Origin of the sequence: Pseudomonas sp. EYE_354, assembly GCF_023148575.1 — a bacterium.
Taxonomy (GTDB): Bacteria; Pseudomonadota; Gammaproteobacteria; order Pseudomonadales; family Pseudomonadaceae; genus Aquipseudomonas.
The window spans coordinates 1-230,686 of the sequence record NZ_JAHXNQ010000003.1 but is presented as its reverse complement, the minus strand read 5'-3'; the positions used below and the strand labels follow the sequence as shown (position 1 = coordinate 230,686).

Annotated in this window: 195 protein-coding genes, 1 tRNA gene and 1 riboswitch (1 of these 197 cut by a window edge); of the genes, 88 read left to right on the top strand and 108 right to left on the bottom strand. The window is 61.7% G+C overall.

Going from position 1 to position 230,686, the window contains the following annotated elements; all coding sequences use genetic code 11:
* A protein-coding gene (gene serB / locus KZX66_RS05665; protein ID WP_248077406.1) for a phosphoserine phosphatase SerB crosses the window boundary here: on the bottom strand, nt 1–424 show its 5' portion. It extends 791 nt beyond the left edge of the window; 424 of the gene's 1,215 nt are visible here — the first part of the coding sequence; its start codon is at nt 422–424; the stop codon falls past the left edge of the window.
* Between the two features lie 133 nt (nt 425–557).
* Here serB and KZX66_RS05660 point away from each other — a divergent pair, with 133 nt between their 5' ends.
* Complete coding sequence (locus KZX66_RS05660) at nt 558–2,090, top strand: AhpA/YtjB family protein (RefSeq protein ID WP_248077403.1); 1,533 nt, start codon at nt 558–560, stop codon at nt 2,088–2,090.
* A 139-nt stretch (nt 2,091–2,229) separates the two neighbouring features.
* Here the strand turns inward: KZX66_RS05660 and KZX66_RS05655 are convergent, their stop codons facing one another.
* The 8 genes from KZX66_RS05655 to KZX66_RS05620 form a co-directional block, all read right to left on the bottom strand.
* Nucleotides 2,230–2,940, bottom strand: coding sequence for an ABC-type transport auxiliary lipoprotein family protein (locus KZX66_RS05655; RefSeq protein WP_248077400.1), 711 nt, complete (start codon nt 2,938–2,940; stop codon nt 2,230–2,232).
* A gap of 176 nt (nt 2,941–3,116) precedes the next feature.
* Entirely contained in the window at nt 3,117–5,381 is a 2,265-nt protein-coding gene (gene parC / locus KZX66_RS05650) for a DNA topoisomerase IV subunit A (RefSeq protein WP_248077396.1), read from the bottom strand.
* A 73-nt stretch (nt 5,382–5,454) separates the two neighbouring features.
* Nucleotides 5,455–6,450: an esterase-like activity of phytase family protein gene (locus KZX66_RS05645; protein WP_248077391.1), complete on the bottom strand. Its 996-nt coding sequence runs from the start codon at nt 6,448–6,450 to the stop codon at nt 5,455–5,457.
* Nucleotides 6,450–8,354: a DNA topoisomerase IV subunit B gene (gene parE, locus KZX66_RS05640; protein WP_248077389.1), complete on the bottom strand. Its 1,905-nt coding sequence runs from the start codon at nt 8,352–8,354 to the stop codon at nt 6,450–6,452. Before parE ends, KZX66_RS05645 begins: the two co-directional genes overlap by 1 nt.
* A 54-nt stretch (nt 8,355–8,408) precedes the next feature.
* A complete protein-coding gene (locus tag KZX66_RS05635; protein WP_248077386.1) occupies nt 8,409–9,017 on the bottom strand; it encodes a YqiA/YcfP family alpha/beta fold hydrolase in 609 nt (202 codons plus the stop codon).
* Between the two features lie 49 nt (nt 9,018–9,066).
* Nucleotides 9,067–9,879, bottom strand: a complete 813-nt coding sequence (cpdA, locus tag KZX66_RS05630; RefSeq protein WP_248077381.1) for a 3',5'-cyclic-AMP phosphodiesterase — start codon at nt 9,877–9,879, stop codon at nt 9,067–9,069.
* A gap of 99 nt (nt 9,880–9,978) precedes the next feature.
* Nucleotides 9,979–10,428 carry a DUF1249 domain-containing protein gene (locus KZX66_RS05625; protein WP_003171323.1) on the bottom strand — a complete coding sequence of 150 codons (450 nt, stop codon included), beginning with the start codon at nt 10,426–10,428 and terminating at the stop codon, nt 9,979–9,981.
* Entirely contained in the window at nt 10,419–11,036 is a 618-nt protein-coding gene (locus KZX66_RS05620; RefSeq protein WP_248077378.1) for an NUDIX domain-containing protein, read from the bottom strand. Before KZX66_RS05620 ends, KZX66_RS05625 begins: the two co-directional genes overlap by 10 nt.
* A 191-nt stretch (nt 11,037–11,227) precedes the next feature.
* On the opposite strand from KZX66_RS05620, the gene KZX66_RS05615 reads away from it, so the two are divergent.
* On the top strand, nt 11,228–11,965 hold the full coding sequence (locus tag KZX66_RS05615; protein WP_248077376.1) for an RsiV family protein: 738 nt from the start codon (nt 11,228–11,230) through the stop codon (nt 11,963–11,965).
* Here KZX66_RS05615 and cytX read toward each other — a convergent pair.
* Both cytX and thiC read right to left on the bottom strand, forming a co-directional pair.
* On the bottom strand, nt 11,934–13,223 hold the full coding sequence (gene cytX / locus KZX66_RS05610; protein WP_248077374.1) for a putative hydroxymethylpyrimidine transporter CytX: 1,290 nt from the start codon (nt 13,221–13,223) through the stop codon (nt 11,934–11,936). The genes KZX66_RS05615 and cytX overlap by 32 nt on opposite strands.
* Nucleotides 13,224–13,315: 92 nt before the next feature.
* The gene (thiC, locus tag KZX66_RS05605; RefSeq protein WP_248077373.1) at nt 13,316–15,205 is read right to left on the bottom strand and encodes a phosphomethylpyrimidine synthase ThiC; all 1,890 of its coding nucleotides are present in this window, start codon (nt 15,203–15,205) and stop codon (nt 13,316–13,318) included.
* Between the two features lie 149 nt (nt 15,206–15,354).
* Nucleotides 15,355–15,460, bottom strand: a riboswitch (TPP riboswitch).
* 194 nt (nt 15,461–15,654) lie between these two features.
* Between thiC and KZX66_RS05600 the strand changes: the two genes are divergently transcribed.
* The gene (locus tag KZX66_RS05600) at nt 15,655–17,094 is read left to right on the top strand and encodes a TolC family outer membrane protein (protein WP_248077370.1); all 1,440 of its coding nucleotides are present in this window, start codon (nt 15,655–15,657) and stop codon (nt 17,092–17,094) included.
* A 52-nt stretch (nt 17,095–17,146) separates the two neighbouring features.
* On the opposite strand, the gene waaA is transcribed toward KZX66_RS05600, so the two are convergent.
* Nucleotides 17,147–18,424, bottom strand: a complete 1,278-nt coding sequence (gene waaA / locus KZX66_RS05595) for a lipid IV(A) 3-deoxy-D-manno-octulosonic acid transferase (RefSeq protein ID WP_248077367.1) — start codon at nt 18,422–18,424, stop codon at nt 17,147–17,149.
* A gap of 23 nt (nt 18,425–18,447) precedes the next feature.
* Complete coding sequence (locus KZX66_RS05590) at nt 18,448–19,338, bottom strand: LysR family transcriptional regulator (protein ID WP_248077364.1); 891 nt, start codon at nt 19,336–19,338, stop codon at nt 18,448–18,450.
* Between the two features lie 103 nt (nt 19,339–19,441).
* On the opposite strand from KZX66_RS05590, the gene KZX66_RS05585 reads away from it, so the two are divergent.
* Genes KZX66_RS05585 through KZX66_RS05570 form a run of 4 tightly spaced genes read left to right on the top strand, consistent with a single transcriptional unit; the run spans nt 19,442 to nt 22,818 of the window.
* On the top strand, nt 19,442–19,777 hold the full coding sequence (locus KZX66_RS05585; RefSeq protein WP_017526453.1) for a multidrug efflux SMR transporter: 336 nt from the start codon (nt 19,442–19,444) through the stop codon (nt 19,775–19,777).
* A 55-nt stretch (nt 19,778–19,832) separates the two neighbouring features.
* Nucleotides 19,833–21,008, top strand: coding sequence for an FAD-dependent oxidoreductase (locus tag KZX66_RS05580; RefSeq protein ID WP_248077361.1), 1,176 nt, complete (start codon nt 19,833–19,835; stop codon nt 21,006–21,008).
* Nucleotides 21,005–21,817 (top strand): aldo/keto reductase, encoded by an 813-nt coding sequence (locus tag KZX66_RS05575; RefSeq protein ID WP_248077358.1) that lies wholly within the window; start codon nt 21,005–21,007, stop codon nt 21,815–21,817. The genes KZX66_RS05580 and KZX66_RS05575 overlap by 4 nt, the downstream gene beginning before the upstream one ends.
* A gap of 41 nt (nt 21,818–21,858) precedes the next feature.
* Entirely contained in the window at nt 21,859–22,818 is a 960-nt protein-coding gene (locus tag KZX66_RS05570; RefSeq protein ID WP_248077354.1) for a metal ABC transporter ATPase, read from the top strand.
* A gap of 127 nt (nt 22,819–22,945) precedes the next feature.
* Here KZX66_RS05570 and KZX66_RS05565 read toward each other — a convergent pair whose 3' ends face one another.
* From KZX66_RS05565 to KZX66_RS05540, 6 genes are all read right to left on the bottom strand, one after another.
* A complete protein-coding gene (locus tag KZX66_RS05565) occupies nt 22,946–23,881 on the bottom strand; it encodes an NAD-dependent epimerase/dehydratase family protein (protein ID WP_248077351.1) in 936 nt (311 codons plus the stop codon).
* On the bottom strand, nt 23,874–25,298 hold the full coding sequence (gene hldE / locus KZX66_RS05560) for a bifunctional D-glycero-beta-D-manno-heptose-7-phosphate kinase/D-glycero-beta-D-manno-heptose 1-phosphate adenylyltransferase HldE (protein WP_248077349.1): 1,425 nt from the start codon (nt 25,296–25,298) through the stop codon (nt 23,874–23,876). The genes KZX66_RS05565 and hldE overlap by 8 nt, the downstream gene beginning before the upstream one ends.
* 103 nt (nt 25,299–25,401) lie before the next feature.
* On the bottom strand, nt 25,402–26,010 hold the full coding sequence (gene cysC / locus KZX66_RS05555; protein ID WP_248077346.1) for an adenylyl-sulfate kinase: 609 nt from the start codon (nt 26,008–26,010) through the stop codon (nt 25,402–25,404).
* The gene (locus tag KZX66_RS05550) at nt 26,003–26,707 is read right to left on the bottom strand and encodes a sulfotransferase family 2 domain-containing protein (RefSeq protein WP_248077343.1); all 705 of its coding nucleotides are present in this window, start codon (nt 26,705–26,707) and stop codon (nt 26,003–26,005) included. Before KZX66_RS05550 ends, cysC begins: the two co-directional genes overlap by 8 nt.
* Before the next feature lie 152 nt (nt 26,708–26,859).
* The gene (msbA, locus tag KZX66_RS05545) at nt 26,860–28,668 is read right to left on the bottom strand and encodes a lipid A export permease/ATP-binding protein MsbA (protein WP_248077337.1); all 1,809 of its coding nucleotides are present in this window, start codon (nt 28,666–28,668) and stop codon (nt 26,860–26,862) included.
* 9 nt (nt 28,669–28,677) lie between these two features.
* On the bottom strand, nt 28,678–29,856 hold the full coding sequence (locus KZX66_RS05540) for an O-antigen ligase family protein (RefSeq protein WP_248077332.1): 1,179 nt from the start codon (nt 29,854–29,856) through the stop codon (nt 28,678–28,680).
* A gap of 148 nt (nt 29,857–30,004) precedes the next feature.
* Between KZX66_RS05540 and KZX66_RS05535 the strand changes: the two genes are divergently transcribed.
* Nucleotides 30,005–30,571, top strand: a complete 567-nt coding sequence (locus KZX66_RS05535; RefSeq protein ID WP_248077328.1) for a toluene tolerance protein — start codon at nt 30,005–30,007, stop codon at nt 30,569–30,571.
* On the opposite strand, the gene KZX66_RS05530 is transcribed toward KZX66_RS05535, so the two are convergent.
* From KZX66_RS05530 to glnE, 16 genes are all read right to left on the bottom strand, one after another.
* Nucleotides 30,560–31,654 (bottom strand): glycosyltransferase, encoded by a 1,095-nt coding sequence (locus tag KZX66_RS05530; RefSeq protein ID WP_248077324.1) that lies wholly within the window; start codon nt 31,652–31,654, stop codon nt 30,560–30,562. The two genes, KZX66_RS05535 and KZX66_RS05530, sit on opposite strands and share 12 nt — an antisense overlap.
* A 39-nt stretch (nt 31,655–31,693) precedes the next feature.
* Complete coding sequence (locus tag KZX66_RS05525; protein ID WP_248077322.1) at nt 31,694–32,458, bottom strand: glycosyltransferase family 2 protein; 765 nt, start codon at nt 32,456–32,458, stop codon at nt 31,694–31,696.
* Nucleotides 32,459–32,509: 51 nt separating this feature from the next.
* The gene (locus KZX66_RS05520; RefSeq protein ID WP_248077320.1) at nt 32,510–33,466 is read right to left on the bottom strand and encodes a glycosyltransferase; all 957 of its coding nucleotides are present in this window, start codon (nt 33,464–33,466) and stop codon (nt 32,510–32,512) included.
* A 35-nt stretch (nt 33,467–33,501) separates the two neighbouring features.
* The gene (locus KZX66_RS05515) at nt 33,502–34,899 is read right to left on the bottom strand and encodes a PIG-L family deacetylase (protein ID WP_248077317.1); all 1,398 of its coding nucleotides are present in this window, start codon (nt 34,897–34,899) and stop codon (nt 33,502–33,504) included.
* Nucleotides 34,896–35,792 carry an antimicrobial resistance protein Mig-14 gene (locus KZX66_RS05510; protein WP_248077313.1) on the bottom strand — a complete coding sequence of 299 codons (897 nt, stop codon included), beginning with the start codon at nt 35,790–35,792 and terminating at the stop codon, nt 34,896–34,898. The genes KZX66_RS05515 and KZX66_RS05510 overlap by 4 nt, the downstream gene beginning before the upstream one ends.
* Nucleotides 35,792–36,922 (bottom strand): glycosyltransferase, encoded by a 1,131-nt coding sequence (locus tag KZX66_RS05505; RefSeq protein WP_248077310.1) that lies wholly within the window; start codon nt 36,920–36,922, stop codon nt 35,792–35,794. Before KZX66_RS05505 ends, KZX66_RS05510 begins: the two co-directional genes overlap by 1 nt.
* Complete coding sequence (locus KZX66_RS05500; protein ID WP_248077308.1) at nt 36,906–38,663, bottom strand: carbamoyltransferase; 1,758 nt, start codon at nt 38,661–38,663, stop codon at nt 36,906–36,908. The genes KZX66_RS05505 and KZX66_RS05500 overlap by 17 nt, the downstream gene beginning before the upstream one ends.
* A gap of 132 nt (nt 38,664–38,795) precedes the next feature.
* Entirely contained in the window at nt 38,796–39,134 is a 339-nt protein-coding gene (locus KZX66_RS05495; RefSeq protein WP_248077307.1) for a YceK/YidQ family lipoprotein, read from the bottom strand.
* 130 nt (nt 39,135–39,264) lie between these two features.
* Nucleotides 39,265–40,704 carry a lipopolysaccharide kinase InaA family protein gene (locus KZX66_RS05490; protein WP_248077305.1) on the bottom strand — a complete coding sequence of 480 codons (1,440 nt, stop codon included), beginning with the start codon at nt 40,702–40,704 and terminating at the stop codon, nt 39,265–39,267.
* Entirely contained in the window at nt 40,704–41,456 is a 753-nt protein-coding gene (locus KZX66_RS05485; RefSeq protein WP_248077303.1) for a lipopolysaccharide kinase InaA family protein, read from the bottom strand. The genes KZX66_RS05490 and KZX66_RS05485 overlap by 1 nt, the downstream gene beginning before the upstream one ends.
* Nucleotides 41,453–42,187 carry a lipopolysaccharide kinase InaA family protein gene (locus KZX66_RS05480; RefSeq protein WP_248077301.1) on the bottom strand — a complete coding sequence of 245 codons (735 nt, stop codon included), beginning with the start codon at nt 42,185–42,187 and terminating at the stop codon, nt 41,453–41,455. The genes KZX66_RS05485 and KZX66_RS05480 overlap by 4 nt, the downstream gene beginning before the upstream one ends.
* The gene (gene rfaP / locus KZX66_RS05475; RefSeq protein WP_248077299.1) at nt 42,187–42,993 is read right to left on the bottom strand and encodes a lipopolysaccharide core heptose(I) kinase RfaP; all 807 of its coding nucleotides are present in this window, start codon (nt 42,991–42,993) and stop codon (nt 42,187–42,189) included. Before rfaP ends, KZX66_RS05480 begins: the two co-directional genes overlap by 1 nt.
* The gene (locus KZX66_RS05470) at nt 42,990–44,114 is read right to left on the bottom strand and encodes a glycosyltransferase family 4 protein (RefSeq protein WP_248077296.1); all 1,125 of its coding nucleotides are present in this window, start codon (nt 44,112–44,114) and stop codon (nt 42,990–42,992) included. The genes rfaP and KZX66_RS05470 overlap by 4 nt, the downstream gene beginning before the upstream one ends.
* Nucleotides 44,114–45,175 carry a lipopolysaccharide heptosyltransferase I gene (waaC, locus tag KZX66_RS05465; RefSeq protein WP_248077294.1) on the bottom strand — a complete coding sequence of 354 codons (1,062 nt, stop codon included), beginning with the start codon at nt 45,173–45,175 and terminating at the stop codon, nt 44,114–44,116. Before waaC ends, KZX66_RS05470 begins: the two co-directional genes overlap by 1 nt.
* A gap of 1 nt (nt 45,176) precedes the next feature.
* Nucleotides 45,177–46,211 carry a lipopolysaccharide heptosyltransferase II gene (gene waaF / locus KZX66_RS05460; RefSeq protein ID WP_248077292.1) on the bottom strand — a complete coding sequence of 345 codons (1,035 nt, stop codon included), beginning with the start codon at nt 46,209–46,211 and terminating at the stop codon, nt 45,177–45,179.
* Between the two features lie 54 nt (nt 46,212–46,265).
* Complete coding sequence (gene glnE, locus KZX66_RS05455; RefSeq protein WP_248077290.1) at nt 46,266–49,205, bottom strand: bifunctional [glutamate--ammonia ligase]-adenylyl-L-tyrosine phosphorylase/[glutamate--ammonia-ligase] adenylyltransferase; 2,940 nt, start codon at nt 49,203–49,205, stop codon at nt 46,266–46,268.
* A 383-nt stretch (nt 49,206–49,588) separates the two neighbouring features.
* On the opposite strand from glnE, the gene aceE reads away from it, so the two are divergent.
* From aceE to msrA, 4 genes are all read left to right on the top strand, one after another.
* A complete protein-coding gene (gene aceE / locus KZX66_RS05450; protein WP_248077289.1) occupies nt 49,589–52,234 on the top strand; it encodes a pyruvate dehydrogenase (acetyl-transferring), homodimeric type in 2,646 nt (881 codons plus the stop codon).
* Between the two features lie 11 nt (nt 52,235–52,245).
* Nucleotides 52,246–53,892, top strand: coding sequence for a dihydrolipoyllysine-residue acetyltransferase (gene aceF / locus KZX66_RS05445; protein WP_248077288.1), 1,647 nt, complete (start codon nt 52,246–52,248; stop codon nt 53,890–53,892).
* A 303-nt stretch (nt 53,893–54,195) separates the two neighbouring features.
* Nucleotides 54,196–56,889 carry a GGDEF and EAL domain-containing protein gene (locus tag KZX66_RS05440; protein WP_248077286.1) on the top strand — a complete coding sequence of 898 codons (2,694 nt, stop codon included), beginning with the start codon at nt 54,196–54,198 and terminating at the stop codon, nt 56,887–56,889.
* A gap of 73 nt (nt 56,890–56,962) precedes the next feature.
* The gene (gene msrA / locus KZX66_RS05435; RefSeq protein WP_248077283.1) at nt 56,963–57,610 is read left to right on the top strand and encodes a peptide-methionine (S)-S-oxide reductase MsrA; all 648 of its coding nucleotides are present in this window, start codon (nt 56,963–56,965) and stop codon (nt 57,608–57,610) included.
* A gap of 70 nt (nt 57,611–57,680) precedes the next feature.
* Here the strand turns inward: msrA and rlmJ are convergent, their stop codons facing one another.
* Complete coding sequence (gene rlmJ / locus KZX66_RS05430; RefSeq protein ID WP_071482710.1) at nt 57,681–58,517, bottom strand: 23S rRNA (adenine(2030)-N(6))-methyltransferase RlmJ; 837 nt, start codon at nt 58,515–58,517, stop codon at nt 57,681–57,683.
* Nucleotides 58,518–58,692: 175 nt separating this feature from the next.
* On the opposite strand from rlmJ, the gene KZX66_RS05425 reads away from it, so the two are divergent.
* A complete protein-coding gene (locus tag KZX66_RS05425; RefSeq protein ID WP_248077281.1) occupies nt 58,693–59,970 on the top strand; it encodes an aminotransferase class V-fold PLP-dependent enzyme in 1,278 nt (425 codons plus the stop codon).
* Here KZX66_RS05425 and KZX66_RS05420 read toward each other — a convergent pair.
* From KZX66_RS05420 to KZX66_RS05405, 4 genes are all read right to left on the bottom strand, one after another.
* On the bottom strand, nt 59,956–60,687 hold the full coding sequence (locus KZX66_RS05420) for a DUF4123 domain-containing protein (RefSeq protein WP_248077279.1): 732 nt from the start codon (nt 60,685–60,687) through the stop codon (nt 59,956–59,958). The two genes, KZX66_RS05425 and KZX66_RS05420, sit on opposite strands and share 15 nt — an antisense overlap.
* 15 nt (nt 60,688–60,702) lie before the next feature.
* Entirely contained in the window at nt 60,703–62,718 is a 2,016-nt protein-coding gene (locus tag KZX66_RS05415) for a type VI secretion system tip protein VgrG (protein WP_248077277.1), read from the bottom strand.
* A gap of 202 nt (nt 62,719–62,920) precedes the next feature.
* Nucleotides 62,921–64,405: a sodium/proline symporter PutP gene (gene putP / locus KZX66_RS05410; protein ID WP_248077275.1), complete on the bottom strand. Its 1,485-nt coding sequence runs from the start codon at nt 64,403–64,405 to the stop codon at nt 62,921–62,923.
* Between the two features lie 123 nt (nt 64,406–64,528).
* The gene (locus tag KZX66_RS05405; RefSeq protein ID WP_248077273.1) at nt 64,529–64,756 is read right to left on the bottom strand and encodes a hypothetical protein; all 228 of its coding nucleotides are present in this window, start codon (nt 64,754–64,756) and stop codon (nt 64,529–64,531) included.
* Nucleotides 64,757–64,867: 111 nt separating this feature from the next.
* On the opposite strand from KZX66_RS05405, the gene putA reads away from it, so the two are divergent.
* Together putA and KZX66_RS05395 are read left to right on the top strand one after the other, a co-directional pair.
* Nucleotides 64,868–68,821 (top strand): trifunctional transcriptional regulator/proline dehydrogenase/L-glutamate gamma-semialdehyde dehydrogenase, encoded by a 3,954-nt coding sequence (gene putA / locus KZX66_RS05400; protein ID WP_248077271.1) that lies wholly within the window; start codon nt 64,868–64,870, stop codon nt 68,819–68,821.
* 154 nt (nt 68,822–68,975) lie between these two features.
* Nucleotides 68,976–70,778, top strand: a complete 1,803-nt coding sequence (locus tag KZX66_RS05395; protein WP_248077268.1) for an acyl-CoA dehydrogenase — start codon at nt 68,976–68,978, stop codon at nt 70,776–70,778.
* Here KZX66_RS05395 and KZX66_RS05390 read toward each other — a convergent pair.
* The gene (locus KZX66_RS05390) at nt 70,775–71,065 is read right to left on the bottom strand and encodes a cell division protein ZapA (protein ID WP_248077262.1); all 291 of its coding nucleotides are present in this window, start codon (nt 71,063–71,065) and stop codon (nt 70,775–70,777) included. The genes KZX66_RS05395 and KZX66_RS05390 overlap by 4 nt on opposite strands.
* Nucleotides 71,062–71,292, bottom strand: a complete 231-nt coding sequence (locus KZX66_RS05385) for a hypothetical protein (protein ID WP_248077257.1) — start codon at nt 71,290–71,292, stop codon at nt 71,062–71,064. The genes KZX66_RS05390 and KZX66_RS05385 overlap by 4 nt, the downstream gene beginning before the upstream one ends.
* Before the next feature lie 277 nt (nt 71,293–71,569).
* On the opposite strand from KZX66_RS05385, the gene KZX66_RS05380 reads away from it, so the two are divergent.
* The 4 genes from KZX66_RS05380 to selO all read left to right on the top strand — a co-directional run bounded on the left by KZX66_RS05380 (nt 71,570) and on the right by selO (nt 80,159).
* The gene (locus KZX66_RS05380) at nt 71,570–73,195 is read left to right on the top strand and encodes a methyl-accepting chemotaxis protein (protein ID WP_248077252.1); all 1,626 of its coding nucleotides are present in this window, start codon (nt 71,570–71,572) and stop codon (nt 73,193–73,195) included.
* Nucleotides 73,196–73,462: 267 nt separating this feature from the next.
* Complete coding sequence (locus tag KZX66_RS05375) at nt 73,463–75,205, top strand: potassium/proton antiporter (RefSeq protein ID WP_248077247.1); 1,743 nt, start codon at nt 73,463–73,465, stop codon at nt 75,203–75,205.
* Between the two features lie 58 nt (nt 75,206–75,263).
* On the top strand, nt 75,264–78,647 hold the full coding sequence (gene mscK, locus KZX66_RS05370) for a mechanosensitive channel MscK (protein WP_248077241.1): 3,384 nt from the start codon (nt 75,264–75,266) through the stop codon (nt 78,645–78,647).
* A gap of 48 nt (nt 78,648–78,695) precedes the next feature.
* Entirely contained in the window at nt 78,696–80,159 is a 1,464-nt protein-coding gene (selO, locus tag KZX66_RS05365) for a protein adenylyltransferase SelO (RefSeq protein ID WP_248077238.1), read from the top strand.
* Between the two features lie 16 nt (nt 80,160–80,175).
* Here selO and KZX66_RS26360 read toward each other — a convergent pair whose 3' ends face one another.
* Nucleotides 80,176–80,304 carry a hypothetical protein gene (locus tag KZX66_RS26360; protein WP_282445838.1) on the bottom strand — a complete coding sequence of 43 codons (129 nt, stop codon included), beginning with the start codon at nt 80,302–80,304 and terminating at the stop codon, nt 80,176–80,178.
* Between KZX66_RS26360 and trxC the strand changes: the two genes are divergently transcribed.
* A complete protein-coding gene (gene trxC / locus KZX66_RS05360; protein WP_248077234.1) occupies nt 80,303–80,737 on the top strand; it encodes a thioredoxin TrxC in 435 nt (144 codons plus the stop codon). The genes KZX66_RS26360 and trxC overlap by 2 nt on opposite strands.
* 69 nt (nt 80,738–80,806) lie before the next feature.
* Here trxC and KZX66_RS05355 read toward each other — a convergent pair whose 3' ends face one another.
* On the bottom strand, nt 80,807–81,037 hold the full coding sequence (locus tag KZX66_RS05355) for a DUF6124 family protein (protein ID WP_248077231.1): 231 nt from the start codon (nt 81,035–81,037) through the stop codon (nt 80,807–80,809).
* 398 nt (nt 81,038–81,435) lie between these two features.
* On the bottom strand, nt 81,436–82,206 hold the full coding sequence (locus KZX66_RS05350; protein ID WP_248077227.1) for a ParA family protein: 771 nt from the start codon (nt 82,204–82,206) through the stop codon (nt 81,436–81,438).
* Between the two features lie 326 nt (nt 82,207–82,532).
* Here KZX66_RS05350 and KZX66_RS05345 point away from each other — a divergent pair, with 326 nt between their 5' ends.
* Genes KZX66_RS05345 through KZX66_RS05250 form a run of 20 tightly spaced genes read left to right on the top strand, consistent with a single transcriptional unit; the run spans nt 82,533 to nt 99,793 of the window.
* Complete coding sequence (locus KZX66_RS05345) at nt 82,533–83,252, top strand: beta-ketoacyl synthase chain length factor (protein ID WP_248077223.1); 720 nt, start codon at nt 82,533–82,535, stop codon at nt 83,250–83,252.
* Nucleotides 83,228–84,040 carry a lysophospholipid acyltransferase family protein gene (locus KZX66_RS05340; protein ID WP_248077220.1) on the top strand — a complete coding sequence of 271 codons (813 nt, stop codon included), beginning with the start codon at nt 83,228–83,230 and terminating at the stop codon, nt 84,038–84,040. The genes KZX66_RS05345 and KZX66_RS05340 overlap by 25 nt, the downstream gene beginning before the upstream one ends.
* The gene (locus KZX66_RS05335; protein WP_248077218.1) at nt 84,018–84,287 is read left to right on the top strand and encodes a phosphopantetheine-binding protein; all 270 of its coding nucleotides are present in this window, start codon (nt 84,018–84,020) and stop codon (nt 84,285–84,287) included. The genes KZX66_RS05340 and KZX66_RS05335 overlap by 23 nt, the downstream gene beginning before the upstream one ends.
* 9 nt (nt 84,288–84,296) lie before the next feature.
* The gene (locus tag KZX66_RS05330) at nt 84,297–84,551 is read left to right on the top strand and encodes an acyl carrier protein (protein ID WP_003187949.1); all 255 of its coding nucleotides are present in this window, start codon (nt 84,297–84,299) and stop codon (nt 84,549–84,551) included.
* Nucleotides 84,548–85,093 (top strand): hypothetical protein, encoded by a 546-nt coding sequence (locus KZX66_RS05325; RefSeq protein WP_248077216.1) that lies wholly within the window; start codon nt 84,548–84,550, stop codon nt 85,091–85,093. Before KZX66_RS05330 ends, KZX66_RS05325 begins: the two co-directional genes overlap by 4 nt.
* A complete protein-coding gene (locus KZX66_RS05320) occupies nt 85,090–86,760 on the top strand; it encodes an acyl-CoA synthetase family protein (RefSeq protein ID WP_248077214.1) in 1,671 nt (556 codons plus the stop codon). The genes KZX66_RS05325 and KZX66_RS05320 overlap by 4 nt, the downstream gene beginning before the upstream one ends.
* On the top strand, nt 86,753–87,487 hold the full coding sequence (locus KZX66_RS05315) for a glycosyltransferase family 2 protein (RefSeq protein ID WP_248077212.1): 735 nt from the start codon (nt 86,753–86,755) through the stop codon (nt 87,485–87,487). Before KZX66_RS05320 ends, KZX66_RS05315 begins: the two co-directional genes overlap by 8 nt.
* Entirely contained in the window at nt 87,484–88,419 is a 936-nt protein-coding gene (locus tag KZX66_RS05310; RefSeq protein WP_248077210.1) for a glycosyl transferase, read from the top strand. Before KZX66_RS05315 ends, KZX66_RS05310 begins: the two co-directional genes overlap by 4 nt.
* Entirely contained in the window at nt 88,403–89,944 is a 1,542-nt protein-coding gene (locus tag KZX66_RS05305) for an aromatic amino acid ammonia-lyase (RefSeq protein ID WP_248077208.1), read from the top strand. The genes KZX66_RS05310 and KZX66_RS05305 overlap by 17 nt, the downstream gene beginning before the upstream one ends.
* The gene (locus KZX66_RS05300; RefSeq protein WP_248077206.1) at nt 89,937–90,362 is read left to right on the top strand and encodes an acyl-CoA thioesterase; all 426 of its coding nucleotides are present in this window, start codon (nt 89,937–89,939) and stop codon (nt 90,360–90,362) included. Before KZX66_RS05305 ends, KZX66_RS05300 begins: the two co-directional genes overlap by 8 nt.
* The gene (locus KZX66_RS05295) at nt 90,359–90,949 is read left to right on the top strand and encodes an outer membrane lipoprotein carrier protein LolA (protein ID WP_248077205.1); all 591 of its coding nucleotides are present in this window, start codon (nt 90,359–90,361) and stop codon (nt 90,947–90,949) included. The genes KZX66_RS05300 and KZX66_RS05295 overlap by 4 nt, the downstream gene beginning before the upstream one ends.
* Entirely contained in the window at nt 90,933–93,251 is a 2,319-nt protein-coding gene (locus KZX66_RS05290) for an MMPL family transporter (RefSeq protein WP_248077203.1), read from the top strand. Before KZX66_RS05295 ends, KZX66_RS05290 begins: the two co-directional genes overlap by 17 nt.
* A 33-nt stretch (nt 93,252–93,284) precedes the next feature.
* On the top strand, nt 93,285–94,532 hold the full coding sequence (locus KZX66_RS05285) for an NAD(P)/FAD-dependent oxidoreductase (RefSeq protein WP_248077200.1): 1,248 nt from the start codon (nt 93,285–93,287) through the stop codon (nt 94,530–94,532).
* Nucleotides 94,529–95,263: a class I SAM-dependent methyltransferase gene (locus tag KZX66_RS05280; protein WP_248077196.1), complete on the top strand. Its 735-nt coding sequence runs from the start codon at nt 94,529–94,531 to the stop codon at nt 95,261–95,263. Before KZX66_RS05285 ends, KZX66_RS05280 begins: the two co-directional genes overlap by 4 nt.
* Nucleotides 95,260–95,742: a hypothetical protein gene (locus tag KZX66_RS05275; protein WP_248077193.1), complete on the top strand. Its 483-nt coding sequence runs from the start codon at nt 95,260–95,262 to the stop codon at nt 95,740–95,742. The genes KZX66_RS05280 and KZX66_RS05275 overlap by 4 nt, the downstream gene beginning before the upstream one ends.
* Nucleotides 95,739–96,905, top strand: coding sequence for a beta-ketoacyl-[acyl-carrier-protein] synthase family protein (locus tag KZX66_RS05270; RefSeq protein WP_248077190.1), 1,167 nt, complete (start codon nt 95,739–95,741; stop codon nt 96,903–96,905). The genes KZX66_RS05275 and KZX66_RS05270 overlap by 4 nt, the downstream gene beginning before the upstream one ends.
* Nucleotides 96,902–97,363, top strand: a complete 462-nt coding sequence (locus KZX66_RS05265; protein WP_248077187.1) for a hotdog family protein — start codon at nt 96,902–96,904, stop codon at nt 97,361–97,363. The genes KZX66_RS05270 and KZX66_RS05265 overlap by 4 nt, the downstream gene beginning before the upstream one ends.
* On the top strand, nt 97,360–98,088 hold the full coding sequence (locus tag KZX66_RS05260; RefSeq protein ID WP_248077185.1) for a 3-ketoacyl-ACP reductase FabG2: 729 nt from the start codon (nt 97,360–97,362) through the stop codon (nt 98,086–98,088). Before KZX66_RS05265 ends, KZX66_RS05260 begins: the two co-directional genes overlap by 4 nt.
* A complete protein-coding gene (locus tag KZX66_RS05255; RefSeq protein WP_248077182.1) occupies nt 98,088–99,314 on the top strand; it encodes a beta-ketoacyl-ACP synthase in 1,227 nt (408 codons plus the stop codon). The genes KZX66_RS05260 and KZX66_RS05255 overlap by 1 nt, the downstream gene beginning before the upstream one ends.
* A 26-nt stretch (nt 99,315–99,340) precedes the next feature.
* Nucleotides 99,341–99,793, top strand: a complete 453-nt coding sequence (locus KZX66_RS05250) for a hypothetical protein (protein WP_248077179.1) — start codon at nt 99,341–99,343, stop codon at nt 99,791–99,793.
* A gap of 90 nt (nt 99,794–99,883) precedes the next feature.
* Here the strand turns inward: KZX66_RS05250 and KZX66_RS05245 are convergent, their stop codons facing one another.
* Nucleotides 99,884–100,786 carry a LysR family transcriptional regulator gene (locus KZX66_RS05245; RefSeq protein ID WP_248077176.1) on the bottom strand — a complete coding sequence of 301 codons (903 nt, stop codon included), beginning with the start codon at nt 100,784–100,786 and terminating at the stop codon, nt 99,884–99,886.
* Nucleotides 100,787–100,909: 123 nt separating this feature from the next.
* On the opposite strand from KZX66_RS05245, the gene KZX66_RS05240 reads away from it, so the two are divergent.
* Nucleotides 100,910–102,175 (top strand): MFS transporter, encoded by a 1,266-nt coding sequence (locus KZX66_RS05240; RefSeq protein WP_248077173.1) that lies wholly within the window; start codon nt 100,910–100,912, stop codon nt 102,173–102,175.
* A gap of 48 nt (nt 102,176–102,223) precedes the next feature.
* On the opposite strand, the gene hemE is transcribed toward KZX66_RS05240, so the two are convergent.
* The 10 genes from hemE to pilM form a co-directional block, all read right to left on the bottom strand.
* On the bottom strand, nt 102,224–103,291 hold the full coding sequence (gene hemE, locus KZX66_RS05235; RefSeq protein ID WP_248077171.1) for a uroporphyrinogen decarboxylase: 1,068 nt from the start codon (nt 103,289–103,291) through the stop codon (nt 102,224–102,226).
* Between the two features lie 143 nt (nt 103,292–103,434).
* Nucleotides 103,435–104,853: an FAD-dependent oxidoreductase gene (locus KZX66_RS05230; RefSeq protein WP_248077169.1), complete on the bottom strand. Its 1,419-nt coding sequence runs from the start codon at nt 104,851–104,853 to the stop codon at nt 103,435–103,437.
* Between the two features lie 32 nt (nt 104,854–104,885).
* Nucleotides 104,886–109,331 (bottom strand): glutamate synthase large subunit, encoded by a 4,446-nt coding sequence (gene gltB / locus KZX66_RS05225; RefSeq protein WP_248077167.1) that lies wholly within the window; start codon nt 109,329–109,331, stop codon nt 104,886–104,888.
* A gap of 354 nt (nt 109,332–109,685) precedes the next feature.
* Nucleotides 109,686–111,236 (bottom strand): AAA family ATPase, encoded by a 1,551-nt coding sequence (locus KZX66_RS05220; protein WP_248077164.1) that lies wholly within the window; start codon nt 111,234–111,236, stop codon nt 109,686–109,688.
* Between the two features lie 10 nt (nt 111,237–111,246).
* Nucleotides 111,247–112,347: a 3-dehydroquinate synthase gene (aroB, locus tag KZX66_RS05215; RefSeq protein ID WP_248077161.1), complete on the bottom strand. Its 1,101-nt coding sequence runs from the start codon at nt 112,345–112,347 to the stop codon at nt 111,247–111,249.
* Between the two features lie 125 nt (nt 112,348–112,472).
* Nucleotides 112,473–112,991 carry a shikimate kinase AroK gene (gene aroK / locus KZX66_RS05210; RefSeq protein ID WP_010213757.1) on the bottom strand — a complete coding sequence of 173 codons (519 nt, stop codon included), beginning with the start codon at nt 112,989–112,991 and terminating at the stop codon, nt 112,473–112,475.
* Nucleotides 112,992–112,995: 4 nt separating this feature from the next.
* On the bottom strand, nt 112,996–114,321 hold the full coding sequence (locus tag KZX66_RS05205; RefSeq protein ID WP_248077715.1) for a type IV pilus secretin PilQ family protein: 1,326 nt from the start codon (nt 114,319–114,321) through the stop codon (nt 112,996–112,998).
* Nucleotides 114,322–114,390: 69 nt separating this feature from the next.
* Nucleotides 114,391–115,362 carry a pilus assembly protein PilP gene (locus KZX66_RS05200; RefSeq protein WP_248077158.1) on the bottom strand — a complete coding sequence of 324 codons (972 nt, stop codon included), beginning with the start codon at nt 115,360–115,362 and terminating at the stop codon, nt 114,391–114,393.
* Nucleotides 115,359–115,913: a PilN domain-containing protein gene (locus KZX66_RS05195; RefSeq protein WP_248077155.1), complete on the bottom strand. Its 555-nt coding sequence runs from the start codon at nt 115,911–115,913 to the stop codon at nt 115,359–115,361. The genes KZX66_RS05200 and KZX66_RS05195 overlap by 4 nt, the downstream gene beginning before the upstream one ends.
* Nucleotides 115,910–116,563, bottom strand: a complete 654-nt coding sequence (gene pilM / locus KZX66_RS05190) for a type IV pilus assembly protein PilM (protein ID WP_248077152.1) — start codon at nt 116,561–116,563, stop codon at nt 115,910–115,912. The genes KZX66_RS05195 and pilM overlap by 4 nt, the downstream gene beginning before the upstream one ends.
* 218 nt (nt 116,564–116,781) lie before the next feature.
* Between pilM and KZX66_RS05185 the strand changes: the two genes are divergently transcribed.
* Nucleotides 116,782–119,244 carry a penicillin-binding protein 1A gene (locus KZX66_RS05185; protein WP_248077149.1) on the top strand — a complete coding sequence of 821 codons (2,463 nt, stop codon included), beginning with the start codon at nt 116,782–116,784 and terminating at the stop codon, nt 119,242–119,244.
* Between the two features lie 106 nt (nt 119,245–119,350).
* Here KZX66_RS05185 and KZX66_RS05180 read toward each other — a convergent pair whose 3' ends face one another.
* The 3 genes from KZX66_RS05180 to rpmE form a co-directional block, all read right to left on the bottom strand.
* A complete protein-coding gene (locus KZX66_RS05180; protein WP_248077146.1) occupies nt 119,351–120,619 on the bottom strand; it encodes a malic enzyme-like NAD(P)-binding protein in 1,269 nt (422 codons plus the stop codon).
* A 178-nt stretch (nt 120,620–120,797) separates the two neighbouring features.
* Nucleotides 120,798–121,607, bottom strand: a complete 810-nt coding sequence (locus KZX66_RS05175; RefSeq protein ID WP_248077143.1) for a thermonuclease family protein — start codon at nt 121,605–121,607, stop codon at nt 120,798–120,800.
* Between the two features lie 14 nt (nt 121,608–121,621).
* Nucleotides 121,622–121,855 (bottom strand): 50S ribosomal protein L31, encoded by a 234-nt coding sequence (gene rpmE / locus KZX66_RS05170; protein ID WP_005784030.1) that lies wholly within the window; start codon nt 121,853–121,855, stop codon nt 121,622–121,624.
* 227 nt (nt 121,856–122,082) lie between these two features.
* Between rpmE and KZX66_RS05165 the strand changes: the two genes are divergently transcribed.
* From KZX66_RS05165 to KZX66_RS05120, 10 genes are all read left to right on the top strand, one after another.
* A complete protein-coding gene (locus KZX66_RS05165; RefSeq protein WP_248077140.1) occupies nt 122,083–124,302 on the top strand; it encodes a primosomal protein N' in 2,220 nt (739 codons plus the stop codon).
* A gap of 110 nt (nt 124,303–124,412) precedes the next feature.
* On the top strand, nt 124,413–126,149 hold the full coding sequence (argS, locus tag KZX66_RS05160) for an arginine--tRNA ligase (protein WP_248077136.1): 1,737 nt from the start codon (nt 124,413–124,415) through the stop codon (nt 126,147–126,149).
* 1 nt (nt 126,150) lies between these two features.
* Nucleotides 126,151–126,852 (top strand): SPOR domain-containing protein, encoded by a 702-nt coding sequence (locus KZX66_RS05155; protein ID WP_248077132.1) that lies wholly within the window; start codon nt 126,151–126,153, stop codon nt 126,850–126,852.
* Between the two features lie 188 nt (nt 126,853–127,040).
* Nucleotides 127,041–127,571, top strand: coding sequence for an ATP-dependent protease subunit HslV (hslV, locus tag KZX66_RS05150; protein ID WP_003171209.1), 531 nt, complete (start codon nt 127,041–127,043; stop codon nt 127,569–127,571).
* A gap of 37 nt (nt 127,572–127,608) precedes the next feature.
* Nucleotides 127,609–128,946 (top strand): ATP-dependent protease ATPase subunit HslU, encoded by a 1,338-nt coding sequence (gene hslU, locus KZX66_RS05145; RefSeq protein ID WP_248077129.1) that lies wholly within the window; start codon nt 127,609–127,611, stop codon nt 128,944–128,946.
* A gap of 80 nt (nt 128,947–129,026) precedes the next feature.
* The gene (locus KZX66_RS05140; RefSeq protein ID WP_248077123.1) at nt 129,027–129,404 is read left to right on the top strand and encodes a DUF971 domain-containing protein; all 378 of its coding nucleotides are present in this window, start codon (nt 129,027–129,029) and stop codon (nt 129,402–129,404) included.
* A gap of 249 nt (nt 129,405–129,653) precedes the next feature.
* Nucleotides 129,654–131,333 (top strand): class II poly(R)-hydroxyalkanoic acid synthase, encoded by a 1,680-nt coding sequence (gene phaC, locus KZX66_RS05135; RefSeq protein ID WP_248077118.1) that lies wholly within the window; start codon nt 129,654–129,656, stop codon nt 131,331–131,333.
* A gap of 77 nt (nt 131,334–131,410) precedes the next feature.
* Nucleotides 131,411–132,256: a poly(3-hydroxyalkanoate) depolymerase gene (gene phaZ / locus KZX66_RS05130; protein WP_248077115.1), complete on the top strand. Its 846-nt coding sequence runs from the start codon at nt 131,411–131,413 to the stop codon at nt 132,254–132,256.
* A gap of 88 nt (nt 132,257–132,344) precedes the next feature.
* Nucleotides 132,345–134,027: a class II poly(R)-hydroxyalkanoic acid synthase gene (phaC, locus tag KZX66_RS05125; RefSeq protein ID WP_248077111.1), complete on the top strand. Its 1,683-nt coding sequence runs from the start codon at nt 132,345–132,347 to the stop codon at nt 134,025–134,027.
* Between the two features lie 27 nt (nt 134,028–134,054).
* Complete coding sequence (locus tag KZX66_RS05120; RefSeq protein WP_248077106.1) at nt 134,055–134,675, top strand: TetR/AcrR family transcriptional regulator; 621 nt, start codon at nt 134,055–134,057, stop codon at nt 134,673–134,675.
* A 107-nt stretch (nt 134,676–134,782) separates the two neighbouring features.
* On the opposite strand, the gene KZX66_RS05115 is transcribed toward KZX66_RS05120, so the two are convergent.
* The 3 genes from KZX66_RS05115 to KZX66_RS05105 form a co-directional block, all read right to left on the bottom strand.
* Nucleotides 134,783–135,724 carry a phasin family protein gene (locus KZX66_RS05115; protein WP_248077103.1) on the bottom strand — a complete coding sequence of 314 codons (942 nt, stop codon included), beginning with the start codon at nt 135,722–135,724 and terminating at the stop codon, nt 134,783–134,785.
* Nucleotides 135,725–135,736: 12 nt separating this feature from the next.
* Nucleotides 135,737–136,159: a phasin family protein gene (locus tag KZX66_RS05110; RefSeq protein WP_248077100.1), complete on the bottom strand. Its 423-nt coding sequence runs from the start codon at nt 136,157–136,159 to the stop codon at nt 135,737–135,739.
* Nucleotides 136,160–136,264: 105 nt separating this feature from the next.
* A complete protein-coding gene (locus KZX66_RS05105) occupies nt 136,265–136,540 on the bottom strand; it encodes a polyhydroxyalkanoic acid system family protein (RefSeq protein ID WP_053140503.1) in 276 nt (91 codons plus the stop codon).
* Nucleotides 136,541–136,782: 242 nt separating this feature from the next.
* Between KZX66_RS05105 and ubiE the strand changes: the two genes are divergently transcribed.
* From ubiE to KZX66_RS05050, 11 genes are all read left to right on the top strand, one after another.
* Nucleotides 136,783–137,553 (top strand): bifunctional demethylmenaquinone methyltransferase/2-methoxy-6-polyprenyl-1,4-benzoquinol methylase UbiE, encoded by a 771-nt coding sequence (gene ubiE, locus KZX66_RS05100; protein WP_003171186.1) that lies wholly within the window; start codon nt 136,783–136,785, stop codon nt 137,551–137,553.
* Entirely contained in the window at nt 137,553–138,176 is a 624-nt protein-coding gene (locus KZX66_RS05095) for an SCP2 sterol-binding domain-containing protein (protein ID WP_248077097.1), read from the top strand. The genes ubiE and KZX66_RS05095 overlap by 1 nt, the downstream gene beginning before the upstream one ends.
* Complete coding sequence (ubiB, locus tag KZX66_RS05090) at nt 138,173–139,777, top strand: ubiquinone biosynthesis regulatory protein kinase UbiB (protein WP_248077095.1); 1,605 nt, start codon at nt 138,173–138,175, stop codon at nt 139,775–139,777. The genes KZX66_RS05095 and ubiB overlap by 4 nt, the downstream gene beginning before the upstream one ends.
* A gap of 41 nt (nt 139,778–139,818) precedes the next feature.
* A complete protein-coding gene (hisI, locus tag KZX66_RS05085; RefSeq protein WP_012721796.1) occupies nt 139,819–140,211 on the top strand; it encodes a phosphoribosyl-AMP cyclohydrolase in 393 nt (130 codons plus the stop codon).
* A gap of 2 nt (nt 140,212–140,213) precedes the next feature.
* The gene (locus KZX66_RS05080; RefSeq protein WP_003209299.1) at nt 140,214–140,546 is read left to right on the top strand and encodes a phosphoribosyl-ATP diphosphatase; all 333 of its coding nucleotides are present in this window, start codon (nt 140,214–140,216) and stop codon (nt 140,544–140,546) included.
* A gap of 27 nt (nt 140,547–140,573) precedes the next feature.
* Nucleotides 140,574–140,852, top strand: a complete 279-nt coding sequence (locus KZX66_RS05075) for a twin-arginine translocase TatA/TatE family subunit (protein WP_248077093.1) — start codon at nt 140,574–140,576, stop codon at nt 140,850–140,852.
* A gap of 10 nt (nt 140,853–140,862) precedes the next feature.
* Nucleotides 140,863–141,264, top strand: a complete 402-nt coding sequence (gene tatB / locus KZX66_RS05070; protein ID WP_248077091.1) for a Sec-independent protein translocase protein TatB — start codon at nt 140,863–140,865, stop codon at nt 141,262–141,264.
* Nucleotides 141,261–142,052: a twin-arginine translocase subunit TatC gene (tatC, locus tag KZX66_RS05065; RefSeq protein WP_049710428.1), complete on the top strand. Its 792-nt coding sequence runs from the start codon at nt 141,261–141,263 to the stop codon at nt 142,050–142,052. Before tatB ends, tatC begins: the two co-directional genes overlap by 4 nt.
* A complete protein-coding gene (locus KZX66_RS05060) occupies nt 142,049–142,756 on the top strand; it encodes a 16S rRNA (uracil(1498)-N(3))-methyltransferase (protein ID WP_248077089.1) in 708 nt (235 codons plus the stop codon). Before tatC ends, KZX66_RS05060 begins: the two co-directional genes overlap by 4 nt.
* Before the next feature lie 110 nt (nt 142,757–142,866).
* On the top strand, nt 142,867–144,783 hold the full coding sequence (locus tag KZX66_RS05055) for a methyl-accepting chemotaxis protein (protein ID WP_248077087.1): 1,917 nt from the start codon (nt 142,867–142,869) through the stop codon (nt 144,781–144,783).
* A gap of 127 nt (nt 144,784–144,910) precedes the next feature.
* On the top strand, nt 144,911–146,818 hold the full coding sequence (locus KZX66_RS05050) for a methyl-accepting chemotaxis protein (protein WP_248077085.1): 1,908 nt from the start codon (nt 144,911–144,913) through the stop codon (nt 146,816–146,818).
* Between the two features lie 20 nt (nt 146,819–146,838).
* Here the strand turns inward: KZX66_RS05050 and KZX66_RS05045 are convergent, their stop codons facing one another.
* The 21 genes from KZX66_RS05045 to hutC form a co-directional block, all read right to left on the bottom strand.
* Nucleotides 146,839–147,573 carry an amino acid ABC transporter ATP-binding protein gene (locus KZX66_RS05045; protein WP_248077083.1) on the bottom strand — a complete coding sequence of 245 codons (735 nt, stop codon included), beginning with the start codon at nt 147,571–147,573 and terminating at the stop codon, nt 146,839–146,841.
* A complete protein-coding gene (locus KZX66_RS05040) occupies nt 147,566–148,525 on the bottom strand; it encodes an amino acid ABC transporter permease (RefSeq protein ID WP_248077081.1) in 960 nt (319 codons plus the stop codon). Before KZX66_RS05040 ends, KZX66_RS05045 begins: the two co-directional genes overlap by 8 nt.
* 138 nt (nt 148,526–148,663) lie before the next feature.
* Entirely contained in the window at nt 148,664–149,461 is a 798-nt protein-coding gene (locus KZX66_RS05035) for a transporter substrate-binding domain-containing protein (RefSeq protein WP_248077079.1), read from the bottom strand.
* A gap of 185 nt (nt 149,462–149,646) precedes the next feature.
* Complete coding sequence (locus KZX66_RS05030) at nt 149,647–150,447, bottom strand: transporter substrate-binding domain-containing protein (protein ID WP_248077077.1); 801 nt, start codon at nt 150,445–150,447, stop codon at nt 149,647–149,649.
* 187 nt (nt 150,448–150,634) lie between these two features.
* Entirely contained in the window at nt 150,635–153,205 is a 2,571-nt protein-coding gene (gene mdoH, locus KZX66_RS05025) for a glucans biosynthesis glucosyltransferase MdoH (protein WP_248077075.1), read from the bottom strand.
* Nucleotides 153,198–154,934, bottom strand: a complete 1,737-nt coding sequence (locus KZX66_RS05020; RefSeq protein ID WP_305394167.1) for a glucan biosynthesis protein G — start codon at nt 154,932–154,934, stop codon at nt 153,198–153,200. The genes mdoH and KZX66_RS05020 overlap by 8 nt, the downstream gene beginning before the upstream one ends.
* 266 nt (nt 154,935–155,200) lie before the next feature.
* Complete coding sequence (dtd, locus tag KZX66_RS05015) at nt 155,201–155,638, bottom strand: D-aminoacyl-tRNA deacylase (protein WP_248077073.1); 438 nt, start codon at nt 155,636–155,638, stop codon at nt 155,201–155,203.
* Nucleotides 155,635–156,606 (bottom strand): prolyl aminopeptidase, encoded by a 972-nt coding sequence (gene pip / locus KZX66_RS05010; RefSeq protein ID WP_248077071.1) that lies wholly within the window; start codon nt 156,604–156,606, stop codon nt 155,635–155,637. Before pip ends, dtd begins: the two co-directional genes overlap by 4 nt.
* A 103-nt stretch (nt 156,607–156,709) precedes the next feature.
* The gene (locus tag KZX66_RS05005; RefSeq protein ID WP_248077069.1) at nt 156,710–157,639 is read right to left on the bottom strand and encodes an alpha/beta hydrolase; all 930 of its coding nucleotides are present in this window, start codon (nt 157,637–157,639) and stop codon (nt 156,710–156,712) included.
* 52 nt (nt 157,640–157,691) lie between these two features.
* Nucleotides 157,692–158,639: a choline ABC transporter substrate-binding protein gene (locus KZX66_RS05000; protein ID WP_248077067.1), complete on the bottom strand. Its 948-nt coding sequence runs from the start codon at nt 158,637–158,639 to the stop codon at nt 157,692–157,694.
* A 139-nt stretch (nt 158,640–158,778) separates the two neighbouring features.
* Nucleotides 158,779–159,579: an N-formylglutamate deformylase gene (gene hutG / locus KZX66_RS04995; RefSeq protein WP_248077064.1), complete on the bottom strand. Its 801-nt coding sequence runs from the start codon at nt 159,577–159,579 to the stop codon at nt 158,779–158,781.
* Between the two features lie 11 nt (nt 159,580–159,590).
* Nucleotides 159,591–160,796: an imidazolonepropionase gene (hutI, locus tag KZX66_RS04990; RefSeq protein ID WP_248077060.1), complete on the bottom strand. Its 1,206-nt coding sequence runs from the start codon at nt 160,794–160,796 to the stop codon at nt 159,591–159,593.
* 14 nt (nt 160,797–160,810) lie between these two features.
* The gene (gene hutH / locus KZX66_RS04985; protein ID WP_248077056.1) at nt 160,811–162,343 is read right to left on the bottom strand and encodes a histidine ammonia-lyase; all 1,533 of its coding nucleotides are present in this window, start codon (nt 162,341–162,343) and stop codon (nt 160,811–160,813) included.
* A gap of 31 nt (nt 162,344–162,374) precedes the next feature.
* Nucleotides 162,375–163,883, bottom strand: coding sequence for a histidine ammonia-lyase (hutH, locus tag KZX66_RS04980; protein ID WP_248077053.1), 1,509 nt, complete (start codon nt 163,881–163,883; stop codon nt 162,375–162,377).
* A gap of 51 nt (nt 163,884–163,934) precedes the next feature.
* Nucleotides 163,935–164,759 (bottom strand): glycine betaine/L-proline ABC transporter ATP-binding protein, encoded by an 825-nt coding sequence (locus tag KZX66_RS04975; protein ID WP_248077049.1) that lies wholly within the window; start codon nt 164,757–164,759, stop codon nt 163,935–163,937.
* Complete coding sequence (locus KZX66_RS04970; RefSeq protein ID WP_248077046.1) at nt 164,756–165,607, bottom strand: proline/glycine betaine ABC transporter permease; 852 nt, start codon at nt 165,605–165,607, stop codon at nt 164,756–164,758. The genes KZX66_RS04975 and KZX66_RS04970 overlap by 4 nt, the downstream gene beginning before the upstream one ends.
* Nucleotides 165,608–165,678: 71 nt before the next feature.
* A complete protein-coding gene (locus KZX66_RS04965) occupies nt 165,679–166,644 on the bottom strand; it encodes an ABC transporter substrate-binding protein (protein ID WP_248077041.1) in 966 nt (321 codons plus the stop codon).
* Nucleotides 166,645–166,712: 68 nt separating this feature from the next.
* A complete protein-coding gene (locus KZX66_RS04960) occupies nt 166,713–168,185 on the bottom strand; it encodes a cytosine permease (RefSeq protein ID WP_248077038.1) in 1,473 nt (490 codons plus the stop codon).
* Between the two features lie 43 nt (nt 168,186–168,228).
* Nucleotides 168,229–169,899 (bottom strand): urocanate hydratase, encoded by a 1,671-nt coding sequence (gene hutU / locus KZX66_RS04955; RefSeq protein WP_248077035.1) that lies wholly within the window; start codon nt 169,897–169,899, stop codon nt 168,229–168,231.
* A gap of 324 nt (nt 169,900–170,223) precedes the next feature.
* The gene (locus KZX66_RS04950; RefSeq protein WP_248077032.1) at nt 170,224–170,784 is read right to left on the bottom strand and encodes a HutD family protein; all 561 of its coding nucleotides are present in this window, start codon (nt 170,782–170,784) and stop codon (nt 170,224–170,226) included.
* Nucleotides 170,781–171,560 carry a histidine utilization repressor gene (gene hutC / locus KZX66_RS04945; protein ID WP_248077028.1) on the bottom strand — a complete coding sequence of 260 codons (780 nt, stop codon included), beginning with the start codon at nt 171,558–171,560 and terminating at the stop codon, nt 170,781–170,783. The genes KZX66_RS04950 and hutC overlap by 4 nt, the downstream gene beginning before the upstream one ends.
* A 78-nt stretch (nt 171,561–171,638) precedes the next feature.
* Between hutC and KZX66_RS04940 the strand changes: the two genes are divergently transcribed.
* Entirely contained in the window at nt 171,639–173,003 is a 1,365-nt protein-coding gene (locus tag KZX66_RS04940; protein ID WP_248077025.1) for a formimidoylglutamate deiminase, read from the top strand.
* Between the two features lie 54 nt (nt 173,004–173,057).
* Here the strand turns inward: KZX66_RS04940 and KZX66_RS04935 are convergent, their stop codons facing one another.
* The 6 genes from KZX66_RS04935 to KZX66_RS04910 all read right to left on the bottom strand — a co-directional run bounded on the left by KZX66_RS04935 (nt 173,058) and on the right by KZX66_RS04910 (nt 182,714).
* A complete protein-coding gene (locus KZX66_RS04935) occupies nt 173,058–173,627 on the bottom strand; it encodes a lipocalin family protein (protein WP_032890161.1) in 570 nt (189 codons plus the stop codon).
* 30 nt (nt 173,628–173,657) lie between these two features.
* Entirely contained in the window at nt 173,658–173,912 is a 255-nt protein-coding gene (locus KZX66_RS04930; protein ID WP_003171143.1) for a hypothetical protein, read from the bottom strand.
* Nucleotides 173,913–174,088: 176 nt separating this feature from the next.
* The gene (locus KZX66_RS04925) at nt 174,089–175,099 is read right to left on the bottom strand and encodes a class 1 fructose-bisphosphatase (RefSeq protein ID WP_248077023.1); all 1,011 of its coding nucleotides are present in this window, start codon (nt 175,097–175,099) and stop codon (nt 174,089–174,091) included.
* A gap of 109 nt (nt 175,100–175,208) precedes the next feature.
* A complete protein-coding gene (locus KZX66_RS04920) occupies nt 175,209–176,561 on the bottom strand; it encodes a DUF3999 domain-containing protein (RefSeq protein ID WP_248077711.1) in 1,353 nt (450 codons plus the stop codon).
* Entirely contained in the window at nt 176,561–180,091 is a 3,531-nt protein-coding gene (locus KZX66_RS04915) for a DUF2339 domain-containing protein (protein WP_248077022.1), read from the bottom strand. Before KZX66_RS04915 ends, KZX66_RS04920 begins: the two co-directional genes overlap by 1 nt.
* Nucleotides 180,092–180,263: 172 nt before the next feature.
* A complete protein-coding gene (locus tag KZX66_RS04910; protein WP_248077021.1) occupies nt 180,264–182,714 on the bottom strand; it encodes a glycogen/starch/alpha-glucan phosphorylase in 2,451 nt (816 codons plus the stop codon).
* A 240-nt stretch (nt 182,715–182,954) separates the two neighbouring features.
* On the opposite strand from KZX66_RS04910, the gene KZX66_RS04905 reads away from it, so the two are divergent.
* Entirely contained in the window at nt 182,955–183,389 is a 435-nt protein-coding gene (locus KZX66_RS04905; protein WP_248077710.1) for a YkgJ family cysteine cluster protein, read from the top strand.
* A gap of 178 nt (nt 183,390–183,567) precedes the next feature.
* Here KZX66_RS04905 and typA read toward each other — a convergent pair whose 3' ends face one another.
* Together typA and thiI are read right to left on the bottom strand one after the other, a co-directional pair.
* A complete protein-coding gene (gene typA, locus KZX66_RS04900) occupies nt 183,568–185,388 on the bottom strand; it encodes a translational GTPase TypA (protein WP_008028025.1) in 1,821 nt (606 codons plus the stop codon).
* A gap of 139 nt (nt 185,389–185,527) precedes the next feature.
* Nucleotides 185,528–186,982 carry a tRNA uracil 4-sulfurtransferase ThiI gene (gene thiI / locus KZX66_RS04895; RefSeq protein ID WP_248077019.1) on the bottom strand — a complete coding sequence of 485 codons (1,455 nt, stop codon included), beginning with the start codon at nt 186,980–186,982 and terminating at the stop codon, nt 185,528–185,530.
* Between the two features lie 334 nt (nt 186,983–187,316).
* On the opposite strand from thiI, the gene glnA reads away from it, so the two are divergent.
* The 5 genes from glnA (at nt 187,317) to ntrC (ending at nt 192,726) form a co-directional block, all read left to right on the top strand.
* A complete protein-coding gene (gene glnA, locus KZX66_RS04890) occupies nt 187,317–188,723 on the top strand; it encodes a glutamate--ammonia ligase (protein ID WP_024072899.1) in 1,407 nt (468 codons plus the stop codon).
* Nucleotides 188,724–188,852: 129 nt separating this feature from the next.
* Nucleotides 188,853–189,392 (top strand): chorismate mutase, encoded by a 540-nt coding sequence (locus KZX66_RS04885; protein WP_248077018.1) that lies wholly within the window; start codon nt 188,853–188,855, stop codon nt 189,390–189,392.
* Between the two features lie 95 nt (nt 189,393–189,487).
* Nucleotides 189,488–189,913: a cupin domain-containing protein gene (locus KZX66_RS04880; protein ID WP_248077016.1), complete on the top strand. Its 426-nt coding sequence runs from the start codon at nt 189,488–189,490 to the stop codon at nt 189,911–189,913.
* A gap of 294 nt (nt 189,914–190,207) precedes the next feature.
* Entirely contained in the window at nt 190,208–191,293 is a 1,086-nt protein-coding gene (glnL, locus tag KZX66_RS04875) for a nitrogen regulation protein NR(II) (protein ID WP_248077013.1), read from the top strand.
* Entirely contained in the window at nt 191,290–192,726 is a 1,437-nt protein-coding gene (gene ntrC / locus KZX66_RS04870; RefSeq protein WP_017849926.1) for a nitrogen regulation protein NR(I), read from the top strand. Before glnL ends, ntrC begins: the two co-directional genes overlap by 4 nt.
* 444 nt (nt 192,727–193,170) lie before the next feature.
* Here ntrC and KZX66_RS04865 read toward each other — a convergent pair whose 3' ends face one another.
* Entirely contained in the window at nt 193,171–193,611 is a 441-nt protein-coding gene (locus KZX66_RS04865) for a hypothetical protein (RefSeq protein WP_248077010.1), read from the bottom strand.
* On the opposite strand from KZX66_RS04865, the gene KZX66_RS04860 reads away from it, so the two are divergent.
* Nucleotides 193,610–194,065: a tRNA (cytidine(34)-2'-O)-methyltransferase gene (locus KZX66_RS04860; RefSeq protein WP_248077008.1), complete on the top strand. Its 456-nt coding sequence runs from the start codon at nt 193,610–193,612 to the stop codon at nt 194,063–194,065. The genes KZX66_RS04865 and KZX66_RS04860 overlap by 2 nt on opposite strands.
* Before the next feature lie 120 nt (nt 194,066–194,185).
* On the opposite strand, the gene secB is transcribed toward KZX66_RS04860, so the two are convergent.
* The 3 genes from secB to KZX66_RS04845 are packed head-to-tail and all read right to left on the bottom strand — an operon-like array spanning nt 194,186 to nt 195,377.
* Nucleotides 194,186–194,665 (bottom strand): protein-export chaperone SecB, encoded by a 480-nt coding sequence (gene secB / locus KZX66_RS04855; RefSeq protein WP_014716520.1) that lies wholly within the window; start codon nt 194,663–194,665, stop codon nt 194,186–194,188.
* A gap of 42 nt (nt 194,666–194,707) precedes the next feature.
* A complete protein-coding gene (grxC, locus tag KZX66_RS04850; RefSeq protein ID WP_248077006.1) occupies nt 194,708–194,962 on the bottom strand; it encodes a glutaredoxin 3 in 255 nt (84 codons plus the stop codon).
* Nucleotide 194,963: 1 nt separating this feature from the next.
* A complete protein-coding gene (locus KZX66_RS04845) occupies nt 194,964–195,377 on the bottom strand; it encodes a rhodanese-like domain-containing protein (protein WP_248077004.1) in 414 nt (137 codons plus the stop codon).
* A 151-nt stretch (nt 195,378–195,528) separates the two neighbouring features.
* On the opposite strand from KZX66_RS04845, the gene gpmI reads away from it, so the two are divergent.
* The 5 genes from gpmI (at nt 195,529) to KZX66_RS04820 (ending at nt 202,015) form a co-directional block, all read left to right on the top strand.
* Nucleotides 195,529–197,055: a 2,3-bisphosphoglycerate-independent phosphoglycerate mutase gene (gpmI, locus tag KZX66_RS04840; RefSeq protein WP_248077002.1), complete on the top strand. Its 1,527-nt coding sequence runs from the start codon at nt 195,529–195,531 to the stop codon at nt 197,053–197,055.
* A gap of 174 nt (nt 197,056–197,229) precedes the next feature.
* Complete coding sequence (locus KZX66_RS04835; RefSeq protein ID WP_248077000.1) at nt 197,230–198,525, top strand: murein hydrolase activator EnvC; 1,296 nt, start codon at nt 197,230–197,232, stop codon at nt 198,523–198,525.
* A 30-nt stretch (nt 198,526–198,555) separates the two neighbouring features.
* On the top strand, nt 198,556–199,872 hold the full coding sequence (locus tag KZX66_RS04830; protein ID WP_248076997.1) for a S41 family peptidase: 1,317 nt from the start codon (nt 198,556–198,558) through the stop codon (nt 199,870–199,872).
* A gap of 1 nt (nt 199,873) precedes the next feature.
* Complete coding sequence (locus tag KZX66_RS04825) at nt 199,874–200,659, top strand: divergent polysaccharide deacetylase family protein (RefSeq protein ID WP_248076993.1); 786 nt, start codon at nt 199,874–199,876, stop codon at nt 200,657–200,659.
* Nucleotides 200,660–200,722: 63 nt separating this feature from the next.
* Entirely contained in the window at nt 200,723–202,015 is a 1,293-nt protein-coding gene (locus KZX66_RS04820) for a Vps62-related protein (RefSeq protein ID WP_248076991.1), read from the top strand.
* Here KZX66_RS04820 and KZX66_RS04815 read toward each other — a convergent pair.
* The 7 genes from KZX66_RS04815 to KZX66_RS04785 all read right to left on the bottom strand — a co-directional run bounded on the left by KZX66_RS04815 (nt 201,968) and on the right by KZX66_RS04785 (nt 207,767).
* A complete protein-coding gene (locus KZX66_RS04815; RefSeq protein ID WP_248076989.1) occupies nt 201,968–202,723 on the bottom strand; it encodes an ABC transporter substrate-binding protein in 756 nt (251 codons plus the stop codon). The two genes, KZX66_RS04820 and KZX66_RS04815, sit on opposite strands and share 48 nt — an antisense overlap.
* 66 nt (nt 202,724–202,789) lie before the next feature.
* Nucleotides 202,790–203,560 carry an imidazole glycerol phosphate synthase subunit HisF gene (gene hisF / locus KZX66_RS04810; RefSeq protein ID WP_003171107.1) on the bottom strand — a complete coding sequence of 257 codons (771 nt, stop codon included), beginning with the start codon at nt 203,558–203,560 and terminating at the stop codon, nt 202,790–202,792.
* Nucleotides 203,561–203,569: 9 nt separating this feature from the next.
* A complete protein-coding gene (gene hisA / locus KZX66_RS04805) occupies nt 203,570–204,307 on the bottom strand; it encodes a 1-(5-phosphoribosyl)-5-[(5-phosphoribosylamino)methylideneamino]imidazole-4-carboxamide isomerase (RefSeq protein WP_057010603.1) in 738 nt (245 codons plus the stop codon).
* Nucleotides 204,308–204,346: 39 nt separating this feature from the next.
* A complete protein-coding gene (locus KZX66_RS04800; RefSeq protein ID WP_248076987.1) occupies nt 204,347–204,604 on the bottom strand; it encodes a DUF2164 domain-containing protein in 258 nt (85 codons plus the stop codon).
* Nucleotides 204,605–205,243 carry an imidazole glycerol phosphate synthase subunit HisH gene (gene hisH / locus KZX66_RS04795; RefSeq protein ID WP_248076985.1) on the bottom strand — a complete coding sequence of 213 codons (639 nt, stop codon included), beginning with the start codon at nt 205,241–205,243 and terminating at the stop codon, nt 204,605–204,607. It lies immediately after the preceding gene.
* Nucleotides 205,243–205,836 carry an imidazoleglycerol-phosphate dehydratase HisB gene (gene hisB / locus KZX66_RS04790; RefSeq protein WP_003218037.1) on the bottom strand — a complete coding sequence of 198 codons (594 nt, stop codon included), beginning with the start codon at nt 205,834–205,836 and terminating at the stop codon, nt 205,243–205,245. Before hisB ends, hisH begins: the two co-directional genes overlap by 1 nt.
* A gap of 269 nt (nt 205,837–206,105) precedes the next feature.
* On the bottom strand, nt 206,106–207,767 hold the full coding sequence (locus KZX66_RS04785) for an OFA family MFS transporter (RefSeq protein WP_248076983.1): 1,662 nt from the start codon (nt 207,765–207,767) through the stop codon (nt 206,106–206,108).
* 325 nt (nt 207,768–208,092) lie between these two features.
* Here KZX66_RS04785 and KZX66_RS04780 point away from each other — a divergent pair, with 325 nt between their 5' ends.
* The 4 genes from KZX66_RS04780 to KZX66_RS04765 all read left to right on the top strand — a co-directional run bounded on the left by KZX66_RS04780 (nt 208,093) and on the right by KZX66_RS04765 (nt 211,821).
* Nucleotides 208,093–210,309 carry an AsmA family protein gene (locus KZX66_RS04780; RefSeq protein WP_248076980.1) on the top strand — a complete coding sequence of 739 codons (2,217 nt, stop codon included), beginning with the start codon at nt 208,093–208,095 and terminating at the stop codon, nt 210,307–210,309.
* Entirely contained in the window at nt 210,306–211,373 is a 1,068-nt protein-coding gene (mutY, locus tag KZX66_RS04775; RefSeq protein ID WP_248076977.1) for an A/G-specific adenine glycosylase, read from the top strand. Before KZX66_RS04780 ends, mutY begins: the two co-directional genes overlap by 4 nt.
* Nucleotides 211,370–211,642 carry an oxidative damage protection protein gene (locus KZX66_RS04770; protein ID WP_095186157.1) on the top strand — a complete coding sequence of 91 codons (273 nt, stop codon included), beginning with the start codon at nt 211,370–211,372 and terminating at the stop codon, nt 211,640–211,642. The genes mutY and KZX66_RS04770 overlap by 4 nt, the downstream gene beginning before the upstream one ends.
* Before the next feature lie 103 nt (nt 211,643–211,745).
* Nucleotides 211,746–211,821: transfer RNA gene (locus KZX66_RS04765), tRNA-Phe, on the top strand.
* A 137-nt stretch (nt 211,822–211,958) separates the two neighbouring features.
* On the opposite strand, the gene KZX66_RS04760 is transcribed toward KZX66_RS04765, so the two are convergent.
* Together KZX66_RS04760 and KZX66_RS04755 are read right to left on the bottom strand one after the other, a co-directional pair.
* Nucleotides 211,959–213,551 (bottom strand): hypothetical protein, encoded by a 1,593-nt coding sequence (locus KZX66_RS04760; protein ID WP_248076974.1) that lies wholly within the window; start codon nt 213,549–213,551, stop codon nt 211,959–211,961.
* Nucleotides 213,552–213,637: 86 nt separating this feature from the next.
* Nucleotides 213,638–214,603 carry an arsenic resistance protein gene (locus KZX66_RS04755; protein ID WP_248076971.1) on the bottom strand — a complete coding sequence of 322 codons (966 nt, stop codon included), beginning with the start codon at nt 214,601–214,603 and terminating at the stop codon, nt 213,638–213,640.
* 199 nt (nt 214,604–214,802) lie between these two features.
* Here KZX66_RS04755 and KZX66_RS04750 point away from each other — a divergent pair, with 199 nt between their 5' ends.
* Nucleotides 214,803–215,216 carry a hypothetical protein gene (locus KZX66_RS04750; protein ID WP_248076967.1) on the top strand — a complete coding sequence of 138 codons (414 nt, stop codon included), beginning with the start codon at nt 214,803–214,805 and terminating at the stop codon, nt 215,214–215,216.
* Nucleotides 215,217–215,272: 56 nt separating this feature from the next.
* Here the strand turns inward: KZX66_RS04750 and gabP are convergent, their stop codons facing one another.
* The gene (gene gabP / locus KZX66_RS04745) at nt 215,273–216,664 is read right to left on the bottom strand and encodes a GABA permease (protein WP_248076964.1); all 1,392 of its coding nucleotides are present in this window, start codon (nt 216,662–216,664) and stop codon (nt 215,273–215,275) included.
* Between the two features lie 553 nt (nt 216,665–217,217).
* On the opposite strand from gabP, the gene KZX66_RS04740 reads away from it, so the two are divergent.
* From KZX66_RS04740 to KZX66_RS04720, 5 genes are all read left to right on the top strand, one after another.
* Nucleotides 217,218–217,991 (top strand): ABC transporter ATP-binding protein, encoded by a 774-nt coding sequence (locus KZX66_RS04740; protein WP_248076962.1) that lies wholly within the window; start codon nt 217,218–217,220, stop codon nt 217,989–217,991.
* Between the two features lie 13 nt (nt 217,992–218,004).
* A complete protein-coding gene (locus KZX66_RS04735) occupies nt 218,005–218,757 on the top strand; it encodes an ABC transporter substrate-binding protein (protein ID WP_017529568.1) in 753 nt (250 codons plus the stop codon).
* Between the two features lie 74 nt (nt 218,758–218,831).
* Nucleotides 218,832–219,524: an ABC transporter permease gene (locus tag KZX66_RS04730; protein ID WP_248076960.1), complete on the top strand. Its 693-nt coding sequence runs from the start codon at nt 218,832–218,834 to the stop codon at nt 219,522–219,524.
* On the top strand, nt 219,524–220,213 hold the full coding sequence (locus KZX66_RS04725; protein WP_248076958.1) for an ABC transporter permease: 690 nt from the start codon (nt 219,524–219,526) through the stop codon (nt 220,211–220,213). The genes KZX66_RS04730 and KZX66_RS04725 overlap by 1 nt, the downstream gene beginning before the upstream one ends.
* A complete protein-coding gene (locus KZX66_RS04720) occupies nt 220,194–221,381 on the top strand; it encodes a methyltransferase (RefSeq protein WP_248076955.1) in 1,188 nt (395 codons plus the stop codon). Before KZX66_RS04725 ends, KZX66_RS04720 begins: the two co-directional genes overlap by 20 nt.
* A gap of 241 nt (nt 221,382–221,622) precedes the next feature.
* Here the strand turns inward: KZX66_RS04720 and bcsQ are convergent, their stop codons facing one another.
* The gene (gene bcsQ / locus KZX66_RS04715) at nt 221,623–222,582 is read right to left on the bottom strand and encodes a cellulose biosynthesis protein BcsQ (protein WP_248076953.1); all 960 of its coding nucleotides are present in this window, start codon (nt 222,580–222,582) and stop codon (nt 221,623–221,625) included.
* Nucleotides 222,583–222,846: 264 nt separating this feature from the next.
* Here bcsQ and lapG point away from each other — a divergent pair, with 264 nt between their 5' ends.
* Entirely contained in the window at nt 222,847–223,563 is a 717-nt protein-coding gene (gene lapG / locus KZX66_RS04710; RefSeq protein ID WP_248077709.1) for a cysteine protease LapG, read from the top strand.
* Nucleotides 223,564–223,574: 11 nt separating this feature from the next.
* A complete protein-coding gene (lapD, locus tag KZX66_RS04705) occupies nt 223,575–225,521 on the top strand; it encodes a cyclic di-GMP receptor LapD (RefSeq protein ID WP_248076950.1) in 1,947 nt (648 codons plus the stop codon).
* Nucleotides 225,522–225,576: 55 nt separating this feature from the next.
* On the opposite strand, the gene KZX66_RS04700 is transcribed toward lapD, so the two are convergent.
* Together KZX66_RS04700 and KZX66_RS04695 are read right to left on the bottom strand one after the other, a co-directional pair.
* Complete coding sequence (locus KZX66_RS04700; RefSeq protein WP_248076947.1) at nt 225,577–225,915, bottom strand: tryptophan synthase subunit beta; 339 nt, start codon at nt 225,913–225,915, stop codon at nt 225,577–225,579.
* A 124-nt stretch (nt 225,916–226,039) separates the two neighbouring features.
* Nucleotides 226,040–230,686: tandem-95 repeat protein (locus KZX66_RS04695; RefSeq protein WP_248076945.1), on the bottom strand; the 4,647-nt coding region annotated here is incomplete at its 5' end.

Below are 230,686 nucleotides of genomic sequence, written 5' to 3'. Positions count from 1 at the left end.
CCGGCGTGTCCAACGGCATGCGCCCCGACAGACGGTCGATATGGTCGATGTTCAAACCGTAGTGCGCGGTGATCGAGCTGACACGCTGCAATTGTTCGGCGGTAACCTTGCGGGTCAACAGCGTCACGATGTGGCGTTTCTTGCCCTGGCCAGCCACCCAGTGCTGGTAGTCCTCTTCGGACACCGGAGTGAAACGCACCTGCTGGTCGAGCTTGTACGCCGTAAACAGGATGTCCTTGAGCACGGACGAGGCCTGCTCGGTGCTCGGAATTTCCACAAGGATGCCGAACGACAGGGTGTCGTGAATCACTGCCTGGCCAATGTCGAGAATGTTCACACCACCCTGGGCCAGAACACCGGTAATGGCGGCGGTGAGACCCGGACGGTCAACACCGGTGATGTTTATCAGGACAATTTCGCGCAAGGCGCACCCCCAGGCTGGAAAAAAACCGCATTCTACCCACTTTCAGTGACCATCGGGCACAGCCAGCGCTTTGCCGGTCTTGGGCCTGTCGCTATACTGCGCGTCAACTTCACGGACCGAGAGCCGAGCGCAAGTGAACCGGCCCACGCCAGTAAAAACCGATAACTTCTTCCTGCTGATCTTCCGGGCACTGCGCCACCGCCGTGTACCGATCGCATTACGCATCGCCAGCCATAACGTGATCCTGGTCGCCCTGGCCCTGGTGATCTATGCCTGCGTCATGGGTTTGCAGTTCAAACAGGCCATGCACGAGCAAGCCGACGCCCTGGGCGAGAGCTTGACCACCCAGACCGCCACGTCGGCGACCGAGCTGTTGGTGTCCAACGACATCCTCAGCCTCAACGTGCTGCTCAATAACCTGACCAAGAACCCGCTGGTGGCCCACGCCGCCATCTACAGCGTGGACAACCGGATCATGGCCGAAGCCGGGCAACGCCCGAAAAACGGCCTGCTGGGTGAAGCCGAAGGCCTGTACCAGAGCAACATTACCTTTCAGGACGTAAAGGCCGGCCAGTTGCGCATCAGCCTGGACATGCAACAGTTTCAGCAGCCGATGACCATCAGCCTGCAAAGCATGGGCATTCTCAGTGCGATCCTCCTGGCACTGGCGCTGGCCTTGAGCCTGCGCCTGGGTCGGCATATCTCCACGCCGTTGATGCAACTGCGCATCTGGCTGCGGGACATCGACGAACACACCCCGGCCACCGATCGTCAGGACGAAATCGGCGACCTCGCCCGCCAACTGCACGCCAGCTTCGCCCCGGAGCCGCAGGTACGCGTGGTTGAGCCCGAGCCGGAATACGACGACACCGACGACGACGATGCCCCCGAATTTGAAGTGCGTGACCTGCGTGAACCTGGCTTCGACGAGAGCGCCCCGGTTGCCGGCCTCAAGCCTGCAACCCGCAAGGTCATCAGGGCCGAAGAAGACGAGCTGGATGACGAAGACCCCTTCGCCGACCTGCGCGACACTTCGACCAACAGCCCGGCTGTCGCACCTAAAGCCGTGCCGGTCAGGAACGCCGAGCCCCAGCACAGCGCCGTACTGGCCGTGCAACTGGGCGCTCAGGACCAATTGCGGCGCCTGCCTCGCGCACGCCTGACTGAGCTGCTCGAGCGCTACCGTGATTGCCTCGACCAGGCCGCTTCGCTGTACCAGAGCGAACTGCACACCCTCAACGATGGCAGCACATTAATGCTGTTCCACAGCGAGGACAGCGGCGAGGACTACCTGACCAACGCCATCTGCTGCGGCGAGTTACTGCGTGCCCTGGGCCACGCGCTGCAGATTGAAGTGGCCGACAGCGGCATTACCTTGCAACTGCAGCTTGGCTTGACGGTGGGTGACGACCTGTTTGGCATGAGCCAGATCGATCTGCTGCTGACCGAGATCGCCCAGGACGCCCTGGCGCTGTCTCAACACAGCCGCAACCTGCTGCTGGTGGAGCGCAAGATCAGCGAAGACACCTTGATCCGCCAGCGCGCACGTATCCGCCCGATTGCCAGCCCTGAGGGCGCAAGTTGCGTAGAACGGCTGATGGAGCCGTATCCGTCGATGCTGGAGCGGCAACTGGCGCGGATGCATGAGACACGCGCCAAGCCCTGAAGCACACCGCCAGGTCCATGTGGAATGTGGGAGGGAGCTTGCCCCCTCCCCCAATTGGATCGCCACAGGCTTCAAGTAAATCGCGCACAAACAAAAGGCCCGCTGAGTAAGCGGGCCTTTTGTTTGTGCGCGATTCGGATCAGAACCTGAACACTTCCATATCCGTGCGGATCGGCGTGGCCATCGGCATCTTGGGACGCTGCGGTTCGGCAGGCTTGGTCTGTGCCGGAGCACTCTGCTTGCGCGGGGCCTCGGCAATAGGCGGTTGGTTGGCCAATGGCTTGAGCGCCACCGACAACTGCTGCGCCAACTGCTGCAACAACACGCCCTGGGCCTGAACCTGGGAGGCGGTGGTGCCGGCGTGCTCTTCCTGCAAGTGCACGATACGGTTGTCACGCACCTGACCACGGCGGTCGATCAGGCGCCATTGCGCATCAAGGATCGCTGGCTGCGACGTACCGGAGTCGAGCCGGGTAATGGTCAGCAAGACCTGCACATCCGGGATGAAACCCGCAGGCGCAGGCGAGAGGACCACCCGCTGGCTGTCCAATTGACCGGCCACCTGGCGCAACATCAGTTGGTTGATGTCGGAAGACAGGCTGCCCGCCCAACGACCATCGGTGGCACCTTGCAGGCTGCCGTCATTCTGACGTTGCAGCAGGGTTTCGCGTTGCAGGTAGTCAGCGACGACCACGGGCCCCAGCAACACAGCCATACCGGCGGCCTGTGCGGGTTGAGCCGGACTTCCGCTGTCCAACTGGTACAGCGACACAGGTTGGTGTGTGCTGCAACCCGCCAGCCCCAAAAGGCCAGCGAGCATGAAAATAAAAGGAAGGCGTGGAGCAGTCATCATCCCATCCAGGTGGCTGCCACAAGGCGAACCACAATGTAATACTAAAAATAACCTAAACACGCTCGGCCACGCCGGCGCTGGAAAGGCCATATCATCCGTGAATATGCGCCATGACTCCAGCGCGAAAGCGCCGATCTACGCGTTAAATCGTAGATCGAGCCCTCTAAACCGCGTTAAACGGGCGCTTCAACCAGCAATGCATCGACGCGCTGGAAGCCACGTGGCAGCTTGTTACCCCGCCGACCACGCTCGCCCTTGTAGTGCTCCAGGTCGTCAGGCCGCAGCGACAGCGTGCGTTTACCGGCCTGAAGTACCAATGTAGCGCCTTCCGGGATTACCGCGATGTCGGTCACATACTCTTCGCGACTGGCCACCCGCTCCCCTGGAATACCAATAATCTTGTTGCCCTTACCTTTGCCCAACTGCGGCAAATCGCTGATCTTGAACACCAACAGGCGCCCCTCGGTGGTCACCGAGGCCAGCCAGTTGCTCTCGCGGTCATCCACCGGTCGCGGCAGGATCACCTTGGCGTTGTTCGGCAGGCTCAACAGCGCCTTACCCGCCTTGTTCTTGGCCTGCAGGTCTTCACCCTTGACCACGAACCCGTACCCCGCATCCGAGGCAATCACGTACAGCGAGTCATCATCGGGCAGCAACACACACTCGAAATTCGCCCCCGGCGGCGGCGTCAGACGCCCGGTCAACGGCTCGCCCTGCCCCCGAGCGGACGGCAAGGTGTGCGCCGGCACCGAATAGCTGCGCCCCGTAGAGTCAATAAACACTGCAAACTGGTTGGAACGCCCGGCTGCGGCGGTCTTGAAACCATCGCCAGCCTTGTACGACAAGCCAGTGGCGTCAATATCATGCCCTTTGGCGGAACGAACCCAACCCTTTTCCGACAGAACGACGGTAATTTTCTCGTTAGGCAACAGTTCGGTTTCTGTCAGGGCCTTGGCTTCGGCACGCTGGACAATCGGCGAACGGCGGTCATCGCCATAAGTTTCGGCATCTTTGATCAGCTCGCTGCGTACCAGCTTTTTCAGCTTGGTTTCGCTGCCCAGCAGGGCTTGCAGCTTGGCTTGTTCCTTGAGCAGCGCGTCCTGTTCGTCGCGCAGCTTCATTTCTTCCAGTCGCGCCAATTGGCGCAAGCGAGTGTCGAGGATGTAGTCAGCCTGGATCTCGCTCAGCTCGAAACGCGCGATCAGTTCGGCTTTCGGGTGCTCGGCGGTGCGGATGATGTGGATCACTTCATCCAGGTTGAGGTAGGCGATCAGCAAACCGTCCAACAGGTGCAGGCGGCGCTCGACCTTGTCCAAGCGGAATTGCAGGCGACGACGAACGGTCCGCACCCGGAACTCGAGCCATTCCACCAGCAGGTTGCGCAGGTTTTTCAGCTGCGGCTTGCCATCCAGGCCAATGATATTGATGTTGACCCGGTAGCTGGACTCCAGGTCGGTGCTGGCGAACAGATGCTGCATGAGGACTTCGTGATCGACCCGGCTATTGGTGGGGATGATCACAATGCGGCAGGGGTTTTCGTGGTCGGACTCGTCACGCAGGTCGGCAACCTGCGGCAATTTCGACGGCTTGGCCTGCATCAGCGCGGCGATCTGTTCCAACACCTTGGCACCGGACACCTGGTGCGGCAGCGCGGTGACGATAATGTCGCCGTCTTCGATGTGGTATACGGCGCGCATGCGCACAGAACCCTTGCCGGTCTCGTACATCTTCAGCAGGTCAGCGCGTGGCGTGATGATTTCCGCTTCGGTCGGGTAATCCGGGCCCTGGATATGCTCACAGAGCTGCTCGACCGTGGCCTTGGGCTCATCGAGCAAGCGCACGCAGGCCGTTGCGACTTCGCGCAGGTTATGCGGCGGCACATCGGTGGCCATGCCGACCGCGATCCCGGTGGTGCCATTGAGCAGGATATTCGGTAAACGCGCCGGCAACACCAGGGGCTCGTCGAGAGTGCCGTCGAAGTTCGGCCCCCAGTCGGCAGTGCCCTGCCCCAATTCGCTGAGCAGCACCTCTGAGTAACGCGACAACCGCGCCTCGGTGTATCGCATCGCGGCAAACGACTTGGGATCGTCCGGCGCACCCCAGTTACCCTGGCCGTCCACCAGCGTGTAGCGGTAACTGAATGGCTGGGCCATCAGCACCATGGCTTCGTAGCACGCCGAGTCGCCGTGGGGGTGGAACTTGCCCAGAACGTCACCGACGGTACGCGCCGACTTCTTGTGCTTGGAATCGGCGTCCAGGCCCAACTCACTCATGGCGTAGATGATGCGCCGCTGCACGGGCTTGAGGCCGTCGCCGATATGCGGCAAGGCACGGTCCATGATCACGTACATGGAGTAGTTGAGGTAGGCACTTTCGGTGAAGTCAGCCAGCGACCGGCGTTCTACGCCGTCTAAGCTGTCTGCGAGGATGTCACTCATGCGGGCCTCATCAATGTTTGGTAAGGCGCAGCGGAAAGGCCGCTGCGCTGAGTCAATTCAAGGGGTTGATCACTCATGGCTGGGCACTCCAGCCACCGACCGGGGCGGCAAAACGATAGACCACCGGGCGTTTTTCACCATCGGCACGCGGGCCGAAGTTGTTGTCGATGCCCAGCCAGGCACCGTCGGCATCCACCACCAGGGCTTCGGCCAAGCCATAGGGCTGAGCGTAACGCCGCTCGGGCGTCAGGGTTTCATCGGCAAACGACCAGCACAGTTCGACCTTAGCCGTGACCGCATCACGCCGACAGATCTGGAACGCATTGCGCTCCAGGGTAAACAGCTTGCCGTCGAACAGGGCCAGGTCGGCAAAATCCTTGGAGACCGCTTTTGCGTTGGCGAACTTGGCTGGCTGCATTTCCTGGCCGGCCTCGCTCAGTAACACGCAAGGGCCATCACAATCCCACACGCTTTGCGCACGCTTGATGGAGATCAGCCCACGCCGCTCACGTTCTGCAGCCAGCCAGATCTGATTGCCCTCGGGGTTTACCACCAGGCCTTCGAACAAGGCATTAAAGTGCAGCAGCATGCCACTGGCGCGCGCCTCCCGCACCATGCTCGGCGCGATCTTCAACCACTCGGACGCGCCCGTGGCCGGCACCTGCAGCACCGCCGCATGGGCTTCGCTGACGATGTAGCGGTTACCCGCGGCATCGCAGGCGATGGCTTCAAAATCCAGGTCGCCACCGCGAATGAACGACGCAGCCTTGGTGCGCGAACGCAGCCCCCAGGGCAACCCGGATTCCGGCACCGGCGGCACCTCGATCTTCACCGCCTCGGCCTGCCAGGTCGGCGCGCTTGTATCCAGGCGGTAGATCTGGTCATCGTCACGGTCGGAAACCGTCCACAGCCGGTTGCCACACAACGCCAGGCCCGACAGGTTGCCGCCGCGCATGCCGTCCACCGGGTGTTCGGACACCAGCTTAAGCTCAGCCACGGGCGCGGCGATCACCTGGGTGCTCGCCAACCCGCTCAACATCAGGATCGCCAGGGCGACACCTGTGCGCATCAGCCCAGAACCTCGGCCAGGTTGCCTTTGGACTCCAGCCAGGACTTACGGTCCGGCGCACGCTTCTTGGCCAGCAGCATGTCCATCATTTCCGAGGTCGCGGCATAGTCTTCCAGGGTCAACTGCACCAGGCGCCGGGTGTTCGGGTCCATGGTGGTTTCACGCAGTTGCGGCGGGTTCATCTCACCCAGACCCTTGAATCGCGTGACCTGGGGCTTGCCGCGCTTTTTCTCGGCCACGAGGCGGTCGAGAATGCCGTCACGCTCGGCTTCGTCGAGGGCGTAGAAAATCTCTTTGCCCAAGTCGATGCGGTACAGCGGCGGCATGGCGACGTAGACGTGACCGGCATCCACCAACGGGCGGAAGTGCTGCACGAACAGCGCACACAGCAAAGTGGCGATGTGCAGACCGTCGGAGTCGGCGTCGGCCAGGATGCAGATTTTGCCGTAACGTAGTTGGCTCATGTCTGCCGCGCCCGGGTCGACACCAATAGCCACGGCGATGTTGTGCACTTCCTGGCTGGCCAGAACTTCGCTGCCATCGACTTCCCAGGTGTTGAGGATCTTGCCGCGCAACGGCAGGATTGCCTGGAATTCCTTGTCCCGCGCTTGCTTGGCGGAACCACCGGCGGAATCACCTTCCACCAGGAACAGTTCGGAGCGCATCGGGTCCTGCCCGGCGCAGTCAGCCAGCTTGCCAGGCAATGCCGGGCCCTGGGTGATGCGCTTGCGTTCGACCTTTTTGCTGGCCTTGAGGCGACGGCCGGCGTTGTTGATCGCCAGCTCCGCCAGGGCCAGGCCCAGCTCCGGGTGCTCGTTGAGCCACAGGCTGAAGGCGTCTTTGACCACACCCGAAACAAATGCTGCGGCCTCGCGGGACGACAGGCGCTCCTTGGTCTGACCGGAAAACTGCGGCTCCTGCATCTTCATCGACAGCACGAACGCAATGCGCTCCCACACGTCTTCCGGCGCCAGCTTGACGCCGCGCGGCAGCAGGCTGCGGTATTCGCAGAATTCGCGCATCGCGTCCAGCAAGCCCTGACGCAAACCGTTGACGTGGGTACCGCCCTGGGCGGTCGGGATCAGGTTGACGTAGCTTTCCTGCACGCTGTCGCCGCCTTCGGGCAACCACAGCAGCGCCCAGTCGACGGCTTCTTTATTACCGGCCAGGCTGCCGCAGAACGGTTCGTTGGGCAGACGCTCGAAATCGCTGACGGAATCTTCCAGGTAGGAACGCAGACCGTCTTCGTAATGCCACTCGACCTTTTCGCCGGTGCCTTTGTCTTCAAAGGTGACCAACAGGCCCGGGCACAACACCGCCTTGGCCTTGAGCACGTGCTTGAGGCGGCTGATGGAGAATTTCGGCGAATCGAAGTATTTAGGGTCCGGCGCGAAGTACACGCTGGTGCCGGTGTTGCGCTTGCCAACGGTGCCGATCACTTCCAGGTCGGTGGCTTTGTAGCCATCGGCGAACGTCATCTGGTACTCGTTACCGTCACGCTTGACCTTGACCCGTACCAGGGTCGACAGGGCGTTGACCACGGAAATGCCCACACCGTGCAAGCCACCGGAGAACTGGTAGTTCTTGTTGGAGAACTTGCCACCGGCGTGCAGCTTGGTGAGGATCAGCTCGACGCCCGACACGCCCTCTTCGGGGTGGATGTCCACCGGCATGCCGCGACCATCGTCGGACACTTCCAGGGAATGGTCGGCGTGGAGAATGACGTGCACCGACTTGGCGTGCCCGGCCAAGGCTTCGTCGACACTGTTGTCGATGACTTCCTGGGCAAGGTGGTTCGGCCGACTGGTGTCGGTGTACATGCCGGGGCGTTTGCGCACCGGGTCGAGGCCCGAGAGGACTTCGATGGCGTCGGCGTTATAAGAGCTAGCGCTGGGAGTGGCCATGGGGTCTCGTCGTGAGTCGTTCGATTAAAAAGTAACCTGCGGTTTTCAAGGCAATTACAGTGCCGAAAAGTCGAAGGATTGATACTGGTCTGCGCTAATGCCGGCAAAACTCAAAAGCGCCGGCAATTGCCCGGCGAACCCTTGGTAACCATGGTCGCCACCGGCCTGGATGCGCAAGGCACAGGCCCGGTAGTACTGCTGGGCGAGGCGATAATCCAAGGTTTCATCCCCGGTCTGCAACCACACCTGATAGCGCGCAGCGTCCTGGGGTGCCGGCACTTCCAGCTCGGCCAGGGTGGTGACGTGGTCGTGGGTCAGTTCCCAGGTTTCATCGGTGTAGAGGTTCTTCTGAGTACCCAGGTAACCGTCGAACATCCGATGCGGGCTTACCGCCGGGTTGACCAGCAGCGCCTTGAGGCCATGGCGTTCGGCAAGATGGGTTGCATAGTAGCCGCCGAGTGAGCTGCCGACCAGCAGTGGCCGGCCCAGTTGCGCAATCGCCTCTTCCAACTGAGCAATTGCCTGGCGGGGATGGTGATGCAAGGCCGGTACGCGCAATTGATCGGCCAGGCCAAGGGCGTCCATCACCCGGATCAACTGGCTGGCCTTGTTGGACGCAGGCGCGCTGTTGAAGCCGTGGATATAGAGGATCGAAGCGGACATGCCGGGCTCTCCGTGCTTGCGCCAAAAGGGCGCAGTTTACAGGTAAATCTCAGTAGCCGTTGCTACCGTAATCCACCGTAAACGCGAAGCCGACCAGCCGCTCTACGCCGGTCTCCAACCGCCCGTCGGCATGCAGGCGCAGCCAGCGATAACCCGGCGCCTGCTCGCTGACCTTGAAGTCTTCGCTGCCGGGCGCGAACTGGATACAGGTGGACGGTGACGCCAGCAAGCGCACCCCACCACGCTCGCCATCGATTTCCTGGTGCACATGGCCCCAGAGCACCGCCCTGACCTGGGGGAAGCGATCCAGCACGGCAAACAGCGCCTCAGGGTTGCGCAGGCCGATGGGCTCCATCCAGGCACAGCCGATGGGCACCGGATGATGGTGGAAACACACCAAATGATGCCGGTTCGGCGCTTCGCTCAAGGCTTGAGCGAGCAATTGCAGTTGCGAATCCTGCAGGTAACCCGGCACCGAGCCCGGGACGGCGGAGTCCAGCAGAGTGATGCGCCAGTGGCCCACGTCCACCACCGGCTCCAGCAGGTCGCTGTGCGCCGCAGCGAGTTCCATGATCTGCGGTTCATCATGATTGCCGGGAATCCAGCGCGCGGGAGCACCGATGGCCGCGGTCATCTCGCGAAACAGCTGGTAAGAAGCCAGCGTACCGTCCTGGGACAGGTCGCCCGTGGCCAGCATCAGATCGATCTGCGGCTGTTGTCGACGCACCAACTCAATCACCCGTTGCAGGCTCTCACGGGTGTTCATGCCTAACAACGTACCGTCGGCCTCGGCGAACAAGTGGCTGTCAGACAGCTGCACCAGCAGCGCAGCGTCGGGGTTCACGGCGGATACGCTCGGCAAGGCGCTCTCCCAGGGCAATCACAGGATATGGACAAGTGCGGCGATTATGCTGGGGCAGGACGCAAAGAGGAAACCCAAGTAAGCAGACGCAGTTCACATCTACCGCACGACTTCAAACTCGTGGCCCAGGGCCAGGCAGTGACTCAACCATTCACCGAGGAACACATTGAGCTGTGCTTTCTCATCGGGCTGGTGCATGAACACATTCGGATAAGGATAGATGCTGCGAAAGCGCCGCGCATGTTCGGCGCTGATCACTTCGGCCATGCGCGCGTCGTGGTACACCTGCACTTCCAGTTGCGGCACCGGCAGCCAAGGCAGGCTGTGCTCCTGGCGCACGCGCAGGGTGGTGGTGTACGGGCAGTTGACGATGACCTCCAGGGCCAGCACGCCAAGCATCTGGTCGCCATGGGTCACGCCGATACGCCGCGCCTCGGGCGCGTGGCGCATGTCGGGCAGCAGTCGCATCAGCCGCGCATAGTTGGCCTCGCAGGCGGCTTGCAGCCCGATCAGGTCGACTCGATAACGTTCCCGTGCCTTTACTGCCATAACCCCCTCACTTCCGCGCGGTTAAGCGCAAGCCATTGCAGGGCGATAATGCTGGCTGCGTTGGAAATCTTACCGTCACGTACGGCTTGCAGGGCGTCTTCAAAGGCCCAGACCGTCACGCGGATGTCTTCCGCTTCTTCTTCCAGCCCATATACGCCTCCAGCACCGGCGCTGTCGCAGCGGCCCAGGTACAAGTGCACATACTCGGTACTGCCACCGGGCGACGGGAAATATTTGGTGATCGGCCATAAGGCAGAGAAGGTCAGCCCAGCTTCCTCCTCGGCTTCGCGGTGTGCAACCTCCTCCGGCTGCTCATCCTTGTCGATCAGGCCGGCGACCATCTCGATCAGCCAAGGGTTATCGGTACGGCCCATGGCGCCGACACGAAACTGCTCGTTCAACACCACTTCGTCGCGCTGCGGGTCGTAGGGCAGCACACACACCGCGTCGTGACGGACGAAGACTTCGCGGTGGATCACACGGCTCATGTCGCCATTGAATTTTTCATGGCGCAGCTTCATGTGGTCGAGTTTGTAAAAACCTTTATGGAGATTGTCGTGCTGAACAACTTCAATCTTGCTCGGCGTCGATTTTGCAAAGTCCGTCATATCCCTTCCTCGTTATGCCTGGCAATTCGCGCCATCCTAACGCGCCCGCGTCGGTTGGTGCAGCCCCTTTCCGGTTGCCGGGATAGACGGCGGCGGTCAAACTCACTCTAATCAGCTTAGTGGCGAACTGACTGCCTTGCCGGTAGTCGAAGCTGCACAATTTCGCTCTTATCGATAGACGAAGGACATCCATGTCGCTTTTAAAAATCGCCTCCGTGGCCTGCATCGCCTTGACCCTCGGCGCCTGCCAAAGCCTGTTTCAACCGAACTGGCGCACCCCGCTGGAAGCCAGCCGCGACACCAGCGAGCAAACCCGGCCCGGCTGCGCCAGCGCCGATTGCGCGCTGGTGAATATCGACACCGTGCATTTCGCCAAAGAACCCAAGCTGGACGCGCTGATCGAACAGCGCCTGCTGGAAATGACCGGCGCCAACCCGCTGCCGACCAGCCTTGAGAGCTATCGCGAGCAATTCCTGCAAACCGCCGCGCCGAACAACAGCATGTATTTGCAAGCCAAAGTACGCGAACAGCATGACGGCTTGGTGATCATCGAACTGTCCAGCTACCTGGATCAGGGCGCCACCCATGGCGAGCCGGGCCGCGCGTTCATCAACTACTCGCGCCAGCAACAAAAGGCGCTGTCGTTGAGCGACATGCTGCTGCCGGGCAAGGAAGATGCATTCTGGAAAGCCGCCCAGGTGGCGCATAACAGCTGGCTGATCAGCACCCGCCTAAGCCTGGAGCCGACGTTCGTAAAAACCTATCCGTTCCAGAAAACCCCGAACGTGGCGCTGACTTACGGCGGTGTGATCCTCAAGTACCCCACCACCACCATCGCGCCGTACGCCCTGGGCCACGTCGAACTTCAGATCCCCTACTCACGCCTGGAAGGCATCCTCAAGCCTGAGCTGGTGCCCGCACGCCGTTGAAGGCCCGCGCCAGGATGAACTGCAACAACCCTGCCAGCACCAACGCCGGCAGGGTCGCGCCGACATCCGGGTACAGGTTGGCCAGCAGATGGTAAGTGGCAATGCCACCCAGCCAGGCCAGCAGTGCCGACCAACGCAAGCCGGTAACGACGCCCTGGCCACGGCGTCGCAGGACGAAATGATCCACCAGCACCACGCCGAACAGCGGCGCAAATACCGAACCGATCAACAGCAGGAAGTTCTGGTATTGCGCCAACGGTGCGAAGCAGGCAATCAGCGTGCAGATCACGCCAATGGCCAGCGCCAGGTGTTCAACTTTCCAGCGCCACAGAATCCCGCTGGACACCGCCGCCGAGTGAATATCGGCAAAGGCGTTCTCCGACTCGTCCAGCAAAATCAGCAACAGCGGAATCCCCAGGCCCGCACCGGCCAGCGCCAACAGCAGCGCATTCACCTCACCACTTGGCGCAAACGCCAGGGTGTAGGCCACGCCCAGGCTCATCAGCCAGAAATTACCGATAAAGAACCCCAGCGCGGTGCCCCCGAATACGCTTTTGGCGCGCTTGCCGAAACGTGAGTAATCGGCGATCAACGGCAACCACGACAGCGGCATGGCGATGGCGATATCGAAACCCACCGCAAACGGCATCGAACCGTCGCCGGCCTGGGCCCAGAGCGCGGCCAGGTCAGCCTTGGCGAACAGGTTCCAAGTGAGCCACAGGCAGGCCGCCAGCAACAGCCAGATGCCCCATTTGCGCAGGATCTGGCGCACAAAGGTCAGCGGACCACTGACCGCCAGCAAGGTCGCCAGGCCACCGAAAAACAGGGTCCACAGCAGCGGGCTGGCCCACAGGCTGGCGTCACTGAACGCCCGCGTGCCCAACAGGCTCGCAGCATCACGCATCACGATGATTTCAAATGAGCCCCAGCCAATCAGTTGCAGCAGGTTCAGCAACGCCGGCAGGCTGGCGCCTTTGGCGCCGAGGCTGAGTTTGAGCGCCGCCATGGCAGACAGGCCCGTGTCACTGCCGATCACGCCGACAGCGGCCAACAGCAGCACGCCGACCAGCGTACCGAGGAAAATCGCCAGCAACGCGCCGGACAAGCCCAGGCCCGGCGCCAGCAAGGCGCCGGTCTGCAGGACCATCAGGCCAATGCCGAGGGAGAACCACAGGGAAAACAGGTCGCGGGCGCCGAAGACACGTTTGTCGCTCGGCACCGCGGTGTCAGGAGAGTAGGTACTCGGTTGAATGCTCAAGGGGGGTATCTCTGAGGGGCATGGGTGGTTGGGGAGATGGCGATCAGGGGCAAGCCCCCGATAAGGCCGGTGCAGGCACCGGCCACCCTGGATCAGACCTTCTTGTAAAGCTGGCTGCCTTCCTGCTTGAACCGCTCCGCCTGCTCGGCCAAGCCCTTGGCCACATCCACATCCACCGCTTCAATGCGCTGGTTGGCCGCGTATTCGCGCACTTCCTGGGTGATTTTCATCGAGCAGAACTTCGGCCCGCACATCGAGCAGAAATGCGCGACTTTGGCCGAGTCCTTCGGCAGGGTTTCATCGTGATAGGACCGCGCGGTGTCCGGGTCCAGTCCGAGGTTGAACTGGTCTTCCCAGCGAAACTCGAAGCGCGCCTTGCTCAAGGCGTTGTCGCGGATCTGCGCGCCGGGATGGCCTTTGGCGAGGTCGGCGGCATGCGCGGCGATCTTGTAGGTGATGATCCCGGTCTTCACGTCATCCTTGTTCGGCAGGCCAAGGTGCTCCTTGGGCGTGACGTAGCAGAGCATGGCGCAGCCGAACCAGCCGATCATCGCCGCTCCGATGCCGGAGGTGATGTGGTCGTAGCCCGGCGCGATGTCGGTGGTCAACGGGCCCAGGGTGTAGAAAGGTGCTTCGTCGCAGCACTCGAGCTGCTTGTCCATGTTCTCCTTGATCAACTGCATCGGCACGTGCCCGGGGCCTTCGATCATGGTTTGCACGTCGTGCTTCCAGGCGGTCTTGGTCAGCTCACCGAGGGTTTCCAACTCGCCGAACTGTGCGGCGTCGTTGGCATCGGCAATCGAACCCGGACGCAAGCCATCGCCGAGGGAGAAGCTGACGTCATAGGCCTTCATGATTTCGCAGATTTCGTCGAAATGCGTGTAGGTGAAGTTCTCTTTGTGGTGCGCCAGGCACCACTTGGCCATGATCGAGCCGCCACGGGAAACGATCCCGGTGACACGCTTGGCGGTCAGCGGCACGTAACGCAGCAACACGCCGGCGTGGATGGTGAAGTAGTCAACGCCCTGCTCGGCCTGTTCGATCAGGGTGTCGCGGAACAACTCCCAAGTCAGGTCTTCAGCGGCGCCGCCGACTTTTTCCAGGGCCTGGTAGATCGGCACGGTACCGATCGGCACCGGCGAATTGCGGATGATCCACTCGCGGGTTTCGTGGATATGCTTGCCAGTGGACAAGTCCATCACGGTGTCCGACCCCCAGCGAATGCCCCAGGTGAGTTTCGCCACTTCTTCTTCGATGGACGAGCCCAGGGCGCTGTTGCCGATATTGCCGTTGATCTTCACCAGGAAGTTACGGCCGATGATCATCGGTTCCAGTTCGGTGTGGTTGATGTTGGCCGGAATGATCGCGCGGCCACGGGCGATTTCTTCGCGCACGAATTCGGGGGTGATGATCTTCGGCACGCTGGCACCGAAGCTGTGGCCGGCGTGTTGCTGGTCGAGCAGGCCGCTGGCGCGTGCCTCTTCAAGCTTCATGTTCTCGCGGATGGCGACGTATTCCATCTCGGCGGTGATGATGCCTTTGCGCGCGTAGTGCATCTGGGTGACGTTGGCACCCGCCTTGGCGCGGCGCGGGTTTTTCACGTGGGCAAAACGCAGGGCGGTCAGCTCGGCATCGCTCAGGCGCTGTTGCCCGAAGTGCGAACTGAGGCCCGACAGGCGCTCGGTGTCGTTACGCACTTCGATCCACGGCGAGCGCACGTCGGCGAGGCCTTTGCGCACATCGATAATCACGTTGGGGTCGGTGTAGGGGCCGGAGGTGTCGTACACGGTGACCGGGGCGTTGATCTCACCGCCGAAATCGGTGGGCGTCACGTCCAGGCTGATTTCGCGCATCGGCACGCGAATGTCCGGACGGCTGCCCTGCACGTAGATTTTTTGCGAGCGGGTAAACGGCTGCACGGAACCGGAATCGACTTTGGCCGACTCACTCAAATGCACGGTGTTTTTTAGTTTTGTCGTCATCACGGGCTCTCCAACTGATCCAGGCGGTGGATTTTTGTCGGAGCGAACCTGTGACGGATGGACGCACTGGAGGCAGTGCTGTGCTTGACGCACGAGGGCTGTTCGATTGTCGAACAGCATCCCGGACGAAGCACAAGAGGACTCGCCGGGTGACGAGAAATCTTGTTCCCTACGCAGGCGCTAACCTGATCAGGTTCAACGGGATCCGGTATTTACCGATCTCAGCCTTCCAACAAGGCACCCCGACAAGAACGCGGCCAGTCTAGACCATGGCGTGGGCAAATTGCCAACGCTGGAGCATTCAGCGTGATGAATGGCGTAATCGCAGGATTGTTGAGCAGTGGAACCGCCACTACACTCGCCTACTGCTTAAGGCTTGACGCTCTGAAACAGTCGCCGTAGCCTTGGCCGACAAATTATCGCCGTAATATTTACTCAGGGATCGCCTCATGCTGCGCAAACTCTCACTGGCTATTGCCGTGTCTTGTGCGACCAACGCAATGGTCTGGGCAGCTGAAGCGCCCTTGTCCGCCAGAACCGACCTGGTCAGCGTCTACCAGGAAGCGGTGGATAACAACGCCGACCTGGCCGCCGCCCGGGCTCAGTACGGCGCGCAAAAAGAAGTGGTGCCCCAGGCCCGCGCCGGCTTGCTGCCCAACCTCTCGGCCGGTGCCGATATCAACAATGTGCGCACCCAGATCGACACCCCGGCGGCGACCGCCAACCGCGATGCCCACTCCTGGCGCGCCACCCTGAGCCAGCCGCTGTTCCGCGCCGACCGCTGGTTCCAGTTGCAAGCCGCCGAAGCCGTCAACGAGCAGGCTGCGCTGCAACTGTCGGCCACCGAACAAAACCTGATCCTGCAAAGCGCCGAGAACTACTTCGCCGTGCTGCGCGCCCAGGACAACCTGGCCTCCACCAAGGCCGAAGAAAATGCCTTCAAGCGCCAACTGGACCAGTCCAACGAGCGCTTCGACGTGGGCCTGTCGGACAAGACCGACGTGCTGCAATCCCAGGCCAGCTACGACACGGCGCGGGCCAACCGCATCCTTGCCCAGCGCCAGGTCGACGACGCGTTTGAAGCCTTGATCACCCTGACCAACCGCCAGTACAACTCGATCCAGGGCATTGTCCACACGCTGCCGGTGTTGCCGCCGCTGCCCAACGACGCCAAGGCCTGGGTGGAAACCGCCGGCCGCCAGAACCTGAACCTGCTCGCCAGCAACTACGCCGTGACCGCCGCCGAGGAAACCCTCAAGCAGCGCAAGGCCGGCCACGCACCCACCCTGGATGCGGTAGCGCAGTACGAAAAAGGCGACAACGACGCCCTCGGTTTCAGCAACCCGAACGCCTTCGGCACGCCTTACCGGGGCGATGTCGAGCAACGCACCATCGGGCTGCGCTTGAGTATCCCGCTGTACAGCGGCGGCCTGACCAGCTCACAAGTGCGTGAGTCTTACTCGCGCCTGGGCCAGACCGAGCAGCAGCGCGAAGGCCTGCGCCGCCAGGTCGTTGAAAACACCCGCAACCTGCACCGCGCGGTGAACACCGATGTGGAACAGGTACAGGCGCGCCGCCAGTCGATCATCTCCAACCAGAGCGCGGTGCAAGCCACGGAAATCGGTTACCAGGTGGGGACGCGCAATATCGTCGATGTGCTCGACTCCCAGCGCCAGCTCTACGCGTCGGTACGCAACTACAACAACAGCCGCTACGACTACATCCTCGACAACCTGCGCTTGAAGCAGGCGGCCGGCACGCTGAACCCAGGGGATCTGCAGGACCTGGCGCGCTACCTCAAGGCGGACTACAACCCGGACAAAGACTTCCTGCCGCCGGACCTGGCCAAAGCCGCCGCCGAACAGTTAAAAGCCCGACCGGGTTACTGAGTCAGACCGGCAGGGGGCCAGCTTGCCCGCCCCCACCGTTGGTCCATGTCGTTCAATGGCTAATCAGCCTGTCCAACCCGTCCAGCAAGCGCTGCAAAGCCCCTTGATTGGCCCGCATCACCCTGAGCCCCGCTTCGGCCATCCTGCGCGCATCCTGCGGCAGCTCGAACAACTGACGCACGGCTTCAGCCAAACCTTCGGCGTCATCCACTTCGCGCAACGCCCCGGCATCCCGCAGCATCGCGGTGATTTCCAGGAAGTTGAACACGTGCGGCCCCATGATCACCGGCTTGGCCAGCGCCGCCGGTTCCAGCGGATTGTGCCCGCCGGTCGGCACCAGGCTGCCGCCAACGAACGCACTGTCGGCCAGGGCGTACAGAAACAGCAGTTCCCCCATGGTGTCGCCGAGCAGCACTGAAGTGTGCGCATCGACGGGTTCACCCGCGGAGCGGCGCACCGTGGCAAACCCTTGCTGCTCGCACAGTTCGTACATCGGAGCAAAGCGCTCCTGGTGGCGTGGCACCAGGATCAGCAACGCATTGGGGTAGTTGGCGAGCAACTGACGATGCGCCGCCAACACCACTTCATCCTCACCTTCATGAGTACTGGCGGCGATCCATACCGGGCGCTCGCTGGCCCCCCATTGCTCGCGCAAGGCGGCCGCGCGCTCCAGTAGCTGCGGGTCGATGGTCAGATCGAACTTGATCGAGCCGGTCACCTCTACGGTGTCCGAGCGAGCCCCCAGGCTCAGGAAACGCTGGGCTTCGGTCTCGGTCTGTACCGCGAACAAACTCATTTGCGAGAGCATCGGCGCTGTCAGTTTGGCAAAGCGCGCGTAGCCCTTGGCCGAACGTGCCGACAACCGTGCATTGGCCAGCGCCACCGGAATACCGCGCATGGCGCAGGCATGGATGTGGTTGGGCCACAGTTCGGTTTCCATGATCACCGCGAGCGTGGGCTGCACACGGTCGAGAAAACGCTTGGCCGCGCACGGCAGGTCATACGGCAAATAGCAGTGCTGGATGCGCGGCTCGTTGGCGAACAAGGCCTGGATACGCTCGGAACCGGTGGGCGTCATGCAGGTGACGGTGATCGGCAGCTGTGGATAACGCGCCAGCAGCTCACGAATCATCGGCGCCGCCGCGATGCTTTCGCCCACCGATACCGCATGCACCCAGATCCCTCCGGCCTTCATCGCCGGCAAGCCGTACGAAAACCGCTCGCCCACGCGCCTGGCATAGGCCGGCGCCTTGCGCGCACGCAGCCATAGACGTAAAGCCACCAACGGCAGCGCCAGGTAAAACAGACAGCTGTAGAGAGTTCTATTCATGGCGGCGGAGTTTATCGGCTTTTTCAATCTATCGCCCGCAGGCACTCGGCAAAACGTTCGGCAAGAAACTGTGCGGCAGGGCCCAAGGGTTCGTCACGGCGCCACACCAACTCGACCACCAGGGCTGGCGGGGTCCATTCGCTGTCGAGTTCGACCATCTGGTTTTGGTAGGCCGGGTATTGCACCACATGCCGGGGCAACCAGGCCCAGCCCAGGCCGCGGATCAACCATTCGGCGAGCACGTAGAAGCTGTCGGCCCGCCACACCTGCGGGCTGGCGGCCTCGCTGCCGGGATACACACTGGTCTGGGTCGACATCAGTAACTGCCGAAACTGCGCCAGGCGCTGGCAGTCCACGAAGCCCTGCGTCGCCAAGGGGTGATTGCGCCCACAGACGGTGACCATCTCGACACTGCCCACCACCCGGCGCTCCAGCGCTTCGGGGATCTGGTCGTGATAGAACAACAGGCCCAGGTCCGCCTTGCGCTCGACCAACTTGCGTGCGACGTCGCCTTGAGCAGCGCTGGAAAGCTGTACTTCCAGGTTCGGAAATTTCCCGGCCAGGACATCCAGGCTGTCGAGCACAGGCTGGTACAGCATCGCCTCGTCCTGGGCCAGGCGCAGACGCGCTTCTTCGCCGCGCATCAGCGACAGCGCGCGGCCGTTGAGGCGCTCGCATTGACGCAACACTTCCCTGGCTTCTTCGAGCAGCACCGCGCCGGCTTCGGTCAAGCGCGGCTGGCGGCCACTGCTGCGTTCAAACAGGCTTACACCCAAGTCCGCCTCCAGCAAGGCGATGCCATTGCTCACCGCCGATTGCGCCTTGCGCTGCCCGCGCGCTACCGCCGAAAACGAACGCTGTTCGGCAACGCTCACAAACAGCCGCATCTGCTCCAGGTTCCACTGCACACTCATGGCATAACCCATCTTTAAATCGGATAGGTAATGACTTTACCCCATCTGGGCAACGCCTAGAATAGCGGCCATATCAAAGAGTTCCACACCGAGGATTGACGCCATGAACGCTGCTTACTACTACCTGGCCATTGCCATTTGCTCGGAAGTGATCGCCACTGTGTCGATGAAAGCCATCAAAGGTTTGAGCACGCCTATCCCGCTGTTGCTGGTGATCGTCGGCTACGGTGTGGCCTTCTGGATGCTGACCCTGGTCGTGCGCACCGTGCCGGTGGGCGTGGCCTACGCCGTGTGGGCCGGGATGGGCATTGTGATGGTCAGCATTGCGGCGTTGTTTATTTACGGGCAAAAGCTCGACCTGCCGGCAATGCTGGGCATGGGCCTGATTGTGCTGGGCGTGGTGGTCATCCAACTGTTCTCGAAAACCGCCGGGCACTGACCGTCACTCAACAGCCTGTATACTGCGCCTCTTGTCTTGAACACTGAGGTCGCCCATGCCATCCGTTATTTCCACCGACGTTCTGATTGTCGGCGCCGGGGTTGCCGGCCTCTGGCTGAATGCGCGCCTGCGCCGCCAGGGGTTTTCCACGGTGGTGGTGGAAAGCGCCACCTTGGGGGGCGGGCAAAGCGTGAAGTCCCAGGGGATCATTCACGGCGGTGCGAAATACGCTCTGCACGGCGCCCTTACCGGCGCCTCCGAAGCCATCGCCGATATGCCCCGCCGCTGGCGCGAAGCCCTGGCGGGTAACGGCGAGCTGGACCTGTCCGGCGTGCGCGTGCTTTCGCAAGCTCATTACTTGTGGTCCCCCGGCACGATCGCCGGCAACCTCACCAGTTTTTTCGCAAGCAAGGCCGTGCGCGGCCGGGTCGATCAGGTCAAGGGCGACGAACTGCCACCCGCACTGCAAAACCCTCGCTTCAAGGGCAAGGTCTATCGCCTGGCCGAACTGGTGGTGGACGTACCGAGCGTCATTGAACGCCTGGCGCAGTTGGCCGGTGACGGCTTGCTCGCCGGGCAACGCATTGAACCGCTGCGCGACGGCGACACTCTGGTGGGCTTGAAGGTCGATGGTCGCGAGATCCGCGCCCAGTGCATCGTGCTGAGCGCCGGTGGCGGCACTGCAGAGCTGCTCAGCGCCCTGGGCCTGAGCCAGCCGGCCATGCAAACACGCCCGTTGCATATGATCATCGCCAAGGGCCCCGGCCTGAAGCCGCTGTACGCCCACTGCCTGGGCGGCGGCACCAAGCCACGCATCACTGTGACCACGCATCCGGCGGCCGACGGCAATTGGGTGTGGTACATGGGCGGCGACATTGCCGAGGCCGATGGTGTGGCGCGCACGCCTGAACAACAGATCGCCACTGCCCGAAAAGAGCTGGCGCAACTGCTGCCCTGGATCGACATGGGCCAGACCCAATGGGCGACCTTGCGCGTCGACCGCGCCGAGCCGCTGCAGTCGGGCCTGAGCCGCCCCGACAACGCTTTCCTCGCCGAAGATGGGCGCCTGTTGGTCGGCTGGCCGACCAAACTGGCCCTGGCGCCGGACTTCGCCGATCGGGTAATCAACAGCTTGGAACGCGACGGCATTCACCCAAGCAACGCGGCGCCGCTGCCGGAGCTGCCAAAACCGGCCATCGGTGTACCGGCCTGGGAGCAACTGCTGCCATGAGCCTGCCAACCCTGCACGACCTGCTCCGCCCCTTGGGCAGCACCGGCCTGCTGGTTTCGCCGCTGGGCCTGGGCACCGTCAAACTGGGCCGCGACCAAGGTGTGAAATACCCCAACGGTTTTCAAATTCCGGATGACGACGAAGCGCGGATGCTGCTGCGCCAGGCGCGCCAGTTGGGCATCAACCTGATCGATACGGCGCCTGCCTATGGGCGCAGCGAAGAACGCCTGGGCCCGCTGCTGCGTGGCCAGCGCAAAGACTGGGTGATCGTCAGCAAGGTCGGCGAGGAATTCGAGGACGGCGTTTCCCGCCACGACTTCAGCGCAACCCACACTCGCCTGTCCATCGAGCGCAGCTTGAAACGGCTTGAAACGGATTTTATCGATCTGGTGCTGGTGCATTCCGACGGCAACGACCTGCACATCCTCAACGATTGCGAGGTTTACCAGACCCTGGCAGCGCTGAAACAAGAGGGCAAAATTCGTGGGTTCGGCTTCTCCGGCAAAACCGTTGAAGGGGGCGTGAAGGCCCTGGAACAGGGCGATTGCGCAATGGTTACCTACAATTTGAACGAACAGGCCGAGAAAACCGTCATTGATTACGCAGCGGCGCACGGCAAGGGCATTCTGGTGAAAAAGGCCCTGGCCAGCGGCCATGTTTGCCTGGAGCCTGGAATGGATCCAATACACGCGAGTTTCATGCTGTTGTTTGCGCAAACCGGCGTGGCGAGTGCTATTGTCGGGACCATTAATCCGCTGCACCTGGCCCATAACGTGGCGACCGCTGCCAAGGTCATCCGTCAACTCTGATGCCGCCGACGCGGCCGACCCCGTCGCAAAAAGGAGCCGACATGCCGCGCACGCTCATAAGAAAAAACCCCAGTAACTTTAAAACACTGCCGCTGCACGTCGAAGCCACACCCGAAGGCCTGAGTTACCAGAGCGTGGGCATGCCGCTCAACTTTGCGCAGACCCTGCAACGGCGCAAACCGGTGGAAGCACCGGACGCCGAGCGATTCGTCCTGGAACTGGCGAACCTCGGTGTGTCGGTACGACTGACCCTGCATTGGCAGAACCGCGATTACTGGGTACTGGTACGCCAACGCCGCCAGGACCGTGGCGACGTGGTGCTCAAGCTGATCTCGGGCTACGTCCCGGCCCACGAACTGAACCTGCCGCTGCACACCGCCATCCAGGAAATTGCCGAAGAGTGCCTGCTGGAAACGCCCGAAGGCTGGCTCGGCGGGCGCTTCAACGATACCTGGCTGCCCGCACCCTACTCGGCCGCGCTGCATTACCGCGAAGCGCTGCCGTTTCGCCTGAGCCCCTTGTCCGGCGCCGCCCGCCCGGTGCGCTGCGCAACCACCCAACTGATCGAACGCCCCAGGGCCTACGTGCACCTGCCCACGGCGTCGCTGCAACTGATTTACGACCTGCGCCTGGAAGTGCCGAAGGAAGCCAAATCCCTGAGCCTGTTCCATGTCGACGAGCGCCTGGAAGGCGACCAGTTAGTCGCACGCCTGGACCGCAAGCGTCCGGACCTGTACTTGATGCCGCTCAAAGACGGCCAGCCTCTTCCCGAGTTGTACACCCTGAAGAAAGACCAACTGTACCCGGCCAGTACGCGGGGTTTATACCTGGCAGAAAGCTTTGCCCAACAGGAAGGCTGGTTGGTACGCGACGAACGCATTCGCTGGAAGGATTGGTTACGCCAGCAAGGCTTGGCGGAGCCTGAAAAAGAATCAAAGTTGAAGGGATTGGCGCGGCGCGTGTTGCGCAAGATCGTGCCGAAGAAAAAGGTCAAGGGTTGATGGAGTGGGCTGCTTCGCAGCCCGGCGCAGGGCAAGCCTGCTTACAGTAAACCTGCCAACCATAGCAGGCCCCTCACCGCAGAGAGCCTGCTGAACCGGGCAAGCCCGCCCCCATCCTGGATTGCGGCTAGCCGTTAAGCAGGCGCTCCAGACCGACTTTCAACGGTGTAGGCTCCGGCAATGTGAAGTTCGCCAACAGCCGCTGGTTATTCGCCCGCGAATGCCGGATGTCCCCCGAACGCGCCGGCCCAAACGTCACGGCAGGCAGCGAGCCCAGCGCCTCTTCCAATGCCTGCAACACCTGCTTGAGGGTAGTGGTGCGGTTCCAGCCGACGTTGATCGCCCCCAGCGGAGCCTCCGGCGCTTCGATGGCCTGCACCAACACGTCCACCAGGTCTTCGACGTACATAAAGTCGCGGGTCTGCTCGCCATCGCCAAACACGGCAATCGGCAAGCCCTGCCGGGCCCGTTCACTGAAGATACTGATCACACCGGAGTACGGCGATGACGGATCCTGGCGCGGCCCGAAAATATTGAAGAAGCGGAAAATCACCGGCTCCAGACCATGCTGGCGGCGGTAGAAATCAAAGTAGTGCTCACCCGCCAGTTTGTCGGCGGCATAGGGCGTCAACGGCGCCTTGGTGGTCTCTTCGTCGATCGAAGCACCTTCACCGTTGTTGCCATACACCGCAGCGCTCGAGGCGTACAGCACGCGCTTGACGCCCGCCCTGCGCATGGCTTCGCAGACGTTCAAGGTGCCGACGAAATTGCTCTGGTGGGTGCTGACCGGATCATCCACCGACGCCTGCACCGACGCCACGGCGGCAAGGTGCACCACCGCCGTTGCGTCAGCAGCGGCATGCGCCACCAGCTCGGCATCGGCCACATCACCTTCAAGCAGCTCGACGCGCGGGTTGTCCAACGGCAGATTGCTGCGCTTGCCTGTGGACAAGTTGTCCAGCACGCGCACGCCATAGCCCTTGGCGAGTAACGCATCGACCAGGTGCGAACCAATAAAGCCGGCGCCGCCGGTGATCAGGACCAACGGGGCAGCCTTACTCATTGTTGCGGATCTTCTCGACGATTGCCGTGGTCGAGCTGTTCTCGACCAGTCCCAGCACTTTGACCGTGCCGCCGTAGGCGCTGACGATATCCGCCCCCACCACCTGGTCGACGGAATAGTCACCGCCCTTGACCAGTACGTCCGGCTTGACCTGGGCCAGCAGGTTTTCCGGGGTCGCTTCAGGGAAGCTGATCACCCAGTCCACCGCGCCCAGGCCGGCCAGTACGGCCATGCGTCGCTCAACGCTGTTGATCGGGCGCCCCGGACCTTTGAGGCGGCTGACCGACGCGTCGTCGTTGACCGCGACGATCAGGCGATCGCCTTGGGCCCGCGCCTGCTCCAGGTACGTCACGTGGCCGGCGTGCAGGATGTCGAAACAGCCGTTGGTGAACACGATGCTCTCGTTGTGGGCACGGGCATCGTCAATCGCCAGCAGCAATTGTTCGATGGTCAGCACGCCACGCTCCGAGCCTTCGGAACGCTGGATCGCTCGGCGCAGCTCAGGGGCGCTGATGGCGGCGGTACCCAGTTTGCCCACCACGATGCCCGCCGCCAGGTTGGCCAGGGCCACGGCGTGGGGCAGTTCCTCGCCAGCGGCGATGGACGCGGCCAGGGTGGAAATCACGGTGTCGCCGGCGCCGGTGACGTCGAACACTTCACGGGCACGTGCCGGCAGGTGCATGGCCGGGTGGCCGGGACGCAGCAGGGTCATGCCGTGCTCGCCACGGGTCACCAGCAAAGCGCCCAGGTCGAGGTCGGCCATCAGGGCTGCGCCCTTGGTTACCAGTTCGTGCTCATCGGCGCAACCGCCGACAATGGCTTCGAATTCGCTGAGGTTCGGCGTGATCAGGCTGGCGCCTCGATAAATCGAGAAGTCCTTGCCCTTGGGATCGGCCAGTACAGGGATACCTCGGGCCTTGGCCGCCTGGATCAGCACCTGGTGGTTTTTCAATGCGCCTTTGCCGTAGTCGGACAGCACCAGCACCTTGATGCCTTCGAGCAGCGCGTCGACCTGACCGCTGAGGGCCAGCGGGTCGGTGGTGAACGGCTCTTCGAAATCAATACGCAACAATTGCTGGTGACGGCTCATCACCCGCAGCTTGACGATGGTCGGCTGATTAGCGATGCGCTGGAACAGCGCACGTACGCCGGCGCCGCGCAGGCTGTTGGCCAGGCTGTCGGCGGCTTCGTCGTCGCCCGTCACACCCACCAGGGAAGCAGGGGCGCCGAGTGCGGCGATATTGAGGGCAACGTTGGCAGCGCCACCTGGACGGTCTTCGATTTGCTCGACCTTGACTACCGGTACCGGTGCCTCAGGGGAAATCCGTGAGGTACCGCCATGCCAGTAACGGTCGAGCATGACATCGCCGACCACCAAGACAGGGGCTTGATCGAATCGCGGCATGGACAACTTCATGGAGCAACCCACATACAAAATGAACAGGGGCGCGATATTAGCACAGGGTGAGCGCCGCCTAGTTCGAGAGCTTTATCGGCGATGCATCACAGGCAAAAACTGCTCATTTTTTAAACAGAGCCGCCAGAATATGGTCCACAGCGCGGGTCAGTTCGACCTCATCGGTATTGATCACGCAGTCAGCCTGCTGCGGCGCCTCATAGGGACTGTCCAAACCGGTAAACGAGTGAATGCGCCCTTCCAGCGCTGCGCGATACAGCCCCTTGGGGTCGCGGCGTGCGCATACGTCGAACGGCGTGCTGATGTACACCTCAAAGAACTGCCCCGGCCCGAACAGTGCCCTGGCGCTCGCGCGGTCGGCGCTGAACGGCGAGATCGCCGACACGATCACGATCAACCCCGCATCGACCATTAACCGCGCCACTTCGCCGATCCGCCGGACATTCTCCTTGCGCGCCGCATCGCTCATCCCCAGGTCGCTGCACAGGCCGCCCCGCACATTGTCGCCATCAAGCACGAAGGTGTGCCGCCCCTGCTCGTTGAGCTGTACTTCCAACGCGTTGGCCAAGGTCGACTTGCCTGACCCGGACAACCCGGTCAGCCAAACGCAGCAAGGCTGCTGGTGCTTGAGCGCCGCCCGCGCGGTCACCGACAACGACAAGGCAAACGGAGTGATTGCAGCAAAACCGCCGCAGAGCGACTGACTATTCATAGCCCAGGACCTCGTAATCACGCTGATAGGCGCGCCTGACCAGGCGCCGTGTACGCAGGGTGCAAAATTCGCGCACTGGCTCGCTGCTGCGACCCAGTGACACATTCAAATGGGGCAAGGATGAGGCCACGCCAAGGCGTTCGCACACTTGCTGGAAGTCTTGCTGCAACGACTCCTGGCGCCCGAGAAAATCCATGGCCATTTGGCCCATCTGGTCGACCAGAAAGTCGGTCTGGGGCGCAAAGTGCAGTTGGCGGCGCAGGTTGTCCGGGTGCAGCCAACCGGCGATGAAATGGTCGAAGTCGCGATAGCGGGCGACCAGCGCCTGGGCTTGCAGGTCACGGGCCCCCATGTGGTTACTACGCAAGTAGGTAAAAGCGGAGTAAGCGCGCTCCAACGGGTCACGCACGAAGGCGAACTTGAAGGCGCGTTCGCAATGCTGCGCAAATTGCTGCTGGTACCAGTAATACGGCAGATGCCCCGGCCAGCGCCCATCCAGCAGCGCCGAGCACACGCTGCTGCCGGCGCATTTGGGCACATGGATAAACACGCATCGATGCCGCTCGAAGGCGGGGTTGAGCGTGATCACCCCAGACAAGGATTTGTTCACCGCCTGGCGATCCACCACGGACAAACGCCCCAGCAAAAACACTCTCTGGTGCTTGGGAAGCAGTTTCCAGAACAGACGTTGCAACATTCCATTACCCACGCAAGAAGGTTGGCCCTCTCGTTCGTCATTCGAATCGAGAGGGCCAACATAACAAACGACAGGCGGTGAATTATTTTGCTTTGGTCAAGCTGTGTAAGGAGCTTGATACAAACACCAGGGCGCCTTGCGCGCCCAGGCGGTCAGGTGATGTCGTTGGCGACCGGCTCGTCCAGCCCCATGGCGTGCAGGCGCGAGTAATAGCCGCCCTTGGCCAGCAGCTCGACGTGCGTACCGCGCTCGACAATTTCACCGTGGTCCATCACCAGGATCAGGTCAGCCTTCTCGATGGTCGACAGGCGGTGTGCGATCACCAGCGTGGTACGGCCTTTCATGACCTTGTCCAACGCCGCCTGGATGTGTCGCTCGGATTCGGTATCCAGCGCTGACGTCGCTTCATCGAGGATCAGCAGCGGAGCGTTTTTCAACAGTGCACGAGCAATTGCCAGGCGCTGACGCTGACCACCGGAGAGCAGCACACCGTTCTCACCGACTTCGGTGTCCAGACCTTTTGGCAGCTCCGAAATGAAGTCCATGGCATAGGCGTCGGCGGCGGCCTTTTCGATATCGGCACGCGGCGCGTCAGCCAGGTCACCGTAGGCGATGTTGTTGGCCACGGTGTCGTTGAACAGGGTGACGTGCTGGGTTACCTGGGCAACGTGCCGGCGCAGGTTGCGCAGGCGGTAGTCTTCGATTTCGACCTCGTCCAGCAGGATCTCGCCGGTTTCGTGGTGGTAGAAACGCGGGATCAGGCTGGCCAGGGTCGACTTGCCGCTGCCCGAACGTCCGACCAGGGCGATCATCTGCCCAGGCGCGGCGCTGAAGCTGATGTTCTTCAGCACTTCGCGCTCGGCGCCCGGGTAGGTGAAGCTGAGGTTGCGCACGTCCAGACGACCGCTGACGCGGTCACGCTCCACGGTGCCGGCGTCGACTTCAGGCTCTTCGTCCAACTGCTCGAAGATGCTCTCGGCACCCGCTACGCCCTTCTGGATGGTCGAGCTGACTTCCGACAGCTGGCGAATCGGCTTGGGCAGCAGGCCGGCAGCCGTAATGTAGGCCACCAGGTCACCCGCCGTGGCTTCGCCGCGCAGCAGCAACACCAGGAACATCAAGGCGGCCATGGCGGTGTAGATCACCAGTTGCAGCATGGGGGTGTAGACCGCGCCGGTCTTGTTCATGCGCAGTTGTTTGTCGGTGTTGCTCTGGCTGGCGGCGGCAAAGCGGCGCTGCTCATAGCTTTCGCCACCGAAGCTGCGCACCACGCGATAGCCCTGGATGGTCTCCGAGGCCACGTGCGTCACGTCGCCCATGGCCACTTGGATTTTCTTGCTCTGCTTGCGGAATTTCTTGCTGGTACTGCCGACCATGATCGCGATCAACGGCAGGATCGCCAGCATCACCAGGGTGAGTTTCCAGTTCATCCACAGCAGGTAGCCGAACAGGAACACCACCGTCAGGCCTTCGCGGATGACGACCTTGATCGCATCCGTGGCGGCGCCGGTGACCATGGTCACGTTGAAGGTGATACGGGAGATCAGATGCCCCGAGTTATGCGTATCGAAATAGCGGTTCGGCAGCACCAGCAGCTTGTTGAACAACTCAACGCGCAGGTCATGCACCAGCCCCAGGGAAACCTTGGCCAGGTAGTAGTTGCCAAGGAACGAGCCCAGGCCCTGCCATGCGGCGATCAGGATGATCAGCAGCGGCACCGCCATCAGCAACTTCAGATCTTTGAACAACGGGAACTGGGGCAGGAACACCACGTCGGGATTGCTCAGGCCATCCACGAAGTACTTGAGGATCCCGGCGAGCATCGGTTGGGTCGAAGCAAAGATCACGAAGCCCACGATACTCAGCAGGAACATGCCCAGATACGGTTTCACATAGCCCAGCAGCCGGAAGTAGATCTTCAGGCTGGATTCCTGGTCCGCTTTTGGCGGTGCGTCACTCATGTGTCGAGCTCACTGATTGGGTAGGACGCGAACTTTATCACACGCGTCGGGTTTGGCCCGAGCCCAGACCAAAACACTGGCCAGCGCAATCGGCAGCCAGGAGATGAACCACTCGGCCCGCGGCGTGCCCGTCAGGCTGGCGGCGTCGAACTGCATGGCCAGGAACGAAAACACCCACATGCCGATGATGCCCTTGCCGTACAGCGTGTCGCGCACCTTCCAGGCTTGCCACAGCACACCGAACCACAGGCCGCACCACAGCAGCAGGCCCGGCAGGCCCAACTCCAGCGTAATGTGGGTGAACAGGTTGTGGGAGTGGTCAAATAACAGGTTATCGGCAAACACCTTGTAGTCGCCGCCCAACCCCAGGCCGGTCCACGGGCGCTCGCCGATCATCTGCACTGCAGCCATGAAAATCTGCGGACGGTATGACACGCCACGGGACAGCATCAGCGACTGCATGGCGAAGAACACCGCCAGCGCAGCGAGCACCGCGCCAAGTGCAATCACGCTGGAACGACGGTCACGGCACCAGGCGGGCATGGCCACAATGGTCAACAGCAACGCCAGCGCGGCGCCACGGCTTTGGCTCAACACCACGAACAGCCCAAGCAGGCCGACCGCCAGCGCCCACCCCACTTGCATCCAGCGGCCACGCGGCACCCAGTGCAGCAGCCAGATCGCAGCCAGGCCGATCACATAGGCACCCAGAATCGGGTGAGACAGTTGGCCCAAGCCTTCAAGGCGTGCATACCAGGCATTATGTTCCAGGCCATAAAACTTGATGATTGCCACCAGCGCCGACAACGCCAGGCCAAAGCCGCCCCACTGCATCACACGCATCACGCGCTCGGTCTGCCCACAGGCAAACACCGGGAAAAACAGCAGGAACACGCCGATGTACAACAGACGCTTGGCCTCGCGCGAAGGGTCGTGGGCATTGGTCCATGACAGGCTGATTGCGCCCCAGACCGCAAGCGCCGCGACCATCAGGCACAGCCAGCGCTGCGCGTGCCAGACCTCCTTGAGGCGCTCGCGGGCAGCCCAGGCAAACACCATGGCCGGCAGCCACAAAAACAGCGTCAATCCTTGTTGATAAATCTTATTGGTCGGCGCAAAGGCAATTGCCAGCAGAAACCACAACAACCCCAACATCATCCATACCTGCGCCCAACGACTAGCTTGCATCACCTGCTCCTGAATACGTTCAACCTGCCAGCCCGGCATGGTTAAAACCCAAAACTTTCGGCATTATTGCCGATCACTGTGCCCGCGACTCCCACAAGGCTTTCCGACGATGCAATGTTCAAGGCTTCCCCAAGCCGATTTAACCGCAATGATTGAAGGTGCCAAAATCCTCGAAAAGGACAGCTACGGCGCTAAAGTCTACCTGCTGACCGACGGGAATATCCTCAAACTGTTTCGTCGCAAGCGTTTGTTTTCGTCTGCGTTGTTTCGCCCTTACTCCAAACGGTTCATCGACAACGCAGCGCAACTGCAACAGCGTGGCATTCCTACGCTGACCGTACTGGCGTTCTACCAACTGCAGGCGCCCGGCATGACGGCCGTGTTGTATCGCCCGCTGCCGGGGGAAACGCTGCGCCAGATTTCCAGCCAGGACGGTTTTGACTGGAACACGAACCTCGACCCGCTGGTGGCGCTTATTCGCCGCCTGCATGACGCGGGGATCTACTTCCGGTCGCTGCATCTGGGCAATATCGTGGTCACGCCAGACAACCAAATGGGCCTGATCGACGTGGCCGACATGCGCTTTCTGCGCGCGCCCCTGAAGCCGGAACTGGCGCGGCGCAACCTGCAGCATTTCGCCCGCTATATTGCGCGCGAGAAGCTGAACGAGCGCTTTCCAATGCACGCACTGGAACAAGCGCTGCTAGCGGCATGAGAACAAGCGCTGAGTGGTTTGCGTGAAGTCGTCCCACGCTTGCTCCGGCGCCAGCGCCCGCCATTGACTCTCGACCACCGCCTCGCCGGACGCCGAAAAAGCGCGCCCCATGAGGTTGCGCCAGGCAGCGACATCGTCTGCCGGGGCGTACCAGCCGGCGTCGCCCAACTGCTCGCGGAACACTGCCAGCTCGCTGGTCAGCACAGGCACGCCGGCCATCACCGCTTCTTGCAGAATCAGCCCAAGCCCTTCTTCCGTTGACGGTATCGCGACCCAGTCAAACGCCCGGTAAAGGGTCGCCGCTTCAGGCAGGTGCCCCGGCAGGGAAACCTTGCCCTGCAAGCCAAGGGCCTCGATACGCGCTTCAAGCGCTTCGCGCGCCGGCCCTTCGCCGATGATCACCAGGCGCGCGTCGGGTTTGTCGGCCGACACGCTGGCAAACGCCTCCAGCAAACAGGCAAACCCCTTGCCGTCCACCAGACGACCGACTGCGCCCAACACCGGCGCGCCGCTCAACGGTAAATTCAGGTGGGTTCGCGCTTGCTCACGGGACAGCGCCGTGGCACGGAACACAGCCGGATCGAAAGCGCTGCGCAGCACCGCCACCGGACGTTGCAGGTAACGCTCCAGAGACGCGGCGAGCGTTTGCGAGACAGCAGTGAGCGTCAGTTGCGAGTCCGCGAACTGCTCAAAGAGTGTTTGATCGGCTTTGCGCAAGCGCGTAGCGCCATGAAAGATCACCACGGCGCGCACGTGCGGCAATTGCTTGAGCACCGGCAACAGCACCCGCGCCACGCCGATGCCATCGAGCAGCACCACTTGCAGATCCTCAGGCAACGCCTTCTGAAAGCGCGCACGCATCCAGGGCATCAGCAACTTCCACAGGTGCCGCCCTTTGAGCCTGGCGGAAGAGAGGTTCCATTCAACGGCCTGTTCAACCAGACCATCGTCGCCGGCGCTGCCTTGCAGCAACCAGGTGTGGATCGGTACACGGGTGTCGGCACGTGACAGTATTTGCTGATGAACCTTCTGCACCGAGGCGAATGCAGACCCACCGGCCCACATGATGTTAAGAATACTCATCGAAAAAACCTTATGCGGCGTTGGTGTGGCTCGTCGTCATTACCGATGGATCAACCAACCGATACCCACTCCCAGGATCAGCATGACCACTAACTTGATCCGCTCTCGCCGCTTGCGTCGCGCCTTGGTCAAGCGCTCTTCCGCTGTCGCAACATGCAAACCGAAACCGGTGTGCAACACCGCGTCGCCTTCCAGGGTCACGGCAGCCAGATTCAACTGTGCGTAACGCTTGGAAAGCCCCTTCTCGCCCCCGAACCCTGCATAGGGCGCGCACAGCCGATATTCCTTGACCCGCCGCAGGCCCGGGTTCAACGAGAACCCCTGCCACTCGGGCTTGTCGGATAGCAGCGGATAACACGGCACGCCGCCGATCACCTCGCGCGGCCCCAAATGGATATAGGGGCTGTGCACCTGCAGGTCGTACACATAATTGCGCAGCCAGACCTGCAGAATATCGGGGCGCTGCTCCAGCACCGTCTTGGAGTCTTCGACGAACCCAGGTCGATAAAACGCCCAATCATCTTCGCAATGAAATATGTAGGGGGTTTTGACCGACTCGTAGGCCAGGTCGATGGATGCCAATTGTCCCAGCTTCGGACGGTTGATCAAGAACGTGCAATGACTGAGCCAGTGCTCGGGGACCGCATGGCGTACCGCGTCATCCCCTGAGTCTTCGGTAATGAAGACTTCGCGGATGTCCGCCGTATTGAACAGATCGAAGCTCTCGAGTGTGCGTTTCAACAAATCGAAGCGACCGCAACTGGTCACCACGAGCGTTATGTCGCTTTGATCGGAGAATTGCATTCAAGCCTCGATAATATCATGTAGCCATCATTTATGACTACCTGGTCGCCATTAGACGCCCAGTTTCAGGCGCCACCTTTCCAGCAGATTCAACGGTGCACGGGCCCGCAGGGGAGGCTCGAGGGCCTCGACAATGCGTTGGCCGATGCGGGCAAAACTGAACTGACTGACCGCAAGTGCCTGCCCGTTACGCGCAATGTCTGCGGCCAGTTGAGGGTTGGCGCGCAGCTCGGCAAGCTTTTGCTGCAACTGCGGGATATCGCTGTAGAACACGACATTGACCCTGTCCTTGAAGCCAAGCGCCGCGTTCTCCGCCGCGCCCTGATCGAACGCCAACAGCACGCAGCCGCAGGCCATGGCTTCGAAGTTCTTGATCATGTACTCGCCCATGCCCACATCGGCACTGACGAAAAAACGAATCCGGTTGAGGGTCGCACAATATTCCTCACCAGATTTGGTGCGCGTGACCACCAAAGGTTCAACTTGCGCCAACTCATCGAGCAACGCCTTGCGGCCACTATAGGCCACGCTGTTGGTGCTGCCGACGAACGCCAGCTCGATATCACGCTCGCGCCCCTGAGCCTCAAGCAGCGCCTGATCGTAGCCCTTGGGCACGAACACAGCGTCGAAGCCTTCGGCACGCAGGCGCTCGGTGACCATGTAGCCCGAGCTGATCACCCGCGCCCACGGCAGGCGCCGGTAGTGCGCGCTGAACTTGCCGGTGTATTTGCACGGGATGTAGTTCTGGTAGGCGTCATGCTCGAGGATCACCAGATTGGGGATCGTGCGAATGAAGCTGGCCTGGCGGATTTCCTGCTTGAAGCGCAGGAAGAACACGATACGGTCATACCGCGTTACGTCCACCTCGCGCCGGAAGTAACCGCGCAGGTTGCGCTGCTCGTCACTGCTCAGCCAGCGGGTGTCGCACTCGCAGTGTTCGGCAATGCTTTCGTACAGGCGATCCAGAATGGCGCGCTGTTCTTTCTGGACCAGAAACAAAACTTTCATGACTTTCCCTTTCACAGACGCGCTCACAGAGGCGCTCACAATCGCCAGAACAACTCATGCCGTCGCACGGCCTTGCGGAAAAATTCGTTCTCGCCATAAGGCGAACGCGAGCGCCCCGCCAATATTCGCTGCAGCCATCGCCGCACACGACGCTTGAGCGGCGCCGCAGGTTGCAGGTCATGCATCATGCCCAGCGCCATGGCCTTGTCGCGCTGCTGCGCCAACGACAGCGGCAGGCTGCACGGGTGCAGCTCAAGGGTGTCGTCGAACTGCGGCGGCAAGGCGATGCCGGTACCGGAGTCGCCCATAGGCCAGCGGTCGTTGTCATGCAGGTGGTTGGCGTAGCCCAACACGCTCGTCGGCTGCCACTCCAACCCTGCCAACGCCTCCATCACGGCCTGCTGCGCGCAGATGTGATCAGGATGCGGGTCGAGCACCGGATGGGGCAATACGATTACTTCGGGGCGTGCCGTCAGCAGCAGTTGGCGCAAATCGGCCAGCAGGTTATTCCAGGTCGGCGAACCGTCCCGGTCCGCCGGCAACGGGAAGGCATTGAACTGGCGAAACAGGCGCACATCCCCAAGCTCCGCTTCGCGCGATGCCACCGGTTGATCCGGTGTGGCACGCATCGCCGGCAATTGCAGGCAGAAGTACCCCAACTGCACACATTGCGCCTCGGGCACCCCGGCCCAGCGCGGCACGGCGATGCTGTCCCAGGCTCGCAGGCGGCCCTTGAGCCGCGCGGCTTCGGCCGGGGCCAGGCCCATGTGCTGATAATGCTCGGCTTCGATTTCACCGGCGGTGAGCGTCACGATCCAGGGTGTGTGTGCCTGGCTGTACAGACCAAACGCAGCCAGCTCGGCATCGTCGGCATGGGGCGCAATCACCATCACGCGTTGCGCCGCATAATCGGGGTTATCCCACGCCCACAGCCGGGGCACGCCCTGTACAGCGCAAAAGCGCCCGCGCACACGCAGCTCGCCGGCCGCGATGACGGACGCCAAACCACTGAGATTGAGATAGCGCACGCCGCTCACACCGCGCTCAAATGCCTGTCGGTCCGGGCTTTCGCCGCCCAGGATCGCCACCACAGGATCAAAAAAGCGGCCCAGCCACGTGCTCTTGACCCTGACCGCCAGCACCAGGGTCGCAGCGCTGTCCAAGGGTTGATCAACCCGCAGCAGCCCGGCATCCAGGCGCACCCCCGCCACCTCGGCATCCGCCGCAAAACGGTAGCGATAGTCTTCGCCAGGGGCATAGAACAGATGGTCGGCAAACCACGCCTCATGGGCGACCCACGCCAGCGCACCAAGCACCAGCGGCAACCACCAGGCGACCCAGACCCCGATCACCACCAGCAGCGCCAAGCCGATCAGCACGCCCACGCGCTTGTTACGCCGGTGACGCTTGAGCAACTGTTGTTTGCGGCTCATACGGTCACTACCGGCACAGGGTTACACCAACGGTCCTTGTACTCACGGTCGGCACGCCCGAACGAAAACCGCAGCGGCTTGCCGACTTCGCGCGCCTGCTCCCAGGCGCTCTGGGTATTGAGAAAACTCAACACACTGCCTGGGCTGAACGCGCGGGTTTGAGGGTCCACGCCGCCATTGACGTACTCCACGCTGATCCACTCGGGCGACTCGACCCGGTACACCAACTGCACCGCGATGGGTGCATCGTTGAGAAAGATCACCGAGCCGATCAACCATTCACGCAACAGCTCGATCACCTCGGCCATACGCTCGGCACCGGTGGCCGCAAAGCCCCAACGGCGCAGGAACAGATCGCAGTAAATCGCCGCCAGCTCCGAACTGGAAAACTCGCTCACTGGCCGCACGACGCCACCAGCCTCTTCGAGCAAGCGCAATTCGCGGCGCTGGTTGTAGCGAAACTTCTTCGACAGTTCTTCCGGTGTGCGGGCCATGGCCAACTGCTCGGCCTGGGGTTTGAGACCGCTGAAACGGCCTTCATTCAATGTCGACAGGTAGCGTGCGCGATGGCGCAGCGGCGCCTGGGCGTTGGCGGCGGCCGGCAGGATCAACTCGGCATTCCCCAAGTCGAACAAGCCCTTTTTACCGCGCTGTTTAAGCACATCCTTGGACAACGCCAGGTCGCGCCCCCAGGTGGCGATGCACGCCTGCAGTTCACCGCCCTGCTCCCAGGCCAGGTAACGCACCGGGATATCGGCCAGCCCGGCCAGACGTTCGATCACCTGAGGATGGGTCGCGACGCTGCCGCCAAAACGCTGCCAGGCGTCGCTGTAGACAGGCGCGTCAACGACGGACCAGCCCCGCTCGCGCCAGCCTTGGAATCGATTGAGCATCAAGCCCCCGCGGTCAGTTCAATAACGTGCGGCAGTTGCCAGAAGGTATCGCGTACCGTCTGATCCGAGAAACGCGTGCGCAGGCGTTCCAGCATCATCTCGGCACACTGCCGTCGCTGGTGCTGGTCCATCGCCGCCAGATGCCGCAGCCCCTGAGCGAGGTGTTCGGCGTCGCCGAACGGAAACAGGATACCTACGCCTTCGACCACTTCCCGCGCACCGCCACAGGCCGTGGCCAACAACGGCACACCGGCCGCCATGGCTTCAAGCAGCACCATGCCGAACGGCTCGTGGTCGGAGCTCAGGGCAAACACATCGAACGCGCGGAAATACCGACGCGCATCCGGCACCTGGCCGAGGAACAGCACCTTGTCGGCGATCCCCAGTTCACGCGCCTGGTCCTTGAGCGCCTGCTCCAGGCGCCCGGTGCCGAGAATCGCCAGGCGGCTTTCGGCCGGCAAATCCGGCAGCGCCAGGGCAAACCCCTTGAGCAACGTGGCCTGGTCCTTGTCCGGGTGCAGGCGGCCGACATTGCCGACCACCCACCCATCCGGCGACAAGCCCAAGGCATCGCGCGCCTCGTCCACCGGCACCTGGACGGCCTGCAACGCGTCCACGTAAATGCGGTTATACAAGGTCTGGATTCGCGCGGCGGGCCAGGCCGGCAGACAGCGGCGCATGTCGTCACGCACCGCGTCGGACACCCCCAGCAAGCTCAAGCGTTTGCGAAAAATCCCGGCAAACAGCTTGCGACTGCCGCGCTGGTAATCGCCAAAAGCGTGATGCACACCGATCACCGGCAAGCGCGTGCCAAGCAAGGCGATGTAGATCGGCTTGAAGCGGTGAGCAATACAGAAACTGAAGTTGCGTGACGCAGCGATCCTGCGCAGTTCACGGATGGCGCCCAACTTCAGGCCACGAATGGCCTTAGAGCTGAATTCCATGAACAACACTTCGTCGGACGCACACCCGGCGGCCACTTGCGGGTCGGCGACCCCGGTGAGAAACACCGTGGTCACCTTGTAGCCTGTGCCGGCGAACAAACTGGCGTACTGCCGCGCGCAATCGAGGAACGGCCCGTCATAGCCGTGGCAGAACTGCAGGACGTGGCGGTCAGCCGAGCGCGTCATAAGGGTCCACGCCGTCTTTGACGACCAGGATGTCTTCCATGATCAGGTACTGCAGGTCGGAGCCGAAAAACATGTTCAGCGCGTCGGTCGGCGAGCAGATCATTGCTTCGCCACGACGGTTGAGCGAGGTGTTCAGGGACACGCCGTTGCCGGTCAGCACTTCAAGCTCTTTCATCATGTCGTAGTAGCGCGGGTTGTATTCGCGCTTGAGCACCTGGGCGCGGGAGGTGCCATCTTCATGGACCACTTCCGGTACGCGGGTTTTCCACTCTTCCGACACTTCAAATGTGAAGGTCATGAACGGCGCCGGATGATCGACCTTGATCATTTGCGGGGCGACGGTGTCGAGCATCGACGGGCAGAAAGGCCTCCAGCGCTCGCGGAACTTGATCTGGTGGTTGATGCGGTCAGCCACGCCGGTCGCACTTGGGCAACCGATGATGGAACGGCCGCCCAACGCACGTGGGCCAAACTCCATGCGCCCCTGGAACCAGGCCACCGGGTTGCCGTCGACCATGATCTTGGCGATGCGCTTGGGCATGTTTTCGATCTTGCGCCAGTTCGGCTTGCTCTCGTGCCTGGCGCACGCGGCGATCACGTCTTCGTTGCTGTAGGACGGGCCGAGGTAGACGTGTTCCATCTTCTCCACCGGCACCCCACGGGCGTGGGATACGTAGGCAGCCGCACCCACGGCGGTGCCGGCATCGCCGGACGCGGGCTGCACGAACAGCTCTTTCACGTCGTCGCGGGCAATGATCTTCTGGTTCAGCTTGACGTTCAGCGCGCAGCCGCCGGCAAAGGCGAGCTTGCCGGTGTCCTTGAGGATGTCGCCCAGGTAGTGGTCGATCATCTGCAGGGCCAGCTTCTCGAACAGCGCCTGCATGCTGGCGGCGTAGTGGATGTAAGGTTCGTCGGCGATATCGCCTTCACGCTTGGGACCCAGCCACTCGATCAGTTTCGGTGAGAAGTAGAAGCCCTTGCCTTTCTCTTTGTAGCGGCGCAGGCCGATGACGTTGGCGTAGTCGGTGTTGATCACCAGCTCGCCGTTCTCAAAGGAAGCCAGGCGCGAGAAATCATATTTGCTGGCATCGCCATACGGCGCCATGCCCATGACCTTGAACTCGCCGTCAAGCATCTCGAAACCGAGGAACTCGGTGATCGCGCCGTACAGGCCGCCGAGGGAGTCCGGGTCGTAGAATTCTTTGATTTTGTGAATCTTGCCGTTTTCGCCGTAGCCGAAGAACGTGGTGGCGTACTCACCTTTACCGTCGATGCCGAGGATCGCGGTTTTTTCCTGGAAGCCCGAGCAGTGGTAGGCGCTGGAGGCGTGGGCCAGGTGGTGTTCAACCGGCTCGATCTTGATTTTCTTCGGATCGAAGCCCAGTTGCTCCAGGCACCAGACGATCTTGTTGCGGTAGCGCTTGTAGCGACGGTTGCCCATCAGGATCGCGTCGAGTGCACGGTCCGGGGCATACCAGTAACGCTTGGCGTAGTGCCAGCGCGCCTCGCCGAACAGGCTGATCGGGGCGAACGGAATCGCCACCACGTCAACGTCCGAAGGTTTGATACCGGCTTGTTCCAGGCAGAACTTCGCCGATTCGTAGGGCATGCGGTTCTTTGCATGTTTGTCGCGTACGAAGCGCTCTTCTTCGGCGGCCGCGATCAGCTTGCCGTCGATATACAGGGCTGCGGAAGGATCATGGCTAAGGGCGCCGGACAGGCCAAGAATCGTCAATGCCACTGGGGTCTAGCCTCTTTTAGTCTGCATGCAGGCGGGGGGCGCCTGAAAAAAGTGTGTTTCCCGCGCGGGCAGGAAACAGCTAAAGGGCGGGATTATAGCGTAAAAGAGGGGGAAAGCTGTTAGCGCAAGGGACTAGCGAAGTTCAAGGCTGCCCTCGACATTTTGCTGGTAGACCGTGTAGGGCAGGACCAGCGTATCCAGAACACCCGAGAGCGGAACATCGATAAACGCCCACGGAACGCTGTTCAACCACAGCCCGCTTCCGGAATTGGGCGGCGCATGCAGTGCGCAAAGGCCGTAGGCCACGCCACTGTAGATACGCGGAACAGACTGGCAGTAGGTTTTTTTCGCCTTCAGGGACTGGACCGTGGCGCGGTCCTCCTGAAACACCGTGGTCACGGTACCGCAACCACCCGCGGCCGAAAAACCTCCGATCAAGGCCAATAGTCCGAGCATTTGTTTGGTTTTCATCGTCGTCTCTTCAGAAAACTGAAAAGCTATCACCCTGCTCGGCCGACGATTGACGCCCAAAGCCCAAGCGCCTGTAGGAGTCGTCTTATTCATCAACGCAAGGAGCGAGCCGATGAGTACGCGCGCTCGATCACACCTGGGTGGGCAAGCGCTCATCAATCACTTTGTACAATGCACTTTCTTGCGGCCAGTTGCGCATGAACCGCGCCCGGTCCTTGGCATACGCCGCAGCAAAACTGGCGGCCGAGCTGTGTTGGCACATCGCATCCAGGTCGATCAGCGTCCAGCGGCCCTCGTGCCAGAACAGATTGTGGCCTTTGAAGTCGCCATGACTGATGCGCTCGCGGATCAACTCGGCAAACAGCTGATCCAGCGCCAGCAGTTCGCTTTCCGGCGCATCACCGTGCTCGACGCAGGGCGCGAAGCGCTCGATGATGTCCGGGCCCGGCAGGTATTCGGTGACCAGGTAGGCACGGCTGCGCAGCCAGAAAAAGCGCTTTTCCAACACGGCCAAAGGCTTCGGCGTGGCGATGCCGAGGAACGCCAGACGGTTGCCTTCACGCCACGAATGCCAGGCACGGCTCGGGCGCCAGAAGCGCTTGAGCCAATGGGCAAAACCCTTGATGTTGTAGCGCTTGATCACCAACGGCCGCCCGGCCACATCGACCTTGGCCACGCTGGCGGCACCGCCGGTTTTGTACAGATGGCCGCTGTCGAGCAACGCGTCAGCCTGCTGCAGCACCGGCAACATCGCCGCCTCTTCTTCGCGACGAATCGCGCGCAAGCCGAACGCGCCGCGCGCCACGCTGAACAGCGTGCATTCGCGACCGACCTTGTTCAAAAAGTCCTTCAAGCGCCACGCGCTGACCTTACGCACCTGTTTCTCCAGGGCTTGCAGCGGCAGGGCGTGTTCGCCGTTGCCGAGCAGGTAGTACACCAGCAACTCCTCGGTAAACGGCTCGAGGTTTTTGGGCAACTGCGCAAAAAACACACCGAGGTTCTCCAGCACCCGGTCACGCGACAGCGGCTTGCCCGCCTCTTCTACGCGGATGCCGGCCCCGTCGATCAAGTACAACTTGCCGTTCTGGCGCAGCAGGTTGTCCAGATGCAGGTCGTCCTGCCACAGGCCTTTGGTGTGCATCTGGGCAATGGCGCCCAGCGCTTCGGCGAGCACGGCAGTTTGTTCGTCGGCCAAGGGCGGCAAGCTTTCGACCGCATGCCAGGCATCGGCCAGGCTCTCAGCGCCCTCGATAAATTCGAACAGCAGCCAACCGCCCTCGCCTTCCTGCAACCCATCGGCCAGTAACAATGGCGTGGTCAGACCTTGTTCGGCCAACAGCCGCACGCCCGTGAGCTCACGCTGAAAATGCCGCGCAGCTTTGCCGCCCACCAGTAACTTGGCCAGCACCGGGCGCCCGCGCCAGACTGCGGCGCCCACGTAACGCTCGCCAGGCAGCACGCGCAACAGGCTCAGCAGTTGCAACTGACCGGGGCCGGCGGCGTCCGCCAGGTCAAGGGTCAACGGCAGACTCGGTGTGCGGCCGGCGTTTTTCAACTCGGACAAACGCATCAGCGGTTCTCCTTGTGGCTGCGCCGCGTCGTCAGGCGTTGCAGCCAGGTGGTGACCAGCGCACTGTCTTCCGGCTGATCGAGGTAGGCCGCCAACAGTTGACGCACCTGCGCATCCGACCACGGCCGTGCACGACGCAACAACGGCTCCAGGTCCTTGACCCGGTCACGCCAGCCGAACAGCAGCGGGCGGGTTTTCTCCAGGTCGATCAATTGCGCGGCGTAACCGTCACCGGTGGCCTGCAAAAAAATATGCTTGGGGTAAAAACAACCATGCACCTGGCCGACGCTGTGCAGGCGCCGCGCCAGTTGGCCGCAGGCCAGCAGGATTGCACGGTGCTGGGCGTCGCTCAGTTGCGGCCACTGTTCCAGCAATGAATCCAGGTCATTCCAGCCGTCCAGGGCGCGGGTCAACAGCATGGCGCGATGTTCACCCGCGACCTTGCGCTCGCCGTAGAACGCCGCCTGCAAGGCTGGGATACCCAGCTTGCGGTAGCGGCTGATATTGCGAAACTCGCGGGAAAAACTCGGCTCGCCCAGCGGCCGGTGCAGGCTGCGCGTCAGGTAATTGCTCTGGCGCTTGAGGTAATAACCGTGGCCGTCAAGCTCCAGGCGAAACACGCTGCTCCACCCCCCATGGCTGGTGTTCGGCTCGTCGACCGCGTCCAACTGCTTGGCCCACAACGCGTCAAATGTGGCGAGGCCGTGGCGCTCCAGCAACGCACGGTCTTCAGCCGCCAGGAAATCGCTCATTCACGCCCCTCGAAAAACTTCACTACGTGGCGAATACGCCGCTTGTCCGACTCACTCAGGTGCCGGCATCCACGGTACTGAATGTAGAAACGCAGGCGCTGGGTGGCCGACAGATGATACTTGGCCACCTTGTCCAGGCAGGCCAGGTCCTTGGTGATGCGGTACTTGAGCCAGAAGCCACGCCAGAAATCGCCGTTGGGGCAGTCGATCAGGTACAGGGTCGACTGGTCATCGACCAGCAAGTTGCGCCACTTCAAATCGTTATGGGTAAAGCGATGATCGTGCATCGTGCGCGTGTATTCGGCGAGCTGACGACTGATCACGTTGACCCACTTGGGGTCACGCAGGCGCGCATCGCGACGCTCGGCCAATACCGAGAGGTCTTCGGTGCGTGGCAGCTCGCGGGTGATCATCGCACCACGGTCGTAGGCCAGGCCATTGCGTTCCAGGCCCCAGGCCACTACGTCGGCAGTCGGGATGCCCCACTTGGCAAAGCGCTTGAGGTTCTGCCATTCGGACTTGACCCGCGGCTTGCCCAGGTAGCGCCGCAGGCCCTTGCCGGCACCGACGTAGCGCTTGACGTAATAGTTGACCCCACCGCGCTCGACCCGGATCACTTCCGACAACGGGTCGCGGGTCAGCCGCTCGCCTTGCAGGGCGAACACCGCTTCGAGGCTTCCAAAATCATCCGCCAGGGTGGAGTAGGCCGGTTCAAGGTTCCAGCCCGCCATCAGAGCGCATCCCCGTATCGCTGTTTACGTGCGTAAAGCTTGTCGGCCTTGCCTTGCAGCCACTGCAGCAACGCGGCCTTCTGGGCGAGGATCTGGCGCAGCGGCTGTTGGAAATAGCTTTTGAGGAAGCGCAGCTTGTCGCGACGGGTCAGGCCAATGTCCAGCGCCGAGAAATACAGGGCCGCCAGGTCCTTGTTGCGCCAACGCAGGCTGATCTTGTCGCGGGTCTGGGCGCGGTGCAGGTCGATCACCGACAGCTTGAAATTGTCGGCCGTCACCGGTGTGTCGGTGTGCAGCAGGAAGTGGCAGATGTAGCAGTCACGGTGATTGACTCCGCCACGGTGCATCATGCCGGTCATGCGCGCCACTTCGGCGATCAACGCGCGCTTGAGGCGCGGCTCGGGCGCCTGCTTGAGCCAGTCGATGCTGAAATCTTCCAGGCTCACCGTGGGCGCCAGTTCTTCGGTAATGATGAACGAGTGCTGGTCCGCCGGGTTACTGCCGCGCTCGCCATAGGCCACCGCCGTCATGGTCGGCACGCCCAATTGCTGCAAGCGCTGGATCGCCAGCCATTCCTGGCCCGCGCCGAGCACCGGCAGTTTGGCGGTGACCAGGTTTTTGACGATCTCCCCCCAGCCAATACCACGATGGATCTTCACAAAATAGCCACGGCCGTCCACCTCGGTACGCAAGGTGCGACGCGCTTCGAGTTCACGGTACACCTCGCCTTCCAGCCCCTCGACGGCGGCGAACGCATCACGCCCGGCCCAGAGGGTCTTGAACGGTTCGGCAAGCATCAACTTCATGGTTTTGGCTCCGCCAGAATCACATCCGCAGCGTGCTGCGGCATGCTGTAGAGGTCGGCCGTCTCAGCGAAGGCCAGCCCATTGCGGCCCCAGGCCGCGCGCTGTGCAGAATCGCTCAACATCCGCGCCAGGTTAGCGTTGAGCTGGGTTTGTTCAAACGGCTCATCCAGCACCAGGCCCGCATCGGCTTCGTCGATGTAATGGGCATAGCCACACACCGCCGAGACCAGCACCGGCAAGCCGGCCACCACTGCTTCCAGCAATACCGTACCGGTGTTTTCGTTGTAGGCCGGATGAATCAACACGTCGGCACCCAGCAGGAAACGCGGGATATCGCTGCGCCCCTTGAGGAACTGCACGTTATCGCCCAGGCCCAAAGTGGCGCTTTGCAATTGGAATACTTTGGGGTCGTCCTGGCCGATTACAAACAGGCGCGTGCGTTTCTTCAGTTCTGGCGGCAACGCGGCCAGGGCTTTGAGGCTGCGGTCGACGCCTTTGGTCTTGAAGCCAGAGCCGATTTGCACCAGCAGCAGTACGTCGTCAGCCAGGTTGAATTCCTTGCGGAACCCTTCGCGGATCTGGGCCGCATTCGGCGGCGCGCGACGGTCCTGGGCAATGCCCGGCGGCAGCAGGTGAAAACGCTCCAGCGGGGTGTCGTAATGCTTGATGAACAACGGCTGCTGCACTTCGGAGATCATCAGAATTTCGGTCTTGGCGTCTCTGGCGAACACCGCGCGTTCGTACTCGGCAAAGTGGCGGTAGCGGCCAAAACTGCGGTACAGCGAATGGCGCAGGTTTTGCGCCTTGTCTTCGAAGCAGCCGTCGGCGGCGTAGTACACGTCCAGGCCAGGCATTTTGTTGAAGCCGATCAGGCGATCCACCGGGCGCTTGGCCAGGTCGGAGTCCATCCAGGCGAGCAACTTTTCGTTGCGCCGATGATTGAAGAAAGCCTTGACCGGCGCTACCAACACTTCAAAGCCCGGCGGAATATCACCCTCCCAGATCAGCGTGTACACACGGATCTGATGGCCGCGCCGCTGGCACTCCAGGGCGATGCGCATGAAGTCACGCTGCAGGCCACCGAAGGGGAAGTATTTGTACAGAACAAAAGCCAGTTGCATCAGTGCAGCTCCTCCGCCAATAACAACGTGCTCAGTCGGCTGGCCACACGCTCAGGGTTCAAGCGCGTGAAGCACAGGGGCGATTCGCGCTTGATGTCGAACCGACGCAGGTCGTCGGCCGTCGGTTGATAGGTACAGTGCTTTTGCAGGCACGGCGCGCAGGGAAAGTCGCTGGCCAGGTGAATCTGGCCCTTGCCATAGGCGCCGGTCAGCCCCGGGTTGGTCGGGCCGAACAGGGAAATGGTCGGCACGTCCAACGCGGCGGCCAAGTGGCCAAGGCCTGTGTCCACCGCCACGCAGGCGCGGGCGCCGGCCAATACGCGGGCCACGCCAGCCAGGTTGAGCTTGGGCAGCACTTCGGCGTTGCTCAGGCCTTGAGCCAGGCGTTCGGCACGGGCCTTTTCAGCGGCATTGCCCCACGGCAACTTCACGTCCACGCCCAGGCGGCCCATGCGCTCGGCCAGCTCGCGCCAGTAGGCCTCGGGCCAGTGCTTGGTGTCCCAGGTGGTGCCGTGCAGCAGTAGCACAAACGGCTTTTTCGGCGGCAGGCCGAGCAGTTTGTCGGTGCTCAGGCCGTAGTCGCCCAGGCCTTTGGGCAAGTCGTAACCCAGGGCCACGGCGAACAACTGGCGCAGACGCTCCACGGCGTGCTGACCGCGGGCTACGGCAAGGCGTCGCGAGTAGAAGCGAGCCGCGATGGGTTCGCGAGCGGAGTTTTTATCGAAGCCGGCCACGGGTGCGCGCACGTAGCGGGTCAGCCAGGCGCTTTTGAACAGGCCCTGGGCATCGATCACCAGGTCATATTTGGTCGATTGCAGCTGCTGCTTGAAGCGCCGCCACTCGCCACTCTTGAGGGTCTGCCAGATGTTTTTGCGCCAGCGGCGGATCGCCACCGGGATGACTGTATCCACCGCCGGGTGCCAGGTAGGAATCTCGGCGAAGCCTTCTTCCACCACCCAGTCGAATTGAATACCGGGGATCGCCCGCGCCGCGTCGGTGAGTGCCGGCAACGCATGAATCACGTCGCCCAGGGATGAGGTCTTGATTACCAGTACCCGCAACTCAGTGAACCTCGACCACAGAGCCCTGCAACCGCTGCAACGCATCGTTGACCGGCTGGGGCAACAATTGGCGCATGCAGTTGTAATGGCCGAAACGGCAGGTGCGATCAAAGCACGGGCTGCAGTCCAGGCCCAGGCGCACCACTTCGACCTTGTCAGCCAACGGCGGCGTAAAGCCGGGCGAGGTGGAGCCGTATACCGCCACCAACGGGCGGTTCAACGCCGCCGCCACGTGCATCAGGCCGGAGTCGTTGGACACCACCGAATCGGCACAGGACAACAGGTCGATGGCCTCGGCCAGGGAGGTGTCGCCACTGAGGTTGACCGACTCTTCGCGCAGGCCGGGAATCAGACGCTGGCGGATCTCTTCACCCACCGGATGATCTTTTTTCGAGCCGAACAACCACACCTGCCAGCCTTCGCGAATCTTCATCTCGGCGACTTTGGCGTAGTGCTCGGCCGGCCAACGCTTGGACTCGCCAAACTCGGCACCGGGGCACAGCGCCAACACCGGGCGATCCAGGCTCAGACCGAATTTGGCCAGCGCCGCATCGCGGGTCACCGGGTCGATCTGCAGGCTCGGGCGCGGGTACGGCTCTGGCAGCTCGGCACCCGGCGCGTAGGCCAGGGCCATGAAGCGTTCGATCATCAGCGGGTAGCGGGTTTTGTCGAGCGTGCGCACGTCGTTGAGCAGCACGTAGCGAAACTCGCCGCGCCAGCCGGTGCGCTTGGGAATACCGGCAAAAAACGGCACCAGCGCCGACTTCAGCGAGTTGGGCAGCAGAATGGCCTGGTCATACCTGCCGGCCAGGGATTTACCGATGCGACGACGCGTTGCCAGTTCCAGGGCGCCATGGCCGAGCGGGAAGCTCAAGGCGTTGCGCACTTCGGGCATGCGTTCGAGGATCGGCCGGCTCCACTCAGGGGCGAGCACGTCGATCTGGCAGTCCGGGTGGCGCTGGCGCAGGCACTGGAACAGTGTCTGTGCCATCACCATGTCACCGACCCAACTGGGCCCAACGATCAGAATATTCATGTAGTTTCCACAAACGATGCGGGGAGGCTTATGCCTCCCCGCCCTAATAGTGTTTCAGCTCAACCCCAACGCCTGCCAGATGCGCGTCACCTGGCGCCGCTCGTCGGCAAACTGATCCCCGGAAACCGTCCCGGCCTCGTTTTGCAGGGCCTGGCGATGCGCGGCAGAACGGTAGGCCTTATACACCTCGCGCAGCAGATGGGCATCGGCGGCGGGCATAAGCCCCACCTGCTCCAAGCCTTCCAGAATGCGGATATTGTCGGTATAGCGCAGCAACGACGGATGCTGCGCAGACCACGCCAAAGCCGCGTATTGCACCATAAATTCAATATCGACGATACCTCCGGCGTCCTGCTTGAGGTCGAACGCCACCGTGGCCTCGAAGGCATTGGCGCCCGTGCCGGCCGCCGTCGCCTTGGTCCCCAGGTTGTCACGCATCTTGGCGCGCATCTCACTGACCTCCTGGCGCAGCGTGTCCAGGTCCCGTTCACACCCCAACACTTTAGCCCGTACCTGCTCGAATGCCCGACCCACATCCTGACTGCCTACCAGCACCCGCGCGCGAATCAGTGCCTGATGCTCCCATGTCCATGCTTCATTTTCTTGATAGCGCTCAAACGCCCCCAGGGAACTCACCAGCAAGCCGGAGGCGCCGGAAGGTCGCAGGCGCATATCCACTTCATACAACTGCCCGGAGTTGGTCTGGGTCGTGAGCAAGTGAATGATGCGCTGGCCCAGGCGCGTGAAGAACTGCGCGCCATCGATCGGCTTGGCGCCATCGGTTTCGGCCTGGGGGTCGCCATCGTGGATGAACACCAGGTCCAGGTCCGAACCATGCCCCAGTTCGATCCCGCCGACTTTCCCATAACCGACAATGATGAACCCAGGATCGCACAGCGTGCCGTCCAGCCGCTGCGGCGAACCGTGGCGTGCCACGGTCTGGCGCCAGGCCAGGGCCAGCACTTGTTCGAGGATGGCTTCGGCGAGCCAGGTCAGGTAGTCGCTGACTTTCATCAAGGGCAGGCTGCCGGCGATTTCCGAGGCCGCCACGCGCAGGCGGTGAGCGAGCTTGAAGTGGCGCAGGGCTTCCATCTGCTGCTCAAGGTCGTCTTCGGGGATGCGCGTGAGGCGCTCGCGCAGCTCGGCGGCCAGCTCCGGCGCCAGGGGCGGTTTGAACAAGCGCCCCTCGTTCAGCAGTTCGTCCAGCAGCAACGGGAAACGGGTGATCTGTTCGGCAATCCACGGGCTGGCGGCGCACAAGGTCAGCAGGCGGCGCAGGGCGTCGGGGTTTTCGGTGAGTAGCACCAGGTAAGCAGAGCGCCGGGCAACCGCCTCCACCAGCGGCAATACACGCTCCAGCACCAGGTCCGGGTTGGCGTGTTCGACGGCCTGGGCCAACAGGCGCGGGATAAACGCGTCCAGCCGCTCGCGACCAAGGCGCTGCATCGCGCGTAACTGCGGGCTGCTGCGCAAGCCGGCGAGGGCCTTGAGCGCCTTGGGCGCATCGCTGAAACCGCCTTCGGCCAATTGGCGGCAGGCGGCGTCGTCATCCTGGGACTCTTCCCACAACGGTAACCATTCCCCGCCGACAACAAGCTCGCTTTCGGCGCCCTCTTCTTCGTCTGGATCGGCGATCACCTGGCGGAAGTGCCAGTCCACGCGTCCACGCCAGTACATCAGGCGCTCATGGAACGCGGCCCAATCGGCAAACCCCAGCATAAAGGCAATACGCGCCTGGTCTGACGGGCTGTCGGGGAGCATTTGTGTCTGGCGGTCGGCAATCGCCTGGATCGCGTGCTCGGTGTAGCGCAGGAATTCGTAACCATTGCGCAACTCGGCGATCACCGCCGGCGGCAGGTAGCCCTGGCCTTCGAGGGTGCCGAGCACCTTGAGCAGCGGGCGTTGTTGCAGGCTGAGGTCGCGGCCGCCGTGGATCAGTTGGAATGCCTGGGCGATAAATTCCACCTCGCGGATGCCGCCCGAGCCCAGCTTGATGTTGTCGGCCATGCCCTTGCGTCGCACTTCCTGCTGGATCAGCTGCTTCATGGTGCGCAGCGCTTCAATCGCGGAGAAGTCCAGGTATCGCCGATAGACGAACGGCCGCAGCATATCCAGCAACTGTGCACCAGCCATCTGGTCACCGGCGACCACACGTGCCTTGATCATGGCGTAGCGTTCCCAGTCGCGGCCCTGGTCCTGGTAGTACTGCTCCAGCGCATTGAAACTGAGCACCAGCGCGCCGGCCGAACCGTAGGGGCGCAGGCGCATGTCGACGCGGAACACGAAGCCGTCGACGGTCATCGGGTCGAGGGCCTTGATCAGTTTTTGACCCAGCCGGATGAAAAATTCCTGGTTGTCCAGGGCGCGCTTCACGCCCACCGTCTCGCCGCCCTCGGGATAGGCGAAGATCAGGTCGATATCGGACGACAGGTTCAGTTCCACCGCGCCGAGTTTGCCCATGCCGAGAATGACCATGTGCTGCGGTTCGCCAGTGCGCCGGCCGGTGGGCGTGCCGAACTGCGTGCAGTGACGCTGATACAGCCACTGGTAGGCCTGGTCGATGCTCGCGTCGGCCATATCGGACAGGTCGCGGCAGGTCTGCACCAGATCGGCCTGGCGCGTGAGGTCGCGCCAGATAATGCGTACTTGCTGGCGCGTGCGCTGGCGACGCAAGACGCGGCCCAGCTCATCTTCTGTTTCGGCCTGCTGCACCGCACCGGCGATTTGCCCGCACAGCTCGCCCGGCGCAAAGTCGCGATCCAGCTCGCCCAGGGCGGCCAGTTCGAGCAACATCAAAGGGTCACGAACAGCCTGTTCAATGACAAAATCACTGGCGGCGCACACGCGGGCGAAATCGGCCCAGCGTTGCGGCGTCCACGTAGAAAGGCCATGATCGTCGTCCAGCGCGGCTACGGCGTCACGAAATGACTGCTCGGCGCGCTGGGCGATGGGCAAGAGAATGGCCGGCAATTCGGCCAGCGTTGGAAAGCTCATGGTCTATCCTTGTTCGGCGCGTGAATGGCGGGTTGCGGTGAACGCGAGAACCACGCTTGATGAAGGACTGTCGAACAAAGGTTATAAATAGCTGAAAATTTATAATTTTTGGCAGGCAACATTAAACTTCTACCTTTTCTTGTTCGCAAAAGATCAACAATAACGATTATGCTCACCAGCCAGACCGAGCAATCCGCTCAGTCTTGTGTAGTTTTACTACTCGTATATACATTCGAAAGGCTGAAATGGCCGACGATTTGTAGTAAAACTACAGGACGCCGAAGCAACCTTCGGCCATCCAAGAATTTATGTCGTCTGCCCACAAGGCCAGTCGCAAACTTCAGGCAACCGATTCTGGTAGCCTTTCCGCCCTGGAGCAAGCCATGCAAGACCTCGATCCCGTCGAAACCCAGGAATGGCTGGACGCCCTGGAATCGGTTCTCGACAAAGAAGGCGAAGACCGTGCTCACTACCTGATGACCCGTATGGGCGAACTCGCGACCCGCAGCGGCTCGCAACTGCCCTACGCCATCACCACGCCATACCGCAACACCATCCCCGTTACCCACGAAGCACGCATGCCTGGCGACCTGTTCATGGAACGCCGCATTCGCTCGCTGGTACGTTGGAACGCCATGGCGATGGTAATGCGCACGAACTTGAAAGATTCGGACCTGGGCGGTCACATCTCCAGCTTCGCTTCCAGCGCAACCCTGTATGACATCGGCTTCAACTACTTCTTCCAGGCCCCGACCGACGAACACGGCGGCGACCTGATCTACTTCCAGGGCCACACCTCGCCAGGCGTTTACGCCCGTGCGTTCATGGAAGGTCGCATCAGCGAAGAACAAATGAACAACTTCCGCCAGGAAGTCGACGGTCAGGGCCTGTCGTCCTACCCGCACCCTTGGCTGATGCCTGACTTCTGGCAGTTCCCGACCGTTTCCATGGGTCTGGGCCCGATCCAGGCGATCTACCAGGCACGCTTCATGAAATACCTGGAAGCCCGTGGCTTCATTCCTGAAGGTAAGCAGAAAGTCTGGTGCTTCCTGGGCGACGGCGAGTGCGACGAGCCGGAATCCCTGGGCGCCATCTCCCTGGCCGGCCGCGAGAAGCTGGACAACCTGATCTTCGTCATCAACTGCAACCTGCAGCGCCTCGACGGCCCGGTTCGCGGCAACGGCAAGATCATCCAGGAACTCGAAGGCGTGTTCCGCGGTGCTCAGTGGAACGTGACCAAAGTCATCTGGGGCCGCTTCTGGGACCCACTGCTGGCCAAGGACGTCGACGGTATCCTGCAACGTCGCATGGACGCAGTCATCGACGGCGAGTACCAGAACTACAAGGCCAAAGACGGCGCGTTCGTGCGTGAACACTTCTTCAACACGCCTGAACTCAAGGCGATGGTTGCAGACCTGTCCGACGACGAGATCTGGAAACTCAACCGTGGCGGCCACGACCCGTACAAGGTCTACGCGGCTTACCACGAAGCGGTGAACCACAAAGAACAACCGACCGTGATCCTGGCCAAGACCATCAAGGGTTATGGCACCGGTGCCGGCGAAGCGAAGAACACCGCGCACAACACCAAGAAAGTCGACGTCGACAGCCTGAAGTTGTTCCGCGACCGTTTCGACATCCCGGTCAAGGACGAAGAACTGGAGAACCTGCCGTTCTTCAAGCCGGAGCCAAACAGCGCCGAAGCGCGCTACCTGGCCGAGCGTCGCACTGCACTGGGCGGTTTCGTACCCCAGCGCCGCGCCAACAGCTTTGCCGTACCAACCCCGGACCTGAGCACCCTCAAGGCCATTCTGGACGGCTCGGGCGACCGTGAAATCTCCACCACCATGGCCTTCGTGCGGATCCTCGCGCAGCTGGTCAAGGACAAGGACATCGGCCCGCGCATCGTACCGATCATCCCGGACGAAGCCCGCACCTTCGGTATGGAAGGCATGTTCCGTCAGTTGGGCATCTACTCCTCCGTCGGCCAGCTCTACGAGCCAGTCGATAAAGACCAGGTGATGTTCTACAAGGAAGACAAGAAGGGCCAGATTCTCGAAGAAGGCATCAACGAAGCGGGCGCCATGAGTTCCTTCATTGCTGCCGGTACTTCGTACTCCAGCCACAACCAGCCAATGCTGCCGTTCTACATCTTCTACTCGATGTTCGGCTTCCAGCGTATCGGCGACCTGGCTTGGGCAGCAGGCGACAGCCGTACCCGTGGCTTCCTGATCGGCGGCACCGCCGGCCGTACCACGCTGAACGGCGAAGGCCTGCAACACGAAGACGGTCACAGTCACATCCTGGCTGCCACCATCCCGAACTGCCGCACCTTTGATCCAACCTACGGCTACGAGCTGGCGGTGATCATCCAGGACGGCATGAAGAAGATGACCGAAGAGCAGCAGGACGTTTTCTACTACATCACCGTGATGAACGAGTCCTACCAGCAGCCAGCCATGCCGGCAGGCGTGGAAGAAGGCATCATCAAGGGCATGTACCTGCTCGAAGAAGACACCAAGGAAGCAGCGCATCACGTGCAACTGATGGGCTCCGGCACCATCCTGCGTGAAGTGCGCGAAGCGGCGAAGATCCTGCGTGACGAGTTCAACGTCGGCGCCGACGTGTGGAGCGTGACCAGCTTCAACGAACTGCGTCGCGACGGCCTGGCCGTAGAGCGCAGCAACCGCCTGCACCCTGGCCAGAAGCCAGCCAAGAGCTACGTCGAAGAGTGCCTGGCCGGCCGTAAAGGTCCAGTCATTGCCTCTACCGACTACATGAAACTGTTTGCTGAACAAATTCGCCAGTGGGTCCCGTCCAAGGAATTCAAAGTCCTGGGCACCGACGGTTTCGGCCGCAGTGACAGCCGTAAGAAGCTGCGTCACTTCTTCGAAGTCGACCGTCACTTCGTGGTGTTGGCAGCCCTGGAAGCCTTGGCTGACCGTGGTGAGATCGAACCCAAGGTGGTGGCCGACGCCATCGTCAAGTTCGGGATCAACCCGGAAAAACGCAACCCACTGGACTGCTGAGGAGATTTTTTGTGAGCGAACTCATTCGCGTACCTGACATCGGCAGCGGTGAAGGTGAAGTAATCGAGCTGTTTGTGAAGGTCGGCGACAAAGTCGAAGCCGACCAGAGCATCCTGACCCTGGAGTCGGACAAGGCGAGCATGGAAATCCCTGCTCCCAAGGCCGGCGTGGTCAAGAGCCTGAAAGTGAAGCTGGGCGACCGCCTGAAAGAAGGCGACGAACTGCTGGAGCTGGAAATCGAAGGTGCCGCTGATGCGGCCCCTGCGGCTGCGCCTGCTGCCGCTGCCGCACCTGCGCCTGCCGCTGAAAAGCCTGCCGCCGCTGCCGAGGCGCCTGCCGCCCCGGCCGCTGCACCCGCCGCCGCTTCTGTGCAGGACATTCATGTTCCGGACATCGGTTCGTCGGGCAAGGCCAAGATCATCGAGCTGCTGGTCAAGGTCGGCGACACCGTCGAAGCCGATCAGTCGCTGATCACCCTGGAGTCCGACAAGGCCTCCATGGAAATCCCTTCGCCGGCTGCCGGTGTGGTGGAAAGCATCGCAGTCAAACTGGAAGACGAAGTCGGCACCGGTGACTTCATCCTCAAGCTGAAAGTGCAAGGCGCTGCCCCTGCTGCTCCCGCACCGGCTGCCGCGCCTGCTGCACAAGCAGAAACTGCTCCGGCCGCTGCCGCCCCGGCACCGGCTGCAAAAGCCGAACCTGCTGCCGCCCCTGCAGTTGCCGCACCGGCGCCAAGCGGGGCCAAGGTTCACGCAGGCCCGGCCGTGCGTCAGCTGGCCCGTGAATTCGGCGTCGAACTCAGCGCTGTGTCGGCCACCGGCCCGCACGGTCGCGTGCTGAAGGAAGACGTGCAGGCGTACGTCAAAGCCATGATGCAGAAAGCCAAGGAAGCTCCGGCGTCCGGCGCTGCAACGGGCGGCTCGGGCATTCCGCCGATTCGTACCGTGGACTTCAGCCGCTTCGGCGAAACCGAAGAAGTGCCGATGACCCGCCTGATGCAAATCGGCGCGGCAGGTCTGCACGCCAGCTGGCTGAACATCCCGCACGTGACTCAGTTCGACCAGGCCGACATCACCGACCTGGAAGCTTTCCGCGTTGCGCAGAAAGCCGTGGCCGAGAAGGCCGGCGTGAAGCTGACCGTGCTGCCACTGCTGCTCAAAGCCTGTGCGCACCTGCTCAAGGAACTGCCGGACTTCAACAGTTCGCTGGCGCCAAGCGGTAAAGCGATCATTCGCAAGAAGTACGTGCACATCGGCTTTGCGGTCGATACCCCGGACGGCCTGCTGGTACCGGTCATCAAGAATGTCGACCAGAAGAGCCTGCTGCAACTGGCTGCCGAAGCAGCTGCACTGGCTGCCAAGGCCCGCGACAAGAAGCTCACCCCGGACGACATGCAGGGCGCTTGCTTCACCATCTCCAGCCTCGGGCACATTGGCGGTACAGGCTTCACGCCAATCGTCAACGCGCCGGAAGTGGCGATCCTGGGTGTCTCCAAGGCCACCATCCAGCCAGTCTGGGACGGTAAAGCGTTCCAGCCGAAGCTGATGCTGCCGCTGTCGCTGTCCTACGATCACCGAGTGATCAACGGCGCGGCCGCTGCACGCTTTACCCAGCGTCTGAGCCAGTTGCTGAACGACATTCGCACCATCTTGCTGTAAGCCAGAGCAGGTCTCCCCTTCACCGGGGAGGCCTGGCTCAACCGATTTCCGAGCGCCACGCTCGTACCTCAACCCCGTCAATTTGGCGGGGCTTTTTTTGCTTTTCTGTACATATAGGACAGGTTTGTACACCTTCTGTCAGCGCACCTACAGAAATCCCTCGTGCTGCCGATAACACCCTTATAGCACTTAGCCTTCATCCTCTCTTGTCAGTCTGTGCTGCATGATGCAACCTTGCCGCAGGCAACAGAAAAGAGGGCGCGAGCCCGGCGCCGTGTGCGTTATTTCAAGTGAGTTCCCCCCATGAAAAGCCAACCCGATGTCGCCCGAATGGCGGCCGAGGTAGTGACGCAGTTACCGGTGCCTTCGCGCCTCGGTATGCTGCGTTTCGAGCGGCTTAATGAGGCAAGCTGGTCCCTGCTTTACCTCGACCCCAACTGCGAGCGCCAATTCGGCCTGCCGGCGGTCGAGCTGTGCGCCTTGCTCGGCACCCCCTATGCCAGCCTGATGGAACCCCAGGCGCGTTATCAACTGCACGACACCATCCAGCAGCAACTGACCCAGAGCCCTCATTACCTGGTGCGCTATACCCTGCACACCAGCGACGGCCCCCTGAGCCTGCTGGAAATGGGCGAGGCCTACAAACAACACAATCGCCATCTGCTGCGGGGCTACCTGATGGTGGTGGATGGCCTGTTCAGCGAAATCGCGCCCACCGCGCCAACGGCAGACCTGGAGAACCAGAACAGTCGCCTGCAAATCGCCCTGGAGCTCAACCAGCGCGCGCAGCAGGAACAGCTGCAGCACCTGGAGCGGGTGAGCGCCCAACAGGCGTTGATCCTGCTGCTGGCCCGCCAACGCTACACCGCCAATAACTCATTGCAAGAAGCGGCCGAGCTGATTACCCGCAGTGCCTGCGACATCTACCAACTCGACTGCGCCAGCATCTGGAACCTCGAAGGCCAGCGCCTGGTGCCAATCTCGGCCTATCACCGCGGCGACCAGAAGCACTATCTGCCCGAACCCATCGATGCCAGTTGTTTCCCGGATTACCTGGAAGCCTTGCACACCAGCCGTGCCATCGACGCCAACAATGCCATGCGCGATCCGCGCACCCGCGAAATGGCCGAGAATCTGCGCGCCAAAGATATCCATGCCATGCTCGATGCGAGTATCCGCGTCGATGGCCAAGTGGTCGGCGTGCTCTGTCTGGAGCAGGGCGGCAGCTCGCGCGTGTGGCAGGCCGACGAGATCGCCTTTGCCGGTGAGCTGGCAGACCAGTTCGCGCAAGTGATCAACAATCACAACCGCCGTACCGCCACCAACGCCCTGCATCTGTTTCAGCGCGCGGTGGAGCAAAGCGCCAACGCCTTTTTGCTGGTCAATTGCGACGGCGTGGTGGAGTACGTCAACCCCAGCTTTACCGCGATCACCCAGTACAGCGCCGAAGAGGTCCACGGTCATCGCCTGGCGCAATTACCGGCGCTGGAGAACCTCAGCGAATTGCTCTTTGACGCGCCGTCGAGCCTGGCCAAGAGCAACAGTTGGCAGGGCGAATTCAAAAGCCGGCGCAAAAACCTCGAACCCTATTGGGGCCAGTTGTCGATCTCCAAGGTGTACGGCGACAACCGTGAACTGACGCACTACATCGGCATCTACGAAGACATCACCCAGACCAAGCTGGCGCAGCAGCGCATCGAGCGCCTGGCCTACACCGACAACCTGACCAATCTGGGCAACCGTCCGGCGTTTATCCGCAACCTCGACGAACGCTTTGCCCGCGACAGCGACAGCCCGATCAGCCTGCTGCTGGTGGACATCGACAATTTCAAGCGCATCAACGACAGCCTCGGCCACCAGACCGGCGACAAACTGCTGATCAGCCTGGCGCGGCGCCTGCGCAACAGCCTCAGTGCCGGCGGTAGCCTGGCGCGCTTTGCCAGTAACGAATTTGCGGTGTTGCTCGACGACACCGATCTGGAGAGCGGCCAACAGGTCGCCAGCCAACTGCTTGCAACGCTCGACAAGCCGATGTTCGTCGACAACCAGTTGATCAGCGTCACAGGCTCCGTGGGCCTGGCCTGCGCGCCCCTGCATGGTCGCGACCCGCAAACCCTGATGCGCAACGCCGGCCTTGCGCTGCATAAAGCCAAGGCCAACGGCAAACACCAGGTGCAGGTATTCACCGAAGCGCTCAACGCCGAAGCCAGCTACAAGCTGTTCGTGGAAAACAACCTGCGCCGCGCCCTGACCCAGAACGAACTGGATGTGTTCTACCAACCCAAGCTGTGCCTGCGGAGCGGGCGCTTGCTGGGCATGGAAGCGCTGTTGCGCTGGAACCATCCGGAAAAGGGCATGATCCGCCCCGATCAGTTCATCAGCGTGGCCGAAGAGACCGGGCTGATCATCCCCATCGGCAAATGGATTGCACGCCAGGCCTGCCGTATGAGCAAACAACTGAGCGCGGCCGGCATGGGCAACCTGCAGGTGGCCATCAACCTGTCGCCCAAGCAGTTCTCCGACCCGGACCTGGTGGCCTCGATCGCCACCATCCTCAAGGAAGAGCAGTTGCCGGCCAACCTGCTCGAACTGGAGCTGACCGAAGGCCTGCTGCTGGAAGCCACTGAAGACACGCGCCTGCAACTGGACCAGCTCAAGAGCTTCGGCCTGACGCTGGCCATGGACGACTTCGGCACCGGCTACTCGTCGCTGAGCTACCTGAAAAAATTCCCCATCGACATCATCAAGATCGATCGCAGCTTTATCCACGAGATCCCGGACAACCAGGACGACATGGAAATCACCTCGGCCGTGATCGCCATGGCCCACAACCTCAAGCTCAAGGTGGTGGCCGAAGGCATCGAAACCGCCGAACAACTGGCGTTCCTGCGCCGGCACCGTTGCGACGTGGGTCAGGGCTACCTGTTCGACCGACCAATCCCCGGTGCAGAGCTGTTGACGATGCTCAAACGCTACCCGCGTGGGCCGATCGCCTGACATCCGCGTAACACTCGGGCACACTGGCTGTCTGAATCTTTACCGCTAACTCAACCTGACGAGAGGACTGTTCATGGTCTTGCGCTCGGAAATTCTGGTGAACAAAAACGTGCTGCCTACTCAAGAACAAGCGTTGCCGGGTCGTGAAACTCCTATGACCCTGCCGGAGACGCACTTCGTCAACGGCAACCCATTGCTGGGCCCGTTCCTCGACGACGTCGGCTTTGCGATCTTCGGCCTGGGTTGCTTCTGGGGTGCGGAGCGCAAGTTCTGGCAGCGCGATGGCGTGGTCAGCACCGTGGTCGGTTACGCCGGCGGTTTCACGCCGAACCCGACGTACGAAGAAGTCTGCTCGGGCCTGACCGGCCACAGCGAAGTGGTGCTGGTGGTGTATGACCAGGCCAAGGTGAAATACGAAGACCTGCTGAAGATGTTCTGGGAATTGCACAACCCGACCCAGGGCATGCGCCAGGGCAACGACATCGGCACCCAATACCGTTCGGTGATTTATGCCACCACGCCTGAGCAATTGGACGCGGCGAAGGCCAGTGCCGAGGCGTATCAGCAAGCGCTGAACAAGGCTGACCTGGGCACGATCACCACTGAAATTGCAGAAGCCCCGACGGTGTACTTCGCCGAGGCGTATCACCAGCAGTACCTGGCAAAGAACCCGCAGGGCTACTGCGGGATCGGTGGTACCGGCGTGACGTGTCCGATCTGAGGATCGGAGCTTTGAGTTTCAAGCTGCAAGTAAGCGCTGGAACGCTTTTCTTGCAGCTTGTAGCTTGCAACTACTCAGCAATGAGCCAATCCATCTGCCACCCGCCCTGCGTCTGACCAAGCTTCTTGGACAGCCACGGCAGCAACTCGCGCAACTCTTCCTCCAAGCCCCACGGCGGGTTGGCAATCGCCAGGCCCGAGCCAGTCAGGGTATTGGGCGTGTCCAACGGATGCACCAGCAGTTCCACGCGTAACAGTTTCGGCGCGCCGGTACCGGCCAGGTCCTGATAGAAGCGACGCAGCATGCGCTGATCTTTTACCGGGTACCAAATGGCCGCAACGGTCTGGCGCATGCGGCTGACCGCTTCCTTTAGGGAGGCGGCACAGCGCTGCATTTCATCGAGCTTTTCGAACGGCGGGTCGATCAGCATCAAGGCGCGTTTTTCCGGCACCGGCAGCAGGGCACGCGGTACATGCCAGCCTTCGCCCAAGTGCACCTTGACCCGACGGTCCCCCTTCATATTGTCCTTGAGCAACACGCCGTCTTCCGGGTGTTTCTCATTAAGCAACACGCGGTCCTGCGGACGTGTGAGGCGCCGGGCCAGTTCCGGTGAGCCGGGGTAGTAACGCAGCTGGCCATCCGGATTCATCTCATGCAGCACGCGCATGTAATCGGCGGTCAATGGCGGCAGATCGTTTTCGCCCCACAGGCGCGCAATGCCCTCCAGGTACTCACCGGTGCGGTTGGCCTGGTCGCCTTGCAGGTCGTACAAACCGATCCCGGCATGGGTGTCGAGGTAGGCGAACGGCTGCTCCTTGCGCGACATCAGGGCGATGAGGCGGGTCAAGGTCAGGTGTTTGAAGACATCGGCGTGGTTGCCGGCGTGAAAGGCGTGACGATAATTCATGGTTGCTCCTGCGCAGGGGGCGAAGTTTACCTTCTACACAGGCAAAGGTGCAGGGCTGCGTGTCGGGTGCTGCTTATGCCGTAAACGCAGGACGCAGGCTGAAAAAAATCTAAATGCTGACGCCAGGGCGGATTTATTGTGGCGGTCCACATCTCCAGGGAGGTCAATAACAATCATGAAAGACGCCACCATCGCGCTGCACCACGGCTTCAAGTCGGATCCAACCACCAAAGCCGTCGCGGTGCCGATCTACCAGAACGTCGCCTTCGAATTCGATAATGCCCAGCACGGCGCCGACCTGTTTAACCTTGACGTGCCCGGCAATATCTACACGCGCATCATGAACCCCACCAACGATGTGCTGGAGCAACGCCTGGCCGCCCTCGAAGGCGGGATTGCGGCCCTGGCCGTATCGGCCGGCAGCGCGGCGATCCACTACGCGATCCAGACCCTCACCCGCGCCGGCGACAACATCGTCACCACCCCGCAACTCTATGGCGGCACCTACACGCTGTTCGCCCACTTGCTGCCGAGCTTTGGTGTCGATGTGCGCTTTGCCAGGGACGACTCTGCCGCCGCCATTGCCGAGCTGATCGACGGGAACACCAAGCTGGTGTACTGCGAAAGCATCGGCAATCCGGCAGGCAACATCATCGACATTCAGGCCCTGGCGGACGTCGCCCATGCCCATGGCGTGCCACTGATGGTGGACAACACCGTGGCCACACCGATCCTGTGCAAACCGATCCAGTTCGGCGCCGACATCGTTGTGCACTCGGTCACTAAATACATCGGCGGCCATGGCAACTCCCTGGGCGGTGTGATCGTCGACAGCGGCACCTTCCCCTGGACCCAACACCCGGAGAAATTCCCCGGCCTCAACAATCCTGAGCCGGCCTATCACGGCGTGGTCTACACCGAAAAATTCGGCCCCGCCGCCTTCATCGCCCGCGCCCGTACCGTGCCGCTGCGCAACACCGGCGCAGCGCTGGCACCGATGAACGCCTTCCTGCTGCTGCAAGGCCTGGAAACCCTGGCTTTGCGCATGGAACGCCACACCGAAAACGCCCTGAAAGTCGCGCAGTTTCTACAACGTCATGCCGAGGTGGAATGGGTCAGCTACGCCGGGCTTGCAGACCATCCGCATCACGCCTTGGCGCACAAATACATGGGAGGCAAACCGTCAGCCATCCTGTCATTTGGCTTGAAGGGCGGCTACGAGGCCGGTGTGCGCTTCTACGACGCGCTGCAAATCTTCAAGCGTCTGGTGAACATCGGCGACGCCAAGTCCCTGGCCTGCCACCCCGCGTCCACCACCCATCGGCAGATGAACGAGCAGGAGCAGGCCAAAGCCGGCGTGAAGCCGGAGATGATCCGGCTCTCAGTAGGCATCGAGGCGATTGAGGACCTCATCGACGATTTGCAACAGGCGCTCGGCTCAACTGAGCTCTGAGGCCAGGTAATCGGCCAGCGCTTCATGGCTGACGTCCGCCCCACGGGCGAAATAGGCGACCTTGTGCCGCAAGGTCGCCGGCGAGAACGCAGCGTGGAGATCCGGGCGCTGTTCTTCGAGCCACTGCAGCAGATTGTCGATCAAGGTTTGCGGTGATTGCTCGGCGAGGTATGTCAGCAGCGGCGCAGGCACTCGCCACCAGGGGCTCGCTTTGGCAGTCGCGACCGGCGTGGTCGCCACCGTGAGCGGCTGAGCATTGATCAGGTAACGCTGGAACACCGGCAATACAGCCCCCGCCTCGCCCCCCAGTTTCTGCACCATTGGCAGAAACTGAGCGCCATCCCAGAAGCGCAAAAACACAGCCTGCCCATCAGGGAGCAGCACCTTGGTCATGCCTTGCAGGTGAGCAACCACGGTATCCAGCGGGCTGGAAGATACCGCCAGCCAGCCCCAGTCCGTGAATTCAGTAGCTGCCACCCAATCGAGAAATCCGTTGCCGGTCTCAACAATACCCACGTAAGGCAGGACCTCATCCCACTCTGCATAAGCCGTCTGCGCCCAGACCGAACGGAGTGTCGTTGTCGTTGACGTCGCCGCGGCTTGCCATGCGGCAAGCGCTCCGGCGTCGCTGGCACTGCTCAGCACCACAAACAGTTGCTCGTCGGGAAGCAGAGGCGAATGTGCGAACCAGGCGCTGGGGGTCATGGGTTGAGGCATCAAAGTAAATTCCTTTTACGGTTGAATGGAATGGGGGACATGGCACTGCCCGTTTTTACAGCGCTCACATTCTTCGCAGAACGGCGCGCTGCGCTTGAGGCTGGCGACTTGCACCAGACTCAATGGCGCGGGGATAACCGCCAGCAGTTTCTCCTTCACACCGGGCACCAGCGCAGGCGCCACAGGTGCAGGGGCGCCCCCCAATTGAATCGGTACGCTGCTGAAAATACCTGCCGCCGACAGTGTGATCGACTGCCCGCCAGCCTGGATCGTTACGCTGGCGCCCGCGTCGACAACGATGCTTTGCCCCGCGCCAATTTGAATGGTCCGTCCAGCCCGCATCTGTTGCGAACCACCCACCATCAAGTGATCGTCCCTCTTGAGCTCGGTCAGGCGATTGCCGTGAGTGATGCGCTGTTCTTCGCCCTGCAGCTCATGGTGCGACGCACCGCCGACCGTCACGCTACGCCTGTTGTCGACCTGCACCTGCTGGTCATGCAATACATGCTGGGTCCAATCGCGCTGGGCGCGCAGGTAGATCTCTTCGGCGCCCTTGCGGTCCTCGATACGCAACTCGTTATAGCCGCCGCCACCGGGGCTACTCCGGCTGCGCAAGATACTGCGGGTCTTGTCCGCCGGCAGGTCGAGGGGCACCGGGGTCGCCGCATTGGGCAGGCAAGCCATCACCAGCGGCATGTCCATGTCACCGTTCACGAACCCCACCAGCACTTCCATACCAACCCTGGGGATCAGCACCGAGCCATAGCGGTCGTGGGCCCAACCACTGGCCACCCGCAACCAGCAACTGGAATGATCGTTGCGTTCGCCGGTGCGGTCCCAGGCCAGTTGCACCTTGACCCGACCGTACTCGTCGCAATGAATTTCGCTGTCGGCAGGGCCGGTCACCACCGCGTTTTGATAACCCGAGAGCCTCGGACGCGACTGCTCTGGCAAGGGCGGCCGGAAGATCACATCCCACGGCGCCGCGATAAATTCGTTGCGATAACCCTGACGAAAATCGCCACCAGCAACGTCGGTGACAGCCTCTTCCAGCACCTGGGGCTGCCTGCCCTCGTGAGTCACGCGGGTCACCAGCCACAAATCGTTCCACTGCTCACGCGGATGCCCACTCAACCTGAGAAACCGGCCACTGCCCACGGCAGGCTGATCGCTCTCGCCGCGGGCGGTCTGATAGTCACTGCGGTGCCGCTCCAAACCCCTTTGAGCAAGGTATTTGCCGTACGAGCGATCGCAAAAGTGACCGGGATATACCTGCTCCTTGAGCGCGGGCGCCTGTTCGCCGCCCGCACCAGCTTCCAGCTCCAGGCCTGGCTTGCGCCAATCGTAATCGCGCGCGCTCACTCCCGTGGCACGGGTCGCCAATTGCACGGCGAAGCGCTTGATCGCCGGGCCCTGGGCGACCATTCCGGAGCCTGGCATGTAGGGCGTGGGTTGATCCGCTTGGGCGAATACGGTCTGGTCATCGCCAAACACCAGCACATGCCCCTCGGGCGAATGTTGAAAGTGGTAATGAACCCCCAGCTCGGCACACAGGCGCTGAATGAACGCCAGATCGGTCTCGCCAAACTGCACGCAATACTCGCGCTCCGGGTAATTGCCGCTCAGGCGAAATTCGAACTGATCACTCTGGATACCCTGCCCCGCCAGCACCCGCGCAATAATCTGCGGCACCGTTTTGTGCTGGAAAATCCGCTGATGGCTGCTGTGCTGCAAGTACGCCAGCTGCGGCACAAGCGTGAGCTGATAGCGCGTCAGTCGACGCCCTGAATCAGCTTGCGCCATGCGGTAGACCAGGCCATGGACGCCATGCCCCTGATCGTCGAAACCCAGGTACACCTGGCGATGCAGCAGGCTTTCAAGGTCAAGATCTGGCTGCTCTGCGACCAGCTCGAGGTCAAAAGAGTAGGGCTGGCTGAGCGCCTCGGTACCGGTGAAGCGGTAGACCTTGAGGTCACTGGCAACCCCATCGAGGTTCAGGGTAAAGGCACTTTGATTGGCAGGAGCGAACATCCGGTGTTTCTCTGCAGGGGGTGGGCGGCGGATTCTGCACCAGGGTTCAGCGTTGCTGGACGCGCCCCAAAAAAATCAGTAAAGCCCTACACGCGGATGTCTGAATCTTCCTCAAGCCGCCGCAAATAACACGCAAAAAAAGACCCGCCATCCGTAGGACGCGGGCCTTTTTCAACTCAGCAGGCGCTTAGCGCCCGGCGAATTACTTATTGAGGTTGTAGTCTTTTTCCGCAGCATCAAAGCGCTCGACCATACCGGCCGTAGGTGCGCCCATCTTGCTCACGAAGTAGATCGCCAGGCTGGCGAAGATGAAGCCTGGGATGATTTCGTACAGACCCAACAGCGAGAAGTGCTTCCACACGATCACGGTGGTTGCACCGACCAGGATGCCGGCCAGTGCGCCGTTGCGGGTCATGTGCTTCCAGATCACCGAGATCAGTACCACAGGCCCGAACGCCGCGCCGAAACCGGCCCAGGCGTAGCTGACCAGACCCAACACGCGGTTTTCCGGGTTGGCGGCCATGGCGATGGCAATCAATGCCACCAACAGCACCATGGCACGGCCGACCCAGACCAGCTCAACCTGGGAAGCGTTCTTGCGCAGGAAGGTTTTGTAGAAGTCTTCGGTCAGGGCGCTGGAGCACACCAACAGTTGGCAGCTCAGGGTGCTCATGACGGCTGCGAGAATGGCAGACAGCAGAACCCCGGCAACCCATGGGTTGAACAGGATTTTTGCCAGTTCGATAAACACGCGCTCCGGGTTCTCGGTCACAGGACCTGCTAGTTCCGGGTGCGCCGAGAAGTAGGCAATACCGAAGAAGCCCACGGCCACGGTGCCGCCCAGGCACAGAATCATCCAGGTCATGGAGATGCGACGCGCCTTGGCGATCGACTTCACCGAATCCGCCGCCATGAAACGCGCGAGGATATGGGGTTGGCCGAAGTAGCCCAGGCCCCAGCCCATCAGCGAAATCACGCCGATGAAAGTGGTGTTTTTGAGCATGTCGAAGTTGGTCGGGTCCTTGGCTTCAATGGCCAGGAAAGTCGTGTCGACGCCACCGGTGGCCAACAGCACGATGATCGGCGTGAGGATCAAGGCGAAGATCATCAGCGTGGCTTGCACGGTGTCGGTCCAGCTCACGGCCAGGAAACCACCGATAAAGGTGTAGGCAATCGTCGCCGCAGCACCGGCCCACAGCGCAGTCTCGTAGGACATGCCGAAGGTGCTTTCGAACAAGCGGGCACCGGCCACGATGCCGGAGGCGCAGTAGATGGTGAAGAACACCAGGATCACGACCGCAGAGATGATCCGCAGCAGGCCGCTTTTATCTTCGAAACGGCTGGAAAAGTAATCCGGCAGCGTCAGGGCGTCGCCGTTGTGTTCGGTCTGCACCCGCAGGCGACCGGCCACGAACAACCAGTTGAGGTAGGCACCGACGATCAGGCCGATGGCGATCCAGCTTTCCGACAGGCCGGACATGTAGATCGCGCCCGGCAAACCCATCAACAACCAGCCGCTCATGTCGGAAGCACCGGCGGACAATGCAGTCACCACGCTACCGAGGCTGCGACCGCCCAGGATGTAATCGGAAAGGTTGTTGGTGGAGCGATAGGCCATCAAGCCGATCAGCACCATTGCTGCGATGTAGATCACGAACGTGATCAAGGTTGGATTACTTACGCTCATAAGAGTGACGCCCTGGCTTTGTTTTTATGTAGCGGCGGTCTGTCAGACGGCCACCCACTGAATCAGTGAGTAAACGTAGCTGTGTGCCGCGCATTTATGACTGACGTTTCCCCAGGAAAGCCGTCAGCCGATGAACCCCGCTTTCACGTTGGTTGCACCTTGGTCGCGAATGCTATTCAACAAAGCAAATAAGGTGCAACCAGTTTCTTGGGAATAAGTTGCACCCAAGCGTAAATTCCGCCAAACACCGCTTTTTTGCTCCTTTTCGGAGCAAGAACAGCAGATCTCAGAAGCAAACGCACCAAGAGAAAGCGCTATCCGCTGAAGGCTCAATTTTTTCGCGGCATCCATCGAAAATTTCATGGATAAAAAGGGTTGCACCCGGTTGCACCTCTTCATGAGCGCGGCTAATCTTGCCGCCAGCTAATGCCACTCGGTAGTGGCACCCATGAGGATAAGAAAATGGCGACGACCACCCTTGGGGTCAAACTCGACGACCCGACCCGCGAACGCCTGAAGGCCGCCGCGACCTCCATTGATCGCACGCCGCACTGGCTGATCAAGCAGGCGATTTTCAATTACCTGGAGAAACTCGAGGGTGGCGCAACCCTGGCCGAGCTCAATGGCTTGAGCAGCAAGGATGCCGATGATGCAGGCGAGGTCCAGACCGACCACGCGCACCAATGCTTCCTTGAGTTCGCCGAGAGCATCCTGCCGCAATCGGTTCTGCGCGCTTCGATCACCGCCGCTTACCGCCGCCCTGAGCCGGAAGTGGTGCCGATGCTGATCGAACTGGCCCGCCTTCCAGCCCCGATGGCCGAAGCGACCAACAAGCTGGCCGCCTCGATTGCCGAAAAGCTGCGCAATCAGAAGAGCGCTGGCGGCCGTGCCGGTATTGTTCAGGGCCTGCTGCAGGAATTTTCCCTGTCGTCCCAGGAAGGCGTGGCGCTGATGTGCCTGGCCGAAGCGCTGCTGCGCATCCCGGACAAGGGCACCCGTGACGCACTGATCCGCGACAAGATCAGCACCGGCAACTGGCACCCGCACCTGGGCAACAGCCCGTCGCTGTTCGTTAACGCCGCCACCTGGGGGTTGTTGCTGACCGGCAAACTGGTCGCCACCCATAACGAGGCAGGCCTGACCTCGTCCCTGAGCCGTATCATCGGCAAGAGCGGCGAGCCGATGATCCGCAAGGGCGTCGACATGGCCATGCGCCTGATGGGTGAGCAGTTCGTCACCGGCGAAACCATTGCCGAAGCCCTGGCCAACGCGAGCAAGTTCGAAGCCAAAGGCTTCCGCTATTCCTACGACATGCTCGGTGAAGCCGCACTTACCGAACACGACGCCCAGAAGTACCTGGCCTCGTACGAACAAGCCATTCACTCCATCGGCAAGGCCTCCCACGGCCGTGGGATTTATGAAGGCCCGGGCATTTCCATCAAGCTGTCGGCCTTGCACCCGCGTTACAGCCGTGCACAGTACGAACGTGTGATGGACGAGCTGTACCCGCGCCTGCTGTCCCTGACGCTGCTGGCCAAGCAATACGACATCGGCTTGAACATCGACGCCGAAGAGGCCGACCGCCTGGAGCTGTCCCTCGATCTGCTCGAACGCCTGTGCTTCGAACCGCAACTGACCGGCTGGAACGGTATCGGCTTTGTGATCCAGGCGTACCAGAAGCGATGCCCGTATGTGATCGACTACGTGATCGACCTGGCACGCCGCAGCCGCCACCGCCTGATGATCCGCCTGGTAAAAGGCGCGTACTGGGACAGCGAGATCAAGCGCGCCCAGGTCGAAGGCCTGGAAGGCTATCCGGTCTACACCCGCAAGGTGTACACCGACGTTTCCTACATTGCGTGTGCTAGAAAACTGCTGTCGGTGCCGGAAGTCATCTACCCGCAGTTCGCTACGCACAACGCCCATACCTTGTCGGCGATCTACCATATCGCCGGTCAGAACTACTACCCCGGCCAGTACGAATTCCAATGCCTGCATGGCATGGGTGAACCGCTGTACGAGCAGGTTGTAGGCAAGGTCTCCGAAGGCAAGTTGAACCGTCCGTGCCGCGTGTATGCACCCGTCGGCACCCACGAAACACTGCTGGCTTATCTGGTGCGTCGCCTGCTGGAAAACGGCGCCAACACCTCGTTCGTCAACCGCATCGCCGACCAATCCATCTCCATCCAGGAGCTGGTGGCCGATCCAGTAGCCAGCATCGAGCAAATGGCCACGCAGGAAGGCGGCTTCGGCTTGCCGCACCCGCGTATTCCATTGCCGCGTGACCTGTATGGCAGCGATCGCGCCAACTCGGCCGGTATCGACCTGGCCAACGAACACCGTTTGGCATCGCTGTCCTGTGCCCTGCTGGCCACCGCTCACAACAACTGGAAAGCCGCACCGATGCTCGGTTGCGCCGCCAGCGAACAAGCGGCGGCACCGGTGCTGAACCCGTCCGACCTGCGCGACATGGTCGGTCAGGTTCAAGAAGCCACCGTCGAAGACGTCGACAACGCAATCCAATGCGCGATTAACGCAGGCCCGATCTGGCAGGCCACACCGCCCGCCGAGCGCGCTGCGATCCTGGAGCGCGCCGCCGACCTGATGGAAGGCGAAATTCAGCCGCTGATGGGCCTGCTGGCTCGCGAAGCCGGCAAGACCTTCGCCAACGCTATCGCCGAAGTGCGTGAAGCCGTGGACTTCCTGCGCTACTACGCCGTGCAGGCCCGCAACGACTTCACCAACGATGCCCACCGCCCTCTGGGCCCGGTGGTCTGCATCAGCCCGTGGAACTTCCCATTGGCGATTTTCAGCGGCCAAGTCGCTGCTGCGCTGGCGGCCGGCAACCCGGTATTGGCCAAGCCCGCCGAGCAAACCCCACTGGTCGCGGCACAGGCCGTGCGCATCCTGCTGGAAGCCGGTATTCCCGAAGGCGTGCTGCAACTGCTGCCAGGCCAAGGCGAGACCGTAGGCGCCCGTCTGGTGGGTGATGATCGCGTCAAAGGCGTGATGTTCACCGGTTCCACCGAAGTGGCGCGCCTGCTGCAACGCAATGTCGCCGGTCGCCTGGATGCCCAGGGTCGTCCGATCCCGCTGATCGCCGAAACCGGTGGCCAGAACGCAATGATCGTCGACTCCTCGGCACTCACCGAACAAGTGGTGATCGACGTGGTGTCCTCGGCCTTCGACAGCGCCGGCCAACGGTGCTCGGCCTTGCGCGTACTGTGCCTGCAGGAAGATTCGGCAGACCGTGTCATCGAAATGCTCAAGGGCGCCATGGCTGAATGCCGCCTGGGCAATCCGGAACGCCTGTCGGTGGACATTGGCCCGGTGATCGACGCCGAAGCCAAGGCCGGTATCGAGAAACACATCCAGGCCATGCGCGACAAAGGCCGCAATGTGTATCAGGTGGCCATCGCCGACGGTGAAGAGATCAAGCGCGGCACTTTCGTAATGCCAACCCTGATCGAACTGGAAAGCTTCGACGAGCTGCAACGTGAAATCTTCGGACCCGTCCTGCACGTGGTGCGTTACAAGCGCAAAGAGATCGACCAGCTGATCGGCCAGATCAATGCGTCCGGCTACGGCCTGACCCTGGGCGTGCACACCCGCATCGACGAGACCATTGCCAAGGTGATCGACAACGTCAACGCCGGTAACGTCTATGTGAACCGCAACATCGTCGGTGCCGTGGTTGGCGTGCAGCCGTTCGGCGGCGAAGGCCTGTCGGGTACCGGTCCGAAGGCCGGTGGCCCGCTGTACCTGTACCGCCTGCTGTCGACCCGTCCTACCGATGCGATTGAGCAATCCTTCGTACGTGGCGACAAACTGGCGGCACCGGATGTGCGTCTGCGCGATGCCATGAGCCAACCGCTGACCGCCCTTAAAACCTGGGCCGACAGCAATAAGTTCAGCGAACTGAGCGCGCTGTGCAGCCAGTTCGCCGCACAATCGCAGAGCGGGATCACCCGCCAACTGGCCGGCCCGACCGGCGAGCGCAACAGCTACGCCATCCTGCCCCGCGAGCACGTGCTGTGCCTGGCGGACGTGGAAGGCGACCTGTTGACTCAACTGGCCGCAGTATTGGCGGTGGGTGGCTCGGCGGTATGGCCGGAAACCGACCTGACCAAGGCCCTGTTCCTACGCCTGCCGAAGGAAATTCAGGCGAAGATCCAACGCGTGGCCGACTGGAGCAAAGACGAGGTGGTCTTCGACGCGGTCTTGCACCACGGCGACTCCGACCAACTGCGTGCGGTGTGCAAACAAGTGGCCCAGCGTGGCGGTGCGATTGTCGGCGTGCATGGTTTGTCCCAGGGCGAAACGGCGATTGCGCTGGAGCGCCTGGTGATCGAGCGCGCGTTGAGCGTTAACACTGCTGCTGCGGGTGGTAATGCCAGCCTGATGACCATTGGTTAACAGCGGTAAGGTTTAAGCCACAAGCTGCAAGTGAAAGCACATGCTCTTACTTGCAGCTTGCAGCTTGTGCCGCCCCATCACCCCCATCTATCTTCCTTCCCCATTTTTATAAGCCTTCCTAGACTGCGGCATACTCCTCAAAAGGTAATCCGCCATGTCCGAGACGCTGCTCAGTTCCCGCAATCTGGCTTTCGAGCTGTACGAAGTCCTCGATGCCGAGGGCCTGACTCAGCGTGAGCGATTTGCCGAGCACAACCGCGAAACCTTCGATGCAGCCATCAGTACCGCGCGCAGCATCGCCGAAAAACACTTCGCCCCCCATAACCGCAAAAACGACGAAAACGAACCGCGCTACGAAGACGGTAAGGCCATCCTGATTCCGGAGGTCAAACCGGCGGTGGACGCGTTTCTGGAAGCCGGCTTTCTCAACGCCGCCCGCAGCTTCGAAGACGGCGGCATGCAGTTGCCGACCTTGCTGTCCCAGGCGTGCTTTGCGCACTTTCAGTCGGCCAACGCGGCATCCACGTCCTATCCGTTCCTGACCATGGGCGCGGCCAACCTCATTGAAAGCTTCGGCACCGAGGAGCAGAAACAACGCTTTCTGCAACCCATGATCGAGGGGCGTTTCTTCGGCACCATGGCCCTGACCGAGCCCCACGCGGGCTCGTCGCTCTCGGATATTCGCACGCGCGCCGAACCGGCGGCGGATGGCAGCTACCGACTCAAGGGCAACAAGATCTTTATTTCCGGCGGCGATCACCCGCTGTCGGAAAACATCGTGCACATGGTGCTGGCCAAACTGCCGGACGCACCGGCGGGAGTGAAGGGCATTTCGCTGTTTATCGTGCCCAAATTCCTGGTCAACGATGACGGCAGCCTGGGCGCCCGCAACGATGTGCTGCTGGCGGGGCTGTTTCACAAGATGGGCTGGCGCGGCACCACCTCCACGGCGCTGAATTTCGGCGATAACGGTAACTGCGTCGGCTATCTGGTGGGCAAGCCGCATCAGGGCCTGAGCTGCATGTTTCAGATGATGAACGAAGCGCGTATCGGTGTCGGCATGGGCGCCGTGATGCTCGGTTACGCCGGCTATCTGTATTCCCTGGAATATGCACGCGAGCGCCCGCAAGGTCGCCTGCCCGACAGCAAAGACCCGAGCACCGCGCCGGTATCGATCATCCAGCACGCGGATATCAAACGCATGCTGCTCACGCAAAAGGCCTACGTAGAAGGCGCCTTCGACCTCGGCCTGTACGCCGCGCGGCTGTTCGATGACACCACCACGCTGGAAACCGAAACCGAGCGCAAACAGGCCCACGAATTGCTGGACCTGCTCACGCCCATCGTCAAATCCTGGCCGTCGGAGTTCTGCCTCAAGGCCAATGAGTTGGCGATCCAGATCCTCGGTGGTCACGGCTACACCCGCGAATACCCGGTGGAGCAGTACTACCGCGATAACCGGCTGAACCCGATCCATGAAGGCACCCACGGTATCCAGTCGCTGGACTTGCTGGGGCGCAAGCTGGCGCAGAACGGCGGCGCGGGCTTGAAGCAATTGATCCGTCTGATTGCCGAAACCGGCGCCCGCGCCCACGAATATCCGTCACTCACCGCCTTGAGAGAGCCACTGGAACAACTGGTCGCTCGTCTGCAACAGGTCACGCTGGGCCTGCTGACGGATCTCGCCCAAGGCAAGGTCAACAGCAGCCTGGCGAACTCGGCGCTGTACCTGAAGGTTTTCGGGCATACGGTGATCGGCTGGCGCTGGCTTGAACAGGCAATTCGCGCCGAAGAGGGCTTGGCCAGGGGCAATGCGGCGGATGCTGCCTTCTATAAAGGCAAGCTCCAGGCCGCCCGCTACTTCCTGACCTGGGAAGTACCGGGCTGCCATCATGAACTGGCAATTCTGGAGGCACGCGATGACACGTGCCTGGGCATGCAGGATGAGTGGTTCTAAGGCTGGATCGCCTTGGAAATCACCTCGACCGTGGCGCTGACTTGCTCTTGGTAACGGTCGAGTTCCTCTTGGTGCGCCTGCTGCATTTCGATCTGCTCGGCGCACAGGTTCAGCGCCGCCAGCACCAGTAATTTGTCACCGATCAGGGTCGGGTACTTTTTCTTGGTGGTGGCCAGGGAAGCCTTGAGCATGGTCACGGCGTGCATCAGGGTTTTGTCTTCCCCTGCAGGCGCCTTGATCGAGTAATCCTCTCCGAGAATCGAAACGACCTTTATCCCTTCATTCATGCGCCCACAGGACCTGCGCTCACGCGCTCAACCAAGGCCTGGATACGCGCGGCAGTGGCGCCATGCTTTTCTTCCTGTTCCATCAGGCTCAGTTGCAGGCTGTCGTTCTCATCCTTGGCGCTGGCCAGTTCCGCCTTGAGGGATTCGTTGCGGCCCAACAGGTCCTGGTTCTGCTGTACCAGGTCGCTGACCAGTTGTTCCAATTGGCTGAGGGATGCTTCTAACATTTTGATTTCTCGGGCTTTTTAAAAGGGCGGTGACGATAAAGAAAATTCACCTCGGATGCCAGGCTTATCCCCGGCGCGCAGCCCGCTGTTTAAGGGCCGGGCCACACTTTCGAGCCTTAGTGACTGCATTTAGCCCATCTGGTTCCTGAATCCGCCCAACCCCTGGTCAGGTGCGACAAAAGCGCACAGCCCCCTTTAGACTTTAGTCGTACGCACGATAGAGAAGTACACCCCGTCTCACGGCCGCACGGATCGCGCTTTCCCCCAGGATTCCCGCATGTCACTTCGTAATATGAATATCGCTCCGAGGGCCTTCCTCGGCTTTGCGTTGATTGGTGCACTGATGCTGTTTCTGGGTGTGTTCGCGCTCAGTCAAATGAGCAAGATCCGTGCTGCGACCCAAGACATCACCCAGTCCAGCGTACCGAGCATCCGCGCCCTCGATGAGTTCACCCAACTGACCCTGCGCCTGCGCGTGCTGTCGTACCGGTTGCACACCAACCGTGAGCCCGAGGTTCAACAAAAGACCCTGGAAGCCTTCGAACTGCGTAACCAGCAGATCCGCGCGGCCCAGAACACCTACGAAAAACTGATCGACAGCGGTGAAGAGCGCTCGATCTATGACGAATACATGCGCCTGCTGACCCAGTATCAGCAGATTGAAGCGCGCATGAAGAGCCTGTCGAGCGCCAACCAGATCGACCAACTGCGTACCCTGCTTAACACTGACCTGCTGACCAACTCCGAACAGATCAACGGAGTGCTTAATCGCCTGTTGGACTACAACAACAAGGCGGCGGCTGCCACTAATCAAGAGGCTGAAGACCAGTACACGCTGGCCTTTGACCTGGTCATTGGCATGCTGGTGATCGCCACGGCGCTGACAATACTGTTCGCCTGGCTGCTGACCCGCAGCATCACGCAGCCTATCGCCCAGGCACTGGAAGCCGCTGAACAAGTCGCCGAAGGCAACCTGACCCGGCCGATCAAGGTCGACGGCAACGACGAAGCCGGTCGCCTGCTGGCCGCCATGGCCAAGATGCAGGACAAGCTGCGCGACACCCTGCAACGCATCGCCGGTTCCGCCACGCAACTGGCCTCCGCCGCCGAAGAGCTCAACGCGGTCACCGACGAAAGCGCCCGTGGCCTGACTCGGCAAAACAACGAAATCGAACAAGCCGCTACTGCCGTCAACCAGATGACCAGCGCCGTCGAAGAAGTCGCGCGCAACGCCGTGAGCACCTCCGAGGCCTCGCGCAACGCCACCACGTCGGCCGGCGACGGCCGCGACTTGGTGCAGGAAACCGTCAGCGCCATCGAGCGCATGAGCGGCGATGTACAGGCCACCGCCACATTGATCGGCGAGCTGGCAGATGAGTCGCGCGACATCGGCAAAGTGCTGGATGTGATTCGCGGCCTGGCCGACCAGACCAACCTGCTGGCCCTGAACGCCGCCATCGAAGCGGCGCGCGCCGGTGAAGCCGGTCGCGGGTTTGCGGTGGTGGCTGATGAAGTGCGGGCCCTGGCCCATCGCACCCAGCAGTCCACCAGCGAGATCGAGCGCATGATCGGCAGCATCCAGACCGGCACCGAACATGCGGTGGACTCGATGCGCAACAGCACCGAACGCGCGGAGTCGACACTGAACATCGCCAAAGGGGCGGGCATGTCGCTGGATACCATCAACACCGCGATCGTCGAGATCAACCAACGCAACCTGGTGATCGCCAGCGCGGCTGAAGAACAGGCGCAAGTGGCACGGGAAGTGGATCGCAACCTGGTCAATATCCGGGACCTGTCGGTGCAATCGGCCGCCGGCGCCAGCCAGACCAGCGCGGCGAGCAACGAATTGTCGCGCCTGGCGGTGGACCTGAACGGGATGGTCGGCCGCTTCCGTCTCTGACGGCGTGCACTCGGCTAAAAATATGCAGGGGGGCTTGCTGTGGTGAGCAGGCTTGCCCTGCGCTGGGCCGCAAAGCGGCCCTCTGGGATTTCCGCTGAATTCGTCGGGGACAGGCCCCTCACCACAGCAAGCCCCCCTCTCACATTCAGTTCTGCGCCGGTCATCAAAGCTTTTTGACAGCACTGCAATTCAACAGGTTAGAATCGCTGGCACGCAGACTGCATGGTCAGTTTGCGCCCCGTCTTATTTGCCCATGGAGTACTGCCTTTGAATGCGACGACCATCAACAGCCTGTTCTTGATCGGCGCGCTGCTGGTGAGTGCGAGCATTCTGGTGAGTTCTCTTTCGTCGCGCCTGGGCATCCCGATCCTGGTGATCATCCTGGCCGTGGGCATGGTCGCCGGCGTCGATGGCGGCGGCATCATCTTCGACAATTACCCAACCGCCTACCTGGTGGGCAACCTCGCCCTGGCCGTGATCCTGCTCGACGGCGGTTTGCGCACACGGGTGGCGAGTTTCCGCGTGGCACTCTGGCCGGCGTTGTCGCTGGCCACGGTGGGGGTGTTGATTACCACCGGCCTCACCGGCATGGCCGCCGCCTGGCTGTTTGACCTCAACATCATTCAAGGTTTGTTGATCGGCGCGATTGTCGGCTCCACCGACGCCGCCGCCGTGTTCTCACTGCTCGGCGGCAAGGGCCTGAACGAACGGGTCACGGCCAGCCTCGAGATCGAATCCGGCAGTAACGACCCGATGGCGGTGTTCCTCACCGTCACCCTGATCGACATGCTCGCCAGCGGCCAGACCGGCCCGCACTGGAGCCTGCTGACCCACCTGGTGCGCGAGTTCGGCATCGGCGGTCTGGTCGGCCTGGGCGGCGGCTGGCTGATGCTGCAGATGGTCAACCGCATCAACCTGGCCACTGGCCTGTACCCGATCCTGGTGATCGCCGGCGGCCTGTTCGTCTTCGCCCTGACCAACGCCTTGCACGGCAGCGGCTTTCTCGCGGTGTACCTGTGCGGCCTGGTGATCGGCAACCGCCCGGTGCGCAGCCGTCATGGCATTTTGCACATGCTCGACGGCATGGCCTGGCTCGCACAGATCGGTATGTTCCTGGTGCTGGGCCTGCTGGTCACGCCTCATGATTTGCTGCCGATCGCCCTGCCGGCCCTGGGTCTGGCGTTGTGGATGATCCTGTTTGCGCGGCCGCTGTCGGTGATGGTCGGCCTGTTGCCATTCAAGGCCTTCCACGGTCGCGAAAAAGCCTTTATCGCCTGGGTCGGCCTGCGCGGCGCGGTCCCGATCATCCTGGCGGTGTTCCCGCTGATGGCCGGCTTGCCCCATGCGCAGCTGTACTTCAACCTGGCGTTCTTTATCGTGCTGGTCTCCCTGCTGGTGCAAGGCACAAGCCTGCCGTGGGTGGCCAAGTTGCTGAAAGTGACGGTACCACCGGACCCTGCGCCGATCTCCCGCGCCGCGCTGGAAGTCCACGTTACCAGCGAGTGGGAACTGTTCGTCTACCGCCTGGGCGCCGAAAAGTGGTGCATCGGCGCGGCCCTGCGCGAGCTGAAAATGCCCGAAGGCACCCGCATCGCCGCCCTGTTCCGTGGCCAGCAACTGCTCCATCCGTCGGGTAGTACGGTGTTGGAAGTCGGTGATCTGCTCTGTGTGATCGGCCATGAACACAACCTGCCGGCCCTGGGCAAGCTGTTCAGCCAGGCGCCGCAGCGCGGCCTCGACCTGCGTTTCTTCGGCGATTTCGTCCTCGAAGGCGACGCCCAGCTGGGCGCGGTGTCGGCGCTCTATGGCCTGAAGCTGGACGGTATCGACCCGGACATGCCGCTGAGCAGTTTCATCACTCAGAAAGTCGGCGGCGCACCTATCGTCGGCGACCAGGTGGAGTGGAACAACACCCTGTGGACCGTCGCAGTCATGGACGGGAACAGAATCGGAAAAGTCGGCGTCAAATTCCCCGAAGGAAGTCGTCCAGGCCCCGGGCTCTTCCTCTAAACTGCTGGGGCTGTGGCGCCACGCCCCCCATTTTCTCTGCCTTGCTTGACTGGTATCCATGACAATCCTGCGCACCTTTTTTGCCACTGCCCTGCTGGGCCTGACTCTATGCACCGGCAGCGTCTACGCCGCCGAGCCGCCCAGCGCCGATGCCATCCAGCAAACCCTGGACAAGCTGCCCGACCGCAAGCTGCCCGACGCCGACATGAAAGCGTTGCAAAACATCCTGCAACAGACCCTGACTTACCTGGGCAACAAGCAGGATTACGAGCAGCGTCTTGTCGACCTTAAGCGCCAGTTGGAGGACGCACCGCGCCAGACCAACGAAAACCAGCGCGAGCTGACCCGGCTCAAGGCCACCAAAATCATCCCGGTGGCCCAGCGGTACGCCACCCTGCCGGTGCCACAACTTGAACAACTGCTGGTGCAGCGCAGCACGCAGCAAGGTGATCTGCAAAAGGAACTGGCCGATGCCAACAGCCTGACCATCGCCGCCCAGACGCGCCCAGAGCGCGCCCAGACCGAAATCAGCAGCAGCCAGACACGCATTCTGCAGATCAATTCGATCCTCAAGGCCGGCAAAGACAACGGCAAAGCCCTGACCGGCGACCAACGCAACCAACTCAACGCCGAACTCGCCGCACTCAACGCCCTGATCCCACTGCGCCGCCAGGAACTGGCCGGCAACAGCCAATTGCAAGACCTGGGCAACAGCCAGCACGACCTGATCCAGGAAAAAACCGCGCGCCTGGAGCAAGAAATCCAGGACCTGCAAACCCTGATCAACCAAAAACGTCTGGCCCAGTCACAACAGACCGTCACCCAGCAGTCCATCGAAGCGCAGAAGGCCGGCGGCAGCAGCCTGTTGGCCACTGAAAGCGCGCAGAACCTGAAGCTCTCCGACTACCTGCTCAAAAGCACCGACCGCCTCAACGATCTGACCCAGAAGAACCTGCAAACCAAGCAGCAACTGGACACCGTGACCCAGAGCGACTCGGCCCTGGACGAGCAGATCAACGTGCTCAAGGGCAGCCTGCTGCTCTCCAAGATTCTCTATAAGCAAAAACAAGCGCTGCCGCGCCTCACCGTAGACCGCGATCTGGCCGACGACATCGCCAACATTCGCCTGTACCAGTTCGAGGTCAACCAGCAGCGCGAGCTGATCAGCTCTCCCAGCGCTTATGTGGACAACCTGCTGGCCAACCAGCCACCGGACGACGTCACGCCGCAGCTGCGCCGCACGCTGTTGGAACTGGCGGTCACCCGCAGCGACCTGCTCGAACGCCTGAGCCGCGAGCTGAGCGCGCTGCTCAACGAATCCATCACCCTGCAACTCAACCAGAAACAACTGCTCAGCACCGCCACCACCCTGCGCGCCACGCTGGACGAGCAGATGTTCTGGATCCCCAGCAACAAGCCGCTGGACACCGAGTGGCTGGAGACCGTGCCGGCGCACCTGAGCAAGCAAGTCACTACCCTGCCGTGGGCATCCAGCGTCAGCGAACTGTATGACGGCCTGACCCAGCGTCCGCTGCTGTTCCTGCCGTTGCTGCTGTTGATCGGCGCACTGCTGTGGCGGCGCAACGCCCTGTACGCGCGCCTGAAAAAGGTCCACCTGGACATCGGCCACTTCAAGCGCGACAGCCAGTGGCACACGCCCCAGGCGATCCTGATCAATATACTGCTGGCGATGCCGGTCGCCCTGGGCCTGGCGTTGTGCGGCTACGCGCTGCAGATCGACGCCCGCGGGCAAAACGCCAACCTCGGCTCGGCGTTGCTGCAAATCGCCCAGGCGTGGCTGGTGTTCTACACCGCTTACCGCATTCTGGCGCCGGGTGGCGTGGCCGAATTGCACTTCCGCTGGGAAAAACCCCAAGTCGAATTCCTGCAAGGCTGGGTGCGCAAACTCGGGCTGGTGGTCCTTGCGCTGGTGGCCGTGGTGGCCATCGCCGAACACCAGCCGGCGGCGCTGGCCGACGACGTGCTGGGCATCGGCGTGGTGCTGTTGTGCTACGCGTTGATGGCCTGGCTGCTTGGCCGCCTGCTGCTGCACAGCCCGACCCACGAAAAAGCCTCACTGTTTCGCAAAGCCATGGGCCTGCTGTTTACCGCGCTGCCCATCGCCCTGTTCATTGCCGTGTGCTTTGGCTACTACTACACCGCCCTGAAGCTCAGCGATCGGCTGATCAACACCCTGTACCTGCTGATGTTCTGGCTGGTGATCGAAGCCACCTTCGTTCGTGGCCTGGGCGTTGCCGCCCGGCGCCTGGCCTACTCGCGTGCCCTGGCCAAACGCCAGGCGGCCAAGGAAGCCGGGGACGGCGAAGCGGTGATCGAAGAACCGACCCTGGATATCGAGCAGGTTAACGAGCAGTCCATGCGCCTGATTCGCCTGGCCTTGCTCGGCGGCTTTATCGCCGCGCTGTACTGGGTGTGGTCGGACCTGATCTCGGTGTTTTCCTACCTCGATAACGTCACGCTGTACGAATACACCAGTGGCACCGGTGCGAATATCAGCATGGTGCCTATCAGCATCGGCGACTTGCTCGGCGCACTGATCATCATCGGCATCACCTTCGCCCTGGCGCGCAACCTGCCCGGCCTGCTGGAAGTGTTGGTGCTGTCCAAGCTCGACCTGGCTCAGGGCAGCGCCTACGCCACCACCACCCTGCTGTCCTACGTGATTGCCGGGGTGGGGTTTGTCTCCACGCTGTCCACCCTCGGCGTGAGCTGGGACAAACTGCAATGGCTGGTGGCCGCGCTGTCGGTGGGCCTGGGCTTCGGCATGCAGGAGATCTTCGCCAACTTTATCTCCGGCATCATGATCCTGTTCGAACGCCCGGTGCGTATCGGCGACACCATCACCATCGGCAACCTGTCGGGCACGGTGAGCAAGATCCGCATCCGCGCCACCACCATCACCGACTTCGACCGCAAGGACATCATCGTCCCCAACAAGACGTTCATTACCGGGCAGTTGATCAACTGGTCGCTGACCGACACCATCACCCGCGTCACCTTGAAACTGGGCGTGGACTACGGCTCGGACCTGGATCTGGTGAAGGATCTGTTGCTCAAGGCCGCAAGAGAAAACCCACGGGTACTCAAAGAACCCGAGCCCCACGTGTACTTCCTCAACTTCGGCGAAAGCACCCTGGACCACGAACTGCGCATGCACGTGCGTGACCTGGGCGACCGCAACCCGGTGCTGGACGAGGTCAACCGCTACATCAACCGTGAATTCAAGAAACAGCACATCAACATCTCGTTCCGACAGATGGAGGTGTACCTGAAAAACATGCACGGCCAGGAATACAAGCTGGTGCCGGTGGAAGACGAGCGCAAGACCATCGTAGCGCCCACGACGGATCAGGACGCACCCGAGCCGCCTGCCGCAAAAGTCCAGGATGCGCCCGAGCCGCCGCCGAGCAAACTCGACTAAACGCCCTATCCCCAGCAGAATGCTCGGACATTCTGCTGGAGATGGCCGGTGAAAGCCCTCGACGAACTGACCTTCGACAACCGCTTCGCACGCCTGGGCGACGCGTTCTCAACCCACGTCCTGCCTGAGCCCCTCGACGAGCCCCGCCTCGTCGTGGCCAGCGAGGCCGCCATGGCCCTGCTGGACCTCGACCCCGCCGTCGCCGAAACACCGGTGTTCGCCGAACTGTTCGGCGGCCACACGCTATGGGCCGAAGCGGAGCCGCGGGCGATGGTCTATTCCGGGCACCAATTCGGCGGCTACACCCCGCAACTCGGCGATGGCCGGGGCTTGCTGCTGGGCGAGGTCTATAACGAAGCCGGCGAGCACTGGGACCTGCACCTCAAGGGCGCCGGGATGACGCCGTACTCGCGGATGGGCGACGGCCGCGCAGTGTTGCGTTCTTCGATTCGCGAGTTTCTGGCCTCCGAAGCGCTGCACGCACTGGGCATCCCCACCAGCCGCGCCTTGTGCGTAATCGGCTCCAGCACGCCGGTCTGGCGCGAGAAACAGGAGCGCGGCGCGATGGTGCTGCGCCTGGCGCCCAGCCATATCCGCTTCGGGCATTTCGAGTATTTCTACTACACCAAGAAACCCGAACAGCAGGCCCAATTGGCCGAGCACGTATTGAACCTGCATTACCCCGAATGCCGCGAACAGCCTGAGCCGTATCTGGCGATGTTCCGCGAAATTGTCGAGCGCAACGCCGAACTGATCGCTAAATGGCAGGCCTATGGTTTCTGCCATGGCGTGATGAACACCGACAACATGTCGATCCTGGGCATTACCTTCGATTACGGGCCGTTTGCGTTTCTGGATGACTTTGACGCGCACTTCATCTGCAACCATTCCGATCACGAGGGGCGTTACTCCTTCAGCAACCAGGTGCCGATCGGGCAATGGAACCTCAGCGCCCTGGCCCAGGCGCTCACGCCGTTTATCAGCGTCGACGCCTTGAAAGAAGCCCTCGGCCTGTACCTGCCGTTCTATCAAGCCCACTACCTGGACCTGATGCGCCGCCGCCTGGGGCTGACCACGGCCGAAGACGATGACCAGAAACTGGTGGAGCGCCTGCTCAAGCTGATGCAGAACAGCGGCGTGGATTACACCCTGTTCTTCCGCCGGCTGGGGGATGAATCGGCCGCATTGGCGGTGACGCGCTTGCGCGATGATTTTGTCGACATGGCCGGGTTTGATGCCTGGGCCGAGCAGTACAAGGCCCGTGTCGAGCGGGATGGGAACCACAGCGAAGAGCAGCGCCGCGCGCGGATGCATGCGGTCAACCCGCTGTACATCCTGCGCAACTACCTGGCGCAGAACGCTATCGCCGCCGCCGAGTCCGGCGATTACAGCGAAGTGCGACGACTGCATGCGGTGCTTTCCAAACCGTTCGAAGAACAGGCAGGGATGGAACAATACGCGCAGCGGCCGCCGGATTGGGGCAAGCATTTGGAGATCAGTTGTTCGTCGTGATACGCCAGGCTCGCGCTTAGATGAACATGTCGACCGGTACCTTGAAGAACTCCGCCAGCCAGCGGATCTGTCGCACGTTCGACTTGATAACGCTGGCACCTGACTCCAGATAGGGAGCATTGGCCACACTCGCGGAGCGCACCATGTCCGAACCACTCGTTATTCCCTGCCCACATTGCAACGGCCTCAACCGCATCCCCGCCGAGCGCCTGGGTGATGCGCCCAAATGCGGGCGCTGCAAGCAACCTGTGTTGTTGAGCAAACCGTTTGAGCTCAAACAAGGCGACTATGCCAGCCAGATCAAGGGCGACCTGCCGTTGCTGGTGGATGTGTGGGCCGACTGGTGCGGGCCGTGTAAGTCGTTTGCGCCGGTGTTTGAACAGGCGGCAGGGCAGCTTGCGGGCAAGTGCCGGCTGGCCAAGCTCGACAGTGAAGCCAACCCGCAGTTATCGGCGCAGTTGGGGATACGCTCGATCCCCAGTTTGATTCTGTTCAAGAACGGCCGCGAGGTGGCGCGCCAGAGCGGGGCGTTTGCGTTGCCGCAGTTGATCAGTTGGTTGCGCAGCCAGGGGGTGTAAGGCGGCTCTGCGGGCAATACCGACCAAAGCGGGAGCGAGCATGCCCGCTCCCAGGTTTCCGACTGGGTTTTATGTGCTGACTACGGGGGCTTCGCGATCCATCATCTGGCCGACCAGCATGATGCCCAGTTCACTCAGTTGATGGATGGCCAGGGCCACATCGCGGTGTTCACCGGTGAGGTCGTTGGACAGGTTGAGCAACAAGGTGCGCACCGAAGAGAAGGTTTCGTAGCTGTTAAGCACGAGGGTTTCGGTGGGGAGGTTGGGTGATACGCAGAACAGGTGTGTAGCGCTTGGCATAATCGACTTTCCCGGCTTGGGCCACCATCAAATCGCTACTAAACGAAGGGTGGCAGCTGTACGCAGGTTAGTAGACCGGTGGAAAGCCGAAGACCGGCGCACCCGAAGGTGCCCTGCGCACAGCCACCATCATGTACAGGCTGAAAGCCCGGTAGATGAGACTTGTACGTTTCGGCGATCACGCTCGGGCTACTAAACCCGATCACTGAACATTCAGCGACCGGCAAACCTTAGAGACGCCCATCCAGACGTACAAGCCGGCGGATTCTGGCGTACCTGTAGGCGTTGAGACAAGGTACAGCGGCGATTGCCAGACCCTTCCTACAGCCCTTGTAAGACACATCCAGATCCTCTAGCAGGAATACTCCCACAACGGTGGATGTGTCTTGCCTTTGAGGTCAGCCGTTTTCCAGCAAGTTATGCAACTCCACAAACTGCTGGGTCAGCTTATGCCGAGGGTCAAGGTGAATCAGTGGCTTGCTCTCCTGATGCGACTCGCGCATGCGCACCGAGCTGGCCAGGTACACGGGCAGCACCGGCAGCCCTTCGGCAATCAGCTCATCGAGTATCTGCTGCGGCAGGCTCGCCCGGGCCTGAAACTGGTTGACCACGATGCCTTCCACTTCCAGGCCTTCGTTGTGGTCATCCTTCAATTCTTCGATTTCCGCCAGCAGGCCATACAGGGCCTGGCGCGAGAAGCTGTCGCAATCGAAGGGGATCAGCACGCGATCTGCAGCAATCAGCGCCGAAACCGCGTAGAAATTCAGCGCTGGCGGCGTGTCCAGGTAGATCCGGTCGTAATCTTCGCTCAGCTCGTCCAGCAGCTTTCGCAACTTGTTGATCTTGTGCTTGGCCTCAAGCTTGGGCTGCAAGTCCGCCAGCTCGGCCGTCGCGGTGATCACGTGCAGGTTGTCGAACGGGGTCTCGTAGATATCCACCTTGTTCTTCTTCGAAAACGGCCCGGAAGACAGGGTTTGCTTGAAAAAATCCGCGATCCCCATGGGAATGTCGTCGCCGGTCAACCCCGTCAGGTACTGGGTGGAGTTGGCCTGTGCATCGAGGTCCACCAACAGGGTCCGATAGCCTTCGCTGGCACTGACCGCCGCCAGGTTGCAGGCGATGCTGGATTTGCCCACGCCGCCTTTCTGATTGAACACCACACGCCGCATGGAAAAACCTCCGTGTATCAATGAATGTCCGAGTGTAGAGGGCAAAAGCGCCTGTTAGCTACCTCGTTCAGCGATGCATCGCCGCATTGGCGGCGTATCAAATACAGATAAATAAGAACAGTCCGACAATCCAAGGGGCACCCGGTAAAGGACAATCGGCAAATCTTTGCGACCTGCTTGTCATCCGCCGTGAACAAATCTTTACCAATATTTGCTAGAACCCCACGGCACCGGGATAATGCGCGCCATTCGGCTATTGATCCCTGCCCCGGTTTTCGGGGCCAAAAGCCGCACATGGAAGCCCGCAGGGGCGGGATAACTTCTCAGTGATCAACTTCAACATCGCCCAATGGCGCGCCTGGGCTCCTGGCCTGGAGCGCGCGCACGACTGGCATGCGTGGTGCCAGGCCCCGGTGTTGCTGCCCGCCAGCGACGCGTCGCCCGACGTATCCTTCCTGCCCGCCATGCAGCGCCGGCGCTTGAGCCGCCTGGCGCGCATGGCGTTCAGCGTCGGTTGGCCATTGGCCGAAGGCCTGCAAGACCTGCCGCTGGTGTTTATTTCCCGGCATGGCGAAACCCCGCGCACCCTCGACATCCTCAGCGACCTGGCCAACGAGCAGCCGCTGTCGCCGACCCAGTTCAGCCTGTCGGTGCACAACGCGGTGATTGGCCTGTGGTCGATTCTGCGCAATGAAACCAGCGAAATGACCGCCCTCGCCGCCGCCGGCGACGGCCTGGAACACGGCATGCTCGAAGCCGCCGCGCTGCTGCGCGAAGGCGCGCCTGCCGTATTGCTGGTGATCACCGAAGAGCAACCGCCACAGGCGTATGCCAACTGGATCGTTGATGTGCCCTTCCCCTACGCCCTCGGCCTGCTGCTGACGCCGGGCGACGAATGGCAACTGGAACTCACGCCAGGCAGTGTCCAACCCACTCAAACCCAGTGGCCCCACGCCCTGAACCTGCTGCGCACCCTGCTCACCGAGCAGCGTGCCTGCCAACATGCCTGGAAGAACCGCGTATGGAATTGGCAACGCAAGCCCTGACCGATAAGCCACGGGACGCCTATTACTGGCGCCTGTTCGCAACCGCTGCCAGCTTCGCGCTGTTCGGCGTCGGTGGGCTGTGCCTGCGTTTGCTGGTATTCCCCCTGCTCAGTTGTCTGCCGGGGAGCGCGGCCAACCACCGACGCCGCGCCCGCCACACTATCAGTTGGCTGTTCTGGTTCTTTATTCGCCTGATGCAACGCGCCGGCGTGCTGACCTACAGCGTCGAAGGCGCCGACAGGCTCGGCCGCCCCGGCCAGATGATCATCGCCAACCACCCGTCGCTGATCGACGTGGTGTTTCTGATCGGTCTGGTGCGCCAGGCCAACTGCGTGGTCAAACGCAGCCTGTGGCAAAACCCCTTCACCCGCGGGCCGGTGCGTGACGCCGGCTACATCAGCAACGACGGCAGTGCCGAAATGCTCGATGCCGCCGCCGATGCTCTGAAAAGCGGCCAGACCCTGATCATCTTTCCCGAAGGCACCCGTACCACACCCGGCGCGGCACCTGCCTTTCATCGCGGTGGCGCCGCCATTGCGCTGCGCGGTGCGACAATCATCACCCCCGTGGTGATCAAGGTCAGCCCCACGACCCTGACCAAGGCCGAACCCTGGTATCGCATCCCAAAATGCCGCGTGCACTTCAGTTTGCGCGTGGGTGCCGATATAGAACCACAGGCGTTCGCAACCCTGGGGCCCGCGCCCCAGGCCTCGCGCAAGCTCAACGATTACCTGCACCACTATTTTATTAAGGAGCTCGCCGAAGATGAGCGACAGACACCGCCTTGAGCACGACATTAAGATGCTGATCATCGAGGCCCTGGGCCTGGAAGACATCAGCGTCGACGACATCGGCAGCGATCAAACCCTGTTCGGCGAAGGCCTGGGCCTGGATTCGGTAGACGCCCTGGAGTTGGGCCTGGCGATCCAGAAAAAGTACGGCATCAAGATCGATGCCGACGCCAAGGACACCCGTAACCACTTCACCAACGTGGCCAGCCTTGCGGCGTTCGTCACGGCCAGACAGGCAGCTTGAGACCGGACCATGCAAACTCGTGACGATATTTTCAACACCCTGCGCGACGCCTTGGTGGAACTGTTTGAACTGCCCCCGGAACGCGTCACCCTCGACGCCAACCTGTACCAGGACCTGGAAATCGACAGCATCGATGCCGTGGACCTGATCGACCATATCAAGCGCCAGACCGGCAAGAAGATCGCCGCCGAAGAGTTCAAGGCGGTGCGCACCGTGAACGACGTGGTTGAGGCGGTGTACCGTCTGGTCCAGCCTGCCGCATGAGCCGGCTGATCGGCCTTGGCCTGTTGTTGGCGGGGCTGCTGTACCCCTTTGCGGTGTATTACGGCACCGAGCATTTTGCGCCGTGGCAATTCGGCCTGCTGCTCGGCAGCCTGTGGCTGCTGCGCGCGCTCACTGGCGCACGCCGCCCGGGCAGTCGCCCGATGGCCTTGGCGGTGATCGTGTTCTGCCTGTTGCTGGCCTGGTTCGACAACCCGCACCTGTTGCGCTGGTACCCGAGCCTGGTCAGCGCATTCATGCTGGCGCTGTTCGGCCTGAGCCTGAGGTACGGGCCGCCGATGGTCGAACGCCTGGCCCGCATGACTGAACCGCAACTGCCACCGCAGGCGGTGGCGTATACGCGCCAGGTCACCGTGGTGTGGAGCGTGTTTTTTCTGTGTAACGGCCTGCTGGCCGCCGCCCTCACCCTGTGGGCGCCGCTGAGCTGGTGGACGTTGTACAACGGCCTGATCGCCTACGGGTTGATGGGGTTGTTGTTTGCCGTGGAATGGCTGGTACGACAAAGGGTTCGAGGCCGCGTATGAAAGGGTTGAAACTTGAGCACTTGCTGCTTGAGCCGCTGCAACAGCGTTGGGTCACCACCGAACCTGCGATGAATCACGCCCAGCTCTGGGAGCGTTCCCTGCGCCTGGCGGCCGGCCTGCAAGCGCGCGGCATTCGGCACCTGGCCGTGCACCTGGAAGACGCCGGCGTATTGGCGATTGCCCTGCTCGGCGCCTGGCGTGCCGGGGTCAGCGTGCTGCTGCCCGCCGATCTGCAGCCCCAGACCCGTCAACGCTGGACTGACAGCGTCGACGCGTGGCTGACTGAAGCGGCGGACCTGGACGCGTTGTACCAGGCCCCGTTGAGCCCCGCCGCGCTCGACCTGGACACCTGCCAACTGAGCCTGTGCACCTCCGGCTCCAGCGGCGAGCCCAAGCGCATCGACAAAACCCTGCGCCAGCTGGGCAACGAAGTCCAAGCCCTGGAAGCACTGTGGGGCGCAGACCTCAAGGACGCCTGCATCATTGGCAGTGTCGCCACCCAGCATATCTATGGCCTGTTGTTCCGTGTGCTCTGGCCGCTGTGCGCCGGACGCACCTTTGTACGCACCCAACTGGCGTTCCCCGAGGACTTGCAACGCGCCAGCCGCGAGCACGCGCAGTTCGCCTGGGTGGCGAGCCCGGCGCTGCTCAAGCGAATGGGCGACAACCTCGATTGGCCCGCGCTGAGCCAGGTAGCACGGGTGTTTTCCTCAGGCGGCGCGCTGCCCGTCGAGGCCGCCGCCAGCCTGCACGAACGCTTGCAGCAATGGCCGACGGAAATCCTCGGCAGCTCGGAAACCGGCGGCATCGCCTGGCGCCAGGGCGCGCAGCCCTGGCAGCCGTTTGCCGATGTGCAACTGAGCCAGGACGCCGACGGTGCCTTGCGCATCGCCTCGCCCTACCTGCCCGTTGGGCATATCGAACAGACCGCCGACGCCGCACGCATTCATGCCGATGGCCGCTTCGAGCTGCTCGGCCGCCTGGACCGCATCGTCAAGCTGGAAGAAAAACGCATCTCCCTGCCGATGCTCGAACAGGCGCTGATGACCCACCCGTGGGTCGCCGAAACGCGCCTGGGCGTGGTTCAGGAAAACCGCGCCTCCCTTGGCGCGCTGCTGGTGTTAAGCGCCGATGGCCTGCACGCCCTGCGCAATCAAGGCCGGCGCAGCCTCACCCAAACCCTGCGCCAGCACCTGAGCCAACATTGCGAAGCCCTGGCACTGCCGCGTCGCTGGCGCTTGCTGCAGCAACTGCCGCTCAATGCCCAGGGCAAATTGCCCCAGGCCGATGTGGCGGCACTGCTGCTGGCGCCCCGACCGAAAACGCCGCTGGTGCTGGAGCAGGTCCAGGCCAATGGCGAATGGACCCTGCAATTGAGCGTACCGCCGGACCTGGCGTATTTCAGCGGGCACTTCCCGGTCACCCCGGTGCTGCCGGGCGTGGTGCAGGTGGAGTGGGCGTTCAACCTCGGCCAGCAACTGCTCGATTTGCCCGCCACCTTTGCCGGCATGGAAGTGCTCAAGTTTCAGCAACTGGTGCGTCCCGGCGATACGATCGAACTGCACCTGCGCTTCGACGCGGAGCGCGGCAAACTGTATTTCGCCTACCGCAACGGCGTCGCCGCCTGCTCCAGCGGGCGGATTCTGCTGGAGGCCGCCGATGCATAACCCCTGCGCCCTGATCCCGGTCTACAACCACGAAGGCGCCGTGCCCGCCGTGGTGAGCAGTCTGCTGAACAGCGGCCTGCCGTGCCTGCTGGTGGACGACGGCAGCAGCCGCGCCTGCGCGGCAGTCCTGGCGCAACTGGCGACCCTGGACAACGTCACCCTGCTGACCCTGCCGCACAACCAAGGCAAGGGCGGCGCCGTGATGGCGGGTTTTCGCGAAGCGGCGCGCCTGGGCTACACCCACGCCCTGCAGGTGGACGCCGACGGCCAGCACGACCTGCGCGAAGTCGAGACGTTTATCGACACCTCGCGCAGACACCCCGACGCCCTCATCTGCGGCTACCCCGAATACGACGAGAGCGTGCCCAAGGGCCGCCTGTACGCGCGCTACCTGACCCACGTATGGGTGTGGATCAACACGCTGTCGCTGCAGATCCGCGACTCGATGTGCGGCTTTCGCATCTACCCGCTGGCACCGGTGCTGGCGCTGATGGACTCCGCGTACATCGGCACGCGCATGGACTTCGACTCGGACATCCTGGTGCGCCTGGCCTGGCGCAACCAGCCGATGCGCTGGCTGCCGACCAAGGTGCATTACCCCGCCGACGGCCTGTCGCACTTCCGGCTGTTTCACGACAACGTGCGCATCAGCGCCATGCACACCCGGCTGTTTTTCGGCATGTTGGTGCGGGCGCCGATGATCCTGTGGCGACGGTGGCAGGCATGAACGATAGCGCCAAACACTGGGCCGACCGCGAGGAGCGCGGCAGCTACCTGCTGATGAAAATCACCGCTGTCGCCGCCAAGGTTCTCGGCCGCCGCCTGCTGAGCCCGGTGCTGTACGGCATCGTGTTGTACTTCTTCCTGTTTGGCCGCACCGCGCGCCAGAGCGCCTGGCACTACCAGCAACGCCTGGCCGAATGGAGCGGGCGCGATGAGTTGCGCCCCAGCCATCGCAAAGTGTTCGGTCAGTTCATGGCCTTCGCCGACGCCCTGCTCGACAAACTCGACGTGTGGAACGGCAAGCTGCGCCTGGAACAGATCAGCATCCACGACCCGGCGCAACTGCGCGGCCAACTGCGGGGCGAACGCGGTCAGATGCTGGTCGGCGCACACCTGGGCAACCTGGAAGTGTGCCGTGCGCTGGCGGAGATCGGCGAGCAAGTCACCATGAACGTGCTGGTGCACACCAAGCATGCCGAACGCTTCAACCGGTTGCTGGGCGAAGCCGGCGCGACCCACTTGCGTCTGATCCAGGTCAGCGAACTGGACCCGGCCACCATGCTGCTGCTCAGCCAGCGCCTGGACGACGGCGAGTGGCTGGCCATCGCCGGCGACCGCGTGCCATTGCACGGTGGGCGCACGGTGCGCGTGGACTTCCTCGGCCAGAACGCCGCGTTCCCCCAAGGCCCGTGGCTGCTGGCCGGCCTGCTCAAATGCCCGGTGAACCTGCTGATGTGCCTCAAGCACCAGGGCCGTTATCACCTGACGATCGAGCCGTTCGCGCAATCCATCGAATGGAAGCGCAGCACCCGCGAGCAGGTCATCGCTCAGTGGACCGCGCGCTACGCCGCACGCCTGGGCCAGTTCTGCCTGGAAGCGCCCCAACAATGGTTCAACTTTTACCCTTTCTGGAAGACCGATGACGATGCATCTTGAGCCGGTAACCTTTGGCGAACGCCCCCTGCGCATCGAAGACGTGCTGGCCCTGGCCAACCGTCAGGCGCCCACGCAGTTGCAGGGCGATGCTGCCTATCGCCAGCGCATCGCCAAGGGCGCGCAGTTCCTCGATTCGCTGCTGGACAAGGAAGGCGTGATCTACGGCGTGACCACCGGCTACGGCGACTCGTGCGTGGTGGCGGTACCGTTGCAGCACGTCGAAGCGCTGCCGCGTCACCTGTATACCTTTCACGGTTGCGGCCTGGGCAAGTTGCTCGACGCCCAGGCCACCCGCGCCGTGCTGGCCGCGCGTTTGCAGTCGCTGTGCCATGGCGTGTCCGGGGTGCGTGTGGAGCTGCTGGAGCGCCTGCATGGGTTCCTCGAACACGACGTACTGCCGCTGATCCCGGAAGAAGGCTCGGTGGGCGCCAGCGGCGACCTGACGCCGCTGTCCTACGTGGCCGCGACCCTGTCCGGCGAGCGCGAGGTGCTGTTCCGTGGCGAACGCCGCCAGGCGGCCGACGTGCACCGCGAACTCGGTTGGGAGCCGCTGGTACTGCGGCCCAAGGAAGCACTGGCGCTGATGAATGGCACCGCCGTGATGACCGGTCTTGCCTGCCTGGCCTTTGCCCGCGCCGATTACCTGTTGCAGCTGGCCACCCGCATCACCGCGCTCAACGTGGTGGCGCTGCAAGGTAACCCGGAGCACTTCGACGAACGCCTGTTCGCGGCCAAGCCGCATCCGGGGCAGATGCAAGTCGCTGCGTGGCTGCGCCAGGACCTGGCCATCGACGCCCCGACCGCGCCGCTGCACCGTTTACAGGATCGCTACTCCCTGCGCTGCGCGCCGCACGTTCTGGGCGTGCTGGCCGACAGCCTGAACTGGCTGCGCTCGTTTATCGAAATCGAACTGAACAGCGCCAACGACAACCCGATCATCGACGCCGAAGAAGAACGCGTACTGCATGGCGGGCACTTCTACGGTGGGCATATCGCCTTTGCCATGGACAGCCTCAAGACCCTGGTGGCCAACGTGGCCGACCTGCTCGACCGCCAACTCGCGCTGCTGGTGGACGTGCGTTACAACCACGGCCTGCCGAGCAACCTGTCGGGCGCGCCAGCCGACCGCGCGATGATCAACCACGGGTTCAAGGCCGTGCAGATCGGCACCAGCGCCTGGACCGCCGAAGCGCTGAAAAACACCATGCCGGCCAGCGTGTTCTCGCGCTCCACCGAGTGCCACAACCAGGACAAAGTGAGCATGGGCACCATCGCCGCCCGCGATGCGATCCGCGTGCTGGAGCTGACCGAACAGGTCGCCGCCGCCACACTGCTCGCCGCCAACCAAGGCGTGTGGCTGCGTGCCAGGGCCGAGGATGCGCGGCCGCTGCCACCGGCACTGGCGGCCATGCACGCGCAACTGGCCGAGGACTTTGCGCCCGTTATCGAAGACCGCGCCCTGGAAGGTGAACTGCGCCTGTGCCTGCAACGCATTGCCGAGCAACACTGGAGGCTGCATGCGTAGCCCCGGCGTGCTGCACTGCGACACCGAAATCCTGGTGCCGTTTTTTGACGTCGACACTATGAACGTGGTGTGGCACGGGCATTACGTGAAGTACCTGGAAGTGGCGCGTTGTGCGCTGCTGGACAAGATCGGCCACAACTACACGGCGATGCTCGAAGCCGGCTACGCCTGGCCGGTGATCGACATGCAACTGCGCTATGTACGCGGTGCCGTGTTTGGCCAGACCATCAACGTGCGCGCCAGCCTGGTGGAGTGGGAGAACCGCTTGAAGGTCAATTACCTGATCACCGACCTGGCCAGCGGCGAGCGCTTGACCCGCGCCAGCACCGTGCAGGTGGCGGTCGAAATAGCCAGTCGCGAGATGCAGCTGGCGTCGCCCAAGGTGTTCACCGATGCGGTCGCGAGGGCCTTGGCATGAGAGCGTTTATCCTGTTTGTCGGCGTGCTGCTGAGCCTCAACGCCCACGCCTTCGACCTGCAACAACTCAGCGATCAGTTGGCCAAACCCAGCGTGATCCACGGCAGTTTCATCCAGGAGAAACACCTGCGCGCGCTGCCACAACCGTTGGTCAGCAAGGGCACCTTTGTGCTGGCCAAGGACCACGGCCTGCTGTGGCTGCTCAAAACCCCGTTGCAACAGGACTACCGCATCAGCGCCCAGGGCATCGCCCGGCGTGACGCCAATGGCTGGCAAACCCTGCCGAACAAGAGCGCCGGCGCGGAGCAGAATCGCCTGTTCCTGGCCGTGCTGCAGGGCGACAGCAGCGGCTTGCAGCGTGACTTCGAACTGCAGCTGCGAGGCGAAGCCACGCAGTGGACGCTCACGCTGATCCCGCGTTCGTTGCTGCTCAAGCAGGTGTTCACCCAGATCACTATCAATGGCGGTGAACTGGTGCAGACCATCGAACTGCTGGAAACCCAGGGCGACAGCACCGTACTGCGCATGCAGGACAGCACGGCAAGCCAGCCGCTAAGCGACGCGGAGCGCCATGACTTTGCCCAGTGAGCGCCTGTTGCCGCGTCTGTTCCTGATCCTGCTGGTGGCCGTGTTGGCACTGGCCGGCTGGCAGTGGCGCCATGGCGCACCGCTGTCGGCCAACCTGATGGAACTGGTGCCGGGCAGTACGCCTGACGCCCTTGAGCTGCAAGCCGAGCAGCGCATGCAGGAACCATTGAACCGCCAGATGCTGGTGCTGGTGGGGCACGCCGATCGCCAGCAAGCGGTGGCCATGGCCCAACAGTTGGGCGAGCGCTGGCAGGCCAGCGGGCTGTTTGAAACGGTGCAATGGAACCTGCAAGCCGACCTGCCGGCGCTGCGTGAGCAACTGCTGCGCGGTCGACTGGCCATGCTCGCGGCCAAAGACCGCGAACAACTGATCGAACACCCCGACGCATTTATCCAGCAACGCGTGCAGTCACTGTTCGACCCCTTCACCGGCTTCAGCCTGGTGCCTGGCCAGGAGGACTGGCTGGGCCTGACCGGCCGCATCCAGAACAGCCAGCCGCAGCGCGGTTCGGTGCAGTTGGATATCGGCAGCGGCGCGTTGATCGCCGACGCCGACGGCAAAAGCTGGGTGCTGCTGCGCGCGCGCACCACCGGTAACGCCTTCGATATGAAACTGCCGTTGCAAGTGGCGGACCTGCTCCAGGCCAGCCGTGAACAAGCAGGCCGGCAGGGCGCCCAACTGCTCGCCGCCAGCGGTTTGCTGTATGCGGCCAACGGCCAGCAGCAGGCAACCCGGGAAATCACCTGGGTCGGCGGCGGCGCGACCGTGGGCATCCTGTTGTTGCTGTTGCTGGCGTTTCGCCGCTGGCGCGTGCTGCTGGCCTTCGTGCCGGTGTTGGTGGGCATGCTGTTTGGCGCGGTGGCCTGCGTGGCGCTGTTTGGCCATATGCATGTGATGACCTTGGTACTCGGCTCCAGCCTGATCGGCGTGGCGGTGGATTACCCGCTGCATTACCTGTCGAAAAGCTGGAGCCTCAAGCCCTGGCGCAGTTGGCCGGCCTTGCGCCTGACCCTGCCGGGGCTGAGCCTGAGCCTGGCCACCAGTTGCATCGGTTACCTGGCGTTGGCCTGGACACCGTTCCCGGCGCTGACGCAAATCGCGGTGTTCTCCGCCGCCGGTTTAGTCGGTGCATACCTGTCGGCCGTGTGCCTGTTACCGGCGCTGCTCAACGGCATCGAACTGCGCCCGGCGCAGTGGCCGCTGCGTATCGCCGAAGGCCTGTGGCAGTTGCGCGTCGCCTTGCTCAAGCGCGTGCCTAGCTCGGTGTTGCTGGCGCTGGTGCTGCTGTTTTGCGCCGGTGGCCTGTGGCAGCTCAACAGTAAAAACGATATCCGCCAGTGGATCGGCGCCCCGCCGCAACTGCTGCAAGAGGCCCAGGCCGTGGCGCGTATCACCGGGTTCCAGCCCACCAGCCAGTTCTTCCTGGTGCGCGCCGAGAATCAGCAGCAGTTGCTCGAGCGTCAGAGCGCGCTGGCCCAGCGCCTGGATCAACTGGTGAATATGGACAAGCTCCAGGGTTATCTGGCGCTCAATCAATTGGTCAGCCTGCCGGCCGAGCAGCAACGACTGCGCGATGCCCTCAACGCACTCCCCCAGCATTGGCAGCCGCTGCTGGACCTCGGTGTCCCGGCAGCCGCCCTGCAGGCCGAAGTGGCCCAATTGCAGGCACTGCCCATCGAAGACATCGACGCGGCGTTGATCGGCCCCCTGGCCGAACCCTGGCGCACGCTCTGGCTGGGCCCGGTGGACGGCGGCGTCGCCGCGATGGTCAGCCTGCAAGGCCTCAACAACCCGGCGCTGTTGCGGGTGCAAGCACTGGATTTGCCGGGCGTGCAGTTGGTCGATCGCCTGGGTGATTTGAACCGCGTGTTCGCCGCCACACAGATCAGCGCCGCGGAGCTGAAGCTGATGTCGTGCGTGCTGATCGTGCTGTTACTGGTTATGCCTTTCGGTTTTGGCGGCGCCCTGCGCATCGTCGCCCTGCCCCTGTTGGCGGCGCTGTGCAGTCTGGCCAGCCTAGGTTGGCTGGGCCAGCCGCTGACGCTGTTCAGCCTGTTCGGGTTGCTGTTGGTGACGGCGATCAGCGTCGACTACGCGATCCTGATGCGCGAGCAGATCGGCGGCGCAGCCGTGAGCCTGCTGGGTACGCTGCTGGCGGCGCTGACCACCTGGTTGTCGTTCGGCCTGCTGGCGGTTTCGAGCACGCCTGCCGTGAGTAATTTCGGTCTTTCGGTCAGCCTGGGCCTGGCATTCAGCTTTATGCTGGCGCCCTGGGCCGGCCAACGGACACACGCCTTATGAATGTGATTATCGCCAATGCGGCAAGGAGCCCTCGTGCCCACAGTTGAAATGGAACGTCGCCACGTGGTGGTGATCGGTGCCGGTCCGTCCGGGGCCATCGCCGCCGCGCTGCTCAAGCGCAAAGGGCATGATGTATTGATCATCGAGCGCCAGCATTTTCCGCGTTTCTCGATCGGCGAAAGCCTGCTGTCCCACTGCATCGACTTTATCGAAGAAGCCGGCATGCTCGACGCCGTACAGGCCGCTGGTTTCCAGGTAAAAACCGGTGCCGCGTTTGCCTGGGGCGAGCGCTACAGCGCCTTTGATTTCAGCGATACCTTCAGCAACGGCAAGCCGACCACCTTTCAGGTACAGCGCGGTGAGTTCGACAAGTTGCTGGCCGATCAGGCCGCGTTGCAAGGCGTGGAAATCCGCTACGGCGAAACCATCGTCGGCGTGGATTTTTCCGACGCTTGCCGCTACCTGCATGTGCGTCGCGAGAACGGCAGCGAATACCACGTCAAAGCCAAGTTCGTGCTCGACGCCAGCGGCTACGGCCGTGTGCTGCCGCGCCTGCTGGACTTGGAGGCACCGTCGAATTTCCCGGTGCGCCAGGCGGTGTTTACCCACGTTGAAGACCGCATCGAACACCCAGGTTTCGACCGCACCAAAATCCTCGTGACCACCCACCCGACCCATCGCGATATCTGGTTCTGGACCATCCCCTTCAGCAACGGACGTTGCTCGGTGGGCGTGGTGGCGGCCAAGGAGCATTTCGACGGGCGTGACACCGACCTCGACGCCTGCCTGCGTGGTTTTATCGACGAAACCCCAAGCCTGGCCGGTGTGCTGCACAACGCGGTGTGGGATACACCCGCGCGCACCATCGGCGGCTACTCGGCCAACGTCAAAACCCTGCACGGCCCTGGCTTTGCGCTGCTGGGCAATGCGGCGGAATTCCTCGACCCGGTATTCTCCTCCGGCGTGACCATTGCCATGCGCTCGGCCAGCATGGCAGCCGGCCTGCTGGACCGTCAGCTCAACGGCGAGACTGTAGACTGGCAAACCGAGTTTGCCGAACCTTTGAAGCGCGGCGTCGACACATTCCGCTGCTACGTCGAAGGGTGGTACGCGGGGACGTTCCAGGATGTGATCTTCCATGCCGACGGCTCGCCGGAGATTCGTCGGATGATCAGCGCGATCCTCGCCGGTTACGCGTGGGACGAACGCAACCCGTTTGTCAGCGAGCCCAAGCGGCGCTTGCGCATGCTGTCGGAAATCTGTGCGAGTGAGCCGGTATGAGCGCTCAGTTCCTGAGTAAAAACTACGTCGAAGAAACCCGGTTCGGCTTCTGGTTCCTGCGCAGTCACACCTGGCAGCACCACGTGTTGCGCGTGGCGATCAACGACCTGCGCAGCCTGTTCACCGAGCCGTTGCCCGAGGCGCCGGTATTGTTGGACGCCGGTTGCGGCCAGGGCAAATCCTTCAAGCTGCTGCAACAGGTGTTCGCCCCCGCGCGCCTGATCGGCTTGGATGCCGACCTCCACAGCCTGGAGCTGAGCCGTGAAGAAGCCGCTCGCCAAGGCTTGGCCATCGAGCTGATCGGCAGCGATTGCGCGACGCTTGAAGTGCCGGACGCCAGCGTCGACATCCTGTTCTGCCACCAGACCTTCCACCACCTGGTCGAACAGGAGCGCGCCCTGCACGAGTTTTACCGCGTGCTCAAGCCGGGTGGCTATCTGCTGTTTGCCGAGTCCACCGAGGCCTACATCGACACCTGGGTGATCCGCTGGTTGTTCCGTCACCCCATGCACGTGCAAAAAAGCGCCGAGGCCTACTTGCAGATGCTCCGCGAGCAGGGCTTTGAGTTCGGCCCGCAAAACGTCTCGTACCCGTATTTGTGGTGGAGCCGCGCGACCGATTTCGGCCTGCTGGAACGCTGGGGCCTGCGCAACCCGCCGCCGGTGGGCCAGCGGGAAGAAACCCTGGTCAACTGCGTGGCGCGCAAACCGCTGGCGAGCGCCGCGCCATGATGCGCAGTCTGCTGATCGCTTGCCTGTTGCTGCTGAGCGCCTGTGCCGGCCAGCCGCCGCTGCCGGAAAAAAACCCGGCCCTGGCCTTGCCCCTGCAGTTGCACGTGCAGCGCCTGGCGGACGGCCAGAGCCAGGATTGGTTGCTGGTGATCCAGCGCGAAGACGGCGCCATCCGTTGGTCGATGATGGACCCGCTGGGCATCCCCCAGGCCCGACAAAAGCTGATCGATGGCCAGTGGCAAGCTGACGGCCTGCTGCCGCCCAACCCTCAGGCACGCGAGCTGTTCGCCGCGCTGCTGTTTGCCCTGACCTCGGCCGACGATCTCCGTGCGCTCTACCCCCGCGCCCAGGCGATGGACCTGACGCGTACCCTGCCGGGCCACTGGCAGATCGTGTATCAGTCCTGCGAAGTGTTCAGCGTGAACATCAGCGGCCAACCCTTGAGCTACCGCGTAACGCCGCTGGGGGCCGCCCGATGACCGCCTACCTCAACGCCCTTGGCATCGTCTGCGCCCTCGGCCGTGGCCAGGCCGAGGTCAGCCGCAACCTGTTTGCCGGTGATTGCTCAGGCACGCGCGCCGAAAGCGGCTGGGTGCCCGAACGCGTATTGCCGGTGGGCAGTGTGCCGGGTGAGTTGGCAACCATCCCGGTGGAACTCGGCCAGCAGAGCAGCCGCAACAATCAACTGCTGCTGGAGGCGGCCTTGCAGATCGAAGGCGAGATTCGCCAGGCGATCCGCACGTACGGCGCCTCGCGGGTCGGCATCGTGCTGGGCACCAGCACCTCGGGTATCGACGAAGCCAGCCGCGGTATCGCCGAGTACCTGCGCGATCAGCACTTCCCCAGCGACTATGACTACCAGCAACAGGAACTCAGCGCCCCGGCGAACTTCCTCGCCGACTGGCTGCAATTGAGTGGCCCGGCCTATGTGATTTCCACCGCGTGCACCTCCAGCGCCCGCGCGCTGATGAGCGCCCGGCGCCTGCTCGACCTGGGCGTGTGCGATGCGGTGCTGTGCGGCGGCGTGGACAGCCTGTGCAAGCTGACCCTCAATGGTTTCAGTGCGCTGGAAGCGGTGTCGAATGAGCGCTGCAACCCGTTCTCGGTGAACCGTAACGGCATCAACATCGGCGAAGCCGCCGTGTTGTTTGTGATGAGCCAGGCACCCGCGCCAATTGCGCTGTTGGGCGGCGGTGCCAGCTGCGATGCGCACCATATTTCCGCACCCGAGCCGACCGGCAAAGGCGCGTTGCAGGCAATGCGCAAGGCCCTGGCCAACGCGAACCTCACGCCCGAACACATCGGTTACCTGAACCTGCACGGCACCGCCACCCAACACAACGACGCCATGGAAAGCCTGGCCGTCGCCAGCCTGTTTCCCCAGGGCGTGGCCTGCTCGTCGACCAAACCCATGAGCGGCCATACCCTGGGCGCGGCGGGTGCGTTGGAAGCGGCGTTCTGCTGGCTGAGCCTGACCCACGGCCGGCTGCCGCCCCACGTGTGGGACGGCCAGCCCGACCCGGCGCTGCCTGCCTTGCAATGGGCAAACACCGGCGACACCCTTGAAAAACCCCGCTTGATGAGCAACTCGTTTGCCTTCGGCGGCAACAATATCAGCCTGATTATCGGAGAGGCCCCATGATCAATTGGCCACTCGCCGAACTGCTGCCCCACGCGGGCGACATGATCCTGATCGACCAGGTGCTGTCGTTCGATGAAGAGCAGATCCACACCCGCACCACCGTCAGGCCTGGCGGCCTGTTCAATCGCGCCGACGGCAGCCTGCCGGCCTGGGTCGGCATTGAGCTGATGGCGCAAAGCGTCGCGGCCTACGCCGGCTGCCGGGCGCGCCAGAACGATGAAGCGGTGGAACTGGGTTTCCTGTTGGGCACACGTAAGTTCGAGTGCAACGTGGCGCACTTCCCCGCAGGCGCGCAGTTGACCATCCACGGCTTACGCTCCCTGGAAGACGACAACGGCATGGGTGTGTTCGAATGCCACCTCACCGGGGACGGTATCCAGGCCAGCGCCCGCTTGAACGTATTCAGACCGCCCCAGGCGGCCACTTATTTAGATGAATCGAAGGACGAAACGCCATGACTGAATCCGTACTGGTCACCGGCTCCAGCCGTGGTATCGGCCGCGCTATCGCCCTGCGCCTGGCCCAGGCCGGCCACGACATCGTGCTGCATTGCCGCAGCGGCCGTGCCGAAGCCGATGCCGTACAGGTCCAGATCCAGGCCCTGGGGCGCAAGGCGCGGGTGTTGCAATTCGATGTGGCGGATCGTGCAGCGTGCAGGGAGATCCTGGAAGCCGACGTAGAAGCCCATGGCGCCTACTACGGCGTGGTGCTCAATGCCGGCCTGACCCGTGACGGTGCGTTTCCGGCGCTGTCGGAAGACGACTGGGACGTGGTGATGCGCACCAATCTGGACGGGTTCTACAACGTGCTGCACCCGGTGATGATGCCGATGATTCGGCGGCGCGCCAGCGGGCGCATCGTGTGCATTACCTCGGTCTCGGGGCTGATCGGCAATCGCGGCCAGGTCAACTACAGTGCGTCCAAAGCCGGCCTGATCGGCGCCGCAAAGGCCCTGGCCATCGAGCTGGGCAAGCGCAAGATCACCGTCAACTGCGTGGCGCCCGGCTTGATCGACACGGCGATGCTGGATGAAAACGTACCGGTGGAAGAATTGATGAAAATGATCCCGGCGCAGCGCATGGGTACCCCGGAAGAAGTCGCCGGCGCGGTGAACTTCCTGATGTCGGCCGAAGCCGGCTATATCACGCGCCAGGTCCTGGCCGTGAACGGGGGCTTGTGCTGATGAAGCGCGTCGTCGTCACCGGCATGGCCGGCATGACCTCCCTGGGCGGTGATTGGGCCACCATTTCGGCCAATTTCCGCGCCAACCGCAGCGGTATCCGGCGCATGGATGAGTGGGACCGCTTCACCGAACTGAACACACGCCTGGCCGGGCCCATCGATGATTTTGTGGTACCGGCCCACTGGACGCGCAAACAACTGCGCAGCATGGGCCGCGTCTCGCGCCTGGCGGTGTGGGCGGCCGAGCAAGCCCTGCAGGACGCCGGCCTGCTCGGCGACGAGTCGATCAAGGACGGCCGCATGGGTGTGGCCTGTGGCTCGTCCACCGGCAGCACCGATGAGATCAAGGCATTCGGCAATATGCTGCTGAACTCGGTGGCCGAGGGGCTCAACGCCAACTCGTACGTGCGCATGATGCCGCACACCACGGCGGCGAATATCAGCATCTTTTTCGGCCTGACCGGGCGTTTGATCCCCACGTCAAGCGCCTGCACCAGCGGCAGCCAGGGCATCGGCTACGCCTACGAGGCAATTAAGTTCGGCCGCCTGCCCTTGATGCTCGCCGGCGGCGCCGAGGAGCTGTGCCCCACCGAAGCCATGGTGTTCGACGCGCTCTACGCCACCAGCCTGAAAAACGACGCACCGCAGACCAGCCCGCGCCCCTACGACAGCGGGCGTGATGGCCTGGTGATCGGCGAAGGCGGCGGCATGCTGGTGCTCGAAGAGTTGGAACATGCCCTGGCGCGCGGCGCGCATATCCACGCCGAACTGGTCGGCTTCGGCAGCAATGCCGACGGCCAGCACACCACACGCCCGGAACAAAAAACCATGCGCCGCGCCATGGAGCTGGCCCTCGAAGATGCGGGGCTGGAACCGTCCGCCATCGGCTACGTGAACGGCCACGGCACCGCCACCGATCAAGGCGACATCGCCGAAACCCTGGCCACCAGCAGCCTGTTCGGCAGTCGCATGCCCATCAGCTCGCAAAAGAGCTTCCTCGGCCACACCCTGGGGGCGTGCGGGGCGCTGGAGTCGTGGTTCAGCATCGAGATGATGAACCGCAACGAGTACGTGCACACCTTCAACCTGACGTCCGTCGACCCGCAATGCGGCGCGCTGGATTACCTGCAGGGTGAATTCCGCGAGATGCACCACGACTACGTGATGAACAACAATTTTGCCTTTGGCGGCGTGAACACATCGCTGATCTTTCGCCGCTGGTCCTGAGTTTTTAATCGATTGGAGAATACGGAATGTCTTCCTTGCTACGCGCCACGTTGATCACCCTGGCCCTGTTGACCACTGCTGGCTGCACCAGCAAGCCAATACTCAACACCCAGCACGACCTGCCGGCCAACACGCAGGTCAGCGAAGAAAAAATGAAAGCGGTCATCATCAACGCCCTGCAAAAGCGCGACTGGACGGTGCAACGCCTGAGCCCGCAACTGGTGCAGGCCGAGATCACTGTGCGTAACCAGTACTACGCGGCCGTCGACATCCGCTACACCCGCACCAGCTACGCGATCACCTACCGCGACAGCCGCGAGCTGGGCTACAAGGACGGCAAGATCCATCGCAACTACAACCGCTGGGTCAACAACCTGGACAGCGACATCATGGCGGGCTTGCGCAGCAACGGCGTGAGTGGCGAGGCGGGCTCGGCGGCGCAGTTGTTTGAGCAGACCGGGACGTCCAAACAGAACTGAGGCGTTCAATTCTCCAGAAACGACAAAGGGCGCCTTTCGGCGCCCTCTTCGCAAGCAGGTTGGCGTGTCATCGCCGCTTCCTGCCTGAAATCAGCTGCCCTGCACCGCCGACTGACGTGTCAATAACGCCACAAACGCCGCCGCCATCGGTGTCTGCACGCCTTTGCGCTGTACCAGCCACACCGACGTCACGGCCTGCGGGTCGAGCAACCTGCGATACACCACGCCATCGATGCGGATGCGTTGGTAGGACGCCGGCAGCACCGACACGCCCAACCCGGCCGCCACCAAACCAATAATGGTCATTGCCTCCCCCGCTTCCTGGGCGAAGTGCGGACTGAAGCCGGCGTCGCGGCACAGGGTGAGCAGTTGGGCGTACAAGCCGCTGCCGTAGGTCCGCGGGAAGAACACGAACGGCTCCTGCGCCAGTTGCGCCAAGTGCAAACCCCGTTCGCTGCCTTCCGCCAACGGATGACCGGCGTTCAGCACCGCGACCAGTGGCTCACGCATCAATTCGATCACGTTCAACGAATCCGGCAACGGCAACGGGCGCATCAGCCCCACCTGGATCGACTCATCCACCAGCGACTCGGCCACCTCGGTGCTGCTCATTTCCTGCAGGTGCAGGTGCACTGCGGGGAAGGCCTGGCGAAACGCAAAGATCGCCTGGGGAATGCTCGCGTTGAACGGCGCCGAAGAGGTGAAGCCGATTTTCAACTCGCCCAGTTCACCCAGCTGCGCCCGCCGCGCCACATCCGATGCCTTGTCCACTTGCGCCAGCACCAGCCGCGCTTCGTGCAGGAACAGTCGACCGGCCTCGCTCAGTTCCACCCGACGATTGGTACGCTCGAACAACCGCGCCCCCACTTCCTGCTCCAGCGCCTGGATCTGCTGGCTCAGCGGCGGTTGTGAGATGCCCAGTACCTGCGCGGCCCGGCCAAAGTGCAGCTCTTCGGCGACCGCGATGAAGTACCGCAGATGACGCAATTCCATATCAGCCTCATTAGGTCGCTAAAGCTATCAAACAGGTCGAACAATATATTGGAAAGAATCATTAGCCAGCTATATTCTTTTTTGCACTGCCAGCCTGACCGGCTTTTGCTCCCCGAGGTCCCCGTGAAATCTGCTGTCGCTCCGCTCGCTCAAGATGCCCCGCCCACCGTCCTGGATGTGGTGGCGCAGCTCAACGACGTGTACATCGAAAAGGGCACGCCGATGTTCATGCGTACGGTGCTGGCCCTGTTCTCCGGCGGTTTTGCCACCTTTGCCCTGTTGTACTGCGTGCAGCCGATGATGCCGGCGCTGTCCCACGAGTTCTCTATCAATGCGGCGCAAAGCAGCCTGGTTTTATCGGTGTCCACGGCGATGCTGGCGCTGGGTTTGCTGATCACCGGACCGATCTCCGACACACTGGGGCGCAAGCCGGTGATGGTCGCGGCGCTGTTCTGCGCGGCGCTGGCCACCATTGCCAGCGGCCTGATGCCGTCCTGGCAAGGGATTTTGCTGATGCGCGCGCTGGTGGGGCTGTCCCTCAGCGGCCTGGCCGCCGTGGCGATGACCTACCTCAGCGAAGAGATCCACCCGCAGCACATCGGCCTGGCCATGGGCCTGTACATCGGCGGCAACGCGATTGGCGGTATGAGCGGGCGCCTGATCACCGGCGTGTTGATCGACTTCGTCAGCTGGCACACCGCAGTGCTGATCATCGGTGGCCTGGCGCTGATCGCCGCCACGGTGTTCTGCAAGATCCTTCCCCAATCGCGCAACTTCCGCGCCAGCAGCCTCAAGCCGCGCACCCTGCTGGACGGGTTTGTCATGCACTTCAAGGACGCGGGCCTGCCGTGGCTGTTCCTTGAGGCCTTCCTGCTGATGGGCGCGTTCGTGACGATGTTCAACTACATCGGCTATCGCTTGCTGGCCGATCCGTACGATCTGAGCCAGGCCGTGGTCGGTCTGCTGTCTGTGGTGTACCTCTCGGGCATCTACAGCTCGGCAAAAATCGGCTCGCTGGCCGACCGTCTCGGCCGTCGCCGCGTGCTGTGGGGCACCATCGTGCTGATGTTAAGCGGCATGGCATTGACCCTGTTCACGCCGCTGTGGCTGGTGATTCCAGGCATGCTGGTATTCACGTTCGGCTTCTTCGGCGCCCACTCGGTGGCCAGCAGTTGGATCGGCCGCCGCGCAGTCAAGGCCAAGGGGCAGGCCTCGTCGCTGTACCTGTTCTGCTATTACGCCGGCTCCAGCATTGCCGGGACGGCGGGCGGGTTCTTCTGGCACTTGGCCGGGTGGAACGGCATTGGGGCGTTTATCGTTGCGCTGTTGGTCGGCGCGTTGCTGGTGGCGGTGAGGCTGGCGAAGTTGGCGCCGCTGCAAACAGCCTGACAAACAAAAACGCCCGGCATGCGCCGGGCGTTTTTTATCGAGCGGCAATCACTCGTGATACTGCGCCGACAGTTCATGCACCGCGCGCAGGAACGCACCGGCATGCTCCGGGTTCACTTCCGGCGTGATGCCATGGCCCAGGTTGAACACATGCCCGGTGCCCTTGCCATAGCTGGCCAGGATACGGCCGACTTCGGTGCGGATCGCTTCCGGCTTGGCGTACAGCACGGTCGGGTCCATGTTGCCTTGCAGCGCAACGCGGTTGCCCACGCGCTGACGGGCTTCGCCCAGGTCACACGTCCAGTCCAGGCCCAGTGCATCCGCGCCGGCGTCGGCAATGCTTTCCAGCCACAGGCCGCCGCCCTTGGTGAACAGGATGACCGGCACTTTGCGGCCTTCGTGCTCGCGGATCAGGCCGCTGACGATCTTGCGCATATAGGCCAGGGAAAACTCCTGGTACGCCGCCGCCGACAGGTTGCCGCCCCAGGTGTCGAAGATCTGCACCGCTTGCGCGCCGGCCATGATCTGGCCGTTGAGGTAGGACGTCACCGACTGCGCGAGCTTGTCCAGCAGCAGGTGCATGGCTTGCGGGTTGTCGTAGAGCATGGCCTTGGTTTTGCGGAAGTCTTTCGACGAACCGCCTTCGACCATGTAGGTAGCCAGGGTCCATGGGCTGCCGGAGAAGCCGATCAGCGGCACGCGGCCGTTCAGCTCGCGGCGGATGGTGCTTACGGCGTCCATCACGTAACCCAGGTCTTTGTGCGGGTCGGGGATCGGCAGGGCTTCGATGTCGGCCAGTGTGCTGACGACCTTCTTGAAACGCGGGCCTTCGCCAGTTTCAAAGTACAGGCCCTGACCCATGGCGTCAGGAATGGTGAGGATATCGGAGAAGAGGATGGCCGCATCCAGTTGTGGATAACGGTCCAACGGCTGCAGGGTGACTTCGCAGGCGAACTCCGGGTTCATGCACAGACTCATGAAGTCGCCGGCGTGGGCGCGGCTGGCGCGGTATTCCGGCAGGTAGCGGCCGGCTTGACGCATCATCCACACCGGGGTGACGTCTACAGGCTGCTTGAGCAGGGCACGAAGGAAACGGTCGTTCTTGAGGGCAGTCATGTCGGCATCCGCAAAAAAAGTGCGGGCATTTTCTCAGAGCGAGACGGAGAAAGACAGTGACTCGCGACAAGCTACCAGCGGCAAGTTTAAAGCTCGATTGCTTCAACTTGCCGCTTGCAGCTTATCGCTCGCAACTGGCGTCGTCAGACGCCCAGGTAATCCAGGATCCCTTCAGCGGCATTGCGCCCTTCGAAGATTGCCGTCACCACCAGATCGGACCCGCGCACCATATCGCCACCGGCGAAGATTTTCGGGTTGCTGGTCTGGTGCTTGTACTGGCCTTGCTCCGGGGCGACGACGCGGCCCTGGCTGTCGGTCTGGATCTGGAACTGCTCGAACCACGGCGCCGGGCTTGGGCGGAAGCCGAAGGCGATGACCACGGCGTCCGCCGGGATGATCTCTTCGGAACCCGGGATCGGCTCAGGGCTGCGACGGCCACGGGCGTCCGGTTCGCCGAGACGGGTCTCGACCACCTTCACGCCTTCGACGCGGTCTTCACCCACGATCGCAATCGGCTGGCGGTTGTAGAGGAATTTCACGCCTTCTTCCTTGGCGTTCTTCACCTCTTTGCGCGAACCGGGCATGTTCGCTTCGTCACGACGGTACGCACAGGTCACCGACTTGGCGCCCTGACGGATCGAAGTACGGTTGCAGTCCATCGCGGTGTCGCCACCGCCGAGTACCACGACTTTCTTGCCTTTCATGTCGACGAAATCTTCCGGCGACTTTTCAAAGCCCAGGTTGCGGTTGACGTTGGCGATCAGGAAGTCGAGCGCGTCATACACACCCGGCAGGTCCTCACCGGCAAAACCGCCCTTCATGTAGGTGTAGGTGCCCATGCCCATGAACACGGCATCGTATTCTTCGAGCAGTTGCTCCATGGTCAGGTCTTTGCCGATCTCGGTGTTCAGGCGGAACTCGATGCCCATGCCGGTGAACACTTCGCGACGGTTGCTCAGTACGGTTTTTTCCAGCTTGAACTCGGGGATACCGAAGGTCAGCAGGCCGCCGATTTCCGGGTTCTTGTCGAACACCACCGGGGTCACGCCGCCGCGCACCAGCACGTCGGCACAGCCCAGGCCGGCAGGGCCCGCGCCGATGATCGCGACGCGCTTGCCGGTCGGCTTGACCTTGGACATGTCCGGACGCCAGCCCATGGCGAACGCGGTGTCGGTGATGTACTTCTCCACCGAACCGATGGTCACCGCGCCGAAACCGTCGTTCAGGGTGCAGGCACCCTCGCACAGACGGTCCTGCGGGCACACCCGGCCGCACACTTCCGGCAGGGTGTTGGTCTGGTGCGACAACTCGGCGGCGGCGAGGATGTTGCCCTCGGCCACCAATTTGAGCCAGTTGGGAATGAAGTTGTGCACCGGGCACTTCCATTCGCAGTACGGGTTACCGCAGCCCAGGCAGCGGTGGGCCTGGTCGGCCGAGTGCTGGGGTTTGAAGGGCTCGTAGATCTCCACGAACTCTTTCTTGCGTTGACGCAACAGTTTCTTCTTCGGATCTTTGCGCCCGACATCGATGAACTGGAAGTCGTTATTCAGACGTTCAGCCATGTTAAAACCTCATCAAACTCTTCAGGCGCATATCACTGCGGGTTGGCACGGATGCTGGAAAGCAACGATTTCAGGTTGGCAGCCTTGGGCTTGACCAGCCAGAAACGACGCAGGTAATCATCGAGGTTTTCGGCGAGGTTACGCCCCCATTCGCTGCCGGTCTCCTCGACGTACTCGTCCAGCACGTGCTGCAAGTGGTTCCGGTAGGACTCCATGGCTTCGCCGCTGATCCGCTGGATCTCGACCAACTCGTGGTTGACCTTGTCGACGAAGGTGTTGTCCTGGTCGAGCACGTAGGCGAAGCCGCCGGTCATGCCCGAGCCGAAGTTGTAACCGGTCTTGCCCAGTACCGCGACAAAGCCCCCGGTCATGTACTCGCAGCAGTGATCGCCAGTGCCTTCGACCACGGTGTGGGCACCGGAGTTACGCACGGCGAAACGCTCACCGGCAGTCCCTGCGGCAAACAGCTTGCCACCGGTGGCGCCGTACAAGCAGGTGTTGCCGATGATGGCACTGTCCTGGGATTTGTAGACGCTGCCTTTAGGCGCAACGATGACCAGTTTGCCGCCGGTCATGCCCTTGCCTACGTAGTCATTGGCATCGCCTTCCAGGTACATGTGCAGACCGCCGGCGTTCCACACGCCAAAGCTCTGGCCCGCAGTGCCCTTGAAGCGGAAGGTGATCGGCGCCTTGGCCATGCCTTGGTTGCCGTGTTTGCGCGCGATTTCGCCGGAGATGCGTGCGCCGATGGAGCGGTCGCAGTTGCAGATATCCAGGGCGAACTCGCCACCGCTGGCGTCGCTGATCGAAGAAGCCGCCATCTCGACCATCTTCTCGGCCAGCAGGCCCTTGTCGAACGGCGGGTTACGTTCCACGCCGCAGAACTGCGGCTTGTCGGCCGGGATGTGATCGCTGCCCAACAGCGGCGTCAGGTCCAGGTGTTGCTGCTTGGCGGTCTGGCCCTGAAGGATCTCCAGCAGGTCGGTACGGCCGATCAGCTCTTCGAGCGAGCGCACACCCAGCTTGGCCAGCCACTCACGGGTCTCTTCGGCGACGTAGGTGAAGAAATTCACCACCATGTCGACGGTGCCGATGTAGTGATCCTTGCGCAGCTTCTCGTTCTGGGTTGCCACGCCGGTGGCGCAGTTGTTCAGGTGGCAGATGCGCAGGTATTTGCAACCCAGGGCGATCATGGGCGCCGTGCCGAAGCCGAAGCTTTCGGCGCCGAGGATCGCGGCCTTGATCACGTCGAGGCCGGTTTTCAGGCCGCCGTCGGTCTGTACCCGCACTTTGCCGCGCAGGTCGTTGCCGCGCAGGGTCTGGTGGGTTTCCGCCAGGCCCAGTTCCCATGGCGCACCGGCGTACTTGATGGAGGTCAGCGGCGAAGCGCCGGTGCCGCCGTCATAGCCGGAGATGGTGATCAGGTCGGCATAAGCCTTGGCCACGCCGGCGGCGATGGTGCCCACGCCGGCTTCCGCCACCAGTTTCACCGAGACCAGAGCCTGCGGGTTGACTTGCTTGAGGTCGAAAATCAGCTGCGACAAGTCTTCAATGGAGTAGATGTCGTGGTGCGGCGGCGGCGAAATCAGGGTCACGCCCGGCACTGCATAACGCAGCTTGGCGATCAGACCGTTGACCTTGCCACCTGGCAACTGCCCGCCTTCACCGGGCTTGGCGCCCTGTGCGACTTTAATCTGCAGCACTTCGGCGTTGACCAGGTATTCGGGGGTTACGCCGAAACGACCGGTGGCGACCTGCTTGATTTTCGAGCTTTTGATGGTGCCGTAGCGCGCCGGGTCTTCGCCGCCTTCGCCGGAGTTGGAACGCGCCCCCAGGCGGTTCATGGCTTCGGCCAGGGCTTCGTGAGCCTCCGGCGACAGCGCGCCCAGGGAAATACCGGCGGAGTCGAAGCGCTTGAGGATCGACTCCAGCGGCTCGACTTCGCTGATGTCCATCGGCGTGTCCAGGGTCTTCACCTTGAACAGGTCGCGGATCATCGACACCGGGCGGTTATCCACCAGGCTCGTGTATGCCTTGAACTTGGCGTAGTCGCCCTGCTGCACAGCGGCTTGCAGGGTGCTGACCACGTCCGGGTTGTACGCGTGGTATTCGCCACCGTGCACGAACTTGAGCAGGCCGCCTTGCTGGATCGGCTTGCGCGCGCTCCAGGCTTCGGCTGCCAGGGCTTTCTGTTCGGCTTCGATGTCGACGAAACGCGCACCCTTGATGCGGCTTGGCACGCCACGGAAGCTCAGCTCGCAGACTTCTTCGGACAGGCCGATAGCTTCGAACAATTGAGCGCCGCGGTAGGACGTGACGGTGGAGATGCCCATCTTCGACAGGATCTTCAGCAGGCCCTTGGTGATGCCTTTGCGGTAGTTCTTGAACACCTCGTAGAGGTCGCCCAGCACTTCACCGGTGCGGATCAGGTCGCCCAGTACTTCGTACGCCAGGAACGGGTACACCGCCGAGGCGCCGAAACCGATCAACACCGCGAAGTGGTGCGGGTCGCGGGCGGTGGCGGTTTCCACGAGGATGTTGGAGTCGCAACGCAGGCCTTTTTCGGTCAGGCGGTGGTGCACCGCCCCGGTGGCGAGGGAGGCGTGGATCGGCAACTTGCCGGGCGCGATATGGCGGTCGGTCAGCACGATCTGAGTACGACCGGCACGCACGGCTTCTTCGGCCTGGTCCGCGACGTTACGCACCGCGGCTTCAAGGCCCAGGCTCTCGTCGTAGTTCAGGTCGATGATCTGGCGGTCGAAGCCTGGACGATCCAGGTTCATCAGCGAGCGCCACTTGGCCGGGGAAATGACCGGCGAGCTGAGGATCACGCGCGAAGCATGCTCAGGCGATTCCTGGAAGATGTTGCGCTCGGCACCGAGGCAGACTTCCAGGGACATCACGATGGCTTCACGCAGCGGGTCGATCGGTGGGTTGGTCACCTGGGCAAACTGCTGGCGGAAATAGTCGTACGGCGTGCGCACGCGCTGGGACAGCACGGCCATCGGCGTATCGTCGCCCATGGAGCCGACGGCCTCGTAGCCTTGCTCGCCGAGCGGACGCAGCACCTGGTCACGCTCTTCGAACGTGACCTGGTACATCTTCATGTACTGCTTGAGCTGGTCGATGTCGTAGAAGGCCGAACCGTGGTCGTTGTCTTCCATGGTCGCCTGGATACGCAGGGCGTTCTTGCGCAGCCATTGCTTGTACGGGTGACGGGACTTCAAACGGTTGTCGATGGCGTCGGTGTCGAGGATCTGCCCGGTTTCGGTGTCCACGGCCAGGATCTGGCCTGGGCCGACGCGGCCTTTGGCAATCACGTCTTCGGGCTGATAGTTCCACACGCCGATTTCCGAGGCGAGGGTGATGAAGCCGTTGGTGGTGGTGACCCAACGCGCCGGGCGCAGGCCGTTACGGTCGAGCAGGCACACGGCGTAGCGGCCATCGGTCATGACCACGCCGGCCGGACCGTCCCACGGTTCCATGTGCATCGAGTTGTACTCGTAGAACGCACGCAGATCCGGGTCCATGGTTTCGACGTTCTGCCACGCAGGCGGAATGATCATGCGCACGCCACGGAACAGGTCGATACCGCCGGTGACCATCAGTTCGAGCATGTTGTCCATGCTGGAGGAGTCCGACCCCACGCGGTTGACCAGCGGGCCAAGCTCTTCGAGGTCCATCAGATCGTTGGCGAACTTGGTGCGACGGGCAACGGCCCAGTTGCGGTTACCGGTGATGGTGTTGATCTCGCCGTTGTGGGCGAGGAAGCGGAATGGCTGAGCCAGCGGCCATTTCGGCAGGGTGTTGGTGGAGAAGCGCTGGTGGAACACGCAGATCGCGGTTTGCAGGCGCTCGTCGCTCAGGTCCGGATAGAAGGCGGTCAAGTCCGCCGGCATCATCAGGCCTTTATAAATGATGGTCTTGTGCGAAAAGCTGCAGATGTAGTGATCGGCATCGGCGGCGTTGGCCACGGACGAGCGGCGACGGGAGGTGAACAGCTTGATCGCCATGTCCTGGTCGCTCAGGCCGTCGCCAGCGATGAACACTTGCTCGATCTGCGGCAGGCGCTCAAGGGCCAGGCGACCGAGCACGCTGGTGTCGATCGGCACTTTGCGCCAGCCGACGAGCTGCAGGCCGGCAGCGATGATCTCGCGATTCATGTTCTCGCGCGCGGCTTCGGCTTTGACCGGGTCCTGGTTGAAGAACACCATGCCTACGGCGTATTGCTTGGGCAGGTCGACCGCGAAATGCTCTTTGGCGATGGCGCGCAGGAACTGGTCGGGCTTTTGAATCAGCAAGCCGCAACCGTCACCGGTCTTGCCGTCGGCGTTGATCCCACCGCGGTGGGTCATGCAGGTCAGGGCCTCGATGGCCGTTTGCAAAAGGGTATGACTGGGCTCGCCCTGCATGTGGGCTATCAGGCCGAAACCACAGTTATCCTTGAATTCATCGGGTTGGTACAGACCTGCTTTCATAGACACTTTCTCACCAGGCTGCCTCTTATACCGAGGCAAATTTCTTTTCAATTCAACCGGTTACCTTCCACGCCGAACGTACGCCGGCTTAGCGGGGGCAAAAGGGAGGTCATTGTACACACCGACACAGACGCTCACAAATTTAGCGACGAAATGTCGCAAATCTATGTCGCATTTATGAAAGGTTTAAAGCGATACGCTGTGCTAGTCAAAACTTTTTTAATTCTGACCGCTACGACTCAAAAGCTACTGTGACGCAGACACCACAAAGCGCGCGGCCTGTAGAGGTCGCACGCACTTGCGATTTTAATTTTGAGGTGCCGGGAGGGCGGCCTGGGTAAGGCCGCCGGATCTTCAGCGAGTTGTGGCCAGTTCTTGTTGAACGCTGGCAACCGTGCGAGGCCAAGGTTTACCAGCCTGAACCTTCGCTGGCAAGGCTTTGATCGCCGAATCAGCTGCGGCGCGGGTTGGGAAGCTGCCGTAAGTGATCACGTAGAGAGGCTTGCCGTTGAGCACTTTCTTGAAATAACGGTACTCGCCGCCCTGCTCTTTCACGAACGCCTGGGCGTTGGCTTCGGAGCTGGTGCCCAGGACCTGCACCACGAAGTTGCCGGTAGGCTGGCTGCTGTACCAACTGCTGCCCGCGGCGCCCGCTTTGGCAACGGTGGCAGGTTTTTCAGCTGGCTTGGCCGCTGGCGCCGGTTTGGCAGCCGGCGCAGGCGCGACAGTTTTGGTGACCGGTGCGGGGTTGGCGGTGGCGACCGTAGGCGCCGGCACCGGCTTGGCAGCCGGCTGACCCCCTGGGACGCCCGCCGGTGGTGCCGTGGTGGTCACGGTCGGCGGCGTGGTACTGGAGCCTTCCACCGGAACGCCATCGTCGCCTTCGGAAATACCTCCGGCCTCTTCGGCAAGCGGACCGCGCATCACTGGCTGACCGACCATCGGCAGGTTGGTCGGTTGGCCGGAGTTGGCAAATTCAACGTTTGGCGTGGGCTTGCCCAGCGGCAACTGCGCCTGTTCGGTTGGCGCGCCGGCGGTGGTCGGGGCCTTGCTGCGACCGGGGATCAGCCAGGCGGCGGCAACGGCGACCACGACAACGGCGGAAATCGCCAATACGTGCTTCTTAGGCATAGTGAACCCCATCTTTGGACGCTTGACCGCAGAGCGGCTGGCAATCATGGCTTCGATCATTGCATCGCGGGCAACCTGGTTGATGGTGCCTGGCCAGCCGCCTGCGCTGTCGTGAATATCAGAGATCTGAGAAGCGGAGAAAAGTTCGATACCGGCCCCTGCGCCTTCGAGGCGTTGAGCCAGGTATTCGCGGGTTTCGTCCTCCTCGTATGGCTGCAGTTCGATGACGTGGAACAGCTCCTGATCACCACTGATCTGTTCCAGATCGGCGATCAACGAGGACTCACCGAACAGGAACACATGGGGGCGACCTTCAGGCGTACCCGCCGCCAGCGCCAACAGCGCTTCGAGGGCGGACTCGTCAAGCTGCTCGGCATCATCCACCAGCAGATAGACTTCCTGGCCGGTCAGCCCCAGTTGCACCACTTGCTTGAGGATCGCGTTCGGCTCGGCAGTGGACACGTCCAGCGCCTGTGCAACCTGGCGCAACACGCCTGCCGCATCACCGGCACCACGGGCCGACACCACCACGCTCTGTACCGACTGCTTGTTGGTGCTGGCCACCAGGGCCTGGCGCAACAGGGTCTTGCCGCTGCCCAGCGGGCCGGTCACGACCAACAGCAATTGGCTGTAGCGCGCGAGGTGGTGCAACTGACCCAGCACCGGTTTGCGCTGGGCCGGGAAGAATTTGAAACCTGGCACCCGCGGCGCAAAAGGGTCGTGGCTCAGGTGGTAATGGCCGAGGAACGCCTCGTCGGCATGCAAACTAGTCATCGGGATCTTATTAACCTTTAAGCTGGACCAGGGCGCGGTAATCCGCTCCCAGCGTGGCCTGTAAAATCTCTTTCGGATAATCGTCGGTCACGACTGCTTCACCCATGTGGCGCAGCAGCACCAGTCGCAGTCGACCGTCGATCACTTTCTTGTCTATCGCCATATGTTCGAGGAAGTCCGCCTCGGTCATCTCCTGCGGCGGAATCACCGGCAAGCCGGCACGCTGGAACAGGCGGATACCGCGATCGCGCTCCTGGGCGGTGATCCAGCCCAGGCGATGCGACATCTCCAACGCCATCACTGTGCCAGCCGCTACGGCCTCTCCATGCAGCCACACACCATAGCCCATGTGCGTTTCGATCGCATGGCCGAACGTGTGGCCCAAGTTGAGGGTGGCCCGCACGCCGGACTCACGTTCGTCGGCATTGACCACCAGCGCCTTGGCGGCGCAGGAGCGGGAGATCGCTTCGGTCAGCGCCACTTGGTCAAGGGCGCGCAAGGCGTCGACGCGCTCTTCCAGCCAGACCAGGAATGGTTCGTCACAGATCAAGCCGTACTTGATGACCTCGGCCAACCCGGCCGACAGCTCGCGCGGCGGCAGGGTGTTAAGGGTCGCGGTGTCGATGAGCACGGCTTGGGGCTGGTAGAACGCACCCACCATATTCTTGCCCAACGGGTGGTTGATACCGGTCTTGCCGCCCACCGACGAATCGACCTGAGACAACAGCGTGGTCGGCACTTGGATAAAGTCCACGCCACGCTGGTAGCAGGCGGCCGCGAAGCCTGCCATGTCGCCGATCACGCCGCCGCCCAGGGCAATGACAGTAGTACGCCGGTCATGGCGTGCGGTGAGCAGGCCATCGAAAATCAGTTGCAGAGTTTCCCAGTTCTTGTGTGCTTCGCCGTCGGGCAAAATCACAGAGATCACGGAGTATGCCGCCAGGCTGCGGCTCAGACGCTCAAGATACAGCGGCGCAACCGTTTCGTTGGAGATGATCGCCACTTGCCGCCCGGCAATATGCGGTGCGAGCAACTCGGGCTGGTCCAACAGACCTTCGCCAATATGGATCGGGTAGCTGCGCTCGCCTAGATCGACCTTAAGTGTCTGCATGTGTCCCCGCGTTAGAGATGGTGTGACGACCGACAGCGTCAAGATTCGACACTGCCTGATGGCTCTACGCCACACCCCGTAGGGTGAAAGCGCGCCGCCGAGAATAGCGCATTTCGGGCCTGGCTTTAACGGGGTGGCAGCCGTTGCAGGCGCTCAAGAATGTCCAGCACCACCATCCGAGGGGGCCGCTCATCGGTTTCCACCACCAGATCGGCGATTTCCCGGTACAGCGGATCGCGCAGCGTCAGCAGGTCGCGCAAGGTTTTTTCCGGATTGGCCGTGCGCAACAGTGGGCGATTGCGATCGCGGGCGGTGCGACCCACCTGCTGTTCGACCGATGCGTGCAAATAAACCACCCGTCCGCCGGCATGCAGCGCCCGACGGTTTTCATCGCGCATCACTGCGCCACCGCCGGTGGCCAATACCACGCCGTCGCAGCCGCACAGCTCGGCGATCATCGCCTGCTCGCGGTCACGAAAGCCCAGTTCGCCTTCCTTATCGAAGATCCACGGGATATTGGCACCCGTGCGCAATTCAATTTCCTTATCGGAGTCTTTGAATGGCAGGCGCAGCTCTTTGGCCAGCAAACGGCCGATGGTGCTTTTACCAGCCCCCATCGGTCCTACAAGAATCAAATTTCGCACAGAATCAACGACTCACAGCAATCGCCTGGTTATTCATAATACGCGGAGTCAGGAATACCAGCAGCTCGGATTTTTTCTCCGCCAGCACATCGCGCCGGAAAAGGCGGCCAAGATACGGCACATCGCCCAAAAATGGCACTTTATCTACCACTTTGCTTTGGGTATTGGAGAAAACTCCGCCAATCACGATGGTCTCGCCATCCTTGACCAGCACCTTGGCGTTGACCTCGTTTTTCTTGATCGGCGGAACGTCGTTGAGTTTGTTCAGGTAGTCCGGCTCATCCTTGGTCACCTTGACCACCATGATCACGTGGTCATCAGGGGTGATCTGCGGCGTGACTTCCAGGGACAACGAGGCTTCCTTGAATGACACCGACGTGGCGCCCTGGGAGGTGGATTCCTGGTAGGGAATCTCGGTGCCCTTGAGGATGCGTGCGGTCTCTTTGTCGGAGGTGACGACCTTGGGCTGCGAGACGATTTCGCCGTTCCCGGTTTTTTCCATGGCCGTCAGCTCCAGGTCCAACAGCAGGTTATCGGTGATATAGGCGATGCCCAGACCGGAGGTACCGCCCAACGAACCCAGGTCGACAAATGGTGAGCTGGGCGGGTTGTCCGGCGCTTGCGCACCGTCAGCCACGGGCTTGTCGACACCGCCAGCCACCCAGTTGCCACGATTGAGCCGCCCCCCCCAGCGCACACCCAGGCTTTTGTCATAGTCGACATTGGCCTCGACGATGCGCGCTTCGATCATCACCTGGCGAACAGGAATATCCAGCTGCGCCACGATTCGTCGCAGCTCTTCGAGTCGCTCGCCGGTCTGGTAGGCGATGATGTTGTTGGTGCGATCATCCACCGCCACCGAGCCGCGCTCATCGGTCGTACCTTCCAGGCCGCTCACCGACTGGAACAGTTTGGCCAGGTCGGCCGCCTTGGCGTAATTGACCTGCAGCAGTTCACGACGCAACGGCGCCAGGTCGGCCATTTGCTTTCGCGACTCCAGCGTCAGCAGTTCGCGCGCGGCCAGCTCTTCGGCCGGCGCCACGAGCAACACGCCGGCGTTAATCCGCTTATCCAAGCCTTTGGTTTGCAACACCAGGTCCAACGCCTGATCCCAGGGCACATCCTTGAGGCGCAGCGTGATCGAGCCTTGCACCTCGTCACTGGCCACCAGGTTGAGGCCCGCTACGTCAGCGATCTGCTGCAGTACGGCGCGCAACTCGATGTTCTGGAAGTTGAGGTTAAGTTTGTCGCCTTTGTAGGCGCCCGACACTGCGTTGCCAGGCGGTGGCAACTGGATCAGATCCATGCGATTGGGCACAGCGACAGCCATCGGTGCCGTGAACGCTATCCATAGCGCCACACCGAAGGACGAAAAAGTCCTTTTCATTGGTTTAGTCCGTTATGAGTTGATGTTTAGCACGAGGGTTCGCGGGCGTTCCAGCCATGCGCCCTGCTCATCGGGGAACAGCTCGACCAGCTCGAGATGGCCGGCATGGATCGCCGTGACCCGGCCATGATCCGGCCCCAGGTAATCACCGACCGCCAGGCGGTAGACCGTTGATGCCGCTTGCAGCAGCGCAAACGTCTGCGTGCCGCGGGACAACGTGCCGACCATTTTGAACTGGTCCACCGCAAGGCCTTCCAGCACGCTTCGTGGTCGAGCAAGGTCCGGAGCCTGCGCAAACCGCCCCGGCACATGATCGACTTGCAGAGCCGATGGCTGGAACGGATCGCGCAGCGCAGTGGCGTCGTAGACAAATGAGGGCCGTTGAGGGAGCACCTCGCCGCGACTGACGTCTGGCCGCGTCAGCCAATAGGTGGTGGCCAGCATGTCCAGGCGCAGCAGGCCGCCATCCCTTTGCAGGGAGACATCGCGCACCATGGTCATTCGCGAAAGGCTGCCCAAGGCGCTCACGAACGTTGCCAGGTCGTGATAACCCCCAGTGACGCCGAGTTGGACGGGTTGCTCGACATAGAACGCCTGGGGCCGCTCATCCAATGGCATGACGCTCTCGACCACCAGACCATTGGCCAGTGCCAGCCTGGCGATATCCTCCAGCAGGCCGGGCATTTCAGACGCACGGGGCAATTGCTGCAACAGCTCATCGGCCTTTAACTGCATACGCTGCAATTGTTCAGCCTGCGCATCGAGGGCAGCGCTGAAGACGGCGTTTTCCGCGAACCGGCGCTGCAGAACCTCGCCCTGAGTCTCGACCTGAGACAAGCGCTGCCGGGATGCACTCAGGACCATCAGCTCACCCACTACCAGCACCATCCCCGCCAGCGCGCAGCCAAGCAAGACCTTGGCAGGCCAGGGCCATTTTGCAGCGTTGTGGGTCAGTGCGTAGAAATCGAGCCTGGGCAGGCTCATGGCTGGGCCTCGGAAGACGCTCCCTGACGCACCATCATTTGAAATTCGTTGTTGCCATGCGCACCTTCGGTTCGCACATGTTGCAGGCGGGCAGCGTGGCCACCTTCGGAGGCCTCCAGACGGCGCATCAACTGAGCGATGTCCTGACTGGATTCGGCGCTGCCGCTGATACTCACCGTATCGCCCTTCGCCACCACTTCATGCAGGTGGACACCCTCGGGCACTGCACGCGCCAATTGGTCCAACAGTTGGGCACTGGCCGAACGGCCATCATGCAGGTCCTGCACGACCTTCATGCGCTGGGCCAATTGCTGGCTTCGCTCCTGCAGGTCGTCGATGGTCTTGATGCTGGAGGCCTGAAGAGCAACGTCCTTGTCCAAGTGGTTGTTGCGCGTCACCTGCCGATCGATCGCCTGATCGATCACCTGGTCCGCCAGCCACACGGCCGCCAACGCCACACAGACAAACGCCAGCAGAAACGCCAGGAGATATTTGCGTCGCCGCTCTGCCAGTGCCTGACGCCAAGGCAAAAGGTTGATCAATGTCTTCAAGCGAAACTCCTCAGGGCCAGCCCGCAGGCAACTCCCATCCCTTGGGCATCCACGGCCCATTGTGCATCATTGACTCGATGGCCCGGCGTGAAGCTGGCGAAATCCTGACTGTTCGCGCGCGCCAATGCAAACGCTTCAACATCGATAACCTTGGGCACCAGCCCCGCCAGGGCCAAAACCGCCTCGCGGGCCTCCACCTGCTCCTTCAGGCACGCCGCCAGCAACACCTCGACCCGCGCGGGGTCATGAGCCGAGCGGCCCTGCACCTGAAAGTCAATGGCCATGTCATCCAGGGGGCACGGTATGTACTGCTCGGCCTCCATCTGGATCATCCATGCCATTTCATCGTCGCTGAGCCCAGCCTCCAACTCGACCACCCGCGTGATGACCGATGGCCCCGCGACCGCCACCGCCGCGCCACGGGCGCGGGTTTGCAACCGAACCAACGCCGTGTGCAAAGCGCGCCCCACACCCTCGACGTCAAGCACGGTGCCATCGACTACCGCCTGGGCAGGCAATACCTGAGTGGTATAGCCCTGGACACTGTAACCGGTGGTTGAACGCTCCAGTTCGACCAACCGGATGGACGTGTCATTGATGTCGACACCCAGCAAGGCGTCGACTTTTCGCCTGAAAAATCCCTTTGCCATAAAACTCCCTAAAACTTTGCCTGTCATACCGCCTGATTGCTGTTGTGCACCCTGCATTCGGTCGGCTTGTTCAAGCGCCGCGAATGACGCCCCAAGGCGAAAAATGCTTTAATGCCCAGCGTTTTTCCCCGCTTTTTATCTGCAGCTCGGGTTGATCCATCGTTTGCCATGCATGCCCCGACGCGTAACTCATTCTTTTCTCTGGAAATCCAAAAGCCTTGATTCGTCTGCTGAAGTTTTTCGGGTACTCCATTGTCGCGATCGTCTGCGGGCTGATGCTCGTACTCAGCGGGGCCTACCTCTACCTTAGTCCGGGTTTGCCGTCCGTAGAGGCCCTCAGAAGTATCCAGTTGCAGATTCCTTTGCGGGTCTACAGCAGCGATGAAAAACTGATCGCGGAGTTCGGCGAAATGCGCCGCACACCGATCCGTTTTGCCGATATTCCGCCTAATTTCATCAGCGCCCTGCTGTCTGCCGAAGACGATAACTTCGCCAACCACTATGGCGTCGACCCCAGCAGCCTGGTGCGTGCCGCCACGCAGTTGGTAAAAAGCGGACACATTCAATCCGGCGGCAGCACCATCACCATGCAGGTGGCGAAGAACTTCTTCCTCACCAGCGAACGCAGTTTTTCGCGTAAGGCCACCGAGATCCTCCTGGCGTTGCAGATCGAACGGCAGCTGACCAAGGACGAAATCCTCGAGCTTTACGTCAACAAGATCTACCTGGGCAACCGCGCCTATGGCATCGAAGCCGCTTCGCAGGTGTATTACGGCAAGTCGATTCGTGACGCCAGCCTGGCGCAGATGGCGATGATTGCCGGTCTGCCAAAGGCCCCTTCGCGCTTCAACCCCCTGGCCAACCCGGCGCGCAGCAAGGAACGTCGCGACTGGATCCTGGGGCGCATGTACAAGCTGGGCAAGATCGACCAGGCCGCCTATGAAAGTGCCGTGGCTGAACCATTGAATGCCAGCTATCACGTGCCGACGCCGGAGGTGAACGCACCCTATATCGCCGAAATGGCCCGTGCCGAAATGGTCGGACGCTACGGCAGCGAGGCCTACACCGAAGGTTTCCGCGTGACCACCACGGTGCCAAGCGACACCCAGGAAATCGCCAATAACGCCGTGCATTCCGGCCTGATCACGTATGACCAGCGTCACGGCTACCGGGGCCCTGAATCACGCCTGCCGGGCAAGACCCTGAGCGCCTGGGCCACCGAACTGGGCAAACAACGCGCGATCAGCGGCCTGGAGCCGGCCATCGTCACCCAGGTGAACAAAGATGGCGTGCAGGTACTCACCCGTACCGGCGAAGCCCACGTGGCCTGGGACAGCATGAAGTGGGCGCGGCCTTTCCTGAACACCAACAGCATGGGCCCGATGCCCAAGCAGCCATCGGACGTTGCGCAAGTGGGAGACCTGATCCGCGTGCAACGCCAGAAGGACGACAGCCTAAAATTCAGCCAGGTGCCGCTGGCCCAGGGCGCACTGGTCTCCCTCGACCCGCAGAACGGTGCGATCCGTGCCCTGGTCGGTGGTTTCGCCTTTGAGCAGAGCAACTACAACCGCGCCACCCAGGCCAAGCGCCAACCGGGCTCGAGCTTCAAACCGTTCATCTACAGCGCCGCGCTGGATAACGGCTACACCGCCGCCAGCCTGGTCAACGATGCGCCGATCGTGTTTGTCGACGAGTACCTGGACAAGGTCTGGCGTCCGAAGAACGACACCAACACGTTCCTCGGCCCGATCCGCATCCGCGAGGCGCTCTACAAGTCGCGCAACCTGGTGTCGATCCGTCTGCTGCAAGCGATGGGCGTAGGCAAGACCATCGACTACATCACGCGCTTTGGCTTCAACAAATCGGACCTGCCGGCGAACCTGTCCCTGGCCCTGGGCACCGCCACGCTCACGCCGATGGAAATCGCCACGGGCTGGAGCACTTTTGCCAATGGCGGCTACAAGATCACGCCGTACCTGATCGACAAGATCGAAAGCCGTAATGGCGACACCCTGTTCACCGCCAACCCGCCACGGGTGCCCGGTGACGTGGTCAATGGCGTAGCCGCCACCGACGGCATGGCCGCGCCGAGCAACGGCGGGATTACCATTGAGCCGACGCCAGGGGCCGCACCGGCCGCAAACGCAGCACCGACCGAGCCGCAAACGCCCGCCGTGGCCGAGCGCATTGTCGATGCCCGTACCACTTATATCCTCAACAGCATCCTTGAAGACGTGATCAAAAAAGGCACCGGCCGTCGCGCCCTGGCCTTGGGCCGTGCGGATATCGCGGGCAAGACCGGTACCACCAACGAATCCAAGGACGCCTGGTTCTCCGGCTACAACGCCGACTACGTCACCACCGTGTGGACAGGCTACGACCAACCTGAAAGCCTCGGGCGCCGCGAGTTCGGTGGCACCGTCGCGCTGCCGATCTGGATGAGTTACATGGGTGCGGCCCTTAAAGACAAACCGCTGCACACCCAGCCGGAGCCGGAAGGCATCCTCAGCCTGCGGATCGACCCGATCAGTGGCCGCGCAGCCTCGCCAAGCACGCCGAACGCCTATTTTGAGCTGTTCAAGAGCGAAGACACGCCGCCGTCGGTCAATGAACTGGGCAACGGCGTGGTACCGGGCAGCCCGCTGCCGGCAGATGAGGCGGCGCCGATAGATCTCTTTTAGAGAGCGGCAAGAACCATCTGCCGTGCGCTGCTCTTTAAGCTTGCAGCGTGCAGCTTCCCCATAAAAAACCCCGGCTCAGAGGCCGGGGTTTTTTATGGGGCTGCGATTAACCGTTGAACACATCATCCACGCTTTGCAGCGGGTAGTTCTTCGGATACGGCAGGGTGGCCACACCGGTCTCGATCGCGGCCTTGGCCACGGCGTCGGAGATCAGGGTGATAAGGCGCTTGTCCATTGGTTTCGGAATGATGTACTCACGGCCGAATTCCAGTTTGGCGCCGCCGTAGGCGTCGCATACATCCTGAGGCACCGGCAGCTTGGCCAGTTCGCGCAGGGCGTTGGCGGCAGCTACTTTCATCTCTTCATTGATGCGCTTGGCGCGAACGTCCAGGGCACCACGGAAGATGAACGGGAAGCCCAGAACGTTGTTGACCTGGTTCGGGTAGTCCGAACGACCGGTGGCCATGATCACGTCGTTGCGAGTGGCATGGGCCAGCTCCGGGGCGATTTCCGGATCAGGGTTGGAGCAGGCGAACACGATCGGGTTGGCCGCCATCGACTTCAGGCCTTCAGCGCTCAGCAGGTTCGGGCCGGACAGGCCGACGAACACGTCTGCACCATCGAGGGCGTCAGCCAGGGTGCGCTTGGAGGACGGGTGGGCAAACATCGCCTTGTACTGGTTCAGGTCGGTACGCTCGGACTGGATCACGCCCTTGCTGTCGACCATGTAGATGTTTTCCAGCTTGGCGCCCATGCTCACGATCAGCTTCATGCAGGAGATGGCCGCAGCGCCGGCACCCAGGCAGACGATCTTAGCGTCGGACAGGGTTTTGCCAGCGATTTCCAGGGCGTTGATCATCCCGGCTGCGGTCACGATCGCCGTGCCGTGCTGGTCATCGTGGAATACCGGAATGTCGCACTGCTCGATCAAAGCCTTTTCGATCTCAAAGCACTCAGGTGCCTTGATGTCTTCCAGGTTGATGCCACCGAAGGTGATGGAGATGCGCTTGACGGTGTCGATGAAGGCCTGCGGGCTTTCGGAGTCGACTTCGATGTCGAATACGTCGATGCCGGCGAAGCGCTTGAACAGCACGCCCTTGCCTTCCATGACTGGCTTGGATGCCAATGGGCCGAGGTTACCCAGGCCAAGAATCGCGGTGCCATCGGAAATCACTGCAACCAGGTTGCCCTTGCCGGTGTACTTGTACGCCAATTCAGGGTCACGGGCGATTTCACGTACGGGCTCGGCAACACCAGGGCTGTAGGCCAGCGAGAGGTCGCGAGCAGTGGCAGTGGCTTTGGTGAGCTCTACACTCAGCTTTCCTGGACGAGGATTGGCATGATATTCGAGAGCGGCAGTTTTCAAATCAGACATATCGGCATTCCGCTTTTACTGTTGGTCGACGGACCGCCGAGGATACTCGTGTCGTAAAGCCCCTACAAGACTGCTCGGTCACAGGTGTCAAGGCCCCGCAGCGCCGTACTTTAGTCTAAAGCCACGGGATACAAGGGCCGCACTGTTCACAATTCAATTAAAAAATGTCTACAATTTTTTATTCAAAAGTGGATTTGAGCATACCGGGATCGGTCAGCGGCAACATCCAGCGCGCCTGGCTGCTCTTCAGGCCGCCACGCGAAGAACGATCCTGAATCCAGCCTCGCGCCTCGACCTGCTTGCCTTGCAGACCATCCAGCAGCGCGCTGTCGAATTGACGGGCCAGATCGGGTGCAACGCGTAATACCAGTGAACCCTGCAACTCGATCCAAATTCCACCGCGGTTGCGTTCGACTTTGCTCACCCTGCCGCTGACCAAGGCAAAGCCGGACCGCCTGAGGCTGGTCACCGATCGCACCGGCGATTGTCGCCAAAGCCCCAAACCGGCCTGACGCGCCGCGTTTTCAGCCGCCCGCTGACACGCGACGAGATCGACATTGGGCGCGACCCCCACTTGAAAGCCAAGGCCTTCAGCGAGCAGCTGCGCCTCAAGGTTCTCGCCATCGGCGCCGAAGAGATGGGCCAGGGTGCGACCATAACGGTCTTTACGCTCACGCCCAGGCATCAGGCCGACGCGACCGCCACTGGTTGCCACCAATGCCTGCAAACGCTGGCGAGCGGCGACGGCATAGGGCTCGTCGGTACGGCCTTTTTTCGCGGTTTCCGGGGCATTGAGGCCGATCATGCGCACGCTGCGACCGTCTTTGAGGCGCACCGTGTCGCCATCCACCACACGCTGCACCTCGACCTGAACCAAGGACGCCGGCGCCGGGCAAAACACCCCGGCCTGGGCGGCTTGGTGCCAAATCCCAGGCACAAAAAAGGCGCCCGCAAGGGACGCCTTTTTCAACAGCTGGCAAAAGCCCATAAGGCTTTTGAGCCTTACTCTGCTGGAGTAGCAGCAGGCTTCTTGCCGAAAGCACCAAAGCGATCTGCGAAGCGCTGTACACGGCCGCCGGTGTCCAGAGTTTTCTGCTTACCGGTGTAGAACGGGTGGCACTCGTTGCATACGTCAGTACCCAGTGGCTTGCACAGGTTCGAACGCGTTTCGAACTTGTTGCCGCAGCTGCAGGTAACTTCGATGGTTTCGTACGCTGGATGGATATCGGCTTTCATGGTGACTTCCTCGGGCTAGCGTGCCGCCACTCGACACTATTGTCGAATACCGCACGTAATTAGGCCGCGGATTCTACCAGACCTTTTTAATCACGCAAGCGGCGGTACCCGTCGCAGCTGAACATAAAAGCGCCTTTCATCAGAAAACCACGGCATACCCAACACCCCCCTCGTCTGCTAGGCTCGCGCCCCTGCATCACCGCCCGCCTTTATATGAGACTCCCCGCGTGCCCGACGCCATTTTGCGCCTAGCCCTGCCCTCGCCCCTGCGCCGCCTGTTCGACTACCGAGCCCCGGCCGGCGTGCTGCGGGCGCACTTGCAGCCGGGCATGCGCGTGCGCGTACCGTTCGGCCGACGGGAGATGATCGGCATCCTTATAGAAGTCGCCGACCACAGCGAAGTACCTGCCGAGAAGCTAAAACCCGCGCTGGCGATTCTCGACGCCACGCCACCGTTGCCGCCCGCGTTGTTCAAGCTGTGCCTGTGGACAGCCCAGTATTACCAGCACAGCCTGGGCGATACCTTGAGTTGGGCGCTGCCGGTGTTGTTGCGCCAGGGCGAGCTGGCCGAGGCACGCCAGGAGCGTTTCTGGTCGATGGTCCCCGGCGCACACCTCGACGACCCACGCATCGCCCGCGCGCCGCGCCAGCGTGAGGCCCTGGCGACCCTGGCCCAGCATCCCCATGGCGTGGCCCATCAGCTGTTGAGCAAGCTGATGCTGAGCAAAGACAGCCTGGATCTGCTGCTGGCCAAGGGCCTGGTGCAAGTGGAGATCCGCAAGCACGCCCCCGACCCACGCCATGAGCATTGGCTGGCCCAGCCGGAATTGCCGCTCAACCCTGAACAACGCGCCGCCTATGAGGCCATTCGCGCAGGGTTTGACAGTTTCCACGCGTTCCTGCTGGCCGGCGTCACCGGCAGCGGCAAGACCGAAGTCTATTTGCAGTTGATCCGCGAAACCCTGCAAGCCGGCAAACAGGCGCTGGTGCTGATCCCGGAGATCAACCTCGGCCCGCAGACCCTGGCGCGCTTCGAGCAGCGGTTCAACGCACGCATCGCCCTGGTGCACTCGGCGGTCAACGACCGTGAGCGCCTGGAATCCTGGCTCGCGGCGCGTGATGGCGAAGCCGACATTATTATCGGCACCCGCTCGGCCCTGTTCACGCCGATGAAAAACCCCGGGCTGATCATCATCGACGAGGAACACGACGGCTCCTACAAACAGCAGGAAGGCCTGCGCTACCACGCCCGTGACCTGGCGTTGGTGCGTGCGCGCCAGGAAGACATCCCGATTGTGCTGGGCTCGGCCACGCCGTCCCTGGAAAGCCTGCATAACGCCTACACCGGCCGCTACGGGCTGCTGCGCCTGAATGAGCGCGCCGGCGGCGCCAAGCAACCGCGCTTCCTGCGCCTGGACGTAAAAAGCCGTCCGCTGGACAGCGGCATTTCCGGGCCGATGCAACAAGCCATCGGCCAGACCCTCGCCGCCGGCCAGCAAGTCCTGGTGTTTCTCAACCGCCGAGGCTTTGCGCCGACACTGCTGTGCCATGACTGCGGCTGGATGTCCGAATGCGAGCGCTGCGATGCGCGCATGACTGTGCACCAGCGTCACGGCGAGTTGCGCTGCCATCATTGCGGCCACGTCGAACGGGTACCGCGCCACTGCCCGCAGTGCGGCAAGGTCGACCTGCGACCGGTGGGCGCAGGCACCGAGCGCGCAGAGGAACGGCTGGGCATCCTGTTCCCGGACTACCCGGTATTGCGGGTCGATCGCGACAGCACCTCGCGCAAAGACGCGATGAATCAGCTGTTTGCCACCATCCAGAAGGGCCAGCCGTGCATCCTGGTGGGCACGCAAATGCTTGCCAAGGGGCATCACTTTCCGCGGGTGACCCTGGTATCGATTTTGGACGCCGACGGTGGTTTGTTCTCCGGCGACTTCCGCGCCAGCGAACGCATGGCGCAGTTGATCGTGCAAGTCGCCGGCCGCGCCGGGCGTGCCGAAGAGCCGGGCAAGGTGATTATCCAGACCCACCTGGCCGACCACCCGCTACTGATTCAACTGACCGAACAAGGCTACTTCGCCTTTGCCGAACAGGCCTTGAGCGAACGCCGCTCCGCCGGCCTGCCGCCCTTTGCCCACTTGGCCCTGCTGCGCGCCGAAGCCCACAAACCGGGGCAGGCCGAAAGCTTTCTGGATGAAGCCTGCAGCGCCGCCGAGCATTTACTCGGCGAGCTGGGACTGAGCGGCATCGAATTGCTCGGCCCGGTGCCCGCGCCCATGGAGCGCCGCGCCGGGCGCTACCGCGCGCAACTGCTGTTGCAAGCCACCTCCCGCGCGCCGCTGCATCGGTTATTAAGCAGCTGGTTACTTGCCCTGGAGCAAATGCCCAGCGGCCGACAGGTGCGATGGTCGTTGGATGTAGACCCGGTAGATTTGTATTAAGCCTGGCCGCAGGTCCCGCGAAGGTTGGCAAGCCCGCCCTCGCCACGGATAATGCCCAGTTTTTCCACCTGCGCATCGCGCGCCGCCGCTTGCGGTCGAAAGAGAACACCATGAAAGACACCATTCGCCAGCTGATCCAACAAGCCCTCACCCAACTCGTCAACGAAGGTGTGTTGCCTGAAGGCCTGACGCCGGCGATCCAGGTAGAGAACACCCGCGACAAGACCCACGGTGACTTCGCCAGCAACATCGCGATGATGCTCTCCAAGCCTGCCGGCATGAAACCGCGCGACCTGGCGGAAAAAATCATCGCCGCGCTGCCGGCCGACGAGAGCATCACCAAGGCTGAAATCGCCGGCCCCGGCTTTATCAACTTCTTCCAGAACACCCAGGCCCTGGCCTCGCGCCTGGACGCCGCCCTGGCCGATGCCAGGATCGGTGCACGCAAAGCAGGGGCTGCTCAGCGCGTGGTCGTCGACCTGTCGGCACCGAACCTGGCCAAAGAGATGCACGTGGGTCACCTGCGCTCGACCATCATCGGCGACGGCGTGGCGCGGGTGCTGGAGTTCCTCGGCGACACCGTGATCCGTCAGAACCACGTGGGCGACTGGGGCACGCAGTTCGGCATGTTGATGGCCTACCTGCAAGAGAACCCGATCACCAGCAACGAGCTGTCGGACCTGGAAAATTTCTACCGCGCCGCCAAAAAGCGTTTCGACGAGTCCGAAGCATTCGCCGATCGCGCCCGTGGCCTGGTGGTCAAGCTGCAGGCAGGCGATGCCGAATGCCTGGCGCTGTGGAACCGTTTCCGCGATATCTCGCTGTCCCACTGCCAGGAAATCTACGAGCTGCTCAACGTCAAGTTGACCATGGCTGACGTGATGGGCGAAAGCGCCTACAACGACGACCTCATCAACGTGGTCAACGACCTCAAGGCCAAGGGTCTGCTGGTGGAGAGCAACGGCGCCCAGTGCGTGTTCCTCGAAGAATTCAAGACCGCCGACGGCGAGCCGCTGCCGGTGATCATCGTCAAGGCCGATGGCGGCTACCTCTACGCCACCACCGACCTGGCCGCCGTGCGCTACCGCAGCGGCGTGCTCAAGGCTGACCGTGCGCTGTACTTCGTCGACCAGCGCCAGGCGCTGCACTTCCAGCAGGTGTTCGAAGTGGCGCATCGTGCAGGCTTCGTGACTCACCCGATGCACATGGAACACATGGGCTTCGGCACCATGAACGGCGCTGACGGCCGCCCGTTCAAGACCCGCGACGGCGGCACGGTCAAACTGATCGACCTGCTCAACGAAGCCCAGGAACGTGCCTACAACCTGGTGAAGGAAAAGAACCCGGAACTGGCCGAGGCCGACTTGCGCAACATTGCCCGCGTGGTCGGTATTGGCGCGGTGAAATACGCCGATCTGTCCAAGCATCGCACCAGCGACTACAGCTTCAACTTCGAACTGATGCTCAACTTCGAAGGCAACACCGCGCCGTACCTGCTGTACGCGTACACCCGCGTGGCCGGCGTGTTCCGCAAACTGGGCAAGGACTTCAACGAAGTCGAAGGCCGGATCATGCTGGACGCGCCCCATGAACAGGAACTGGCGGCCAAACTGGCCCAATTTGGCGAAGTGCTGAACAGCGTCGGCGAAAAGGGCACGCCGCACATCCTGTGCACCTACCTGTATGAAGTCGCCGGCCTGTTCTCCAGCTTCTACGAGAACTGCCCGATCCTCACCGCCGACGACGAAGCGCAGAAGCAAAGTCGCCTGCGCCTTGCCGCACTGGCTGGACGGACCCTCAAGCAAGGCCTGGAACTGTTGGGCCTGGAAACTCTGGAGCGTATGTAAGTTGGCTGCCAAGAAAAAACCTGCACCCAAGCGCGGCGCCAGCCGCTACCAGGCCCCGGCGAAGAAGCCGATTCCGGGCTGGTTGTGGATGGCCATCGGTCTTTCCGTCGGCGCGTTTATCGTGTTCTTGATGAAGCTGGATCCAGGCCAGGGTGATGACGTCAAACGGGTCAAACAGGAACAGCAGAAGGCCAGCAAAATCGCTGAAGCCAACAAGACTGCGCCGAGCCCGACCGCACCGGTGAAGCCGAAGTACGACTTCTACACCTTGCTACCGGAATCGGAAGTGATCGTGCCGCCCGACGCCGTGCCGGAAAAAACCCTGCCGACCCCACAAGTGCCGACCACCCCGGTGACGCCGGCAGAAGCGGCGAAAATCGACACCGCGCGCGCCCAGGCGGCGCTGGCCGGGATTACCCCACCGCCGGCACCGCCCGTGGCCGAAACCAAAGCGGCGCCTGTGACCAAGTTCTTCCTGCAAGCGGGCTCGTTCCCGAAACAGGCGGATGCGGACCGTGTGCGGGCGCAGATCATCCTGTTGGGCCAGTCGGTGACGGTGGAGTCCGGTACGGTCAAGGACGCGACCTGGTACCGCGTGCTGGTCGGGCCGTTCAGCAACCGTGAACAGCTGACCGTGGCCCAGAAACAATTGGCCGGCGCCGGGTTTAGCAACCTGTTGTTACAACAACGCCAGAGCCGCTGACCCCAGGCAACACCAGTCAAAGTGTCTGAGGGCGCTTGTGGTGGTGAGCGGGCTCGCCCCGCGCGGGTGCAAACCCGCTCATCACCGCAAGCCTGCTCAGCACATGTCCTACGCTTGAAATCACCCCCACCACCCCCATATCAGTTTCCATCAGGGCATTTTCGCCCCGCTGCGTGGAGACTCTCCCCTTGACCACCATCGTTTCAGTACGTCGCCACGGCAAAGTCGTCATGGGCGGCGACGGCCAGGTTTCCCTGGGTAATACCGTGATGAAAGGCAACGCCAAAAAAGTGCGTCGCCTGTACCACGGCCAGGTACTCGCCGGTTTCGCAGGCGCCACCGCCGACGCTTTCACCCTCTTTGAGCGTTTCGAAGGCCAACTGGAAAAACACCAGGGCCACCTCGTGCGCGCCGCCGTCGAGCTCGCCAAAGAATGGCGCACCGACCGCTCCCTGAGCCGCCTGGAAGCCATGCTGGCTGTTGCTAACAAAGACGCGTCCCTGATCATCACCGGTAACGGTGACGTGGTTGAGCCAGAGCATGGCCTGATCGCCATGGGTTCCGGCGGTGGCTACGCCCAAGCGGCGGCCAGCGCACTGCTGAAGAAAACCGATCTGTCGGCCCGTGAAATCGTCGAGACCGCCCTGGGTATCGCAGGCGATATCTGCGTGTTTACCAACCACAACCAGACCATTGAGGAGCAGGACCTCGCAGAGTAAGCCGTAGGCTTATTCCCGCTTGAGGCCGCCAAACACTATGTCCATGACTCCCCGCGAAATCGTCCACGAACTCAACCGCCATATCATCGGCCAGGACGATGCCAAGCGCGCCGTTGCCATCGCCCTGCGTAACCGCTGGCGCCGCATGCAACTGCCCGCCGAACTGCGCGTTGAAGTAACGCCCAAGAACATCCTGATGATCGGTCCGACCGGTGTCGGTAAAACCGAGATCGCCCGTCGCCTGGCCAAACTCGCCAATGCACCGTTCATCAAGGTCGAAGCGACCAAGTTCACCGAAGTCGGCTATGTGGGCCGCGATGTGGAGTCGATCATCCGTGATCTGGCCGACGCCGCCCTGAAGATGCTGCGCGAACAGGAAGTGACCAAGGTCAGCCACCGCGCCGAAGACGCCGCCGAAGAACGCATCCTCGACGCCCTGCTGCCACCGGCACGCATGGGCTTCAACGAAGACGCCGCGCCGTCGTCGGACTCGAACACCCGCCAGCTGTTCCGCAAGCGCCTGCGCGAAGGCCAGTTGGACGACAAGGAAATCGAGATCGAAGTCGCCGAAGTGTCTGGCGTAGACATCTCTGCCCCGCCTGGCATGGAAGAAATGACCAGCCAGTTGCAGAACCTGTTCGCCAACATGGGCAAGGGCAAGAAGAAGAGCCGCAAGCTCAAGGTTAAAGAGGCCCTCAAGCTGGTGCGCGATGAAGAAGCCGGGCGCCTGGTGAACGAGGAAGAGCTCAAGGCCAAGGCCCTCGAAGCGGTCGAGCAGCACGGCATCGTGTTTATCGATGAGATCGACAAAGTGGCCAAGCGCGGTAACTCCGGTGGCGTCGATGTCTCCCGCGAAGGCGTGCAGCGCGACCTGCTGCCGCTGATCGAAGGCTGCACGGTGAACACCAAGCTGGGCATGGTCAAGACCGACCACATCCTGTTCATCGCCTCCGGTGCGTTCCACTTGAGCAAGCCAAGCGATCTGGTGCCGGAGCTACAAGGCCGTCTGCCGATTCGCGTGGAACTCAAGGCGCTGACGCCGGGCGACTTCGAACGCATCCTCAGCGAACCGCACGCGTCGCTCACCGAGCAATACCGCGAACTGCTGAAAACCGAAGGCTTGAAGATCGAGTTCCAGGCCGACGGCATCAAGCGCCTGGCGGAGATCGCCTGGCAGGTCAACGAGAAGACCGAGAACATCGGTGCCCGTCGCCTGCACACCTTGCTTGAGCGCCTGCTCGAGGAAGTGTCCTTCAGCGCGGGCGACATGGCCGGTGCGCAGAATGGCGAAGCGATCAAGATCGACGCCGACTACGTCAACAGCCACCTGGGCGAATTGGCGCAGAACGAAGACCTGTCGCGATACATTCTGTAAGCCGCAAGCTGTAAGCTACGAGCCGCAAGCTGAACACACTCAACTTGCCGCTTGTAGCGTGCAGCCCAAGGTGTCCCCCAATGCCAAAATTCCCCACCGCTGTTAATTTGCACAAAACCTCCAACACCCTCGGCCTCACCTACGGGCCCGATGAGGTCTACCAGTTGCCCGCCGAACTGCTGCGGGTGCACTCGCCTTCCGCCGAGGTCCAGGGCCACGGCAAACCCATCCTGCAATTCGGCAAGCTCAACGTTAAGTTGATCAAGATAGAACCAGCCGGTCAGTACGCACTGAAATTGACCTTCGACGACGGACATGACAGCGGACTGTTCACCTGGGACTACCTCTATCAACTCGCCGTGCGTCAGGACGCGCTGTGGGCCGATTATCTTGCCGAGCTCAAGGCCGCCGGAAAAACCCGCGACCCGAGTCAATCGGTCGTGCGGCTGATGCTCTAGCCCAGGCCTCTTGCTCATTAGTGGGCATTTTCTAATTTCATCTGCTTGAATGCCCTGTCGCGCGGCCAACGATCGGCCCGCTTGCGAAAAAATTTAAACTCGGGTAACCAATGGAACTGGCAAGTTCCCTGCATTTGACGATGCGGTATCAACGGTCACCCGAGTCGCAGTACCAGGCTTGTGTTGTGTATCGAAACTTCGTGCGCAGCGGTACCCGGTACTCGTCTTTCGGACAATGGAGCGTCGTAGATGAGTAACAAGAACAACGATGACTTGAAACGCCAGGCCTCGGAAAACACCCTGGGGCTGAACCCGATCATCGCGTTACGCAAAAAGGATTTATTGGCTTCAGCAAAGATGGTGCTGACCCAAGCCATCAAGCAACCGTTGCACAGCGTCAAACACGTCGCCCATTTCGGCGTTGAACTCAAGAACGTGATGTTCGGCAAATCGGCGCTGGCGCCGGAGAGCGACGACCGTCGCTTCCACGACCCGGCCTGGAGCCAGAACCCGCTCTATAAACGCTACCTGCAGACCTACCTGGCGTGGCGCAAGGAACTGCACGACTGGATCGGCGACAGCAACCTGTCGGAACAGGACATCAGCCGCGGCCACTTCGTGATCAACCTGATGACCGAAGCCATGGCCCCCACCAACAGCGCGGCCAACCCGGCAGCCGTCAAACGTTTCTTTGAAACCGGCGGCAAAAGCCTGCTCGACGGCCTGTCGCACTTGGCCAAGGACATGGTGCACAACGGCGGCATGCCGAGCCAGGTCAACATGGGCGCCTTTGAAGTGGGCAAGTCCCTGGGCACCACCGAAGGCGCGGTGGTGTTTCGCAATGACGTGCTGGAGCTGATCCAGTACAAGCCGATCACCGAACAGGTGCATGAGCGCCCACTGCTGGTGGTTCCGCCGCAGATCAACAAATTCTACGTATTCGACCTGAGCCCGGATAAGAGCCTGGCGCGGTTCTGCCTGCGTAATGGGCAGCAGACCTTTATCGTCAGCTGGCGTAACCCGACCAAGGCCCAGCGTGAGTGGGGTCTGTCGACCTATATCGAGGCACTCAAGGAAGCGGTGGATGTGGTCACGGCGATCACCGGCAGCAAAGACATCAACATGCTTGGCGCCTGCTCCGGCGGCATCACGTGCACGGCCCTGCTCGGTCACTACGCCGCGCTGGGGGAAAAGAAGGTCAATGCCCTGACCCTGCTGGTCAGCGTGCTCGACACCACCCTGGATACTCAGGTGGCGTTGTTCGTCGATGAGCAAACCCTGGAGGCGGCCAAGCGCCACTCCTACCAGGCCGGCGTGCTGGAAGGCCGCGACATGGCCAAGGTGTTTGCCTGGATGCGCCCCAACGACCTGATCTGGAACTACTGGGTCAATAACTACCTGCTGGGCAACGAGCCGCCGGTGTTCGACATTCTGTTCTGGAACAACGACACCACGCGCCTGCCCGCGGCGTTCCACGGCGACCTGATCGAACTGTTCAAAAACAACCCGTTGGTACGCGCCAATGCCCTGGAAGTGTGCGGCACGCCTATCGACCTCAAACAGGTCACCGCCGATATTTACTCCCTGGCCGGTACCAATGACCACATCACGCCGTGGCAGTCCTGCTACAAGTCTGCGCAACTGTTCGGTGGCAAGGTGGAGTTCGTGCTGTCGAGCAGCGGGCATATTCAGAGCATCCTCAATCCGCCCGGCAACCCCAAAGCGCGCTACCAGACCAGCGACACCCTGGCGGGAAAGCCGCTGGAATGGCAGGAGAACGCAACCAAGCACACGGATTCGTGGTGGCTGCATTGGCAGGCCTGGCAAGCGGAGCGGGCGGGAAAATTGAAGAAGGCGCCGACAATCCTGGGTAACAAAACTTACGCCGCGGCCGAGTCGGCACCGGGTACCTATGTGCATGAACGCTAGCTTCAAGCTGCAAGCCTCAAGCTGATTGAGTTCGGCTTGAGGCTTGAAGCTGCCCCTCTAACCCCAAGGGTTCCACCATGCCGCAACCGTTCATCTTCCGTACCATCGACCTGGATGGCCAAACCATCCGCACGGCGGTACGCCCAGGCAAGCCTCACTTGACGCCGCTGCTGATTTTCAACGGCATCGGCGCCAACCTTGAGTTGGTGTTTCCGTTCGTTCAAGCGCTGGACCCCGATCTGGAAGTGATCGCCTTCGATGTGCCAGGCGTGGGCGGTTCCTCAACGCCCAAGCGGCCCTACCGTTTTCCCGGCCTGGCCAAACTCACCGCGCGCATGCTCGATTACTTGGACTATGGCCAGGTGAACGTCGTCGGGGTGTCCTGGGGCGGCGCGTTGGCACAGCAATTTGCCTACGACTATCCGGAGCGCTGCAAGAAGTTGATCCTCGCGGCCACGGCGGCGGGAGCGGTGATGGTGCCGGGCAAGCCGAAGGTGCTATGGCTGATGGCCAGCCCGCGGCGTTACATCCAACCGTCCCATGTGGTGCGCATCGCGCCGATGATTTATGGCGGCTCGTTCCGCCGCGACTCAAAACTGGCTGCCGAGCATGCCAGCAAAGTGCGTTCGGCCGGCAAACTGGGCTATTACTGGCAGCTGTTCGCAGGTCTGGGCTGGACCAGCATCCACTGGCTGCACAAGATCCGCCAGCCGACCCTGGTGCTGGCCGGGGACGATGACCCGCTGATTCCGCTGATTAACATGCGCATGCTGGCCTGGCGCATTCCCAACGCCCAGTTGCACATCATCGATGACGGCCACCTGTTCCTGATCACCCGGGCCGAAGCCGTGGCGCCGATCATCATGAAATTCCTGGAGCAAGAGCGCCTGCGCGCAGTGATTCACCCAAGACCGGCGATGTAAGGACCACATCGCCGCGCAACTTGCCAGGAACCGACTATGGTTCTGAATTGGCGTGCCCGTTGATCGCTTGACGAAGGAGTGTTGGCTCATGCGAGAAAGACCCGTGACGAACCCGGCGCCCACCCCCGCCGCGTTCATTAATGCGCAAAATGCGATCACCGGTCTGCGCGGCCGGGACCTGCTGTCCACGCTGCGCAGCGTCGCCGTTCATGGCCTGCGCAACCCGGTGCATACCGCCCGTCATGCGCTGGCACTGGGCGGCCAACTGGGCCGCGTGCTGCTCGGTGAAACCGTGCATGAACCCAACCCGCGCGACAGTCGCTTCGTTGACCCGACCTGGGCCCTCAACCCGTTTTATCGGCGCAGCCTGCAGGCCTACCTGAGCTGGCAGAAGCAAACCCGCCAGTGGATCGACGACAGCACCTTGAGCGACGACGACCGGGCCCGCGCGCACTTTGCCTTTGCGCTGATCAACGACGCGGTGTCACCGTCCAACACCCTGCTCAACCCGCTGGCGATCAAGGAGTTACTCAACTCCGGCGGCAACAGCATGGTGCGCGGCGTGAGTAACCTGTTCGAAGATTTGCTGCACAACAACGGCCTGCCGCGCCAGGTGAGCAAGCACGCCTTCGAAGTGGGTAAGACCGTCGCCACCACCCCAGGCGCCGTGGTGTTTCGCAATGAGCTGCTGGAGCTGATCCAATACAAGCCCATGAGCGAAAAGCAGTACGCCAGGCCGCTGCTGATCGTGCCGCCGCAAATCAACAAGTACTACATTTTTGACCTGAGCCCGGCTAACAGCTTTGTGCAATACGCCCTCAAGAACGGCCTGCAGACGTTTATGGTCAGCTGGCGTAACCCGGATGTGCGGCACCGCGAGTGGAGCTTGTCCACCTACGTCGCCGCGTTGGAAGAAGCACTCAATGTGTGCCGGGCGATCACTGGCGCGCGCGAGGTCAACCTGATGGGCGCCTGCGCAGGCGGCCTGACCATCGCCGCCCTGCAGGGCCACCTGCAAGCCAAACGCCAGCTGCGCCGCATCTCCAGCGCCAGCTACCTGGTAAGCCTGCTGGACAGCCAGATCGACAGCCCCGCCACCTTGTTCGCCGATGAGCAAACCCTGGAAGCCGCCAAGCGCCGCTCCTATCAGCAAGGCGTGCTGGACGGCCGCGACATGGCCAAGGTGTTCGCCTGGATGCGCCCCAATGATCTGATCTGGAATTACTGGATCAATAACTACCTGCTGGGCAAAGAGCCGCCAGCCTTCGACATCCTGTACTGGAACAACGACAACACCCGTCTGCCCGCCGCGCTGCATGGCGACCTGCTGGACTTCTTCAAGCACAACCCACTGAGCCATCCCGGTGGCCTGGAAGTGTGCGGCACGCCCATCGACTTGCAGAAAGTCACGGTGGACAGCTTCAGCGTGGCCGGGATCAACGATCACATCACGCCGTGGGACGCGGTGTACCGTTCCACGCAACTGCTTGGTGGGGACCGGCGCTTCGTGCTGTCCAACAGCGGGCATATCCAGAGCATCCTCAACCCGCCGGGCAACCCCAAGGCCAACTATGTCGAGAACCACAAACTGAGCAGCGACCCGCGCGCCTGGTACTACGACGCCAACCATGTCGAAGGCAGTTGGTGGCCGCAGTGGCTGGCGTGGATCCAGCAACGCTCGGGCGTACAACGCGAAACCCTCACCGCCCTGGGCAACCAGAATTACCCACCAATGGAAGCGGCGCCGGGCACTTACGTGCACATACGCTGAGCTCAACGATCACATTAAGAAGACTGGATGAAGACCCGCGACCGTATCCTTGAATGTGCCCTGCAGTTGTTCAACCAGAAGGGCGAGCCGAACGTGTCGACCATGGAGGTGGCCAATGAAATGGGGATCAGCCCCGGCAACCTCTACTATCACTTCCATGGCAAGGAGCCCCTGGTGCTCGGGCTGTTCGAGCATTTTCAACAGGAGTTGGCGCCGTTGCTCGACCCACCGGCCGATGCGCAATTGGTGGCTGAGGATTACTGGCTGTTCCTGCACTTGATCGTCGAGCGCATGGCCCATTACCGGTTTCTGTTCCAGGACCTGTCGAACCTGGCCGGACGCCTGCCAAAACTGGCCAAGGGCATTCGCACCCTGCTCAACGCCCTCAAGCGCACACTCGCTTCGTTGCTGGCTCGACTCAAGGCGGATGGGCAATTGGTGAGCGATACCCAGGCGCTCGGGCAACTGGTGGAACAGATCACCATGACGCTGCTGTTCTCCCTGGACTATCAACGGATTCTCGGCCGCGACGGCGAAGTACGGGTGGCGGTGTACCAGATCATGATGCTGGTAGCGCCGCATCTGCTGTTACCGGCGCGGCTGGCGACGGAACGCCTGGCACTGGGCTATCTGGAGGAGCCGGCTTGAGGATCAGACACGTGACATCTGGCAGCCGGTGACGTCCATCGCGACGTTTTGGGCGCGCAAAAAAAACGCCCTGCCTTCACAGGCAGGGCGTTTGTGCGCCTGAAGAATCAGGACTGACTGGATGGCGTCGGGGTTGCCGGCGTTGCAGTCGGGGCTACAGCGGGTGCCGGTGCGGACACCGAGTTGGTTGTCGAAGCAGCCGGAGCCGGGGTGGCCGGCTTGGCGGCAACGGCAGGCTTTGGTACAGCGGCTTTTTTCGCAACTGCCGGCTTCTTCGCCGCCGCAGGTTTAGCGGCGGCCTTGGCGGCTGGTTTCGCAGCGGCTGGCTTGGCAGCAGGCTTAGCGGCTGCGGTTTTAGCCGCAGGCTTGGCTGCGGGTTTGGTGGCCGCCTTGGCTGCCGGCTTGGCCGCTGCTTTGGCCGCGACCGGTTTTGCAGCGGACTTGGCCGCAGGTTTGGCGGCTGCGGTTTTGGCAGCAGGCTTGGCGGCCGCTTTTGCCGGGGCCTTGGCCGCAGGTTTTGCAGCCGGTTTGGCGGCGGCTTTTACCAGAGGCTTGGCAGCAGCTTTCGCAGCGGGTTTGGCCGCGGCGGTTTTAGCGGCAGGCTTGGCCGCCGGTTTAGCTGCCGCTGCTTTCACTGGAGCCACTTTGGCACCGGTGAGTTTCTCGATTTGCTTGGTCAGGGTATCGACCTTGCCGTGCAATGCTTTCAATTCAGCCTTGCTCGGCACGCCCAAACGCGAAATAGCACTGTTGAGACGTTTATCCAGCGCCCCTTCAAGTTCGCCCCAAGTACCCAATACCTGTTTCTTCGCATCACTGATGCGCGAGCCGGCAGTCGCTTTAGCCGCACCGACTTGTTTACCCACTGCGCTCTTGGTCAACTTCTCGGCCTTCTCACCGTCTTTAACCAGAGTCTCGAAGAGTTTGCTGCCGTCACTGTCGATCTTCGAGTACACGCCTAAACCCGCGAGCCAGATCTTGCGGGAATATTCTTCAACTTTCCCGACCCACGAGCTGCCTTCTTTCTGAGTAGTCTTTTTAACAGCCATCCCGATGTCTCCTTAGTGTTTACGCGCGACACGTTCGAGCAATGCCGTCAGCTCTTCGAGCTTAGCAGAGAGTGTCTCCACGTCATGTTTAGACGCAATGCCAATTCGATTCAAGGCACTGGCAACACGAGTATCAAAAGCTTTTTCAACTTTATCCAGCTGAACGTCTACCAGACCTTTGACAGAGGAGACATTACTCTTTACTTGGTCAATCTGACTGTTGGCGGCATCCAGTTGTTCAATAGCAACTTTTTTGCCTTTACTTTCAACATGTTGACCACTCTTAACCAGCTCTTTGAAGTACTCGCCGCCCTCGCTGCCGACCTTGGCATAAGCGCCGAGGCCCGCCAGCCAGATCTTACGGGCGTAGGTTTTAACGTCAGTCAGGGCGCCGGTCTGTGCGTCGATTTTTTTCTTCAGGATAACTTTGGCCATAGTGCACCTCACGCAGAATAGGGTGGAGGAACGGCCCACAGGAGTTGAGGGCGTGGGCACAAAGTAGGAGGAAAAATTAGAATCGGCACCCTAAGAACATGCGGGTCACGCCAACGCCTTATCCAGCGCCTTCTCGATTTCGGATTTGATAGTGCCGCTCATGGCCGACATCAGCAGGCCCAATTCCACATCGATGCGCAGCGAATCATCGGCCACTAATACCGTGCCTTTTACCCCGGAGCGTTTGAGATTCAGGGTATCGCCAGACCACGACGGCTCAAGGCCATATTGCTCCTTGAGTTTATGCGCCAACTTCTCGGCCTTTGCCCGCGCCCCTTCTTTACCCAGGGAATGTGCACGTTCAACGGTTATACGGGCCATTGCAATGACTCCTCTTTATAGGGATATGAACACCGTCCATGCGTCAAAAGGTCTCGGTGGCGGCCTATCTTACCCATACGCGGTTTGTCAGGTAGACCGCGGTGGCATGTTTTAGGGCGGCTTCGCCACCCAGCGCGGGGCAAGCCCGCTCACTACAGATTGCGTCTGTGTCTTCAGCCTTGCCAAGACAAAGCAAGCCTTGGGGATTATCATGTCCCGCATTCTCTTTTGGTGACAGCGATATGACTGATCAGCGCAAAGGCAGCGATGCCGAACCCACCACTCACTTCGGCTTCAAGAACGTCCCGGAAAGCCAGAAAGCGGAAAAAGTCGCTGAGGTGTTCCACTCCGTCGCCGCCAAGTACGACTTGATGAACGACGTGCTCTCCGGCGGCATGCACCGTCTGTGGAAGCGCTTCACCATCGAGTTGTCGGGCGTACGCACCGGCAACCGCGTGCTGGACATCGCCGGCGGCACGGGCGACCTGGCGGCCAAGTTCTCCAAGCTCGTCGGTCCGACCGGCCAGGTCGTGCTGGCGGACATCAACGGCTCGATGCTCAAGGTCGGTCGCGACCGCCTGCTCGACAAAGGCGTGGCGGGCAATATCGAATTCGTCCAGGCCGACGCTGAAAAGTTGCCGTTCCCCGACAACCATTTCGACTGCGTGACCATCGCTTTCGGCCTGCGCAACGTCACCCACAAGGAAGACGCGATCCGCTCGATGCTGCGCGTGCTCAAGCCGGGTGGCCGCCTGTTGGTGCTGGAGTTCTCCAAGCCAACCAACGCGCTGATGTCCAAGGTCTACGACACCTACTCGTTCGCCTTCATGCCGTTGATGGGCAAGCTGATCACCAATGACGCCGAGAGCTACCGTTACCTGGCCGAATCGATCCGCATGCACCCCGACCAGGAAACCCTGAAGTCGATGATGGTCGAGGCGGGGTTCGACCGCGTGACCTATCACAACATGACCTCCGGCATTGTCGCCCTGCACCGCGGCATCAAGCCCTGATGTTGCTGCAAGGCCTGCTCGCCAGCGTTGAACACGGCCTCAACCGTGTGTTGCGCCTGGACAGTACCGCCCTGGCGCGGCTCGCGCACCTCAACGGCAAGGTGATTGCCGTCGATTGCACCAGCCCCGCCTTGCAGCTGTTTATTCTGCCCAGCGATGAAGGCCTGCTGCTCGCCAGCCAATGGGCCGCCGACGCCGACTGCACGTTGCGCGCACCGGCATCGAGCCTGTTGCACCTGGCCCTGAGCCGCAACAAGACCGCCATTTTGCACAGCGCCGACGTGGCGCTGGAAGGCGACAGCGCGGTGCTGATGGACCTGGCCGCAGTGCTGCAAGACCTGGAACTGGATTGGGAATACGAGCTGTCACGCTGGATCGGCCCCGTCGCCACCCAACTGATCAGCGGGCACCTGCGCAGCCGCACGCGCTGGTACCAGCAAGGGTTCGCCAGCCTCAACCAGAACCTCGCCGAATACCTGAGCGAAGAATCGCGCACCCTGGTCGGGCAGCGGGAAGCGCAAGCGCGCTTTCGCGAACTCGACAAGGCCAAAATCGACCTGGAACGTCTCGAGGCTCGCTTCGAGCGCCTGAGCCGTTCCCTTGATCCAAGCGATAACGCATGAAGCTGCTCGCCGTCCGCCGTTTGTTTCGTATCCAGCGCGTCGTAATCCGCTACCGCCTCGATGACCTGCTGTTCGCCCTGCCCTTGCCATGGTTCCTGCTGGCGGTGCGCTATGCGCTGCCATGGCGTTGGTTCCCGCGCAAGCAACTGCAGCTCAGCCGTGGCGCGCGCCTGCGCCTGGCGTTGCAGGACCTTGGGCCGATCTTTATCAAGTTCGGCCAGATCCTCTCGACGCGCCGCGATCTGCTTCCGGAAGACATCGCCGACGAACTGATGCTGTTGCAGGACCGCGTACCACCGTTCGACTCAAAGCAGTCGATGGCGTTGATCGAAGAGCAACTGGGCAAAAAGATCAGCGAGGTGTTCAGCCGCTTTGACGTCGAACCGCTGGCCTCGGCCTCGGTGGCGCAAGTGCACGCGGCGCAGCTCAAGAGTGGCGAAGAGGTGGTGGTGAAGGTGATTCGCCCGGGCCTCAAGCCGATCATCGGCCAGGACCTGGCATGGCTGTTCATCCTGGCTCGCGCGGCCGAGCGGTTCTCCGCCGATGCGCGCCTGCTGCACCCGGTGGACGTGGTCGCCGACTACGAAAAAACCATCTACGACGAACTCGACCTGCTGCGTGAAGCGGCCAACGCCAGCCAGCTCAAGCGCAACTTCGAGGGCTCGCCGCTGCTGTACGTGCCGCAAGTGTATTGGGACTGGTGCCGCCCCAAGGTGCTGGTAATGGAGCGCATCTACGGCGTGCAGGTGACGGACCTGGCGACCCTGGCCGACCAGCGCACCGACATGAAGATGCTTGCCGAACGCGGCGTGGAGATCTTTTTCACCCAGGTGTTCCGCGACAGTTTCTTCCACGCCGACATGCACCCCGGCAATATATTCGTCAGCACCGTCAACCCGTGGAGCCCGCAGTACATCGCGATCGACTGCGGCATCGTCGGCAGCCTCACCCCGGAAGACCAGGACTACCTGGCGCGCAACCTGTTCGCCTTCTTCAAGCGCGACTATCGCCGCGTGGCGCAGTTGCACATCGATTCGGGCTGGGTGCCGGCAGAGACCAAGCTCAATGAATTCGAAGCGGCGATTCGCACGGTGTGCGAGCCGATCTTTGAGAAACCGTTAAAAGATATTTCATTTGGCCAGGTGCTGATGCGCCTGTTCCAGACTGCGCGACGCTTCAATATGGAAGTGCAACCGCAGTTGGTCCTGCTGCAAAAAACCCTGCTCAATATCGAAGGTCTGGGCCGCCAGCTGTACCCGGACCTGGACCTGTGGAACACCGCCCAGCCGTTCCTCGAGCGCTGGATGCGCGAGCGGATGAGCCCGAAAACCATGCTGGGCAACCTGCACAGCCAGATGGAACAGTTGCCGCATTTGGCCAACATGACCCGCGACCTGCTGGAGCGCATGTCCCAGCCCCACGCCAAAGACCCCGAACCGCCGTGGCGCAAACGCAAGGACGACTGGTTCCTGCGCCTGCTGGGCGCCGCCCATTTGGTGGGCGGGGCAATGCTGGCCATTGGCGGCCCCTTGAATCAGCTGGGCCATTGGCCCGCAGGTGTCATGGTCGCCGTGGGTGTTTATCTGATCGTGCGTCGATAACCGATCCGGTTATACACTGTCGCAAATTGCCGGAGCCGAACATGAAAGACTGGCTGGACGAGATCAAGTGGGACAGTGACGGCCTGGTGCCGGCCATTGCCCAGGACTACAAGACCGGGCGCGTGCTGATGATGGCCTGGATGAACCGCGAGGCCCTGAGCCTTACCGCCACTGAGCAGCGCGCCATTTACTGGTCACGTTCGCGTGGCAAACTGTGGCGCAAGGGCGAAGAGTCCGGGCACGTGCAGACCCTGCACGAGATGCGCATCGACTGCGACGCCGACGTGGTGATCCTCAAGGTCGAGCAGATCGGCGATATCGCCTGCCACACCGGGCGTCACAGCTGCTTCTATCGCGTGTTCGAGAACGGCGAATGGAAGGTGGTGGAACCGGTGCTCAAAGACCCGCACGCTATTTACTCGGCAGGACACTGACCATGAGCGATACCCTGAACCGCGTGGCCCAGGTGCTGGAAGACCGCAAAGGTGCGGACGCCGACAGCTCCTATGTCGCCAGCCTGTACCACAAGGGTCTGAACAAGATTCTGGAGAAGCTCGGCGAAGAATCCGTCGAGACCATCATTGCCGCCAAGGACGCACAGATCAGCGGCGACTGCAGTGATGTGATCTACGAAACCGCCGACCTGTGGTTCCACAGCCTGGTCATGCTCGCCCAACTGGGGCAGCATCCGCAGGCCGTACTGGATGAACTGGACCGTCGTTTCGGCTTGTCCGGGCATGCCGAAAAGGCCTCGCGCCCGTCAGCTTGAACAACTTAAGACTAGAGGATTTGCAGCATGGGCATTTTTGACTGGAAACACTGGATCGTCATTCTGGTGGTGGTGGTACTGGTGTTCGGCACCAAGAAACTCAAGAACCTGGGCACCGACGTCGGCGAGTCGATCAAGGGCTTTCGTAAAGCCATGAACGACGACGAAAAGCCTGCCGACCCGGCTGCCAGCCCGGTGCCACCGGCACAGCCTGCGCACCCCCAGGCCGCCCAGCCGATCACCGAGCGCCGCACCTTCGACGTGCAGGCTGAAAAAGTCGAAGAGCCGACCCGCAAAGACTCGTGAGCACTGACTAATGTTTGGTATCAGCTTCTCTGAACTGCTCCTCGTCGGCCTCGTGGCCCTGCTGGTACTGGGGCCGGAACGCCTGCCCGGTGCCGCGCGCACGGCCGGCCTGTGGATCGGGCGCCTGAAACGCAGTTTCAACGCCATCAAACAGGAAGTAGAACGGGAAATCGGCGCCGACGAGATTCGCCGGCAACTGCACAACGAACACATCCTGTCGTTGGAGCAAGAGGCACGCAAAATCCTGTCCCCCGTGAATGAACAGGCCAAGCCCGCCGAGCATGTGGTCGCAAACAGCATCGCACCGGCCATAGAAGCACCGCCCGCCGTTGCCACCCCGACCGAGCCTGCGCCGACGCCCGTCGCGTCGCCCGCGCCCCATGACCCTACATTGCCGCCGCGAGCCCCATGAGCGCTGATAAACCGGAAAACGACCAGCATATGCCGCTGGTCTCGCACCTCACCGAGTTGCGAACGCGCCTGCTGCGTTGCGTAGCGGCCATTTTCATCATTTTTGCCGGGTTGTTCGCCTTCACCCAGCAGATCTACACCTTCGTCTCCACGCCCCTGCGCCAGTACCTGCCGGCCGGCGCGACGATGATCGCCACCGACGTGTCATCACCGTTCCTCACGCCATTGAAGCTGACGATGATGGTCTCGCTGTTCCTGGCGATCCCGGTGATCCTGCATCAGATCTGGGGCTTCATCGCGCCGGGCCTGTACAAGCATGAGAAGCGCATCGCGGTGCCGTTGCTGGTGTCGAGCATCCTGCTGTTCTATACCGGCATGGCGTTCGCCTACTTCCTGGTGTTCCCGCTGATCTTCAAATTCTTCGCCGCCGCCACCCCGGCCGGCGTGGAGATGATGACCGACATCACCAGCTACCTCGACTTCGTGATGACGCTGTTCTTCGCCTTCGGCGTGGCATTCGAAATCCCGGTGGCCGTGGTGCTGCTGGTATGGATCGGCGTGGTCAACGTTGCGTACCTGAAGAAGATCCGCCCTTACGTGATCATCGGCTGCTTCGTGGTCGGCATGATTCTCACGCCGCCGGACATCTTCTCCCAGACCCTGCTGGCCGTGCCGATGTGGATGCTGTTCGAGATCGGCATCCTGTTCAGCGGCTTGATCAGCAAGCGTGGCGAACACCCGGATGACCAGCCCGCCGACGACGACCAGCCACCAGCGACCCAGCCGTGAACCTGTTGCTGCTCGAGGAGGCCGACTTTATCGCGGCCGACCGCGTGGTGCTGCGTGATCGGCGTCTGGTGCACATGCAGGACGTCCACCGCGCCGCCGTAGGCGACAGCCTGCGGGTGGGGCGCATTGGCGCCTTGATGGGCACAGCCCAACTGCTGCGTCTGGACGCCGGCGAAGCCGAGCTGCAAGTGAGCTTCGACCAGGCACCGCCGACCAAACTGCCGCTGACCCTGCTGCTGGCCCTGCCGCGCCCGAAGATGCTGCGCCGCGTGCTGCAAACCGTGGCGGCCATGGGCGTGCCGAAAGTGGTGCTGCTCAACAGCTACCGGGTCGAAAAAAGCTTCTGGCAAACCCCGTTCCTGGAACCCGAGGCAATTCGCGAGCAATTGATCCTCGGCCTGGAACAGGCACGGGATACGGTGCTGCCCGAGATCATTATCGAGAAACGCTTCAAGCCCTTCGTCGAAGACCGCCTGCCGGCCCTGACCCAAGGCACCCTGGGCCTGATCGGCCATCCCGGCGACTACCCGCCCTGCCCTCGCGGCCTGGATGAGGCGGTTACTCTGGCCATCGGCCCTGAGGGCGGCTGGATCCCCTACGAAGTGGACCTGCTGGCCAAGGCAGGCTTGCAACCGGTGCAACTCGGCGCGCGAATCCTGCGGGTTGAAACAGCCGTCACCGCGCTGCTCGCACGACTGTTCTAACCTCACCACACCCCTCTCTTTTACCCCAAAGAGCCCATTCCCTACAGATATCCCGCTGACAGCCGATACCCTTCAATAAGTCCAAGCCTTGTTCCAGGGGAGTTTGCAGCATGTATCGTTGGTTAGCCGAAAAGCTGGGGAATGTCAGCGTCAAAACCAAGCTGGGCGTAGGCTTTGGCCTGGTGCTGGTATTGACGCTGATGATTATGCTCACCGGCTGGAGCGGCCTGGGTGAGGTGATCAGCCGCGGCGACAAACTGGGGTATATCTCCAGCCTCAACGGGTTGACCAAGGACCTGCGCCTGGCACGCCTGGACTACGAGATGCGCCGCGGCGAACAAGGCCCCGACGCGGTCAATGAATTGCTGAACAAGCTCGACAGTGGCCTCAAGACCGCGCGTACCCTGATCGAACAGCCGGCCGATGTAGCCCTGGTCGAGGAGCAGTTGGCGGCCGTGGACACCTACAAGCGCGCGTTCAACGACATGGTGCAGGCCGGTGCAAACCGTGAAAACGCACGCAGCAAGTTGGGTGATACGGCCGACAACGCCGTGGCCAACATCAAGGCAATCGAGAAATCCCTGCTGCAAGGTGACAGCGTCACCCAGTTCAACAGCGTGGTCGACCTGAGCAAGCTGATTCAACAGGCGCGTTTTCAGGTGCGCGGCTACACCTACAGCGGCAAAGTTGAAGCCGAACAGCCCGCACTGGATGCCATCGACAACGCCCTGAAAAAGGACGCCAGCCTCGCCAGTGAACTGCCTGAGCAATATTCGACCAACCTGCAACAGGCCAGCGTCTCGCTGCAGGCCTACCGCGCCGCCGTGAGCCAATATCGCGACTCCCAAGTGGCCAGTGCAGCGGCCCTGAAGATCATGGCCGCTCAAGGCGATCTGCTCCTGAGCCACAGCGACAAACTGACCATCTCCCAGACCGTCGTGCGCGACACCGATGCGGCGCAAGCCAAGTACTTCCTGCTGCTGGCCACCGCACTGGCAATGATCTTCGGCCTGGTCGCGGCCTGGGCCATCACCCGCCAGATCATCATCCCGTTGAACCAGGCACTCGAAGTGGCCCAACGCGTTGCCTCCGGCGACCTGAGCCACAACCTGACCTCCCAGCGCCAGGACGAACTGGGCCAGCTGCAGCGCGCCATGCAGAGCATGAGCGTAGGCCTGCGCGAACTGATCGGCGGCATCAGCGAAGGCGTGACCCAGATCGCCAGTGCTGCCGAGCAACTGTCCGCCGTCACCGAGCAGACCAGCGCCGGGGTTAACAGCCAGAAGGTCGAAACCGACCAGGTGGCCACCGCCATGAACGAGATGGCCGCAACCGTGCAGGAAGTGGCACGCAACGCCGAGGAGGCCTCCGAAGCTGCCGTGGCCGCTGATCAACAGGCGCGCGAAGGCGACAAAGTGGTCGGCGAAGCCATCGCCCAGATCGAACGCCTGGCCACTGAGGTGGGTAACTCGACCATCGCCATGGCCGACCTCAAGCGCGAAAGCGACAAAATTGGCAGCGTGCTCGACGTAATCAAGTCCGTAGCACAGCAAACCAACCTGCTGGCCCTCAACGCGGCGATTGAAGCCGCTCGCGCGGGTGAAGCCGGGCGTGGTTTCGCGGTCGTGGCCGACGAAGTGCGCAGCCTGGCCCAGCGCACTCAAAAATCTACCGAAGAAATCGAAGAACTGATCGTCGGCCTGCAAAGCGGCACCCAACAGGTGGCGACCATCATGGACAACAGCCGCGGCCTCACCGACAGCAGTGTCGAACTGACCCGCCGCGCCGGCAGCGCCCTGGAAAATATCACCCGCACCGTCTCGACCATCCAGGCGATGAACTCGCAGATCGCCACCGCCGCCGAGCAGCAAAGCGCCGTGGCCGAAGAGATCAACCGCAGCGTGCTGAACGTGCGCGACGTTTCGGAACAAACCTCATCGGCCAGTGAGGAGACCGCCGCGTCCAGTGCCGAATTGGCGCGCCTGGGCGTTTACCTGCAGACCCTGGTCGGACGCTTCCGCATCTGACCTGTGCCATGCGGCGGCCGATCATGGCCGCCGCACGTTGTGAAACTTCCTACACAGTTATCAGACCGCGAACACCTCGAATCGATTTAGCGTTTACACAGCGCTTTTTCAGATTGGGAGGTGCAGCATGTTTGCTCGACTGACCCACTTACTGGCCAACGCCAGCATCCGCCTCAAACTCTCCCTGGGCTTCGGCCAAGTGCTGATCCTCAGCCTGATCATCGCCACGACCGGTTGGCAGGCCTTGAATGCTGCACTCCTGCGTTCGAGCAACCTGACGGTGCTGGGGCAACTCAATACCGTCACCGAAGCCATGAACGCCGATCGACTGCTGTATCGGACCCTGGCGGACGCCCTCAGCCTGGGCAACATGACCGCGCAGATCGACCAAATCGACCTGCACCTGAGCTACCTGACAGACCACCTGAAGGATCCGGCCGATCTGCTGCACATCCAGGCAGCGCAGGGCTTGGTGAGCCGCGTCAAAACCGAGCTTGAACAACTGCCGCCGCTGATCGAGCAGCGCGAAAATGCCCGCCCCGCCCTCAAGCAAAGTGCGCTCCAGACCAGCGATACACTGGCCCAACTGGCCAGCGATCTGCCGGATCAAGACGACCAGCACGCACTCGATGCCATTGAGCAACTGCGCCAGGCCATGGCACAGGCCGAAGATCGCGTTCAGGAGCCCGCCTGGGCGCTCGATACATTGCAGCTCTATGCCGAGCGGGTCAGCCAGGCGCTCGATGCCCTGGACATTGCGCTGGCCGCCGTGACACGCCTGCCTGTGGATGCCTCCCAGCTCGACACCGACCTGGCGGTCTATCGCGAGCGGCTGATCCGGTTCAACGAGGCCCAAATGAGCACAGAAACCGTGCAAGAGCTGTTCAAGCAACAGCTTTCGCAACTACTGGAACACAGCGAGCGGGTGGTGCAGGGCCAGACCCTCAAGCGCGACCAAGAGGCCGATCGAACCCGCACCTGGCTGATCAGTGTCACCTCTATCGCACTGGTGTTCGGGGTACTGGCCGCCTGGTGGATTGCCCGGCAGATCGCGGTACCACTGCGTCAGGCCCTGGCATCCGCCAACCTCATCGCCAACGGTGACTTGAGTCAGGATATCCGGGTGGAGCGCACCGATGAGCTGGGCCAACTGCAGCACAGCATCAGGGAAATGGCGCACAACCTGCGCAAGCTGATCGGCGGCATCGGTGACAGCGCCCGGCAGATCGCCAGCGCGGCCGGGCAATTATCCACGGTGACCGAGCAAACCCGCAGTGTGGTCAACCATCAGAAAGACGAGACCGACCAGGTCGCCACCGCCATGAACGAAATGCTCGCCACCGCCCAGGAGGTCGCCCGACATGCCGAGCAGGCCTCATTGGCGGCGCGCGAGGCGGACAGACAAGCCAGCGTCGGGGACAAGGTGGTCGCACAAGCCATTGAACAAATCGGCCACTTGGCCAGTGAAATGACCTTATCCAGCCGGGCGATGCTGGCATTGCAGCAAGAGAGCCAAAAGATCGGCAGCGTATTGGACGTGATCAAGTCCGTGTCCCGGCAGACCAACCTGCTGGCACTGAACGCCGCTATCGAAGCCGCCCGCGCGGGCAGTGCAGGTGAAGGCTTCGCCGTGGTGGCCGACGAGGTGCGCAGCCTGGCCCAGCGCACCCAGGCGTCGGCCGAAGAAATCGAAGGGTTGATCCTGGGCCTGAACAACGGCACCCAGCAGGTGGCAGACACCATCGACAGCAGCCGCAACCTGACCGATGACAGCGTCGGCCTGACCCGCGATGCCGGGGATGCGCTGGCGGCGATTGCGCGTACGGTGTCGGTCATCCAGGAAATGAACCCGCAGATCGCCGCCGCCGCCGAGGAGCAAAGCGCAGTGGTCGAAGAGATCAATCGCAGCGTATTAAAGGTGCGTGACGCTGTCGAACACACCGCCAGCGCCAGCGATGACACGGCAGCCGCCAGTGCCCAGTTGACGCAGCTGAGCCTGGATTTACAGACACTTGTCGGTAAATTCAGGCTCTGAGCGACACAGATCCGGTGGGCTTACAGCACCTGACGCAGGAACGCCTGGGCACGGGGGTCTTTCGGTGCATCGAAGAACTCGGCCGGAGCGGCGTCTTCAAGCAACTTGCCATGGTCGAAGAACAGCACCCGGTCAGCCACTTCGCGGGCAAAACCCATCTCGTGGGTGACGCAGACCATGGTCATGCCTTCAAGGGCGAGGGTTTTCATAACGTCCAGCACTTCGCCGACCATCTCCGGGTCGAGGGCCGAGGTCGGCTCGTCGAACAGCATCACCTTGGGCTCCATCGCCAGGGCGCGGGCAATGGCGACCCGCTGCTGCTGGCCACCGGACAGGCGCGAGGGGAACTCGTTGGCCTTCTGTGCAATACCGACCTTTTCCAGCAGCGCCAGGGCCTTGGCTTCGCGCTCTTGTTTACCGCGCTTGCGCACGACCTTTTGCGCCAGGCACAGGTTTTCCAGCACGGTCATATGAGGGAACAGGTTGAAATGCTGGAACACCATGCCGACTTCGCGGCGATAGGCGTTCACATCGGTTTTCGGATCAGCCAGTTGCAGGCCGTCGATGCTCACCGAGCCCGAGTCGAAGTCTTCCAGGCCATTGAGGCAGCGCAGGAAGGTGGACTTGCCGGAGCCGGACGGGCCGATTACCACCAGCACTTCGCCCTTGGCCACCTGAGTGCTCACGTGGTCCACCGCGCGCACCACCTGACCACGGGTGTCGAAGACTTTTACCAAATCGCGCACTTCAATCACTTTGGGCGAGCCTCCGCTCAAGCCGACTGGCCATTTTCGACAGCGGCAGGTTGATCAGCAGGTACAGGCCTGCCACGCAGAACAGGATTTCAAACGGCGAAAACGAGGTGGTGATCACTTCGCGGCCACTTTTGAGCAGTTCGGTAATCGCAATCACCGACACCAGCGAGGTGTCCTTTACCAGGCTGATAAATTGCCCGGCCAACGGCGGCAGCACGCGCTTGAACGCCTGCGGCAACACCACATGCCGCATCGACTGGCTGGCACTCAGGCCCAGGGAGCGAGCGGCTTCGTTTTGACCACGGGTGATGGACTGCACGCCGGCACGCACGATTTCTGCCACATAAGCACCGGTGAACAGCGACAGCGCGGCGATCCCGGCGAACTCGCGGGACAGGTTGAGCACCGTGCCGATAAAGAAATAGAAAATGAAGATCTGCACCAACAATGGCGTGCCGCGCACCAACTCGACGTAGATCGTCGACAGGTCGCGCAAGGTCGGGTTGCTGGACAGACGGCACAGACCGGTGGCCAGACCAATCGCCAGGCCAAGGATGCCGGACACCACCGACAGCCACAGCGTGGTCCACAAGCCCCACATCAACGGTCCCAGCGCCCAGTGGCGGTTCACCCCAATCACATCGCCTTCGGCCACGTCATCGCCACGCGCCACTTGCAGGCTGTTGTCGGCGACGGTCACCCGTTGTTCGGCACCGGCGTCATTGCGCAGGGTCACTTCGGCCACGTCACCCTTGCGCACCAACTCAATGACGGTGGAGATATCCGCTGCGCGCTGGGCTTCTTCGGCCTGGTAGGCGAAGTACTGCGGTACACGGTTCCAGCGCCATTCGTAGGACATCAGCGACGTGGCGTAGTACAAGGCGCCGGCCAGACCGACCAGCACAACCACGGTCAGCAGGTGCCAGGGCCATTGGGCTTTTTTCTGTTTCATTTCACTTTCCGGGAGAGGTGTCGCCTGACAGGCCTTCATCGGGGGCAGGCCCACTCCCACAGTTGAACGCATTTCAACGTGAGAGGGGCGATGCGACGGTTCGACTTGCACCCAATGGAGTCGACTCGGTGTCAGCCCTTATTCCATGTCCTTGAGCCACTCGGAGCTCTTGAACCACTTGTCATGGATGCGATCGTAGGTGCCGTCGTTCTTGATCTGGTGCAGGAAATTGTTGATGAAGTTGATGCTGTCGTAATCGCCTTTCTTCAGGCCGAACGCCAATGGCTCAAAGGTGAAGGGTTCGTCGAGAAACACCAGCTTGCCGTTACCGACTTTCTTTTCCGCCACCACGTTGTATGGCGCGTCATACACAAAGGCATCAGCCTTGCCGTTGACCACATCCAGCACGCCTTCCTGCTCGTTGTCGTAGCCGTGGTACTTGGCTTTGGCTATCAGCTTCTTGGCGACCATCTCACCGGTGGTGCCGAGCTTGGAAGTCAGGCGGTACTTCTCGTCGTTCAGATCTTTGTAGGACTTGATGGTGCCTTCCAACTCCTTGCGGATCAGCAGGGTCTGGCCGACCACAATGAAGGGTTCGCTGAAGTTCAGGCGCAGGTTGCGCTCCTGGGTCAGGGTCATGCCGCTGCCGATCATGTCGAACTTGCCGGTCAGGAAGGCCGGGATGATGCCGTCATAGCCGGTGGAGACCAGCTCCAGCTTGACGCCCATGGACTTGGCCATGGCCTTGAGGATGTCGACTTCGAAACCGATGATGTCACCGCGTTTGTCTGTCATTTCGAACGGCATGTAGGTCGGGTCCATGCCGACCTTGAGCGTGCCGCGCTTGACCGCATCATCGATGGCCCCAGCCTGGGCGGCATTGGCCGCCACCAGCGCGGTGACGCCCAGCAGCAGCATCGAAAGATACTTTTTCATCATCAGGTCCCCTGAACGGTTCTTATAAGGTCGGTGCGCAAAAGGGCTGCACCCAGTCGGGGTGCGATGCTAACCCACTCGTCTCCTGTCACAAAGGTTTCACGGGTAATTGTTATCGGCGTATGTCGGAAAAGCCTCGCGCCCGCGCACGCAGCAAGGGATTGATGTGTAAGCAGTTATGACTTTCAGTCGATTTCCGCCAGCCACGCGGTGTCCTTGAACCAACGGTCATGCAGGCGATCATAGGTGCCGTCCTGGGCCACCTGATTGAGAAAATGGTTGATCCAGTTGAGGCTGTCGAAATCGCCTTTTTTGACGCCGAACGCCAGGGGCTCGAAGGTGAACGGCTGCTCCAGCAACAGCAACGCACTGTTCTCCGGCCGGCTCATGGCGATCAGGTTGTACGGCGCATCGTGGATAAACGCGTCGGCCTTGCCTTGTACGACCTGGCGCACGCCCTCTTCCGGCGTGGCAAAGCTGCTCAGCCGAGCCGCCCCCAAAAACCGCTGCGCGGCGGCTTCGCCGGTGGTGCCTTCGCTGGCGACGATGCGGTAGCTGGCGTCGTCCAGGTCTTCAACACTGGTGACCTTGCCGGCCAGGCTGGGGTGCAGCAGCACGGTCTGGCCGACCACGATAAAGGCATCGCTGAAGTTCAGCTTGAGATTGCGCTCCTGGGTGACCGTCATGCCGCTGCCGATCATGTCGAATTTTTTCGCCTGCAGCCCCGATAACAACTCGGTGTAAGGCACCGCAACCAGTTCAAGCTCAACCCCCAGGGCCTGGCTCATCACCTTGAGCAAGTCGATTTCGAAGCCAACGATGCACCCCTGTTTATCGGTCATTTCGAACGGCACATAGGTCGGCGTGGTGCCGACTTTGAGCACACCCCGGCGCACCGCGTCGTCAATCGCTCCCGCGTGCGCAACCCCGGCAAGTACCCACGCAACAACGCCCATCAGCCAGGCCGAGCAATACCTTTTGATCATGAGTCCCCCAGTGATCGAGTCGAATGAGGGGGGCGATCCTACTCCAGTCGCAGGCAGGCAAAAACGCCTCGGACGAGGGTCTTTTGTTTCGAAATAACAAGGGGTCAGGGATATTCGGAAGAGGTGCGAAACGCCGTAGGACCAGCGCTTGGAACACCCCCGAGGTGAGCCCTCGGGGGTGTCTGAATCAGGCCGGCTGGGCCTGAGACGACAGCGGTTGCAGCGGCAGCAACGGCGCGTGTGGATCGGCTTTGATCGAATCACGCCAAGCGGCCAGCCACTCGGCATGCCCCTCGCTCCAGACCTGCTCGTGGAGGCGCGCCAGGGCGACCGGGTCACTGAGCAAGGCCACGCGTTCAGCGTTGTTGAGGCCGGCAGGGCCGACTTTCAACGCGTGACGAACACGTTCGGTACGCAGGTATTCAATCGGCTCGGCCTCACGGTGACGCGAGGTCGCCAGGGCACACGCCAGGGCGTTCTGCTGCGGGTCCACCACCGAACGCACGAACCCGTCGTTAAGGGCGTGCCAACGGTTTTCGTGGGTGTACTTCTCCGTCGACAACAGCGCTTGCGGCGGGTTGTACTCCTCAGGGATCAGGAACAGGCTCTCGTCGCGAGACTTGAGGCCCAGGTTCACGCGGCTGGAGATCACCGATACCGGGATCGACAACATCAGCGAACCGACGATCGGCACCAGCCACCACAGGAAGCTGGGGTTCAACCACACCACCAGCAAGGCCCAGAGGAAGCCCAGCAACGTCTGGGTGCCGTGACGTTTGAACGCCTCGCCCCAGGTGGTCGAGTCGTCGTCACGCTTGGGCGAGTTCCAGGTCGCGGCCCAGCCGAGGAACGCGGCGAGGACGAAACGGGTGTGGAAAATCATCCGCACCGGCGCCAGCAGCATGGAGAACAGCATCTCCAGCAGCATCGACATGGTCACCTTGAACTTGCCGCCAAACTCTTTCGCGCCCTTGGCCCAGATCAGGATGATGCTGAGCAACTTGGGCAGGAACAGCAGCACGATGGTGGTGGAGAACAGCGCCACCGCCTTGTCCGGATGCCATTGTGGCCACAGCGGGTACAACTGGCGCGGCGCCATGAAGTACTGCGGCTCCATCAGGGTGTTCACCGCCAGCAGGGCCGTGGACAGCACCAGAAACAGGAACCACAACGGCGCCGAGAGGTACGACATCACGCCGGTCAGGAACACCGCACGGTGCACCGGGTGCATGCCCTTGACCAGGAACAGGCGGAAGTTCATCAGGTTACCGTGGCACCAGCGACGGTCGCGCTTGAGTTCATCAAGCAGGTTCGGCGGCAGTTCTTCGTAGCTGCCCGGCAGGTCGTAGGCGATCCAAACGCCCCAGCCGGCACGGCGCATCAGCGCCGCTTCAACGAAGTCGTGGGACAGGATAGACCCGGCGAACGCACCTTTACCCGGCAATGGCGCCAGGGCGCAGTGCTCGATAAACGGCTTCATGCGGATGATCGCGTTGTGACCCCAGTAGTGGGATTCACCCAGTTGCCAGAAGTGCAGGCCAGCGGTGAACAGCGGGCCATACACACGGGTGGCGAACTGCTGCATGCGCGCATACAGGGTGTCCATGCCCGACGCACGCGGCGCAGTCTGGATAATCCCGGCATCCGGCGTGGCTTCCATCAAGCGCACCAGGCTGGTCAGGCATTCGCCGCTCATCACCGAGTCAGCGTCGAGCACCACCATGTACTTGTATTCACCGCCCCAACGACGGCAGAAGTCGTCGAGGTTGCCGCTCTTGCGCTTTACGCGACGACGGCGACGGCGATAGAAAATCTTGCCGAAACCACCGGCCTCACGGCACACGTCGAGCCAGGCTTGCTGTTCGGCGATGCAGATGTCGGCGTCGTTACTGTCGCTGAGCACGAAAAAGTCGAAGCGGTCCAGGTCACCTGTGGCCGCTACCGATTCAAACGTTGCGCGCAAACCGGCGAATACACGCGGCACGTCTTCGTTGCAGATCGGCATGACCAACGCGGTGCGGGCGTCTTTCGGAATCGCCTCGTTGCCGGCACTTTTACCGGAGATCCGGTATTTATCGTGGCCGGTCAGCAGCTCGAGGAAGCCCATCAAGGCGGTCCAGAAACCCGCCGAAACCCAGCAGAACAAGATCCCGAACATGATCAGGATGCTGGTTTGCAGGGCGTACGGCAGCACCTGAGTGGCGGTTTGCAGCAGGGTTTGGTTGCGGATTTCGTCGAAGTCGACCAGCGACCAGCCCTGGTACGGCATGATGCCTTTCATGTACCAGCCAGCCACGATGGTCTGGCCGAGCATCAGCACCAGCAGGATGTAACGACGGATAGAACCCACGGTACGCCAGCGCGCGGCCGGCAGTACGCGTTCATCTTTCGGCGGTGCCGGTGGGTTGCTGCGACCGGTGATACGGCGCCAGCCGCGCACCAGGATATTGGTGCGCCACGGTTCCGGCACCACGCGAGTGCGACGAATCGGCGGCGTGGCCTTGAGGCACACGCGACCGCCGGCGTCGAGCCCCAGCATTTCGGCGTCTTGCAGCTCTTCGGCCGTGCTGAGGTTCAACCGGCTGCCGACCGACGCCTGGGCGGCGTCGATGGGCGCATCGAAGGTCTTGGACGACAAACGCTCGTGCAACTCGCTGAAGGAGGTGCAGCCCGCCAGTTCGGCGCGCTGCTCAGCGGTCATCGGCAGGTGCGCCAGATACTCGGTCAGAGTTTCTGGCCGGGCTTGAGAATTACTCATCGGCAGGCAACTGATAGCTCCAGGTTTCGGTCAGGACTTGCTCAGTCTTGATCGGCTCCGGCGTGGCTGGGGCAGCTTCCGGCTGCTTGGCTTCCTTGTCCTTGGCGTCTTTCTTGGCCTGTTTTTCGTGCTGCTTGGCCAAAACCTTGTCAGCCTTCAGCACTTGGGTCGAGACTTTCTCGGGCTCAGCCTGAGGAATGTCTTGCACCAGAGCCGCACGCATTTCGGTCGGTTTGCCCGCGTCCTTGATCTTCAGACGCAGCGTCAGGCGCCAGCCTTTGGTGTGTTCGTTGTAACGCACGCTGTTTTCTACCAGTTCAGCGTTGTCACCCACGCTCACCTGGCTGCGCACCGGGGCGTCCGGCAGCAGTTTCTTCAGGGACGGGCCCTCGAAGTCCACCAGATAAGCCACGCTGCCGTCCGGCTGACGGATCAGGTTGGATTGCTTGACGTCACCCGTGGAACGCAGGGTCTGCTTGACCCAGGCGCTGTCCGGCGAGTGGAACGCAGCGTCGTCCAAGGTCCAGTGCAGGCGGTAGGCGACTTCCAGTGGCTCACCGACTTTAGGCAGCTCGGCCGGGCTCCAGAAGGCAACGATGTTGTCGTTGGTTTCATCGGCGGTCGGGATCTCGACCAGGTCGACGGAACCCTTGCCCCAGTCGCCCTCAGGCTCGATCCAGGCGCTTGGGCGCTTGTCGTAGTTGTCGTCCAGGTCTTCGTAGTGGCTGAAGTTGCGACCGCGTTGCAGCAGGCCGAACCCCCGTGGGTTTTCCACGGTGAAGTTGCTGACCGACAGGTGTTTCGGGTTGTTCAGTGGGCGCCAGATCCACTCGCCGTTACCGGCATGGATCGACAGGCCGCTGGAGTCGTGCAGTTCACGACGGTAGTTGAGCACCTTGGACGGCTGGTTAGCGCCGAACAGGAACATGCTGGTCAGTGGGGCAACGCCCAGCTTGCTGACCTTGTCACGCAGGAACATCTGGGACTTCACATCGACGACGGTGTCGGTGCCCGGACGCAGGATCAGACGATAGGCGCCGGTCGCACGGGGCGAATCCAGCAGCGCAAAGATCACCAGGTGCTTGTCACCCGGCTTTGGACGTTCGATCCAGAACTCGGTGAAACGCGGGAACTCTTCGCCGGACGGCAACGCCGTGTCGATCGCCATGCCACGGGCGGACAGGCCGTAAACCTGGTCCTTGCCGACGACGCGGAAATAGCTCGCGCCGAGCATGGTCATGATTTCGTCTTGCTTGTCGTTCTTGTTGATCGGGTACAGCACACGGAAACCGGCATAACCCAGTTGCTCGGTGGCTTTAGGATCAAACTTCACGTCGCCGAAGTCGAAACGCGACGGGTCGTATTTGATTTCATGCACGCTGTCGGCGGTCACTTCGTTGATTTTCACCGGTGTATCGAAATGCATACCCTGGTGATAGAAGGACAGCTTGAACGGGGTGTTCTGATCGGCCCATTCGGCTTTTTCGTTACGGAAACGAATCTTCTGGTAGTCCGCGAACTTCATCTCACGGAATTCGTTCGGCAGATTGCTGCGCGGAGCTTCGTATTTCTGCCCGGCCAGCTCTTTTGCCTTGGCCGACACATCATCCAGACTGAATGCCCACAGTTGACCCGCGCCGAACAGGCAAAACAGGGCCGAGCCCGTTACCAGTGCGTTTCGTAACCGTTTGGCAGACAATTTTGGTGCATTACAGGGACTAACAATCACGAGCAACCCTCGCCGAAAACAGATCAAAAAACCAACGGCCAGCTATCTATATGCCAGGTTGGCGAGCATTGTTCCGACTCCCCTGGGTCAAAATGATTCCCCAATGGTTGTCGGACAAGTCTCTACCTAAGTCAAAAATGGACCAAACAACGCTGATCCCCGTAGCGCGCGATTATCTAGTAGCCCGCGAGACAACGCATCAGGGGCAACGAAGTATTTGTAGCGAAATCCTGCGTTTCAGGCATTAAAAGTCGTTTTTAATACATTCATGTCTGTAACAGAAAGGTCACAGGGCCATCATTGACCAAATGTACCTGCATATCTGCGCCAAAACGTCCCGACGCCACCTTGCCATGGGATTGTTGCGCTTGTAACAGCAGGTGGTCGAAAAGCGCTGCTCCAAGGGCTGGCGGGGCTGCTGTCGAGAAGCTTGGCCGCAGACCGCTTTTGGTGTCCGCCGCCAACGTGAACTGCGACACCAGCAGCAAACCGCCGCCGATGTCCTTGAGCGACAGGTTCATCTTGCCTTCGTCGTCGCTGAATACCCGATAGTTGAGCAACTTGTGCAGCAACTTATCGGCGCTTTCAGGCGTATCTGAAGGCTCGACCGCCACCAGCACCAGCAAACCCTGATCAATCGAGCCGACAACCTCGCCCGCCACCTCGACGCGGGCGCCACGCACCCGTTGCAACAAACCCTTCATGCTTCTTCTGGCGGTAGATCAAGCAGGCGCCGTGCCATCTCGCTGGTCGCACGCACCAACGCATCGGTGATGCCCGGCTCCGAAGCCGCATGGCCTGCTTCACGAATTACCTGCAGCTCACTGTTGGGCCAGGCCTGATGCAGTTCCCAAGCGTTATCCAGCGGGCAGATCATATCGTAGCGGCCGTGGATGATTACGCCAGGCAAATGGGCGATCTTGTGCATATCGCGGATCAGCTGGTTGGGCTCCAGGAAAGAATTGTTGGTGAAGTAATGGCACTCGATACGCGCAATGGACAAGGCCCGTTGCGGCTCGGAAAAACGCTCCACGTGCTGCGGGCTCGGACACAGGCCCAGCATGCGCCCTTCCCAGCCGGACCAGGCTTTGGCCGCGTGCATCTGGGCGATCTGGTCATTGCCGGTGAGGCGCTTGTGGTAGGCCGCGATCATGTCGTGGCGCTCGTCGGCAGGGATCGGCGCGATGTAATCCTGCCAGTAATCCGGGAACAGGCGGCTGGCGCCAGCCTGGTAGAACCATTCGATATCCTGCGGGCGCGCCAGGAAAATGCCGCGCACGATCAAACCCAGCACACGCTCGGGGTGGGTCTGCGCGTAGGCCAGGGCCAGGGTCGAGCCCCAGGAACCGCCAAACAGCACCCATTTGTCGATGCCCAGATGCTCGCGAATGCGCTCCATATCGGCGACGAGGTCCCAGGTCGTGTTGTTTTCCAGGCTGGCCCGGGGGGTGGAACGCCCGCAACCGCGCTGGTCGAAGGTGACAATGTGATAGAGGTTCGGATCGAAGTAGCAGCGGCTCTGGGCATCGCACCCTGCACCAGGGCCACCGTGGATGAATACAACGGGCAAACCTTCGGGGGAGCCACTTTCATCGACGTACAGTGTGTGGGTTTCATCGACGGCCAGATCGTGCCGGGCGTAGGGTTTGATCTGCGGGTACCAAGTCTGCATTGCGCGCTCCGTAGGGGTTCGGGTTCATCCCTGGGGGGACGTCTTTTATTGTGCCGTCTGGCACTATAAACCCGAATTGTGCAATGAGCATGTCCTTGCGCACTTAGACCTGTGTCAGCCCTTCGCCCTTAAGGTAATCGAGCAGGTAGTCGTAGAGTCGATCCACCTCTGCCACTTGACCCCGCGCCCGCAAACAACCGTGGACCAGGCCTTTTCCTGGATAAAGCAGCGTACTCACGCCCGCCGCTTGCAGGCGCTCGGCGTAGAGCATGCCGTCGTCGCGCAGGGGGTCGAACTGGGCCACGGCGATAAACGCCTGCGGCAAACCGTTGTAATCCTCCGCCAGCAGGGGCATGGCATAGGGGGACGGCCGGCCCGACTCGCCCAGGTATAGCGCCAGGTAGGTGGCCGTGTCGGCCGTGCTGAGCAGCGGCGCATCCCGGCAGTCCTGGCGTGAGGGCAGATCCGCCGGGCCACCCAGGCCTGGGTAAATCAATACCTGGGCGCGGGGCAGTGGCTGGCCGTCGTCGCGCAGGCCCAGGCACAAGGCGGCGGCCAGGTTGCCGCCGGCACTGTCGCCCATCACGACCAGACGCTGCAGGTTGATGGCATGCGGCCCCTGCCCTGCCTGGATCGCCCGCCACACAGCGCGACAATCGTCGTACGCTGCCGGGAATGGGTGTTCCGGTGCAAGGCGGTAGTCAATGGCGATCACCAGCACGTTCAGGGCACTGGCCAGTTCGAAGCAGATGAAATCGTGGGAATCCAGCCCGCCAACCACCCAACCGCCGCCGTGCATATAAACAAGGCACGGCCAGCCTTCGGCCGGGGTGGGCGATGCGGGGTGATAACTGCGCACGCCTACGCCACCGAGGGAAAAGTCCGAAACTCGCAGGCCTTCTGGTTTCGGCGGGGTGAATGCCTGGCACATGCGCGCGTAGTGTTGACGCAGGCCGGCCAGCGACACGTCGTCGCTGCTGAAGGATTCGGTCTTTTGGACGAAAGCGGCAAGCTGCGCAGAAATGGCGTACATGCACGAACACCTTGAAAAAGCGGGATATCAACGGTGGGAGTTTTCCTTTGGCTCAAGGTTTAAGGCTGGCCTGCACCGCTGCCACACCCTCTTTGCCGTCAAACGTGGTCACCCCGGCCAGCCAACGCTGCAGATCCTCGGGATGATCGCGCAACCATTGTTTGGCCACCTCCTGGGGCGATTTGCGCTCCATGATCGGCACCATCAACTGGCTTTCCTGAGCGGCGGTGAAGGTGAGATTCTCCAACAATCGATTGGCATTCGGGCAACGCTCGGCGAAGTCCGGCGCGGTGACGGTGGAGACCGTGGCGCGGCCTTCGTTGGGGCCGAACACATCTTCACTGCCGGTGAGATAGGTCATGTGCATATTGATGTTCATCGGGTGCGGGGTCCAACCGACGAACACCACGAACTCCTTGCGGTTCACCGCACGCTGCACGGCCGCGAGCATCCCGGCTTCACCGGAGGCCACCAGCTTGAAACCACCCAGGCCGAAGTGGTTGGTGTCGATCATTTTCTGGATATCGGTATTGGCACCGCTGCCGGGCTCGATGCCATAAATCTTGCCGCCCAGTTGCTGCTTGAAGCGGGCGATGTCGGCGAAGGTCTTCAGGCCAGCGTCGGCCACGTATTGCGGCACCGCCAGGGTCGCCTGAGCGTCGGCAAGGCTCGGCGTGTCGAGCACCTTGAGTTGTTTGGCGGCGAGGAACGGCGCGATGTTGTTGTCCATGGCCGGCTTCCAGTAGCCAAGGAAGATATCCAGGCGCTTGTCGCGGATGCCGGCAAAGATGATCTGCTGCACGGCGTTGGTTTGCTTGCTGTCGTAGCCCAGGCCAGTGAGCAGCACGTCGGCCATGCCGGAGGTGGCGACCACGTCGGTCCAACTGACCACGCCCATGCGCACGGTTTTGCAGGAGGCCGGCTCGGCGGCCAGGGCTTGCGCGCTGAGCAGCGCGGCGCCGGTGAGGGTCAACAGGTAACGGTTGAACAGTCTTTTCATGAAAGAGGTCTCACTCGGCAGTTTTTATTGTGGGAGATGGCGTCTGGTGCGCCGTATCCACAACCTTACCCAGCGAGGCCCCTTCAAAAGCGACCTGTGGCGACCGGCAATTGCACTGCTGCGACTGTCCGGCCGACAACTAGCGGTAGTGCTTTCGCCCCCAGGCCAAAAAGCCTTCCAGCAATTGCCTCAACACCACCTGCGTCGGCCCGGCCAGGTCCGGCCTATAACGGAACGGCGCAACCTCTTCCATATAGGTGCTCTGGCACAACTCCAACTGCACCGCGTAAATATCCTGCGCCGGGTTGCCGTAATGCCGGGTGATATGGCCGCCCTTGAAGCGCCCGTTGAGTACATGGCTGTACTGCGGATGGTCAGCGCAGATCGCCTCCAACTGGCTGGCCAGTTCAGGGTCGCACGCGGCGCCGTTGAAGGTGCCGAGGTTGAAGTCCGGCAGCTTGCCCTCGAACAGATGCGGGATCACCGAACGGATCGAGTGTGCATCGAACAGCAACGCATAGCCGAACTCGGCCTTGAGCCGCGCCAGCTCTTCCTGCAGGGCGCGGTGATACGGGCCCCAGATCTTTTGCAGGTAGGTCACGCGCTCTTCTTCGGTCGGCACCTGACCGTCGCGAAACAGCGGGACCCCATCGAACAATGTCTCCGGGTAAAGACCGGTGGTGGCGCCTGCATAGAGCGGCTTGTTATCGGAGGGTCGGTTCAGGTCGATGACAAACCGCGAGTACTCGGCCGCAAGGGTGCTGGCGCCCAGTTCCTCGGCAAAGTCATACAGCATCGGAATGTGCCAGTCGGTATCCGGCAGGCCTTGCGCCTCGGGGATCAACCCCGCCTCGACCGCAGGTGTGAGGCGCAGGCCGGCGTGGGGCATGCTGATCAACAGCGGCGTGCTGCCTTGTTTGAAGTTCAGAACCTTATCCACAGCATTACTCCTTATACGGTGACGTCGACGCCATGGCGCACGACGCGTTTATCCAACTCACCGCCCAGCCAGTAAGCCAGGTCGGCGGGGCGATCGATCTGCCAGGCGACAAAATCGGCGACCTTGCCCACTTCCAGCGAGCCATGGGTGGCGCCCATGCCCAACGCGGTGGCGGCGTGTGTGGTGGCGCCCGCCAGGGCTTCTTCCGGGGTCATGCGGAACAAGGTGCACGCCATGTTCAACATCAGGCGCACCGAGAGGGCCGGCGAGGTGCCGGGGTTGAGGTCGCTGGCGATGGCGATCTTCACCCCGTGTTTGCGCAACGCGTCCATGGGCGGCAACTGGGTTTCACGCAGGAAGTAAAACGCCCCCGGCAACAGCACGGCGACGGTGCCGGCAGCGGCCATGGCGATAGCGTCTTCTTCGGTCATGAACTCCAAGTGGTCTGCCGACAGCGCCTGGTACCGCGCGGCCAGGCTGGAGCCGTGCAGCGACGACAGCTGCTCGGCATGCAGCTTCACCGGCAGGCCAAGTTGCCGCGCCACTTTAAACACCCGCTCCACCTGCTCGGTGGAGAACGCCAGGTATTCGCAGAACGCATCCACCGCATCCACCAGCCCCTCCGCCGCCAACGCCGGCAGCATCTCGGTGCAGATGTGCTCGATGTACTCGTCAGCGCGGTCCTTGTACTCGGGCGGCAACGCATGGGCCGCCAGGCAGGTGGCACGCACGCTCACCGGCAGCGCTTCGCCCAGGCGCCGGGCCACGCGCAGCATCTTGCGTTCGTTGGCCAGGTCCAGGCCATAACCGGACTTGATCTCCACGCTCGTCACACCGTCACGCAGCAGGCTGCGCAGGCGCTTTTCAGCGCTGGCAAACAGTTCATCTTCGGACGCCGCACGGGTGGCGCGCACGGTGCTGGCAATACCGCCGCCGCTAGCGGCGATCTCGGCATAGCTCACGCCTTGAAGGCGTTGTTCGAACTCGCCGCTGCGATTGCCACCAAACACCGTATGGGTGTGACAGTCGATCAGTCCAGGCGTGACCCACGCGCCCTGCAGGTCATGCACATGGGCGTAGTCCGCCGTCGGCACAGCGCTGCGCGGGCCGATCCACTCGATGAGCGCACCGGTGGTCACCATGGCGGCGTCCTCGATGATCGAGTAGTTGCCGCCGGCCATGGTTGCGACGTGGCAGTGTTGCCAAAGCGTTTTCATCAATGCCTCCTCAGTTACAGGCTCGGCAGCAACGTGGCCGGCACCAGTTCATTCAGGCAGCGGCTGGCGAGCAGTTCGCTGGCGGCGATGATGTCGGGGGCGAAGAAGCGGTCCTTGTCATAAAACGCCACTTTGTCGCGCAACATACCGCGGGCTTTTTCGAGGGTGGGTGAGGTCTTCAGGCCTTCGCGCAGGTCCAGGCCCTGGCACGCGGCCAGCCATTCCACGGCGAGGATGCCACGGGTGTTTTCAGCCATTTCCCACAGACGCTTGCCTGCAGCGGGGGCCATGGACACGTGGTCTTCCTGGTTGGCGGACGTGGGCAGGCTGTCGACGCTATGGGGATGGGCCAGCGCCTTGTTTTCGCTGGCGAGCGCGGCGGCGGTTACCTGGGCGATCATGAAGCCGGAGTTCACACCGCCATTGCCCACCAGGAACGGCGGTAGTTGCGACATGTGCTTGTCCATCATCAACGAGATGCGGCGCTCACTCAGGGAGCCGATTTCGGCGATGGCCAGGGCCATGTTGTCGGCGGCCATCGCTACCGGTTCGGCGTGGAAGTTGCCACCGGAAATCACGTCGCCTTCGGCGGCAAATACCAGCGGGTTGTCCGACACGGCGTTGGCCTCTACCTCCAGCACTTCAGCGGCCTGGCGGAACTGGGTCAGGCATGCGCCCATGACTTGGGGCTGGCAACGCAGCGAGTACGGGTCTTGCACCTTGTCGCAGTTCTGGTGCGACTGCGACACCTGGCTGCTTTCGCCCAGCAGGTCGCGGTAGGCCGCCGCCGCGTCGATCTGCCCACGCTGGCCGCGTGCCGCATGGATACGCGCGTCGAACGGCGAGCGCGAGCCGAGCACCGCTTCCACGGTCAGGCCACCGCAGGCCAATGCGCCGGCGAACAAGTCTTCACCTTCGAACAGGCCACGCAGGGCATAGGCCGTGGAAACCTGTGTGCCGTTGAGCAGCGCCAGGCCTTCTTTGGCGGCAAGGGTCAGCGGCGCGAGGCCGGCGATTTTCAGCGCGGCGGTCGCGTCCAGCCATTCACCTTTGTAACGCGCCTTGCCTTCGCCCAGCAGCACCAGGGACATGTGGGCCAATGGCGCCAAGTCACCGGATGCGCCCACCGAACCTTTGAGCGGAATGTGGGGGTACACCTCGGCATTGATCAGCGCGATCAGCGCGTCGATCACCTGGCGACGAATCCCCGAGAACCCACGGCTCAGGCTGTTGACCTTGAGCACCATGACCAGCCGCACCAGCGCGTCGCTGATCGGCTCACCGACGCCGGCGGCGTGGGACAACACCAGGGAACGCTGGAGGTTTTCCAGGTCTTCGCTGGCGATGCGGGTCGAGGCCAGCAGGCCAAAACCGGTGTTGATGCCATAGGCGGTGCGGTTCTCGGCGAGAATCTGCTCCACACAGGCAACACTGGCGTCGATCTGCGCCGTGGCGCTGTCATCCAGACTGAGGGTCACCGGCTGCTGGTAGATGGCGCGCAGTTGGGCAAGGCTCAGTTGGCCTGGAATCAGATTTAGCGCAGTCACATTCGTACTCCTTGTGAATTATTTTCAGTGTTCAGTGCAAAGTCGGTAAGGCAGTGTCTTTGAGCAATCTGGCGGCGGTCGCAATATCCGGCGCCAGCCAGCGGTCCTGCTCGTAGGCGGGAACCACATTACGCAGCAAACGCCAGGCCCTGTCGGTGCCTGCGCCGAAGCGTTGATCCTTCAAGAATTCAAATGCCTGGGCCGCCAGCAGATACTCGATGGCGAGGATCTGGGTAACGTTGGCCAGCAGCTGGTGCAGCTTGAGCGCCGCGTTGGTGCCCATGCTCAGGTGGTCTTCCTGCAGGCCCGAGGTAACGAAATTGTCGAGCACCGCCGGTTGCGCCAATTGGCGGTTCTGGCCGCACAGAGACGCCGCGACGTACTGCACGATCATCATTCCGGAATTGACCCCTGGGTTGCTCACCAGAAACGCCGGCAAACCGCTGACGTGGGGGTTGATCAGGCGGTCCAGGCGGCGCTCGGCCACCGAGCCGATTTCGGCCATGGCGATGGCGAGCAGGTCGGCGGCCATGGCCACGGACTGGCCGTGCGGATTGGCCTGGGACACTACGCGGTATTGGTCCGGGGTGCCGAGCACCAGCGGGTTGTCGGTGGCGCTGTTGAGCTCGGTCTCGATCTGGCGCGTGGCGTGCTCCACCTGGTCGCGCGCGGCGCCGTGGATCTGCGGGATCGAGCGAATGCTCAACGCGTCCTGGGTGCGGATGCCCTTGCTGCTGGCGATCACTTCACTGCCGTCGAGCAATGCCCGCAGGTTGATGCCGACCTTTTGCATGCCCGGGTGCGGCTTGAGCGCGATGATGGCTTCGTCGAATGCGTCGATCTGACCACGCTGGGCCTCAAAACTCATGGCGCCGATCACGTCGGCCCATTGCAGCAGGTGATGGGCATCGGCCAGGGCCAGGCAGCTCAGGCCGGTCATGCACGGCGTGCCATTGACCAGACACAGGCCGTCTTTCGCGCCGAGTACCACGGGCTGCAAACCTTCGGCCTGCAGCGCCGCTTGCGCCGTCACGACCTGGCCGCGATAGCTCACGGTGCCAACGCCCAGCAGGGCCACGCCGACGTGGGCCATGTGGGTCAGGTAACCCACCGACCCCTGGGACGGCACTTGCGGGGTGATGCCATGGTTGAGCAGCGCCAGCAATGCGCGCACCACCTGCGGATGCAAGCCGGATTTGCCGTGGCTGTAGTTGATCACGGCGGCGCAGATGATTGCGCGGGTCTGCTCATCACTCAGTACCGGGCCGACGCCGCAGGCATGGCTGAGCAAGGTATTGCGCGACAGCTGGCTCAGTTGCTCACCCTCGATCGACACATTGCACAGCGCGCCCAGGCCGGTGTTCACACCATAGGCGCGCTCACCGCTGGTGACGATGCGCTGCACGATGGCTTGGGCATTGTCGATCCGCGCCCAGGCCTGGTCCGAGAGTTCAAGGGCTGCGCCATGGCGAGCCACGGCGACCACGTCCTGCCAGCGCAGGGGGGTGTCGACGATGATGATTGTTGCTGCCTGGGACATCTTCATACCTTCTTGAGTACGTTTACCGCATTACCGGCCACAAAACCCGGGTCAGACCACCGCCGCGCGCCGCTGAACAAACCGATCCACGTATTCATCCGCCGGCGAGTGCAGGATCTCGCGCGGCGTGCCGACCTGGATCAGCCTGCCGTCCTTGAGAATCGCAATGCGGTTGCCGATGCGCACGGCCTCGTCGAGGTCGTGGGTGATAAACACGATGGTCTTGTGCAGGGTCTTTTGCAGCTCCAGCAACTGGTCCTGCATTTCGGCGCGGATCAGCGGGTCGAGGGCGCTGAACGCTTCGTCCATCAGGATGATGTCGGTGTCGGCGGCCAGGGCGCGGGCCAGGCCGACGCGCTGGCGCATGCCGCCGGAGAGCTGGTGCGGGTATTTGTTTTCGTAGCCTTTCAGGCCCACCGTCTCGATCCAGTGCAGCGCACGTTCGGCGCACACTTGCTTGGTTTCGCCCCGCACCTTGAGGCCGTAGGCCACGTTGTCGAGCACGGTCTTGTGGGGCAGCAAGCCGAAGCTCTGGAACACCATGCTGATCTTGTGGCGGCGGAACTGGCGCAAGGCGTCCATGTCCAGTTGCAGGATGTCTTCGCCGTCCACCAGGATCGCGCCGCTGGTGGGGTCGATCAGCCGGTTGAAGTGACGCACCAGGGTGGATTTGCCGGAGCCCGACAGGCCCATGATCACGAAGATCTCACCGGTGGCGATGCTCAGGGACAGGTCGTTCACGCCGACCACACAACCGGTCTCGGCCAGCACCTGGTCTTTGGTTTTGCCCTGGCCAACCAGCGCCAGCGCTTCCCTGGAACGGTTGCCGAAGATCTTGAAGACGTTTTTAACTTCGATTTTGCTGACAGTAGTCATTTGCTCGCCTCATGCCGTGGACGACCGTAGGCCTGGGTAATGCGGTCGATGACCACGGCGAGAATCACGATGGCCAGACCGGCCTCAAGGCCTCGGCCGACGTTGAGGGTCTGGATGCCGACCAGTACGTCTTCACCCAGGCCACGGGCGCCGATCATCGAAGCGATCACCACCATCGACAACGCCATCATGGTGGTCTGGTTGATACCGGCCATGATGCTGGGCAGCGCCAGAGGCAGTTGCACGCCGAACAGTTGTTGCCAGCGGTTGGCACCGAAGGCGTTGATGGCTTCCATGACTTCGCCATCGACCTGGCGAATGCCCAGGTCGGTCAGACGAATCAGCGGCGGCGCCGCGTAGATCACCGTGGCGAAAATCGCCGGCACTTTGCCCAGGCCGAACAGCATCAGCACCGGGATCAGGTACACGAAGCTGGGCATGGTCTGCATGATGTCGAGCAGCGGCATCAGCACCGAACGCAGGCGATTGCTGCGCGCCGAGAGAATGCCCAACGGAATGCCGATCAGCACCGAAATCACCGTGGCCACCATCATCAGGGCCAGGGTTTGCATCAGCTTGTCCCACAGCCCAACCGCCCCCACCAGGAACAGCAGGCCAACGATCACGACGGTGGTCACCACCTTGCGTGTGGCGTGCCAGGCAATGCCGGCGACGATAGCCAGCATCAACCACCACGGCGCTGCGCGCAGCAGGCCTTCGAGGTTGACGATGGCCCACAGCAGGGTGTCGGAAATCTGCCGGAACACATCGCCGTAGTTGGTGACCAGTGAATCCACCCAACCGTTGACCCAGTCGGCAATGGAAAACGTAAAACTCTCAGGAAACATAGCGTGCTCTCGATCCAGTGGGTTGTGGCCAAGCACCCGGCCACCCTTCAGGGTAGCCGGGCACACTTGACCTACAAGGCCGCGTCGATTTTCTTGGCGGCGTCTTCACTGACCCAGGCGTGCCAGACTTCAGGATGTTCCTTGAGGAAAATCTTCGCCAGTTTCGGCGATTCAATCCGCTCCTTGGCCATGCGCCCCAGATTCTGGTTCAACAGGTCGATGGGCAGGTTGACCTTTTCGAACACGGTCACCAGTTCCGGCGCTTGCTCATGGAAGGCCTTGGACAGGCCGACCTTGATGCTCACGGTCTTGTCCACACCGGGCTTTTCTTCAAGCTTCACCAGGTCGACCTGGCCCATCAGCGGGGTTGGCGACCAGTAGTAGAACAGGATCGGCTCGCCACGCTTGTAGCTCGACAGCACCGCCGCATCCAGCGCCGGGCCGGTGCCTGGGCGGAAGTTGGTGTAGCTGCTTTCCAGGCCGTAGCTTTTGAGCATCTCGCTGTTGTCCAGCTCGCAGGTCCAGCCGGCCGGGCAGTTGTAGAAACGGCCCTTGGAGGGTTCTTCCGGGTCCTTGAACACGGCGGCGTACTTGGCCAGGTCGGCGATGTTTTTCAGGTCCGGCGCCTTGGCGGCCAGCTTGCGCTTGGCGTCGCCTTCGATCACGTAGCGCGGCACGTACCAGCCTTCGATAGCGCCCACCACCGGCGCGCCTACGCCGACGACTTTGCCGGCCTTCTCGGCCTTGTTCCAGACTTCGCTGCGGCCGACCCATTCTTCGGCGAACACTTGGATGTCATTGCTGCTCAGGGCGTTTTCCATGGTGATGGAGTTACCCGGCAAGCTGTCGGTTTTGCAGTCGTAGCCTTTTTCCAGAACGGTTTGCAGGATGTCGGTGAGCAGCATGCCGCTCTCCCAGTTCAGGCCTGCGAATTTCACCGGTTTACCCGACTCGCACCAGCCGGCCGCATAGGCGCCGCTGCTGGCAAGCAAGCCTGCCGAGAACAACGTGGTCAGCAGGGTCTTATTCATTTTCATTGTGTGACGCTCCCAATCATGAAATGGATTACGGCAGTCAAAAGGCATCCTGCCCTGTCCACGTCCCGTCAGGCCTGCGCCGCAGCGCGACCGGCTCTGCTTGTTTTGGTGGGTACAACGCTGTCCTGCTCGAGCGGCAGAATCAGTTGATCGGGCACGCTGCCGTGCCATTTTTTTGCGCACACGTAATACAGGGCTGCGGGTAGCACCAGGCCGATGATCCAGGAGATATCCACGCCGCCCAGCACGTCCACCAGCGGGCCGGTGTAGAACTTGGTGGAGATGAACGGCAACTGCACCAGCACGCCGAACACATACACGCTGATCCCAAGCGGGTTCCAGCGGCCGTAGCGCCCGTTTGGATCGGACAACGCCGGTACGTCATAGCGCTCACGGGTGATGCAGTAGAAGTCCACCAGATTGATCGCGCTCCAAGGCGTAAAGAACGCCAGCAGGAACAAAATGAAGGATTTGAACGCACCGAGGAACGAATGCTGGCCCAGCAGCGCGATCAGCGTTGCGGTGCCGACGATGAGCAACACAAACACCAGGCGCTGCAGGCGTGATACCTGCAAGTGCCCGCGAAAGCCGCTGATGATGGTGGCAATGCACATGAAGCTGCCATAGGAGTTCAGCGTCGAGATGGTGACCTTGCCGAATGCGATGCTGAAATACAGCAGCGCAGCGGCGGCACCGCTCCCGCCCAACCCCACGATGTAGGCCACCTCATGGCCGGCGAATTGCCCGTTGGCCATGGCCGCGGCAAACACACCGAGGACCATCGCCACCTGCGCGCCAATCACCGAGCCGGCGCCGGCGGCGAGGAAGGTTTTCACCGACGAGGTGCTGCTCGGCAAGTAGCGTGAATAGTCAGCCACATAAGGGCCAAAGGCGATCTGCCAGGAGGCCGCGAGCGACACCGCGAGCAAGAAGCTGCCCCAACTGAAATGGCGGATTTGCAACAAGGCGCCGATGTCAGCCTGGCCCACCAGACGCATAAACAGGTAAACGAAGGCAATCACGCCAATGACGCTGGCGACGCGGCCGATAAAGTGGATCACCCGATAACCCAACACCGTGACCAGCACGATGACACTGGCGAAGATCAGGATGCCGACGCTGTCGCTGACACTGAACAACTGGCCCAAGGCCTGGCCGGACAGGACGGTGCCCGTTGCCGTGAAGCCCAGGTACATCAGGCACACCAGCACCATCGGAATGGCCGCGCCATACACACCGAACTGCACACGGCTGGAGATCATCTGCGGCAAGCCCAGTTGCGGGCCCTGCGCGGCATGCAGCGCCATCACCGCGCCGCCCAGCAGTTGGCCGATCAACAGACCGATCAACGACCAGAACACATCACCGCCCAGCACCACGGCCAAGGCCCCGGTGACAATGGCCGTGATCTGCAGGTTGGCCCCCAGCCACAGGGTGAACTGGCTCAAGAGACGACCGTGTCTTTCCGCTTGCGGGATATAGTCGATCGAACGTTTCTCGATCAACGGGGTGGTGCTTGCACGCGCGTCATTTGCAGCCATGTGTGTTCAACCTCTGGTGGATTGTTTTCAGGGTGGCGCAGGCTTACTTGATCATCGGCAGGTTCAGGCCCTGCTCTTTGGCACAGTCGATGGCGATCTGATAACCGGCGTCTGCGTGACGCATCACACCGGTGGCCGGGTCGTTGTGCAGCACGCGGGCAATACGCTCAGCCGCTTCGTCGGTACCGTCGCAGACGATGACCATGCCGGAGTGCTGGGAGAAGCCCATGCCGACGCCACCACCATGGTGCAACGAGACCCAGGTCGCGCCGCTGGCGGTGTTGAGCAAGGCGTTGAGCAACGGCCAATCGGACACGGCGTCGGAGCCATCCTGCATAGATTCGGTTTCGCGGTTCGGGCTGGCCACCGAGCCGGAATCAAGGTGGTCGCGACCGATGACCACGGGGGCCGACAGCTCGCCGCTGCGCACCATTTCGTTAAACGCCAGGCCCAGCTTGGCGCGCTGGCCCAGACCGACCCAGCAGATCCGCGCCGGCAGGCCCTGGAAGCTGATGCGCTCGCGCGCCATGTCCAGCCAGTTGTGCAGGTGAGCGTCGTCCGGGATCAGTTCTTTGACTTTGGCGTCGGTCTTGTAGATGTCTTGCGGGTCGCCGGACAGGGCCGCCCAACGGAACGGGCCAATGCCGCGGCAGAACAAGGGGCGGATATAGGCCGGTACAAAGCCAGGGAAGTCGAATGCGTTTTCCACGCCCTCTTCCTGGGCCATCTGACGGATGTTGTTGCCGTAGTCGAAGGTCGGGATGCCTTGTTTCTGGAATTGCAGCATGGCCTTGACGTGCACGGCCATCGACTGCTTGGCCGCCTTGATCACCGCAGCCGGTTCGGTCTTGGCGCGGGCGCGGTATTCGTCCCAGGTCCAGCCGGCCGGCAGGTAGCCGTTGAGCGGGTCGTGGGCGCTGGTCTGGTCGGTGACCATGTCCGGGCGCACGCCACGTTTGATCAGTTCCGGCAGGATTTCTGCGGCGTTACCCAACAAGGCGATGGAGATGGCCTTGCCTTCTTTTGTGTATTTATCGATGCGCGCCAGGGCGTCGTCGAGGTCGGTGGCTTGCTCGTCGACATAACGGCTGGCCAGGCGGAAATCGATGCTGACCTGCTGGCACTCGATGTTCAGCGAGCACGCACCGGCCAACGTGGCCGCCAGTGGCTGCGCGCCGCCCATGCCGCCGAGGCCGGCGGTGAGTACCCAGCGGCCTTTGAGGTTGCTGTCGTAGTGCTGGCGACCGGCTTCGACGAAGGTTTCGTATGTCCCCTGGACGATGCCTTGGCTGCCGATGTAGATCCAGCTGCCGGCGGTCATCTGGCCGTACATGGCCAGGCCCTTGGCATCCAGTTCGTTGAAGTGCTCCCAACTGGCCCAGTGCGGCACCAGGTTGGAGTTGGCGATCAGCACGCGCGGGGCGTTGCTGTGGGTCTTGAATACGCCAACCGGCTTGCCCGATTGCACCAGCAAGGTTTCGTCGTCGTTCAGGTTCGTGAGGCTTTCGACGATCTGGTCGTAGCACTCCCAGTTACGCGCGGCACGGCCGATGCCGCCGTACACCACCAGTTCCTTGGGGTTCTCGGCCACTTGCGGGTCGAGGTTGTTCATCAGCATGCGCAGCGGCGCTTCGGTCAGCCAGCTTTTGGCGGTGAGCGTGTTACCACGGGCGGCGCGGATTTCGACGTCACGGTATTTTGTAGGCTTGGTCACAACTCAGACTCCTCGGCGATCGATGCGCGAACAGGGATGGTGCGAAGAAGAGTCTTACGCACACATCTTTACTTGTATGTACAAGCATATGCAATCGAGCTGCCAACTCTAGAAATCAGACCTGCAGATTTTTTCCAAGGATGCGCAAAGGCCTTGAAAACACGGGCTTCGACGCTTGATGAAATTTCTTGCGCAGACGTTTTGCGACAAAGGGGATTTGTCGCGGCAGCGAAACTTTGCGTCACGCTGGGGCATTCGGTAACAAATTGGTGCGCAGGTTGGAAACAGCAAAACCAACTATGGGAGGGGTTGCCCTTCTGCCGTTTAACCGCGTGGGGTCAGCTCGATCAGGCAACAGCGGCCGGTAACGCTGATATCCAACAAGCCGGTGTTACCGTCCACTTGCAGGCAATCGTGATGGCCGAGCGTGTGGTCGAGCACCTTCACCTCATCGGCAACACTGAACACCAGCACGGTCTGCGCCGAGCTGAAAAACCGCTGTACACCATCCACCCACTGCAAGCGCGCGTGGTAGCGCTGGGGCGAATAGATCAGGTTGAAATCGCGAATCGCCCCTGCGATCAGGCGGCACGCCACCTGGCTGTCACCCTTGAAGGCGAACGGTTGCAGCGGTAACAGGCCGCGTTGCTCTTCGCCGTCCACGGTCAGCACCATGCCCGCGCCCTGGATCACGGTGATCACACGCTGGTAGCCGGCAAAACTGGAAAAACCGCCCGACTCAGCAATGTCGGCAATCGACAAACGCCAGCCAAAGCCCTCCAGGCCGGTGCCGGCGTCACGACTGATTTCTTCGGTGCTGCCCCCGCCGTTTTTCCATGGCATGCGTACGTAATCGGCGGCGCGCCAGACGGTGACTGCAGTCATTTACTGAACCGTCCTTCGAGGCTGTGGCGCGAACCGGGATGGATCAAGCGTGCAGCCGTCACCGGCTGGCGGCCGGACCAGGTGCGCCGGCGAATCAACAGGCACGGCTCGGTCGGCTCGATTTGCAGCAGTTTGCACTCGGCGGCGTCGGCGAGAATCGCTTCAACCACGTGCTCGCCCTCGGTCAACGGGGCCACCTGGTTCAGGTATGCGTAAGGGGTTTGCAGGGTGAAGTCCTGCTGCAAGTATTCCGGGGCCACCAGGGCGTTGACGAAACGGTCCTCGATTTGCACGGGAATGTCGTTTTCGTAATGCACGATCAACGAATGGAAGACCCGCCCGCCTTCACGCATCTCCAGGGCCACGGCGCGCTCGGAACCGGCGGCTTCTTCGCCCAGGGTGATGACCTGGCAGGTATGGCGATGACCGCGGGAGGCGATTTCATCAGCAATGTTGTGCACTTCAAACAGCGCCGACTGGCTCTTGGGCTCGGCGACAAATGTGCCGACGCCTTGCATGCGCACCAGCAACCCTTCGGCCGTGAGCTCGCGCAAGGCGCGGTTGATGGTCATGCGGCTGAAGCCCAGTTCGCTGACCAGTTCGCTTTCCGACGGCACGCGGTAATGGGGCGGCCAGTTGCCGTTGAGAATCTGCTGGCTGATCATTTGTTTGACGCGGGCATACAAGGGCGCCGGACTTTCGTCCATGTGGGCAGCCAGCGAAGAGTTGGCAGGCGGAGTCGGCACAGGGAATCCTTGCAGGGGGAAAAGATGCATAGATTGCCGGAGTTTACCGAGCAGGCAAACGTCTGTATATGTATATACAAATAAACACACGACCGGGGTGCTCTGATCATGTCCGCTTTCTTTGCCGAACGCGCGCTGCTGCCTAGTGGATGGGCCAATGATGTACGTCTTGAAGTCAGCGTCGATGGTCGCCTGACACAGATGGTGGCCAATGCCAGCGCAGAGGGCGCAGAACGGCTGAGAGGCCCGGTTTTGGCGGGTATGCCAAACCTGCATTCGCACGCGTTCCAGCGCGCCATGGCAGGTTTGGCCGAAGTCGCGGGCAACCCCAATGACAGTTTCTGGACCTGGCGCGAGCTGATGTACCGCATGGTCGGCAAGATCAGCCCGGAGCAACTGCAGGTGATCGCACGTCAGCTGTATATCGAGATGCTCAAGGCCGGTTACACCTCGGTCGCCGAGTTTCACTACGTGCATCACGATGTCAGCGGCCAGCCGTACGCCGACCGCACGGAGCTGTCGCGCCAGATCAGCCAGGCGGCGGCCAGCAGCGGTATCGGCCTGACGTTGTTGCCGGTGCTCTACAGCCACGCAGGGTTTGGCGGCCAGGCACCCAATGACGGCCAGCGACGGTTTATCAACAGCACCGACCACTACCTGGACTTGCAAGCACGCCTGCAACCCATCCTGGCCGCGCAACCGGCGCAACAGTTGGGCCTGTGCTTCCACTCACTGCGCGCGGTCACGCCGCAACAGATCAATGAGGTGTTGGCCGCCAGCGACAAGGCCTGCCCGGTGCATATCCACATCGCCGAACAGCAAAAAGAAGTCGCTGACTGCCTGGCCTGGAGCGGCAAGCGCCCACTGCAATGGCTGTATGACAATGTCGAGGTGGATCAACGCTGGTGCCTGGTGCACGCCACCCACGCCGATGCCGACGAGGTTACGCGCATGGCCACAAGTCGTGCGATTGCAGGTCTGTGCCTGACCACCGAGGCCAACCTGGGCGACGGAATTTTCCCGGCAGTGGATTTTCTCGCCCAGGGCGGGCGCATGGGCATCGGCTCCGACAGCCATGTGTCATTGAGTGTGGTGGAAGAATTGCGTTGGCTGGAATACGGCCAGCGCCTGCGTGATCAGCGGCGCAACCGCCTGTATCGCAGCGACCAACCGATGGTCGGCCGTACGCTGTTCGATGCCGCGCTGGACGGCGGTGCGCAGGCGCTGGGTCAGCCTGTTGGTGGATTGGAAGTGGGCAAGCGTGCGGATTGGATCGTGCTGGACGGTAACGACCCTTACCTGGCGACGGCCACCGGAGATGGCATTCTCAACCGCTGGCTGTTCGCCGGCGGTGATCGGCAAGTGCGCGATGTGTTGGTCAACGGCAAGTGGGTGGTTCGCGATGGGCATCATGCCGGCGAGGAAGAAAGCAGCCGGGCGTTTACTGAAGTGTTGAAAAACTTACTCGGTTAACAATGCGGGAAGGGGCTTGCCCCCTCCCACAATTAGATCGGTGATAAGCCAGCGTTACTGCGAAGTCTTGGCCATCTGCTTGTCCGAGGTCCGGAAGATCAACCGCGTGGTGTCGTACCCCTGCTGTCGCGCCCGGCTCAACAGGTCTTCGCGCGTGTCGGCACTCACCGTCGGGGTGCGGGACAGAATCCACATATAACGGCGGCTCGGGCTGCCCACGATAGCGGTCTTGTAGTCATCGCTCACGTACAGCACCCAGTAATCGCCCTTGGCGACGCCCGGCAACAGCGACGTAAACCAGTTATTGAACTCCACCCAGAGCTTGTCGGTTTTGCCAGGTACCTGCGGCGTGGCCGTGCCCTTGGCTTCTTCCCACTTCCATTCGGTGGTCAGGCAGCGGTTGAAGACCGACATGTCGCCGTCGGGCAGCAAGGTGTAGCGCGCTTCGGACTGCGCACAGTTGCGCTGAAAGTACATCGGCAATCTGGCCAACTCGTACCAGGTACCCTGGTAACGCTTGAGGTTGACGCTGCCGGCGGTCTTGGGTTGCAGATCATCGCCAGAATGGCTGGCGCAGCCCGCCAAAAACAGGCTGGCGCAAAGGAACAAAACAAAACGCATCATTCTTCTTCTCCCGCAGGCTCTCGCCCCGGTTTACTTCAGGCCTTGCCCGGAAAACATCAGAACTTTGTCACCGGCATATTGAACGCTGATAAAGCTGGTTTTATCGCCCCAGGTGCAGCTGGACATGCCCAGTGCGCCGGAGCAGTCGGTTGGCTTGCCCAGCAACGATTCGACCTCAGCCTTGGGCATCCCGGCCGACAGTTTTGCGTAATTCTCTTGATTGACCTTGCTGCAGGCGGCCAACAGCACGCAGAAAGTCAGCAGGGCAAGACGGCGTAACGACATGGATAAACTCCTGGAGGGACGAAGCAGCGTGGGTATCTGCCAGAAGCTTAGAAGGGAAAAGAGGTGTCTGGTTCCCGACGAACGAAAACAAAAAAACCCCGAAAACGCTGAAACGTTTCGGGGCTTCTTTAACGGTGAACCGGCTCACAACAAAGCGGTTCACCTATCGCAGCGGCTTACTGCTTGTGGTAGGCCGTCACGCGCTCAACTTCTTCTTTTGAACCCAGGAATACCGCCACACGCTGGTGCAGGCCGTCAGGCTGGATGTCGAGGATGCGCTGGTGACCGTCGGTGGACGCGCCGCCCGCCTGTTCAACCAAAAACGACATCGGGTTGGCTTCATACATCAGGCGCAGTTTGCCCGGTTTGGAAGGCTCGCGGCTGTCGCGCGGGTACATGAACAGGCCACCACGGGTCAGGATGCGGTGCACGTCGGCCACCATCGCGGCGACCCAGCGCATGTTGAAGTTCTTCTTCAACGGGCCTTCTTCACCTTCCATCAGCTCGTTGACGTAGCGTTTGACCGGTTCTTCCCAGTGGCGCTGGTTGGACATGTTGATCGCGAATTCCTGGGTCGACGCAGGAATGGTGATGTCTTCGTGGGTCAGCACGAAGCTGCCCATTTCGCGATCGAGGGTGAAGCCTTTGACGCCATCACCCAGGGTCAGCACCAGCATGGTCTGTGGACCGTAGATCGCATAACCGGCAGCAACCTGCTCGGTGCCTGGCTGCAGGAAGGCCTTTTCGTTCAGGGCTTCGTTCTGGCTCAGGTATTCGTTGGGGCAGCGCAGTACCGAGAAAATCGTGCCGACCGGTGCGTTGATGTCGATGTTGGACGAACCGTCCAGGGGATCGAACACCAGCAGGTAGGCACCTTTGGGGTATTTGCCGGGGATCTGGTAGGCATTGTCCATTTCTTCGGACGCCATGCCGGCCAGGTGACCGCCCCATTCGTTGGCTTCGAGCAGGATCTCGTTGGAGATCACGTCGAGCTTCTTCTGCACTTCACCCTGCACGTTTTCAGTGCCCATGCTGCCCAGGACACCACCCAGTGCGCCTTTGGACACGGCGTGGCTGATTTCCTTGCAAGCACGCGCCACCACTTCGATAAGGAAGCGCAGATCGGCAGGCGTGTTGTTGCTGCGGGTCTGCTCAATCAAATAGCGACTCAAGGTAACGCGGGACATGTAAGGCTCCGGAGAATGGGGGGCTTGAAAACCCGCGCAGTTTAACGCGAGTCGGGGCGTATTTCCTCCTATCAGAGGATTTAAACCCAATAGAGTTCATGGACTTTATTTAACGTGCCGCCGGCGGCTTGCGCAGCAAACTGTAGGCCATGGCCCCCAGGGCCGCCACACCCAGCAGTAACACGGCCCAGAGCCCGAGTTTTTTCCAGTTCGGCCCGCTTTCGACGGCAGCGACGGCAGCAGGTGACGTGACCGCGACCTCCCCCGCGAGCGTGGCCTGGCCCAACGTCTTGAGGTGCTCGGCGCTGGAGTCCGGGATCAGCGTCGTCAGCGGCAGGTTCGCCGCTTTCACCGAGGCATTGCCAAAGGCCAGGGTGAACGGCGGCTCACCCCGCGCCAGGAACACCAACTGAGTGGCACGCACCGCAAAACGCAACGCCGGCGCTTCGGCGCCCAGGCCGCCACCGCGTTCGTCCACCTGCATTTTCAGCTCGCGGACCACCTGGCCCGGCAACTGCAATTGGTCCTGCACTACATCCTGGCCGTTCTGGCTCAGGCGATACAGCAAGCCATTGCTCAACGGCTGCCAGGTTTGCCTGGCATCATTGCGTCCGGCCAACGTCACCGGCGCCAGGGTATTGGGCTGCTTCATCTCGATACGCAAGCGCTCCACCCCCAAACCAGTGGGCAGTTGCCAGCTGTACTCACCGGCCTGGAGCCGCGTACCGGCCAGCGGCTGCGACCACATCAACGGCATCGGCAGACTGCTGCTGGTGGCGCTCACCAACTTGGCCGAGGTCAACAGCGGCGCGGCCTGCCCTTGCCATACCAAACGCAGGTAGCGCGCCGATTGCCCCGGTAAGCTGACGTCATGCTGCTCGACCCGCTCATCGGCAAACGACAAACGCGCCACTTGCCCATCGCCCCAGGCCTGCCAATGCTGCAAGTCATCGCTGGCCTCGATACTGAAACGCTGGAAGCCCTCTTGCTCAAGGCTCCAGTCCAGGCTCAATTGCTGCAACGGCGCCTTGATCGCGCTGGCATCCAGCACCCAGCCACGCAATACCTGCTTGCCAGGCTTGGCGGCAGTGGACGGTTTGATTTCGACCAGCGTGCCTTCGATGGTGGTTTTCATCACCACACCGGGCAGGGTTTCGCGGGTGTCGGCGGCGTACAGCGGGAACCACTTCACCTCAGTGACGGTGCGGCTTTCGGTACGCTGCGACGACTGACGCGACAGCGCATACGCCTGGGGCTCGCCGGCGGCGTTAAACACGCGCACGTCACTGAGGTCGGCCTGGGCCGCGTTCAATTGCACGGCCAGTGGCAGTTCAAGCCGATACCAGGGGCCATTGCCGCTGACGCTCAGCGGCACCTGGCGGGTGAACTCCGCCGGCGTTTCCTGAGCCGACGCCGACAACGCCGCGCACAGGCCGACCACGGCCACACTCAACTTACCGATCAAGAGGATGCTCCTTCAGTTTCGGGCACAGGTTCGACACGCTTGGGTGGCAGCGGCGCAAAATAGCCCACCACCAGCAACAGCCCGCCCACGCCGATAAACGACACGATCCGCGCCAGACCGCCACGGTTGCTCAACTCGACGAAGAACAGCTTGGCCACCACCACCGCAATCAGCGCCGCACCGATCAGCCACACTTCGCGACGATGACGCAGATGCCCGCCGATCATCAGGCCGAGGGCGATCAGGGTCCAGACAATCGACAGGCCGGCTTGCACCAACATTGATTCGAGCAGCGCATCCAGATGGAACGGCACTCCGCCCCAATGGTGCGCGGTGCGCATCACCAGCGCCGTGAAGAACGCGAACAGCGAGAGGCCCGCGATACCCTGGGCAAGCCGCTCGGCACGCGGTCCACGTTGCGGCGCCACGCTGCGGCCCCACAGGTACACGCCCAGCAGCGCGAACAACAGGCCCAGGTCCAGCGGATTGAGCAACGGCACATAGGGCAATGGCTCAGCCGTGCCGTCGCTGAAGCTGTTCGCCAGCCAGAACCAGCCGAGCATCAGCACCGCCAGCGGCAACGCCGCCAGCACCCGATATTCGCGCGGGTACGCCGACACCGGCCACGGCCAATGGCGCGGCGCAGCAGCCAGCACCAGGTACAGGCTCGGCAGAATCGCCCAGCCCAGCCAGCGCCAGGCGTTGTATTCGGCCGACAGACGCAACAGGCCATAACGCAGCTCCAGCGCCAGCACGCCGATCAGCATCCAGCAGCCCAGCACATGGGCAACGCTCAACACCTTGGTCGGCACCACCGCCGCCAACCGTCGCAGCGAGACGAAATGCACCCCAAACACCGCCAACCAGGCCAACAGGCCGAACTGCGCCGCCGGGTGGTAATAGGTGTGCGCCGACGCCAGCAACACCACGCCCGCTGCCGGCATCAGCAACGTGCACAGCACGCCCAGCGACGCCCAGCGCAGGCGTGTTGCCAACAGCGTCCAGACTGCCACGCTGACCGCCGCAACCCCCAGCAAGCAGGCACCTTGTAACTCATCGGCCACGAATCTCAGCACTTCACCGATCAGCGCCATCGTCCACCAGGCCGCGCCCCACATCAGCAGCAGGTCGGACAGACGTTGCAGCTTCAATACAGCGAACACCGGCGCATGGGGTTCACGCTGCAGACGCCAGGCGCCGATCAAGGCGGCCAGGCCCAGCACCAACGGCGTCCAGAAACCGGCGTGGGCCAATGGGCTCAAGCCCTCGCGAGACAAAGGCCCGAGCAGATCCGGCACCGCCAGCAAAAATGAGCCACCGCCGATCAGTTGCAGCAGCAACCCGAACACGAAACTGACCCGCTGTTGCAGGTACAGGCTCAACCAGATGATAAACAAGCCACTGGCCGCCCATACGCCGCTGGCGCTTTCCCAGGGCAGCACGAACAGCACCGCGAGATTGATCAGCACCAGACCGGCCAACAGCACCACCGACAACCCGCGTAACAGGCGTCTATCACTGCGCACCATATCGTCGCGGGCGGCCAGCAGCATGCCGCCGATCAAGGCCAGGCCGATCAGCGAGGCGCTGAGCAAACCACTCCAGCCCGCACTGAATACCGCCGCGCCCTCTCCGCCCTGCAAGCGCAGCAGGAACAACGCCCCGCCCAGCAACTGCACGGCAAACGCGGTGAACAGGAAGGTCCGCGAGCCAATGCGCAAACCGACAAACAGCGTCACCAGCCCGGCGATCGCCCAGCTCACGGCGGTGCCTTGGGTCAGCAACAGCAGCGGTGCGAGCAGGTACAAGAAACTCAAACCCAGGCTCGCCAGCAGCGGCAGCCCTTTGCGCTCCCACTGCGCGGCCTGCTCGCTCGGCGCCTGGCGCAAGTGATGGAAGCTCAACAGCAGCGCCGCGCCCAGCAGCATGGCGCCCAACGGCGCGCCATCAATCAATGTGTGTTCGCCGATACGCAGCTCGCTGAGAAACGCCAGCGCCGAGCCCGCTTGCAGCAACAGACCGAAGGCACGTGCCAATGGCCGTTGTTGGCGCAAGCCGAGCCAGAAGATGCCCGCGCCTTCCACCGCCCACGCCGCAGCGGTCCAGCGTGCATCAAGACCCAGTGGAATCGCCAGGCTGGCAAAAATCACTCCCAGGGCCAGACAGGTTTCGGCCAGCAACAAGGCGCGCCCACCGCTGAGCAACCGGGCCAGCCCCATATAGATAATGCCCAGGCCCAATGCACTGAACGCAGCGGCAAACTCCAGGTGCTGCACCAGCGCGAACTGCAAACCAAAGCCCACCAGCGGCGGGCCGAACAGCATGCTGCCGTCGACGTAATCGCCTTTGGCCGCAGACCAGCGCAGCAACGCATCACGGCCTTCGGGTGCATCGCCCATCTCCTGCAATTTACGACGGGCGAACAGCAGGCCGATGGCCAGGTACATCAGGAAGAACAGCACCAGGAACGGCTCGGTGCTCCACAGCAACTCCGGCGTGTAGGAACGCATGCCCCAGGCGAACCCAATGCCGAAGGTGCCGACAAAACCAATCAGGTTGAGCAAACGCCAGGCCTTGAACCAGGCGATGGCGAGAATTCCGGTATTGAGCAAGGCGAAATAACTGAACAACGCCACATGGTTACCGGCGCCAGTGGACGTGAGGATCGGTGCCGCAAAGCCGCCGAGCGCAGCCGCGCAGGCCAGGCCCAGTGCGTCCTGGGTAATCGCCAGGATCGCCGAAAACACCGTGACCGCCACCAGCAGGCCCAGGGCTGCGCCAGGATCGATCAGCGGGTGCAGGCGCATCGCCGCAAACACCGTCAGGTACAGCACCGCAATGCCGGTGCCTTGCAGCATCAGGCCATAGTTGCTGTTACGCAGCCGCAACCACCAGCCCAGACCCAACAGGCCGACCGCCGCTGCCGCCACCCCGGCGTAACGCAGCTCGATCGGCACCACCATGCCTTCGGTGGCATAGCGCAACAGGAATGCCAGGCCAAGGAACAACAGCACCACGCCCACCCGCAGCACCGTGTTGCCGCCAAACAGCCAATTGCGCGCACCGCTCATAGCGCGTTCGATCAGGTTGGGGTCACGGGGCGCGGCAGGTTCTTGAGGATGTGGCGTGGCCACCCAAACGTCGTCCGGCAGCGCCTGGCTCGGCTCGGCAACAGCGGCGACGGACGCCAATTCGGCCGGTAACTCCCACACAAGCTCGGGGGTTTGGGCAACAGCTGCGGGTGCAGGGATGAATTCTGGGGCAAGTTCCGGGCTGGGGTCTTCGACAATGACGCTGCTGGTTGGCGCGGGCACTTCCAGTTGCCGCAACCGATCACCCAGCGCAATCACGGCCTTCTGCGTGGTTTCCAGCTGAAGCGCTTGCTGTTGCGCCTGGGCGGCCAGCCTGGACAGGCGAATCGCCTGGCCAATGCCCAACCCCAGCAGCGCACCGATGCCTGCGTCATAGAACGACTCGTCGAGCGTCCAGCCGAGCACCAGGCCCATCAGCATGAAAATCCATTGCATGGTCGATATTCCCTGAGCAGCCCGAGGCGGGCAGACCGGGGCCTAGTATATCGACGCGCAACAGATGTGGGAGGGGGCTTGCACCCGATAGCGCTGTGCCAGTCGACATATCTGCAAACTGACACGCGGCTATCGGGGGGCAAGCCCCCTCCCATTTTTCTACTGCATTGGTTTAGTCGAGCGCTTTCCAGATCTCGGTGGCGTACTCGCGGATCGTGCGGTCCGAGCTGAACCACCCCATCCGCGCCGTGTTCAGCACCGCCGAACGCCACCACGCCTTGGAATCGTGCCAATGGGCCTCGACCTTGGCCTGGGCGTCCCAGTAGGAATCGAAGTCGGCGCAAACCAGGAAGCGGTCGTAGTCGATCAGGCCGTCGATCAAGCCCACGTAGCGGCCCGGATCATCCGGCGAGAACACTCCGCCACGGATCGCCTGCAGCACATCGTTGAGGCGATGGGAGGCGGCAATGTCCGGCCCTGCGCTGAACTCACCGGCCTGCTTGCGCGCTTCGACCTGCTGGGCGCTCAGACCAAAGATAAACATGTGCTCGGCGCCTACGCGTTCGTGCATCTCCACGTTGGCGCCGTCCATGGTGCCGATGGTCAGCGCGCCATTGAGGCCGAACTTCATGTTGCTGGTGCCGGACGCTTCAAAACCGGCGGTGGAGATCTGCTCCGACAAATCCGCCGCCGGGATGATGCTTTCGGCCAGGCTGACGTTGTAGTTGGGCAGGAACACCACCTTGAGCAAACCGCGCACGGTGGGGTCGTTGTTGACGGTGCGCGCGATGTCGTTGGTCAGTTTGATGATCAACTTGGCCTGGTGATAGCTCGCCGCGGCCTTGCCGGCGAAGATCTTCACACGCGGCACCCAGTCGATCTCGGGCTCGGCACGGATCGCCTGGTACAACGCCACGGTGTGCATCAGGTTGAGCAACTGGCGCTTGTATTCGTGGATGCGCTTGACCTGCACGTCGAACATCGCCGCCGGGTTCACCGAAATGCCCAGGCGCTCGTGGATGATCTCGGCCAGGGCACGCTTGCTGTGCAGACGCTGGTCGGCGAAGGCTTTGCGGAAGGCCTGTTTCTCGGCAAAGGTTTCCAGCTCGCCCAGGCGGGTCTCCATGTTGTCGAGAATGTCCGGCCCCAGCGCATCCACCAACATCTGCGTGAGCTTGGGGTTGGCCTGGTACAGCCAGCGACGGAAGGTAATGCCGTTGGTTTTGTTGTTGATGCGCTCCGGGTACAGCTTGTGCAGTTCGGAGAACACCGTGCTGCGCATCAGTTGGGTGTGCAGGCCGGACACGCCGTTGACGCTGTGGGAGCCGAGAAACGCAAGGTTCCCCATGCGCACACGGCGGCCGTTGTCTTCTTCGATCAGCGACACGGCGCGCAGCACGTCAAAGTCATGGATGCCCTTGGCACGCAGCGAGTCGATATGCTGGGCGTTGATCAGGTAGATGATTTGCATGTGCCGCGGCAGCATGCGTTCCATCAAGCCTACAGGCCAGGTTTCCAGCGCCTCGGGCAGCAAGGTGTGGTTGGTGTAGGACAAGGTTTCGACCGTGACCTGCCAGGCCGCGTCCCAGGCAATATCGTGCAAGTCCACCAGTTGACGCATCAACTCGGCCACCGCGATCGACGGGTGGGTGTCGTTGAGCTGGATCGCCGCGTGTTCGCCCAGGCTCAATACCGAGCCGTGCATGTTTTTGTGGCGACGCAGCAAGTCTTGCAGCGACGCCGAGACGAAGAAGTATTCCTGGCGCAGGCGCAGTTCCTGCCCTGCTTCGGTGCTGTCGGCCGGGTAAAGCACTCGGGAGATGCTTTCGGCACGGGCCACTTCGGCGACGGCGCCCAGGTGGTCACCGGCGTTGAAGCGTTCCAGGTGCAAGTCTTCCACCGCCCGCGCACGCCACAGGCGCAGGGTGTTGACGCTGGCGCCGCGCCAGCCGACCACCGGGGTGTCGTAGGCGACGGCACGCACGGTCTCGCCGGGCGTCCACACTTGGATCAACTTGCCGGCGGGGTCCGGCAGGGTTTCCACGCTGCCGCCGAAACCGATCGGGTAGATCACTTCGGCGCGCTCGAACTCCCAAGGGTTGCCGAAATCCAACCAGCGCTCGGTCTGTTCCTGTTGCCAGCCATCGACAATCGCCTGGCGGAACAAGCCGTGCTCATAACGAATGCCATAGCCATGACCGGCAATGCCCAGGGTCGACATGCTTTCCATAAAGCACGCGGCCAGACGGCCCAAGCCACCGTTGCCGAGCGCCGCGTCGGGCTCCAGCAGGCGGATACGCTCCAGATCGACGCCCAACTCGGCCAGCGCCTCGCGCGCGATCTCCAGCACACCAAGGTTGCTGAGGCTGTCGTAGAGCAGACGGCCGATCAGGAATTCCAGGGAGAGGTAATAGACCCGCTTCTGACCTTTACGGTAGATACGCCGGGTGTGGTTCATCCAGTGGTCGACCATCTGGTCGCGCGCGGCCAGGGCAATGGCTTCGAACCAGTCATGGTCGAAGGCGTGATCCGGGTCCTTGCCCACCGCGTAGGTGAGTTTGGTCAAGACGGCATCGCGAAATGCGGCTACCTCTGCTTCTCGTGCAAGTGGTTCCTGAGACATCAATTGCGACCTCGGGCGAGATAGAAGGAGTTGCTAGAGCCTAGACGGTCTGACAGACGGTGGCCGCTCTGGTTCGGCAGTTTTTTAACGCATTTACCTTTAACAGGTTTTGATGCATTGGCCGTGCCTGCTTTTGAGCAATGCGCACCTTCGGGCCGAAACACGCAAAATATTGTTCAAAAAACCACCAATCCCGGTATGATCGCGCGCCCGGATACCGCCCCACCTTTTGGAACCCTGATGAAGCCTCAACTGATCGCCGCCGCGGAACTTGACCGTCTCGAGACCTGGCAGAAATATTCCGCGCACATGTGCGGCGGCTGCGTGTCCAGCTGCTGCACGCTGCCGGTCGAAGTGAAGATCAAGGACCTGATCCGCATCGGCATCGTCGACGAATTCGAGCGCGGCGACCCGCCGAAGAACATCGCCAAGCGGCTGCAGAAGGAAGGCATCGTCGAGCGCTACAACAACAAATCCGAAATTTTTACCCTGCAGCGCATGAGCAACAACGACTGCCTGTACCTGGATCGTAAGACGCGCTTCTGCACTATTTATGACAAGCGCCCGGACACCTGCCGCAACCACCCGAAAATCGGCCCGCGGCCGGGGTATTGCGCGTACAAGCCAAAGGAAGTGGTGCGCGAGACCAAGTTCCGTACGCTGGATAAGTTCTAAGATGATCGTTCCCACGCTCCGCGTGGGAATGCAGCCCTGGACGCTCTGCGTCCGCCCTTGAACGCGGGACGCGGAGCGTCCCAAGAGGCATTCCCACGCAGAGCGTGGGAACGATCAGGCATAAAAAAACGCCCCCGGTCTTTCGACCGGGGGCGTTTTTCATTCAGCCTGAGTTAACTCAGTTCTTGGCTTTCTTGGCAGCGCGGGTACGCTCGCCTTCGTCCAGGATCTTCTTACGCAGGCGGATCGACTTAGGCGTGACTTCGCACAGCTCGTCGTCCTGGATAAATTCCAGAGCCTGTTCCAGGGTGAAGCGAACAGGTGGAACCAGGGCGATGGTTTCGTCTTTACCCGAAGCACGCATGTTGTCGAGCTTCTTACCTTTGGTTGGGTTGACGCCCATGTCGTTGTCACGGCTGTTCAGACCAACGATCTGACCGTTGTAGATCTCTTGACCGTGTTCAACGAACAGCTTGCCACGCGCCTGGAGGGTTTCCAGGGAGTAGGTCAGTGCCTTGCCGGTTTCTACCGATACCAGAACACCGTTCTGACGGCCGGACATGTCGCCGGACTTCATGGTGTCGTAGCGATCGAAGATCGAGGTCAGGATGCCAGCACCGTTGGTCAGGGTCAGGAACTGGTTACGGAAACCGATCAGACCACGAGCAGGGATGTTGTATTCCAGACGCACACGGCCTTTACCATCCGGCACCATGTTGGTCAGGTCGCCCTTACGCAGGCCCATCTCTTCCATGACCTTGCCCTGGGATTCTTCAGGGGTGTCGATGGTGACGTTTTCGAACGGTTCCTGCTTCACGCCGTCAACCTGACGGATGATCACTTCCGGACGACCAACACCCATTTCGAAGCCTTCGCGACGCATGGTTTCAATCAGTACCGAGAGGTGCAGCTCACCACGGCCGGAGACCTTGAACTTGTCAGCCGAGTCGCCTTCTTCAACGCGCAGAGCAACGTTGTACAGCAGCTCTTTGTCCAGACGCTCCTTGATGTTACGGGAGGTCACGAACTTGCCTTCTTTACCACAGAAAGGCGAGTCGTTTACCTGGAAGGTCATGGAAACGGTTGGCTCGTCAACGGTCAGAGGCTTCATCGCCTCGACGTTGTCCGGCTGGCACAGGGTGTCGGAGATGAACAGCGAGTCCATACCGCTGACGCACACGATGTCGCCAGCGAAGGCTTCTTCGACGTCGATGCGGTGCAGACCGTGGTGACCCATCAGCTTCAGGATACGACCGTTACGCTTCTTGCCGTCAGCGCCGATAGCGACAACCGGGGTGTTCGGCTTGACGCTGCCACGAGCGATACGGCCAACGCCGATAACACCCAGGAAGCTGTTGTAGTCCAGTGCCGAGATTTGCATCTGGAACGGGCCTTCACGGTCAACTTTCGGTGCTGGTACGTTGTCGACGATCGACTGGTACAGCGGAGTCATGTCTTCAGCCATGTCGGTGTGGTCAAGACCGGCAATGCCGTTCAGGGCCGAGGCGTAGACGACTTTGAAGTCCAGCTGCTCTTCGGTGGCGCCCAGGTTGTCGAACAGGTCGAAGATCTGGTCCAGAACCCAGTCCGGACGCGCGCCTGGACGGTCAACCTTGTTGATGCACACGATCGGACGCAGGCCGGCTTCGAAAGCCTTCTTGGTCACGAAACGGGTTTGCGGCATAGGGCCGTCTTGAGCGTCGACCAGCAGCAGAACGGAGTCAACCATCGACATTACACGTTCAACTTCGCCGCCGAAGTCGGCGTGGCCCGGGGTGTCCACGATGTTGATGTGGTAGCCGTTCCAGTTGATAGCGGTGTTTTTTGCCAGGATGGTAATACCGCGCTCTTTTTCCTGGTCGTTGGAGTCCATCACGCGCTCGTCGTTGAGCTCGTTGCGCTCCAGAGTGCCGGATTGACGCAGGAGTTTGTCTACCAGGGTGGTTTTACCATGGTCAACGTGAGCAATGATGGCGATGTTACGTAGATTTTCGATCACTTGTGTATCTCGATCAGAGGATTCGGTGTGCTGACAGGTCGTGGCAGCGATTTACAGTAGAGTCAGGCCTTGCCGTTACAGCTTGACGGCAGAGTCGGGGGGCCGGTGACGCAGGCCACAGGCAAACAGCCCCGGGCTCTTAGCTCGGTCGATAAACGCGCACATTGGCATGCCCCTCACTGAGCAAATGGTGGGCATGCAGGCGACTCATCACGCCTTTGTCGCAATACAGCAGGTACTGACGGCTGTCATCCAGTTCCTTGAAACGCGCGTTCAATGCATAGAACGGCAGCGTTTGTACGTCGATGCCGGCGATTTCCAGCGGCTCGTCTTCAGCGGCATCCGGATGACGGATGTCGATGACGATCTGACCGGCCAGAGCTTCGCTGACTTCTTCGATCTGCACATCCTGGCCCAACTCGTCGATAACCCGATCGATCGGCACCAGTTTGGCGTTCTCGAGCGCACGCTCCAGAATCGCCATGTCGAACTGTTGTTCTTCGTACTCCACGCGGTTGCGCTTGGCGTGGGTCTTGGGATTCACCGAGATGACCCCGCAATATTCAGGCATATGCTTGGCGAAGTCGGCGGTGCCGATTTCTTCCGCCAGGTCGATGATGTCCTGCTTGTGGCTGGCGATCAGCGGGCGTAATACCAGCTTCTCGGTCACACAGTCGATCAGCGACAGGTTTGGCAGCGTCTGGCTGGAGACCTGGGAAATCGCTTCGCCGGTCACCAGCGCATCGATCTGCAACTGATCGGCAATTCGGGACGCAGCGCGCAACATCATACGCTTCAATACTACGCCCATATGACTGTTATCGACTTTGCCGAGAATTTCGCCCAGTACTTCCTCGAACGGCACGCTCACAAATAGCACGCGCTGGGAGCTGCCGTACTTCTTCCAGATAAAGTGCGCAACTTCCATCACGCCCAATTCATGTGCACGCCCGCCCAGGTTAAAGAAGCAGAAGTGGCTCATCAGGCCGCGGCGCATGATCTGGTAGGCCGCTACCGTAGAATCGAAACCGCCGGACATCAGTACCAGGGTCTGTTCCAGGGCGCCCAGCGGATAGCCGCCGATGCTATTGTGCTGGCTGTGGATCACAAACAACCGTTGGTCGCGAATTTCCATGCGCACTTCAATTTGCGGCGCTTTCAAGGAAATTCCAGCCGCACCGCACTCGCGACGCAGCTTGCTGCCGACGTATTTCTCGACATCCATCGAGCTGAATGGGTGCTTGCCGGCCCGCTTGCAACGCACCGAAAAAATCTTGCCTTCGAGCTCGCCGCCAAAGTGCAGCTTGCACTTGTCGGTGATGTCGTCGAAGTCACCCAGCGGGTACTCATCCACTTGCAGGAAATGCGCAATGCCCGGCATGCAGCTCAGGCGCTCGGTCATATCCTTCAAGGCTTTGGCGTCGGTCAGGCGGGTTTCCAGCTCGAGGTTATCCCACACACCATTGACCACCACAGCCGGGTCCAGATCGCGGAGCACGGCACGGATGTTCTTGGCCAACTGACGGATGAAACGCATCCGTACCGGTCGGCTTTTGATGGTGATTTCAGGGAAGACTTTAACGATTAATTTCATGGAAACAGCGCGCGCCGGGCCTGCTGAAAAAGGGGGGCGCGGATTATAGCGGAAATCGCTCAAGGTTTAACCAGTTAATATGCAACGCAGTCACTGCGCACTAAAGCGGTGCATTTGTGCGCACTGACGCCACATTGCGGTGCGCTATTTTTCGGTGTTTGTCGCAATGCACCTTTATAGGGGCGTTTTTGGAGCAGAAAACCCATGTTGGCGCACTGGCATGCAATTTGCTCTCTTGTGAGGCAGGTTGCCATGGCGGACTATCCGCGCCGGCATCACCCACATTCTAAGGGCTAACTCCACTACCCCAGCCCGAAGCCACCCGGAGGACACTATGTCGAAGTCGGTTCAACTCATCAAAGATCATGACGTTAAATGGATTGATCTGCGCTTCACGGACACCAAAGGCACTCAGCACCACGTGACCATGCCGGCTCGCGATGCGCTGGATGATGCGTTCTTCGAAGAAGGCAAAATGTTCGACGGTTCCTCCATTGCCGGCTGGAAAGGCATCGAAGCCTCCGACATGATCCTGATGCCGGACGACAGCACCGCGGTCCTCGACCCGTTCACCGAAGACCCAACCCTGATCATCGTCTGCGACGTGATCGAGCCTTCGACCATGCAAGGCTACGACCGCGACCCACGTGCGATCGCCAAGCGCGCCGAGGAATACCTGAAGTCGACTGGTATCGGCGACACCGTATTCGTAGGCCCGGAGCCAGAATTCTTCATCTTTGATTCGGTCAAGTTCAAGTCCGACATCTCCGGCTCCATGTTCAAAATCTTCTCCGAACAAGGTTCCTGGATGTCCGACCAGGACGTGGAAGGCGGCAACAAAGGCCACCGTCCAGGCATCAAAGGTGGCTACTTCCCAGTTCCGCCGTTCGACCACGACCACGAAATCCGTACCTCCATGTGCAACGCCATGGAAGAAATGGGCCTGGTCATCGAAGTTCACCACCACGAAGTGGCGACTGCCGGCCAGAACGAAATCGGTGTGAAGTTCAACACCCTGGTTGCCAAGGCTGACGAAGTTCAGACCCTGAAGTACTGCGTACACAACGTGGCAGATGCCTACGGCCGTACCGCTACCTTCATGCCTAAGCCACTGTACGGCGATAACGGTTCGGGTATGCACGTTCACCTGTCCATCGCTAAAGAAGGCAAGAACACCTTCGCTGGCGAAGGTTATGCCGGCCTGTCCGACACCGCCCTGTACTTCATCGGCGGCATCATCAAGCACGGTAAGGCCCTGAACGGCTTCACCAACCCGTCGACCAACTCCTACAAGCGTCTGGTCCCAGGTTTCGAAGCACCAGTGATGCTGGCCTACTCGGCTCGCAACCGTTCGGCATCGATCCGCATTCCTTACGTGTCCAGCCCTCGCGCTCGCCGTATCGAAGCTCGCTTCCCGGATCCAGCAGCCAACCCGTACCTGGCCTTCGCTGCACTGGTCATGGCCGGTCTGGACGGTATCCAGAACAAGATCCACCCTGGCGACGCAGCCGACAAAAACTTGTACGACCTGCCGCCTGAAGAGGCCAAAGAGATCCCACAAGTGTGCGGCAGCCTGAAAGAAGCCCTGGAAGAGCTGGACAAGGGCCGTGCGTTCCTGACCAAAGGCGGCGTATTCAGCGACGACTTCATCGATGCCTACATCGAGCTCAAAAGCGAAGAAGAAATCAAAGTACGCACCTTCGTACACCCACTGGAATACGAGCTGTACTACAGCTGCTGATCCGGTAGCGCTGCTTGACGCAGCGTGACGAAAGAGGCCTCCTTCGGGAGGTCTTTTTTTTGCCTGACATAATGCCTCGGCATCCTCACCATTGGCCCTTCGCCTATCCGCTCGACAAGGAGATCAACCTTGAAACTCAGAATCGCATTCGCCCTGCTATTGATCGCTACCAACGTATCGGCAGCGCCCGCCACACTCGCCCCCTTGCTCGACAGCATCGCCGAACGCGTGAGCATCGCCGACCAAGTGGCACTGAGCAAATGGGACAGCCGCAAGGCGGTAGAAGACCGCGCACGGGAACAGGATGTTATCGCCAGCGTGAGAGCACAGGCTGCCAACTACAAACTGTCTCCCGATGTCGCCGAACAGTTTTTTGCGGCGCAGATAGAGGCCAATAAACTGGTGCAGTACACCCACCTGTCCGATTGGCATTGGCAGGGCAAGGCACCCGACGCCCCGCGTCCTGACCTGGTGGGGCAGATCCGCCCACAATTGGACCAACTGCAAAAACGCCTGCTGCAACAGCTGGCCGACTTCAGCCCCGAGCGCAGCAACCCCGCGTGCCCGCAATGGGTCGCGCAGGCTGTGCACGAGCCACTCAACGAGCCGCTGCTGCAGATCGCGATGATCCGCGCCACGGGCGAACTGTGTACCCAGACCAACCAATAACGGTTACGGACTACTCGATTTGAGGCGCCGTCCGGCATCCATCCGCCCATTGGCAGCCATAGCCTGACGGCTCACTGACCAAACAGGACGGAACCATGAATGCCCTCAAATGCCTGCTCGCCGCCACTGCCTGCTTATCTGTCATCGGCTGCGGCAGCCCACCCATGCAAGCTGCGCACGTCGAACAGCAAGTTCTGCTCAAGAGCCACTCATCATGGGATGGAGCGCCCTATAAAACCTACCCCGCCGGGCCGCCGGAACTCACACTGTTGCGAATCCGGATCCCGGCAAATACACAGATGCCCTGGCACAGCCACCCAATCCCCAATGCGGCTTATGTGGTCTCGGGTGAGCTGACAGTCGAAACCCGCCAGGGCGGGCTGGCTCGCACGCTCAAACCGGGAGAAACCCTGGCAGAGATGGTCGGCACAGTGCATCGAGGCACAACCGGAAAGACACCTGTGGAATTGCTGGTGTTCTACGCAGGCACACCGGATATGCCGCTGTCCCAACCCTATTGATAGCAACCCCCTTGGATCATGCGCGTCCAAACGCCGCGCACGATCCCTGGAATGCTTGCTGAACAGCCCTTTCAAAAACGCACTATATTGGTGCCCGTCACTGCACCCTACCCACCCGCTCAACCCATTTTGGTTCGAAACTTCCCGAACAAGCTGGCAGAACGCCACAGTTTCGCGCCTGGAACCCCTATTTCAGGCGATTAACGCTTCTTTTCGGAGCCTTGGTTTGGTTTTTGCATTTTCCTTGTATCAGCGTGTGCCTCAAGCCCGCGCCTTGCTCCAAAAGAGGTCCTGATGACCATCAGCGATGCACTGCACCGTTTGCTACTCGACAATCTGACCACCGCAACCATTCTGCTCAATGACGACCTGCGTCTTGAGTACATGAACCCGGCCGCGGAAATGCTCCTGGCCATCAGTGGTCAGCGCAGCCATGGGCAGTTCATCAGCGAATTGTTCACCGAGTCGGCCGAGGCCTTGAGTTCGTTGCGCCAGGCCGTGGAGCAGGCGCACCCGTTCACCAAGCGCGAAGCGATGCTCACCGCTCTCACCGGTCAGACGCTGACCGTCGACTACGCCGTAACGCCGATTCTGAGCAATGGCGCGACCCTGCTGCTGCTCGAAGTGCACCCCCGCGACCGCCTGCTGCGCATCACCAAAGAAGAAGCGCAATTGTCCAAACAGGAAACCAGCAAGATGCTGGTGCGCGGCCTGGCCCACGAGATCAAGAACCCGCTCGGCGGCATTCGTGGCGCGGCGCAGTTGCTGGCCCGTGAGCTGCCGGAGGAACACCTCAAGGACTACACCAACGTCATCATCGAAGAGGCCGACCGCCTGCGTAACCTGGTGGACCGCATGCTCGGCTCCAACAAATTGCCATCGCTGGCGATGACCAACGTGCACGAAGTTCTGGAGCGCGTGTGCCAGTTGGTTGAAGCGGAAAGCCAGGGCTGCATCACCTTGGTGCGCGACTATGACCCGAGCATTCCCGACGTGTTGATCGACCGCGAACAGATGATCCAGGCGGTCCTCAACATCGTGCGCAACGCCATGCAGGCCATCAGCAGCCAGAACGAACTGCGCCTGGGCCGCATCAGCCTGCGCACCCGCGCCCTGCGCCAGTTCACCATCGGCCATGTGCGCCATCGCCTGGTAACCAAGGTCGAGATCATCGACAACGGTCCGGGTATTCCTGCGGAACTGCAGGAAACCATTTTCTTTCCCATGGTCAGCGGCCGCCCGGACGGTACCGGGCTGGGCCTGGCCATTACCCAGAACATCATCAGCCAGCATCAGGGCCTGATCGAATGTGAGAGCCATCCCGGCCACACCACATTCTCGATCTTTCTGCCACTGGAACAAGGAGCCCAATCGACATGAGCCGTAGTGAAACTGTCTGGATCGTCGATGACGACCGTTCTATCCGCTGGGTCCTCGAGAAAGCCTTGCAACAGGAAGGCATGACCACCCAGAGCTTCGACAGCGCCGACGGGGTGATGAGCCGCCTGGCGCGCCAGCAGCCCGACGTGATCATCTCTGACATCCGCATGCCCGGCGCCAGTGGCCTGGACCTGCTGGCGCGGATTCGCGAGCAGCACCCGCGCCTGCCGGTGATCATCATGACCGCACACTCGGACCTGGACAGCGCTGTCGCGTCGTATCAGGGCGGCGCGTTTGAATACCTGCCCAAGCCGTTTGACGTGGACGAGGCCGTGGCGCTGGTAAAGCGCGCCAATCAGCACGCTCAGGAGCAGCAAAACCAGGAAGCCCCGCCGGCCCTGACCCGCACCCCGGAAATCATCGGTGAAGCACCGGCGATGCAGGAAGTGTTTCGCGCCATCGGGCGCTTGAGCCACTCCAACATCACCGTGCTGATCAATGGCGAATCGGGGACCGGTAAAGAGCTGGTGGCGCACGCCCTGCACCGTCACAGCCCACGGGCAGCATCGCCGTTTATTGCGCTGAACATGGCGGCGATTCCAAAAGACCTGATGGAATCCGAGCTGTTCGGCCATGAGAAAGGCGCATTTACCGGTGCAGCCAACCTGCGTCGGGGCCGCTTTGAACAAGCGGACGGCGGCACCTTGTTTCTCGATGAAATCGGCGACATGCCGGCCGACACCCAGACCCGCTTGCTGCGCGTACTGGCGGACGGCGAGTTTTACCGCGTCGGCGGGCACACGCCGGTCAAGGTCGATGTGCGCATCATTGCGGCCACGCACCAGAACCTCGAAACCCTGGTACACGCGGGCAAATTCCGCGAGGACTTGTTCCACCGCCTCAACGTGATCCGCATCCACATCCCACGCATGTCGGATCGCCGCGAAGACATCCCGACCCTCGCTCGCCACTTCCTCAGCCGCGCCGCCCAGGAGCTGGCGGTGGAGCCGAAGCTGCTCAAAAGCGAAACCGAGGAATACCTCAAAAACCTGCCGTGGCCAGGCAACGTGCGCCAGTTGGAGAACACCTGCCGCTGGATCACCGTAATGGCGTCCGGCCGCGAAGTGCATATCAGCGATCTGCCGCCGGAACTGCTGAGCCTGCCGCAGGACTCAGCACCGGTGACCAACTGGGAGCAGGCACTGCGCCAGTGGGCCGACCAGGCACTGGCGCGTGGCCAGTCGAACCTGCTGGACAGCGCGGTGCCTGCGTTCGAGCGGATCATGATCGAGACCGCCTTGAAGCACACCGCCGGCCGCCGTCGCGACGCCGCGGTGTTGCTGGGCTGGGGACGTAATACCCTGACGCGCAAGATCAAGGAATTGGGGATGAAGGTCGATGGTGCGGATGATGATGACGGGGATGAGGGCTAAGCCTCAGATCCGCTGACAATCCCACAGGTGCATCTGTTCAAGGTTCAGGAACTGTGCACCGCTTCAAGGCACCATGAACCGGCATCGGGCATGGCGCCAACGGCAGACACCTGAACATTGCTGAAAAAAGATGAGCTGCAAAACACCAAAGCCCCGTATTCCGGGGCTTTGTGCTTTCTAAAAGATTTTTTTGGCACTCCTGCGCCACTCTGGCACGCGCCCTGCAATAACCCTGGTACAACCCAGTTTCGGGGACCTTGGTACAGGCAGGCCGAGAATCCCCTCTTTAACACCGAAGCCTCTTGAGGCTTCACACCGTTTTGGGAGCCCTGGTACAGGCAGGCCGGGAACTCCCTTCTTTACACCGGGGCTTATGCGGCGCACCGCCCTAAGCTTCAGCCCGTTTTGGGGACCTTGGTACAGGCAGGCCGGGGATTCCCTCTTTTATTGCTCTTGGAGATGGATCTCCAGCCGCCAGCGGTCGTCGACCTCCTGGCCCTGCCATTCCCCGCGCAACGGCCGAGCCGCCACCAGGTTCAGCAGCAAACCGGCATCGGCCTTGCGAATGCGCCAGTTCACATCCTTGTCACCGACCTTGAGTTGCCCACTGGCAGCCTTGCCGCCTGCGTCGAACAGCAATGCCACCGTGCCGTCGATATGTTCACCGTGCAGCTTGGGTTCCCGGTTGAACCACACCACGACACCATCCGCCACGGTCTCGACCTGCTGCAACTCCACCGGGTCCGGCGTGGTCAGGCGACCGATCATCAGGCCCACCATCAAGCCGGCAATCGCCAATGAGCCCATGACCCTCGGCATTAGCTTCGGTCTTGGGTCCTCTTCGGGGGTAGAATGCAGCGCATCTTTGCCTTCGGAGCCGTGCATGTTTCACGTCATCCTTTTTCAACCAGAAATTCCGCCGAATACCGGCAACGTTATCAGGCTGTGCGCCAACAGTGGCTGCCACCTGCATTTGATCGAGCCCTTGGGTTTCGACATGGACGATAAACGTCTGCGCCGTGCCGGGCTGGACTACCACGAGTACGCCACCCTCCAGCGCCATGCCGACCTGGCGAGCTGCCTGGAAAGCCTGGGCAACCCCCGCCTGTTCGCGTTCACCACCAAGGGCTCGCGACCGTTCCATGATGCCAGCTTCGCCGAGGGCGACGCCTTCCTGTTCGGCCCCGAAAGTCGTGGCCTGCCGGCTGAGGTACTCGATGCACTGCCGGATGGCCATCGCCTGCGCTTACCGATGCGTGAAGGGTGCCGCAGCTTGAACCTGTCCAACACCGTAGCCGTCGCGGTTTACGAAGGTTGGCGCCAACTCGGCTTCAAATAACACACAAAACGAAATGTGGGAGGGGGCTTGTCCCCGATGGCGGAGTCTCAGTCGACACCTGGGTGACTGATCCACCGCTATCGGGGGCAGGCCCCCTCCCACATTGTTTACCGCGTCGACTTATTGAACGGTCGGCGCGCCTTCCTGTTGCATGCGCTGCAGCTCTTGAGCGTACAAGGCATCGAAGTTCACCGGTGCCAGCATCAGCGCGGGGAACGAGCCACGGGTGACCAGGCTATCGAGGGTCTCACGGGCATACGGGAACAGGATGTTCGGGCAGAAGGCACCCAGGGTGTGGCTCATGGACGCCTCGTCCAGGCCCTGGATCAGGAAGATACCGGCCTGTTGCACTTCAGCGATGAAGGCCACTTCTTCGCCATTTTTGACGGTGACCGACAGGGTCAGCACGACTTCGTGGAAGTCGCCTTCCAGCGCCTTTTGACGGGTGTTGAGGTCCAGTGCGACGCTTGGGGTCCATTCCTGACGGAAGATGGCCGGGCTTTTCGGCGCTTCGAACGACAGGTCACGCACGTAGATCCGCTGCAGCGAGAACTGTGGGCCTTGAGCTTCTGCTGCTTCGGTGTTCTGTTGGTCAGTCATCGCGGATCCTTCTTGATCTTGGGGTCTTTTAGGGTTTGGGAGTCAGACGAGCAGCAGCGCATCGAGTTTACCGGCGCGCTCCAGGGCGAACAGGTCATCGCAACCACCGACGTGCCTGGCGCCGATCCAGATCTGCGGCACGGAGGTGCGCCCCGCCTTCTGGGCCATTTCGGCGCGCAGCTGGGGTTTGCCATCGACCTTGATCTCTTCGAAGGCAACACCCTTCTTATCCAGCAGAGCCTTGGCCCGCATGCAATAAGGGCAATAATCGCTGGAGTACACGACGACCTGGCTCATATCACTTCACCAGCGGCAGGTTATCGGCGCGCCAGCTGCTGATGCCACCGGACAGTTTGGCCGCGGTGAAACCAGTCTTGAGCATTTCGCGGGCGTGGGTGCCGGCGTGCTGGCCCTGGGCGTCGACCAGGATGATGGTCTTGGCCTTGTGCTTTTCCAGCTCGGGCAGGCGCGCGATCAGCTTGTCCTGGGGAATGTTCAGGGCCCCGACGATATGACCGGTGGCGAAGTCCTTGGCAGGGCGGATATCCACCACAATGGCCTCGTCCTTGTTAACCATCGCGGTCAGCTCGGACGTGCTCAGGCTGCGGCCACCACGGCTCAATTCGTGAGCGATCAGCAGCGCCAGCAGGATGACGAAGGCACCCACAAGCAGATAGTGGGCAGTGGCAAATGCAATCAGGTGATCAACCATCAAGGAGGTTCCAGGGCGTTAAAATGGCGGTAAGTATACACAGCCGTCAGGGGGGGCCAACCCCCGTAAAGCGGTGACGCGGTCGGAACTTCGCTTTAAACTGCCACTCCCTTTTCAATTGCCTTTCTTTATTAGCGCCGCGAGAGGATCTATGACTACCACGCCTAAACCTTTGGTCCTGATAATTCTCGATGGCTTCGGACACAGTGAAAGCCACCACGACAACGCGGTATACGCGGCCAGCAAGCCTGTGCTCGACCGCCTGACCGCCAGCGTACCCAACGGCCTGATCTCCGGCTCGGGCATGGACGTGGGCCTGCCGGACGGCCAAATGGGCAACTCGGAAGTCGGCCACATGAACCTCGGCGCCGGACGAGTGGTATATCAAGACTTCACTCGCGTGACCAAAGCGATCCGCGACGGCGAGTTCTTCGAGAACCCGACTATCTGTGCGGCGGTAGATAAAGCAGTGGCCGCCGGCAAGGCCGTGCACTTCATGGGCCTGCTGTCGGACGGTGGCGTACACAGCCACCAGGACCATTTGGTGGCCATGGCCGAACTGGCCTTCAAGCGCGGCGCCGACAAGATCTACCTGCACGCCTTCCTCGACGGCCGCGACACACCACCCAAAAGCGCTCAGTCGTCCATCGAACTGCTCGACGCCACTTTTGCCGCCCTGGGCAAAGGTCGCATCGCCAGCATCATCGGCCGTTACTTCGCCATGGACCGCGACAACCGCTGGGACCGCGTTTCCCAAGCCTACAACCTGATCGTCGACGGCCAGGCCGAGTTCAACGCCGCCACCGCTCAGGAAGGTCTGGAAGCGGCCTACGCCCGTGGCGAGAGCGATGAGTTCGTCAAAGCCACCACCATCGGTGAGCCGGTAAAAGTCGAAGACGGCGACGCCGTGGTGTTCATGAACTTCCGCGCCGACCGCGCCCGCGAGCTGAGCCGCGTGTTCGTCGAGGACGACTTCAACGAGTTCCCCCGCGCACGCCAGCCAAAAGTGCAGTACGTGGGCCTGACCCAATACGCCGCCAGCATCCCGGCCCCCGCCGCTTTCGCTCCGGGCAGCCTGGACAACGTGCTGGGCGATTACCTGGCGAAAAACGGCAAGACCCAGCTGCGCATCGCCGAAACCGAAAAATACGCCCACGTGACGTTCTTCTTTTCCGGCGGGCGCGAAGAACCGTTCCCAGGTGAGGAGCGCATCCTGATTCCTTCGCCAAAAGTCGCCACCTACGACCTGCAGCCGGAAATGAGCGCGCCTGAAGTCACCGACAAGATCGTCGACGCGATCGAACACCAGCGTTATGACGTGATCGTGGTCAACTACGCCAACGGTGACATGGTCGGCCACAGCGGCAACCTGGCAGCGGCGACCAAAGCCGTGGAATGCCTGGACCTGTGCGTCGGCCGCATTGTCGACGCGCTGGAGAAAGTCGGCGGCGAAGCGCTGATCACCGCAGACCATGGCAACTGCGAGCAAATGTCCGACGAATCCACCGGCCAGGCCCACACGGCCCACACCACCGAGCCGGTGCCGTTCATCTATGTCGGCAAGCGCGAATTTAAAGTGCGTGACGGCGGCGTGCTGGCCGACGTGGCCCCGACCATGTTGATGTTGATGGGGCTGGAGAAGCCGCAAGAGATGACCGGCACTTCGATCCTGATTTAATTTCAGCTCACTGCAAAACCCATGTGGGAGAGTGCACACCAGCTCCCACATGGGTTTTGCGCTATTTGATAACCACTCGGCACCTATCTTGCCCACCAGCCCGCATTGGGCGTTTTTTTTGCGGCGCTTGGCGGGCATACTAGGCCGTCCCTTTCCCTGGTGTCGCCCGCCTCTATGCTTCGCGCCTTGATTACCCTTGCTCTTGTCTGCCTGCTCCAACCGGCATTTGCCGACGAGCGCGCACAAACCCAACAACAGTTGGACGCTACGCGTCAGGACATTACCGAGCTGAAAAAACTGCTCGGCAAGCTCCAGGAAGAAAAATCCGGGGTGCAGAAAGACCTGCGCGGCACGGAAACCGAAATGGGCAAGCTGGAGAAGCAGGTCCAGGAGCTGCAAAAAGAACTAAAGAAGAGCGAGTCGGAACTGGAGCGACTCGACGCTGAGAAAAAAAAACTCCAGAGCGCACGCGTTGAACAGCAACGCCTGATCGCGATCCAGGCCCGCGCCGCCTACCAGAGCGGCCGCCAGGAATACCTCAAGTTGCTGCTCAACCAGCAGAACCCCGAGAAATTCGCGCGCACCCTGACCTACTACGACTACCTGAGCAAGGCCCGCCTGGAGCAACTTAAAAGCTTCAACGAAACCCTGCGCCAACTGGTCAACGTGGAACAGGAAATCGCCAACCAGCAGTCGCAGTTGCAAGACCAGAAAAGCGCCCTCGACACCCAGCGCGACGAACTCGACAAGGTTCGCAAGGAACGCCAACTGGCCCTGGCCAAGCTCAATGACGACGTAAAGGCCCGCGACGCCAAGCTGCAGGCCCGCGAGCAGGACCAGGCCGACCTGGCCAAAGTCCTCAAGACCATCGAAGAAACCCTGGCGCGCCAGGCACGTGAGGCAGAGGAAGCGCGGCAAAAAGCGCTGATCGCCCAGCAGGAAGCGGAAAAAAAGCGCCAGCGTGAGGCCGAGCTGGCTGCCACCACGGATGCGCCGGCACCGCGCAAACCCGCGCATCCAGCGCCTGGCCCGCTGGTTTCCAGCGCCGGCGAGTCCTTCGGCGGGCCTTTTGCTGCAGCGCGCGGCAAACTTCCATGGCCCGTTGATGGTCGATTACTGGCACGCTTTGGGGAAACCCGTGGCGACGACACCCGCGCCAAGTGGGATGGCGTGATGATCAGCGCCTCTGCCGGCAGCCAGGTCCACGCCGTCCACGGCGGGCGCGTGGTGTTTGCCGATTGGCTGCGGGGCGCCGGTTTGTTGGTGATTCTCGACCACGGCAATGGCTATTTGAGCCTTTACGGCCACAATCAGACGTTGCTCAAGTCGGCAGGTGATGTTGTAAAAGCCGGTGAATCCATCTCCACTGTCGGTAACAGTGGTGGCCAGGACACCCCGGCGCTGTACTTCGCTATTCGTCAGCAGGGTCGCCCGAGCGATCCCGCACAATGGTGCCGTTCCCAAGGATAGGGTCGCATCTACACTAGGAGTTCGTTCGACATGCTGCATTTGTCCCGCCTCACTTCGCTGGCCCTGACGATCGCCCTGGTGATCGGCGCGCCTCTGGCTTTTGCCGACCAGGCCGCTCCGGCTGCACCCGCCGCTACGGCCGCGACCACCAAGGCGCCGTTGCCGCTGGACGAGCTGCGTACCTTCGCGGAGGTCATGGACCGGATCAAGGCAGCCTATGTCGAACCCGTAGACGACAAGACCCTGTTGGAGAACGCCATCAAGGGCATGCTCAGCAACCTTGACCCCCACTCCGCTTACCTGGGCCCGGAAGATTTCGCCGAGTTGCAGGAAAGCACCAGCGGTGAATTCGGCGGTCTGGGCATTGAAGTCGGTGCCGAAGACGGCAACATCAAAGTGGTCTCGCCCATCGACGACACCCCGGCGTCCAAGGCCGGCATCCAGGCCGGCGACTTTATCGTCAAGATCAACGGCCAGCCGACCCGTGGCCAGACCATGACCGAAGCCGTCGACAAGATGCGCGGCAAGATCGGCCAGAAGATCACCCTGACCCTGGTGCGCGACGGCGGTAACCCGTTCGACGTGACGCTGACCCGCGCGACCATCACGGTCAAGAGCGTGAAGAGCCAGTTGCTGGAGTCGGGCTACGGCTACATCCGCATCACCCAATTCCAGGTCAAGACCGGCGACGAAGTGGCCAAGGCCCTTGCCAAGCTGCGCAAGGATAACGGCAAGAAGCTCAGCGGCATTGTGCTCGACCTGCGTAACAACCCAGGCGGCGTGCTGCAATCGGCGGTGGAAGTGGTGGACCACTTCATCACCAAAGGCTTGATCGTCTACACCAAAGGCCGTATCGCCAATTCCGAGCTGCGTTTCTCGGCCACCGGCAACGACCTCAGCGAGAACGTGCCGCTGGCCGTGCTGATCAACGGCGGCAGTGCCTCGGCGTCGGAGATCGTCGCCGGTGCCCTGCAAGACCAGAAGCGCGGCGTGCTGATGGGCACCACCAGCTTCGGCAAAGGCTCGGTGCAAACCGTGCTGCCGCTGAACAACGAGCGTGCGCTGAAGATCACCACCGCGCTGTACTACACGCCGAATGGCCGCTCGATCCAGGCCCAGGGCATCGTCCCGGACATTGAAGTGCGCAAGGCCAAGATCACCAACGAGGTCGACAGCGAGTACTACAAAGAGGCAGACCTGCAAGGTCACCTGGGCAACGGCAACGGCGGCGCCGACCAGCCGACCGGCAGCGCCGCGAAAGCCAAGCCGATGCCGCAGGACGACGATTACCAGTTGGCCCAGGCGCTGAGCCTGCTCAAGGGCCTGAGCATCACGCGCAGCCGTTGATATGCGTTTTGCACTGATCATCGCTGTGCTGTGCAGCCTGGCCGGGGTCGCCCATGCGACCCCGGCCGGCGAGCCGCAAAAAGCCTACCTGACCCTGATCATCGACGACCTGGGGCAAAACCTGCCCCGGGATCGGCGCGTACTGGCCCTGCCTGGGCCCGTCACCACCGCGATCATGACCGACACCCCTCACGCCGCCGAATTCGCCCGCGAAGCCCACAAGGCGGGCAAGACCGTGATCCTGCACATGCCCATGGACCCGGCCACCGGTCCGTTCGCCTGGCACCCCGAGCTGCCCATCGAAGAACTGGGCAAACGCCTGGACGCCGCGTTCAACGCAGTGCCCTACACCGCCGGCATCAACAACCACATGGGCAGCCGTATGACGGCGCAACCCGCCGCCATGGCCTGGTTGATGGCCGAACTGCAACGGCGCAACAAGTTCTTTGTCGACAGCCGTACCAGCGCGCAAACCGTGGCGGCGGCCGAGGCACAAAAGATCGGTCTGGCGCATGTTTCGCGGGACGTGTTCCTGGATGACGAACGTACCGAAGCGGCCATTGCCACGCAGCTGCAAACGGCAATCAAGCTTGCCCATAAACAGGGTTCGGCCGTGATGATCGGCCACCCTTACCCGCAAACCCTGGCAGTGCTGGAGCGCGAATTGCCCAAGCTCAAGGCCCAGGGTGTGGAATGGATCGATATCAAGTTGATGATCAGCGTGCGCAGCAACCAAGCCATGGCGGCACATGGAAAAAACGGCACGTATCTTCCGACACGTAGATAGTTACCGCTCACCACCGCACTCCCGGCTCGATAGTTGATACCTCAATCAACTGGAGACCTATCCATGAATCCCCTGCAATTCAACGACCTGCTCATCAGCTTCACCAGCGAGTTTTTACCTCTGTGGAACGATAAAGGCTCCGGTGCGCATAAACCTGTTGGCCTATGGCGACCCAGCACGACATCCGATGCACTGAGCTCGTTTTTTCCCCTGGGTGATATTGCGGCTGATCACTATCGCAATATCAACCAAAGCAGAATCGTCGCAGTCGTCAGCGATGCGAACAAAGCCGAAGGCACCGCCCTGCGTCCGCCGCTCGACTACGAGTTGGTGTGGCACGACAAGGGCACGGGCGCGCGCGCCGATGCGTCGATTTGGCGCCCGGTACCCCCACAGGGTTATGTAGCGATGGGACTGGTGTACGGTGTGAACTACGACAAACCCTCATACCACGCCGTGCGTTGTGTGCGAGAAGACCTGGTGGTGGCCGCTCAAGTCGGGGAACCGATCTGGAACGATAAAGGCAGCGGCGGCCCCAACGATCTAAGCCTGTGGTCCATCACACTTCCCGATGCATCCGCCGGAGAGCTCTACCTGGCCCCCGGCACCTTTGTTGGTAACACCACCTATGCCAAGCCTCGCCATGGGGTGTATTCGCTGCGTTTGACACTGACAGCGCAACTGAGCGACCTGCCCGCACCGCCCGCCTTCAGCGGGCTCGAACCCCCCACCCAAGTCGAAACTGCATCCACCCCCCAAGTGTGCGAGTTGCCGTGGTTTTGTGTGAAAGACCCGGAAATGACCGTGATCGAACAGTCTCAGGCGTCGCCCACGTATCGACTGGAACGTACAGACCGTCATCTGCTGGCCGGCTTCGGTCACAACACCACAGCGACCAGTCAGCCGTTCATGTGGACCGCCACCAAAGGTGAGAACGGCAGAAATGCCAAGGCCCTGACCGCCATCACCTGCGTCAACCTGTGTAGCAGGTGGCCGGATGACACACGCGGCTTCGCGCTGAAGTTCTCGGCGCATCTGGACCGAGACTTCACCCACACCCAACGCTCGGCCAAAAACTGGAGCCATTCAGCGCCGCTGGAGATCATCACGTACGCGCCGCCGCAGAAAGCCCTGGCGGCTTACCTGCTGCAAAGCGACTACCGGCTGCTACGCCAGGACGGCAGCCAGGTGTCATCCACCGTGAGCTACACCAATGGCGATCACATCTATATCAGCGAGTCCGCCGACACCCAGCCGCTGCCCGAGCAGACGCCTGCAACGCTACAACCCGCTCAAGAGGAACCGGGGCTAGAGATAGCGCGCCATGATGTCGTTGACGACACCCTCGCCCCGTAACTGATCGAGCGCCGCCTGGAGCCTGGCGACTACCTGGTCCGGCACCTCCTTGTTCAGCGCCAGGTAAAGCTGGGCACTGTTGAAGCGCAGGACCGTCTTTAGCTGGGTCACCCCGACCTGGCGGGCCAGATAGCGACCCGCCGGGTCGCCGGTGGCCCACAGGTCGATCTGGCCATCTACCAGCTTTTGCGCGTTGTCCTGGTCACGTAGCGCAAGGATCGGCTTGAGCCCCTGCCGCTCCAGGGTTTGAGCAATGGCGTCACCTTTATAGGCACCGATCTTTAAGCCGCGGGCGTGCTCGAGGTCGGCGACCTGGACCTTGCTGTCGGCCTTGGCCAGCAGCACCCAGTCATCCGGGCCGATGGGGCCGACCCACTTGAACAGCGCTTCGCGTTCCGACAGACGCGCCATCACGAATACGCCGTAGCCGGGTTTCTCCAAGGCGAGTTTGTAGATGCGCTCCCAAGGAAAACGCAGGGTGAGGTTGTAGGAGATGCCGGCGCGCTTGAAGGTTTCTCGCACGATGTCCACGGCGATGCCTTCGATGTTCTCTTCCTTGGCGAAGTTCTTGCCATTTTTCGCCATGTTGTAAGGCGGGAAGTTTTCCGTCAGCAGCACCAGGGTGTCGTCGGACGATGCTTCGGCGTGGGCGGTGCCGACCATCAGCACGAAGGTACTGGCAAGGGCGAGCAGCAGGTGTTTGAACATGAAGGTTACCGAAATCCATGGCAAGCGCAGAGAGTGCCGCGCGCCTGCCATGGTGTCCAGCAACGTTTAACGAACCACGATACCGCGCGCCGCCATGTAGGCCTTGGCCTCGGGAACGGTGTATTCACCAAAGTGGAAAATGCTCGCCGCCAGCACCGCGCTGGCGTGGCCTTCGATCACACCGTCGGCCAAATGTTGCAGGTTCCCCACGCCGCCGGAGGCGATCACCGGAATGCCCAGTGCATCGCTGATGGCGCGGGTGACGCCCAGGTCGAAGCCGTTTTTCATGCCGTCCTGGTCCATGCTGGTCAGCAGGATCTCCCCGGCGCCCAGGCCTTCCATCTTCATCGCCCACTCCACCGCATCCAGGCCGGTGGGTTTACGACCGCCATGGGTGAAGATCTCCCAGCGCGGGGTTTCGCCCGGGCCTGAGACCTTCTTGGCGTCGATGGCGACCACGATGCATTGCGAACCGAAGTGCTGCGCGGCTTCGCCGACGAACTCCGGGTTGAACACCGCGGCGGTGTTGATCGACACTTTGTCCGCGCCCGCGTTGAGCAGGTTGCGGATGTCCTGCACGGTACGCACGCCACCGCCCACGGTCAGCGGGATAAACACCTGGCTGGCCATGCGCTCGACGGTATGCAGCGTGGTGTCGCGGCCGTCGACGCTGGCGGTGATGTCGAGAAAGGTAATCTCGTCGGCACCTTGTTCATCGTAGCGACGGGCGATTTCCACCGGGTCACCGGCGTCACGAATGTTCTCGAACTTGACGCCCTTGACCACGCGACCGTTGTCGACGTCCAGGCAAGGGATGATGCGTTTGGCCAGCGCCATGGTCAGTCCTCAGCCGTTGTAGGCATCGCAGTAAGCCTGGGCCTCGGCGACGTCCAGGGTCCCTTCGTAGATCGCGCGGCCGGTGATCGCGCCGATGATCCCTGGCGCCTTGGCGTCCAGCAGCGACTTGATGTCGCCCAGGTTGTGAATACCGCCGGACGCGATCACCGGGATCCTGGTCGCGGCCGCCAGTGCGGCGGTGAACGGCACGTTGCAGCCCTGCATCATGCCGTCTTTGGCAATGTCGGTGTAAACGATCGCGGACACGCCATCGGCTTCGAACTGCTTGGCCAGGTCAATCACCTGTACGGTGCTGATTTCAGCCCAGCCATCGGTGGCGACGAAACCATCTTTAGCGTCCAGGCCGACGATGACTTTGCCGGGGAACGCACGGCACGCTTCTGCGACGAAGGCGGGGTCTTTGACGGCCTTGGTGCCGATGATGACGTAGCTCACGCCCGCCTTGACGTAATGCTCGATGGTTTCCAGGGAGCGGATACCGCCACCGATCTGGATCGGCAGGTTCGGGTAGCGCCTGGCGATCGCGGTGACCACTTCGCCATTGACCGGCTGGCCTTCAAAGGCGCCGTTCAAGTCCACCAGGTGCAGACGACGGCAGCCCCCTTCCACCCATTTGGCAGCCATGCTCACCGGGTCATCGGAGAACACAGTGGAATCTTCCATGCGGCCTTGGCGCAGACGTACGCAGGCGCCGTCCTTGAGATCGATAGCGGGGATAATCAGCATCTGGCAAACCTTATTCGAAATTCAGCAATGCTTGGGAAATCAGGGTTTCTCAAGCGACCACAGGTCGCTTTCGATGCTTTCGAACCTTTCTTTAAGGAGCGTCTGCGTATCGAAAATCGCCCTGTTGTAATAATGCGGCGCCACTTCGTGGGTGAACAGTTCGAGAATCTCGGCGACCTCGAACGAGCCCAGCTTGAGCTCGAAGCGATCTTCCATGAATCGCTTGATCTTGAGGGTGGCCTCACTCTCCTGCTCGGGCGTGAGGCTCAAGATCGGCGGCTTCGGCTTGCGGGCCATTTACCAGCGCCCGTCCCAGGCGGCGAAGTTCTGCAGCAATTGCAGGCCATGGGTATGGCTCTTCTCCGGGTGGAACTGCACGGCAAAGCGCGAACCGTCGGCCAGCGCTGCGGCGAAGTCGACGCCGTAGTGCCCGCCACCCACCACCTGGCGCGGGTTACCGGCGGCGATGTAGTAGCTGTGCACGAAGTAGAAACGCGCCATGTCCGGAATGTCGTGCCACAACGGGTGGTCCACGGTCTGGCTGACTTGGTTCCAGCCCATGTGCGGCACTTTGAGATGGGCGCCGTCCTCGTGCAGGTCTTTGCCGAAGAACTTCACCTGACCGGGGAACAGACCGATGCAGTCGACGCCGTTGTTCTCTTCACTGCGATCGAGCAAGGCTTGCATGCCCACGCAGATGCCGAGGAACGGGCGGTCCTGGCTGACTTCGCGCACCAGGCTGTCAAAGCCCAGGCGGCGGATTTCGGCCATGCAATCGCGAATTGCGCCAACACCCGGGAATACCACGCGGTCGGCTTCGCGGATCACCTTGGCATCGCTGGTGATCAGCACCTTGCCGGCTCCCACGTGCTCGAGGGCCTTGGCCACCGAGTGCAGGTTACCCATGCCGTAATCGATAACCGCGACCGTCTGCATTACAGGACGCCCTTGGTCGACGGCATTTGCCCGGCCATGCGGTCATCCAGCTCCACCGCCATGCGCAGCGCGCGACCGAAGGCCTTGAACACGGTTTCGATCTGGTGGTGGGTATTGGTACCGCGCAGGTTGTCGATGTGCAGGCTGACGAGTGCGTGGTTGACGAAACCCTGGAAAAATTCCTGGAACAGGTCAACGTCAAAGCCGCCGACGGTGGCGCGGGTATAGGGCACGTGCATCTGCAGGCCTGGGCGGCCGGAGAAGTCGATGACCACGCGCGACAGCGCTTCGTCCAACGGGACATAGGCATGGCCGTAGCGACGGATGCCTTTTTTGTCGCCGATGGCCTTGGCAAACGCCTGGCCCAGGGTGATGCCTACGTCTTCCACCGTGTGGTGGTCGTCGATATGCAGGTCGCCCTTGCTGACGATATCCAGGTCGATCAGCCCGTGACGGGCGATCTGGTCCAGCATGTGCTCAAGAAAAGGTACACCGATATCAAATCGGGCCTTTCCGGTGCCATCCAGGTTGATCGAGGCTTTGATCTGGGTTTCCAGAGTGTCGCGCTCGACGGACGCCTTACGTTCGGCCATCACCAGCTCCGCAAAATCATTGGGCGAAAAAGGCAGCCATTATAGGGGCGCGGGCGCTAAACAGAAACATCGAAGGGGACAAGACTGACGAGTTGATCAAAGCGCCCCAGCCTGGTGCGCGAAGATCATTCCCACGCTCTGCGTGGGAATGCCGCCCGGGACGCTCCGCGTCCCGCCAACTGACGCAAGACTCAGGTCCGGCGCGCTGGTGACGCGGAGCGTCAGGGGATGCATTCCCACGCATAGCGTGGGAATGATCAGGTACAGCGTTAGCGGAACAGTACCGCCGTCTTCTGCAGGGTCACCCACACACCCCACGCCAACGGAATACCCACCACCAGCCAGGCGGCAATCGCCAGAGGCTTGCTGCCGGCGGAGGCTTTCCACTCCAGCACGGTGCTGGCATCCGCGCCTTTGTCATGGCCCAGGGCCTGCTCGGCGGCCAGTTCTGCGTCGCTCATGAAGTACTTGTCGGCCACCGGACGGACCAGCAGGTTGCAGATAAAGCCCAGCACCAGCAGACCGGCGAGGATGTACAAGGTGATGTCATAAGCCGCGGCGCGCTCAACGCCGATGCTCAACTGATACTCACGCAGGTAGTTAACCAACACCGGGCCCAGCACGCCCGCCGCCGCCCATGCGGTCAGCAGGCGCCCGTGGATCGCGCCGACCATCTGGGTGCCGAACAGGTCCGCGAGGTATGCCGGAACGGTCGCGAAACCACCGCCGTACATCGACAGGATGATGCAGAACGCCGCCACGAACAGCGCGACGTTACCCAGGTGCCCCAGGTTCGGGATCAGCGCGTACAGGGCAAAGCCCAGGGCGAAGAACACGAAGTAGGTGTTTTTACGGCCCAGGTAGTCGGAGAACGAGGCCCAGAAGAAGCGACCACCGATGTTGAACAGGCTCAACAGACCGGTGAAGCCCGCTGCGATGGCCGCGATCGATGCCAATTGCCCCGCATCCAACTGGCCAAACGGCACATCCACACCCAGCAGCTTGCCGCCGAACACTTCCTGCAGCAGCGGCGAAGCCATGCCGAGGATGCCGATACCGGCCGATACGTTCAGGCACAACACCAGCCACACCAGGCGGAATTGTGGCGTTTTCCACGCTACGTTCACGTGCACGTGGCGGTGGGTGATCATCGCGTTGCTGGCTTTTTTCGCCGGCGCGGTCCAGCCCTCTGGCTTCCAGCCGGTCGGTGGCACGCGGTAGGACAATGCGCCGCCGATCATGAACACAAAGTAGATCGCCGCCATTACCAGGAAGCTCTGCCAAACGCCCACGCTCGTTGGCGAAGCGAAGTGGCCCATCAGCGCTGCAGCCAGCGGTGCACCCACCATCGCGCCGCCGCCGAAGCCCATGATCGCCATGCCGGTGGCCATGCCGCGCTTGTCCGGGAACCACTTGATCAGGGTCGACACAGGCGAGATATAGCCCAGGCCCAGGCCGATACCGCCAATGACGCCGGAGCCGATCCACATCAGCCAGATCTGATGGGTATAGATACCCAACGCCGAAATCAGCAGGCCGCCGCACCAGCACAAGGCCGATACGACACCGGCCTTACGCGGCCCGGCATGTTCCAGCCAGCCACCCCAGATCGCTGCAGAGCAGCCCAGGAAGATAAAGAAGAGGGTGTAGATCCAGCCCAGCATGGAGATGGGCCAGTCGCATTGGGACGAGAAGACTTGGGCGATGAAGCTCATGTCCGGCGCGCAAGCCACAGGTTCGGTGATACCCAGCGCCTTGGACAACGGCAACCAGAACACCGAGAAGCCGTAGGCCATGCCGATGCAAAGGTGAATGGCCAGGGCGGCCGGTGGAACCAGCCAGCGGTTGAAGCCGGGCTTGGCGATAATGCGTTCCTTGGACAGGAACGCAGGCTGTGCGGCGGCTGAACCGGCCGCAGTACTAGTGCTCATTGGTGTTTCCCCCAGTTATTTGTAGTTGTCCGTCAGGCGCTCTCTCCCTCGGCCTTGCACGCAAAGCGTGGCCGTTTTTGTTGAGTGAAGCTCCATTTTGGCGCGACGATACGTCGCAGAAGGCGGACGAACGCGCAAAGATTAGCATTTGCGAGCGCCAGAAAAACCAAAGTGACATCACTTTTATCGGAAATTTCGCTTTTATTGACGTCAAATTCCCGTTCAACCCGGTCTGGATACAATGTAACGATCGGTGACCTGCCACCGGCCGTCGGGCGTTATACTCTGCGGCTAAATTTTGAAATCGACATACAAGGACTCGCCCATGAAAGCGTTCGGCAAAATCCTGGGTCTGGTACTTCTCGGGCTGTTGCTGATCATTGTGGCTCTCGGCTTTGCCCTGACCCACCTCTTCGATCCCAACGACTACAAAGAAGAGATTCGCCAGATTGCCCGCGACAAGGCCCACATCGAGCTGACGCTCAATGGCGATATCGGCTGGAGCCTGTTCCCCTGGCTCGGCCTTGAACTGCACGAAGCCAGCGTGGCCACCCTGACCACGCCAACCCAACCCTTCGCCGATCTGCAAATGCTCGGTCTGTCGGTGCGGGTGCTGCCGCTGCTGCGCCGTGAAGTGCAGATGAGCGATGTGCGTGTCGAAGGCCTGAACCTGCGCCTGAACCGTGACAAGCAGGGCCACGGCAACTGGGAAGACATCGGCAAGAACGTGCCCGACGCAACGACCGGCACGCCTGTTCAGGCTCCGGCGGAACCGGTCGCTGAAACCAAGCCGGAAAAACCGGCCCAGCCCATCCGCCTGGATATCGACAGCCTGACGGTCAACAACGCCCGCATCGAATACAACGATGAGCAGACCGGCAAGCAGTTCAGCGCCGAGAGCATCCAACTGAGCGCCGGCGCCATCCACGAAGGTGCGAGCATTCCGGTCAAGCTCACCGCGTTTTTCGGCAGCAACCAGCCGGTCATGCGCGTCAAAACCGAACTCAACGGCAGCCTGCGCATCGAGCGCGCCCTCAAGCGCTACCAGTTCGAAGACATGCGTATCAGCGGCGAAGCCACTGGCGAGCCGCTGCAAGGCAAGACCGTGACCTTCTCCACCCAGGGTCAACTGCTGGTCGACCAGGCCGCCAACATCGCCGAATGGACCAACATGAAGCTGTCGGCCAACCAACTGCGTGCGTTGGGCGAACTCAAGGTCAACGACCTGGACAAGACGCCACAACTGAGCGGTGCACTGTCCATCGCCCAGTTCGACCTGGCCAAGTTCCTCGATAGCGTCGGCAACCCACTGCCACCAATGGCCGAGGGCAGCCTGAGCAAGGTCGAACTGGTCAGCCGTCTCAAAGGCACGCCGACCAGCCTGGCGCTGGAAGACCTGAACCTGAAACTCGATGGCAGCACCTTCACCGGTCGCGTCGCCGTGGACGATTTCGCCAAGCAGGCGCTGCGCGTGCAGCTCAAGGGCGACAGCTTCAACGCCGACAACTACCTGCCGGCCAAATCCGAATCCGCCAAGGGGGCCACCGCCGCCCGCCAGGCCGAAGTACAGAACAGCGAAGCCGGCGCCATGGCCGCCGGCGGCACCACGCCGCTCCCTGACGCACCGACCAAAGGCGCCTGGAGCACCGACAAACTGCTGCCGCTGGCCCACCTGCGCAAGCTGGATATCGACGCCGACCTAGCCTTCGACCAACTGACCTTAAGCAAATTGCCGATCCAGAATGCCGTGCTCAAAGCCTCTGGCGTTGACGGTCAACTCAAGCTCAGCACGCTGAGCGGCGGTCTCTACAACGGCACCTTCCAGGCCAACGGCACGCTGGATGTGCGCCAGAACACTCCGCTGCTGGCCCTGCAAAGCCGGATCAAGCAAGTACCGGTCGAGCGCATCCTGCAAGCCCAGGGGCAAACGCCACCGGTCAAAGGCCAAGTCACCCTCGACAGCAACCTCAGCGGTCGTGGCAACAGCCAGAAGGCGCTGATCGACAGCCTCAACGGCACCGCCAGCTTTGTGATCAACAACGGAGTGCTGCTCAACGCCAACCTTGAACAGCAACTGTGCACTGGCATCGCAATGCTCAATCGCAAGACCCTGAGCGGCGAACAGCGCGGCAAAGACACGCCGTTCCAGGAGCTGAAGGGCAACCTGACTTTCCGTAACGGCGTGGCCAACAACCCCGACTTGAAAGTGCGCATCCCTGGCCTGGCGGTCAACGGCAACGGCGACGTCGACCTGCGCGTGCTGGGCATGGACTACCGCGTAGGCATCATCGTTGAGGGCGACCAGCGCGAAGTGCCGGACCCGGCCTGCGAAGTAGGCGCCAATTTCCGCGACATCGAAGTGCCGCTGCGCTGCCGTGGCCCGCTGGAACTGGGCGCCAAGGCCTGCCGTCTGGATAAGGACGGCTTGAGCCAGGTAGCGATCAAGGCGGCCGGCAACAAGCTCAGCGACAAGCTGGAAGAGAAGCTCGACAAGGTGAATCCACAGCTCAAAGATGCTTTGAAAGGCCTGTTCAAACGATGAGAAACGAGCAGTTTTCGCAGGCGGTACTCAATTGGTACGACCGCCATGGCCGTCATGACCTGCCCTGGCAACAGGGCATTACGCCCTACCGGGTGTGGGTCTCGGAAATCATGCTGCAACAGACTCAGGTGAGCACCGTACTCAATTACTTCGACCGTTTCATGGCCTCCCTGCCGACGGTCGAAGCCCTGGCCGCCGCGCCGGAAGACGAAGTGCTGCACCTGTGGACCGGGCTGGGTTACTACACCCGGGCGCGCAATCTGCAAAAGACTGCAAAGATCGTGATGGCCGAGTACGGCGGCGAGTTTCCCAGGGATGTCGAAAAGCTCACCGAGCTGCCCGGCATCGGCCTTTCCACCGCCGGCGCGATCGCCAGCCTGAGCATGGGCCTGCGCGCGCCGATTCTGGACGGCAACGTCAAACGCGTACTGGCACGCTTTACCGCGCAAGAGGGTTACCCTGGCGAGCCCAAGGTGGCCAAACAGTTGTGGGCCACCGCCGAGCGCTTCACCCCCCATGACCGCGTCAACGCTTACACCCAGGCGATGATGGACATGGGCGCCACCCTCTGCACGCGCAGCAAACCCAGCTGCCTGCTGTGCCCGCTGGAAAAAGGCTGCGAAGCCCACATGCTCGGCCTGGAGACGCGCTACCCGATCCCCAAGCCGCGCAAGACCATCCCCCAGAAGCGCACGCTGATGCCGATGCTGGCCAACGCCGAAGGTGCGATTCTGCTTTACCGGCGCCCTTCCACCGGCCTGTGGGGCGGTTTGTGGAGCTTGCCGGAGCTCGACGATCTGCAAGACCTCGAACACCTGGCCAACCAGCACGCCCTTGAGCTGGGTAAACAGCAGGAACTGCCCGGCCTGGTCCACACCTTCAGCCACTTCCAGTTGGCCATCGAACCCTGGCTGGTACAGGTCAAGGAATCCGCCCATCACGTGGCCGAGGCCGACTGGCTCTGGTATAACCTCGCCACCCCGCCGCGCCTGGGCCTTGCCGCCCCGGTCAAGAAACTGCTCAAGCGCGCGGCCGATGTATTGAATGCAGGAGTGTCGTCATGACCCGCACCGTAATGTGCCGCAAGTACAAAGAAGAACTGCCAGCCCTGGAACGCCCTCCGTACCCGGGCGCCAAGGGCCAGGACATTTACGACCACGTCTCCGCCAAAGCCTGGGGCGACTGGCTGAAACACCAGACCCTGCTGATCAACGAAAAGCGCCTGAACATGATGAACGCCGAAGACCGTAAATACCTGGCGGGCGAAATGGACAAGTTCTTTTCCGGCGAGGATTACGCCAAGGCCGACGGCTATGTTCCACCTGCTCAATAATTGAACAAAAACCGGGGTCGACACGTAAGCGACGGTAATAATTAAAATTTTTTTGAAAACTTGCTTGACGACCCCCTGAAAAACCCGTTTAATGCGCCCCGTTGCCCAGATAGCTCAGTCGGTAGAGCAGGGGATTGAAAATCCCCGTGTCGGCGGTTCGATTCCGTCTCTGGGCACCACTCATTAGTTTCAGGTGGTGCAAACGCCATCTGAAACACACAAGAAACCCGCCCAGTGCGGGTTTTTTGTTGCCTGCGATTTATGGCGTAGATCCGCAGCACTTAACGCCACCCCGGATCTGCGCGCACGCAACCCCCTACTTGAGTAAAAACACCCACAACGGGTTGTCGTTCAAGCGCCCCTCGAACGCAGGTGCCAGCGACTCCATCGCAGTGCCGTGCAGCAACGCACCCTCCTTGCGCGACATAATTACCCAGGCGGGTCGCGGCACTGTGCCTAACCGCTCAAGCTCGTGACTGCCGATAAACACCGGCTGCTCATCGTGGTCCAGGTTCATCATGTAACGCACCGCCCAGGTATCGCGGCCCAGATTGATAAACACCAAGGGCCCCGGCTGCGCATGACGCAACGCTTCCACCTGCCGGACAAACGCGCGGGTATCGAACTGCAGATCCTTGGCCGGCTCGATCACTGTCACCAGCAGCAGCCACTGCGCCGCCAAGGCGATCAGGCTCAGCCACACCAACCGCGCCGTCCGCCGCCAGGCGAGCAACGCCGCCACTTGCAACACCACCAGCGCACTCGTCAATAACGGCAACGAAACGTCTGGCCAGTAACCGTGCTTTTGCCAGCTATGCCGACAGACAAAGACTACAACCGCACACAACGCCGGCAGCGCCGCGACAAGGCCTTCGTAGCAGCGGCGCACGCCAACGAGCCAGCCTTGCGCCTGGAGCAGCCCATAGGCGGCGACAGCCGCAAACATCGGCACCATGGGCAAGATGTAATAAGCCCGCTTGAAGTGCGGCACCGACAAGCCAAGCAAGATCATCAAGCCGCAGGCGCCGAGACGCACCACCAACTGCACGGTCTCGTCACCGCGTTCAGCCCAGCGATGACGCAAGGCGATCAAGGTGGCCAGCGCCAATGGCACCACCGGGAAATAGCGGTACAAGCTCAACTGAAAATAGAAATAAAACGGCTCGCCGGTTTCGTCCAGGCGCCCGCCCACTTGCATCCTGAACACCTCATCGGCGAATGCATCGCCACCGCTGATACGCGCCAGTTTCACCAGCACCCACCAACAGGCGCCCAGCAACACCAAGCCAGCGATGCCGTGGACCAACACCTGTTTGAGTCGCTCCCCAGGCCTGCCCAACGCCCAATACACGCAGGCCACGCCGCACACCTCGATCAGCCCCAATGGCCCGCGTATCGCAAAACCCAGGACGAACAACGGGAACACCGCAAGCTGCCGCCAGCGCCCGCCGCTGTGCAGCAGATAGAAGCTGGCGATACAGAGCAGCGCCACCATCTGGTCCAGGCATACCGAGCGGGACTTTTCCAGCAGTTGGGTGGTGAGCAAGGTCAGCAACACCGTGAGCAGCGCCCACTGCCGGTTCGACGCGACCAGCAAGCGATAGATCAGCGCCACCACCCCGGCAGACGCCAACGCGGTGGGCAGCACGTTCGCCAGGTGATTGGGCGCGCCAAACAGGCGGGCAAACACCAAGCTGAAGAAGGTCGCCGTGCCAGGGTAATCCGCGTAAGGCTGGCCGTAGGTTGTCGGGAAAAAACTCGCGCCATGGCGAAACATTTCTTGCAGGAACAACGCCCAGCGTCCGTCAAACCCTTGGGGTTGTTGATCCCAGATCCCCAAGGTGAACAGCAGCAAGGCAAACACAAAGATGCCCAGGGACTCCAGGCGGAAACGGCTGCGGTGATCCATCGGTTGACCTGTCAGGTGGGGGCGCCGACTTATGGTGCCGAGCGCGCCCCTGAATAGCGCCTGAACAGACCTGAAGATTCACGCAATCAGAGGCGCGCGGGCCACACCAGTGCGGGGATAAGGCGGATGTAGATCAACTCGGCGACCAATTCCAGCAAGGTTTGCAGGATCACCGCCGTGGCGGCCAACCCCCGCACGTCTTCGGGCAGGGCCAGCGCCAGGGGCAACACCACCAGCGAATTACGCGTCGATGCGCTGAACGTCACCGCCCGCGCCGTGAGCGCCGGTAGCCTGAACATCCATGCTGTGAGCATTCCCGCCAGCGGCGCCAAGACGATAAAGCCCAGATAGACCGGAATCACCGGCAGCAACAGGCCGATATCGCGCACCACCGAGGTCACCTGCGAGCCAATCACCACAAACAACACCGTTGCCATCGCCGGTACCGGCAGCCAGGCCCAGGCGCTGTTCCATGCATTGATCACAGAAGAGCGCCGCGCCAGGGAAGTGGTCAGCACCGCCAGCACCATCGGCACCACGATCAACCACACAAACGCCTCCACGAACGGTCCAACCGTCACCACCACCTCGGCCTGCGCGCCCAGCATGAACCCCAGGTACACCGGCAACAGCGCCAACTGCAGCAACAACAGCAGCGGTGTGGCCGCCAGCATCAATCGCGAATCGCCCTTGCCCAGGTGGGTAAACACCACCACGTAATCGATACACGGCGTCAGCAACACCAGCAACGCCCCCACCAGCAACGCCGGGCGCTCTTCCAGGCCACGGGTCAACCCCGCTACCAGCAGCGGCACCAAAATGAAGTTGGCCAGCAGCAACGCCGCCAGGAAACGCTTATTGCCCAAGCCATCACGCAGATCCAGGAAAGGGATCTGCAGGAACATCGCGTACATCAGTACCGCGATGGCGGGCGTGACCAGTGAGCCGAGAGCATGAGCCAATATGGGAGCCATCAGGCCAACGATAGCGGCCAGAAGCACAGCGACGAAGTAGAGCGGGATCTGGTGGTGTTCAAGGGCGTCGCGGGTCATGTGCAGCACTCAAGAAAATCGCAAAGGCGCCAGCCTATGCGCAAGGCGACCCAAGGTCGACCCGTGCAACCCTGGCGTCTGCGGATTTTCTGGCGAATGCGCACCAACGCCACAAGCCACCACGAAGAACCCCTTGGGATTTGCCCCGACCTGCGCTTCAATACCCCACCCAGATCCAGAACCTTAGGACGTTGAGCCCATGGCCTCGCCGAACAAGCAGCAAAAACGTGCCCAGCGGGCAAAGACCAAGGCCAAGCAAAACCGCACCCAACGTGCCATCGCCACCAAGCCGGACGCATTCGCCGGCGATGACAGCCGCATTGATCTTGAGTCGGTGGATTTGACCGAACTGTTCGTGGAAATGCGTGAGGCCGGCGAAACCAGCCAGCAAGCGTTGTGCGCCGCATTCCTGGCCCACCCGCTGCTGGCGCTGGTGCTGGAACAGGAAGGCGAAGAAGCCGCCACCGACTTTATCCTGGCAGTGCTGATCGAATATCGGCAGTGGGCCACCGACAGCGACGATGAAGCGTCGGCGCTGGCGTGGATCGAGTCACCAGCGTTCCAGGCAGATTACGTCGCGGCGTCCCAGGCCCTCACCGACGCCCAAGACTGACGCAAAAAAAGTGGGAGGCGGCGCGTGCCCCCTCCCACATTTTTAACCGCCCTGGGTCAGTTGAGGACCGCAGCCCCTGCTCTCTGCGCCTTGCGACGGCTCGACACAATCAGCCCCGCCACCACCACCAGCAAGCTCAGCACGCCGGTCGCAAGGATCTCAACGCGGTGCGCCTCCTGGAACAGCATGATGGTCAGTGTGCCCACGATAAACACCATCACCGCGTAGGTCAGGCCAGGAAACAGCCACATTTTGAAGACGATCTTCTCGCCCGCCGCCGCGCGCTTCTGGCGCATGCGCAGTTGCGACACCGCGATCACCAGGTACACCAGCAACGCAATGGCGCCGGAGCTGGCCAGCAGAAACTCAAACACCGCCGCCGGTGCCACGTAGTTGGCAAACACCGCCAGGAACGCAGCCCCGGTGGACAGCAGCACCGCCCAATAAGGCGTACCGCTTTTATTGGTGCGCTTGGCCACGGCCGGTGCGTCACCGCGACGGCCCAGGGAGAACAGCATGCGCGACGCGGTGTACAACGCCGAGTTAAGGCAACTGGTCACAGCCACCAACACCACCAGGTCGACAATCAGCTTGGCATTCGGAATGCCCATGCGCTCCAGCACGGTCTGGTACGAACCTACGGCCGCCAGGGTCGGATCGTTCCATGGCACCAGGGACACAACGATGAAGATCGACAGCAAGTAGAACAAGCCAATCCGCCAGATCACCGAGTTAGTGGCCTTGGTGATTTGCTGGCCTGGGTTCTTCGATTCGGCCGCCGCGATGGTGACGATCTCGGTGCCCATGAACGAAAACATGGTGGTCAGAATGGCCGCCAATACGGCGCCCATGCCGTTAGGCATAAAGCCTTGGGTGTCGAACAGGTGCGACACGCCGCTGACCTGGCTGGTGGGCAGGAAGCCGAAAATCGCCGCCAGGCCAAGAATCACAAAGCCCACGATCGCCACGACTTTGATCAGCGCGAACCAGAACTCGAATTCGCCGTAGTTCTTCACGCTGAACAAGTTGGTGGCGGTCAGCAACAAGGTGATGACCAAGGTAAAGGCCCAGATGGCCACGTCGGGAAACCAGGCATGGAGGATGGTCGCGGCAGCGTTGGCTTCCAACGGAATTACCAATACCCAGAACCACCAGTACAACCAGCCGATGGTGAACCCGGCCCAGTGCCCGATCGCACGGTCGGCGTAGGTGGAGAACGAACCGGTGTCCGGCGATGCCACGGCCATTTCGGCCAGCATGCGCATCACCAAGACCACCAGCGTACCCGCAGCGGCATACGCCAGCAGTACGGCCGGGCCGGCGGCAGCAATCGCGTGGCCGGAGCCGACAAACAAACCGGCACCAATAACGCCGGCGATCGACAGCATGGTGACGTGACGCGGTTTGAGCCCCTGTTCGAGGTCATTGGAGCTTTGCGTACTACTCATTGACACACCTTTGCGAGGAATTGCGAAAACGGTCCGCCCGGCCTGGGTTCTGCCTCGTGAAGAGAAACCAACAGGGCGTTCTTTATTTTTTACGCAAGATTTGCGCCAAAATGTTACAAAAGCCCGGTTGACGCGGGCTGTAGAAGATTTCAAGAGTGATCGCAAGTCATTGAGAACAATGGCATTTAGCTATAGCGTTACCGTGCGACTCACATTCAAGACGAAGGCGTGCACCAAAAACGCACACACAAAGCGCGTGACGCTCCCTATAAGTGCCGATAGGTACCGTTTGCCCGTTTAATCCTTCCAACACCCGGCCAAAGCTGGCACCATCGCGCCCTTTTTTACGCGAAGCCTGCGGTTTTCCCGGTTCAAACGGTTGTTCGGTTGTTGATGGCGCGACACGCTGCTGTGCCGATGCGACACCCTGCCGCACACCGTCTGTTTACCGTCCGCAGCGCTGTTGGTGTCGTCCGGACGCTATGCTAGCTTGGCGCCTCGCCAGGAAGGCGCCCAACAGCGCAGATCGCACCGAACACAATGAGGACCGCACATGGCCCAGGCCACGCCCGCGCTTGAAATCCGCAACTTGCATAAACGCTATGGTGAGCTTGAGGTACTCAAAGGTATCTCGCTGACCGCTCGCGACGGCGATGTGATCTCGATCCTGGGTTCCTCCGGTTCCGGCAAGTCCACGTTCCTGCGCTGCATCAACCTGCTGGAAAACCCCCATCAGGGCGAGATCCTGGTGGCGGGCGAAGCCCTCAAGCTCAAGGCCGCGAAAAACGGCGAGCTGATAGCCGCCGACGGCAGGCAGATCAATCGCCTGCGCAGCGAAATCGGTTTTGTGTTTCAAAACTTTAACCTGTGGCCGCACATGAGCGTCCTCGACAACATCATCGAGGCCCCCCGCCGTGTGCTCGGCCAGAGCAAGGCAGAGGCCATAGAAGTGGCCGAAGCCCTGCTGGACAAGGTCGGCATCGCCGACAAGCGCCACGCCTATCCCGCGCAGCTGTCCGGCGGCCAGCAACAACGGGCGGCCATCGCACGCACCCTGGCGATGCAGCCCAAGGTCATCCTGTTCGATGAGCCCACTTCCGCCCTTGACCCGGAAATGGTTCAGGAAGTACTAAATGTGATCCGCGCACTGGCCGAAGAGGGCCGCACCATGCTGCTGGTCACCCACGAAATGGGCTTCGCCCGTCAGGTGTCCAGTGAGGTGGTGTTCTTGCACCAAGGCCTGATCGAAGAGCAAGGATCGCCACAGCAGGTGTTTGAAAACCCGCTTTCGGCGCGCTGCAAACAATTCATGTCCAGCAACCGCTAACGGAGCAACATGCATGCAGAACTATAAAAAATTCCTTCTGGCTGCGGCCGTCTCGATGGCGTTCAGCGCCACGGCCATGGCAGAAACCTTGAAAATGGGGATCGAAGCGGCCTACCCGCCCTTCAACAATAAAGACGCCAGCGGCAACGTTGTCGGCTTCGACAAAGACATCGGCGACGCCCTGTGCGCCAAGATGAAAGTCGAAAAATGCGAAGTGTATGTCTCCGATTGGGACGGCATCATCCCGGCCCTGAACGCCAAGAAATTCGACTTCCTGGTGTCCTCGCTGTCGATCACCGACGAGCGCAAGCAGGCCGTCGACTTCACCGACCCGTACTACTCCAACAAGCTGCAGTTCATCGCGCCTAAAGCCACCGCAGACTTCAAGACCGACGCCGGTTACCTGAAGGGCAAAGTCATCGGCGCACAGCGCGCCACGCTGGCCGGGAGCTACCTGGAAGACAAGCTGCCGGACACCGAAGCCAAGCTCTATGACACCCAGGAAAATGCCTACCTCGACCTGACGTCCGGCCGCCTGGACGGCATCCTGGCCGACAAGTACGTGCAATACGAGTGGCTCAAGAGCAAAGACGGTTCGGCCTACGAGTTCAAGGGCGACCCGGTAGTAGAAAGCGACAAGATCGGTATCGCCGTACGCAAGGGCGATCCGCTGCGCGAGCGCCTGAACAAAGCCCTGGCAGAGATCAAGGCAGACGGCACCTACAAGAAAATCAACGACAAGTACTTCCCGTTCAGCATCGAATGATCTGAGCGAAATGCCCGGCGCGCCCCCTTGGGCGCGCCGGCTTTTTGTAATGCCTGCCGCGATATGAAAACACCATGAATTTCGATCTCTACGGATTCGGCCCCGCGCTTGCCGCGGGTGCGCTGATGACCGTCAAACTGGCGCTAACGGCCCTGTGCCTGGGGCTGGTGCTGGGCCTTGCCGGTGCCTTGGCCAAGACTTCGCCGTACAAGCCGTTGCAATGGCTGGGCGGCACTTATTCGACCATCGTTCGCGGTGTGCCGGAGCTGTTGTGGGTGTTGCTGATTTACTTCGGCACCATCAACGCCATGCGCGGGCTGGGTGAGTTGTTCAATATTCCCGACCTGTCCCTGAGCGCTTTCGCCGCGGGCGTCATTGCCTTGGGGCTGTGCTTCGGCGCCTATGCCACGGAAGTGCTGCGCGGGGCGATCATCTCCATTCCCAAAGGCCACCGCGAAGCCGGTGTGGCATTGGGGCTGTCGAAATTTCGCATCTTCACCCGGCTGATCATGCCGCAGATGTGGCGCATCGCCCTGCCGGGGCTGGGCAATCTGTTCCTGATCCTGATGAAAGACACCGCACTGGTCACGGTCATCGGCCTTGAAGAAATCATGCGCCACGCGCAAATCGCCGTTACCGTCACCAAACAGCCGTTCACCTTTTATATGGTTGCCGCGCTCATTTACCTGGGCCTGACATCACTGTCGATGGTTGCCATGCACCTGCTGGAAAAACGCGCCGCCCGCGGCTTCGTGAGGACGACGTAATGGAATGGGAAGTCATCATCAAGTGGCTGCCGAAGTTTATCCAAGGTGCCATCCTCACCCTGGAGCTGGTCGGCATCGCCGTGATTCTCGGCCTGATCCTGGCCATCCCCTTGGGTATCGCGCGTTCGTCCAAGCGCTGGTACGTGCGTTCCCTGCCCTACGCCTACATCTTTTTCTTTCGCGGTACGCCGCTGCTGGTGCAGTTGTTCCTGGTCTATTACGGCCTGGCCCAATTCGACAGCATCCGCTCAAGCTTCATGTGGACCTACCTGCGCGACCCGTTCTGGTGTGCCACGGCCACCATGACGCTGCACACCGCCGCGTATATCGCCGAAATTCTGCGCGGCGCCATCCAGGCCATTCCGCCAGGTGAGATCGAAGCGGCCCGCGCACTGGGCATGTCCAAGCCCAAGACCCTGCTGTACATCATTCTGCCCCGCGCCGCGCGCATCGGGCTGCCGGCCTACAGCAACGAAGTGATCCTGATGCTCAAAGCCAGCTCGCTGGCGAGTACCGTGACCCTGCTGGAACTGACCGGCATGGCCCGCACGATCATTGCGCGCAACTACCTCACGGTAGAAATGTTCTTCACCGCCGGCGTGTTCTACCTGTTGATCTCCTACCTTCTGGTACAAGGCTTCAAACTGCTGGAACGCTGGCTGCGCGTCGATGCCTGCCAGGGACGTTGAAGCGCGTTTCCGGGCGCTGGATGCGTTCCTGATCGAGCACCAAGGGCTGTGGCGACCACGGCCCTTTACCCATCTACACCTGCCTTGGGAACGCGAGCATCCCGCGCTCGCCGGCTGGCTGCGTCAACGCTCGTTGGCCGAGGCGGAAGCCAGCCACAACAGCCCCCATGAACTGCAAGCCCCTGCGCCCTTCCCCGCGCTGGCCGCCGAAGCCCTGCGCCTGAGCGCTGTGGATAAGTTACCGACGCAGCCGCTGACAGCCGCCGCGCAGCGCTTGAACGTCGACGTACCCGGGCGCAAATGGCAACAGATCGAAGCCTTCGGCGCCGCGCTGCAGTTTGCGCAAACGCCCACCCACTGGCTGGACTGGTGCGCCGGCAAGGGCCACCTTGGCCGCCGTCTGCTGCACACCGGCCAACACCTCACCTGCCTGGAATACGACCCGCGCCTGGTCGCGTCCGGCCAGGCCTTGAGCGACCATCACCGCCTGCCCGTCACCCATCGCCTGCAAGACGTGATGGCAGATGTGGCGATCAATGCCGACCACACACCGATCGCCCTGCATGCCTGCGGCGACCTGCACGTGCGCCTGCTGCAGCTGGCCAGCGCCGCCGGCTGCAAGCAATTGGCACTGGCGCCCTGCTGCTACAACCGCATCCATGCGGCCACCTACCAGGCGCTGTCCGAGACGGGCCGTGCGTCAACCTTGCAACTGTCGGTCGACGACCTTGGCCTGCCGCTGAGCGAAACCGTCACCGCAGGTAAACGCGTGCGCCTGCAACGGGACACCTCGATGGCCCGTCGCTTGGGTTTTGATCAGTTGCAGCGTCAGGTACGCGGCTGCGACGAGTACCTGCCTACGCCTTCCCTGCCCGCCGCTTGGCTGGCGAAGTCCTTCGCCGACTACTGCCGTGAGTTGGCAGACCTCAAAGGGTTATCCACAGGCGAACAGGACTGGCCTGCGCTGGAGGCACAGGGTTGGCGGCGTCTGGCCGAGGTCAGGAACCTGGAGCTGGTACGTGGTCTGTTTCGGCGCCCGCTGGAGCTTTGGCTGGTACTGGATCGGGCACTGTTCCTGGCCGAACGCGGCTACAGGGTTGAGGTCGGCAGCTTCTGCGAGATGGCCTTGACGCCGCGCAACTTGATGGTGCTTGCCGAGCGCGATTAAGGGGCAAAATTGTCGCACCCCAGCCTGTGGATAACTCTGTTGATGAATTCTTTACAGAACCCGTAGCCATATGCGCTACAGACCAAAAGCCTGACTGATCATTTTTTGTTCACAAAATAAAACACACGCAAAACAGGCAGTTGCAGCGTGATGAGAACAACTCCACAAAATGGCTGTTCCGTGACTGGCCGCACCTGCCGATTGTGCATAAGCATCTGGGGTTAAGCGTATAAACCGTGCTTTACACGGTTTTTTTACGTGTGATCAATAGCCGGCAAAGCCCATTGATATCGTCCGCTGCCTGGCTTGGCGCGAGGGTGTCCAGCGGGTCCGTGGCAAAGGCCAGCGCCTGGCTGATCGCCGGATCGCGGTGCACCACCTCCAGCGGATATTTCCCCCGACGCAGCTTGAATGCATCGAGCATGTCCAGGTTGAACGCCGAATTTTCATCCAACTGATTGATCACAAAGTGACAACGGGGCGCACGCTCACGCTCAAGGTGGGGCGCCAGCAGCGCATCCAATTGGTCCAGGGTGCCGAGGCAGGCGGCATCCGGTTGAGCGACTACCAGCACAATGTCGGCCACGCTCAACGCTTGATGCAGATAAACGTTGTTACCGGCCGGCGTATCGACGATCACCGTGTGGGCCTCGCTCAGCCCCAACGCCAGCAGATGCCGCACCAACCATTTGGGCTCGCGCGTGAGCCAACGCTGCAGGTTTTCCTGCTGCTGGGTGTCGGCATCGCCATACGGCAGCACTTGGCAACCTGCAAACCCCGACTGCAGGCCCGTTGCCCATGGCGCATTGAGCAGGCTGCTAAGCGCCACGCCGGGTCGCTCAGGGTCCACACCAAAGTGCCGACGCAAGGCGTTCCGGGGGTCCAGGTCCAGCGCAATCACCGACTCTCCAAGGCGCTGCAAGCCGCTGCTCAACGCAGTGGCAAGCGTGCTGCGACCCACGCCACCGTTTACGGATATCAAGGCGACCACCGTCGGACGCAGCGCGATCAAGTCATGAGTCTGGGGCAGTTCATTGACGTATGACGATGGCCCACCAAAGCGCGACCGATCTTTCCCATTGGCGCGGGTGCCATCATCGAAAGGGACGGTGCCGAAGAAGTGCAGACGAGCTTTTTTCCCGTTGGAATCACGGGACACGCGCTTGCCGGACACGGCAAATAGGTCATCGGTGCGGCTCATGGCCGGGCTCCTTCACGACACCATTCAAAGACATGAACGTGAGCACGATAAGGCTTCACCGCAGGTCTTTTTGTAGGCGCTTGAGGGTCATCATTCTGTGACAGCCCCAGGCAAGTGTCATTATTTTGATGAATTTGCAGCAACGCTTTCGGACGAGCGGAAAATAGTCAGATTGCTGACGCACACTGAGCGCAATTCATTGGCGGTGATTTCATCGTGCCATTGTTTTTTACCCGCTATCACCGCACCATTGCCGCACCCTCAATGCTGCACGCTCTGGTAATCGCAGTGGCGATACGCTTTAAACTCCCGCGGATTCTGTACGGCGTCGCCATCACGTTGCTGCTCGGTGGCGGCCTGCTGGGCGATTTGCTCGCCGATTGGGATTTCAGTCAGATCAGTCGCCGCGCCGAATCGCTTTACGGGCCGCTCGGCCCTGGGCGACAGCGCGTCGATGCCTGGCAGCAACTGCTGTCGACCCAGAAGCAGATAAGCGAGAGCGAGCAACTCAAAGCAGTCAATTTGTTCTTCAACCGCCAGTTGCGCTACGAAGAAGACATCGACCTGTGGCACGAGATCGATTATTGGGCGACCCCCATCCAATCCCTCTGGAAAGGCGCCGGCGACTGTGAAGACTACGCCATCGCCAAATACTTCAGCCTGCGGCACTTGGGCGTGCCGGCCGAGAAGCTGCGCATAACCTACGTCAAGGCTTTGCGCCAGAACCGGGCGCATATGGTACTGACCTACTATGCAAGCCCGGAGGCCATGCCCTTGGTGCTGGACAGCCTGATGGACCCCATCCTCCCTGCCAGCCAACGTCCGGACCTGCTGCCCGTGTATGCGTTCAATGGCGAGGGGTTATGGCTTCCCGGTGCGTCGGGCAACAAAAAAGTCGGTGACACCAAGCGTCTGTCACGTTGGCAGGATGTCTTGAAAAAAATGACCGCTGAAGGGTTTCCGGCCAGTTCGGATAATTAACAGGAGCTACGATGTCACTGTTCAAACAATTGCTGATCGCTATCTGCGTGTTCCTGGTGGTCGCGTTCAGCGGTAGCTTCATCGTCAGCCTGGAAAGTTCACGTACCCAATACGTTAACCAACTGCGCTCCCACGCCCAGGACGCAGCCACCGCGTTGGCGCTGTCGCTGACTCCGAATATCGATGACCCGGCGATGACCGAACTGATGGTCAGCTCGATCTTCGACAGTGGCTACTACGCGAGCATCCGCGTGGTGGACCTGAGCAATAACCAAGTGCTGGTGGAACGCGCCGCCGAGCCGGATGCGAGCAACGTACCGGCCTGGTTCGTGAAAATGATCGGCCTGGCGCCAGCCGGTGGCGATGCCATTGTCAGCCGTGGCTGGCAACAGGCGGCACGGGTCGAGGTGGTCAGCCACCCGATGTTTGCCCTGGCCAAGCTGTGGCAGAGCGCGCTCGGCAGCCTGGGCTGGCTGCTGGTCTGCGGTGCCGTGAGCGCGGTATTGGGCGCCCTGTTGCTGCGCCGTCAGCTCAAGCCGCTGGACTATATGGTGGAGCAGTCGCACGCCATTGCTCGTCGCGAGTTCCTGAGCTTGCCCGACCTGCCCCGCACCCCTGAATTGCGCCGGGTGGTACAGGCCATGAACCAGATGGTGGAGAAGCTCAAGGCGCTGTTCCATGAGCAGACCGAGCGCAGCGAGAAGCTGCGTGTGGAGTCCTATCAGGACAGCCTGACCGGCCTGGCCAACCGTCGTTATTTCGAAATGCAGCTGCAATCGCGGGTCAGTAATCTGGAGGAGCACAGTTCAGGCTACCTGTTGATGCTGCGCGTCAACGACTTGGCCGGTCTCAACCAACGCCTTGGCGGCCAGCGTACCGACCAACTGCTGCAAGCCGTCAGCCAGCAACTGGTGCGCACCTGCGCCAAATACCCCGAAACCCAAAACCTGATCACCCGCAGCCGTGGCGGCGAGTTCGCGGTGCTTGCCCCCGGCCTGGTGCGTGACGAAGCCCTGCAACTGGCCCAGGCCCTGGAAAGCACCCTGCAAAGCCTGCACGAAACCGGGGCGACCGACATGTCGACCGTGGCCTACATCGGGCTGGCGCCGTACAACCCCGGCGATGCCTCGGCCGACCTGCTGATGCTCGCTGACCAGGCATTGGCCCAGGCTGAAGCCAGCGGCGGTCAAACCTGGGTGTGCCTGGACCACCAGACCGCAGGCACGGTCAGCGACGATCCACACAGTTGGCACACCTTGCTCGACGACGCCCTGAAGCAAGGCCGCTTCCGCTTGTTTTTCCAACCGGTGGTCAGTAGCAGCGACACGCAGCAGGTGCTGCATTACAAGGTGCTGTCACGCCTGCTCGACAGCCAGGACCAGACCATCGCGGCGGGGCGCTTCCTGCCCTGGCTGGAACGCTTCGGCTGGACCGCGCGGCTCGACCAACTGATGCTCGACCTGGTGATCAAACACCTTACCGGGCACGATCAATCGGTAGCGTTGAACCTCTCGGCCGCCACCTTGAACGACCCGCAGGCCCTGGAGCGCATATTCGAGCGTCTGGCCCAACACCCGGCGCTGGGGCCGCGCCTGATCCTGGAGATCGGCGAAGAGCAAGTGCCCGAGCAAACCCAGCTGGAGCGCCTCACCCGGCGTATGCGCAGCCTGGGCTACAGCCTGGGCCTGCAACGTTTTGGCGGGCGCTTCAGCATGATCGGCAACCTGGCGAACCTGGGCCTGGCTTACCTGAAGGTCGACGGCAGCTATATCCGTGCCATTGATCAGGAAAGCCACAAGCGCTTTTTCATCGAAGCGATCCAGCGTGCCGCCCACAGCATCGATTTGCCGTTGATTGCCGAGCGCGTGGAAACCGAGGGTGAGTTGCGGGTGATCCGCGAGATGGGTATCGAAGGGGTGCAAGGCCAACTGGTCGGTGAACCAGCGCCCTGGAAGTGAAGCGTTGAATGCTCGTGCCTCCTTGACGGTCTCGCCGTGAAGGAGGTGCGCCGCGTCAGATCAGACCGGTTTCATCGTCATTGATCAGTTCGCTCAACCCGCCCAACGCCGCCCGGGCGTGGGTACGCTCCAGAAACTTGGTCTGTGCCGCCGGTGGCAAGTCAGTGATGCTCATCACGTTTTTGGTGATCAACACCTGGATCAAGTCATCGAGCACTCGAATCATCTCAAGGTCACTGCTCTTGAGCTGCTTGAGGCTGGTTTCGATCTCGTCATCGGCAAACCACGCCTGAATCTCATGATGGTCAGCCGGTAGCGTCTCGGTGGCGCCATCGAAGGCCTGCGCCTCCACGCGGACCAAAGCGTTGTGTTGATCGCGTTGCACGTAGAACATCAGCCTTCTCCCAATAAAAAATCCCTGCAGGCGCCGCGCACGGCTCCTGCAGAGATTACACACATTTCCCCGAAGCCGATGCCAAGGGGGCGCCAATCCCGAAAGATTGACGCCCCGCTGGTGATCAGTCGTGGTGCTTGACGGTCAGGTCGCCACCGGCGATCAGGTTGTTGATCGCGGTGCTGCCGCTGCCCCAGTTCGCGCCATCGACCTTGATCGTGACATCGGCCGTACCGCCACCCGACGTGGTGAACGCGCCGGTACTGCTCACGCTCAGTGTCGAGTTCCCCGCCGAATCGGTGTTCAATTGCAGGTACTTGGACAGGTTGCCGTCGTTGTTGCCTTGCAGCAAGTCGGACAGGTCCAGCTTGTCGCCTTCGCTGTGCTTGAAGTCCATGATGCGATCAGCGCCGCTGCCGGTGTTGGTGTCGCCTTTGAGCCACACAAAGGTATCGGCACCCGCGCCACCGGTGAGGATGTCATTGCCCTTGCCGCCCACCAGGATGTCGTTACCCGCACCACCGGAAAGCGAGTCGTTACCGCCCTGGCCGAACAGGATGTCATCGCCGGCGTTACCAATCAGGGTGTCGCCGCCATCCTTGGTGCCGTAGATGTTCGATGCGCTTGCCAATGCACCGATGTCCTGCACGTGCTCAGTGATGTACTGATGCAAGGTACGATCGTCGACGTGATCGACCGTGGTGGACAGCTTCTCTGCGGCGAACGCCTTGAGCGCAGCACTGCCTTCCTGGCCTTTGTAGCTGATCAGGTCACCGAACAGGATGTCGTTGCCCGAACCGCCGGAAATGTTGTCGGCACCGGTATCGGCCGTGTGGCCGGTAATGGTGTCCGCCAGCTTCGCGGTGTCGATCGTGCTGACCGTTTTATCGCTGTCGAAGTACTTCTGGAGCATGTTGGTATCGATATCTCTGCCCAGACCGATGGCTTGTACCTCAACCCCACCCGTAACCGCTGTGATCAAACTGTTGTAGGCCCCCTTGGCGTTGGACAAGGCGGTGTTTGAGTCCTGGTAAACCGAAGCAACGTCAAAACCGCCGCTGCTATTGGCTACCACAGTGCCCACATAAGACTGACTGCCCCAGACATCGTAGGAATAGACCTTGCCTTGTCCATCGACGATTACTTCGGTGCGGCCGTAGATGGAGGCTGTCACCGGCGTGGTCTGACCCAAGACATAATTGGAGCTCTTGACCTGGCTGTCGAAGGAAACGTTCGAACCACCAATCCAACTGGTTGAGCCCAGCGAAGGGTTGCCTTGAATGGACGTGTACACATTCGGCGCACCGTCGGTAATGAAGTACGTCAGGTTTTTCGCGCCGGCATTACTGGTCGCGTCAGTGCTCTTGAACCAGGCCGTGGCAGCATCGAAGGCGTCCTGGTAGTTGGTCATGTCGGACGAATTGGAGGCCATGTTAGTCAACACCGCCTGCAAGGCAGCCTTGGCAGCAGCCTGATCGGCCAGGTTGACCGAGACCTGCGACTCAACCCTGGTATCGAAGTCCACCAGCAGCACTTTCACCACACCCGAACCGCTCAGCTTCGCGTTGGCGATCAAGGTGTCGAAAATGCTGGAGAGCTGGGTCTTGATCGAACTCATCGCCGAAGAGCCGATACTGCCCGAGGTGTCGACGATAAACGCGATGTTGTAGTTGGTGCCCGGCGTCGTGATACCGCCTTTGTCACCCACCACCACATTGTTGGCCGAGCTGTTGCCCAGGTCGATGGTGTCTGCCGCAGCGCCGCCCTCGTTCACCGGGTTGTAGACCTGGGACTTGACCGTGATGGTGGTGGTTGCCACCGACGAGCTCAGGCTGTTGCTACCTTCGTTGTCAGTCACGGCGATGTCGATGGTGCGATCACCAATGGCCGGGTACTTGCTGGTGCTGGAGTACTGGAACGACTCCAGCAACGTCTTGTAGGTGGCCGCATCCGCCGCACCCGACAGGGTCAGCACAATTTTGCCGCTGACGTCAGTCCCGACGCTGGTCACGGTGACACCTTTATAGGTGCCGCCCACCGACACCAGGCTCGAGGTGAGCTGATCGCCCGCACTGGCGTTTTTCAGGGTGATGGTCGCGCTTTGCATCTGGTTGCTGTCGATGTCAGAGAGGCCCACGCTGCCGGTAATCGCCACACCGGTGGTGCTGCGTTCGGTGTACGAGGTGCTGTAGCCGGTAGCCACACCACCATCCGCGGTGCTGAGGTCCAGGGTTGGCGCGTCGTTGACCGAGGTCACGGTGATGGTGCCGTTAGCCGGGGCCGAGGTCAGCGGATTGCTGCCGTCAGCGTTGCCGCTGTCGGTGGCGGTGTAGGTGAAGTTCGCCGTGCCGCTGAAGTTCGCGTTCGGCTTGAAGTACACAGTGGCTTCGCCGTTGACCGCGTTAATAGCGCCGGTCACCGCTTTGGTCATCGCTGCGTCGGTGTAGAACGTGCCATTAGTTGGCGTGCCGACGGTGAAGGATTTCACGTTCGCCAGGCCATCCACGTCAGTTGCGCTCAGCTTGACCGCGATACCTACGCTTGGGTCTTCAGCACCGGTCGCGGTAGTCGCCGCTGCAACCGGCGCGTCGTTGACCGCAGTCACGGTGATGGTGCCGTTGGCCGCTGGCGAGGTCAGTACGTTGCTGCCGTCAGCGTTGCCGCTGTCGGTGGCGGTGTAGGTGAAGTTCGCCGTGCCGTTGAAGTTCGCGTTTGGCTTGAAGTACACGGTGGCTTCGCCGTTGACCGCGTTAATAGCGCCGGTCACCGCTTTGGTCATCGCTGCGTCGGTGTAGAACGTGCCATTAGTTGGCGTGCCGACGGTGAAGGATTTCACGTTCGCCAGGCCATCCACGTCAGTTGCGCTCAGCTTGACCGCGATACCTACGCTTGGGTCTTCAGCACCGGTCGCGGTAGTCGCCGCTGCAACCGGCGCGTCGTTGACCGCAGTCACGGTGATGGTGCCGTTGGCCGCTGGCGAGGTCAGTACGTTGCTGCCGTCAGCGTTGCCGCTGTCGGTGGCGGTGTAGGTGAAGTTCGCCGTGCCGTTGAAGTTCGCGTTCGGCTTGAAGTACACGGTGGCTTCGCCGTTGACCGCGTTAATAGCGCCGGTCACCGGTTTGGTCATGGCCGCATCGGTATAGAAGGTGCCATTGCTCGACGTGCCGACGTTGAACGACTTGACGTTGGCCAGACCATCGACATCGGTGGCGGACAGCTTGACCGCGATCCCGACACTTGGGTCTTCAGCACCGCTCGCCGTGGTGACGATCGCCACTGGCGCATCGTTGACCGCAGTGACCACGACGCTCACCTTGCCAGTCGTGACTTCTTCAACCTGCGTGCTCAACTCTTTGGCTGTTGCCGTCACAGTCAGATCGAAATTGGCCGTCGCATCCTTGGCCGGAGTGACGGTCAAGGTAGCCAGGTTCCAATTGCTGACATCGTACTGGGTGGTCGCACCCGTCGAGGTATAGCTGTGGCCCGTGGCGCCGTCGGTAATTACAGCGCCTTCAGGCAGGCCGCTGATTTCTACCTTGTGCGATTCCGACTGGTCATTGTCGACAAACGTGGTCGTGATCGGGCTGATCTTGATCGCACTGTCTTCCAGGCCGTGGTTGTAAACGTAGCCGGTGTAATAGCCTTCTCCGTTGACCACGTGAGCATCGTCAAAGACCGCCCCGGCGGCTTTCAACGCGTCCAGGCTGGTATAGGTCTGCACGCCGCTGCTGCCCAACGCCATCGACGGGCCGTTGTTGATCGAGACATTGACGTCGTAGTTGCCCGGGCCGGCCTGGTTGTAGTGATAGATGTCGAGGGTGTAATAACCCGACTCTGTCGGCGTAAACGGGGTTGCGTTAATCCCGCTGCCCTGGCTCCAGGTCTCGGTCGACACCAACTTGCCGCCGACGGTAACCGCCATGCTGTCATCGGCGCTGCCGGTGAAGCTGTAGCTCTTGCCGGCTTCGAGGTAGATCAGGCCAGAGACTTTGGTCGCAGTGTGCTCCACCACATCACCGTTACTCACGTTTGCGGTCACACCCGTGGAGGCTGCGCTGCCAGGGGTTTGGGCGTTGATGACCCGGATCAAATCGCTGGACTGAACAACACCATTACCGTTCGTACCCAATGCACCAGGCAGGTTCCCGCCGGTCCAGGTTTGAATGGTCAAGCCGGTTGGCACGTCACCGAACGAGCCGACCGTCACGACAGGAACGTCCGTCACTGGGTGGATATCCACGGTGATGGTTTGAGTGTCGCTGTTGAGCTGGCCGTCGGTAGCCTGGAACTTCAGCTCGGTGTAATCACCCTGCTTGTTACCGACGCCGGTGTTGCCGAAGCTGCTATCACCCGACTCGTTGGCTGCTGGGCTGTAACGCACATTGTGATTGTCGAAGTCGGCCTGGCTGAAGGCCTTGCCCGGCGACGTATCGGTTTTCAGATCAGCTGCGTTGAGCTGGACCCAAACACCGTCGACTTTGTACTCAATGGCACCGCTGGGCAGGCTGGTGAAGACGACTTTCAGGTCCGTGGAATCGACATCATTGACCCCGAACGTCGACCATTTCAGCTCGACTGAAGTGTCTTCGCTGCTTTCTATGTGGCCATTGCTCGCAGTCGGCGCATCGTTGACCGGGGTCACGTTGATGGTGCCGTTGGCTGGAGCCGAGGTCAGCGGGTTGGTGCCGTCAGCGTTGCCGCCGTCGGTCGCGGTGTAGGTGAAGTCCGCGGTGCCGTGGAAGTCCGCGTTTGGTTTGAAGTAAACCGTGGC

Coding starts and splice junctions, on each gene's coding strand:
- KZX66_RS05655 (WP_248077400.1), bottom strand. CDS start 2,940: ATGACTGCTCCACGCCTTCCTTTTATTTTCATGCTCGCTGGCCTTTTG.
- parC (WP_248077396.1), bottom strand. CDS start 5,381: ATGAGTGACATCCTCGCAGACAGCTTAGACGGCGTAGAACGCCGGTCG.
- KZX66_RS05645 (WP_248077391.1), bottom strand. CDS start 6,450: ATGCGCACAGGTGTCGCCCTGGCGATCCTGATGTTGAGCGGGTTGGCG.
- parE (WP_248077389.1), bottom strand. CDS start 8,354: ATGGCCACTCCCAGCGCTAGCTCTTATAACGCCGACGCCATCGAAGTC.
- KZX66_RS05635 (WP_248077386.1), bottom strand. CDS start 9,017: ATGTCCGCTTCGATCCTCTATATCCACGGCTTCAACAGCGCGCCTGCG.
- KZX66_RS05625 (WP_003171323.1), bottom strand. CDS start 10,428: ATGGCAGTAAAGGCACGGGAACGTTATCGAGTCGACCTGATCGGGCTG.
- KZX66_RS05620 (WP_248077378.1), bottom strand. CDS start 11,036: ATGACGGACTTTGCAAAATCGACGCCGAGCAAGATTGAAGTTGTTCAG.
- KZX66_RS05615 (WP_248077376.1), top strand. CDS start 11,228: ATGTCGCTTTTAAAAATCGCCTCCGTGGCCTGCATCGCCTTGACCCTC.
- thiC (WP_248077373.1), bottom strand. CDS start 15,205: ATGACGACAAAACTAAAAAACACCGTGCATTTGAGTGAGTCGGCCAAA.
- KZX66_RS05600 (WP_248077370.1), top strand. CDS start 15,655: ATGCTGCGCAAACTCTCACTGGCTATTGCCGTGTCTTGTGCGACCAAC.
- waaA (WP_248077367.1), bottom strand. CDS start 18,424: ATGAATAGAACTCTCTACAGCTGTCTGTTTTACCTGGCGCTGCCGTTG.
- KZX66_RS05590 (WP_248077364.1), bottom strand. CDS start 19,338: ATGAGTGTGCAGTGGAACCTGGAGCAGATGCGGCTGTTTGTGAGCGTT.
- KZX66_RS05585 (WP_017526453.1), top strand. CDS start 19,442: ATGAACGCTGCTTACTACTACCTGGCCATTGCCATTTGCTCGGAAGTG.
- KZX66_RS05580 (WP_248077361.1), top strand. CDS start 19,833: ATGCCATCCGTTATTTCCACCGACGTTCTGATTGTCGGCGCCGGGGTT.
- KZX66_RS05575 (WP_248077358.1), top strand. CDS start 21,005: ATGAGCCTGCCAACCCTGCACGACCTGCTCCGCCCCTTGGGCAGCACC.
- KZX66_RS05570 (WP_248077354.1), top strand. CDS start 21,859: ATGCCGCGCACGCTCATAAGAAAAAACCCCAGTAACTTTAAAACACTG.
- KZX66_RS05565 (WP_248077351.1), bottom strand. CDS start 23,881: ATGAGTAAGGCTGCCCCGTTGGTCCTGATCACCGGCGGCGCCGGCTTT.
- hldE (WP_248077349.1), bottom strand. CDS start 25,298: ATGAAGTTGTCCATGCCGCGATTCGATCAAGCCCCTGTCTTGGTGGTC.
- cysC (WP_248077346.1), bottom strand. CDS start 26,010: ATGAATAGTCAGTCGCTCTGCGGCGGTTTTGCTGCAATCACTCCGTTT.
- KZX66_RS05550 (WP_248077343.1), bottom strand. CDS start 26,707: ATGTTGCAACGTCTGTTCTGGAAACTGCTTCCCAAGCACCAGAGAGTG.
- msbA (WP_248077337.1), bottom strand. CDS start 28,668: ATGAGTGACGCACCGCCAAAAGCGGACCAGGAATCCAGCCTGAAGATC.
- KZX66_RS05540 (WP_248077332.1), bottom strand. CDS start 29,856: ATGCAAGCTAGTCGTTGGGCGCAGGTATGGATGATGTTGGGGTTGTTG.
- KZX66_RS05535 (WP_248077328.1), top strand. CDS start 30,005: ATGATTGAAGGTGCCAAAATCCTCGAAAAGGACAGCTACGGCGCTAAA.
- KZX66_RS05530 (WP_248077324.1), bottom strand. CDS start 31,654: ATGAGTATTCTTAACATCATGTGGGCCGGTGGGTCTGCATTCGCCTCG.
- KZX66_RS05525 (WP_248077322.1), bottom strand. CDS start 32,458: ATGCAATTCTCCGATCAAAGCGACATAACGCTCGTGGTGACCAGTTGC.
- KZX66_RS05520 (WP_248077320.1), bottom strand. CDS start 33,466: ATGAAAGTTTTGTTTCTGGTCCAGAAAGAACAGCGCGCCATTCTGGAT.
- KZX66_RS05515 (WP_248077317.1), bottom strand. CDS start 34,899: ATGAGCCGCAAACAACAGTTGCTCAAGCGTCACCGGCGTAACAAGCGC.
- KZX66_RS05510 (WP_248077313.1), bottom strand. CDS start 35,792: ATGCTCAATCGATTCCAAGGCTGGCGCGAGCGGGGCTGGTCCGTCGTT.
- KZX66_RS05505 (WP_248077310.1), bottom strand. CDS start 36,922: ATGACGCGCTCGGCTGACCGCCACGTCCTGCAGTTCTGCCACGGCTAT.
- KZX66_RS05495 (WP_248077307.1), bottom strand. CDS start 39,134: ATGAAAACCAAACAAATGCTCGGACTATTGGCCTTGATCGGAGGTTTT.
- KZX66_RS05490 (WP_248077305.1), bottom strand. CDS start 40,704: ATGCGTTTGTCCGAGTTGAAAAACGCCGGCCGCACACCGAGTCTGCCG.
- KZX66_RS05485 (WP_248077303.1), bottom strand. CDS start 41,456: ATGAGCGATTTCCTGGCGGCTGAAGACCGTGCGTTGCTGGAGCGCCAC.
- KZX66_RS05480 (WP_248077301.1), bottom strand. CDS start 42,187: ATGGCGGGCTGGAACCTTGAACCGGCCTACTCCACCCTGGCGGATGAT.
- rfaP (WP_248077299.1), bottom strand. CDS start 42,993: ATGAAGTTGATGCTTGCCGAACCGTTCAAGACCCTCTGGGCCGGGCGT.
- KZX66_RS05470 (WP_248077296.1), bottom strand. CDS start 44,114: ATGCAACTGGCTTTTGTTCTGTACAAATACTTCCCCTTCGGTGGCCTG.
- waaF (WP_248077292.1), bottom strand. CDS start 46,211: ATGAATATTCTGATCGTTGGGCCCAGTTGGGTCGGTGACATGGTGATG.
- glnE (WP_248077290.1), bottom strand. CDS start 49,205: ATGAGCTTTCCAACGCTGGCCGAATTGCCGGCCATTCTCTTGCCCATC.
- aceE (WP_248077289.1), top strand. CDS start 49,589: ATGCAAGACCTCGATCCCGTCGAAACCCAGGAATGGCTGGACGCCCTG.
- KZX66_RS05440 (WP_248077286.1), top strand. CDS start 54,196: ATGAAAAGCCAACCCGATGTCGCCCGAATGGCGGCCGAGGTAGTGACG.
- msrA (WP_248077283.1), top strand. CDS start 56,963: ATGGTCTTGCGCTCGGAAATTCTGGTGAACAAAAACGTGCTGCCTACT.
- rlmJ (WP_071482710.1), bottom strand. CDS start 58,517: ATGAATTATCGTCACGCCTTTCACGCCGGCAACCACGCCGATGTCTTC.
- KZX66_RS05425 (WP_248077281.1), top strand. CDS start 58,693: ATGAAAGACGCCACCATCGCGCTGCACCACGGCTTCAAGTCGGATCCA.
- KZX66_RS05420 (WP_248077279.1), bottom strand. CDS start 60,687: ATGCCTCAACCCATGACCCCCAGCGCCTGGTTCGCACATTCGCCTCTG.
- KZX66_RS05415 (WP_248077277.1), bottom strand. CDS start 62,718: ATGTTCGCTCCTGCCAATCAAAGTGCCTTTACCCTGAACCTCGATGGG.
- putP (WP_248077275.1), bottom strand. CDS start 64,405: ATGAGCGTAAGTAATCCAACCTTGATCACGTTCGTGATCTACATCGCA.
- KZX66_RS05405 (WP_248077273.1), bottom strand. CDS start 64,756: ATGGATGCCGCGAAAAAATTGAGCCTTCAGCGGATAGCGCTTTCTCTT.
- putA (WP_248077271.1), top strand. CDS start 64,868: ATGGCGACGACCACCCTTGGGGTCAAACTCGACGACCCGACCCGCGAA.
- KZX66_RS05395 (WP_248077268.1), top strand. CDS start 68,976: ATGTCCGAGACGCTGCTCAGTTCCCGCAATCTGGCTTTCGAGCTGTAC.
- KZX66_RS05390 (WP_248077262.1), bottom strand. CDS start 71,065: ATGAATGAAGGGATAAAGGTCGTTTCGATTCTCGGAGAGGATTACTCG.
- KZX66_RS05385 (WP_248077257.1), bottom strand. CDS start 71,292: ATGTTAGAAGCATCCCTCAGCCAATTGGAACAACTGGTCAGCGACCTG.
- KZX66_RS05380 (WP_248077252.1), top strand. CDS start 71,570: ATGTCACTTCGTAATATGAATATCGCTCCGAGGGCCTTCCTCGGCTTT.
- mscK (WP_248077241.1), top strand. CDS start 75,264: ATGACAATCCTGCGCACCTTTTTTGCCACTGCCCTGCTGGGCCTGACT.
- trxC (WP_248077234.1), top strand. CDS start 80,303: ATGTCCGAACCACTCGTTATTCCCTGCCCACATTGCAACGGCCTCAAC.
- KZX66_RS26360 (WP_282445838.1), bottom strand. CDS start 80,304: ATGGTGCGCTCCGCGAGTGTGGCCAATGCTCCCTATCTGGAGTCAGGT.
- KZX66_RS05355 (WP_248077231.1), bottom strand. CDS start 81,037: ATGCCAAGCGCTACACACCTGTTCTGCGTATCACCCAACCTCCCCACC.
- KZX66_RS05350 (WP_248077227.1), bottom strand. CDS start 82,206: ATGCGGCGTGTGGTGTTCAATCAGAAAGGCGGCGTGGGCAAATCCAGC.
- KZX66_RS05340 (WP_248077220.1), top strand. CDS start 83,228: ATGGAATTGGCAACGCAAGCCCTGACCGATAAGCCACGGGACGCCTAT.
- KZX66_RS05335 (WP_248077218.1), top strand. CDS start 84,018: ATGAGCGACAGACACCGCCTTGAGCACGACATTAAGATGCTGATCATC.
- KZX66_RS05330 (WP_003187949.1), top strand. CDS start 84,297: ATGCAAACTCGTGACGATATTTTCAACACCCTGCGCGACGCCTTGGTG.
- KZX66_RS05325 (WP_248077216.1), top strand. CDS start 84,548: ATGAGCCGGCTGATCGGCCTTGGCCTGTTGTTGGCGGGGCTGCTGTAC.
- KZX66_RS05320 (WP_248077214.1), top strand. CDS start 85,090: ATGAAAGGGTTGAAACTTGAGCACTTGCTGCTTGAGCCGCTGCAACAG.
- KZX66_RS05315 (WP_248077212.1), top strand. CDS start 86,753: ATGCATAACCCCTGCGCCCTGATCCCGGTCTACAACCACGAAGGCGCC.
- KZX66_RS05310 (WP_248077210.1), top strand. CDS start 87,484: ATGAACGATAGCGCCAAACACTGGGCCGACCGCGAGGAGCGCGGCAGC.
- KZX66_RS05305 (WP_248077208.1), top strand. CDS start 88,403: ATGACGATGCATCTTGAGCCGGTAACCTTTGGCGAACGCCCCCTGCGC.
- KZX66_RS05300 (WP_248077206.1), top strand. CDS start 89,937: ATGCGTAGCCCCGGCGTGCTGCACTGCGACACCGAAATCCTGGTGCCG.
- KZX66_RS05295 (WP_248077205.1), top strand. CDS start 90,359: ATGAGAGCGTTTATCCTGTTTGTCGGCGTGCTGCTGAGCCTCAACGCC.
- KZX66_RS05290 (WP_248077203.1), top strand. CDS start 90,933: ATGACTTTGCCCAGTGAGCGCCTGTTGCCGCGTCTGTTCCTGATCCTG.
- KZX66_RS05280 (WP_248077196.1), top strand. CDS start 94,529: ATGAGCGCTCAGTTCCTGAGTAAAAACTACGTCGAAGAAACCCGGTTC.
- KZX66_RS05275 (WP_248077193.1), top strand. CDS start 95,260: ATGATGCGCAGTCTGCTGATCGCTTGCCTGTTGCTGCTGAGCGCCTGT.
- KZX66_RS05270 (WP_248077190.1), top strand. CDS start 95,739: ATGACCGCCTACCTCAACGCCCTTGGCATCGTCTGCGCCCTCGGCCGT.
- KZX66_RS05265 (WP_248077187.1), top strand. CDS start 96,902: ATGATCAATTGGCCACTCGCCGAACTGCTGCCCCACGCGGGCGACATG.
- KZX66_RS05260 (WP_248077185.1), top strand. CDS start 97,360: ATGACTGAATCCGTACTGGTCACCGGCTCCAGCCGTGGTATCGGCCGC.
- KZX66_RS05255 (WP_248077182.1), top strand. CDS start 98,088: ATGAAGCGCGTCGTCGTCACCGGCATGGCCGGCATGACCTCCCTGGGC.
- KZX66_RS05250 (WP_248077179.1), top strand. CDS start 99,341: ATGTCTTCCTTGCTACGCGCCACGTTGATCACCCTGGCCCTGTTGACC.
- KZX66_RS05245 (WP_248077176.1), bottom strand. CDS start 100,786: ATGGAATTGCGTCATCTGCGGTACTTCATCGCGGTCGCCGAAGAGCTG.
- hemE (WP_248077171.1), bottom strand. CDS start 103,291: ATGACTGCCCTCAAGAACGACCGTTTCCTTCGTGCCCTGCTCAAGCAG.
- KZX66_RS05230 (WP_248077169.1), bottom strand. CDS start 104,853: ATGGCTGAACGTCTGAATAACGACTTCCAGTTCATCGATGTCGGGCGC.
- gltB (WP_248077167.1), bottom strand. CDS start 109,331: ATGAAAGCAGGTCTGTACCAACCCGATGAATTCAAGGATAACTGTGGT.
- KZX66_RS05220 (WP_248077164.1), bottom strand. CDS start 111,236: ATGACTAGTTTGCATGCCGACGAGGCGTTCCTCGGCCATTACCACCTG.
- aroB (WP_248077161.1), bottom strand. CDS start 112,347: ATGCAGACACTTAAGGTCGATCTAGGCGAGCGCAGCTACCCGATCCAT.
- KZX66_RS05205 (WP_248077715.1), bottom strand. CDS start 114,321: ATGGCTGTCGCTGTGCCCAATCGCATGGATCTGATCCAGTTGCCACCG.
- KZX66_RS05200 (WP_248077158.1), bottom strand. CDS start 115,362: ATGAGCCTGCCCAGGCTCGATTTCTACGCACTGACCCACAACGCTGCA.
- pilM (WP_248077152.1), bottom strand. CDS start 116,563: ATGGCAAAGGGATTTTTCAGGCGAAAAGTCGACGCCTTGCTGGGTGTC.
- KZX66_RS05180 (WP_248077146.1), bottom strand. CDS start 120,619: ATGTCTGATTTGAAAACTGCCGCTCTCGAATATCATGCCAATCCTCGT.
- KZX66_RS05175 (WP_248077143.1), bottom strand. CDS start 121,607: ATGGGCTTTTGCCAGCTGTTGAAAAAGGCGTCCCTTGCGGGCGCCTTT.
- rpmE (WP_005784030.1), bottom strand. CDS start 121,855: ATGAAAGCCGATATCCATCCAGCGTACGAAACCATCGAAGTTACCTGC.
- argS (WP_248077136.1), top strand. CDS start 124,413: ATGAAAGACACCATTCGCCAGCTGATCCAACAAGCCCTCACCCAACTC.
- hslU (WP_248077129.1), top strand. CDS start 127,609: ATGTCCATGACTCCCCGCGAAATCGTCCACGAACTCAACCGCCATATC.
- KZX66_RS05140 (WP_248077123.1), top strand. CDS start 129,027: ATGCCAAAATTCCCCACCGCTGTTAATTTGCACAAAACCTCCAACACC.
- phaC (WP_248077118.1), top strand. CDS start 129,654: ATGAGTAACAAGAACAACGATGACTTGAAACGCCAGGCCTCGGAAAAC.
- phaZ (WP_248077115.1), top strand. CDS start 131,411: ATGCCGCAACCGTTCATCTTCCGTACCATCGACCTGGATGGCCAAACC.
- phaC (WP_248077111.1), top strand. CDS start 132,345: ATGCGAGAAAGACCCGTGACGAACCCGGCGCCCACCCCCGCCGCGTTC.
- KZX66_RS05120 (WP_248077106.1), top strand. CDS start 134,055: ATGAAGACCCGCGACCGTATCCTTGAATGTGCCCTGCAGTTGTTCAAC.
- KZX66_RS05115 (WP_248077103.1), bottom strand. CDS start 135,724: ATGGCTGTTAAAAAGACTACTCAGAAAGAAGGCAGCTCGTGGGTCGGG.
- KZX66_RS05110 (WP_248077100.1), bottom strand. CDS start 136,159: ATGGCCAAAGTTATCCTGAAGAAAAAAATCGACGCACAGACCGGCGCC.
- KZX66_RS05105 (WP_053140503.1), bottom strand. CDS start 136,540: ATGGCCCGTATAACCGTTGAACGTGCACATTCCCTGGGTAAAGAAGGG.
- ubiE (WP_003171186.1), top strand. CDS start 136,783: ATGACTGATCAGCGCAAAGGCAGCGATGCCGAACCCACCACTCACTTC.
- KZX66_RS05095 (WP_248077097.1), top strand. CDS start 137,553: ATGTTGCTGCAAGGCCTGCTCGCCAGCGTTGAACACGGCCTCAACCGT.
- ubiB (WP_248077095.1), top strand. CDS start 138,173: ATGAAGCTGCTCGCCGTCCGCCGTTTGTTTCGTATCCAGCGCGTCGTA.
- hisI (WP_012721796.1), top strand. CDS start 139,819: ATGAAAGACTGGCTGGACGAGATCAAGTGGGACAGTGACGGCCTGGTG.
- KZX66_RS05080 (WP_003209299.1), top strand. CDS start 140,214: ATGAGCGATACCCTGAACCGCGTGGCCCAGGTGCTGGAAGACCGCAAA.
- KZX66_RS05075 (WP_248077093.1), top strand. CDS start 140,574: ATGGGCATTTTTGACTGGAAACACTGGATCGTCATTCTGGTGGTGGTG.
- tatB (WP_248077091.1), top strand. CDS start 140,863: ATGTTTGGTATCAGCTTCTCTGAACTGCTCCTCGTCGGCCTCGTGGCC.
- tatC (WP_049710428.1), top strand. CDS start 141,261: ATGAGCGCTGATAAACCGGAAAACGACCAGCATATGCCGCTGGTCTCG.
- KZX66_RS05055 (WP_248077087.1), top strand. CDS start 142,867: ATGTATCGTTGGTTAGCCGAAAAGCTGGGGAATGTCAGCGTCAAAACC.
- KZX66_RS05050 (WP_248077085.1), top strand. CDS start 144,911: ATGTTTGCTCGACTGACCCACTTACTGGCCAACGCCAGCATCCGCCTC.
- KZX66_RS05040 (WP_248077081.1), bottom strand. CDS start 148,525: ATGAAACAGAAAAAAGCCCAATGGCCCTGGCACCTGCTGACCGTGGTT.
- KZX66_RS05035 (WP_248077079.1), bottom strand. CDS start 149,461: ATGAAAAAGTATCTTTCGATGCTGCTGCTGGGCGTCACCGCGCTGGTG.
- KZX66_RS05030 (WP_248077077.1), bottom strand. CDS start 150,447: ATGATCAAAAGGTATTGCTCGGCCTGGCTGATGGGCGTTGTTGCGTGG.
- mdoH (WP_248077075.1), bottom strand. CDS start 153,205: ATGAGTAATTCTCAAGCCCGGCCAGAAACTCTGACCGAGTATCTGGCG.
- dtd (WP_248077073.1), bottom strand. CDS start 155,638: ATGAAGGGTTTGTTGCAACGGGTGCGTGGCGCCCGCGTCGAGGTGGCG.
- pip (WP_248077071.1), bottom strand. CDS start 156,606: ATGCAGACTTGGTACCCGCAGATCAAACCCTACGCCCGGCACGATCTG.
- KZX66_RS05005 (WP_248077069.1), bottom strand. CDS start 157,639: ATGTACGCCATTTCTGCGCAGCTTGCCGCTTTCGTCCAAAAGACCGAA.
- KZX66_RS05000 (WP_248077067.1), bottom strand. CDS start 158,639: ATGAAAAGACTGTTCAACCGTTACCTGTTGACCCTCACCGGCGCCGCG.
- hutI (WP_248077060.1), bottom strand. CDS start 160,796: ATGAAAACGCTTTGGCAACACTGCCACGTCGCAACCATGGCCGGCGGC.
- hutH (WP_248077053.1), bottom strand. CDS start 163,883: ATGTCCCAGGCAGCAACAATCATCATCGTCGACACCCCCCTGCGCTGG.
- KZX66_RS04975 (WP_248077049.1), bottom strand. CDS start 164,759: ATGACTACTGTCAGCAAAATCGAAGTTAAAAACGTCTTCAAGATCTTC.
- KZX66_RS04970 (WP_248077046.1), bottom strand. CDS start 165,607: ATGTTTCCTGAGAGTTTTACGTTTTCCATTGCCGACTGGGTCAACGGT.
- KZX66_RS04965 (WP_248077041.1), bottom strand. CDS start 166,644: ATGAAAATGAATAAGACCCTGCTGACCACGTTGTTCTCGGCAGGCTTG.
- KZX66_RS04960 (WP_248077038.1), bottom strand. CDS start 168,185: ATGGCTGCAAATGACGCGCGTGCAAGCACCACCCCGTTGATCGAGAAA.
- KZX66_RS04950 (WP_248077032.1), bottom strand. CDS start 170,784: ATGACTGCAGTCACCGTCTGGCGCGCCGCCGATTACGTACGCATGCCA.
- hutC (WP_248077028.1), bottom strand. CDS start 171,560: ATGCATCTTTTCCCCCTGCAAGGATTCCCTGTGCCGACTCCGCCTGCC.
- KZX66_RS04940 (WP_248077025.1), top strand. CDS start 171,639: ATGTCCGCTTTCTTTGCCGAACGCGCGCTGCTGCCTAGTGGATGGGCC.
- KZX66_RS04935 (WP_032890161.1), bottom strand. CDS start 173,627: ATGATGCGTTTTGTTTTGTTCCTTTGCGCCAGCCTGTTTTTGGCGGGC.
- KZX66_RS04930 (WP_003171143.1), bottom strand. CDS start 173,912: ATGTCGTTACGCCGTCTTGCCCTGCTGACTTTCTGCGTGCTGTTGGCC.
- KZX66_RS04925 (WP_248077023.1), bottom strand. CDS start 175,099: ATGTCCCGCGTTACCTTGAGTCGCTATTTGATTGAGCAGACCCGCAGC.
- KZX66_RS04915 (WP_248077022.1), bottom strand. CDS start 180,091: ATGCAATGGATTTTCATGCTGATGGGCCTGGTGCTCGGCTGGACGCTC.
- KZX66_RS04910 (WP_248077021.1), bottom strand. CDS start 182,714: ATGTCTCAGGAACCACTTGCACGAGAAGCAGAGGTAGCCGCATTTCGC.
- KZX66_RS04905 (WP_248077710.1), top strand. CDS start 182,955: ATGAAGCCTCAACTGATCGCCGCCGCGGAACTTGACCGTCTCGAGACC.
- thiI (WP_248077019.1), bottom strand. CDS start 186,982: ATGAAATTAATCGTTAAAGTCTTCCCTGAAATCACCATCAAAAGCCGA.
- glnA (WP_024072899.1), top strand. CDS start 187,317: ATGTCGAAGTCGGTTCAACTCATCAAAGATCATGACGTTAAATGGATT.
- KZX66_RS04880 (WP_248077016.1), top strand. CDS start 189,488: ATGAATGCCCTCAAATGCCTGCTCGCCGCCACTGCCTGCTTATCTGTC.
- glnL (WP_248077013.1), top strand. CDS start 190,208: ATGACCATCAGCGATGCACTGCACCGTTTGCTACTCGACAATCTGACC.
- ntrC (WP_017849926.1), top strand. CDS start 191,290: ATGAGCCGTAGTGAAACTGTCTGGATCGTCGATGACGACCGTTCTATC.
- KZX66_RS04860 (WP_248077008.1), top strand. CDS start 193,610: ATGTTTCACGTCATCCTTTTTCAACCAGAAATTCCGCCGAATACCGGC.
- KZX66_RS04865 (WP_248077010.1), bottom strand. CDS start 193,611: ATGCACGGCTCCGAAGGCAAAGATGCGCTGCATTCTACCCCCGAAGAG.
- secB (WP_014716520.1), bottom strand. CDS start 194,665: ATGACTGACCAACAGAACACCGAAGCAGCAGAAGCTCAAGGCCCACAG.
- grxC (WP_248077006.1), bottom strand. CDS start 194,962: ATGAGCCAGGTCGTCGTGTACTCCAGCGATTATTGCCCTTATTGCATG.
- KZX66_RS04845 (WP_248077004.1), bottom strand. CDS start 195,377: ATGGTTGATCACCTGATTGCATTTGCCACTGCCCACTATCTGCTTGTG.
- gpmI (WP_248077002.1), top strand. CDS start 195,529: ATGACTACCACGCCTAAACCTTTGGTCCTGATAATTCTCGATGGCTTC.
- KZX66_RS04835 (WP_248077000.1), top strand. CDS start 197,230: ATGCTTCGCGCCTTGATTACCCTTGCTCTTGTCTGCCTGCTCCAACCG.
- KZX66_RS04830 (WP_248076997.1), top strand. CDS start 198,556: ATGCTGCATTTGTCCCGCCTCACTTCGCTGGCCCTGACGATCGCCCTG.
- KZX66_RS04825 (WP_248076993.1), top strand. CDS start 199,874: ATGCGTTTTGCACTGATCATCGCTGTGCTGTGCAGCCTGGCCGGGGTC.
- KZX66_RS04820 (WP_248076991.1), top strand. CDS start 200,723: ATGAATCCCCTGCAATTCAACGACCTGCTCATCAGCTTCACCAGCGAG.
- KZX66_RS04815 (WP_248076989.1), bottom strand. CDS start 202,723: ATGTTCAAACACCTGCTGCTCGCCCTTGCCAGTACCTTCGTGCTGATG.
- hisF (WP_003171107.1), bottom strand. CDS start 203,560: ATGGCGCTGGCCAAACGCATCATCCCTTGCCTGGACGTCGACAACGGT.
- hisA (WP_057010603.1), bottom strand. CDS start 204,307: ATGCTGATTATCCCCGCTATCGATCTCAAGGACGGCGCCTGCGTACGT.
- KZX66_RS04800 (WP_248076987.1), bottom strand. CDS start 204,604: ATGGCCCGCAAGCCGAAGCCGCCGATCTTGAGCCTCACGCCCGAGCAG.
- hisH (WP_248076985.1), bottom strand. CDS start 205,243: ATGCAGACGGTCGCGGTTATCGATTACGGCATGGGTAACCTGCACTCG.
- hisB (WP_003218037.1), bottom strand. CDS start 205,836: ATGGCCGAACGTAAGGCGTCCGTCGAGCGCGACACTCTGGAAACCCAG.
- KZX66_RS04785 (WP_248076983.1), bottom strand. CDS start 207,767: ATGAGCACTAGTACTGCGGCCGGTTCAGCCGCCGCACAGCCTGCGTTC.
- KZX66_RS04780 (WP_248076980.1), top strand. CDS start 208,093: ATGAAAGCGTTCGGCAAAATCCTGGGTCTGGTACTTCTCGGGCTGTTG.
- mutY (WP_248076977.1), top strand. CDS start 210,306: ATGAGAAACGAGCAGTTTTCGCAGGCGGTACTCAATTGGTACGACCGC.
- KZX66_RS04770 (WP_095186157.1), top strand. CDS start 211,370: ATGACCCGCACCGTAATGTGCCGCAAGTACAAAGAAGAACTGCCAGCC.
- KZX66_RS04760 (WP_248076974.1), bottom strand. CDS start 213,551: ATGGATCACCGCAGCCGTTTCCGCCTGGAGTCCCTGGGCATCTTTGTG.
- KZX66_RS04755 (WP_248076971.1), bottom strand. CDS start 214,603: ATGACCCGCGACGCCCTTGAACACCACCAGATCCCGCTCTACTTCGTC.
- KZX66_RS04750 (WP_248076967.1), top strand. CDS start 214,803: ATGGCCTCGCCGAACAAGCAGCAAAAACGTGCCCAGCGGGCAAAGACC.
- gabP (WP_248076964.1), bottom strand. CDS start 216,664: ATGAGTAGTACGCAAAGCTCCAATGACCTCGAACAGGGGCTCAAACCG.
- KZX66_RS04740 (WP_248076962.1), top strand. CDS start 217,218: ATGGCCCAGGCCACGCCCGCGCTTGAAATCCGCAACTTGCATAAACGC.
- KZX66_RS04735 (WP_017529568.1), top strand. CDS start 218,005: ATGCAGAACTATAAAAAATTCCTTCTGGCTGCGGCCGTCTCGATGGCG.
- KZX66_RS04730 (WP_248076960.1), top strand. CDS start 218,832: ATGAATTTCGATCTCTACGGATTCGGCCCCGCGCTTGCCGCGGGTGCG.
- KZX66_RS04725 (WP_248076958.1), top strand. CDS start 219,524: ATGGAATGGGAAGTCATCATCAAGTGGCTGCCGAAGTTTATCCAAGGT.
- KZX66_RS04720 (WP_248076955.1), top strand. CDS start 220,194: ATGCCTGCCAGGGACGTTGAAGCGCGTTTCCGGGCGCTGGATGCGTTC.
- bcsQ (WP_248076953.1), bottom strand. CDS start 222,582: ATGAGCCGCACCGATGACCTATTTGCCGTGTCCGGCAAGCGCGTGTCC.
- lapG (WP_248077709.1), top strand. CDS start 222,847: ATGCTGCACGCTCTGGTAATCGCAGTGGCGATACGCTTTAAACTCCCG.
- lapD (WP_248076950.1), top strand. CDS start 223,575: ATGTCACTGTTCAAACAATTGCTGATCGCTATCTGCGTGTTCCTGGTG.
- KZX66_RS04700 (WP_248076947.1), bottom strand. CDS start 225,915: ATGTTCTACGTGCAACGCGATCAACACAACGCTTTGGTCCGCGTGGAG.